Here is a 230,686-nt window from a genome sequence, read left to right on the forward strand (position 1 = left end):
CCTTGCCACCAAGGCCGGTGGACGGCGTGGCGCGCTGGTCCAAAGTCTTGCGGAAACTCGTCGAGCTGATCACGATATTCGAGAAATTGCGCGCCTGCACATAGGCCAACACATCAAACGCCCAGTCGCCCCGGCCCACCAGACGCAGCGAAGCGTCTTGCCCGGTTGATGATGTGTCGGCACCGGTAAACCGCAAGGTGCGGCGGTCCTCAAACACCAGTCCGCGTGCCTGAAGTTCGATATCGGGCGTGATCGGTGCAACCGCGCGCAAACCTGCCGACCACGCATCGAACGCGGCGCGGGCGCTGGCGGGCACGCGCTGGTTAACCGGCGTCGTCCAAAAGCCCTGGCCCCTATCCCAGCGCCCTGAGACAACCGCAAACCCTTCGCCCAGCTTTGGCGCCAGCGTTCCCGACAATTCGGTTTCGCCGCGATCATTGCCAGTCAAGCTGGCCTGCACGAGCCCGAGCTGGTCCGCATTGGCGCTGTCGAGTTCGACTATACCGGCAACTGCGCCCGCACCAAACGCACCCGCACCGCCACCGCGCGTCACGCGGGCAGCCGCAAGGCGTTCGGGGGCGATGGCGCTGAAAGGAATGTAGCCGAAAAACGGATCGGCCATGGGCACGCCATCCAACAGGATCAGGGTGCGGCTGGTGGCGTTGCCGCCCAAGGCGCGCAGCGTAACGCCTTGCGCCGACGGGTTTGACGCGCGGCTGTCGGACCGGCGGAATTGCTGAAAGCCGGCGGCTGAAGACAGAGCATCTTCAAGTCTGCCGGATGCTGCCTCCAGCAAGCGGTCGCGGTCAATGGTCTGGATGTTGTAGGCAGGCGCAGCGGGCGGCGCTTCCAAACCTGCTCCGATCACGACGATTTCCTGCGCTTGCACAGATGTCGGCACAACCATCGCCAACGCCGGGAGCATAAGTGCAGGAAGCGGCAAAGTCAGTGCCGCAACGGAAGCGATTCGCCGCATCAGAAAACTCCAAGGGGCCGCTGAAGCGCGGGGTGGAGTGGCCATAGTCCGCCCGTGGCGATTCGCTAATGCGAAAATGGCATGAGGTAAGCGCTTGTATTTGCCCGAAAGCGCGAAACCTGCCTGATTCCTGAATCTATCCGGAAGGCCGATATAAGTTTCCAAATTTATGACATCTGTACGAAAATGACATGCGGTAAATGACGTATCCCAAGTGCTGCGCTGCAAAATATGGTGACGTCAGAAACCGAACATGTGAGGAATCATGACTATCCAACGTCTTACCCAGGTTGAGTCCACCGTGGTCCACAAAATGGCTTCGGTCCTGCAAAGCCAAAAGCCGGAGGTTATTCAAAACCACTTCGGCATTGGCCTGAACACATGGGTGAAGCTGCGCGAAGGCAAGGCGATCCGCCATTCTGTTGCTGAGCGCCTGTTGCAGCGGTTGCAGCGCGATCAGGTTATCTGAGCCCTCCGTGGCGGCATCGCCGCGCTTGCTAATGCCCTCTGTTCGTTCGGGGGGTTGAGTTACATTCGTTTGCAGTGCACAATCGAGAAGCGCACCAATAACAACAACGGGCGCATGGGGTTTTTAAGATGGTCACTTGCGCAAAGGACCAAACAAGGTTGGTCTATCGTCTGAATCGGGTCCAAAGGTGAACCTTGGCCGAGTCAGCCACGCGCCTTTACGCGATAAGTCTATTGAGGCTAATCGCGCATCTAACATTGCACGTTTGGTGCAGTTTGGTCTGCCAACCATCGCATTTGGCACGTTTGCGCTCTTTATTCTCCACCTGTTCTTTCCCGGCGAAAGCTGGAGCGTTCACCTTGCCGCGTTCATCGGCCTTTGCCTGCTTGTCTCGGGCGGGGGCATTGCACTGCATCATAGATCCGCCGATCCGCAAATTGCCCTGCAATTGGCACGTGATCTTGAAGCCGCACAATCTGCCAGCGCCGCCAAAAGTCGCTATCTTGCCAATATAAGCCATGAAATCCGCTCACCGCTGAACGCGATTTACGGTTATGCGCAATTGATCGAACAAGAAGCTTCGGTTGATCCCAAAGACGCTGCCCGTGTCATCCGGCGCAGCGCCGAACATCTGACCAATCTGGTCGAAGGCCTGCTTGATATCGCTTCGGTTGAACAAGGTGTCGTCCGGATCGATAGCGCGGTCGTGCGCCTTGCCCCGCTGGTTGAGCAAGTGGCAGAGATGTTTCGCCCCCAGGCTGAGCAAAAAGGGCTGAGCTTCAGGTGTGAGTTGCCCGACCGCCTTCCCGAATTTGTCCGCATGGACACGCGCCGGGTGCGGCAGGTGCTGATCAATCTGGTGTCGAACGCGGTCAAGTTTACCGATCACGGTGAAGTCGTGCTCGCGCTCGATTGGTCCGGGCAGACCGCCACCTTCGAAGTGCGCGATACCGGACCCGGAATCCGCGAGGCGCAGCACGAGCAGGTCTTTGCGCCCTATGAACGCAGTGGCGATACCGCGCATGGCGGCAATTCCGGTGCAGGACTTGGTCTGGCGATTTCGCGTGCCATCGTGCAGATGCTGGGTGGCGATTTGCAGGTAGCAAGCGTGGCGGGGCAGGGCTCCAGTTTCAAACTGCGCCTGCTCATGCCGCCAGTTTCCGGTTTCGTTGAAAGCAAGGCAGGGGCCGTGCTGCGCCCTACGGGTTACACTGGCAAACGCCGCTCATTGCTGCTGGTGGATGATAACCCCGATCATTTGTCCCTGCTGCGCAACGCCTTGGGCGAACTCGGCTTTGATATCTCCTATGCTACCGACGGACATACAGCCTTAGCTATGGCCGAACGCGACCAGTTTGATGCCGTGATTCTCGATGTCAGCATGCCCGGCATTTCCGGCTGGGAAACAGCGGCACACATGCGGGCGGTGCATGGCCGCAGCATTTCCATTCTGATGCTTTCGGCCAATGCCGATGAACGGCACGGACTGGGCGGGCAAGCGCCGGACCATGACCATTTCCTGCTCAAGCCGATAGATTTGTCTGTGCTGATCGATGTGCTGGGGCGTTTGCTAACCGTTAACTGGACTTGGCCCAAGCAAGCACCTTGTATCGGACATGTATCGACACCGGAACCGATTACGCTGTCTGAAACGGCGCGTGCCCATATAGAGCAATTGAAATCGCTTGTACGGATCGGGCATGTACGCGCAATGGAAGATGAAATTCGCAACCTTGAGCGTGCAGCCCCGGATGCTGCCCCGCTGGTTGCCAAGCTTTACGACTGCCTTGACCGATTCGATCTAACCGGGCTCGGGCGGACGTTGGAGGATTTGTAGGATGAGTGGCGGCAGCGCACGGCGCGATACAGTCCTCGTCGTTGACGATAAACCCGATTCCCTGCGTTTCCTGACCGATACGTTGGAGGGGGCAGGGATCACCGTGCTTGTCGCCACTTCAGGCAATTCGGCGCTCGATCTGCTCGAACATGTCGTGCCCGATCTCATCCTGATGGATGCCGTTATGCCCGGCTTTGACGGTTTTGAAACAACCGCCCGGATCAAGGCGCGGCCCAATCTTGTCCATGTGCCCGTGATGTTCATGACCGGATTGACCGAAAACGAACATGTGATCGAAGGTTTTGAGGTTGGCGGCGTCGATTACTTGCGCAAACCGGTCAATGTCCACGAATTGCTGGCCCGTGTGCGCGTCCATATCGGCCATGCCCGCGCGATGCAGGCAGGAGCTGCCGGACTTGACGCAACGGGCCGTTTGATGATGGCCACCGATAATCGCGGCTTGCTGCTCTGGTGCACGCCGATGGCCGAACAGGCCATCAGCCGCGTCAGTCCCGATTGGAACCGCGAAAAGGGCGCGTTGCCAAGCATCTTGCGTGCCCCATTAGAACGCCTGTTGGGCCGCAGCAGCACCCCGCAAGGCGCATCGGCCAAAGTCGATCAGGGCGAAAACACGCTCGAACTGGTGATTATCGCGCAGTACCGCGAGAACGAAATCCTGATCCGCCTGAACGAGTTAAACCCCAAGGCCGATGTCACCAAACTCCAGCAGCGCTTGTCATTGACCGATCGCGAAGCCGAAGTGCTGCTTTGGATCAGCTATGGAAAATCCAACGGGATGATTTCCGAAGTGCTGCTGATCAGCCCGCGCACCGTGCAAAAGCACCTTGAGCGCATTTACGAAAAACTCGGCGTCGAAACACGCGCCGCCGCAGCAGCAATGGCCATCAAGGTCCTGGGCGGCTGAGTCGCAAAACCTGCGCACCTGCCTCAACGGGTAGGGGCCAAAGCCTTGGCCTGCGGCTTTTTGCCTGATCCGAAAAACAACCCAAAAAAGGGGCCGCTCCGTTGCCGGGCGGCCCTTGAAAGTTTGGGAGAGGATGCCTGAAAGGCCTGTCCTGATTGGGTCAGGACGGGTTTTTGTGCAAGTGTGAAACACAGGTCCTCAGTTGCAATAAATGCAATTCTGGCGACCTTTCCCAGCCGATCTCCCAATATTGTCTGTTTTGAGGTGCTCTCCAATCTTGGGTTGCGTGGCTCATAAGAGATTGCTATAAAACATAACATAAAGGGAGAGACGGAATGTTGTTTGAACGCATCAACCCGATGACTGGCGCAGTTGCTTCACAAGCAGAAGCTATGACAGCGACAGATATTCCAGCTATTGCCGCGCGCGCAGCGGCAGCATTTCCCACATGGGCCGCCATGGGGCCAAACGCCCGCCGCGCCGTGCTGATGAAAGCGGCCACCGCGCTTGAAGCCCGCGCCGATGCTTTTGTCGAAGCGATGATGGGGGAAATCGGCGCAACCAAAGGCTGGGCGCTGTTCAACCTCGGTCTTGCGGCCTCGATGGTGCGCGAAGCCGCTGCCCTTACCACACAGATTGCGGGCGAAGTGATCCCGTCGGACAAGCCCGGCTGCGTGTCCATGGCGCTGCGTGAACCCGTTGGCGTGATCCTTGGCATCGCCCCATGGAATGCGCCGATTATCCTTGGCGTCCGCGCTATTGCAGTGCCGCTGGCATGCGGCAACGCGGTGATCCTCAAAGCGTCGGAACAGTGCCCGCGCACCCATTCGCTGATCATCGAAGCCTTTGCCGATGCAGGCTTCCCCGAAGGTGTCGTCAACGTCGTCACCAACGCTCCCACCGATGCCCCAGAAGTCGTCGGTGCCCTGATTGATGCCAAGCCGGTAAAGCGCATCAACTTCACCGGCTCCACAGCCGTGGGCCGGATCATCGCCAAGCGCGCGGCCGAGCATCTCAAGCCCTGCCTTCTCGAACTGGGCGGCAAGGCCCCGCTTATCGTGCTTGAAGACGCTGATCTTGATGAAGCGGTCAAGGCCGCTGCTTTCGGTGCCTTCATGAACCAGGGCCAGATCTGCATGTCGACCGAGCGGATCATCGTCGTCCAGTCCGTCGCCGCCGATTTCGCCGCCCGCTTCAAGGCCAAAGTCGATATGCTCGCCGTTGGCGATCCGCGCGAAGGCAAAACGCCGCTGGGTGCTGTGGTGGATGCCAAGACCGTTGCCCATTGCCAAAGCCTCATCGCCGATGCGGTCGCCCATGGCGCGCAATTGTTGAATGGCGGTGAAACAACACACAACGTGCTCATGCCCGCCCACGTCGTCGATGGCGTCACGCAAGAGATGAAGCTGTTCCGCGATGAAAGCTTCGGCCCTGTTGTCGGCATTATCCATGCCCGCGATGAAGCCCATGCCATCGAACTGGCCAATGACACCGAATATGGCCTGTCAGCCGCTGTGTTCACGCGCGATGCTGCCCGTGGCCTGCGCGTTGCCCGCCAGATCCACTCCGGCATTTGCCACGTCAACGGCTCTACCGTTCACGATGAAGCGCAGATGCCCTTCGGCGGCACCGGCGCGTCCGGCTATGGCCGTTTCGGCGGCAAGGCCGGGATCGACAGCTTTACCGAGCTGCGCTGGATCACCATGGAAACCCAGCCCGGCCACTTCCCGATTTAACGATTATCCCAATAGGACAGACCATGACCGAACAGACAAAAATCGAGCGTTCCGAAGAAGATACCGTTGCCTTCACCGTTGAAAACGGCATCGCTTGGGTAAAGTTCAACCGCCCTGAAAAGCGCAATTGCATGAGCCCCAAGCTCAACCGCCGTATGAAGGTGGTGCTTGAACAGCTTGAATTCCGCGATGATGTCCGCGTGCTCGTTCTCACGGGTGAGGGCGATGCCTGGACCGCTGGTATGGACTTGAAAGAGTACTTCCGCGAAACCGAAGCGCAAGGCCTTGGCATGATCCGCCAATCGCAGCGCGAAAGCTACGGCTGGTTTGAGCGTCTGCGTTGGTATGAAAAGCCAACCGTGGCGATGATCAACGGCTGGTGCTTTGGCGGCGGCTACGGCCCGCTGTTCGGTTGCGATATCGCTATTGCTTCTGAAGATGCACAGTTCGGTCTTTCGGAAATCAATTGGGGCATCCTTCCCGGCGGTGGCGCTTCAAAGGTTGCGCAAGAACTTATGCCATTCCGCAAGGCCATGTATCATGCAATGATGGGCGAAAACCTGACCGGCAAGCAAGCCGAAGAGCAGGGCCTCGTGACCGAAGCAGTGCCTGCCGATCAGCTCAAGGCTCGTGTGCTTGAAATCTGTGAAGTGCTCAAAAAGAAGGATGGCCATGCGCTTCGTGCAACGAAGTTTGCCGTCCGCCGCATGGTTGACATGACCTATGACAACGGGCTGGAATACCAGATTCGTGCACAGGAAGCGCTCCACAGCTTTGGTGGCGCCGCCGCTCGCAAGGAAGCTACCCGCCAGTTCCTTGATGAAAAGAGCTTCAAGCCCGGTCTTGAGACTTTTGACACGAGCAAAGTCAGCGGCTGAGCTTCAGTCTGCAAAGCACGGCAAAAAGCCCCGGTCGCGCAAGCGGCCGGGGCTTTTGCTTTTGCACCGCCTCGCAAAAGTGGTTGCGTGCCAGCCACACTGCGGCCAGCGTGAGGAAAAGAGGAGTCGCCTGCATGATCAAGTTCTTCCGCGTAGCACTTGCCGCTTCGGTGGCAATCACAGCCCCTGCCATCGCCAAAGAGAAAACCTATCCCGTGGCTGAGGCGCAGACGCTTGATCTTGCGATGAAATCCATCGCCATCCGCTCGGTTCGCGGAGAAGGCAACCGTACCATTGATGTCGCCAGGCTCTTCGGCGATGCGCTGCTGGCGGCGGGCTGGAGCGCGGCTGATATCGAGATTACGCCGTTTGAAGACACGGCCTACATGATCGCAACATGGCAGGGCTCAAACCCGCAGCTCAAGCCGCTGGTCATCTCCGGCCACATCGATGTGGTCGAGGCCAAGCGCGAGGATTGGGAGCGTGATCCCTTCGTGCCCGTGGTGGAAAACGGCATCCTGTTCGGGCGCGGGGCCAGCGATATGAAGTTTGATGGCGCGCTGGCGCTGTCCACGCTGATCGAACTGCGGCGGCAGGGCTTCAAACCCAAGCGCACGATCATCATCGAGTTTTCCGGCGATGAAGAAACCACGATGGCAACCAGCAAGATCATCGCGGACAAGCTCAAGAACGCCGAACTGGTGATCAACGTCGATGGCGGCGGCGGCGCGTTGGACGAGGCCACCGGCAAGCCACGCTACTGGACCTGGCAAGGCGCGGAAAAGACATATGCCGATTACCGCTTGGAAGTCACAAATCCCGGTGGCCACAGCTCCGCACCGCGCGCCGATAACGCCATCGTCCAGTTGTCGCACGCCCTTGCCAAAGTGGGGGCCTATACTTTCAAGGCCGAACAGAACGATATCACCAAGGGCTATTTCGAAAAGGCCGCCGCCTTCACCGACAAGCCCGAAATTGCCGCCGCGATGCGCGCTTTTGCGGCCAATCCGGCGGATGCCACGGCCATCGCCACGCTGCGCGCCGATCCCTCGATGGTCGGCAAAGTCGGCACCACCTGTGTCCCCACGATGCTGGGCGGTGGCCACGCAGAAAACGCGCTGCCGCAGCGCGCCTTTGCCAACATCAATTGCCGCATTTTCCCCGGCCACTCCAAAGAAGCGATCATGGCCGAACTGGCAGCCGTGGTGAACGATCCGGCGGTCAAGATCAGCGATGTCACACAGGGCTCTGTCGCGTCGCCCGCATCGCCTTTGCGCACCGATTTGATGAGCGCCGTCACCAAAGCCATGGCCAAGGCCTATCCCGGCGTGCCGCTGATCCCGTCGCAGGCATCGGGCGCCTCGGACTCGATGTGGTTCCGCGCGGTCGGGGTGCCAAGCTATGGCCTCAGCCCGTCCTTCTCCAAGGATTCGGAAGACTTCTCGCACGGGCTGAATGAACGCACCCGCCTGTCCAACATCCGCCCCGGCATCACCTATTACCTTAGTTTGCTGACCGATCTGGCAAAGTGATCGCCCACGGGCCAGACGGTGTGACATTCTAGGAAGGGATCAAGCCATGCGTGTTGCGGTTCTTGCGCTTGCGGTGTTGCTGGCGGCTCCGGTGTCGGGGCAGGCTGGGGGGCAGGCGCTGCCAAAGGCCGTGCCTTCAGCCGGCACGCCGCGCGATTTTGCAGGCGCAATGGAAAAGCCTGATCCTGCGCTGGCATACCGCATCCTGTTCGATATCTCTGCCCCGCCCAAGGACAAGGCGCAGCCCCATCAGACGCTGCAACGCGCAGGTGCCATGCTCAATGCCATGGCCGCCAGTGGCGCAAGGCCCAAGGCGGGGGATATCGCCATCGTCGTCCACGGCCCGCCCGATACCATCCTGCTCAGCGATGCCGCGCACACCAAACGCTATGGCACGCCCAACCCGAACCGGGTCTTGCTGGAAGAACTGGCCAATGCGGGGGTGTCGATCCGCATTTGCGGCCAGTCCTATCTCGGCCACGGCTATGCCCGCGATGAACTGCACCCCGCCGTCCAGCTAGACCTCATGGCCATGATCACCATCGCCAATCTGATGGCGCGCGGCTACGGCGTCGTGCGCGACAACTAGGCCAGCACGTCGGTCACCGGCACATAGTCATAACCCAGTTCGCGCGCCACGGCTTCATAGGTCACTTTGCCTTCGTGGACGTTTAGCCCCGCAGCAAGGTTCTTGTCGGCCCGCAGCGCCGCTTGCCAGCCCATGTTGGCAATGCGCAGAGCGTGGGGCAGGGTGACGTTGTTCAGCGCATAAGTGCTGGTCCGCGCCACCGCGCCCGGCATATTGGCCACACAGTAATGCACCACGCCATCCACGATATAGGTCGGATCGGCGTGGGTTGTGGCATGGCTCGTTTCAAAGCAGCCGCCCTGATCAATCGCAACGTCCACCAGCACCGCACCCGGCTTCATCGTTTTTAACATATCGCGTGTCACCAGCTTGGGCGCGGCTGCTCCGGGAATCAGTACCGCACCGATGACAAGGTCGGCTTCGGCCACAAGGCTGGCGAGCGCGGCCTTGCCGGAGAACAGCGTCCGCGCGCGTCCTTCGAAGTGATTGTCGAGCCGTTCAAGCACGTCTGGATCGCGATCGAGGATCGTCACATCCGCGCCAAGCCCCACCGCCATCTGTGCAGCATTCACACCCACCACGCCGCCACCGATCACCACCACTTTGCCCGGTAAAACCCCCGGAACGCCACCCAATAGAACGCCGCGCCCGCCATTGGCCTTCTCCAACGCGGTTGCGCCTGCTTGTATGGCCATGCGCCCCGCCACCTGGCTCATCGGCTTCAACAAGGGTAGGGCATTGCCCGCGCCGGTCACGGTTTCATAGGCAATCGCGGTGACGCCGGACTTCACCAGATCGGCGGTCTGTTCGGGATCGGGCGCAAGGTGAAGATAGGTGTAAAGGATCTGCCCCTTGCGCAGCATCGCACGCTCAACCGCTTGGGGTTCCTTCACTTTCACGATCATTTCGCAGCCATTGAACACAGTCTTGGCGTCAGGCTGGATCACCGCACCAGCAGCCAGATAATCCGCATCGCTTCCGCCGATGCCAGTGCCAGCACCCGCCTCAACCCACACCTCATGCCCGTGCGCTACCAATTCGCGCGCGCTCTCCGGTGTCAGGCCGACGCGGTATTCGTGGTTCTTTATCTCACGGACAGTGCCTACTCGCATCGCGATACTCCTTGGGTTCATGCAATCACCTATGAACGCCAGAATATCTCGTTGTTTCCGGTAAAAATTGCCTATTCTCGGCTTGGGTTTCACTTTGCATGGTGATATTTATCGAGATATAGAGATTTTACGGGAATTTATTGCATGGATCGTGCCGACATCGCCTTGCTTGAAGCGCTCCAGTCCGACTCGGCGCTTTCCATCGCCGAACTGGCAGACAAAGTCGCGCTCTCTGCCTCGGCCTGCCACCGCCGGATCAAGGCGCTGGAGCAATCCGGCATTATCGCAGGCTACGGTGCTCGGCTTGATCCGCGCAAACTGGGTTTGGCGGTCGAAGTCTTCGTAGAAATCACGCTGACCAGCCAAAGCCGCGAGGCGATGGACCGGTTCGAACGCGCGGTCAGCGATTTTGACGATATCCTCGAATGCCACCTGATGTCGGGCACGGCGGACTATCTGTTGCGCGTGGCCGCGGCCGATCTTGGCCACTACGACAGCATCCACCGCGATTGCCTTGCGCGCTTGCCGGGCGTTTCCGCCATGCGATCCAGCTTCTCGCTCCGGCGTATCAAACAGATGCAGGGCTATCCTGTGCGGAGCTTGCCCGCCACCTGATTGGTGGCTGCCTTCTTGTCTCTAAAGGGGAATGCGTCATTTGACGTATGAAGCGCAAGGACGGGCAGGGCTAGCGTGCTAGCAACAAAAAGATTTCAAGCGTGCTTTTGCGCATTCAGGGTAATCACACGTGCAGCATCAAATGCCTTTCCCCAGGTCGGCTATGAATCTCAGGCTGCACCTGCACGCTGCGAACATTGCGGCCTCGGCCTGCGTTTTTGCGCACGTGGTTTCTGGATGACGCTTATCCCCCACCCATCACCGCGCACATTGCTCGCATCGGGTGAGACGGGCCGCGCTCTGCATGAGGCTGAGCGTGCCCTTGGCCAAAACCCCCGCGATGCCGAAGCGGCATTTGTAGCGGCGGTTGTGCATGTTGAATCTGGCAAGATTGGCGATGCTCTCGCATCCATTGCTGTGGCGGTTGCGGAACAGCCCGCCAATGCCGAATACCTTGCCCAACAAGCGCGCATCCTGATCACCGCCCGCCGTGAGGCTGAGGCGATGGCTGCGGCAAGGGCAGCGGTTGCCAGCGCCAGCACCGATCCTTTCGTGCTGGATACGATCGGCTGCGTATTCGCACGTCTCGGCGCGCATGACGAGGCGCTGCCTCTGTTTGAACGCGCCGTGGCCGCAGCGCCCGATGTTGTGGAATACCGCTTCAATCTTGCCAGCACCTTCGGCTTCTTTGGCAAAGTCGATGCAGCAGCAGAGCAGTACGAGGCGATTGTCGCGCGCCAGCCTGCCCATGGCCGCGCACATATCGGCCTTGCCGGATTGAAGCGTAAAGCCCTGCCAGAGCGTGTCGACCAGATTGAGGCAGCATTGCAGACGGGGCCAGACCCAGTCGATGCCGTCCGCCTACACTATGCAGCAGCAGCCGCGCTCGAAGATCTGGGGCGTGATGAAGAAGCGTTTTCCCATCTAGCGCGTGGGAACAAGGCCCATCGCGCGCGGCTCGATTACGATATTGCACAAGACGAAGCGCTGTTTGAAGCATTGCGGCACACTTTTGCACATGGGCTGCCGATGGTCAGCGACAGCACGCTTACCGACGCCCCGTTGTTCGTCGTCGGCTTGCCCCGTACCGGCACAACGCTGGTTGACCGGATACTCTCATCGCACCGCGAGGTTACCTCGGCAGGCGAACTTCAAGCCATGCCTCTGGCGGTCAAGCAACTGGCCAAAACCCGCTCGCGCCTTGTGCTGGATGAACCGACCATCACAGCGATGTCGGGCCTTTCTGTGCAAACCTTGGGGGAGCATTACCTTGCGCGTGCGCGCCAAAATACAGGCGCGCAATCCTTACGGTTTGTGGATAAGTTTCCGCTCAACTTTCTTTACATCGGCTGGATTATCGAAGCGCTGCCCAATGCCAACATCATCTGCTTGCGGCGCGGCGCGATGGACAGTGTCTGGAGCAATTACAAACACTTGTTTGCCACCGGCTCACCCTACTACCGCTGGTCCTATGATCTGATGGACACCGCACGCTACGTCCTGATGTTCCAGCGGATTATGGGGTTCTGGCGGCAGCGCTTTCCCGGTCGCATTCACGAGGTGAGCTACGAACAACTGGTCGGCGATCAGGAAGTGCAATCGCGCCGCATGCTGGCCCATTGTGGTCTGGCTTGGGACCCTGCCTGCCTTGAATTCCACCGCAACCAAGCCGCAGTCGCAACGCCCAGCGCGCAACAAGTGCGCCAGCCGATCAATGCGCGGGCAATTGGCCGGTGGCGCGCGCATCAGCACCAGCTTGGTGAAGTCATGGAATTCTTTATCTCCAACGGCATCCCGCTGGATTAGAACCAAAAAATAGGCCGCCAGCTCTAACGAACGGGCGGCCAAGTCTTCGCAGGTAACACGTGAAATCTTAACCGGCATCACGCCGGGCAAAATCCAGATTTGTTGAATAGGGTGTTATGCTGCCGACGGTATTAGCCAAATAGCGTATATCGGCTATATCAGGGTGCAGCCGCTGCCAGAATGCATTGTTCGGCCCAGCGTAATTCGTCCGGTGTATCGACATCTAGCGCAAGCGCCGGATCAAGCTCGATTGCAGGCGCATGACGCAACAAAGCGCCTGCACCCCGGTCTCCGGACAATTGCTTCAGCGCTGTAAAATGCTGCGCCCCGAATACCGCGGGCACCATCGCCAATCCGTCCACACGCGATGCCACAATATCGCCATCAAACGCCGCCAGCAGAGTTTGAAAATGTGCCGTGGGCACCAACGGCATATCGGCCAGAGCAATCAACACGGATGTTTCATCCCCTAGCGCCGCAACCCCGGTTGCAATTGAACGGGACAGCGGCCCATCAGCGGGGCTTACCATCACGCGCTCAAACCCCGGCAGATCGGGCGTTGTGGCAGAACAAACCGCTATAAACCGGGTGAACGGCAGTCCTGCAAGGCGATCAGCGGCATGGCGCGCAAGCGGTTTTCCAGCTAGAACTGCGTTTAACTTCCCACCGCCAAAGCGGGAGCCGCGCCCTGCACCCAGCAGGACCAGTGCCGTCATGCGCTTGCCGCAAGGCGCCTGCCGTCACACATTGGAGCGTGCCACCAGCGGCTCCCCCATCCAGTGTGACCATCGCGCCAGCGTGTTAAAATCGGCAACAATCTCGCCCAATATCGATAGCGCCAGCGTGGCCGGATCGCGCGTTGCCGGGATCAGGCCGATGTGGCCTCGGACATTTCCGATCTGCTCTGGCGGCACGTCCGCGTGCTCCAGCATTGCCAGCCGCGCTGCATGCGTGCGGCGGCTGCCGATTGCCCCCAGATAGAACGAAGGCAGCGCAAGCGCTTGCGGCAACAACTTCTCTTCCCAATCGCGGCCATGGAACAGGAACACAAAAGCCGTCCAGGGATCGCTCTGCGTGATGGGTAAGGTGTTGCGCGTGGCCAGAAATGTCGTCTCGATCCCCTCACGCAACAGGTCATCACACGTAGGCTGATCGGGGGTCAGTGCGTGCATTTTTACACCAAAGTGGGTGCCAAGACGTGCAAACGCGGTCAAATCTTCGCCTTGGCCAAGCGCATGGATTTGCAGCGATGGCCGATAGGTATGGTGCAGATTTTGGCCGTCCCATGCGCGGGGTGTTGGGTCAGGCACTGATACTACGCCGTCGCATTCAACGCTTAGACATGCCTCCTCACGCTGGGCCAGCTTGGCCAAAGCAGCGCTTATTGCAGAAGGGTCCGGTCGCGGGGTAAACAGCAGGTCGATGCCGCCCCCGCAGGGCAAACGCACATCGATGTAAGGCGATCCGACGCCGTAACGCACAACACGGCCCCAGCCATCGCCAAGGGTTTCAAGCGCTTCGGCGGCGACGGCGTCTTCAACACAGCCGCCAGAAAACGATCCAATGCGCCGTCCATCGGCGGCCACGGCCATTTGGGCACCAATCGCACGGGATGATCCGCCCTCGATTCCAATCAGTGTAACCAGCACTGTATCAACACGCTCGGCGCGGCGATCCGCGATAAACTGTAGAATGTCGGTCGGCGTTGTGGCGATCATTGCAAAAGCGCTATATCATCTCCAGTGGCAATCGGCGATGCCGTTTTCCGGTGATCGAATAAATGGCATTGGCCAGCGCGGGAATAACCGGGGGCAGGGCGGGTTCGCCAAGCCCGGTTGGCGGAAAGTCAGTCTTGACGAATTCGACCGCAATTTCACGCGGTACGCCATCCATCCGCATCAGTGCAAAATCACCAAAGTTTTCTGCCGTCACCACGCCTGTTTCCTGCACGATCTTCTGGCCCAGCATCGCCTGACCCAATCCTTCAATCGCGGAGCCTTGCACCTGATGCCGCGCATTGATCGGATTGATCACCTGGCTGCCGATGTCGCCTGCCACCCAGACTTTATCAACCTTCACCGCGCCGTCCGCTATGGTCACGTCCACCACTTCGGCAAAATAGCCCAGATGGCTGAAATAGAACCCGAAACCGCGCCCCGTTTCGCGTCCTTTCCAGCCGGCAGACTTGCAAACGGCATCAATCACCCCGCGCGCCCTACCGGTATGGAACGGCACCCGCCCGCCCGGGATCTCGCGCGATGCTCCCAATGTGCGGCGCATCAATTCGGGCAAATCCAGTCCTGCCGCTTCTGCCACTTCATCAAGGAAGCCTTGGAACACAAACGCCATCGCGTTGGATGTCGGTGCGCGTAGCCAGCCTGTGGCAAGATTGGTCGCCATATAGCTGACGCCATAATCCACGTTTGGCACGACAGGCCCTGGAAACTCTGTTGCAGCCATCTCGGCGGCGCGGATCGGCTTGCCATCCTTGGCAAAGGTGACGAAGTGGTCTTTGAGCGCCACAATTGCGCCACTGGCATCCAGCCCTGCGCTAAACCGGTGCCAGCCTGCGGGCCGGTAAAAGTCATGGCGGAAATCGTCCGTCCGGTCATACAGCACTTTGACCGGCTTGCCCGGCAATGCCTTGGCGGCTTGTCCGGCAATCGCCATGAAATCGTGCAGCAATCGCCGACCGAACCCGCCCCCGATCCGCGTCAGGTGGATCGTCATATCTTCAGGCGCGATCCCGCAAACGCGCGCAGTTTCGGCCCTGCCATTGCCCGGTGACTGGCTTGGCGCCCACATCTCCAGCTTGCCGTCCTTGAACAGCGCGGTGCAATTTTGTGGCTCCAGCGTGGCATGGGCAAGGAAGGGATATTCGTAATCCGCTTTCACCACTTTGGCCGCATTGGCCAGCGCTGCATCGGCATCGCCTGCCTTGAACAGGCTGGTTTGCGGCGCATGGGCGAGCAGTCCTGCCGCGTCCTTCTCATATCCGGCAGTTGAAAAACCACGGACAGCGCTATCGTCCCATGTCACCGCCAGCTTCTCGCGCGCCTTGCTGGCCTTCCACCAGCTATCGGCCACGATCAGTACGGTATCGCTCTTGCCCAAAGGCACATAGCCGCTGTTGACTGCTACCACGGCGATCACGCCCGGAATTGCCTTCACCGCAGCATCATCAATCGCAACGACAGTGCCGCCGTGCGAAGGGCATTTTACCACCGCCGCATGAACAAGGCCGGGAAGGCGCATGTCTATGCCAAACAGCGGCTCACCCTTGATGATCTTGGGCACATCAACGCCTACCTTGGATTGACCGATGATCGAAAAGGCAGTCGGGTCTTTCAGTGCCACTTTGGCAAGATCGGGCGGGGTTTCCGCAGACGCCGCCTTTGCCAGTGAGGCATAAGTCAGGCTCTTGCCGCTCATTTTGTGCAGCACCGCGCCGCGTGCGGTCGATAGCGTCGCCGCATCAACGCCCCATTGCTTGGCTGCCGCCGCAATCAACATCGCACGCGCTGCCGCACCCACTTGCCGCATCGGCAGCCAGTTGCGCGGTGTAGCCGAGCTGCCGCCTGCGGTTTGGATCCCGTAAACCTTTTCGTCCGCGTCGGTCTGCTCGATGATCACCTGCTCCCAAGCGAGGTCCAGTTCCTCGGCAATCAGCATCGGCAGCATGACCTTTACGCCTTGGCCGATCTCGGGGTTCTTTGCGCCAATAGTCACGCTGTTGTCGGCATTGATCCGCACAAAGGCATTGAGCACATCGGGCTGCGCTCCAGGGGCAGATGCACCCAACACGACAGAAGCATCCAGCGTCAGCACCGCTCCGCCCGCCAGTGAGGCGACCATGAACGAACGGCGGTTCAAGATGGCAGCTTTGCTCATGCCATCTGCTCCCCGCTTGGCTGGCCCGCATCGACAATCTCCGCAGGCAGCCCGGCCGCGTGGCGGATTGCCGCCCGAATGCGCAGATAGGTGGCACAACGGCAGATGTTCCCGCTCATCCAGCCATCGATATCGTCGGCGGTCGGCTTGGGGTTTTGCTTCAGCAACGCAGTGGCCGACATGATCTGCCCCGCCTGGCAATAGCCGCATTGCGGCACGTCCAGCGCCGCCCATGCTGCGCTTACGCGCTTGCCGATGGCATTGGCGGCGATCCCCTCAATCGTTGTCACCACTTTGCCGGCTGCATCGGCAATCAGCGTCTGGCAAGACCGCACGGCTTCACCATCAAGGTGAACCGTGCACGCACCACACAGCCCTGCGCCGCAACCAAACTTGGTTCCGGGCATATCCAGATCCTCGCGCAGCACCCACAGCAAAGGCTTGTCGGTTTCGGCTTCAACCACGCGCTTGCGGCCATTTACGGTGAGGGCAATACTCATCGACCTATGTCCTTGAATGTCGGTAAGAAGTTTGACGGCTAAGGCTGATAAATGATGGTTATGCGCCAAAGCTTTAAGCGAATTTTGAACAGACAGCTCCCCTTTGGTCAAGCGCCTTGTTGATCGGTTTTGAAAGCCTGGAACCGTAACAACTTGGTGATTGATGGTCATTGCGGTTGGCGCAGACGAAACTCTGGTGTTATGCGCAAACCATGGCCTCTGCCCGCTCTGAACACAGCGTAACCGAAATGCCCTCCGCGCCCCGCCCGGGAACCTATGTGCGTGGTGCCGAAACGGTTGATGCCATTATCAAAGCGGCCTTGCGGGTTTTGATCGATGAGGGGGCAGGGGCCTTCACCATCCGCCGCATTGCTGCGGAATGCGGCATGAAAGTCGGCAACGTCAGCTACCATTTCCCCAAAAAGGAACTGCTGATCCAGACCCTGCTGGATGATATCATTGGCAACTACGATAAAGTGCTGGCCCGCACCGTGCGCCAACCGGGACTTGATGCTGCGGAACGGCTGCGCCTGATCGTGGTTCTATGCCTTGATGACATTGGCGGAAAACGTACAACCCGCCTGTTCACCGAATTGTGGGCGCTGGCCAATCACAATGAATTCGTCGCAGATCGTGTCCGCCTGTTTTATAGCAGCGTGCATAACACTATCGCGGAATATGTGGCGGAATTGAACCCCGCACTCAGCCTTGATGAAGTGCGCTCTGTCGCAATTTACATCAGCGCATCGATGGAGGGGGCAACGCCCTTCCTTGGCTATGAAAAGCCATGGGCGCACCACATGCGCGCTTTCACAGCCATCGCCGCCCATGCGTTGGTGCAGCTTGCGCAAACCATTACATCGCGCGAAATTGCGGGGCTGGCGGATCGCCCGTGATCGCTGCTGGCGAATGCTCTGTCGGCTTGATTTCTTGCAATTGCGAAAAGGAACTTGACCGAATCTGGACATGCGTCAAAACTTTGGCAATCATTCAAGGGGGCCATGATGGAGCCGGTGCGCAGCAAATTGGCGGTTATGCTTTTGGCAGGCCTCGCCGCAGTATCGCCAGCGCTTGCCGAATCAGTCGTTACAGAGGCTGAAGAGGCGACGATCAACACGCTTGAACCGCCCAAAACCGGCTGGTTCTTTGTCAAAGGCGGTTGGGGCACCGCCGGGTCAAGCATTTTCGATTCCGCCACCGGCAAGATGATTGGCATGATCGCCACTGGCCGCGATTCCGATATGGCCATCGATCCTGCGGGCAAGGTTTACTATGTTGCCGAAACGATCTGGACCAAGGGCAATCGCGGCACGCGGCAAGATCTGGTTGCGGTATACGATGCCAAAACGCTCAAGCTGCTGACAGAAATCCCCACACCGGGCCGTCTGATCATCGGCGGGTTGAAAACCAACTTCGTCCTCAGCGATGATGGCAAAACCGCTTATGATTACAATTTCGATCCGGCCTCATCGGTCAACGTGATCGATCTGGTAAAGCGCAAGTTCGTCCGCGCTATCGAATTGCCCGGCTGTGCCAACCTCATTCCCAATCCCGGCGTCGGCTTTTCCGCGCTCTGCGCTGACGGCACATTGGCGACGGTTGCGGTGAAGGGCGCTGCTCAAGAGATCACGCGCACCGAACCGTTCTTCGATGCGGCGGTCGATCCTATCTTTGCCAACTTTGCCTATGATCGCAAAAGGAAGCAGGCGGTGTTCCTGAGCTATACCGGCATGGTCCGCACCGCAGCAATCAGCGCTGCGCCCGCAGTCAGCGAGCCTTTTTCGATCCAGCAAGCCGCGGGCCTGCGTGCCGCCGATACCAAGCCATTGGACATCGCATGGTATCCTGGCGGTTCGCAACTCATGGCGCTGCACCGCCCCACGTCCACGCTCTATGTGCTGATGCATATGGGTGAATACTGGACTCACAAGCAGGGCGGGGATGAAATCTGGGCGCTCGATCTGGCCAGCAAAAAGGTCACCAAACGCATCCCGTTGAAAGACCCGGTGAACAACATCGAAATCTCGCAGGATGATGCTGCGCTGATCATGGTTACTGATCGCGACAACAATGGCAAAGTGATCGATGCCAAAACCGGCGAGGTCAAGCACACCATCGAAAATGCGGGCGGTGGCCACATCACTGTCGTGGAGCCGATGTGAGCCCGCTTGGCGCATCTGCCATTGCCATAACCGGCGGTGCGGCGGCGATAGGTGTCGGCCTCGTGTTCATCACGGCAGGCCTTGCCAAGCTGCGCAGCCGACACCTGTTTCCCGGCGTCGTTGCGAATTACCGGTTGCTGCCCGAAGTGCTCGTCGCCCCGGTTGCCTTAGCCCTGCCGTGGATGGAACTTGCCATTGGCCTTGGCCTGATGGCAGGCTTCGGTTTGTTGGCAGCACCCGCCATCGCATTGCTGCTGGCATTTGCCGCCGCCATGGCAATCAACCTTGGACGGGGCCGTGCGCACATTGATTGCGGCTGTGGTAGGACAGACTTGCGACACCCCCTCAACCGGTCGCTGGTAATCCGTAACCTAGCCCTGGCCTTGTTGCTCGTCCCCACGCTTGTCCAAACACCGCTATTTGCCTCTGCCGAATGGCTGATCGCACTGGCTGGTGGTCTGGCGCTCTATCTGATGTCGCACCTCGTCAACGCCCTTGCGGCGCTTGCCACCGGTCCACTCGCCACCATGGAAAGGAATTTGCGATGATGACCGCTCTCATCGTCAGCCAGATCATCTCGTGGCTGGTCATTTTGGGTCTGGTCCTGATGCTGCTCGCGCTCGCCCGTCAGGTCGGCGTGCTGCATATGCGGGTTGCGCCGGCAGGCGCGCTTACCGCCAGCGGGGGTGCAGCGGTCGTCGGTAGCAAAGCGCCAGCCGTTCCAGCGCAAACGCTTGATGGGAGTAACGTGATCGTTGGCGGCGAGGCCAAGTCGGTGCCGCTGCGCCTGCTCATGTTCGTCTCGGCCACATGCCCGCTGTGCAAAGGCCTGATTCCGGCAGCGCGTTCTTTCGCGAAAGACGAACGCCTCGATCTCACCTTTGTGGGCGATGACGATCCTTCGGCCCAACGCGCGATGATCGCCCAGCATGGCCTCGAAAGCTATCGCTTCATCAATGGCCCCGAAGTCGGCCAAGCCTTCGAAGTCGGGAAGTTGCCCTATGCCGTGCTGCTCGACAGCGAAGGCACGATCCTTTCGAAGGGCCTCGTCAACAGCCGTGAACATCTCGAAAGCCTTGTGATTGCGCATGAAATGGGCATCGCTTCGGTGCAGGACTATATCTCGCAGCTTAAAGTTCAGGCAGCCTGAGCGCCAAAAGATCGTGAATAGGGGGCATTTGCATGAAGACGTTTAATCCCGACGCGATTGGTGAAAAGCTGCTGCGGCGCTTTGCCGGGCGCACGTCGCGCCGCAGCATCATCTCGCGCCTCGGCGTTGCCCTTGTCGCTGCGCCGCTCTTCCCGGTCCTGCCCGTCAGCCGCGCTGAAGCCGCCAAGCCTGATCGCACGCCCGAAGCCAAGACCGCCTTTGCGCGCAACGCCCAGACCAAGGACGATACCAAATGCGATTACTGGCGCTATTGCGCGATTGATGGCTCGCTCTGCACATGTTGCGGCGGCGGGGTTCACACATGCCCTCCCGGCACCGAACCGTCACCCGTGTCCTGGGTCGGCTCGTGTATCAATCCCGAAGATGGCAAGGCCTATATGATCGCCTATCGTGATTGCTGCGGCAAGCCTTCCTGCGGCCAGTGCGGTTGCGATAACACGGACCGTGAAACGCAAGTCTATCTGCCGCAGCTTAACAATAACGTGATCTGGTGCTTCGGTACAAGCAGCATGGAATACCATTGCTCCACCGCGATCATGATCGGCGCGGCATAGGGCTCCGCAATGCGGTGGATTGTTCTTGCAGGTGTAACCGCAGCGCTCGCCGCGCTGTCGCCCACGCTTGCTGCCACAGATGAACCGCTTGCAGCAACCGTGGCGCAAGGCCTGTCTGCAATCACCGATCCCGAACTGGCCAAGGCCGATTACGTTGAACATTGCGCCGGATGCCACGGTGTGCAGGGCCTGTCCGCCCCTGCCAAGTTGCCCGAACTGCGCGGGCGGGTGGGCTATATGATGTGCACGCCTGCCACCCGCGCCTATCTCTTGCGCCTGCCCAACATCGCCAAAAGCCGGTTGAGCGATAATCAGCAATTGGCCGATATGCTGAACTTCATGGTCTTCGGCATCGGCGGGCAAAGCGTGCTGCCCGGCACCAAGCCGTTCACCGCCCACGAAGTCGGTTTCGAACGCCAGTTCGCGCTCACCTCGGCCTCGCTTGTTGCCGAACGCAAACGCCATGTGGAAACATCAATCCGGCAATGCGGTGCCCCCGCCAGCTTCCGCGACTTTTACCAGCCGCGCTGATTAGAGCCAGATGACATAAGATTGCACCGTCGTGACGGAGCCGATTTTGATCCAGCGCGAGAAACGAGGAGGGAGCCATGTTGTCGCATAGTGACCGACGAGTGACGCCGCGATGGATCAAAAGCGGCCCGCCGCTTTGCGGTTGCGTCAGGAAGCCCCCCGGACAGCGTGACGTTGCTTGTTCGGGCAACCAGCCCGACCAGCGCAACGCTCCTTGCCGGGAAGCTTCCTGACGCAATCCCGGCGGTGCAATCTTATGTCATCTGGCTCTCACGCGGCGCCAATCCGGCCGTCAGGAAATCAACCAGTCCCACCGCAATTTCCGATGGCGCTTGCGGCCCGTCAGGGCGGTGCCAGCGCGATGGGCCGTTCAGCGCGCTGGCCAAAGTCAACGCGGCAAATTTGGGGTCGCAAACAGCAATCGATCCGTCCGCCACGCCGTCTTCCACCAGTTCCTGCATCGTTGCATGGATGCGCCGTTTTAACAGCCGGATCGCCTCGCGCGCTTCGGTGGAAAGCGTTTCGTTTGCCGTGAGGATATTGCAGCGGCCAAAGTCCTCCATGTTCACTTCAGCATAGCTAATCAGAAACGCGCGCAACCGGTCGATCCCGAGGCCCAGTCCGGCGCGCGCATCGGCTGCGGCGGCCAGCAACTGGTCCATGCCGATGGTCAGGCACTCCACCAGCACTTGTTCTTTGTTGCCAAGGTAATGGTAGATCGTCGGCTTCGAAACGCCCAAACTTGCGGCCACATCATCCAGCGATGTTGCGTGATAGCCGCGCGCATTGAACATCCGCACCGCCGCCGTCAGCACAGCCATACGCTTTGCCTCGCGTTCCTCACGCCGCTCTTGCGGTGATTTGAACGGCGATTTCACGGTCACAATGTCCGTCGTCATTGCGTTTTGCCCATTGCCATTGCCAGTTTGAATAGTTGCTCGTTCTCAAACTAACGTGTTTGCTGCATTGACACTATACCCGAACCATCAATACCTACCCACGAGTAGAAAAAATCTGGTTTGATGTCGAATCGCTTTGCGGCTCGGCGGCTTTGGCTGGCATGATCAAATGCCAGACAAAAAGAATACTGCGCTGATTGCGTAACAGGAGAATGCGAATGACAACGGGCATCGGCATGGACGCCGCATTGGAAATTGCTGACCGGGTTGAGCGTTTTGTCCGCGATGTTGTCATCCCTTATGAATCCGATCCGCGCCGCGATGATCACGGTGCTCCGCTCGATGAAATGGTACACGAAATGCGCGCCCTTGCCCGCGAAGCCGGAGTGCTCACGCCGCATATCCTTCCCGACGGGCGGCACCTCAACCAGCGCGAAACCGCGGTCGTCCTCATCCGCTCGGGTCTTTCGCCGCTCGGTATGCTGGCCTGCAACACGCAAGCGCCTGACGAAGGCAACATGTACCTCCTCGGCAAAGTGGGCAGCCCAGAACTCAAGGATCGCTTTCTCAAGCAACTCGTTTCGGGCGAATCCCGCTCTGCTTTCTTCATGACCGAACCTGCCAGCGAAGGCGGCGCCGGGTCTGATCCTTCGATGATGCAAACCATCTGCAAGCGCGATGGCAACCACTGGGTGATCAATGGCCGCAAGGCCTTCATCACCGGTGCCAAGGGTGCGAAAGTCGGCATCATCATGGCCAAGGATGAACAGGGCGGGGCCTGCATGTTCCTCGTTGATTTGCCCGATCCTGCGATCCGTATCGAACGCGTGCCTAATACCATCGATAGCAACATGCCAGGCAGCCATGCCGTCATCGCCATTGAAAACTTGCGCGTACCGGCAGACCAGATGCTGGGCGAACCCGGAGAAGGCTTCAAGTATGCGCAAATCCGCCTTAGCCCTGCGCGCCTGTCGCACTGCATGCGCTGGCTTGGCGGCTGCATCCGCTCGCAGGAAATCGCCACGGATTATGTGTGCAAGCGCATGGCCTTTGGCAAACACCTGATCGACCACGAAGGCGTTGGCTTCATGCTCGCCGAAAACATGATCGATCTCAAGCAGGCTGAACTGATGATCGATTGGTGCGCCGACGTGCTGGATACCGGCTCATTGGGCACGGTCGAAAGCTCGATGGCCAAAGTCGCTGTGTCCGAAGCCTTGATGCGGGTGGCCGATAAGTGCGTGCAGGTCATGGGCGGCACCGGCGTTACTTCGGATACCATCGTTGAACAGATGTTCCGCGAAGTGCGCGCCTTCCGCATCTATGATGGCCCCACTGAAGTCCATAAGTGGAGCCTTGCCAAGAAGATCCGCCGAGATTGGCGGCATGCGCAAGAGGTGACGGCATGAGCACTACTGCACAGGACGCCAATGCCGGGACCACGCCGGTGCGCGAAGGCTACAGCTTCGATGAAGCCGCCCTTTCCGCCTGGATGACGCAGCACGTCGAAGATTTTGCCGGGCCGCTCAGCGTCGAACAGTTCAAGGGCGGGCAGTCCAACCCCACCTATAAGCTGATCACGCCCGCCCGCAGCTATGTTCTGCGGCGCAAACCGCCGGGGCAGATCCTCAAAGGCGCGCACGCGGTTGAGCGCGAGGCGCAAGTCCTCACTGCGCTCGGCGCTGCGGGTTTTCCTGTCGCCAAGGTCTATGGCCTGTGCACCGATGATGCCGTGCTTGGCAGTTGGTTCTACGTCATGGAAATGGTCGAGGGCCGCATTTTCTGGAACGCTTCCTTCCCGGAAGTGTCGCGTGAAGATCGCCCTGCCTATTTTGATGCGATGAACGCAACCATCGCGCAGTTGCACGCGATTGATCCCGTCGCCGTTGGTTTGGGCGATTATGGCAAGCCCGGTAATTACTTCGCCCGTCAGGTCGGGCGCTGGTCACGCCAGTACCTCGAAGATGAATTGGCCGGGCGTGATCCGAACATGGATGCGCTGGTCGAATGGCTGCCGACCGCCATTCCCGAAGGCGATGAAACCAGCGTGGTCCACGGCGATTTCCGCTGCGACAACATGATTTTCCATCCCACCGAACCACGGGTCATCGCCGTGCTGGATTGGGAACTGTCAACGCTTGGCCATCCCTTGGCCGATTTTGCATATCACGCGATGATGTACCACATGCCGCCTAACATCGTTGCTGGCCTTGAAGGCGTTGATTTTGCTGCGCTCAACATTCCGCCCGAAGCGGAATATGTGGCCGCCTATTGCCGCCGCACCGGGCGTGAAAGCATCGCCTCATGGGATTTTTATGTTGCGTTCAATTATTTCCGGCTCGCCGCGATCTTTCATGGAATCAAAGGGCGGTATCTGCGCGGAACGGCGGCATCGGCCAGCGCCAAGGATCGCGCAGAGGCATTTCCCGTGCTCGCACGGCTCGCCCGTGAAGCCATGGAGCGTTGCCGGTAGAACCGCTGTCGGTTCGGGACTGCCGCAGCGCGGAACTGGTCGGGTTTGGAATGTTTAAACCGCGTCCATTCGGGTTCGGTCCATCCGGCCTATGGTTAATTTTGGCCTGTTGCGATTTCGACTAATGAACGCTTACCAAATCCGAATCATTCCACGATTTGCCCGCCGCTGCTCGCTCTGCATACTGTTCCATTGAACTGATTTCTGTGCTTTTTGCCAGTTGCGCCAAAATGAACGAATTTGGTAAAAAAATTTAACTAGAGCTGTTGTTGCATCGCAACTTGATATGTTTCTCTAACTGTCAGAACTGTAAGTATTTTGCGCAGAGCCTCACGACATGGCTCTTTTTATCGCACAAGGTTTGTTCATAAGCGGTGCATTCTTAGCTTTTGCTTGGCCATTGTGACGCTAAGCACGTGGGTGGTTGCTAACAAACCGGCATGCAACGGCCAATTGCTCGTGCAGATCGGACAGGACAAGGATTGAGGCTGTCGTCATGCAAACATCAGCAAGGTCGCTCGACGAAGTCTATGATTGCCTGAAGCTTGCCTTGGACGAGCTTGATATCCATGGTCAGGCCATGGCTGCCTTGCATCTTGCCATGGCGGTTGATTGTCTCAAAGACAGCATCACCGGAACCGCAAGCGATGAACAGTGGCAACAAGCAGATCATCCCCGATTGCGCTTGGTCGCGTCTTCTTAAGCTCTCGCTGAAAATGAAAAAGCGGGAGCGTTCAAGCCCCCGCTTTGCGGGCTAACGATTGCCGCCGATAAAATCGCCCAATTCGCCAAGGACCGATCCTTCGCCCCGGTTTTGCCCGCCGCGTGATCCTGCTGCTGCCAGCATCCGTCCGGCAAGGCGCGAGAAGGGGAGGGACTGGATCCATACTTTTCCCGGACCACGCAGCCGCGCGAAAAACAACCCTTCGCCGCCAAAGAGTACGCTGCGCACGCCCCCTGCCGTCACCAGATCAAAGTCCACCGATGGCGTATAGGCCGCAAGGCACCCCGTATCCACGTGCAGCTCCTCGCCCGCGCGCAATTCCCGCTCCACCACCGTGCCGCCCATCTGCACGAACACCCAGCCATCGCCTTCCAGCTTCTGCATGATAAAGCCTTCACCGCCGAATAATCCCGTCAGCACTTTGCGTTGAAACGCCACGCCGATCGAAACCCCGCGCGCCGCCGCAAGGAAGCTGTCTTTCTGGCAGATCAAGGTGCCGCCCATGTCCGAAAGCTTGACCGGCAGGATCGCGCCAGGGGTGGGCGATGCAAAGGCGACGCGCGCCTTGCCGTGTCCATTATGCGTGAATACGGTGGTGAACAGGCTTTCCCCTGTCACCAAACGCTTACCCGCGCCCAGCAGCTTGCCCATGAAGCCGCCGCCGCTATCGCCGCTGCCATCGCCAAACACGGTGGTCATGTCCACCGTCGCGTCTTTCCAAACCAGCGCTCCAGCTTCGGCCACCGCGCTTTCGCCCGGGTCAAGTTCGATTTCAAGGAACTGCAATTCCTGCCCTTTGATTTCAAAGTCGATATCATCGGCAATACTGGCACTGCGGTGGTGCGCCCACGGACTGTTAGACATGGCAAACGTCTCCCTAGAAATGCAACTGCCAACATAAGCGCAACCTGCGCCAATGCGAGCGTTCATATCTGGTATTCGTCGATGCCGGTATGTCGCTCGTCTTGGAAACCACACTGTCAAACGCTTCACAGCGCTCTAAACCAGTGTTGGGATGGCAAGCCTAACTGCGCAAAGCTGCAAAATAGAATTCGGAATAACTGCGCGCCCAACTTTCGGTTTCTTCGCGGTTAAACGCTTTCACGTTGCCCAAAAACCGTACGTGCCCGATCAGACCTTCCAGCCAGAACCGTGCAGCCAGCGAAACATCGTGAATAACAAGGACTTTATCCACAACCGCTTGGCGCAGTTCCATTTCGATATGGACCAAGGATTCCTCATACATGGCATGGCGATAATTGACCTCGTCCTTGCCGAATTCCTGATCGCACCAGTCAACCAGACGCTCCATCATCACGCCATCGGGCGAGATCAGGATTTCGACCACCGCAGCGGCCCGTTTGCAAAAGCTGTCGACCAGAGGAAGGCCGTCGCCGATCGCCATAATAGACATGCGGCGCTGATCCACTTTGAATTTCAGAAGGGCTGCAAGGAACTCTGCCTTGCCGGGAAAGCGATTGTAAATCGTTACTTTGCCGATGCGGGCGTGCCGCGCAACTCTATCATAGGTAAAATGTTCAAAGCCATGGGCAGCAAGAACCTCCCAGCCGGCCTCCAATATGCGCTCAGGCAAGCGCTGCGCTTCTTCAAGCGAAGGCCGTCCGCGCCGGCCGCTAATTTCTGCCGCTCTAGTAAGAGCGCCATCATCAATGGATGGTGATGCCGCTTCCTTGGGCAGAGTTTGGTTGAATGGCTCGTTGATCGTCACGGGCGGCTTCCTGATTGCCGTCGCGCGCGCATGCCTGCCATTGCTCTGCATGTTGCACCGGGCACGACATTTCGAGCCCCTCGCAATAGGCCTGCCAAAAGCGGCGGCCCGCATCCGATAACCAGCGCATCTTTCCCACTTCCTCGCCTTAAGGGCGTATTGTGGTTTGAGTTTGCCTTAGTATCGGGACAAGTCAATATACTATAAATTAGACGAAAACGGCTCATTCGCTCGGCTCCTGCGCCTGCCAGCCAAGGCCAAGCGCCTTTTCAACCGCCACGAAAGCCGTCGCCAGCTCGGCCTGTGAAGCGGCAGCCGCCATGGCCATTTGCAAGGATTGCCGCTCTGCGTTGAGCGTTTCAGTCCGGCCGATTGTCCCGGCAGCAAGCCGCTGCTGCTGTAATTGAACGTTTTTCTCCGCGCGCTGCGTGGCGTCAACGTGGCGTGCAAAGGCCACACGCGATGCGCCAAACCGCGCCAACGAACCCTCGGCATCTTGCAATGCAACGAGCACCGTTTGCTGATAAGTCGCTTCGGCTTCGGCGAATGCGCCCTTGGCCACATCCACCTGACGCGCGGCGCGGCCGCCATCAAAAATCGACCAATTAAGCCGGGGCAGGGCCAGTCCGACAATATTGCCCGGATCAAACACATCGCCAATGTTCTGTCCGCCAAGGCCCAGAATGCCAAGGAAGCTGATCTTGGGGAATCTGTTGGCGATCTGCACTCCCACATCGGCATTGGCAGCGGCCAGTTGCCGTTCTGCCGCGCGAATGTCTGGCCGGTTGCGCAACAGTGTGGCCGGATCGCCCACCGACACGTTTTCCGGGGGCAGCGGCACGGGCAGCGGCGATTGCAGCAAGACATCAAGCGCGCCCGGCTCTTTGCCGGTCAGAACCGAAAGCTGATCGATCAGCACAACGATTTCCGCGCCAGTCTTGGCCAACTCGGCTTCACTTGCAAACATCTGAGCTTCTGCGGCGTTCACAGGTTGGGCAGAGGCCGTGCCCGCTTGCAACCGCTCACGCGCAAGACTGGTCAGCACACTATCAATCCTGACCTGCCGACCTTGCAAGGTCTGCATCGCCTGCCGCGCGCGCAGCCCCACATAGGTCCGCGCGATTTCGGCAGAAAGGGTAACCCGCGCATCCGCAACGCTTGCTTCCGAAGCTTGTGCCCGCGCCGTCGCGGCCTCCACTTTACGCCGCTGGCCACCGAACAGGTCGATTTCCCACGCGGCATCAAAACCAAGGTTAAAGGCGTTGATCTCATTGCGCCCGCCATTGCTGCCGCCCAGCAGGTCGCCGGGCACATTGATGTAGGGTGCAGAAAGCGATGTGTTGATCGCCGGAAGCGCCGCGGTCTTGCTGGCCGCCAGCGAAGCGCGCGATTGGGCAACACGCGCATTGGCCGTCAGCAGCGTTGGCGAGCTGATGAGCGCATCGTTGATCAATTGGCTCAAGACCGGATCGCTCAAGCTTTCCCACCAGCGCGCGGCAGGGGCCTGCGCCATCGCGCCTGCCGCTCTTAGAAAGCGGTTCCTTGCGGCGGCTTGCGGGGCTGCATCGGGCGCGGCTGTATAGTTAGGGCCAACAGTTGTGCAGCCAGCGAGCAAACACGCGATCAGTGCCGTCCGGGCAGCAGCGCGGGTGAATTGGATACCGGTCATCAGTGCGCAGCCTTCGCATGGTAGCCCTTGGGAAGCGGGCGTAGAAACAGGACGAGCGGGACGACCGCCAGACAAGCAATCGTCAATGCCATGAAGTCATCGTTAAACGCCATGACCAGAGCATCGCGCGTGATCATCCCGTCCAGCGTGCGCATGGCAGCGGCGATTCCATCCGGCCCCCCGCCAAATGTCGCCGCTTGCTGGTTGACCCAGTCTTGCATTGTCGCATCATTGGCGCTCAACGCGCTATGGATGGTCCACCTGTGAAATTCGGTCCGTCCGTCCTGCAATGTGGCAAGGATCGCAAGGCCGATCGACCCGCCAAGGTTGCGCCCTGCATTGAACAAACCCGAAGCATCGCCCGCATCTTCGATGGGGACAGAGCTAATCGCGGCCTGATTGAGGAACATCATGCAAAACACGGTGCCAAGCCCGCGCAACAACTGCGTTAACACAAAATCGTCACCGCGCGCCTGAGCGGTCAGTGTCACATCCAGATAGCACGAAAATGCCAGCAGGATCATGCCAGTTCCTACGATCACGCGAAGGTCGACGCGCGATATCAGAAGCGGAAAAAGCGGCATCATCATCATCGCCGGAATCCCGGAAAGGAAGACGATTTTTCCGGCTTGCAGGGCGTTATAATCGGCCACACCAGCCAGAAACTGCGGGATTACATAAGCCGTGCCGAACATTACGCTGCCCAGTACCAGGGCAAGGGCGAACACTGCCGCGAACTCGCGTCTGCGCAACAAAGCCAGCTTTATAACAGGACGTTTGGCGTAAATCTGGCCGAGACCGATCAGGACAAATCCCAGCAGGGTCATTGCCGAAAGCTTCAGGATATAGGCAGATTCAAACCATTCCTCGCGATGCCCTTCTTCCAGAACCACGGTCATTCCACCAAGGCCCAGCACCATGCCGGTCACGCCCAGCCAATCGGCATTGACCAGCTCATCAAGTTTCATTTTGCTCTTGGGCAAGCCCAGCATAAGCAGGGTGATCAAGATGGCGCAGATCGGTACGTTGATGAAGAAGGCATAGTGCCAGCTGAAGTTTTCGGTCAACCATCCTCCGGCCAGCGGCCCCATCACCGGCCCCATGATCACCGTCAATCCGAAGATCGCCGTGCCGATCGGTTGTTGTGATTTTGGCAGGCGCGTTGCGATGATGGTCATGGCCGTGGGGATCATCGCGCCACCGGTGAAGCCTTGGCCCACCCGTCCGATAATCATCAGCGTCAGCGATGTCGAAATCCCGCAGACAATCGAAAAAAAGGTGAACAGCAGCGCTGCGATAATCAGGAAGCGGCGCAAACCGAACACGCGCTCCATCCAACCGGTCAGCGGTATGATGATGATTTCCGCCACCAGATAAGAGGTCGCCAGCCATGTTCCTTCTGTCGAAGACGCGCCAATCTCGCCTTGGATCGTTGGCAGCGAGGCGTTGACAATCGAAATGTCGAGCGTCGCCATCAACGATCCGATGGCCCCTGCCGCAACGCCCAGCCATGCCGATGCGCTGGCCTTTTCGGGTTGCGCAGGCCGGGGCGGCAAAGCGTCCATGCTGGCTGTGTGAGCCGTGCTCACTTGGCCACCTGTTCCTGTTCCTTGCGGATCGCATCAAGCGCAGGCTTGGCTGATCGCGTATCAACCTCCACCTGCAACGAAAGGCCTGGCACCAGCACCTTGCGTGATTCAGGCCCGGCATTCAGACGGATACGCACCGGCACGCGCTGGACAATCTTGGTGAAGTTGCCGGTCGCATTTTGTGGCGGGATCATCGAAAAATTGGCCCCGGTTCCCGGCGTGATGCTTTCTACCGTGCCATGGAAATCCACATCGGGCAGAGCATCCACTTTGATCGTCACCGGTTGTCCCGGGCGCATCAGGCCGATCTGGGTTTCCTTGAAGTTCGCCTCAACATACAGCGCTTGCGTCGGCACAATCGTCATCAATCGCTGGCCGGGCAGAACATACTGGCCCACCCGCACGGTCGAATTGCCGACGCGGCCTGCCAAAGGTGCGATGATACGCGTTGTTCCCAGATCATTGCCCGCAGCATCGCGCTGCGCCTGCGCAGCCTTGATTTGCGCCGCTGATTGCCCTGCTTGCGCCCGCGCTGTCACCACACGATCGCTTGCGGCTGATACCATCGCCTGCTTGGCCGACACGTCGGCAACGGCCTTGTCCCTGTTGGCAAGCAATTGGTCCAGCATCTGCCGAGGTTCCGCGCCGCTCGCTACCAAAGGCCTGAACCGCGAGACTTCGCCGGTAAGGTAGGTCAGATCGCGCTGGCTTGCTGCCAGCGCTGCTCGCGCTTGGGCCACAGCAGATTGCGCTTCGTTAATCGAAGCCAGCGTTGCTGCCTCGGTTGCCCGCGCTACCTCCACTTGGGCGCTGGCTTGCGCAAGCCGCGTTGAAAAGTCGCTTTGATCAATCTGCACCAGCAGCCCACCTGCGGGCACGGTTTGATTTTCGCCAATCGGTACGGCGCGAACATAGCCTGCCAGCTTCGAACTCACCGCCACGCCATCGGCTTTCACATAAGCGTCATCGGTTTCCTGTATGAAACGTCCAACAGTTTGATAGCCGTAAAGGGAGTAGGCCCCATAGGCCGCGCCGAGGGCCAAGGCACTCAAAACAACCCGTCCTATCAAACTTTTGCGTCCGTCGCCTGCATCGGAGGAGGATAGTGTTTCGGTGGAGGCAGCCATAAAATATCCCGTCACGCCTTAAATTGAACGAAATCGTTTCGTTGCATTTTGCCACTTGGTTCTTTCGTGGCGTTTTGACAAGTGCAGAAATCGCCAAATACGAAGCAAAAAATGCACTTCAACGGTAAAAGTGCCCGTATTTCCGAAACTTTTGCCGCCGCCTGAGCTTTACCCTTAAGGGTGCCTAATGGTCCGTTCACCCATGGATTTGATAGTAACCGCGCTATTGATCGAGTTAGTCAATCAAAGAGGGCGGAATTGCTCATTGGAAAAATCGATTCCAATGCACTACCTCTCCATCACACCAAGTTTCCCAACCGACCAATCAAAGGATTTGAACTTATGTCGATCGTCGGAACCAAGCTGCTTCCGTTCCAGGCCACTGCCTACCATCAAGGCGCATTCGTTGACGTTAGCGATGCAGACGTGGTCGGCAAGTGGGGCGTGTTCTTCTTCTACCCAGCCGACTTCACTTTCGTGTGCCCGACCGAACTCGAAGACCTCGCCAACATCTATGGCGAACTTCAGGGCCTCGGTGTCGAAGTGTACTCGGTGTCGACCGACACACACTTCAGCCACAAGGCGTGGCACGATAGCTCGCCAGCCGTTGGCAAGATCAATTATTACATGCTGGGTGATCAGAACCACACGATCTCGAACAACTTCGGCATTCTGCGCGAAGGCGTAGGCCTTGCTGATCGCGGCACTTTCGTGACCGATCCCGATGGCACGATCCAGCTCGTTGAAATCACGCCAGAAGGCGTGGGCCGCAACGCAGCCGAACTGCTCCGCAAGATCAAGGCTGCCAAGTTCTGGCGTGAAAATCCAGGTCAGGTTTGCCCAGCAAAGTGGGAAGAAGGCGGCGAAACGCTGGCACCTTCGTTCGACCTCGTCGGCAAGATCTGATCTGGAAGGGAAGGGGCGGGCCTCGTGGGGCCAACCCCTTCCAACTCTCCGGCCAATACTCCCGGCAGGGCTGCGCCGATAACGGGCAGCCCTCCGGCTCCACGATACTCAATATGCTCCGCTAAAGTACCCCGCGCGCCGACCATCCGGTGACGTGCGGCCCTGTATGCCCGAAAGGTTTGCTCCCATGCCCATACTCGACGCCCCCACCACCGCCCAGCTCAAGGCCTATCTCGCCAATCTGCGCCGTCCGGTCGAGCTGGTCGCAACCCTTGGCGACACGCCCAAGTCCGCAGAAATGCGCGCGCTTGTCGAAGAAGTCGCCGTGCTTTCGGACAAAGTCTCCGCCCGCTTCGATGGCACCGATGAACGCGCCCCCAGCTTCGCAATCCGCGCCGATGAAGGCCACGCCCAGGCCGTGTTCGCAGGCTTGCCGATGGGGCACGAATTCACCTCGCTCGTCCTTGCGCTGCTCCACGTCGGCGGCCATCCGCCCAAGGAAGACGCTGACCTGCTCGATCAGGTGCGGGGCCTCGAAGGCCCGCTGCACTTCGAAACCTTCTTCTCGCTGACCTGCCAGAACTGTCCTGATGTCGTGCAGGCGCTCAACATCATGGCCGCGCTCAACCCCAATATCACGCACGTCGCCATCGATGGCGCGCTGTATAAAGAAGAGGTCGAGCGCCGCCAGATCATGGCCGTGCCCAATGTGTTCCTCAACGGCCAGCCGTTCGGCTCGGGCCGCATGGACCTCGCGCAGATCGTCGCCAAACTCGATACCAACGCCACCTCGCGCGCTGCCGAAAAGATCGCAGCGAAGGACCCGTTCGAAGTGCTGATCATCGGCGGCGGCCCCGCTGGCGCTGCTGCTGCCATCTATGCCGCGCGCAAGGGCATCCGCACTGGTGTTGTGGCCGAACGCTTCGGCGGGCAAGTGCTCGATACGATGGGTATCGAAAACTTCATATCGGTCCAGCACACCGAAGGGCCAAAGCTCGTCGCCCAGTTGGAGCAGCACGTCAAGGAATACGAAGTTGACGTGATGAACCTGCAAAAGGCCACCGAACTCGTGCCTGCCGGTGCCGATGGGCTTCACGAAATCCGCCTCGAAAACGGCGCAAGCCTCAAGGCAAAAACACTAATCCTCTCTACTGGCGCCCGCTGGAGGCAGATGAACGCGCCGGGTGAAGACGAGTACCGCAACAAGGGCGTCGCCTATTGCCCGCACTGCGATGGCCCATTGTTCAAGGGCAAGCGCACCGCAGTGATCGGCGGCGGCAATTCTGGCGTCGAGGCTGCCATCGACCTTGCCGGGATCGTCGCGCACGTCACGCTGATCGAATTTGACAGCCAGTTGCGCGCCGATGCGGTTTTGCAGAAAAAGCTGCGCTCGCTGCCCAACGTCACCATCGTCACCTCGGCGCTCACCACGCAAGTGCTCGGCGATGGCGCGAAAGTCACTGGCCTGATCTACAAGGACCGCGAAACCGAAGAACTCCACACCGTCGAGCTCGAAGGCATCTTCGTGCAGATCGGCCTCGTCCCCAATACCGAATGGTTGAAGGGCGTGATCGAACTGTCTCCGCGTGGCGAGATCGAAGTCGATGCGCGCGGTGCCACCAGCCTGCCCGGCGTGTTTGCCGCAGGCGATGCCACAACTGTTCCCTACAAGCAGATCATCATCGCGATGGGGGATGGTTCAAAGGCCGGTCTGTCCGCTTTCGACCACCTGATCCGCAACTGACCCGTCCTGCCAGAACCAAAGACGGCGGCGTGGCACACAACTGCCACGCCGCCTTCGCCATAAGGTGGGGGAAATCGCACCCGTCCGGCCTTGCCGATTCTGCCCCGTTCCGCCACAGACGCCCTCGTGAGCGCAACCATAGTCATCGGTGCCGACCGGTCCGGCGCCCCTGTCAGGATCGACGTCGAAGAGCTATTGGCCACCCGCCTGCTGGTGCAGGGTAACAGCGGGTCGGGCAAGTCGCACTTGTTGCGCCGCCTGCTCGAACAAAGCGCCAGCATCGTCCAGCAGGTGGTGATCGATCCAGAGGGCGATTTCGTAACGCTAGCCGATGCCTTCGGTCATGTCGTGATCGATGGCTCGGCTTATGATGCCGCTGAAATCGCCAAGCTGGCCGCGCGCATCCGCAAACACCGTGCCTCGGTGATCCTCACCCTTGATGGCCTCGAACTCGAAGCGCAGATGCGCTGCGCTGCCGTCTTCCTGAATACCCTGTTCGATGCTCCGCGCGATGAATGGTATCCCGCGCTCGTCGTCGTCGATGAAGCGCAGATGTTCGCGCCCGCCGCTGCTGGCGATGTGTCCGACGAAGTGCGCCGCCTCAGCCTGTCGGCCATGACCAATCTCATGTGCCGTGGCCGCAAACGCGGTCTTGCCGGCGTCATTGCCACGCAGCGTCTCGCCAAGCTGGCCAAGAACGTCGCGGCAGAAGCCTCAAACTTCCTGATGGGCCGCACCTTCCTTGATATCGATATGGCGCGCGCCGCCGATCTTCTGGGGATGGAGCGAAAGCAGGCCGAACAGATCCGCGATCTCGAACGCGGCCATTTCCTCGGCCTCGGCCCCGCCATTGCCCGCCGCCCGATCGGCGTGCGCATTGCAGAAGTCGAAACCAGCGCGCGCAACGTGATTCATGGGTTGATGCCACTGCCCAACGCAGGCGGGGCAGCCATGGAATCGCTCTTGCTGTCAGAACCGCTGGCGATGGAGCCCATGCCCCGCGCGCCCGAACCCGAAGTTGTGCCGGTGGAAAGCGAGGAATTGCTAGGCCAGATTGCCGGGTTCGTCCCCGCAGGTGAGAACGTCGAACCGCCCGTGGAACCCAGCCTGTTCGCTGCCGAAGAAACCGCCGCCGACATCGCTGCGGTGCTGGCCGAAATGGCACTGGAACCGGACTGCACTTTCCAGCCCGCCGCCCAACTTTATCAAGACTTTACCGTGCGCTGCCGCATGTTGCGAATCCTGCCGGGAATGGACCTCAACGCCTTCCGCCGCCGCTTTGCGATGGCGGTTGCTGGCATTGCCGATGATGCGCAGCCGCAATGGGCTGATCTGCTCCACATTGCCCGCGAAGTGCCTGATGATCTGCTCGCCCCGTTCCTCGTGCTCGCTCGCGCAGCAGTTGAAGGAGCGCCGTGCCCTGATGATGAAACGCTCGCCACAATATATGGCACGCGCTCGTCAGGCCGTATCCGTCGCCTGCTCGAACATCTCGAAAAAAGCAATCTGATCGTCGTGCGCACCGATTATGGCGGTAGGCGCTCGGTCGGTATTCCGGCGTTGGGCCTCACCACCGCGCCGGTTGAGGCATAGGAGCACGGTTCCTCGGGCGCACGCGCTGCCTGTTAACAAACGCTTTGCAGAAAATCGATAGCATTACTAATGAACCATAAGACGCCCGTGCCAAAAAACACAGCGTCTTTGCCCTGAACCGGGGCCTTGATTGACTCGCGGTAAGAGGACCTTGCGTGGCTACGGCAGAGATTACCCGTCAATCGGTTGTTCCTGGATTAGACCTTGATGGCCTTGATTCCGTGCTCGGAATTCATGTCGGCACGGTCAATACGTTGTTCGTCACGCGTCTCGAAAGGTTCCTTGATCCTTTGCATGTCACGCCAAAACAGGTGGCGATCCTGTGGTTGGTGAATGCAAATCCGGGCGTCAAACAGACGGATTTATCCAAGTTTTTCCAGATCGAACGGCCAACCGTACACCAGTTTGTGCGCCAGTTGATCAAGAACGGGTTTCTGCTGAACGAACCGTCAAAACTGGACCGACGGGCAGGGGGGCTGTGGATTACGGACGAAGGCGGCGAAGTTCTAGCCAAGGCACGCAGCGCCATCTTCGCCCTTGAAGATTTTCTCACCTCCAGCCTCACCGCACGCGAAAAATCCGAACTTTTCCGGATATTGATGAAGCTCTATCTGCTTACCCCGATCAAAGATTGAAATATTCAGCGCTGCGAAAGCCGCGCCCATTTAAAAAGCTGATCATGTTCGAAGGATATACCGCTATGAAGCGCCTCGCTTTGCTCCCTGCGCTTGCTCTTGCCTGCGCCTCCAGCGCAATGGCCGAGCCTGCGGGAGACCCGGTGCGCGGCAAAACAGTCTTTGCGCGCTGTACGGCCTGCCATGATCTCAATACCGGCACCACGCGGCTTGGTCCTTCGCTCAAAGGTATCGTCGGGCGCACGTCGGGCACGATGCCCGGTTTCAATTATTCGGCAGCGATGAAGGATAAAGCCGTTGTGTGGTCGCCCAGCACGCTCGATGCCTATCTGGCCGCGCCTGCGAAAACCATTCCCGGTAATCGCATGGCGTTCCCGCCATTGGCCAATGTGCAAGACCGAGCAGACCTGATTGCGTTTCTTGGACAGTCGGCACGATAGAAAGCTCGCGTTTTGCCTCGTTCCGAATTCGATGTGTTAATTCTACCGGCCCTGTTGACTTTTCTGCGCGAGTATCCATTTTTTAACCATGCTATCGCAAAAGACGCGTTATACAATCCGGGCTTTGCAACATTTGGCCGGCACATGGGGCCAAGGATCAGTGCGGCTTGATGCGATTGCCGAAGCGCAAAACATTCCGCGCAAATTCCTGACCGTCATCCTGTCCGAAATGGCGCGTGAAGGCATCGTTGTTTCCCATCGCGGGCGTGACGGCGGTTATGAATTGGCCTTGCCTCCGGTCGATATCCGCTATGGCGATATCATTCGTCTCACACGCGGCAGTCTCGCGCTGGTGCCGTGCGCCAGCCGCAACGCGCATGAAACCTGCAACAATTGTCTGCCCGAAGCGGAATGCAAATTGCGGGGACTGATGCTGCTTTTGCGCGATGAAACCGCTGCTATCCTTGATCGCATTTCGCTTGCTGATCCCATTGAGATTGAAGCACCGTTTGCCATCGCCTGAACCATTAAATCACGAAAGCTGTGTCGCACTTGTGAACTTCACTTGGCGTTCAGGAACCGGCTGGCTATAGGGTCGGCATGACGTCTTCTGCTCAATCGCAATCCGGCCCCCGCCGCCCGCTGCGCTTCGCCATTCTTGCCGCTGCCACGGTCGCTATGGGACTGACCGCCGGCTGTGCAGGAGGCAAAGGCAAAAAGGACGTCGCTTACGTCGCGCGCGATGTTGATACACTTTATGTCGCCGCCAAAGACCGGCTTGATCGCGGCGATTCCAAGCAGGCCGCCGCCCTGTTTGACGAGGTTGAGCGTCAGCACCCATATTCGCCTTGGGCACGCCGCGCCCAGTTGATGAGCGCGTTCAGCTATTACGTCTCGCGTGATTATTCGAAGTCCGTGCAGTCGGCACAGCGCTTCCTGTCTATCCACCCAGGAAACAAAGACGCGCCTTATGCCTATTACCTGATTGCCTTGTGCTATTACGAGCAGATCAGCGACGTAACCCGCGACCAGAAGATCACGCAGCAAGCGTTGACCGCGATGAACGAACTGGTCCGTCGTTACCCAAACACCGATTACGCCGCCGATGCGCGCCTCAAGATCGATCTGATCAACGATCACCTTGCGGGCAAGGAAATGGAAATCGGACGCATGTATCAGCGCAGTGGCAAATGGCTTGCGGGCACGCTGCGCTTCAGCACTGTGGCCGAAAAATACCAGACCACCAGCCATGCACCCGAAGCGCTCTACCGCCTCGTCGAAAGCTATTTGTCGCTGGGCCTGCCAACAGAAGCGCAAAAAGCCGCTGCCGTGCTCGGCGCAAACTATCCCGGCAGCAAGTGGTACGAGCGCTCGTTCGATCTCATTAACAAGTACGCGCCGGGCACAACGGCCAGCTAAAAAACCCTGTTTACCCCTCCCTTAAGGGAGGGGCGAGGGAAGGGGTTACGCGATTTGTCTTGGCCGGAACAATCAGGCCACCTGCAACTGCCGTACAGGTTGAGCCACTTCGCTCACCGCTGCGATGAACTGGTCCGTCGCACGGTCCCAGTTATACGAAGCGCCATGAACTGCCGCGCCCAGCTTGTCGCACCGCAGAGCCTTCTGGATGGCCACGCCCAAATCTTCATCCAGCGCGCCGATCTTCATCGGCAAATCACCACCCGGACCGTAACCACCAGCGCCGATGATATCGAGCGGACCCGGTACGGGAAATCCGGCAACCGGCACGCCGCAAGCCAGCGCCTCAATCATCACCAGCCCGAAGGTATCAGTGCGGCTTGGAAAAACGAACACATCGGCTGAACAATAGGCCTGCGCCAGCGCCTCACCATGTAGCGCGCCCAAAAAGCGCACATCGGGATAGCGCGCCTTTAACCGCAACAAATCCGGCCCATCGCCCACCACAACTTTCGTGCCTGCAACGTCGGCATCCAGAAACGCCGTTAGGTTTTTCTCGATAGCCACGCGACCCACGCTCAGCAGCACCGGCCCGGCAGCGCCGGCCAATTCTAGCAAAGGGGCATGGCCGGGACGGAACAATTCGCGGTCAATCCCGCGCGTCCAGATACGTGTCTGGCCAATCCCTTGTGCCGCAAGTTCCCCCGCCAGCGTCGGCGTGGATACCAGAACCGCGCGGCTAGCATTGTGGAACCGGCGCATGACCGGCCAGAACATATCCGCGCTCAAACCCGTGCGCGCCGCCGCATAATCGGGAAAGCGCGTGTGGAAAGCGCTGGTAAACGGCACGCCGTTAGCCTTGCACCAGCTCCGCGCGCTCCAGCCAATCGGCCCTTCGGTTGATATGTGCACCACATCGGGCGCAAAATCGGCCAACGTGCGGCGGGTGCCAAAACGCGGGGCCATTGCCAGCCGGATTTCGCTATAGCCGGGCAGGGGCATCGTGCGGAATTGCCCTGGCGTCACCAGCTCCACCTCATGCCCGCGCGTGATCAGGCGCTCGACCGTGGCGGCCAGCGTGCGGACCACGCCGTTGACTTGCGGATGCCAGGCGTCCGTGCAGATCGCGATCCTCATGCGAATTCTTCCTCAAGCGCAGGAATAGGTGCAAGCACGGACTTTATAGCCGCCGCACGCCGCGTCTCCTCGGCCCAGTCGATGATCGACATCGCGCCGTCATGCTCTTCCACCAGCGCCGTGCAGCTTTCGACCCAGTCGCCGTCGTTGTAATAGGTCACATCGCCGATCTGGCGGATTTCGGCGCAATGGATGTGCCCGCACACCACCCCGTCCACGCCCATATCGCGTGCCGCGTGCGCCACAGCTTCTTCAAAATCACACACGAACTGGACCGCGTTCTTCACCCGCTTTTTCAGATAGGCCGATAGCGACCAGTACGGCATCTTGAACTGCCGCCGCACCGCATTGAACCACCCGTTCGCGCGCAGCAGCAGCGAATAGGCCTTGTCGCCTGCAAACGCGAGCCAGCGGGCATAAAGCACCACGCCGTCAAACCCGTCGCCATGCGTCACCAGCAAACGCCGCCCGTCTGCCGTCTCGTGGATGGCGTCCAGCGCCAATTCCACGCCGCCAAACTCCATCCCTGCATAAGGGCGCAGCATCTCGTCATGGTTGCCCGCAATCAGCACCACACGCGTGCCCCGGTGCGCCATCTTCAGAATGCGGCGGACCACCTCGTTGTGTGCGTCGGGCCAATACCAGCCCTTGCTCAAACGCCAGCCGTCCACAATGTCGCCCACCAGATAGAGCGTTTCGCATTCAATCGAGGCAAGGAAATCGAGCAGCAGCGTGGCATTGCAGCCCCGCGTGCCCAGATGGATGTCCGAAATCCACACCGTGCGCAGCTTGCGCTTGGGCCGGAACCCGCGCGGCTCAGGCATATCCAGCCACGCTGGAATCGAACCAAACAGATCTGCCGGGGACTTGAACGGGACGGAACCGCCCGATTTCGCGCGAGAAGCCATGAAGCGCACCTTTCATCAGTTCGTCACGCTTTGGCGGATTCGCGTTGCGGCTGTATGGCAGGGTGTCACGCAGGTGAAACAAGACAAGAACGTAACATGACATCGGCAGGTGACGAACCGCCAACAAGGCGCTAGAGAATCAACCGCAATGCTCACCAGCCTCTCGATCCGCAATGTCGTCCTCATCGAAGCGCTGGACTTGTCGTTCAGCGGTGGCCTCGGTGTGCTCACCGGAGAAACCGGCGCGGGCAAGTCGATCCTGCTCGATGCGCTTGGCCTCGTGCTGGGGGATCGCGCCGATAACGGCCTTGTGCGCGGCGGCGAAGATCAGGCCAGCGTTACCGCCACGTTTGAATTCAGCAAACTCCCCGATCCCATCCGCACCTCGCTGTCCGATGCCGAAGTCGATCTGGAACCGGGCGAACCGCTGATCGTCAAACGCCGGTTGAAGGCCGATGGCGGCTCCAAGGCCTTCATCAACGATCAACCCGTCGGCGTCGCGCTGCTGCGCGATATCGCCCGCAATCTGGTCGAACTCCACGGCCAGCATGATGATCGCGGCCTCGTCAACGCACGCGGCCACCGCGCCTTGCTCGATCGCTATGCCGGTGGCGATGTTGCCGCTGTCGAACAGGCGTGGGGCAAATGGCGCAAGGCCGAAGACGCGCTTGCCCAGGCCCGCGCCGCGATTAACAAAGCCGCCGAAGAACAAGACCTGCTGCTTGCCCACCTCACCGAACTCGCGGCCCTTGCCCCCGAAGCCGGTGAGGAAGACGAACTCGCCGGCCAGCGCGCCGATATGCAAAAGGGTGAACGCCTTTCGGGCGACCTGATCGAACTCCAACGCCTGTGGGAAGGCTCGGATTCCGCGCTTGCCGGTTTGCGCAGCGCTGCCCGCCGCCTAGATCGCATCGCCAGCGAACACCCGATGCTCGCCGAAGCACTCGAATCGCTGGATCGCGCCGTGATCGAAGCAGGTGAGGCGGAGGATAAGCTCTCCCGCGCCGCCGAACTGCTCGCATTTGATCCGTCCTTGCTGGATCGCATCGAAACCCGCCTGTTCGAACTGCGCGCCGCCGCCCGCAAGCACAATTGCACAGCCGATCAACTGCCTGCCAAGATGATCGAACTGCGCGAAGCGCTCGATGCCATCGAAGGCGGCGAAGCGCAGATCGGCACGCTTGAACGCACCGCCCGCGAATCCGCGCTCGATTATCAGGCCAAAGCCGAAGCGCTCTCGGTCATCCGCGCCGAAGCCGCGCGCCGCCTCGATAGGGCCGTCGCGGCAGAACTTGCGCCGCTCAAGCTTGATTCCGCCAAATTCCACACCGCCGTCATCCGCCTGCCCGATGATCGCTGGGGCGCAGGCGGCATGGACGCAGTCGAATTCCTTATCTCGACAAACCCCGGTGCCGATTTCGCCCCGCTTGGCAAAATCGCATCGGGCGGCGAACTCTCGCGCTTCATCCTCGCGCTCAAAGTCGCACTGGCGGAAGAGGGCGGGGCCGCCACGATCATCTTTGACGAGATTGATCGCGGGGTCGGCGGCGCAGTCGCCAGCGCCATCGGCGAACGCCTTGCACGCCTCGCCTCTGCCGGCCAGCTCCTCGCTGTCACTCACAGCCCGCAAGTCGCCGCGCGCGGTGATCGTCACTACATGATCGCAAAATCCTCCCAAGGCACCGTCACCCGCACCTCGGTCGGCCTCCTCGATGCCGCCGCCCGCAAGGAAGAAATCGCGCGCATGCTCTCGGGCGCCGAAGTCACCGCCGAAGCTCGCGCTCAGGCAGATCGCCTGCTCGAACAGGCATGATTGGCAACCACCACCCCCCAACCCCCTCCTCTGAAGAGGAGGGGGAGCACAACAAAAAAGCCCCCTCCTCTTCAGAGGAGGGGGTTGGGGGTGGTGTTTCTTCTTCCCAAACCACTCGCCGCACCATGCTCCAGCGCGCCGCCAGAATGCGCCGCGAACCCACCGAGCCCGAACGCCGCCTATGGATGGTGCTGCGCGATAGCCGTCTGGGCGGCCACAAGTTTCGCAGGCAAGCGACCATCGAAGGCCGCATTGCCGATTGCTTCTGTCCCGCCAAAGGTCTGATTGTTGAAATCGATGGCGAAACCCATGATCGCGAACAGGACGAAATCAATGATCACCAATTGGCTCGGCGTACCGGTTTCCATACCGTGCGCTTCACCAATCACGATGTCATGACCAATTTGGAGGGCGTGCAGGTCGCGCTTTCGCTGGCGCTTGAGGCCCAAGCGGATCGTTGGGCGGGCAGCCGTCGCGGCACCACCCCCCAACCCCTTCCTCTAAAAAGGAGGGGGAGTTGAACTCCGCGCCTGAAGTTACCGAAGCCGAAGCCGCCAATGAATTGATGCGGCTTGCAAAGCAGATTGCGCGGGCCAACCGGCTTTATCACGCTGAAGACGCGCCCGAAATTTCCGATGCCGAATACGACGCGCTTGTCCGCCGCAATGCCGAACTCGAAGCCGCATTCCCGCACCTGATCCGCGCCGATAGCCCCAGCGCGCTTGTCGGCCACGAAGTCGCCGCCTCACCCTTGGGCAAAGTCGCGCATGAAGTGCGGATGATGAGCCTCGACAACGCCTTCACCGATGAGGAAGTCGGTGAATTCGTCGCCCGCGTCCGCCGCTTCCTTGCGCTTGGCGATGATGCCGAAGTCGCGATGACGGCAGAGGACAAGATCGACGGTCTGTCATGCTCGCTGCGCTATGAAAACGGCAAACTTGTCCGCGCCGCCACGCGCGGTGACGGGCAGGTGGGTGAAGACGTCACCGCCAATGTTGCGCACATCGCCGATATTCCGCAGGAATTGCGCTGGGGCCAGCACCACCCCCCAACCCCCTCCTCTGAAGAGGAGGGGGAGCAATTCGCGCTGTTCAAAGCCCCCTCCTCTTTAGAGGAGGGGGTTGGGGGTGGTGGCCCGACCGAACAACCTCCTGAAGTTCTCGAAATCCGCGGCGAGGTCTACATGGCCAAGTCCGATTTCCTCGCGCTTAACGCCGCGCAGGAAGCCAAGGGCGACAAGCTCTTCGCCAACCCGCGCAACGCCGCTGCCGGATCGCTGCGCCAGAAGGACGCCAGTGTAACCGCCGCGCGGCCCTTGCGCTTCCTCGCGCATGGTTGGGGTGCAGCCAGCGATGTGCCTGCCGCCAGCCAATACGAGATGATGCAGAAGATCGCGCGCTGGGGCGTTCCCGTCTCGCCGCTGCTGGTCCGCTGCACTTCCACGGCAGACCTGCTCGCCCACTATCGCAGCATCGGCCAGCAGCGCCCGAACCTGCCCTACGATATCGATGGCGTCGTCTATAAGGTTGACCGGCTCGATTGGCAGGAACGCTTGGGCTTCGTCGCCAAGGCACCGCGCTGGGGCATGGCGCACAAGTTTCCTGCCGAACGCGCCGAAACCACGCTTGAAGCTATCGACATCCAGGTGGGCCGCACCGGCAAACTCACACCCGTGGGCCGCTTGAAGCCGGTCCTCGTCGGCGGGGTGACCGTTACAAACGTCACGCTCCACAACCGCGATGAAATCGGTCGTCTGGGTCTGCGCGTCGGCGATCGGATCGTCCTGCAACGCGCAGGCGACGTCATCCCGCAAGTCGTCGAAAACCTCACCCGCGAAGAGCCTCGCGATCCCTACCACTTCCCCGACCATTGCCCCGAATGCGCATCCGAAGCCGTCGCCGAAGAAGGCGAAGTCGATGTCCGCTGCACCGCAGGCCTGATTTGCCCAGCCCAGCGCGTCGAACGCCTCAAACACTTCGTCGGCCGCCCTGCGCTCGATATCGAAGGGCTGGGGGAGAAGACCATCGTCGAATTCTACCAGCTTGGCTGGCTGAACAGCCCTGCCGACATCTTCCGGCTGCGAAAACGCCGATCCGACATCGTCGGGCGCGAAGGCTGGAAGGATAAGTCTGTGGACAACCTGTTGGCAGCCATCGAAGCCAAGCGCTCGCCCGATGCCGCCCGCCTCCTGTTCGGCCTCGGCATCCGCCACATCGGCGCGGTCACCGCGCGCGATCTGCTGAAGCGTTTCGTCACGCTCCCCGCGCTGCGCGCCGTGGCAGAAGCCACCCATTCCTCCCCCGACGGGGGAGGGGGACCAGCGCAGCTGGTGGAGGGGCACCCTCCAGCGGATGGCCTCCCTCCCCGGAGCGGGGAGGAAGCCATCGCCGAACTGCTGTCCATCGATGGCGTCGGACCAGTCGTGGTCGAAGCGCTCGCCGATTTCTTCCATGAACCGCACAATGTCGCAGTCTGGGAAGATCTCCTTTCGGAAGTCTCTCCGCCCGATTACATCGTCGAAACCAAGGCCAGCGCGGTGGCCGGAAAGATCGTGGTCTTCACCGGCAAACTCGAAACGATGAGCCGCGATGAAGCCAAGGCACAAGCCGAAGCCCTTGGCGCGCGCGCTGCCGGTTCGGTCTCGGCCAAAACCGGGCTCGTCGTCGCAGGTCCCGGCGCGGGCACCAAGCTCAAACAAGCCGCCGCACTTGGCATCGAAGTCATCGATGAGGCCGCTTGGGCCGAAATCGTCAAGAACGCAGGCTGACCCGTCATGGCATTTCACACCTGGTGGTTGTTCGTCGTCACCGTGTTCTTCATCTCGGGTTCGCCCGGGCCCAACATGCTCCATGTGATGACGCGCAGCGTCGAACTGGGTCTCGCACGGTCAACTTTGGCGATGGCGGGCTGCTTTATCGCGGTGGTCATGCTGCTTTCGGCCTCGGCCTTGGGCCTTGCCGCCTTGCTCGCGGCCTTGCCCGGTGCGTTTACAGTGCTGCGGGTGCTGGGCGCGGGCTATTTGCTTTGGCTGGGCTACAAATCGTGGACAGCCAAAGATGCTGCGGTTGATCTGGTTGACGGGCAGGGCGTCCCAGCGATTTCGAACGGGCGGATATTCCGCACCGCCTTCACCGTCGGCATATCCAACCCAAAAGCGCTGCTGTTTGCCGCTGCCTTTTTGCCCCAATTCATTGATTCATCGAAGCCGGAACTGCCGCAATTGGTTGTGATGATCCTGACGTTCGGCGTGATCGAAATCTCGTGGTTCTTCGTCTATGCACTTGGCGGCAGGTCGATCGCAAGCGCCCTCACGCGGCCCGCGCTCCGTACCTTGTTCAACCGCATCACCGGCGGCGTCTTTGTCGCCTTCGGTTTGGCGATGCTCGGCTCGCGGACATAAAAACAAAGCCGCATCAGGCGGTTGGGAGATTACCATGCTCGAAGACCTCGCCGCCATCGCCGCCGAAGCCGGAGCCATGCTCAAGGCGCGCGGCCAGAAAATCGCCGTGGTTGATGGCGCAACAGGCGGGCTGATCTCGGCCAGCCTGCTCGCGATGACCGGCGCTTCGGCTTATTTCCTCGGTGGCAGCGTGATCTATTCGATGAAGGGCCGCCGCATCGCCCTTGATCACGCGCCCGGATCACTGCGTGCGTTCACTTCGGCCACCGAAGCCTATGCCACCGAACAGGCACGGCTGATCCGCGCAAGGCTTGGCGCGGATTGGGGCATTGCCGAAACCGGCGCGGCGGGCGGCGGCAGCGCTCATCCGCTCGGCGTTGCCTCGGGCACCAGTGCTTTCGCGGTCGTCGGTCCTGACGGCATCGTTGCGTCGCGCCGGATCGAAACCGGCAGCAATGATCGCCTCGCCAATATGCAGGCCTTCACCGCAGGCGCGCTCACCTTGTTACGCGATACATTGGCCGATCACGGCTAAAACCGTTTTCCTACAGCCCATGCGATATGCTTGGGTGATGGGATGGAAATCAACCGCCTTTTCAGAACCTTGCCCCGCGCGATGCAGGCTTCTTGGGGGGCTGACAGTTTTCTCTCAGGACAGTGTAAACTGTGTAAACCTGTTCAGGTTGACCTTGGTCAACCTGAACAAAGCATCAGCGAATCGCCCGCCGCCGCAGCCACAAGATCGACCAGTCCCCACGCACCATCCGCGCGGCCAAACGGAACCCCGCCCGGCGATAGGCGGCCCGCACCGTCGCCTCCTGCGTTTCCAGCAAACCCGCCAGCAACACGCTGCCGCCCGGCACCACCGCGCCTGCAAAATCGGGAGCGAGTTCCACCAGCGGCCCGGCCAGAATATTGGCGATCAGCAAGTCATAGGGGCCAGCGGCTTCCAGCAGGGGATGGTCCATCCCCTCGGCGATCACCATCGCCAATTGCCCGCCGCCATCGCCCAGCGTCACGCCATTGTTGTCGGCATTTTCTGCCACCACCGGACCGCACACCGCATCAATATCGCTCGCCACTGCCCGCGATCTTGGCCACAAATGCAGCCCTGCAAACGCCAGCAGTCCCGTGCCCGTACCGATATCCGCCAGATTGCGCACCACCACGCCGCTGGCCTTCATGTGGCTCAACATCGCGAGGCATCCGGCGGTCGTCGCGTGCTGTCCGGTGCCAAACGCCTGACTGGCCGGGATCACGAAGTCGCGAACGCCCGCCTCATCCAGCGCCGGATAGTCAGGCGTATGAACATAGAACACACCCTCGCGGATCGGCTCAACGCCCTGCTGGCTCAGCGTCACCCAATCCTCGTCGGGCAATTGTTCCACCAACAGCGTCGGCACCATGCCCGCAAACAGGGCACCAATCGCCGCACGGTCGGCCTTGTTTGGCTTGCGGTCCAGCCAAGCTTCGAGCTGCCAATCGTCGGGCTTGTCCTCGGCAATCTCGCTGCCCGCGATCACGATGTCGTGGTCCCAATCCCACGCATCCTCATGCGCCACCAAAGCAGCCTGCACCACATCACGCGGGCCAAAAGCGGTTACTTTCCAGCTCATGGCAGCAGCGCCGCATCAAGCCGCGCGCGAGCAGATTTCACGATCACCCGGCAATCTTCCTTTTTAAACAGCGGTTCAATGCCCGCCATCCGCTGCGCCACCGCGCTGACGGCAGGGTGCGGGGTCAACACGATGCCGCAGTCCATCTTGTCGATCATGCCAAAGGTTGCGTTGAACATCGCCACCCGCTCGGGATGGTCTCTGAAGCGGTACGAGCCCAGTTGCAGCGCCGAGATACTATCAAGATACGTGAACTTCTGGCAGTCCGCGCCCGTGCAGCTTTGCCACGTCCAGCTTGTCGAACCCTCAGTATGCCCGGGCGTTGCCAGCATAGTCAGGCGCAGCGGTCCGGCATGCAGGGTCTGCCCGGCCTTCATCAAGCGGTCGGGTGTGACCGGATCGAAGCCGTGGATCTCCTGTACTTGCGGATCGGCGGGGCTAACCGTGCCGCTGCGAAAAATTGCCTCCGCCGCGTCACGCACCACAACTTCTGCACCGGTCGCCTCCTTCAGGAACGCCAGACCGCCCACGTGATCAAAGTGTTCGTGACTCGAAATGATCCAGCGCACGTCCTTGGGATCGAACCCTGCGGCCTTGATGTTCGCAAGGATTTGCGGCGCGGCTTCGCGGGTGGCGGAATCAATCAGCACATGGCCCTTGGGTGATGTCAGCAGCAGCACGGTGACGTTGCATGTGCCTACATACCAGACATTGCCAAAGACGCGGACCGGCGGGGCGGGATCGTCAAACGTCTCCTTGCCCTTGCACTGCTCGATAAAGCGCTGGCCCGCTGCCGGGTCGGCTGCTCGGGGGGCTGCAAGGACCGGAGTGGCGAAGATAAGTGCAAAGAATTGGGCGATGCTGCAAAACAGCAGTGGACGAATGGTCATGAGCGTTGTTTAGGGGGCAGCGCAAGCGTGCGCAACGGTGTGTCCTTATTTACATCTCTCTCGCGCTTGCACGGTCGATCATTTCGACTAATACGAATCGCATCCCGATCGCGGCTCATTCCGCTATCTATGTTGACTTCAAGGGGGTTTGTTCATGGCGCAGGCGCGCAAAGCACGGCCAATTTCGCCGCATCTCCAAATTTGGCGCTGGGGTCCGGCCATGCTGGTATCCATCCTGCACCGCGTAACCGGCAATGGTCTGGCCTTTGCAGGGCTTGGCCTGTTGCTGTGGTGGATCGGTGCGCTGGCGAGTGGGCCGGAAAGCTACCAGTCCTTCCTCGATTACACGTGGACCGGCGCAGGCGGCAGGCTTCAGGCTTTCACCGCAATCCTCGGGAAAGTTGTCCTGATCGGGCTGACATGGGCTTTCTTCCAGCACGCCGCTTCGGGTATCCGTCATCTCATCCTCGATATCGGAGCAGGGTACGAGCTGGAAACAAACGCGCGCTGGTCCGTCATCACGATTGTCTTTTCGGCAATTGCCACCATCGCTTTGTGGGCCTTCCTGCTGCTGCGCTAAGCGCCGGCGGGATTTGGCATTTTGAAAGAGGCATCACCTAATGGGTAACGGCACCTCAATTGGTCGCGTCCGGGGCCTTGGCTCCAGCCACCAAGGCACGCACCACTGGCTAACCTCACGCCTGACGGCTGTGGGCAATCTCGTTCTGATCACTTTCCTGATCGTCAGCCTCGCTTTGCTGCCAGACTATGCTTACGCCACTGTGCGGGGCTGGGTTGCGCGGCCACTGCCATCGATCGCGCTGATCCTGATCATGATCAACACCTTCACCCACGCACGTATGGGCGTTCAGGTCATGTTGGAGGATTATATCCACGGCGAAGGCGGCAAGATCGCTGCCTGGCTTCTGGTCAACATCGTACCGTTCGCTGGCGCCGCTTTCGGCGTGTTCTCGGTTCTTCGTATCGCCTTGGGAGGCGCATAAGTCATGGCTTCCAGTTCCACCCAGCCTTCCTACAAGATCATTGACCACACTTACGACACCGTCGTCGTCGGTGCGGGCGGATCAGGCCTGCGTGCCACGATGGGCTCGGCCCAGGCCGGCTTGCGCACCGCTTGCATCACCAAGGTTTTCCCAACGCGGTCGCACACCGTTGCCGCGCAAGGCGGCATTGCCGCTTCGCTCGGAAACAACAGCCCGGACCACTGGACCTGGCACATGTACGACACCGTCAAGGGGTCTGACTGGTTGGGCGACCAAGACGCGATTGAATACATGGTGCGCGAAGCACCTGCTGCGGTTTACGAACTTGAGCATGCAGGCGTTCCCTTCAGCCGCAACGCCGAAGGGACGATCTACCAGCGTCCGTTCGGCGGCCACATGCAGAACATGGGCGAAGGTCCGCCGGTACAGCGCACTTGCGCTGCGGCTGACCGTACCGGCCACGCCATGCTTCACGCACTCTACCAGCAGAGCCTGAAGTACGACGCGGATTTCTTCATCGAATACTTTGCCATCGATCTGATCATGGAAAACGGCGTGTGCCGTGGCGTGATTGCGCTCTGCATGGACGATGGTTCGATCCACCGCTTCCGTGGCCATGCTGTGGTGCTGGCTACAGGCGGTTATGGCCGTTCGTACTTTACTGCAACTTCGGCCCATACTTGCACCGGCGACGGTGGCGGCATGGTGCTGCGCGCCGGTTTGCCGCTGCAAGACATGGAATTCGTCCAATTCCACCCCACCGGCATCTACGGTGCAGGCGTTCTGATTACCGAAGGCGCGCGCGGCGAGGGTGGTTATCTGACCAACTCCGAAGGCGAACGCTTCATGGAGCGCTATGCCCCATCGGCAAAAGACCTTGCATCGCGTGACGTGGTGTCGCGTTCGATGGCTCTGGAAATCCGCGAAGGTCGCGGCGTTGGTCCGCACAAGGACCACATCTTCCTGCACCTCGATCATATCGACCAGAACGTGTTGGCCGAGCGTCTGCCGGGCATCACAGAGAGCGGCAAAATCTTTGCCGGTGTCGATCTGACCCGCCAGCCTTTGCCGGTGGTGCCGACCGTGCACTACAACATGGGCGGCATTCCGTGTAACTATCACGGCGAAGTCGTGACCATCGGTGCAGACGGCAACCCCGAAACGATCATTTCGGGCCTCTTCGCCGTTGGTGAAGCTGCTTGCGTTTCGGTCCACGGTGCGAACCGTCTGGGTTCGAACTCGCTGATCGATCTGGTCGTGTTTGGCCGCGCTACCGGCCTGCGTCTCAAGGAACTGATCAAGCCGGGCACAGCCCACGCCTCGCTTCCCAAGGACAGCGCTGATCTGGCGCTCGGTCGTCTCGATCACTTCCGCCATGCCAAGGGCGGCTCGCCCACCGCAGAAGTGCGCACCGAAATGCAGCGCACGATGTCGATGCATGCTGCAGTGTTCCGCACCGATGAGCTAATGGCAGAAGGCAAGATCAAGCTTGCTGATACTTATAAGCGCATGGAAGACATCAATGTTTCGGACAGCTCGCTGATCTGGAACACCGATCTGGTCGAAACGCTCGAACTCGACAACTTGATCAGCCAAGCTGCTGTGACGATGCATTCGGCCTATAACCGCAAGGAAAGTCGTGGTGCCCATGCGCACGAAGATTTCCCTGATCGCAACGATGCCGAATGGATGAAGCACACCGCAGCCTGGTTTGATGGCTGGGGCGGCAAGGGTGGAGAAATCAAGATCGATTACCGCCCGGTCCACGAATATACGCTGACCGACGACGTCGAGTACATCAAGCCCAAGAAGCGCGTGTACTGATTGCTCTAATCTGGTCCGGCAGGGCCAGGCTATCGCCGAACTTTCAAATTGCTTGCGCCGGGATCATGAATCCCGGCGCAATGCGTCTGTGGCGGCGTGATGCTTTGGCGAGGCGGTTCAGTTAATTGGCTGAACGACGGGCCGAGATTCGAACTTTACTGTTTTGCTCTTGGCTTTCTTTGCTGCTTTGGACCTGCGGTCTTTTAAAGTCTTGGCTGTTGGCTTGTCATCATCCGGCTTCTCAGCCTTGCCTTCTGATGCCACTGCATCACGCTGTGCCCATAGACTTTTTGCATCTGCGGGGCTGGCACTGCGCGCTGGATACTTGCATCCGCGTTGCTGCCCGATGCCTTTCAGAAACGCACGACGGGCAGAGCCTGCGTATATGGCTTCATCCCATTTGCGTTCATGCCCGCTTGCCCCGCTGAGTTCGCGGATGAGGCCGCCAAACGGAATGAGCGAGCGAATGACGGATTGGGCAGCGTTTCCAACGCTGACTTTTGCACCGCCATCATCGCGGGCGATATCGATATCGTCGCCCAAGACCGCATCAAGCTGCACGATCTCGCTTGTGATTGCGGGGCAACGTGTCATTCCCGCCAGGCTATAAGGCTTTTCACGAGACGTCACGAGGATTGCAGGTATTTCATCTTTTTTCAGGTTCAAGTCGCTGAGCGGTGTGGCGGCGACATCGCCTACAGACACTTGATCTTGCGTGATTGCTGTCTGCGCAGATGCAGGGACTGCAAAGACGCATGAGCAAGTAAGAAGTGTGAACCGAAGAGCTTTGGTGAATTTCATAAATGCCTCTTTACGTCGTAGAAGCTTTCTGAAGCCCTTCGGTTCCACAATAACGGCGATGACCTATTTGAATGTATCGCATTGATCTTCGTTGCCGGTTTCAATACCTGTTTTCAGCCATTGCATGCGTTGGGCCGCGCTGCCGTGGGTAAAGGCATCTTCAACCGGACGGCGACCGGCAGCTTTCATCAGGGTGTCATCACCAATCTGGTGTGCTGCACGCATACCTTCTTCGATATCGCCCGCTTCAATACGATCACGATTGCGACCTGCCCAAACGCCTGCATAGCAATCAGCCTGCAATTCCAGCGCGACGGAGAGGCGGTTCGCCTCGCTCGGGCTGCGCTGCTGCAATTGCCGCACCTGGGTGGAGGTGCCGAGCACGTTCTGGATATGGTGGCCATATTCGTGCGCCATCACATAGACTCGCGCAAAATCGCCGCCTGCGCCCATGCGCTGGTCCATTTCGGTAAAGAAGTCGGTGTCGATATAGATGCCGTTGTCGGCCGGGCAATAGAATGGCCCCATTGCACTTTGCGCCGCACCGCAGCCAGAATTGCCTGCTTGCGAATAGAACGTCAGCTTTGGCGGCTGGAAGGCGATGTTGGCTTGAGCGAACAAAGGTGTCCACGTTTTGTTGAGCGATGACAGCGCATTACAGCTTTCGCGGCTGAATTCGTTGACCGAGCAGCTTTCTTCCAGGGTAGAGCCGCCTTGCTGTGGCGCTGGTGCGTTGACCTGCGTCTGCTGCAATGTGCCCAGCATTTGCGCCGGGTCTACTCCGAAAACGAGAGCGGCAATCAGCGCTATGACGATCGAGCCGCACCCTAGTTTGCCGCCGCCACCCATCGGAAAGCGTCCACCACCACCGCGTTGGTCTTCAACGTTAATGGAGTTATCAAAATCGTCGAGCCGCATGCAATGCCCCTTCATTTACGTTTGCGACTGGACAAGCGCGGCTTAGCCCGCGATGCCAGAGATGTCTTGTTACGCAGAATAACTGGAGTACGCGAATGTTCCTGAACGGCAAATGTGCGCTCGTTACCGGCTCTACTTCAGGGATTGGCTTGGCCTATGCGCGAGCCTTGGCGGCAGAAGGCGCACATGTGGTGCTGAACGGCTTTGGTGATGCTGCGGAAATCGCAGAATTGTGTGAAGAATTGGCCACGACGAGCGGCGGTCGCGCGATCTATGCTCCGGCTGACCTGACGCGGCGCGAAGGCACCGAGGCGATGATGGCAGCAGCGCTGGCAGAGTTCGGCGCAATCGATATCCTGATCAACAATGCCGGAATGCAGCACGTTGCACCGGTTGAGGAGTTTCCGGTTGAGAAATGGGACGCGATTATCGCCTTGAACCTGACATCGGCGTTTGACGCTTGTCGCTTGGCGATTCCGGGCATGAAGGCCAAAGGTTGGGGGCGGATCATTTTTACCGCTTCGGCACATTCGCTCACTGCCTCTCCGTTCAAAGCGGCCTATGTATCGGCCAAGCACGGGGTTGCCGGGTTGGCCAAGACGCTTGCTTTGGAGCTGGCGACGCATGGCGTCACGGCCAATTGCATAAGTCCCGGCTATGTCTGGACGCCGCTGGTCGAGAACCAGATCCCCGATACCATGAAGGCGCGGGGGATGACGCGCGAGCAAGTGATCAACGATGTAATGCTCGTGCGCCAACCCACCAAGGAGTTTGTGCAGCCCGAAGACTTGGCCGCCTTGGCGTTGTTCCTGTGCCGTCATGAGGCACGGAATGTTACGGGGGCAAATTATAACATGGATGGCGGATGGGTGGCGGAATAAGGGTCCATCAGCCAATGATGTAAAGTTCTGTTCATGCCTGAAGGTCCATTGGGAACTTGCAAGGCAGTGAAGGTTTTGAGAACAAGGCATACAGTGAAACGTGTGGGGACGGTGATGAAGCGGGCAGGGGGCTTGCGCAATGCAGGGTTGGGGGCGCTGATTCTCGGCGCTCTTCTGCTTGTCGCTGCAAAACCTGCACCGAAAAAGCTGCCGCCGCTTGAAGCGTCGCTGAAAGCTCACGTCGAAATTCTGGCAAGCGATGAATTTCAGGGCCGCGAACCCGGCACCGAGGGTGAGACCAAAACCCTGCGTTATCTGGCGCGGCAGTGGTTTGATATCGGTATGGAAGCTGGCACCAATATTCCGGGCAACGGTTGGTTTGCGCCGGTTGATCTGGTTGAGCGCGAACCGGTGATCTCGCGCGCGAGCTTTTTGCGCGGGCGTAAGCTTTTGCCTTTGGCCGAAGACAGCGTGTTTGTTGTAACATCGGGCTTGCGCAGTCTGGTACAAAACGCGCCGCTTTTGTTTGTCGGTCACGCCACTTTTCCGTCCATGCCCCGGGCTGAACTGGCAGGTCGCATTGCGGTTATGCTCGATAGCGTTCCTGCCGGGACGGATCCGCAAAAGGTCGGAGACCGCGCCGGAGGGCTGCTTGATGCAGGCGCTTTGGCGGTCGTGACAGTGCTGGACGGTGAACGCGGCCTGGAAGATGTGATCGCACGGCGCAATCGTGCAGGCTATACCATTGCCGGAGAGAGGATCAGCGACGAAATCGAGGCATTTATGTCGGCTACCACAGCAGACATGCTGCTTGCCGGATCAGCGCATGGTAAAGTCGCCAAATTGCGCACTGATGCTGCGAGCGCGCGATTTGCTCCTTACGTGTTGGGCATTGACGCCACGTTTGAGGCGACCAGTCGGGAAACCCGGATTAGAACGCATAACCTGATTGGCCGCATTCCCGGCCGAAATCCCAACGCCGGAGCTGTTCTTATGATGGCGCATTGGGATCACTTCGGGCATTGTGCGCAAGCCCCTGCCGAAGACCTGATCTGCAACGGTGCGATTGACAATGCATCAGGCCTTGCCGTGGTAACCGAAGCTGCGCGGATATTGGCCAAAGGCCGCCAGATGGATCGCGATGTCTATATTGTCGCCACAACGGGTGAGGAGCTTGGCCTGCTGGGCGCATTCGCCTTTGCAGAAAATCCGCCGATTCCCCTCGACCGGATTGTGGCGGTTTTCAATGTCGACAGTACAGGTCTGGTGCCGAAAGGCAGTCCGGTTGGCATTGTCGGCAAAGGACTGACCCCGCTCGATCCGCTGATCGCTGAAGTGGTGCGCAAAACAAAGCGCAAGTTGGCGCCCGGCGATGGCCCCAATGCCTATATCAAACGGCAAGATAGCTGGGCACTGATGCAACATGATGTTCCAGCGGTGATGGTTAGCAGCAGTTATGGCGACATGGAGCGGATCGAACGTTTTATGGAAGATACCTATCACCGCCCGCTAGATCAGGCGGGTGGGAGCATCAATTACTCAGGCATGGCAGACGATGTTAGCTTGCAAGTAGAACTCGTTCGCGCATTTTCTGATGCAAAGCGCTATCCCGCGCGTGGTAAGGTGAGTCACCAAACCCCCTAGCCGAACTGCCATATCCTGTTTACATGGGCCGCCACGAATCCCCCGACTTAAAGAAGTGGCAACCCACATGGATATCCCTCTCGGCCTTACTTTCGATGACGTGCTGCTACGTCCCGCCGAGTCGGATTTGGTGCCTTCACAAGCCGACACGCGCACTAGGTTGACCAAGACCATCGGGCTGAACATTCCGGTGATCTCGTCTGCGATGGACACAGTGACTGAGGCTGACATGGCCATTGTCATGGCGCAGCTTGGCGGAATTGGCGTACTTCACCGCAACCTTTCAATTGAAGAACAGTGCGCTGCGGTGCGCGCGGTAAAGCGCTTTGAAAGCGGCATGGTCGTCAACCCGATCACCATTTCTCCTGACGCCACATTGGGTGAAGCCAATGCGATCATGCGCGCCAACAAGATCAGCGGCATTCCTGTGGTCGAAGCTTCAGGCAAGCTGGTTGGCATCCTGACCAACCGCGATGTGCGCTTTGCCGATAACCCGATGCAGCCCGTGCGTGAATTGATGACGCATGAGAACCTCGCAACAGTGCCCCTTGGGGCAAGCGGTGACGATGCTCGCCGCCTGTTGCACCAGCGCCGGATCGAGAAGTTGCTGGTGGTGGACGATGCCTTTCATTGCATTGGCCTGATCACGGTAAAGGACATAGAAAAGGCGGTCACTTTCCCGGATGCCACCAAGGACGCAACCGGTCGTCTGCGCGCGGCTGCGGCAACAACGACGGGTGAAAAGGGGCTTGAGCGGACCCGCGCGCTGATTGACGCCGAGTGCGACGTGATCATCATTGACACTGCGCATGGGCATAATCGTGACGTTGCGCGCGCTGTGGAGGCTGCCAAAAAGCTTTCAAGCACGATTCAGGTTATCGCTGGCAATGTCGCCACTGGCGAAGCTACGCGGTCTTTAATTGATGCTGGCGCCGATGGGATCAAGGTTGGCATCGGGCCGGGATCGATCTGCACGACGCGGATCGTTGCCGGTGTCGGCGTGCCACAGCTCACTGCAGTGATGGAGTGTGCCGAGGAAGCCGAAAAGTCGGGAGTGCCGGTAATCGCCGATGGCGGTCTGCGCACATCGGGCGATGCTGCAAAGGCTTTGGCAGCAGGCGCCAGCACGGTGATGATCGGATCGATGCTGGCGGGCACCGAAGAAGCGCCGGGCGAAACCTTCCTGTATCAGGGCCGAGCCTACAAGTCCTATCGCGGGATGGGTTCTGTCGGCGCGATGGCGCGCGGCAGTGCGGATCGCTATTTCCAGCAAGACATCAAGGACCAGATGAAGCTGGTGCCTGAAGGTATCGAAGGTCAGGTACCATTCAAGGGTCCGGCCAAGGATGTGGTTCACCAGTTGGTGGGCGGGATCAAGGCGGCGATGGGCTATACTGGCAGCGCCACGATCGAAGCCTTGCGCAAGCGCGCAAAGTTCGTTCGCATTACCAACGCCGGCCTGCGCGAAAGCCACGTTCACGACGTGACGATCACCCGCGAAGCGCCGAATTACAAGGCCGGTTGAGCATCGCCCGGTTGAGCATCACAAGGTGACGCCCCCGGCGCGCGTACAGGCAGCGATTGATATTCTCGATGCGGTGATTGATGCCGCGCGGGGGCAAGGCGCTTCGGCTGACCGGGTTGCGGCAGAATGGTTCCGGGCGCGGCGTTTTGTCGGATCCAAAGACCGTCGCGCCATCCGTGATCTGGTGTGGAACGCGATCAGGGCTTGTGGCGACGTGCCGATCAATGGCCGGGCGGCAATGCTGCGTCTGGCCAAGGGCGATGCCACACTCGCCGCTTTGTTTGACGGATCAAACTATGGCCCCGCAGCCTTCGCTGGCGATGAGCTGGTGGCCGATGCCGGTATCGCACCCGCTTGGCTGGTCGATCAGATGACTGCCTCCGGGCTGACCGGTGATGAACAGGCAGCGCTGTTGGGCCGGGCACCATTGGACTTGCGGGCAAATACGCTAAAAATCACACGCGACGAATTGCGCCTGCGTTTGCCCACGGAATCAGAACACACGGCAGCTCCAAATGCCTTGCGCCTTCCTTCGGGAACAGCCGCGGAAAGCTGGCCGGAGTTTGCCGAAGGCCTGTTCGAGATACAGGATAGCGGCAGCCAGATCGCGTGCATGGCACTGAACGTGCAACCGGGTGAGGCTGTGGTTGACTTGTGCGCAGGCGCGGGCGGCAAAACGCTTGGGCTGGGCGCAGCCATGCGCAACACCGGCCAATTGCTCGCCTGCGACATTGACCGGGCGCGGCTTGCCCGCTTGCCAGACCGCGCCGCGCGGGCTGGAGTGCTTGTCGAAAGCCGCTTGCTTGACCCGGGGCGTGAGCTTGGCGCGTTGGACGATTGGGTGGGCAAGGCTGACGCGGTGATGATCGATGCGCCCTGTTCGGGCACCGGCACTTGGCGTCGGAATCCTGAAGCGCGGTGGCGGTTAAATGCCAAGGCGCTGGCACGCTACCATGCGATGCAAGCCAATGTGCTGGATATGGGGGCAAAGCTTGTGCGGCCCGGCGGGCGGCTTACCTATGTGGTGTGTTCGCTGCTGGATGCCGAGGGGGCAGGGCGGGTCGATACCTTCCTAAATGCGAACCCTGATTGGGATAGCGGTCTGCCAGAGCTTCCTGCCGGTCGTCCGCATGGAAAAGGATGGCGGCTTACGCCCTTTCAAGAGGGTACTGACGGGTTTTTCTTCGCAACGCTCATTCGGCGTGTTAACTGACCGCTTATGCAGGCGGGTTCATTCAGCGGTAGTCGCCGGCTCAAGGAGTGCTTGATGCGTTACGCCCCCGTTGCAGTTGCCCTTTCGCTCGTCGTCGCCATGACCGGCAGCATGGGTTCTGCCAGGATTACGGTGATAAACCCGCATGCTGATGCCTTGATATCTGATGGGCGTATCGCTTTGGCCAAAGGCGATGTTGGCACCGCGACTGACAATTTTGAAGCGGCTCTGGCGATTGATCCTGCCAATCCTGCCCCTTTGATCGGCTTGGCCGAGGCATCGCGGCGCGATGGTATGCAGGGCAAGGCGATCCGGTATTACCGGCAGGCGCTGGAGCGCGATCCCAACAATGTCGTCGCCATTTCGGGTGAAGGCGGGGCTATGGTTGAAAAGGGCGCACTGGAAAAGGCGCGCCGCAATCTGATCAGGCTTGAAGGCTTGTGCGGCAAGGGCTGCGCTGAAACCGCAGATCTTGCCGCTGCTATTGCACGCGGTCCGGCACCACGCGTTGTCTCGGCCGAAGCCATCAAGCCCGAGCCGCAGGTTGAAAGCAACTAGCTCCCCGCGTCAAATCAGCTCACGAAATTCGTCGACAATCTGGCGGTAGACGCGCTTTTTGAACGGCACGATCAGGTCGGGCAACAGGTCCGGTTCCACCCAGCGCCACTCGTTGAATTCGGGATGCTCATGGGCATCGATACGGATGTCAGCGTCTTCGCCTGCAAAGCGCAGAAGCAGCCATTTCTGGCGCTGCCCGCGATATTTTCCGCCCCACAACCTGCCCAGCAGTTCGTCAGGTAGATCGTAGAAATGTTCTTCTCGGCTTTCGGCGATGATCGTAACGAGCTTAGGCGAAACGCCGGTTTCTTCGGCCAGTTCGCGCAAGGCGGCGGGGTGAAGGTCTTCCCCATCGTCAATCCCGCCCTGTGGCATTTGCCAGGCATCACCTTCTTTATTGTCGATCCGCTTGCCTACGAACACAAGGCCCGAGGCATTGACCAGCATGATTCCAACACAAGGGCGGTAAGGAAGCCCGGCGATTTGATCGTTCATTTTGACCTTTCCAGCAGCAGTCTGACCGCTGCAAAGATGGACTGCATGTCCGCCTGTCCACTTGGCACTGCTTTGCGCAACTGCGTGAAGCCGTGAATTGTTCCCTTCATTTCAAGGAACACGACCTCGGCACCTGCGCGTACCAGTTCTGATCCATAGATCCGCCCGCTATCGCGAATCGGATCCAAGCTTGCCGTTACGAGCACTGTTGGCGGCGTTTTCGTGTGATCGCCATAGAGTGGGTAGGCGCGTTTGTCGCCATTTACTGCGCGATAAGAATCGGAGAACCACGTCATGGTCTGCGCGTTGAGCAAGAAACCTTCCGCAAAATCGAGGAAGGACTTATGATCGGGCTTGTCGTCAGACAATGGATATATCGGCACTTGTAACATTACCGGAACAGCGGCGGGCTGTTCGGTCAGTGCTTGGGTGACGACGATGGCAAGGTTTCCGCCCGCCGAATCGCCCAAGGGGATCAGTCCGGTGATCTCCCTGCCCAGTTCGGCAGAGTTGGCGGCAATCCAACGCGCAGCAGCTTCGCAATCGTCGGGTGCAGCGGGGAAGGGGTGTTCGGGCGCAAGCCGATAATCAATCGCGATGACCGGCAGATCAAGCTCTGCTGCTATTTCGGTGCAGAGGCTGTGATGGCTATCAAGATCGCCAACCACGAAACCGCCTCCATGCATGAAGACAACCGCAGGCCCTGCGTCACGCCTATCGCGTGCATCATAGAGCCGCAGCGGGATATCGCCTGCAGGACCAGGGCAGGAAAGATCGCGAATTACGGCCAATTCTCGCGGTGGTTGTTCGGCAATCGCACCCATCGCGGCAAAGCTGGCACGCGCTACTTCAAGACTAAGCTCGCTCATCGCTGGGGCCGCGTTGGCATTGAGGAAAGCAAGGAATGCCTGCACATCGGGGCGCACAAAAGGCTTGGCTTGATCGGTCATGCTGGTTCCTGATCCCGTTAATGTGCGATTTGGGGAATCGCATTCACGTTGAAAAGATTAAGTCCGCAATTGAAACTTGACTAGTCTAGGTGCAACGATTCGACGCTTGTTGCCGATTTTTCTCCCCAAGGAGTTTTTCTTCTTTGCGATTGGATCGGGAGGGGCATAGGCGCTTCGAACATTGAAATGCGCTTATGCGCGTTCGGGCAATGCCGGCGCACGCAGCAGAGGAAGATATGGCGACAGTAGTTGATGGACCAGACTTGCTAACAGGCGGTAAGGAAGACCTTAGCCCAGAAGCAGTGGTTGTTCGTTTTGCCGGTGACTCAGGCGATGGCATGCAGTTGACCGGCGGGCAGTTTACGCTGTCCACCGCGCTTGCGGGCAATGATTTGGCGACCTTCCCCGATTTTCCGGCGGAAATCCGCGCGCCGCAGGGCACTTTGTTTGGCGTTTCGGCGTTCCAGATCAACTTCGGTTCGGCCGCGATTGATACCGCAGGCGATCAGCCCGATGTGCTCGTGGCGATGAACCCGGCGGCATTGAAGACCAATGTTGGCGCGCTCAAGGCCGGTGGCCTGATCATCGCGGACGCGGGCGAATTCAACAAGCGCAACCTTGAGAAAGCCAAGTACGATGTCAATCCCTTGGAAGACGGCAGCCTTGAGAACTGGCAACTGTTGGCTTTCGATATCTCGGCGATGACGTTGCAGGCGGTCAAGCCCTTCGGCCTTGGCAACAAGGAAGCGCTGCGTTGCAAGAACATGTGGACCCTGGGCCTTGCACTGTGGATGTTCGATCGTGACCGGCAGCCGCTGATCGATTGGCTCAATGCCAAGTTCGCCAAGAGCCCGGTGCTGGCGCAAGCCAATATCGCAGCGCTGAATGCGGGCCATGCTTATGGCGAAACGGCAGAACTCGTCGGACCGTTGAAGCAATATCACATTGCTCCGGCGGAAAGCGCACCGGGCCTCTATCGCACGGTGACTGGCGCAGAAGCGATCAGCCTCGGTCTGGTGGCGGGCGCGCAACTGGCCGAACTGCCGATGTTCTTCGGCGGCTATCCGATCACACCGGCCTCTGCGATCCTGCACAATCTGACCAAGCTGAAGGAATTCAGCGTCACCACGTTCCAGGCGGAAGACGAAATTGCCGCGATTGCCTCGGCTATCGGCGCAAGCTTTGCCGGTCATTTGGGCGTTACCTCCTCGTCCGGCCCCGGCATTGCGCTCAAGGGTGAGGCGATGGGTCTTGCGATCATGACCGAGCTTCCGCTTATCATCATCAATTCGCAGCGCGGCGGACCGTCGACCGGCCTGCCGACCAAGACCGAACAATCCGACCTTTATCAGGCGATCTATGGCCGCAACGGCGATGCGCCGATGCCTGTGATCGCCGCGCGTTCGGCGTCGGATTGCTTTGAAGTGGCAATCGAAGCCTGCCGCATCGCGGTGGAATACATGACACCGGTGATCGTGCTGACCGACGGCTATATCGCCAACGCGGCAGAGCCATGGAAGGTGCCTGATCCCGCCAGCTTCAAGCCGTTCCCGGCCAAGTTCCTGACCGAGAAGAATGGCCCCGATGGCGAATTGCTGCCGCTCGCTCGCGATGAAAAGGGCGCGCGTCCGTGGATCAAGCCGGGCACGCCGGGCCTTATGCACCGTATCGGCGGGATCGAGAAGAACCCCGGCACCGGCAACATCGACTATAGCCCAGCAAGCCACCAGACCATGACCGATGCCCGCAAGGCCAAGGTCGATGGCGTTGCCGCCAGCATTCCGGCCCAAGCGGTGGAACTGGGCGAAACCTCGGGCAAGCTTGTAGTTGTCGGATGGGGCAGCACTTATGGCCCGATCCATCAGGCGGTGCGCCGCGCGCGTCGCAAGGGTCAGGACGTGGCGCAAATCCACGTTCGCCACGTCTGGCCGATGCCATTGAACCTTGGCGAATTGCTCAAAGGCTATGACAAGGTGCTGGTGCCCGAAATGAACACCGGCCAGTTCAAGACCGTGCTGCGCGATCAGTTCCTGGTTGACGCACAGCCGCTTAACAAGACCAGCGGCCAACCCTTCACAATCGCGGAAATCGAAGCCGCGATCGATGAAGCTCTGGCTTAAGGGGATATCGACATGAACGACATGACACCCATCGCCAAGGTCCAGACTACACTGAAGGACTGGGAAACCGATCAGGAAGTACGCTGGTGCCCGGGTTGCGGCGATTACGCGATCCTCAAGGCCGTGCAGCGCACTTTGCCCGAGATCGGCGCTGATCCTTCGAACACCGTGTTCGTATCGGGTATCGGCTGCTCAAGCCGTTTTCCTTATTATATCGAAAGCTATGGCTTCCACACGATCCATGGTCGTGCGCCTGCTTTTGCCACGGGCGTCAAGTTGGCCAATCCCGATCTCGACGTCTGGATTGTGACCGGCGACGGCGACGGCATGTCGATCGGTGGCAATCACACGATGCACATCCTGCGTCGCAATGTGAATGTGCAGATACTGCTGTTCAACAACGAGATTTACGGTCTGACCAAGGGCCAGTTCTCCCCCACCAGCCGCGAAGGCACCAATAGCCCGACATCGCCACTGGGCTCGGTCGATCATCCGGCCAGCCCATGCGCTTTTGCGCTGGGCTCGGGCGCACGGTTCATCGCGCGCGCCTATGACGTGTCGAAGAACCTGAGCAGCGTGCTCAAGGCATCGCATGCGCACAAGGGCGCGGCGTTCGTGGAAATCTTTCAGAACTGCATCGTCTATAACAAGGACCGTTTCGACGATTTCGTGGCCAAGGGCGTCGCGGACCAGAACCAGCTGTGGGTCGAAGACGGCCAGCCCATGCTGTTCGGTAGCGAAAAATCCGGCGGGATCAAGGGCATCACGTTGGATATGGAATCGCTGAGCCTCAAGGTCGTCGATGTGGTAGATGGCGATTGGCAGGCTGCGGGCGTGATCGTCCACAACGCCAAGAACCGTGCCATTGCCCATATGCTAGTGGAAATGCCGTTCGGCCCGTTCCCGATGGCGCTGGGCGTAATCTATGATGATCCGCGTCCGACTTACGAAGGCGTGCTGCTTGATCAGGATGCCGAGTCTCGCGTTGGCAAGGAAGCCAACCTCGCCAAGTTGCTCGCCAAGGGCCAGACCTGGACGGTGGCCGGCACGGCAGCCGATCCGATTTGAGCTGAACCAACTGCACAACCGATGGGGATTGGCGTCTGGATAACCTGACACACACCCTCGTCGGTTGGGCGCTTGCCGAAACCGGCCTCAAGCACCGGACCCGCAAGGGTTTGGCTGCCTGTGTACTGGCGGCCAACTTGCCTGATATCGATGTGTTCTTCGGGTGGGTGCCATGGGCTCCGCTCGCCATGCATCGTGGTTTCACGCACGGTCTGGTGGGCGGGGTGTTGCTATTGCCCCCTTTTTTGGCCTTGCTTTTGTGGTTGCTGGACCGTTGGCAGCGTGCTCGGGGCAAGATAGCCAAGGACGCTCTGCCGATGCGCTTTGGCTGGTTGCTTGCCCTGTGCTGGCTTGGCGCGATCAGCCATCCGCTGCTTGATTTGCAAAACGTCTATGCCGTGCAACTTCTCTCACCAGCCAGCGAGCGCTGGTTCCACAGCGATGGCTTGTTCATCGTCTCGCCGTGGGTATTGGTGTTTCTGGGCATCGGAATATGGCGTTCGCGCAAACGCTCTGCCGGAAGGCCAGCCATTCTGGCACTCGCTGCGACGGTGCTGTTCGTTTTGGCAAACGTCGCCATTAGCGCCTTGGCATGGCGGGCGCCGTTGCTTGAAGTACCGCATGTGCAACCGGACCGCATCTTTGCATCGCCCGAACCGTTTGCGTTTTGGCGGCGGGATATGGTGTGGCGTGCGGACGGGGCGATTACCCAAGGCAGCTTCGATCCGTTGGTGAGCATGACGCGCGTGTCAGAATACGGAGAACCCGTTGCGGACAACATGAACGTGCCCGTGGTCCGGCGCGCAGCCATCGCCACACCGGAAGTTCGCGATTTCCTCGCGTGGTCGCAAATGCCGATGGCAAGCATTGCGCGCAAAGGCTGCGCGGTTACCGTCATCTTTGGTGATGCGCGGTTTTCAACGCCTGTAACGGCAGGCGGTTTTCAAGAATCGGTGCGCTTGCAGGACTGCTAAATGCCGGGTGTCAGGCGTGGCAAAGCCGGTTTGTGCAGAACAGCCGAGGCCATAAACGCCCAGCCTGCACCGCCCAGCCAACCCGCCAAAACATCGCTGGGATAGTGGACACCGAGCCAGACGCGGCTGAATGCGATTCCCCAGCTTAGCACAATCGCACTGCCAATCAGCGTCCAGCGCACACGCCGTTGCTGGCTTATCGCTGCAAACGTCAGCGCAATCGCGATATAGACGAGAGCGGAATTGAAACTGTGCCCGCTCGGGAAGCTGTGCCCGCTTGCTTGCGTGAGGTGCGGGACGATTGATGGGCGAGGGCGGCTCACGGCCAGCTTCAAAGCCGTGTTCAGCAACCAACCGCTGATGATCGTTCCGGCCAAAAGCACGGCCTCTTGTCGCATCCGTTGGAATAGCAGCGCGGTTATCGCCCCCAATCCCACCAGAATGCGTACCCAGACGCCGCCCAAGGCGGTAAGATCATGCATCCCCTCCACCAGTCCTTGTGGAGCAAGCTTGGCGCTATCCCGCCAGAGCAAAAGGCCATCGCGATCAAGACTTTCGCTCTGCCCGGTTGCAACAGCTACCGCCACTCCGGCAAAGCCGCTCCAGCATATCACAGCCGCAACAAGCGCATGCGCAGGCGATGTCCGCCAGTGATGCGCCCTTTGGGACAGGTGGTTATCGCAGCGGGAGTTCACCATTCGGTTAGCGGAACGAGTGTTGGCTTGAGGACGTTCCCTGTCAACAGGGCTGAATGCAACGGGACAACACATTTTGACTGAAATTGGCTCAGGCCCGTCCATCGTCTGGTACCGGCGCGATTTGCGCGTGACGGATCAGGCGGCTCTGGTGGCTGCGGCGGCGCAAGGGCCGGTCATCGCAGTCTATGTGCTCGATGATGAATTGGCCAGACACCACAAGATGGGGGCTGCGTCGCGTTGGTGGCTGCACCATAGCTTGTCGAGCCTTGATGCATCGTTGCAGAAGCTGGGCTCACGCCTGATCCTGCGCCGGGGCAAGTGCCATGAAGAATTGGCCGCGATTAGCCGCGATACAGGGGCGCAGACGGTCCACGCGCTGCACCACTATGAACCGTGGTGGCGCAATGCGGAACGCGCGGTGGCAAAGGCGATAAATTTGGTGTTGCATGATGGCAATTACCTTGCGCCTGCCGGAACCGTGCTGACCGGGGGCGGCGCACCGTACAAAATCTTCACCCCGTTCTGGAATGCACTGCGTGAACGGATGCCGCCAGCGCCTCCACTGCCTGCTCCTACCCATCTTGAAACGCCAGAGGTCTGGCCCGCCAGCGATGCTTTGGACGATTGGGACCTGCTGCAAACCACACCCGATTGGGCAGGCGGTTTCCGCGATGAATGGACGCCGGGCGAGGCAGGTGCGGTGGTCCGGCTCGAAGACTTTGCCGATCGCGCGGCACGCTATAACGAATGCCGCAACTTGCCATCGGTCGAGGGCACCTCGCGCCTTTCGCCCCATCTCCATTTCGGCGAAATCTCGCCAGCGATGATCTGGCCGCGCGTGGTGGACGCAGGCGGCTCGGTTGATGTATTCCTGAGTGAACTGGGCTGGCGCGATTATGCACAAAACGTGATCGTACAGTTTCCTGAATACGCCAAGCGCAACGCCCGCGAAGCCTACGACCGGCTGCCATGGCGGAATGATCCGCAAGGGTTGAAGGCGTGGCAGCGGGGCCGAACCGGCTACCCCATTGTAGACGCCGGAATGCGCGAATTGTGGCATACCGGATGGATGCACAACCGCGTGCGGATGATTGCCGCCAGCTTTCTGGTAAAGCACTTGCTGATCGATTGGCGTGAAGGCGAATGCTGGTTCTGGGATACGCTGGTTGATGCCGATTACGGCTCAAATGCGGTGAACTGGCAGTGGACGGCCGGAACCGGTGTTGATTCCAATATGTTCGTGCGGATCATGGCACCGCTCACGCAAAGCCCCAAGTTTGATGCGGCCGGTTATATCCGTCGCTGGGTGCCGGAATTGGCGCATCTGCCTGACGACAAAATTCATGATCCGGCCATTCCGCCGCGTGGCTATCCAGCAAAAATCGTCGCTCATACCGAGGCCAGGGCGCGGGCTTTGGCAGCGCATGACCAGATGAAGCGAGCATGATCTTGCGCATCGCTGCGCCGCACCGCATAGGCCACGCATGAATACTCAGACGCCAATCCGGGGTAGGCATCTGGTGGCTGGCGGACGGAACATGTCCGCCACTGGTCGCTGGATCGCAAAGCTGTTTGCCGGGTCCTTCAACACCGCGGTTGAGCGGATTGACCGGGGCATCGTCAACGGCACGATCCACGCAAAACTGCCGGATGGATCATCGCGCACCGTGGGCGGGCGGGGTGAGGGGCCGACTGCCCATATCCACCTGAAAAGCTGGCATGCGCTCGTGCGTCTGGCCACGGCAGGTTCCATCGGTTGGTATGAGGCGTGGGTTGCAGGGGAATGGGTCAGCCCCGATCCTGTGATGATTTTCGACTTGTTCATGCGCAACGCCGATACTTTGGGCGATACGGGTCGCGCCAAGGGGCCCTGGCGCTGGGCCGGGCGGCTGCTGAACATGGCACGGCGCAATTCCAAGGCACAAGCGCGCCGCAACATTGCCGCACACTACGACCTCGGCAATGATTTCTACCGCCTGTGGCTTGATCATACGATGAGCTATTCCAGCGCGCTTTGGCAAGGCCTGCCCGATGATGCGACCTTGGATCAGGCGCAGGCAAACAAGGTTGACCGGTTGGGCGCAAGGTTGGCGCTAAAACCCGGCAGCGACGTTCTGGAAATCGGCTGCGGTTGGGGTTTCTTAGCGCGGCGTTTGGCGCAAACATCGGGCGCGCGCGTAACTGGGATCAGCCTGTCGGACGAACAGCTGGATTGGGCGCGGCGTGAACTGGCGGCCTCGGGCCTTGCCGGGATCGATTATCGGCATCAGGATTATCGCGATGTTGAAGGGCAATTCGATGCGATCGCCAGTGTCGAGATGGTCGAAGCTGTGGGCCGGGAATACTGGCCGTCCTATTTCGATTGTCTGGCGCGTTGCCTGAAGCCCGGTGGCAGGGCGGCGCTGCAATATATATCTATCCGCGATGAGCTGTTCGACGCCTATGCCGCCAGCGCCGACTTCATCCAGGCCTATGTCTTCCCCGGAGGCCTGTTAATCAGTGAAAGCGAATTCAAGGCTCTCAGCGCAGAACGCGGACTAACCTGGGAAGACCAGTACGATTTCGGGCTGGATTATGCGCGAACGCTGAAGCTTTGGCGTCATACTCTTGATCAGGTGGTCAAGAGCGACACTCTGCCCGCAGGTTTTGATCGCAAATTTATCGATCTGTGGCGTTATTACCTGATGTACTGCGAAGGTGGGTTTCGCGGTGGCGGGATCAATGTGGCGCAAGTCACGCTTGTCAAACGCATCTGAACACCCCGTCGCCGCGAAAGCGGACGAGGATGTTATCGTGGACAATCGGGCTCAACAATTGCTCAAACGCGCAGCCGACCCGCCCGCTTTGCCACCACACCACTTCAGCCAATAACGACTCAAGACCGGGAAGGATCAGCCAGCAGCGGTTGCCCGGGTGCATTCGCTGTATCGAATTCGCGCAGAACCCGGCAAGCGCCAAATCGACGACCACGGTGTTGAAGCCGCGCTCGCCAGAGGGGCGCAAGATCGCCGGGATATGGACACGATGGCGCAAGGCACAACGATCCTCGAACGAGACTTGCCCGTAAGCGGTGGTGTTCCAATCCGTGTTGGTGGTGTTCATCGAACAACGCCCTTAATTCTATTGCTTTTTCTTGCGAGAGGATGCCCGCAAGGCTGGCTTGAGAATCGCGTAAGGACATTAATTCCGAATGACTAAGCTTGGTTAACCCGTTCGCGGTGCGGACTGCTAAACTGTTCACCAAGAAGGGTAACTATGCGCTCGGCGACAACCTCGGGCGCCTTGACACTCTCGGGACTTTCACCCGGATAGGCTTTGGCGCGCATCTTGGTGCGGGTGGCACCTGGATCAAGCACGGCAACGCGGATGGCCGATGTGTTGCGCACTTCCTGGCCATAGCAATCGAGCAGCACATCGAATGCGGCCTTGGACGATCCATAAGCGGCCCAATAGGGGCGCGGCGTTGCGCCAACGCTGCTGGTCACCCCGATCAAGCGCGCGTCTTTGCTTTTGCGCAACATGCCGTCAAAGCCTGCCAGCAGGGCCTGCGTTGCCAGCACATTCAGCGTCAGCGCGTTATTGAACTCGCGCGGATCGATCTGCCACACAGGAGTGAGTGTTGGGAAGGCAGCGGCGTTGATCACCATGATATCCAGCGCTTCCCAGCGGCCCGATATGGCCGTGGCAAGGCGCGCGATGCCATCGGCTTCGGCAAGATCAACCGGCGCGATCGTGGCGGTGCCACCGGCATCAAAAATCTCTTGCTCGATCTGCTCAAGATCTTTGGTTGCCCGCGCGACAAGGATCACGTGCGCCCCGGCTGCGGCGAGCGCCTTTGCGGTAGCAGCGCCGATGCCACGACTTGCGCCGGTAACCAGCGCCAATTGGCCTGCAAAGGGACCGATGCTGGTCATTTACCCGACCTTTTCGACCGTGAACGACAACTGGGCAGGATTGTCCCGCTCACCAAGGTCGGTCAGGCGCGTCGGGTATTCGCCGCTGAAGCAGGCGTCGCAGTATTGCGGGCAGGCATTGTTGCGCTGCGCTTCGCCCACTGCGCGATAAAGGCCATCGATGGAAACGAAGGCAAGGCTATCGGCATGGATGAAATCAGCCATCGCTTGTACGTCCATGCGCGCGGCCAACAGCTTTGAGCGTTCTGGCGTATCAACGCCATAGAAGCACGAATGCTCGGTCGGCGGGCTGGCGATGCGCATGTGCACTTCGGCCGCACCTGCTTCGCGCATCATCTGCACGATCTTAAGGCTCGTGGTGCCACGCACGATCGAATCATCGATCAGCACAATCCGTTTGCCCGCAACCAGCGCGCGGTTTGCGTTATGTTTGCGTTTCACATCGGCATTGCGCGCGCCGTCCGACGGTTGGATGAAAGTGCGGCCAACATAGTGCGAACGGATAATGCCCAGCTCGAACGGGATGCCTGATTGCTGCGCATAGCCGATTGCTGCTGGTACGCCGCTGTCGGGCACGGGGATCACGATATCGGCATTGGCAGGGCTTTCAATCGCCAATTGCGCACCGATTTCCTTGCGCACCTGATAGACCGAGCGGCCACCCATGATCGAATCCGGGCGGCTGAAATAGACGTGTTCGAAAATGCACGGGCGCGCTTCTGGCTTGCCGAAGGGGCGGTGGCTGCTCAGATTGCCGTCAAGATCAACCTGGACAAGCTCGCCCGGCTCGATTTCGCGCAGGAAATCTGCGCCAACCACATCAAGCGCCACGGTTTCAGACGCGAACACCACCGCATCGCCCATCTTGCCCATCACCAAAGGGCGGATGCCCAATGGATCGCGACAGGCAATCATGCCTTCTGGCGTCATGCAGATCAGCGAATAGGCGCCTTCAACCAGTCGCAAGGCGTCTACGAAGCGGTCCAGCAAAGTGGGGTAGCGGCTTGTAGCGACAAGGTGGATGATCACCTCGGTATCGGACGTCGATTGGAAAATCGCGCCCTTGCGCACCAGATCGCGTTTCAGGAACATCGCGTTCGAGATGTTGCCGTTATGCGCAATGGCAAACCCGCCAGATGCCAGATCGGCAAACAAGGGCTGGACGTTGCGCAATCCTGCACCACCGGTGGTGGAATAGCGCACGTGGCCAGAGGCCATCGTTCCGGGCAATTCGGCAATCGCCGATCCGGTCGAGAAGTTCGCGGCAACATGGCCAATGCCTTTGCGCGAATAGAACTCTTGCCCGTCAAAGCTGGTTATGCCGACCGCTTCCTGCCCGCGATGCTGCAAGGCGTGCAGCCCGAGCGCGGCTGTCGCGGCAGCGTCACGTACGCCGAGTACGCCGAAGATGCCGCACTCTTCGCGCAGTTTGTCATCATCGGAATCGATGTCCCAAGGGGCTTGGTCGCGGAATTCGTTCTGTGAAATCATGGGTCCTCGTGGACTCGCGTGGGTGCGAAGGCACCGGCCAACTTCTGGCGCCCAAATGACGACCTTTGCTGCGGATAGCAAGTGCAAGCTGCGCAAGGTCGTGGGCAATATGGTGGCATAAAGCTTAACTGTAGCAAAATCGGGCGGCACGTCCCCCTTGCAACACGGGGTCCGGCTTGCTGTAGCGGGATAGAGACCGCCCTGGCGCAAATCGCAAGATATACGATAATTCCATGATTTAATTGTAAAATATCAAATCTTGGCGGTCACGTTAGGACCATGCGCCGGTTCCGGTTCCTTGCCTGCACCATCGGCGCTGCTCTTGCCTTTTCCCGTTTTGGCGGAGCTCGCGGTAATCTTTGCGCTGTTAAACCAAATCGCCATTGGCCAGCCCAGGCGAGTGCAGGCCATTGCTGTTTGCAGCGCAGCACCCTACATCTCAAAATGCTTCCAAGGCCAATCGTTTCCAAAAGGGCTGCTGCTTGATCCTCTCACCTTTTGAATGGACCATCGCCAAGCGCTACATGCTGCCGGGCAGAGGGGAAGCGTTTATTGCGCTGGTTGCCGGAATCAGTCTGGTGGCCGTCATGTTGGGCGTCGCCGCACTTGTCATCGTGATGAGCGTGATGAACGGTTTTCGCGCCGAACTTCTCGACAAGATCGTGGGGCTAAATGGCCATGCGATTATCCAAGCTTATGGCGGCAGGCTCGATAACTGGCAGGAAATCCTTAAAAAGGTTGAGCGGACAGAGGGCGTTACCCATGCCTCGCCGCTGATCGAACAGCCTTTGCTCGCCAGCTTCAATGGCCGGGTCGAGGCCATCCTTGTGCGCGGCAATACCGCTGGCGATATCAAAGACCTTGAAAGCAAACGCGTTGACGGCGTCATCGCCTCGCTGCGTCCAGGGGCAAACAATGTCGCGCTTGGTGCCCGATTGGCGCAGAACCTTGGCGCGCGGGTGGGGGACACGATCACGATCATCAACCCGCAGGGCCAATCCACCCCGTTCGGAACGGTGCCGCGTGAGATCGCCTATACCGTTTCAGCCTTGTTCGAGATCGGCATCTACGATTACGATCAGGCCTATGTCGTCATGCCAATCGTGGACGCACAGACATTGCTGCTCACCGGTGATGCGATCGGCATGATCGAAGTGACAACCAAAAACGCCGATACCGTGATGGACACGTTGGGTCCGCTCAAGCAGGAACTGGCAGGCCAAGCCGTTGTCACCGATTGGCGCACAATAAATGCCAGCCTGTTTGAAGCGCTGGCGGTTGAGCGGATTGCGATGTTCATCGTGCTATCGATCATCGTGCTGGTGGCAGTGTTCAACATCTTGTCGTCGCTGATCATGCTGGTGCGCGCCAAAACGCGCGACATTGCAATTTTGCGCACAATGGGCGCGACGCGAAAGTCGTTGCTCAAGGTGTTCGTGACGATCGGTTTTGTGATCGGTGCGCTCGGCACCCTTTCGGGCCTGCTTCTCGGCTTCGTCTTCCTGTTTTTCCGCCAACCCATCGTTAACGCCATCCAGTTTGTTACCGGGCAGAACTTATGGGACCCGTCGATCCGGTTCCTTACCGAACTGCCAAGCCGGTCAGACCCGGTTGAAATCGCCACGATCAGTGTGATGGCGCTGGTGTTCAGTTTCCTTGCCACGCTGTATCCGGCGTTTAAGGCTGCGAGCACAGACCCCGTTCAGGTGCTCCGCTATGAATAACCCCATCGTCCGCCTGCGCGAATTGCGCCGTTCGTTTAGCCAAGGCGGCGTCACGATTGACGTTCTGCGTGGTGTGAACCTTGAAATCCAACCGGGCGAGATTGTCGCGCTGGTCGGGCCTTCGGGGTCGGGCAAATCGACGATGCTTCAAGCCATTGGTCTGCTTGAAGGCGGGTTCTCCGGGCTGATCGAGATTGCCGGCACAGATGCATCAAAGCTGTCCGGCGATGATCGCACGGCGCTACGCCGCGATCATCTGGGTTTTGTCTATCAGTTTCATCACCTTCTGGCTGATTTCAACGCGCTGGAAAACGTGGTCTTGCCGCAACTTGTCGCCGGGACCGAGCGTTCCCAGGCAGATGTCCGGGCAACGGAATTGCTGGGCGCACTGGGCCTTGGCAAGCGGCTCGATCACCGTCCCAGCCAGCTTTCCGGCGGCGAGCAACAGCGTGTTGCCGTGGCGCGCGCGCTGGCCAATCGGCCCGAACTTGTGCTCGCGGATGAGCCGACCGGCAACCTTGATGAAGCAACAGCCGATCGCGTGCTGGAGGAGTTTCTCAAGCTGGTGCGCGGTGAGGGCAGCTCGGCCTTGATCGCAACGCATAATGAACGTTTGGCCTCGCGAATGGATCGTGTTGTGCGCTTGCACGAAGGTGTTTTGCGCGAGGCTTGAGGCACAATCGCGTTGCTCGCGTTCGCGCGCCGTGCAACGTTCGGTAGGCGACAGTCTTCAAGTTACAGGGGAAAAACATGTCCGCGCTTGATTGGAATGCCGAGGCCACGTTGCATGAGCGCGATGATGCCGGGTCAGAACTCCAGTACAATTTCAATGTGATCAAGAAGGCAAGTCTGCGCGATCTCGTCGCTGAAGTGGCAGCGATGACGGCTGATGAGCGCGCACGTTTGATCATCGACATGGCAGGCGGAAAATCGCTTAACGTCGGCGAGATTATGGAACTTGCCAAATCGGAAGGTTTGGTATGAGCAGTCCTCAAACCATCGCTGATTTCAAAGCGAAAAAACCCAATGGCGAGGTGATCGACCTCGCTGAAAAGGCGGGCAAGGTCCTGCTGGTAGTCAATACTGCCTCAAAATGCGGCTTCACCCCGCAGCATGACGGGCTGGAAGCGCTCTGGAAAAAGTACGGCGAGCGCGGCTTTGAAGTGCTGGCCTTTCCGTGCAACCAGTTTGGCGGACAGGAACCCGGTACCGCTGATGAAATCGAAAGCTTCTGCAAGGTCAACTTCGGCCTGAGCTTCCCGCTGATGGCCAAAATTGATGTCAACGGCACGGGCGCTGATCCGCTCTATGAATGGCTCAAGAAAGAAGCGCCCGGCGTGCTTGGCACCAAGGCGATAAAGTGGAACTTCACCAAGTTCCTGATCGGTCGCGATGGCAAAGTTGTCCGCCGCTATGCATCGACTGATAAGCCCGAGAGCATCGCGAAGGACATCGAAGCTCTGCTTTAATCGGGTATCTTGGCAGGGGAAAAACGGGTCGGGCCTCTCGTAAGAGAACGGTCTTTTGCTTACCCTGCCTGAATGCCTCATTCCGCCTTCGTCCCGCTCCGCGTTTTCTCGTCCTACACGATGCTCGATGGGGCGGTGGACCCCAAGGCCATTGCGAAGACGGCGGCAGATCGCGGGTTTCCCGGCGTGGCGATCACCGACAGGAATGGCCTCTACGGCTCGGTCGCTTTTGCCAAAGCGTGCAAGGAAATGGGCGTACAGCCGGTGATCGGCACGATGCTCGCGGTCGCTCGGCCCGAACGCGATGGCGCGGCCACAGGCTTTGGTACCACCCAGCCCACGATTGATTGGCTCGCGCTCTATGCGCAGGACGCCGTGGGCTATGATAACTTGTGCCACCTTGTTAGCCGCGCGCATCTTGATCGGCCGCTAGAGTTTGCGCCGCATGTGGCTTTGGACGACCTTTTTGGCCATTCCGATGGCTTATTGTGCCTGACCGCATCCGGCGAAGGCGCGCTTGTGCGGTTGTTTGGCGGTGAGCAGGAAAGTGCGGCCTTGGCTTATGCCGACCGGCTGCAAGAACTGTTCCCGAACCGCCTCTATATCGAAATCGCCCGCCGCAACGATCCGATTGAGGACGCCGCCGAAACGGCCCTGATCGACCTGGCCTATGCGCGCGATCTGCCCTTGGTCGCCACCAACCCCGCCTGCTTTTCCGAACGCGCTTTTTACGAAGCGCATGATGCCATGTTGTGCATCGCCAGTTCCACGCACGTCGATAGCACCGATCGCCCGCGTTCAAGCCGCGAGTGGTGGATCAAGCCGGCAGAAGTGATGGAGGAACTGTTCAAGGACCTGCCCGAAGCACTCGCCAATACGCTTATCGTTGCACAACGCTGCGCCGTCATGCCACCCAAGCGCAAGCCTATCCTGCCAAGCCTTGCAGGCGACCAGGAGGGTGAAGCGCGGATGTGCGGCGCTGACAGCCGCAAAGGCCTCGTGATGCGCCTAAAGCCTTATTACCCCGAGGTGGCGCACGAGGAACTTGATCGCCTGCTGTGTCTGGGGCCTGATGTTGAACCCGATGCAGCCGGCTACCATGAACTGGCGGCAGCAGGCGTTTGGGACGAAGTGCTCGGCTATCGCCAGCGCCTCGAATTCGAAGTCGGCATTATCAACCGCATGGGTTTTGGCGGGTACTTCCTCATCGTGGCCGATTTCATCAAGTGGGCCAAGGATCAGGGCATTCCGGTGGGGCCGGGGCGCGGGTCAGGTGCAGGCTCGCTGGTTGCGTGGGCGCTGACGATTACCGATCTTGATCCGATCAAGCTGGGCCTGCTTTTCGAGCGCTTCCTCAATCCCGAACGCGTTTCCATGCCAGACTTCGATATCGACTTTTGCGAAACGCGGCGCGGCGAAGTGATCCGCTATGTGCAGCAAAAATACGGGCAAGACCACGTCGCCCAGATCATCACCTTCGGCAAGCTGAAGGCTCGCGCGGTGCTGCGCGATACGGGCCGCATCCTGCAAATGAGTTACGGCCAGACTGACCGGCTGTGCAAGATGATACCCAACCATCCGACAGACCCTTGGCCGCTGCCACGCGCACTGAACGGCGTATTGGAACTGAAGCGCGAATACGACCGCGATCCCGAGGTCAAGCGCCTGATCGATCTGGCGATGCAGCTTGAAGGCCTGCCGCGCAACAGTTCCACCCACGCGGCCGGTGTGGTGATCGGGGACCGTCCTCTGGCGCAATTGGTGCCGCTTTACCGCGATCCGCGTTCGGATATGCCGGTCACGCAGTTTGACATGAAGCATGTCGAGGACGCAGGGCTGGTCAAGTTCGACTTCCTCGGCCTCAAAACACTATCGGTCCTGCGCAAGGCAGTGGACTTGCTCGGCAAGCGCCAGATCGAGATCGATTTGTCCGCGCTCGCATGGGATGATGAACAGACCTACAAACTGCTGCAATCGGGCGATACCGTTGGCGTGTTCCAGCTTGAATCCGAAGGTATGCGGCGCACGCTGGCGGCGGTAAAGCCCACCAACTTCGGAGACATTATTGCGCTCGTCTCGCTCTATCGTCCGGGTCCGATGGACAACATTCCACTGTTCGGACGCCGCAAAAACGGGCTTGAGGCGATTGAATATCCTCACGAAAAGCTGAGCGTGATCCTCGCGGAAACCTACGGGATTTTCGTCTATCAGGAACAGGTCATGCAGGCCGCGCAGATCCTTGCGGGCTATTCGCTGGGCGACGCCGACCTTCTGCGCCGCGCGATGGGCAAAAAAGACCAGAAGGAAATGGACGCGCAGCGTCAGCGGTTCGCCGATGGCTGCAAGACCGTTTCGGGCATCGAAAAAGGCAAAGCCAACGAACTGTTCGATTTGATCGACAAGTTCGCAGGATATGGTTTCAACAAATCACACGCTGCCGCCTATGCGCTGCTTGCCTATCAAACCGCGTGGCTGAAAACGCATTATCCGCACGAATTCTATGCCGCCTCAATGTGCTTCGATATGCACCAGTCGGAAAAGCTATCGATCTTTGTCGATGACATGCGCCGCAACAGTGTCGCGCTGGCCGGGCCTGACATCAACCACTCGGTTGCCGAATTCACGGTGGAGCGCACGCATGATGGCTACGCTGTGCGCTATGCCTTGGCTGGCCTGCGCAATGTCGGCGAAAAAGCGATGGAGCAGATCGTTGAAGAGCGCGAGACCAAGGGAACCTTCGTTTCGCTGGATGACCTGTTCCGCCGCATCCCGGCAGGGGCCATGAACCGGCGGCAGTTGGAAGCGCTGGCCGCAGGCGGCGCGCTCGATTGTCTGGAACCCAACCGCGCACAAGTCATCGCCAATGCCGAACTTCTTATGGCAGTGGCCGATGAAGCCTCACGCTCTCGCACATCGGGTCAGGGCGGTCTGTTCGGCGGCGATGATCATGCGGTGCCCTCCACGCGTCTTTCCGATTCCAAACCATGGTCGCGTTCAGATCAGATGACAGCCGAGCGCGAAAACTTCGGCTTCTACTTTGCGGCGCACCCAGTTGAGGAATATCGCGCCGTCGCATCGGCCAATGGTGCACGCACGTTTGGCAGCTTGATTGGCGGCACGGGGGAGGTGGCAGGACGCTCCGCCGCCGTGATGGCCGCGCTGGTCGAGAATGTGCAGAAGCGCAAGACGAAGAAGGGCAAGGACTTTGTCATGGCCGACTTCTCTGACAGTTCCGGCCTGTTTTCCGCTTCATGCTTTGAGGAAAGCCTTGTCGAACCGTTCCAGACCTGGGCAAAGGAGGGAACCTGCGTTCTGCTCAATGTTGAACTCGACAGGCCCAACCCGGACGAAGCCCCGCGCGTAACCGTGCGCGGCGCTCAGCCTTTGGCCTCTGTCACCAGCGCCTCGCGGATGCTTTTGAAGCTTGAGGTTACGCGTCCAGAGGCCATCGCCGAACTTGCCCTGCTGTTGCCGCGCAGCACCGATGCCAAGGGCGAAGTGCTCGCACGCCTCAAAACCGGCGGCCCGCGTGAACCATTGGTACGGCTTGGCAACAATTTTAAACTTGATAGCGATTTAATCGAACGATTGATTCCGATAGAAGGAATCGCCAATGTGGCGCTGAGCGCGAGGCCGGAAAGGTATCTGCGTTTGGTAGAATAAAAAACGGAGAGAGATGTGACTCAGCAGCTTGGCGCAATGCAGGACTGGAAGCTGCGTGTAACGCACCTGATCGATCACGCCGCGCGTGAACATGGGGACCGCGAGATTGTTAGCCGCTGGGCCGATGGTTCAGAAACACGCACCAACTGGGCGGGTATCCGGCACGACGCTTTGCGCATGACTCAGGCCTTGCGCCGGCTCGGCATCCAGCCTGGCGACCGGATTGCAACGCTGGCGATGAATCATTCACGCCATCTGGTCACATGGTATGGTGCGGTGGGAGCGGGCGGAATTCTCCACACGATCAACCCGCGCCTGTTTGATGACCAGCTTGATTACATCGTCAATCATGCTGAAGACCGCGTGATGCTGTTCGACAAAATCTGGGCACCGATTGTTGAGCGGATGAAGCCGCGTTGGCCGACGGTTGAACATTATATCTGCTTTGATAACAGCGAACCTGCGCTTCATTTCGAAGAATGGCTGTCCCCGGAAGATGGCCACACCGAATGGTCTGACGGCGATGAACGTGACGCCTGCATGCTCTGTTACACCAGCGGCACGACCGGCAATCCCAAGGGTGTCATTTACGAGCATCGCTCCACAATGCTGCACGCGTTAAGCGCCATCAGCCCGCCAGTGTTTGGGATGGATTGCCGTTCGGTGATGCTGCCTATTGTGCCAATGTTCCACGCGGCCAGTTGGGGGCTGCCATGGGCAGGGGCTGCTGCTGGGGCGAAGTTTGTCTACTCGGCGGTCAACGATGGTGCGGTGTTGTGCGATCTGATCGAGCGCGAAAAGGTTACCTGCTCTGCGGGTGTGCCAACCGTCTGGCTGGCCCTGTTCCAGCATATCGATGCCAATGGCGGAAAGCTCCCGGCGAGCCTTGAAACCGTGGTCTGCGGCGGATCGGCCATGCCGCGCACCATGATCGAACGCCTGATGCGGCAAGGTGTGCGCGTCGCCCATGCCTGGGGCATGACGGAAACTTCGCCCATCGGCACAACCGGTGCCGAAACGTGGAATTGGGACGAGCTGACTTTCGAGGAAAAAGTCACCATCAAATCTATGCAGGGACGCCCGCCATTCGGCGTCGAGATCCGTTGCGTCGATCTGGATGATCCTACCAAAGTCCTGCCGCGCGATGGTGTTACCGCCGGAGCCTTGCAAGTGCGCGGACCTTGGGTGGTCAAGCGCTATTTCAAAGCTGAAGATGACGCGGTGACGGCGGGGCAGTGGTTTGATACCGGTGATGTCGGCCTGATCTATCCCGATGGCACGCTTCATCTGACAGACCGTACAAAGGATGTGATCAAGTCCGGCGGCGAATGGATCAGTTCGGTGGCTTTAGAGAATGCAGCCATCGGGCACCCCGCCGTGAGCGAGGCAGCCGCAATCGGCGTGTTCCACCCGAAATGGGATGAGCGGCCGCTGTTGGTCGTCGTCAAAAAGCCCGGTGCAGACGTGTCCGGGGATGATTTGCGCGAGTTTCTGCTCGGTCATGTGGCCAAATGGTGGGTTCCTGACGCGGTCGTGTTTGTTGACCAGATCCCGCATACCGGCACCGGCAAGATCAGCAAAAAAGATCTGCGTGAACAGTTCTCCAGCTATGCCTGGGACGCAGGCGGATAAACATCGGCCGAATGGGAGGCGGGTCTATGCTGGCGAAACCCGGCCGAGATTTATCGCGCCCCTTCAAAGCACGGGAATTTTGGATTTACCGGGCCGCGAGATGCGCAGGGAAACAATTCTTAACATGTCATTCCGGACTCTTTTTTTTTGAAAGAAACCATATCGTTACCGGAGATTGAATAGCTTAACGCAGTATTGGCAGCTCAGTGATGGGGGTGGGTAGATCGAAGTTGGACCCAAAAGAAATCGACAGAAATCGACAACGAATTTAACGTCTCCACCGTAATAAAATGTTTCTCCCAAGTAACATGGTCGCCCATAATATAAAATAGTTAAGCGTTCGTCGTTATAACATAGCATTATATGGGCCAATACGGCTGTATATTTGGGTGATTCTGAAAATAGGGTCGCCGTTATTATGTTGGCATTGAATGATGATTTAGCGGTGTCCCGTCTACGAAAGATTTGGATCGAACTTGGTGAGCTGATTAACGCGGATAATTCCAACGTCTATGAGTCTTCTGAACGCTTTAAGGCATCGCGCAGATCAACCCCGCCAGCCTTTTTGTTCAGCGATGATGCAGCGCTCGTGCTTGCCAAAGGACTTTACCGGATTCGGCGCAAGCGGAATGAGTTTTTTTCAGAATCACTGTTTGCTGATCCCAGTTGGGACATCCTTTTGGAGCTTTTTGTACGCCGCTGCGAAGGCAAACCTATTAGGGTGAAGAGCGTTTGTATTGCTTCGGGGGTGCCAGCAACAACTGCACTGCGCTGGATCAGTTTATTGGTCAAAGAAGGGCTTGTGGAAAGAAAGAACGATTCGTTGGATTTACGAGTCCGTTGGATTAAATTGAGTGATCTAGGCTTCGAAAAAATGCATAAGCTTTTGCTTTCGTTAGTTGAGCAGAAGGAAGTCTCGTACGATTTTGGAAGTGATCGTAATGTCGCGCGAGAAGCGCGTTGATCGATGATCATCACGAGGACGTTCCCACGGAACAATCGCCGTGGCGGGATGCTGAACATTTGCCTCCCGTTATCGAGATCAATCGCGAATGGATTGCACGGGACGCGAAGTGGTCCGTCGAATTGGTCACATTGATTGCCATTTTTTGTGTCGGTTGCGCGTTTGCGATTCCCGCGTTTATCTAAAGTTTTTTGGCAAGAGCTGACCGTTCAAGTTTCGAGAAGCCTCGGCATCAGTTCGACAAAGTTGCAGGGCCGGTTGCGGCTATCCAACTGTTCCGCCAAAATGCCGTCCCAGCCATCTTTGACCGCCCCGTTCGACCCGGGCAGAGCAAAGATATAGGTGCCGCGGGCCACAACCGCGCAAGCCCGCGACTGAATGGTGCTGGTGCCGATGGTTTTGAAACTGAGCCAACGGAACAGTTCGCCAAAGCCGGGAATGTCGCGGGTTTTGACGCGTTCGAGCGCTTCAGGGGTCACATCGCGCCCGGTCAGGCCGGTGCCGCCAGTGATAATGACTGCATCAACCAGACGGTCGTCAATCCAGTTGTTCAGGCGGCTTGCGATACGGTCGGCATCGTCTTTTTCGATGGCACGCGTGGTCAGTTTATGGCCTGCCGCTTTGATCCGCTCCGCCAGAATATTGCCCGATGTATCATCAGCAGATGTGCGCGTATCCGATACCGTCAGCAACGCGATGTTGATCGGCTTGAAGGTCCGCGCAGGATCAATTGCCACGGGCAGCGATCCTGACGTTTTGCGCGCCTGCAAGGCCCGGAAACTTGGGCCACATGCCCTGCACAAGGCCAAGGCGGCTTTCTGATGGCCCACCGGCCTGCCGTTCATACATCCAGTAATTGCGCATTACGATCGAAACGTAACCGCGTGTTTCCCAATAGGGGATCGATTCCATCCACAACAGCGGATCGTTGCCGCCGCGGATTTCGGTGTTCCAACGCGAAACCGGCGTAGGCCCGGCATTATAAGCGGCCATGACTTTGGGCAGGAGGCCTTGCGTGGCATCGGAATAGTGCAATTGTTGAAGGTATTGCTGGCCGAACGCCAGGTTCACATCCGGCAAATCAAGCTGGCTGTCACGTCCTGCCATTTGCGGTTCAGCCCGTGCCATATCGCGGGCAGTGCCCGGGCGAAGCTGCATCAGGCCTTTGGCGCCGGCGGGACTGGTAACAGATGTGCGGAAATTTGATTCTTGCAGCGAATGGGCAAACAGCAACGCCGGATCCACCTTCCAGCCTGTTGTCGGAACCCATTTTGGTGCCGGAAACCGCGCTGCGGCATCGGGGCGTGCGCCGGTTGGCGCATTGTACGCCATCCACAATTGCGTTGATGGCAAGCCAAGATCACGCGCCAAACGCGAAAGCGGCGCGTATTGTCCGGGATCACCGATGCGGGCCTGATGGCGCAGAACCTCGTCGGCCAGCCCATCTTTGCCGATCTCGGCCAATTGCACAGCGGTGCGGATATTGGGAACGCTGCGCAGGTTTTGCCAATCGCTGGCTGAAAAGTCAGGTGCTGCAACCGGGCTGCTTTCGCGCATGCCCAAGGCTTCTTGCGCCATCATCCCGTAAAGCGTTTCGCCAAACCGGGCAGCGGATCGCATCGATGAGGCTACCAGTTCTGGTTTGCGGCAACGCATCGCTGCACGCGCCGCCCAATAATGCGCAGCAGAGGTCAGTTCATCGTTGTAAGAGCCGGTTGCGGTTCTGGTGAATGCGTCAGCCGCCGTGAGGCAATCGCCCAGACGCCAACTAGCCATTCCCACCGTCCAGTAAGCCTCGGCCACCCAAGGCCCGCTGCCTTCAGCCGCAGTCAGTGAAATAGCTCGAGCAGTGGCATCGTCATTCTCGATATAGAATGCCCAGCCGATTTTCTGCCGCCATTCTGCGCGAGCTTCGGGCGACAAATTGGCATCAACACCATCGAGCAGCACGCGGGCACCTACGGGGTCGTCCAGTTTGATGCGTTGCGTGATGGCCAAAGACACGCTTTCGGGCATCGTCCCGTCGGCAATTGAACGCGGGCGGATGCGTTTTGAAACCGATGGCAGCGAAACAAACCGCTGTGCTTGCGGCAATTCGGGAATGCCCAAGGCCCCGCGTTTCAAGGCTAGCCTGCCCAGTTGCTCTGCCCAAGGAAGGCTGGGGGCGGCATTCAACACTTCGGTGATGGGTACCAGTTCCGCCTTGGGCGACGTGGCGGCCAGAATAAACTGCGCGCGCGCCACAGGATGCAATGGCCCATCGGCGCGCTGCGAAAACAATGCCTGAACCTGCGCCCAGTCCTCCTGTTCAATAGCACCAAACAGCGTCTTGTAATAAGACCGCTCATCATAGCTGAGCAAAGACGGCACCGCAGTACGATCAGCCCGGCCACGGAAGTAATCAACCGCCGCGCTGTTGGCATAGGCAGGCAAAGCCGCCGTGGCGGCAATCGCAGTTGCTGCCAGCAGAAGTGTGCCCCGAAACGTACATCGTGCAGCGCGAGCCAGTTTCACTTTGATTCCGTCCCTGTCCAATTGAGCCAGCGGCCCCAGAAGCCCGCTTTCAAAGCGGGGCGTGCCAGCATGGCATCAAGATCCCAAGCCGACATCGCAACGATCTGTGAAGACTCTTGATTAATTGCGCGTAAACCGTGAGCCAAATTCGTTGGATCGTGTCCAAGAAGCGCCGAAACGCCCGTTGCGCCCAAGATTAGAAGCTTTTGCGGGGCGGCAAGCGCAATGTGGTGCAGTAATACGTCGCCCAATCCCGTGGCACGCAACGCTGCCCAATCCGGCATCGGCACATGCGCAGGCAGCGCTGATGCCAGATAAGTTTCCGTTCGGGCGATGCCCATTGCATCCAACATGGCATAAAGCAAACGACCGGCACGTCCGCTTAACAAAGCCTCTCCGTCATCTGGTGCAGGCATCGGCACCAAAATCATCAGCTTGGCGTTGGCTGCGCCAATCGGTGCCAATCGCGCAAGGCCAGCAGGGGCGAGCGGGCCCTCTGCAAGCCACCAGGGCGCAAATGCTTCTAGCGATTGTGGCCATCCTGAACGGTCAATCACCACCGGTGCAGGCGGCGAATCGCGTTCTGCCACCAGTTCTCGCAGAGGCTTCATCGGGGCAGGGGGCTGGGGATCAGACGGGCGATGGATTTGCGCCAGCCAGTCTTGCGGATCGTCGACAAACGTCCCGTCCACACCGGCATCACGCCACCAGTCCAACGCCGCCGCGAGGGCTTCGCTCCAGTTTGCGTGCTCTATGTCCGCGGCCTCGGTCAAACTGTCTTTCCTCATAGTCCGATTTGCGGTCTTGACCTTCACGATGGCCTCTTTCAAGGCATAAAGCGAATTTCAATGCGCAATTAGTCGGGAGTACGCGGGCATGAGCGAACGGGAATCGATGCCGTATGACGTGGTCATCGTGGGCGGTGGGCCGGCAGGCCTTGCCGCGTCGATCCGGCTGAAGCAGGCCAATCCGGAAATCGCTGTCTGCGTTCTGGAAAAGGGTTCCGAAATCGGCGCGCACATCCTTTCGGGCGCCGTGGTCGATCCCAAAGCCCTCGATGAACTCCTGCCCGAATGGCGCGAACAGGGCTGCCCAATGGCAGAAACCCCCGTCACCGATAACTGGCACTGGGTCCTGTCGAAAACCGGTAAGATGAGCATTCCGCACTGGCCCATGCCTGCATTCATGTCGAACCACGGCAATTACACCGGTAGCCTTGGCAATCTGTGTCGCTGGCTGTCCGAACAGGCGATGGAACTGGGCGTTGAAATCTTCCCCGGCTTTGCCGCTGCCGAAGTGCTGTTTGATGAAAACGGCGCTGTCATGGGTGTTGCCACCGGCGATATGGGCGTTGCCAAGGATGGATCGCACAAGAGTGATTACCAGCCCGGCATGGAGCTCCACGCCAAGTACACGCTGTTTGCCGAAGGCGCGCGCGGCAGCCTGACCAAGCGGTTGAAGGCTCACTTTGATCTGGAACGCGATTGCGAACCGCAAGTTTATGGCATCGGTATCAAGGAACTATGGGACATTGATCCCGAAAAGCATGTTCCGGGCCGCGTCCTTCACACGCAGGGTTGGCCGCTATCGGAATCCAATTCTTGGGGCGGTGGCTTCCTTTATCATCAGGCCAACAACCAAGTCGCCTTGGGCTTCGTCACCGCGCTCGATTACGCCAACCCCTACGTCTATCCGTTTGAGGAATTCCAGCGCTGGAAGCAGCACCCTGCCATCCGTGAGATCCTCGAAGGCGGTCGTCGCGTTTCGTATGGCGCGCGTGCGATCAACGAAGGCGGTTGGCAGTCGGTGCCGCGTCTGTCGTTCCCCGGCGGCGCGCTGATCGGGTGCTCGGCAGGTTTCGTCAACGTGCCGCGTATCAAGGGCAGCCACACCGCGATGAAAAGCGGCATGCTGGCGGCGGATTCGATTGTCGCTGCGATGGCCGCTGGCCGCGAAAAGGACGATATGGTCGAATACGACACTGCCGTTCGTGAAAGCTGGATCGCCACGGAACTCAAGAAGGTTCAAAACGCCCAGCCGCTTGTTGCCAAGTTCGGTGGTGAACTTGGTACCGTTTTGGCAGGCACCGATATGTGGCTGCGCACCATTGCCGGGTTTGGCATATGGAAGCCGATGAAGCACCACAAGGACGCCGAGGCCACGCAGCGCGCCGACCTTTACAAGCCGATCACATATCCCAAGCCAGATGGCACGATCACCTTCGATCGCCTTACCAGCGTGGCCTTTTCCTATACCAATCACGAGGAGGACCAACCGTGCCACCTCGTGCTCAAAGACCCGACGGTGCCAACGCGCATCAACCTGCCGATCTATGCAGGCCCCGAAGCGCGTTATTGCCCCGCAGGCGTCTATGAGTACATCGGTGTGGAAGAAGGCAATCCGCGCCTGCAAATCAACGCTCAGAACTGTGTCCACTGCAAAACCTGCGACATCAAGGACATGACCCAGAACATCGAATGGGTCACCCCCGAAGGCGGCGGCGGACCCAACTATCCGAACATGTAACAGTTCCTCCCCGAAACGGGGAGGGGAGGAATAGTGCGCGAAACGGCTTTTGCTAAGATCAACCTTGCGCTGCACGTGCGGCAGCGGCGGGATGATGGCTACCATGAACTCGAAACGCTGTTTGCGTTTGTGGATGGGGGCGATGAACTTGCCGCCGGGCCTGCATCGCGCGATGAACTGCGCGTAACCGGCGAGTTTGGCAGGGCGTTGGATGACCCATTCGGCAATATCGTCGCCAAGGCTTTGGCCGGTTTGCCGCATGGGGCGGGGTGGGCGGTCACCCTTGAAAAGAACTTGCCCGTCGCCGCAGGGCTGGGCGGCGGTTCCGCCGATGCGGGCGCGATCTTCCGTATGGTTGAACGTGAGTACGGCCTGCCACACGATTGGCGCGAAAAGGCCGCAAAGCTGGGCGCTGATGTTCCGGCCTGCGTCGAAAGCCGCGCGTGCATCGGGCGCGGCACGGGTACGGAACTTGAACCCATCGCCAATGATCTGGCGGGATGTCCCGTTCTATTGGTAAACCCGCGCATACCACTGGCCACCGGGCCGGTGTTCAAAGGCTGGGACGGCATAGATCGCGGCCTGCTCGAAGGCGACACCCTGCGCGAAATGACGCTTTCGGGCCGTAACGATCTGGAAGTGCCTGCTCTCGCATTGGTGCCACAAATCGCCGAAGTTCTGGCCACTTTGCGCCATACAAAACCATGGATCGCGCGCATGTCCGGCTCGGGCGCCACTTGCTTTGCGCTTTACGATACCGCCGCCCAACGTGATGCCGCACAGAAAGCCATGCCCCGCGAATGGTGGACATTGGCAGGAGCGTTGCGATGAGCGAGGCCTATCGCCTTATCGGGACCCCGCGCTTTGGCGGCATCCTCGTCGTCTCGGACCATGCCTCTAACCGCGTGCCGGATGACATTGACCTCGGTATCGCGCCCGAACTCCTTGATCAGCACATCGCTGTCGATATCGGCGTTAGCGCAATCGGCGAATTGATGGCCCGGCGCCCCGGCTTTGCGGCGTTTCAGGGCAACGTCAGCCGCCTCGTCTGCGATTTCAACCGCGATGAACATCTCCCCACGGTCGTTCCCATTGCCAGCGATGGCCATGCCATTTCCGGCAACGCACTTGATCACGCAGGCCACGAAGCGCGCCTTGCCCGGTTTTTCCGCCCCTATCACGCAGCGTTAGAGGCGCTGCTAGCCAACACCCCGCAAGCACTGATCCTGTCGCTCCACAGCTTTACCCCGCAATTGGCGTCGAGCGATGAGCCGCGCCCTTGGCATGTCGGCGTGCTTTATAACAATGACGACCGCGCCGCCGGCATCGCGATTCCGATGCTCGCAGCCGAAGGGCTCAACGTCGGCGATCAGCTTCCCTATTCCGGCAAACTGCTCAACGCGACGATGAACCGCCATGCCGAAGCAGATGGCCGCCCCTACCTCGGTATTGAAGTGCGGCAAGACCTGATCACAACCGCGCAAGGCCAAGCCGAATGGGCTGAGCGGTTGGCTCGCATCGCCAATCAAGTTGCGGTTGCAATTACCTAATGTTTTTGGGGCTTTTTCAACTGACACGAAGGTAATTTATCCTTCGACGGACGGGCGTGGCTGGGTTAGTTGCAAAGCGATTCGTCTATAAAACCTGATTCCTTGTCTGGAGTTTGCCCATGCCCGCCTATCGTTCACGCACCACCACCCATGGCCGCAACATGGCGGGCGCGCGCGGGTTATGGCGTGCAACCGGCATGAAAGATTCTGATTTCGGCAAACCGATCATTGCCGTGGTCAACAGCTTTACGCAGTTCGTGCCCGGACACGTCCACCTCAAAGATCTCGGCCAGTTGGTTGCGCGCGAGATTGAGGCTGCGGGCGGCGTTGCCAAGGAATTCAACACGATCGCCGTTGATGATGGCATCGCGATGGGTCACGATGGCATGCTCTATTCGCTACCCAGCCGTGATCTGATCGCCGATAGCGTCGAATACATGGTCAATGCCCATTGCGCCGATGCGATGGTCTGCATCTCCAACTGCGACAAGATCACGCCGGGCATGCTGATGGCCGCGCTGCGGATCAATATCCCCGTCGTGTTCGTCTCGGGCGGCCCGATGGAGGCCGGCAAGGTCGTCTTGAATGGCAAGGAAGTGGCGCTTGATCTGGTTGACGCCATGGTTGCTGCGGCTGACGAAAAGTATTCCGATGCAGAAGTCGATGCTATCGAACGCGCGGCTTGTCCTACCTGCGGTTCATGCTCGGGCATGTTTACTGCCAATTCGATGAACTGCCTCACCGAAGCGCTCGGCCTTTCCTTGCCGGGTAACGGGTCCACGCTGGCAACGCACGCGGATCGCAAGAACCTGTTCCTTGAAGCAGGCCGTCTGGTCGTCGATCTGTGTAAGCGTTACTATGAACAGGACGATGAAACCGCGCTGCCACGCACGATTGCGGGCTTTGAAGCGTTCGAAAACGCGGTCTGCCTTGATATCGCGATGGGCGGTTCCACCAACACCGTGCTCCACCTCCTTGCCGCAGCCCACGAAGCGGGCGTTAATTTCACCATGGCCGATATTGACCGGCTCAGCCGTCGCGTGCCTTGCTTGTCCAAGGTTGCTCCGGCCAAGTCCGATGTCCATATGGAAGACGTCCATCGCGCAGGCGGCATCTATGCCATCCTTGGCGAACTGGAGCGCGCTGGCCTGCTGCACACGCACCTGCCCACCGTCCACAGCCGCACTATGGGTGAGGCAATTGATTTGTGGGACATCAAGCGCACAACATCGCCTTCTGTGCAGGAATTCTTCCGCGCTGCGCCCGGCGGCGTGCCCACGCAAGTCGCCTTCTCGCAAAGTCGCCGCTGGAAGGAACTCGACCTTGACCGTGAAAGCGGCGTGATCCGGTCAGCCGAACATGCGTTCAGCAAGGATGGCGGCTTGGCCGTGTTGTTCGGCAACATCGCGCGCGATGGCTGCATCGTGAAGACCGCAGGCGTTGATGAAAAGATTCTCAAGTTCACCGGCCCTGCCAAAGTCTATGAAAGCCAGGATGCTGCTGTTACCGCTATCCTCACCGGACAGGTCGTTCCAGGCGACGTGGTCGTGATCCGTTACGAAGGCCCCAAAGGCGGGCCGGGCATGCAGGAAATGCTCTATCCCACCAGCTACCTGAAATCGAAGGGCCTTGGCGCTGTTTGCGCCTTGCTTACCGACGGGCGTTTTTCGGGCGGCACATCTGGCCTCTCCATTGGCCACGCTTCACCCGAAGCGGCTGAGGGCGGCGAGATCGGTCTGGTCGAACCGGGCGATATCATCGAAATCGATATCCCCAACCGCACCATTCATCTGGCGGTGTCGGACGAAGTGCTGGCAGCTCGCCGCGCGGCGCAAGAATTGCACGGGTGGAAGCCCGCCAAAGAGCGTCCGCGCAAGCTATCAACCGCTTTAAAAGCGTACGCGGCTATGACTACTAGCGCAGCACGCGGTGCGGTTCGTGATTTGTCGCAACTAAAGCTGGATTGAATCCTTGCGCAAAGGCCTTGCTCTTTCGTTTCTTGCCGCGCTAACAGCCTGTTCAGCCGGAGAAGAAACGCCAAAGGGCCGGGGTATTGATTGTGCCTTGGGCGGCTCTGACAAGTTTTTGCCCGAATGTTTTGTAAAAGATTCACGCGTTGGCGAACGCCGCTTCCTGACTGTGCGCAACAAGACTGGTGCGTTTCGCCGTTTAGAAATGGTGGATGACGGACGCGGTGTCATTGCCGCCGATGGCGCAGACGAAGCCGTGGCGAAATGGTCTGCCGAGGGTGTTCTCGAAGTTGCGGTGGGCGGTGATCGCTATCGCTTTCCCGCAAGGATGAAAAGTGATGCCCCGCAACCGTGAGCACGTATTAGGTCAAGTGCTCACGGTGGCGCAGATGCGCCACGCAGAAGATGAACTGATCAATGCCGGAATTTCTGTCGATGCCTTGATGCAAAAGGCAGGGCAGGGTGCGGGCGAATGGGTGCGTCGCATTGCCGCCGGTCGTGCCGTCACCGTGCTATGCGGCCCCGGCAACAACGGCGGCGATGGTTGGGTTATAGCCGAATATTTGCGAAGCCGCGCCACGCCTGTCAAAGTCATTGCCGCCCGCGAACCTGCCACTGATGCAGCGCGCACCGCCCACGCGCTCAATCACGGCGATGTCATTGCTGCCGATCCTGCAACCACCGGCGATGTGCTGGTCGATTGCCTTTTCGGCAGCGGCCTTACCCGCGCCTTGCCTGATGATCTTTGCGCCTTGCTCAGCGGCCTGGCCGCGCAGCATCCCCATCGCATTGCGATCGATCTGCCCAGCGGCATCGAAAGCGATAGCGGCCTTGTCCTGAACGAAGGCCTGCCACACTGGACGCACACCATCGCGCTTGGCGCGTGGAAGCATGCGCACTTGACCATGCCCGCCTGCCACACGATGGGCACGATGCGCTTGTTCGATATCGGTGTCGCGGCCCAATCTGGCGCAGCACATAAGCTGGCCAAGCCCGTAATTGCGCCACCCGCCGCCGATGCCCACAAGTACCTGCGCGGATTGCTTGGCATCGTCGGCGGTGCAATGCCGGGGGCAACCTTGCTTGCGGCAACAGCGGCCCAGCGCGCTGGTGCAGGCTATGTCAAACTGGTTGCAAATCCGGCACCCGTCCACACCGACCCGGCGCTGGTCGTCACAACAGACATCGACGCGCTGCTGTCTGACAAACGCATGGCCGCGTTGCTCATCGGACCGGGCCTTGGCCGTTCGGACGCATCCTCCCGATTGCTCACCCAAGCTCTGCACGCAGCCAAACCGACGGTCGTCGATGCCGATGCACTGGTGCTGCTGCGCGGCGCCATACTCAACGGCGTACCCTGCGTGCTCACCCCGCATGAAGGCGAAATGGCAGCTCTGGAGCGCACCTTTGCGCTTGCTGGCAAAGGCCTGCGACGTGATCGTGCGCTTGTGCTTGCGAAGGCCGCAAACGCGGTCGTTGTCCTCAAAGGCCCCGACACACTGATCGCGGCCCCCGATGGTACAGTGATCCTCAGCCCCCGCGCCTCGCCATGGCTCTCGGTCGCGGGGACCGGTGACGTTTTGGCCGGAACAATCGCCAGCCGTCTTGCCGTTCACGCTGACCCGTTGCGCGCGGCGCAAGAAGGTCTATGGCTCCACGGCGAAGCGGCCCGCCTGTGTGGTGCGGCCTTTACCCCCGGCGAACTGGCTCACGCCATCCGTTTTGCCCTGATCGAGTGCCTTCCATGACCCATCCCGGCCTGATTATCCGCATCGCCGCCAAAGGCGAAGGTGCCACTGCGGATGGCCGCTACGCCGAATTCGCTGCTCCTGGCGATGTGATCGAAGCTGACGGTAGCGTCACCAAAGGCCCCAACCACGTTGAGCCACCCTGCCGCCACTTCCCGGCCTGTGGCGGCTGCCAGTTGCAGCACTTGTCCGAAAGCGCACTGGCCGATTACGTTTATGATCGCGTCGCTGGCGCGGCCAAAGGGCAGGATATCGATCCGGCAAACGCCAGCGCTCCGCACGTATCCCCTGCCAGTAGCCGTCGCCGCGCCACGCTCCATGCGCAAGGTATCGGCAAGCGCGTTGTCATCGGTTTTCGCGAACAGGGCTCGCACAAGATCATCGACATGCGCGAATGCCATGTCCTTGCACCCGAAATGGTCACACTGCTCGGCCCCTTGCGCACACTGCTCGAAGGTTGGGGTGACCGTAAGCTTGGCGTTGATGTCGAACTGGCCATGTCAGACCAAGGCCTCTCGGTCGGTCTTAAAGGCCTCAAAGTCGAAGGTCTCAAGCGCACCGAAGCCCTGCTTGATTTTGCGCGTGACAACGGCCTTGCCCGTCTGACCATCGACAGCGGCTATGGCCCCGAAGGCACGTGGGAACCGGAACCTGTCACGATCACCCTGGGCGGAACCGCCGTGCCGCTGCCTCCCGGCGCATTCCTTCAGGCCACCCCCGATGGCGAGGAGGCTTTGGTCAGCGCCGCGCGCGAATGGCTGGGCGATGCCTCAACCGTGGCTGACCTGTTCTCGGGCCTCGGTACCTTCGCGTTCGCGTTGGCTGGCCCTGCCACCAAAGTCCTCGCGGTCGAAGCTGCGCGCGATACGCACCTTGCTTGCCAATCGGCAGCGCGCATGAACGGGCGCCCGGTCCATTGTCTGCACCGCGATCTGTTCCGCAATCCGCTGCGCGTTGAAGAACTGGACCGCTTCGCCGCTGTCTTGCTCGATCCGCCGCGCGCAGGCGCGCAAGAGCAAATCGATCAGATCGCGGCCAGCACGGTTGCGCGCGTGGTCTATATCAGTTGCAACCCGGCAAGCTGGGCGCGCGATGCGGTGCGGCTGATCAATGGCGGCTACAGGCTGGCAGAACTGCGCCCGGTTGGCCAGTTCCGCTGGTCGACCCACGTGGAACTGGCCAGCCTGTTCGTCCGCGATTAAGCCATCAGAATACCACGCGCGCAGCGTGATAGATTAGCGCCATCAGCGCGAGTGATGACAGTGCGAAGAGCAAGAAGCGCACCATGACTTTGTTCATGGTGGCCTGCACGATGGAATGCACCACGCGGATGCCGACATAGGCCCAGGCCACTTGCGCGCTCATCCCGTTGCCTTGTCCGGCGACGGCGAGGACAAGGCATGCTGCATAGAACAGCGTCGGTGCTTCATGCAGGTGATTGTAATTGTGGGCTTTCCATTGGATGTGCGCGGGCAGGATGTGATCAAGCGTCTTGGTCGGATCCTTGGCCAAGGCATCCGGATCAAGCCCTGCCGCCGTCATCGCAGGCAAGCGCGTGGCGTACATCCACAGCCACATGACCATGGTCCACGCCATCAACGCGACGGCCGGTTGCAGAATTGCTGCTGTTGTCATCGATTCTCTCCCGATTTATTGGTGTTTAAGCTTGCCCGAGCGTAGCGCTGAAGGCCCGGATCGCCAGCGCGATCAGGCAGAAGGTGGAAAGCAGAAACAGCGCAAACCGCACCGGCACGCGATTGACCGTCGCCTGCCAGACCGAATGGACCACACGGATTCCCACATAGCTCCACGCCAGCGCCACATCGAGCGAACCCGCGCCCAAGATCGCGAGGATCATCACGCTGGCGTAGAACAGCGTCGGCTGCTCCATCAGGTGTGCATAGTTGTGGGCTTTCCAGTTGATCTGATCGGGAATTACCCCTTCAAGATCCTGCCCGCGCCCGCCGGGCTTTGCACTGCCAAGCCCGCCAAGCTTTGAAAGAGCGGGAAGGCGCGATCCTGCCATCCAGAACAGCATCACCAACGACCACAGCACCAATGCGGCAGCCGGCATCAATATTGCGCTTTGCATCTAATATTCTCCCTCGACCCTGCACAGGAAATTGGGAGAAGGGAATTAGATTGTCAATCGCAACTTATTCATGCCCCAAGGCCTTCATTTGCGCAATGTGATGCGCCGATAATAGCCAAAGCGTCCGCGCAAAGTGCGCACGGTTAGCCCGTGTTCCTGCGCTATCGCAGCCGCAACCGTTCCCAAGTCTTCACGCGGACTAACATGGAACTTGGCCAACCATCCATGCATCAAACTGCGGGCTGGCCTTGGTAAACCGCCAAAATCGCCAAAATCCACAACGTGCAGCGATCCACCCGGCGCAAGTGAGCGCGCGGCCTGATCCAAAGCCTGCTGCCATTGCGGGATCATCGACAAAGCGTAAGAGATAAACACGCGATCAAACGTCGCCTGCCCGAACAGGGCTTCGGCGTCAAAGCTGGTCGCATCGCCGCGTGCCAGAACACAATCACCGCCCATCCGCTTGCGTGCAACGGATAGCATTTCGTCCGAGATATCGAGACCATGCATCCGCACACCGGGCCAAGATTGCGCCGCACAAGCCAGATTGCGCCCCGTGCCGCAGCCGATCTCCAGAACGCTCATTCCCGGCGCTGCTTCCAGATTTCGGATCAGCCCGTCCCGCCCGAACAGATAGTATTTGCGCGTGGCGTCATAAATGTACTTCTGGTTGCGATAAACCGCATCCATCAGCGCGCCATGGGCGGGTGTGGGGGAGGGCGAGGGGGCGAGCGAGGCCATCACACCAGCTCGTACAAGTGGACACCGCCATAAATCGATGACCGATCCTGCGCTGTGCTCTCAGCCGAAACCGCTTCATCATAACGCCAACGGGCCAAAATCTCGTCGTTTACACGGCCGGGCAACAGGCTTGGCTCTGCCGCCGTACGGAACAATACCCGCGATCCGGGACGGGCGGTGCGCGTAATCTCGCGCCACAGATCGTTCAATTGCACGTCCGTCATCCAGTCTTGCGCATCCAGCAGGACATAACGATCAAGCGAGGCATCGGCCAGTGATGACAAATGCTCGGTCAGGTTGGCATGGCGCACATCGATGCGGTTGGCGCGCTCGCGCACAACTTCCCAGTTCGCCTCTTGCAGATAAGGCGGCAGCGGGCATTCATTGCCCCGGCCATAACCGCGAGAGAACGCCTGCCATGCGAAGTAGTTGTCGCCCACGGGGAAATCGCAGGCCAGCTTGGCAAGGCGGCGGCGCAGTACTTCGGCCATTGGTTCATCGCCTGCCAGCGCATCAAACTGCGCGGGCGGAATGCCAAGGCCAAACAGCGATGCGGGTTGATCGGTCAACCACCGGACGAAGCGCTTGTCGAATACCGGCGACATTTCGCGCTCGAACACCTCGCGTTGTTCCTCCACCGTGCGGGCATCAAGGATCGTCGAAAGATCGATCCGGTAAAGCCGCGCCAGCAAATGCGCCACGCCGATGAAGTTGCCGAGCAATCCGCGCTTGTAGAAATTGCTCGAAAAACCGGCGATCCGCTGACGTCCGATCAGATCGCGGCCTTCCCAGTAGCGGCGCGTGGTTTCGTCCATCTGCGGCGCGATATGGGTCTTGTAGGCCGCGATGTTGACGGCACTGTCAGCTTCGGCAAAAAACCGGCGGAAGTGTGCGTAATCAGGCAGATAGCGCGCCGATCCGATCTTTAACTTGTTCAGCGCGATGTGTGCGGTGTTCAGATCAACCGCCGTAATTGCTTCGGGGTTGGCCGTCAGGTACGACAACACATTGCACCCGCCGCTGGCAATCGCGATCATCCGGCTGTCCGGTTTGATCTGCAAGGCTTCCATGTCCACGTCGGGGTCTTCCCAGATCTGCGCATAAACCAGTCCGCGAAATGCCAAAGCAAAAGCGTGGTCGAGCAGGCGGTTGGTCGCGCTCGCCCCACGGCGGACAACGGAACGCGTAATCGGATGCGAACGAGCGCGTTCGAGCATGGCAAACCCCGGTATGATTGAACCTTGGTCGCGCTTAGAACTGCCATGTTGCGGTTGTGTGTTGGGAATGCTGCGGTTGTAACACTGCTGTCTGACAAAGCGCGTTATCATACTGTGCGCCGCGCATGACAAATCAGACCATGTCTGAAAATGAAGGCCCTAAAATGTGGGGGTTGGGTTTGTCATGCTGATATCCTAAAGGCGCGTTATGAAATGCTCGCGCCGACATCCGCGCAGGGTCACGAAGGTTTGGAGATACAATGGCTAAAGTTCTCGTCATCGGCGCAGGCGGCGTCGGCTCGGTTGCGGTTCACAAGATGGCGATGAACGCCGGTATCTTCAGCGAAATCGCGCTGGCCAGCCGCACCAAATCCAAGTGCGACGCCATCGCCGCCTCGGTTAAGGAGCGCACCGGCGTCACCATCGACATCTACCAGATCGATGCAGATGACGTTGCCGCCACCACGGCGCTCCTGAACGAAGTCAAGCCTGTCCTCGTCGTCAACCTCGCGCTGCCCTATCAGGACTTGCACATCATGGACGCCTGCCTTGCCGCTGGCGTCAATTACATGGACACCGCGAATTACGAACCGATTGACGAGGCCAAGTTCGAATACAAGTGGCAGTGGGCCTATCAGGAGCGCTTCAAGGAAGCAGGCCTGATGGCGCTGCTGGGTTCGGGTTTCGACCCCGGTGTTACCAGCGTTTTCGCCACGTGGCTGCGCAAGCACAAGCTCGACACGATCCGCACGCTCGACATCCTTGATTGCAACGGCGGTGATCATGGCCAGCACTTTGCCACCAACTTCAATCCGGAAATCAACATCCGCGAAGTGACTGCGCCTGCGCGCCACTGGCTCAATGGCGAATGGATCGAAACGCCCGCGCTCACCATCCGCGAAACCTTCGATTTCGAAGCCGTCGGCCCCAAGAACATGTACCTGATGTACCACGAGGAACTCGAAAGCCTCGCGCATCACATCCCCGGAATCGAACGCATCCGCTTCTGGATGACCTTCGGCGATGCCTACATCACGCACCTCACCGTGCTGCAAAACGTCGGCATGACGCGGATCGATCCGGTGATGTACGAAGGCAAGGAAATCATCCCGCTCCAGTTCCTCAAAGCCGTCCTGCCCGAACCCGCCTCGCTGGGTGCCACCACCAAGGGCAAGACCAACATCGGCGACATCGCCACCGGCCTTAAGGATGGCGTGGAAAAGACCTTCTACATCTACAACATCTGCGATCACGAAGACGCCTTTGCCGAAACCGGCAACCAGGCCGTCAGCTACACCACCGGCGTCCCAGCGATGATCGGCGCAGCGCTGATGGTACAGGGCATCTGGAGCGGCACCGGCGTGTTCAACATCGAACAGCTCGATCCCGATCCCTACATGGACATGCTCAACCAGCACGGCCTGCCGTGGCAGGTCAAGGAACTGGCAGGCCCGCTGGCGTTTTGATTTTTTTGTTTCACGCAGAGGCGCGGAGAAGGAAGAAGAGACGCGGAGGGGCTGGTGCTTCCGATTGATGTTTTGAGTTCGATCGCCATTGAGGAGGCCATTGCCATCCATAAGGAGTTCGGTCCCGGCTTGTATGAGTCCGTCTACGAGTCAGTCCTCGCAAGACGGTTGAGGGGCCGGGGTCTGAATGTCGAACGTCAGGTTCAGGTTAAAGCTGTCTTCGACGGCGTCACCTACGATCCGGCGTTCAAGATCGACTTGCTGGTTGATGAGCGGTTGATCCTTGAGATCAAGGCTGTCGAACAGCTGAGCAAAGCCCACGCGAAACAGTTACTGACGTACCTTAGATTGCTTAAGCAGCCCGTTGGGCTGCTTCTCAATTTCTCCGAAGCCACCCTAAAAGACGGCATCCGCAGAGTGGTCAACGACTACAAACCTGACTAACTCTCCGCGTCTCATTTTCTTTCTCCGCGTCTCTGCGTGAACCAATCGAGGTGGCAATATGGAAACTAAAGCCGGCGATCCGGGCGCGTTTGCCCACTTTGACCTTAGCCGTGTCGATAGCCCCGCCTTCGTCGTGGACGAGGCGAAGCTGCGCGCCAATCTGGCAGTGCTGGCCGATGTGCGCGACCGTGCCGGGATCAAAGTCCTTGCTGCGATGAAGGCGTTTTCCATGTGGAAAGTCGCAGCCGTCATCGGCGAATACCTCGACGGTGTGTGCAGTTCCGGCTTGTGGGAATCACTGCTGGCGGCGGAACACTACAAGGGCGAAATCGCCACCTATTGCGCGGCCTACAAGGCTGAAGACCTGCCCGAAATTCTCCGGCTCTCCGATCATGTGATCTTCAATACCCCCGGCCAACACGCCCGTTTCAAGGGCGAGGTCGCAGCGGCCAAGGCGCGCGGCGATGTGTTTGATATCGGCCTGCGCGTAAACCCGCTCCATGCTGAAGGCGAAGTGCCGCGCTATGATCCATGCGCCCCGCATTCGCGCCTCGGCTTCCCCGTCGATCAGTTAGCGCCCGAGCACTTCGAAGGCGTCAACGGCATCCACTTCCACACTTTGTGCGAACAGGACTTCGAACCGCTCCAGCGCACGTGGGATGCCCTCCTGCCGCGAATCGAGCCTTACCTCGGCCAGCTCAAGTGGCTGAACTTCGGTGGCGGCCACCACATCACGCGGGCCGATTACCAGCGCGATGATCTCGTCGCCTTCCTCAAAGCGGTCAAAGCGCAAACCGGTTGCGAAATCTATCTCGAACCCGGTGAAGCCGTCGCGCTCGACGCGGGCATCCTCGTCGGCACCGTGCTCGATACGCACTGGAACGGCATGCAACTGGCCGTCACGGACATTTCGGCCACCTGCCACATGCCCGACGTAATCGAAGCGCCCTATCGTCCTGCCATGCTGGGCGAACTGCCCATCGACGAGTACGAAGACGCCGGAGACATTGGGGGCGATGGCGGGGCACCCGTCCGGCTTGGTGGTCCGTCATGCCTTGCAGGCGATGTGATCGGCGATTACCGCCTGCCGCAGGGAGCCGAACCCGGCACGCGCTTCGCGTTCCTCGATCAGGCGCACTATTCGATGGTCAAGACCACCACCTTCAACGGCGTGCCGCTGCCGTCGATCTGGCTGTGGGACAGCAGCACCGATGCCCTGCAAAAAGTGCGCGGCTTTACCTATCAGGACTTCCGCGACCGGCTTTCCTGAAAATCTGCGGCAATGATTCGGCAATCATCGACATGCCCTTAATGACGGGGGCCGTTCGTGAGGCCCGGAAGAACCCCTGAAAATGCTGCGATTTGGCTAGAAATATTTCATTTTTCTGACACGCATTTGCAGGGGGTCCTTTTTCACTTGATGTTCAGCGAGAGGGCTTTATTTACCCCCTCTCGCTGCCCCATGGGGACTTCCAAACCGCAAGGCAGCCTTGTTCAACGTTCCGTTTGGGGGTCCCTTGAGTTGCACATCTATCCTAACGCATTGGCTGTAGTTGGCGCCTCGGCGCCTGACCAACCTGCCATTCTGAACCGTTCGCATGCTGCCGCGCGCGCCGCCCGCTTCTTCGTCGAGAAGTTTCCGGGCAAGTCGCTCTATGCGGTAAAGGCCAATCCCTCGCCGGATTTGTTGCGTGTGCTGTGGGACTCGGGCGTGACGCATTACGACGTCGCCTCGATCGTGGAAGTGCGCCTTGTGCGCGAAACGCTTCCCGAAGCTACCCTGTGCTTCATGCATCCGGTCAAGTCCTCCAGCGCGATCCGTGCCGCCTATTACGATTATGGCGTGCGCGTTTTCAGCCTCGATTCGTTTGAAGAGCTGGAAAAGATCACCGAAGCGACCGATCAGGCAGAAGACCTTACGCTCTGCGTGCGTCTGCGCGTATCGTCGGAATATTCGGAACTCAGCCTCGCCTCAAAGTTCGGCTGCGATCTGACCAATGCCGCTGAATTGCTCCAGGCCACGCGTCAGGTGTCGGATTCGCTCGGTGTGTGCTTCCACGTCGGCAGCCAGTCGATGAGCCCTCACGCCTATGTCCAGGCGCTTGAGCGTGTGCGTGCGGCCATCGTCGACGCATCGGTTCTCGTTGACATCATCGATGTCGGCGGCGGCTTCCCGTCGATCTACCCCGGTATGGAACCGCCCCCGCTCGAAGATTACTTCGGCGTGATCGACCGTACCTATGAATCGCTGCCGGTGTCCTACTCGGCCGAACTGTGGTGCGAACCGGGCCGCGCGCTCTCGGCGGAATACAATTCAATGATCGTGCGCGTCGAACGCCGCCGTGGCACCGAACTCTATATCAACGACGGCGCTTACGGTGCGCTGTTCGATGCCGCCCATGTCGGCTGGCGCTTCCCTGTGCGCGTCCTGCGCAACGAAGTGGCCAACGACGGCGTAGAGATCGAAATGGAGCCCTTCAGCTTCTACGGCCCGACTTGCGACGATATGGACCACATGGACGGCCCGTTCGAACTTCCTTCGAACATCCGTGCAGGGGACTACATCGAAATCGGCATGCTCGGCGCATACGGAGCGGCCATGAAAACCGCCTTCAACGGCTTTGGCGCAACCGAAGTCTATGAAGTGGCGGACGAACCGATGTCGAGCCAGTACCGCGGTGACCGCCGCGATCCCCGCGTCTCGGACAACGTCGTATCACTGCGCTGATCGCCCAAACTGCGGTGTGAGTTGAAAAGGCCCCGCCGAAAGGTGGGGCCTTTTTTTGTTGGTGCGGCATTAGTCCACGGCAATTATGCAATCAAGTTTCCCATGGTTGACGCATTTTTGGCATTTTACTCAAATGAGTTTCTGCGGCTTCTACTTGGCCATACAATCGCGCCTGTGCTTCCAAATTAAGGTCGCTAGCAGCTCTGATCATTGCTGTCTGATGCCGAACTAGCGATATTATTAGGCCAAGTTGGGTGACAATTATTATTAGAAGTATCAAGGTCAGCCAAACCATTTTAGTTACTCCAATTGAGATTTTAGAGGATAAAATTTTTAGCGCATCCCAATCTTCTGTTGTAAGCAATACAAATTACAAATGAAAAAGCCCTCCCGGCAAGGGGAGGGCTCAATCTCACAAACCATCACAAACCCGCCTCAGGCAGCCTTGCGCAAGTCCAGTTCCATCCGCTGCCAGATTTCCACCAGCGCTGCTGTCAATTCGGTCATCATCGCATCCGAATGCGATGGCCCCGGCGTGAAGCGCAGACGCTCTGTGCCGCGTGGCACGGTTGGGTAATTGATCGGCTGCACGTAGACGCCGTATTCGGCCAGCAGGATATCGGCGATCTTCTTTGCACGCACCGGATCGCCCACCATCAGTGGTACGATATGCGTGGTCGATGGCATGACCGGCAGGCCCGCATCGGCAAAGGATTTCTTGAGGAACGCCGCCGAAGCCTGTTGCCCCTCACGCTCGACGCTCGATGATTTCAAGTGGCGCACCGAGGCCAAAACACCGGCGACCAGCACTGGCGAAAGCGATGTCGTGAAGATGAAGCCCGGCGCATAGGACCGGATCACGTCGATGATCCGCGTGTCAGCCGCGATATAGCCGCCCATCACGCCGAATGCCTTGCCCAGCGTGCCTTCGATAATGTCGATGCGGTGTGCCGCTTCATCGCGGTCGGTGATGCCACCACCGCGCGGGCCATACATGCCAACCGCATGAACTTCGTCGATATACGTCAGCGCATTGTACTTTTCGGCCAGATCGCAAATCGCATGGATCGGGGCCACATCGCCGTCCATCGAATAAACCGATTCAAACGCGACCAGCTTAGGCACGGCCGGATCGGTTTCTGCCAGCAATTCTTCCAGATGCTCAAGGTCGTTATGACGGAACACCTTCTTTTCCGCGCCTGAATTACGAATGCCCGCGATCATCGAGGCGTGGTTCAGTTCGTCCGAGAAGATCACGCAACCCGGCAGGATCTTGGCTAGCGTGGATAGCGTGGCATCGTTCGAGACATAACCGCTTGTGAACAGCAGCGCGCCATCCTTGCCATGCAGATCGGCAAGCTCTTCTTCAAGCTGGATGTGATAGTGCGTGTTGCCGCCGATGTTGCGCGTGCCGCCAGAGCCTGCGCCCACATTGTGCAGCGCTTCTTCCATCGCTTCGATCACTTTGGGGTGTTGGCCCATGGCAAGGTAATCGTTCGAGCACCATACCGTTATCGGCTTGGGACCATTATGACCCGCAAAGCAGCGCGCGTTGGGATATGCGCCCTTGTTGCGCAGGATGTCGATGAAGACGCGATAGCGGCCTTCCGAGTGCAAGCGCTCGATAGCCGAATCGAAAACCTGATCGTAATTCACCCCGACGCTCCTTCCTGCAACAAAGGCATGTTTACCCTTGAGGCCCGGTGGCGTGGGTCCACCGGATGTTTGCCATCTACGCCTGTTGAATCCGCATTGCCAGCATGATTTACCAGCAGTGTCCCAAAGGTCGTTCTATTGAGCTTTCGGTGCTGGCTGCGCTGCAACGGCCTTGGTGAAACCATCTTGAGCCGACGAATTGTGCAGGAATTGTGGGTCATGGGACGGGATGATCACCAAGGCCGGGTTCTGTTGGCGCAACAAGTTCAGGCCTTTCAGCCAGCCAATCGTTGCCACACGGTCTTCCTGCACCAGCCAGTCGCTCAGCAATCGTCCGCGCGGTACAGTCTTCACGATGTTGCTGGCCAGAGATCCCGTATCGCCTGCGAAGATATACTCACGCCCGTTTTGCAAGCCGACGTAAATCATCTGTGACCCCGCCGAATGCCCCGGTGTCTGGATCAGCACAACGCCCGGTGCAATGGCTTCAACTGCGGCCATCTTCCGTGGCGGGCCAAGACGCCCTGCATTTGCACGCCATAATGATGTCATCCCGCGCATCAAATCAGCCGAAACGATGGCCTTCTTCGCCACGGCATCGAACTTTTCATAATCCAGAAAACCGCCGACGTGATCGATGTGTTCGTGCGTGAACACGATCATTTTCGCATCATTCATCCACTTGCCCACTATTGCCGCAGCCATGGCATCGTATTGCTTGAAGCCCATCTGCTCGGCGTCGGTTTGTGATAGGCCGCTATCTATCACGATCCCGCCTTTAGGTGTTGCGATACGCCACACGATTACGCCGCTTTGCACCGTGCGTAGTCCTGTTCCGGCCGCCATCGCAGCGCCGGGCAAATCGCGCGTTGCTATTGTCAAATATTCCAGCCCGGTGGGCTTTTTGCCGCGCATAGCATCAGCCTGTTTGCGGATTTCATCCATGTCAAAAGTTCGGATTGGCGCATTTGCGGGGCCGGCGTTCACCAGCAGCCAGTAATATCCTGTTCCCAGCAGCAACAGCAAGATAATCAAGGCTTTGGAAAATCTGCTCATCAAATGGCCCCCCAATCGGCCGGGATATTCGCTGAAACGGTCCGTCAAAAAATCGCGACGTGCTCCAGCCCGTTTGCGGCAAGCGCAGGCCCGAGTTGGTCCAATTCGCTCCCACCCCGCGTGAACAGCGCAAAATCGGGCTGGTCACGCCGCCAGTCCTGCCCTTGCGTCAAATATGCCACGCGGCGGGCAATGCCGTCAGAGCCATCCACAAATGCAACGCCCGGGCCGAACGCCGCCCGCAATTCGTCCTCGATCAGCGGGAAGTGCGTGCAGGCCAGAACCACTGTATCGATTCGCTCGCCATCGGGCAGATTGCGCAGCGCAGCGGCGGCGCGGGCATAAACCGCCGGATCAACCGATTCGCCGCGAAGTTTTGCCTCGGCTGCGCTGACCAGCTCCGGTGCGCCGTGGCGCAACAGGCGCTTGTCGGCAGCAAACTCTGCCTCCAACCGGTCTACATAACCTTGCCGGATCGTGGCCGCTGTGCCTAGCAAGCCGATCACTCCGGTGCGCGTGATGGCGGCGGCAGGCTTTATCGCAGGGACGGTGCCGACAATCGGCACCTCCAGAACCTCACGCACTGAAGCCAGCGCAATGGTCGATGCAGTGTTGCAGGCAATGCATACCAGCCGTGGTCGGAACCGCTCGGTCAGCCGCCCCAAAAGCCCCGAAACCCGTGCTGCAATCTGCGCTTCAGTTTTCGAACCATAAGGCAAGCCCGCGTTGTCAGCCACATAGATCACAGGCGCTTGCGGCAAAAGCGCTCGCACTTTGCCCAGCACGGAAAGCCCGCCAACGCCTGAATCAAACAGCAGCAACGGCGCGGTTGGCTCGACCGTTCTGGTGGCTATCGCATCTGTACTTTGTCCGGTCATCGCGGGCCTTGTATCGGGAATGGCGGCAAAATGGAAAGTGGCCTCTTTCGCTTTTGTATATTGAGCGCCTATTAGCGTGCTGTGGAAACGCTTTTGCCTCTTGTCGTCGGCTATCTGCTGGGCTCCGTGCCCTTCGGCCTGATTCTCACCAGCCTTACCGGCGCGGGCGATTTGCGCGCGATCGGTTCGGGCAATATCGGCGCGACCAACGTCTTGCGCACCGGCAAAAAGGGGCTTGCGGCCGCCACCCTCCTGCTCGATCTGGGCAAGGGCCTGTGCACCGTCCTGCTCGCCCGCCATTTCTGGCCCGGAAACGAAGCGCTGGCCGCTGTCGCTGCGGTGCTCGGCCATTGCTTCCCGCTGTGGCTGAAGTTCAAGGGCGGGAAGGGTGTTGCTACGCTTATGGGCGTATCGCTTGGCTTGGCATGGCCGATTGGCCTTGCTTATGCGGTCACATGGCTCGGCGTGCTCGGCCTCAGCCGCATTTCCTCGCTCGGCGGGATGTGCGCCGCTGTCGTTGCGCCCATCGCTGCTGCGCTTTTGGGCCACACCCAATATGCGCTGGCGCTTGGCCTTCTGGCTCTGCTGGTATTGTTCCTCCACCGTGAAAACATCGCCCGCCTGCGCGCCGGCACCGAACCCAGGGTCGGCAGCAAGAAGTGACCGCCGTCGCCGCCACGCTCACCCGTGACGAGGCGTTTGCGCGCATCCGGCTGCTGCGTTCGCCCAACATCGGCCCGGTCAGCTTCAACCAGCTGCTCCGCCGCTTTGGCACCGCATCCGCCGCACTCGAAGCTTTGCCCGATCTCGCGGCAAGGGGAGGCGCGCCCTATCGCCCGGCAGCCATCGAACGCATCGAGGCCGAAGTCGCCGCCGTACGCTCCAACGGCGCACGCTACCTTTTCCACGATAGCCCTGATTACCCCGCCTTGCTTGCTGCACTTGAAAGCCCACCGCCGATTCTCACGGTTCGCGGCGATAGCGCGTTGCTATCCCGCCCATCCGTCGCGGTCGTCGGCGCGCGCAATGCTTCTGCCGCAGCGGTCAAACTCTCGCGTGATTTTGCCACGGCGCTGGCGGGCAGGGGATACGTCGTCGTCTCCGGCCTTGCGCGTGGGATCGATTCCGCCGCCCATCGCGGCGCGCTTGCCGGAATGGCCGATGGAGGCGGCACCATTGGCGTGATCGCCAGCGGCATCGACATTACCTACCCGCCAGAAAACACCGAGCTTCAGGAACACGTCGCCAGCCAAGGCCTGCTCATCGCCGAAATGCCCCCCGGCACCGAACCGCTGGCGCGCCACTTCCCGCACCGCAACCGCATCATCGCAGGCCTTGCCACCGGAACGCTGGTGGTCGAAGCCGCGCCAAGGTCCGGCTCACTGATCACCGCGCGCCTCGCCGCCGAATCCGGGCGCGAGGTCATGGCGATCCCCGGCTCCCCGCTCGACAGCCGCTCGCAAGGGTGCAACCAGTTGATCCGCGAAGGCGCGATCCTCGTCCAATCACCCGATGATGTGATCGAACTGCTCGCGGGTTTCGAAGGCCAAGCCCGCTCCAGCTTTCGCGAACCTTCCGAAACCTACGCCGCAGACATCACCGACGAACCCGCCGACATCGCCGGCCTGCTCGGCCTCGCGCCTGTTGCCGTAGACGAAATCATCCGCCAAAGCGGGTCCAGCGCCGGAGCGGTCCAGATGGCGCTGCTCGAATTGGAACTCGCGGGCCGCTTGCAACGCCACGCTGCGGGAAGGGTTAGCCTGGTGGCTTGATCAAAGCTTTAACCGTCAATGCCTATCCAGCGGCTTGACGAACGGCCCAAACCATCCCCACCATCGCACGCACGTACATGCACACGCACACGTAAGGACCGCTTTAAACCGTCATGCAGCTTGTCATCGTAGAATCTCCGGCCAAGGCCAAGACCATCGAGAAGTACCTTGGCCCCGGCTACAAGGTGCTCGCCTCCTATGGCCACATCCGCGATCTGCCGCCCAAGGATGGCTCTGTCCGTCCGGACGAGGATTTCGCGATGGACTGGGAATTGTATGGCGACAAAACTTCGCGCGTGAAGGCCATCACCGATGCCGCCAAAACCGCTGACCGTCTGATCCTGGCGACTGACCCTGACCGTGAGGGTGAGGCTATTTCGTGGCATGTCAGAGAGTTGCTGAAGAAGCGCAAGGTACTTCCCAAGGAAGTCGAACGCGTCACCTTCAACGCGATCACCAAGCAGACCGTGACCGATGCGATGAAGCGCCCGCGCGAACTCGATCAGGATCTGATCGATGCATACCTCGCGCGCCGCGCCTTGGATTACCTGTTCGGCTTCACGCTATCGCCCGTGCTCTGGCGCAAGCTGCCGGGCGCAAAGTCTGCTGGCCGCGTGCAGTCCGTTGCGCTGCGCCTGATTGTTGAGCGTGAGCGCGAAATCGAAGCATTCCGCAGCCAAGAATACTGGTCGGTTATCGCGCGACTCGAACATTTGGGCACCGAATTCTCGGCCCGCCTTGTCCGGTTCGAGGGCGAAAAGCTCGATAAGCTGACACTGGGCAATGAAGGCGCGGCGCTCAAGGCCAAGGCCTTGGTCGAATCCGCCACCTTCCGCGTAGACGAGGTGGAAACCAAGCCTACCCGCCGCAATCCCTATCCGCCGTTCACCACCTCCACCCTGCAACAGGAAGCCGCGCGCAAGCTCGGCTTCTCGGCCAGCCACACCATGCGCGTGGCGCAAACGCTGTATGAAGCGGGCGCGATCACTTACATGCGTACCGATGGCGTGCAGATGGACCCCAGCGCCATCTCCGAAGCACGCAAGGCGATCTCTGACCGTTATGACGGGCATTATCTGCCCGAAAAGCCGCGTCATTATGAAACCAAGGCCAAGAACGCGCAGGAAGCGCACGAGGCGATCCGCCCGACCGACTTCACCAAGGACCGCTATGGTTCGAGCGATGAGGCGAGGCTCTATGATCTGATCTACAAGCGCGCGATGGCCAGCCAGATGGCCTCGGCCAACATCGAACGCACCACCATCACGCTGCGCGATGGCACGGGCAAGCACGAGCTGCGCGCCACCGGGCAGGTCATCAAATTCCCGGGCTTCCTCGCGGTTTACGAAGAAGGCCGCGACCAGAAGCAGGATGGCGACGACGAGGAAAGCGGCCTGCTTCCGGCGATGAACAAGGGCGATACCCCCGCCAAGCGCGGGGTTGATGCCGCCCAGCATTTCACCCAGCCACCCCCGCGCTATTCCGAAGCCAGCTTGGTCAAGCGGCTCGAAGAACTCGGCATCGGCCGCCCGTCGACATATGCCGCAACGCTGCAAGTCCTCAAGGATCGCAATTACGTCCGCACCGAGAAAAACCGTTTCTTTGCAGAGGAATCGGGCAGACTTCTCACGGCGTTCCTCGAACGCTTCTTCCCGCGCTATGTGGCTTATGATTTCACCGCCGGGATGGAGGACGAACTCGATAACGTCTCGGGCGGGCGTGCGGCCTGGAAGATCGTACTTGCTGATTTCTGGCGCGATTTCAAACCCAAGTCTGATGAGGTCATGGAGAACAAGCCGAGCGAGGTCATGGCCGAGCTTGACGAATTCCTGTCAGATTACCTCTTCCCCCCACGCGAAGACGGCACCGATCCGCGCATTTGCCCCAAGTGCGCTGTAGGTCGCCTGTCGTTACGTGGCGGACGCTATGGCGCGTTCGTTGCCTGTTCAAATTACCCCGAGTGCAAATTCACCCGCAAATTCGCGCAACCCGGCGGCAGTGATGGCGATGGCGGCGATGATGACAGCGTGCTCGGTCAAGACCCTGTCACCGGCCTTGATGTTACCCGCAAATCCGGGCGCTTTGGCCCTTACGTCCAGTTGGGCGATGGCAAGGAGGCCAAGCGCGCCTCGATCCCCAAGGACATCGGTGAGCTTGATTTCGAATGGGCGTTGAAACTGCTCAGCCTGCCCCGCGAAGTTGGCAAGCATCCTGAGAGCGGCAACCCGATCACCGCCAGCATTGGCCGCTATGGCCCCTATCTTGCCCATGATGGCAAATATGCGCGGCTCAAGGCCACTGCCGAGGTGTTCGAAACCGGCATGAACGCCGCCGTCATGCTACTCGCCGCCGCTGCTGCCGGTGGCGGTCGCGGTGCGCGCGTGGCTGCCGAACCGCTCAACACTTTCGGCCCGCATCCCACCTCGGGCGGCGAGATCAAGCTGATGGCGGGCCGCTATGGTCCCTACGTCACCGATGGCACCACCAACGCAACCTTGCCGAAAGACAAGAAGCCCGAAGATCTGACGCTGGAAGAAGCCATCGTCCTGATCGACGAGCGCGCCGCCAAAGGACCGCCAAAGGGCAAGAAGGTCGTCAAAAAGAAGGCGGCACCGAAAAAGGCCGCAGCAGAAAAGGCTCCGGCCAAAACTGCTGCCAAAAAGCCTGCGGCCAAGAAAGCCCCGGCAAAAAAGCCCGCCGCAAAAAAGCCGAAAGCGGCTGCTGAATAGATGGTACGTAATGCGCTGCGGGAGCCCGAAAGGGCCCGCAGCGCGCTGCAAAGCTGATTAACGGGTCAGAAACGCCACCAGAGCGGCAGCAGCGGCCGCGTGTCCGGCCTTGTTGGGATGGACCGGAATCCCGTCGTCAGCAGGCGCGACGGCGCCATTGCTCCACGGCGTTTTCGAACAAGGCGCATGGCCTTTCGACAGGTTCGAAAACTTCAAGAGCTCGGCCCCTTCCTCGCGGGCGACTTGCGCGGTCATCGCGGCCAGACGCTTTGCCACGCTTTGGCTGAACGCCAGTCTTTCAGCTGAAACGGGCAGCTCTGCACATCCCGTTTTGGCTGGCAGAACGGTGATATAGTCCACAAACACGATCCGCGCTTTGGGCGCGCGGGCGCGAACCGTGCGCACGATCTCGCGCATCCGCAATTCGTCGCCCTTCCATTCGGCCTCGTCTGCGGCCCGCCATTTGGGGCAACGCGGTGCGGGCTTTTCCGCTCGCTCGCACAAGGCGGCAAAGATGTTGGTCATGAACCCGATATCATTGCCGCCAATCGTGATCGTCACCAGCCGCGTATCGGCATCGACACTATCGATCTGCGGCGGCACTTCATCCCACGCGCCCAGAACATGCTCGGTCTTGGCCCCGCCACACGTTGCATCCACCAGCTTCAGTTTGAGCCGCTGTGCAAGAAGGTTGGGATAATTGAGCGTTCCCCGCCCACACCGCTGCGGCGTGTCGGGTGTATTCGGCCCAACGCCCGGTCCGGAGGCAAACGAACTGCCCATAGCCACATAACGCGCGCCCTCGGGCAGGGCAGCAGGCTTGCTCCATGCAGGAGCCGCGATGAATGCCAAAACCAGACTGCCAACAAAGCCCGCCAATCTCATTTCACCCACTCCAAGCCGATTTCTTCATATATCTCACGGGCATCGGCCCAGCGTTCATCTACCTTCACATGCAGGAACAAGTGGACTTTCGTCTCCAGCAGTCCGGCCAGTTCCTTGCGGGAAGCTTCGCCGATGGCCTTTATCTTCGCGCCACCCTTGCCCAGCACAATCGGGCGCTGGCTTTCGCGGCTGATCACGATCTGCTGATGGATCTCGACCGATCCATCCTTGCGGTGGATATACTTTTCCGGGCGCACGGTGCTGTCATAGGGCAGTTCATCGTGAAGCTGGCGATACAATTGCTCGCGCGTGATTTCCGCCGCCATCAACCGCTCGCTGGCATCAGACACCTGATCTGCCGGATAATGCCACGCCGTTTCGGGCATCAGATCGGCCAAACGCTGCTTCAATTCGGGCACACCGTCACCGGTCAGCGCCGAGACGAAGAAGACCTCGTCAAACCCCACATCGGCCACCAGCGCCTCTGCCGTGATCAGCAGCGGTTCCTTGGCGGTCGAATCCACTTTGTTCAGCACCAGAATCTTGCGCTCTGGCCGGTCTTTCAGGCTGGCGATGATCGGGTCGAGGTAATCGCGCTTCTTCTTGCGGCCATCCACCACCAGCAGGATCGCATCGGCCTCTTGCGCGCCATCCCATGCCGCGCTCACCATCGCACGATCCAGCCTTCGTTTGGGCTCGAACAAGCCCGGCGTATCGGCCAGAATGATCTGCGTTTCGCCCGCCAAAGCAATACCCATCAGCCTTGCACGCGTCGTCTGCGCCTTGGCCGAAACAATCGCCACTTTCTGCCCCACCAGCGAATTGACGAGGGTCGATTTACCGGCATTAGGCGCGCCCAGCACAGCCACAAGGCCACATTTTTCGGTCATTTATGAATTCTCTATCGGTTATGTCGGGTGACTATAGGCCAAAAGGCCTTCAGGCATAAGCCTGCATGAAAGCGCGCGCGGCTGCCGTTTCGGCTTCCTGCTTGCTTGATCCGCGCGCAGTGCTTTGGCCTACGCCTTTGACTTCCACGGCAACGGTAAAGGTCGCCGAATGATCCGGTCCATCGCGCGAGACAAGCGTATAGACCGGCGGCTTACGGCGGTTGCCTGCTGCCCATTCCTGCAACGCGGCCTTGGGATGCTTGCGCTGGCCGGTGCCCGAAGCCATCGGCTTGTCCCACACCTTGCGCACGAAATCGCGCGCGGCATCGAAACCGCGTTCAACGAACAGCGCGCCGATCAGCGCCTCCATCACGTCGCCCAGAATGTTGTCGCTCTGCACGCCGCCATCATCGCGCGCCTGCTTGCCCAGCCGGATATGCCCCGGCACCGCAATCGTGCGCGCCACATCGGCACAAGTCTCGCGGCTGACCAGCGCGTTCAAACGCTGCGAGAGCTTGCCCTCGGCGGCATCGCTTTTCTCGTGCAGCCAATCGGCGATCACCAGCCCCAGCACCCGGTCGCCCAGAAACTCCAGCCGCTGGTAATCGCGCGCCTCTCCCATCGAGCCATGCGTCAGCGCATCGGCCCACAGATCGGCGCGGGCAGGGGCCTTGCCGGTCAGCTCCGCAATATAGGCGGCAGCCTCTGCTGAAAGCGTGCTCAGAACGTACCCCCGATGCGGTTCCAGCGCGCTGCGGTGAACCATGTCCACGGCAGGAACCAATTGGCGCTACCATCGGTTGACCACATCATGATAGTGGCTTTGCCGACAAGGTTCTTCTGGGGAACAAGCCCCACGCCGCCGCCCTTTGTCGCCGGAAAACGGCTATCGAGCGAATTGTCGCGATTGTCTCCCATCACGAACATGTAGCCCTCAGGCACGATTGTTGCCGCTGTATTGTCAGCGTTGATATCCTTGGGATCGTAAGTGACCGTCTGTCCGAAATCGAGCACGTTATAGGTTTTGCCATTGGGCAGCGTCTCGCGATACTGCGGATAGCTGCACACCGCTTTGCCTGCCTCGTCGGCAACCTCGAATTCCGACTGGAATTTGGGGCGGGCGCACTTCGTATTCGGGCTGACCGGGATAACAAAATCTTCAACGCGCTCTTTGGGCACAGCACGACCGTTCAGATAAAGCGTGCCATCAATCACCCGTACAGTATCGCCCGGAAGGCCGATCACACGCTTGATGTAATCCACGTCGTTGGTGGGGGGCGCTTTGAAAATCACTACATCACCGCGCTCAGGCTGGCTTGCCAGCAAGCGTCCGGGGACTAACGGCAAGCTAAACGGCAGCGAATATTTGCTGAACCCGTAAGGCCACTTGGCGGCGAGCAAGTAATCTCCGTTTTCAAGCCGTGGCAGCATCGATTCCGAAGGAATGTTGAATGGCGCGAAGATAAAGCTGCGGAAAATCGCCACCACCAGCACCAACTTGAGCAGGAAGACCGGAAAACTGTCCTCCTTCTCTTCCTTCTTCGCAGGCGGTGAGGGGGGCAGCGGCTGCGGTGAAGTGTCTGGCGAGGCGTCGGGCGTGTCGTTCATTATCGCGGTCATGTTGCCAGCAAGCCTCTTCGTCAAGTGTGTTGTTTGGATAATACAGTAAAGGAAATACGATTTTAAACCTTGATTGCCTATGAACAGCGGGTTGGCGATGGTCCGTAGAGCGGGCATAACGCCATTAACCATTCGCGCATGAAAGAGTATGACTATGACCACAGAGCAAGCCGAACCCTTGTGGACAGCGCTTGAAGGCCTGCCCCGGCCAACTTTGAAGGAGCTGTTTACCGATACCTCCAGGCTTGCCAATTACGCGACCGATCTTGACTTACCCGGCGGCCCGATCCGCTTCGATTGGTCCAAAACCCATCTCTCCGCCGAAGTTGAAGCGCAACTTGCCGCTATCGCCGCTGCCATGGACTTCGCAGGCCGCCGCCACGCGCTGATCGACGGCGAGAAGATAAACAACACCGAAGGCCGCGCGGCTGAGCACACGGCTGAACGCGGTATCGGCAAAGACAGCAGCGTTGAACAAGCCGCTGAATTCCACGCGCGCATGCAAATGCTGGTCGATGCGATTCACGAAGGCGCTTTGGGCGATGTCAAAAGCCTGATCCACATCGGCATCGGCGGCTCCGCCCTCGGCCCTGCCCTGGCAATCGATGCGCTTACCCGCAATGGTGCCAAAGTGGCGGTCCATGTTGTCTCGAACATTGATGGCTGCGCGTTGGAAGCGGCGATGAAGGCTTGCGATCCTGCAACCACGATGATTGCGCTCGCCTCCAAAACCTTCACCACTACCGAAACCATCACCAATGCGTTTAGCGCGCTCGACTGGTTGCGCGAAGGCGGCGTGTCCGATCCCTATGGCCGCGTGATCGCGCTTACCGCCGCGCCCGACAAAGCGGTTGAATGGGGCGTCGATGAAACCCGCATCCTGCCATTTTCCGAAACCGTCGGCGGGCGCTATTCGCTCTGGTCATCAATCGGTTTCCCCGTTGCCATCGCACTGGGTTGGCAGGGCTTTGCCGAATTCCTCGATGGTGCAGCAGCGATTGACCGCCACTTCATCGACGCAGAGATCGGCGAAAACGTCGTCGTCCGCGCCGCCTTTGCCGACCTTTATTACGCGCAAGTCCGTGGCTGCCAGACCCGCGCAGTGTTCGCCTATGATGAACGCCTCGCATTGCTGCCAAGCTATCTCCAGCAGCTTGAAATGGAATCCAATGGCAAGCGCGTCCATGCCGATGGCACCCCGCTACACCGCGCCAGCGCGCCGGTTACATGGGGCGGCGTGGGCACCGATGCGCAGCACGCAGTATTCCAGTTGCTCCATCAGGGCACGCATCTGATCCCGGTCGATTTCCTTGCTGTCAAAGCGCAAGGCCACGATCTTGATCCCGCGCACCACGAAATCCTGCTGTCCAATTGCTTCGCCCAGGGCGCGGCGCTGATGGCGGGCAAATCGTCGGAAGATGGCGCCCGCGCCTATCCCGGTGATCGCCCTTCGGCCACGATCCTGTGCGATGAGCTAAACCCCGCCACGCTCGGCGCGTTGATCGCCTTCCACGAACACCGCACGTTCGTTTCGGCGGCCATGCTCGGCATCAACCCGTTCGACCAGTTTGGCGTCGAACTGGGCAAGGCCATCGCCAAGCAGATCGAATCCGGTGGTGGCGAGGGCTTTGACCCGTCGACCGAAGCCCTGCTTCAAGCGGCGGGCATTGGCGGCTGAAGAATTGCACGCAAAGCCTCTGGTCTTGCGAAGGACCAGAGGCCATATGCGCATCCAATACAGGAGCGCATGATGGCTGAGCAGGAATTCGACTACGACCTTTTCGTGATCGGTGCAGGATCGGGTGGCGTGCGCGCCAGCCGGATCGCATCAAACCATGGTGCGCGCGTTGCGGTGGCCGAGGAATACCGCGTCGGCGGCACCTGCGTCATCCGTGGCTGCGTGCCCAAAAAGCTGTTGGTCTACGGCTCACACTTCGCCGAAGAGTTGCAGGACGCGGCCAATTATGGCTGGACGGTCGAGAAGATGACGTTCGATTGGCCGACGTTACGTGACGCTGTTTTGAAGGATGTTGATCGCCTCAACACCGCCTACACAACCACGCTCGAAAACAACAAGGTTGAACGTTTCCTCGAACGCGCCACCATCACCGGCCCCAACTCGGTCAAACTGGCTGACAGCGGGCGCGAAATTACCGCGAAGTACATCCTGATCGCCACTGGCGCATGGCCGGTGATGCCCGAATTCGCAGGCAGCGAACACTGCATCACCTCGAACGAGGTGTTCCATCTCGAAACTCTGCCCAAGCGCGTTGTCATCTCGGGCGCGGGCTATATCGCGATGGAATTTGCAGGCATTTTCAACGCGCTTGGCAGTAACGTAACGGTCGTCAACCGCAGCGAAACCCTGCTGCGCGGCTATGACGAATCCTTGCGTGACCGGCTGCTGCAAATCACCATGGCGCGCGGCATCCAGTACCGCTTTAACTGCCCGTTTGATCGCGTGGAAAAGCAGGAAGACGGCACGTTCCATGTATTCCTGCAAGGCCAGCCTGATCCGGTCATCGCCGATGTCGTGCTCGTCGCCACCGGCCGCCGCCCCAAGACCGATGGCCTCGGCCTCGAAGCTGCCGGGATTACGCTGGGCGAACGTGGTGAAATCCCGGTGGATGCCAACGCCAAAACCGTGTGCGACAGCATCTATGCAGTCGGTGACGTAACGGACCGCGTGCAGCTCACCCCCGTCGCCATCCGCGAGGGGCAAGCCTTTGCCGACCGCATTTTCGGGGGCAAGGAAACCACGCTCAATTACGATTGCATCCCCAGCGCGGTGTTCTCGCAACCGCCATTGGCAGGCGTCGGCATGACTGAGGCTGAAGCGCGCAAGGCGTTTGGTAGCAATATTCGCGTCTATTCATCGGATTTTCGCCCGATGAAAAACATTTTCGGCCACCGGCCTGAACGTGGACTTTACAAGATGATAGTCGATGCCACGACTGACAAGGTGCTCGGCATCCACATGATCGGCCCGGATTCACCCGAAATCCTCCAAGCCGCCGCCATCGCGGTCAAAGCAGGCCTGACCAAGGCTGATTTCGATGCGACCGTCGCTTTGCACCCATCGATGGCCGAAGAACTCGTCCTGATGCGCTGAAGCGGGCTTAGGGGGGATCAAATACCGGCGTTCCATTGATAGCCGGAATGATCCTCCCAATAGCCACCCTTACCGCCGTAAATGCCGTCCAATGAAGCAACAGCCTCGATCTTCATCACATACTTGGCCTGCTTATAGCCAAGCTGGCGTTCGGCGCGCAGCCTTATCGGCGCGCCATGCCCCACCGAAAGGGCCTGCCGGTTCATCGTATGCGCAAGAATCGTCTGCGGATGAAACGCCTCGACCATGTCGATGCTTTCATAGAACGGAATGCCCGAGAAATCGTCGGCACAATGAAACACCACATACTGCGCCTTCGCTGAAACTCCTGCATGACGCAAAAGTAGTCCCAGCGGTACGCCGGTCCATTCGCCAATTGCACTCCACCCTTCTACGCAATCATGGCGGGTAATCTGCGTGCGCTGCGGCGCGGCTTTCAATTGCGCCAAAGTCATCGCTAGTGGGCGCGTCACAAGCCCGGCAACCTCCAGTTCCCAATCGGCAAAGCCGTTCGTCATATGCGCGGCATAGTCAGCCGATGCGGGCAGACGATTGCCGTTCACCCTGAAGCGGGGCGACAAATCGGCGCGGGTGAACTCTTGCGCCAAAGCATTGCGGCCAGTCACCAGTTTCTGGCTGCTTAACGTCGCTTTCTCCCCCAGAGTCAGAACTTTACGCACCGTCGGCGAGGTTGTGATCCTGTCACAACCCGCCATCAGCAATCCCGTGGCCCCGGCTAATGCCGCGCGGCGTGTAATCAAGGTCATGGCCGGTCCTCCATGCGTTCGGCAGGCAGGCGATACCAGCCCGTCACCATTGATCGCAGTTCGTTGATCGGGCCTGCGAGCACCACCATGAAAAGATGAATGACGGTAAAAGCCGCAAACCCGCCAGCACACAAAAAGTGGATCGACCGCGCCGATTGCCGCCCGCCGAACAGATCAAGCAGCCACGGAAATGCTGCGTTGAGCATCGGTGACATCGTCAATCCGGTCAGCACCACCAATGGTATCAACCCAAAAATCACGCCCAGATAGGCGATTTTTTGCAGCGGGTTATAGGCCCTTGCAGCTTCGCCCTTCGGGAAACGCAGCCGCGCATGCTGTTTCAGGTCATGCCACAGATGGCCAAACTTGCGCTCATGCGGCTGCAACGCCAGATCGCGCGAAAGATGCTTCGATAAAATTGAATAGAGCAGATAGAGAACGGCTGAAATCACCAGAACCCACGCAAAAAAGAAGTGCCATTGCCGCCCTTCAGCCAAACTATAGTAATTCGGGATAGTCACCAGCGGCGGAAATGCACGGATTGAATTTTCGGTGAAACCCAAAAATCCGGTCGTGGGAATTTCAAGGCCAAGCAGATTGACAAAACCTTCCTGTCCACGCCGTCCGATGACCAGCCAGGGTTCATCAAAGTTCGCGCCATAGGCACCCCAGTAGAGCCGGGGATGTGCGTTGAAGATCGTCGCCCCGCTCATCAGCATCACGAAAATGCTCAAAGCGTTGATCCAGTGCCAGATCCGCACCGGCAGATGTGTGCGATAGACCAGCGGGCCGGGGGCAACGCTACTGGCATCGCGTAGCATTTCAACAGGCTCTGTCGCGTCCACGCCCGCCTCCCGGTATGATGGGATGCAAACACTGCCATGTTCGAGGCAAAGCGCAAGGTCCACCACACTCCGTCACATTCAGGTCCAAGGCGTCGCCGCCGGTTTGGCCTTTGATAAGGTGATCAGGTCCGCTCGCGAAAACGGACGTTCGCTCGCGGCGATAACGCATGATCGCGGCACAGGTCGCAAAGCTGCCCAAGCCGCCTTGCCGACAAAGCCGATCTTGCGCGCGTTACTAACGAAGATGCGTTGGTCCCAGGCCTGCTCGCCGCGCCGCGCCACTTCGCGCGCGATCTCGCCATAGATTCCCGCAGCGGCCAAAATCGCCCAGCGTTGCCGCCCCCTTAACCGCGCGGCACCAATCCGCGCGGAACATTCATGGATATGCGCTGTCCGGCACATCTTGCCGACAATCTGCGTCAACCCGGCTCGGTGCTGAGGCTCCATTTGCGCAGCCACCGGTATCCCTTGCTCTGCCAACCACTCTGCCGGAATGTAACAGCGCCCGGCGGCGGCATCTTCCGCAATGTCGCGCGCGATATTGGCCAATTGGAACGCAATGCCCAGATCACAGGCCCGATCAAGCGTATCGGCCTCTTCTGGCGGCACGCCCATAACCACCGCCATCATCACACCCACAGCGCCCGCCACGTGCCAGCAATAGCGCATCAGATCGGCTTCGTTCTGCGGCTGCCAGTCGGCGGCGTCCAGCGCGAAGCCTTCGATGACTGCCTCGGCCATATCCGGCGTCAGGCCTGTTTCCCGCGCCACAAGGCCCAGCGCATCAAACGCCGGATCGCCCGTTTCCTGTCCGGCAAAGGCGAATGCCGTCCGCTCGCGCACAATCTTCAAACGCTCTGCCGCTCCGCTCTGGTCGCCCAGCGCGCCGCCGTGGTCTTGGGCATCCACAATATCGTCGCAACGGCGGCACCAGGCATAGAGCAGCCACACCCGCTCGCGCGTTTCGCGGTCGAACAGGTGGCTGGCAATCGCAAAGCTTTTCGAGCCTTTGAGGATCGCCGTTCGGGCGTTACTAACGAGAGCGGCGCGGTGATCCAAAGTCATGATGCGCCCCATAGCTCAAAGGTCGTCAGCCTTCATCGCAAAAATGGGCACATGCGGTTCATGGGCTGCCATTCGCGCCAACAACAGGTCAAGCTCGGGCTCGGCCGTGATGATCCCGGCATGGGCTTCGCGGATAAAACCCACCTCAATCATGTGGCGATTAAAGGCCAGCAGGTGATCGAAAAACCCGAAAGCGTTAAGCAGCCCCACCGGCTTGGCGTGATAGCCCAACTGCGCCCAGCTGACCGCCTCCCACAATTCGTCCATCGTGCCCACGCCGCCGGGGATGGTCAGGAACCCGTCAGACAGGTCGGTAAACCGCTTCTTGCGTTCATGCATTCCCGAAACGACTTGCAGCTCGGTGCAGTCCTTGTTGGCAACCTCGCTGTTGACCAATCCTTCGGGGATCACCCCGATCACTTCGCCGCCCGCATCCAGCGCGCCATAAGCGACCGCGCCCATCAATCCCAGCCGTCCACCGCCGTACACTACACCAATGCCGCGTCGTGCCAGTTCCTGCCCGATCTCGCGGGCAAGCGTAACGTAACGATCATCAGCGGGTGTGGCCGATCCGCAATAGACGGCGATCCGTCTCACGAAAGGTCTTCCAGCATCAACCCCGCTGTTGCCTTGGCCGATCCCACAACGCCAGGAATACCAGCGCCCGGATGCGTGCCTGCGCCCACAAGATAGAAGTTCGAGATCGTATCATCACGATTGTGCGCGCGGAAATACGCGCTTTGAGTCAGCAACGGTTCAAGGCTGAAAGCGCTGCCCATATGAGCGTTCAAGTCGGCCTTGAAGTCGCTCGGCGCGTAACTGAACTTCGTTACGATACGGCTGTGGATGTCCGGAATCAGGCGGCGGCCCAATTCGTCCAGAATGCGCTTCTCCAAAATCGGCCCCACTTCGTCCCAGTCTACAGGCAGCTTGCCCATATTGGCCACCGGCACCAGCGCATAGAACGTGCTCATGCCTTCGGGGGCAACCGAAGGATCGGTCACAGTCGGGTGATGCAGATAGATCGAGAAGTCCTCTGGCAGAACGCCATGCTTGTAAATATCGTCGAGCAAGCCCTTATAACGTGGCCCGAACAGGATCATGTGATGCGGAATGCCCGGCCACGTGCCTTCGACACCGAAGTGCACCACAAACAGGCTCGGCGAATACTTCTTCTTCGATAGCGCCTTGGCGCGGCGCTTGGCGTGTTGATTGTCCGGCATCAGATCGCGATAGGAATGCATGATATCCGCATTTGATGCCACCGCATCAAATTGTCCGGACCAGCCGCTTTTCGTTTCAACGCCGGTTACCCGCGTGCCCAAAGTCGATACATGCGTGACCGGGTCACCCAGCCGCATTTCCCCGCCGATCCGCTGGAAGTGCGTGATCATGCCATTGACCAGCTGGTTGGTGCCGCCCTTGGCCCACCACACGCCGCCATTCTTCTCCAGTTTGTGGATCAGCGCATACATCGAACTGGTCGTCATCGGGTTGCCACCCACCAGCAAACTGTGGAAGCTGAAGGCCTCGCGCAGCTTTTCATTTTTGACATAGCTGGAAACCAGGGAATAGACCGAACGCCATGCCCGGTATCGGGCAATCGCCGGGAACGCCTTGATCATGCTGGCAAAGTCAAGAAACGGGACTGCACCCAGCTTCACATAGCCTTCCTCCAGCACGCCTGCGGAGTATTCCAGAAAGTCATCATAGCCCGCAACGTCCTCAGGGTTCAGCTTGGCGATTTCTGACTTCAAGCTCACGTCGTCGTTTGAATAATCAAAGTTTGTGCCATCGGGCCAGTTCAGCCGGTAGAACGGCATGACCGGCATCAGTTCGACATCGTCTTCCATCCGATGGCCTTTGAGCGCCCACAATTCATGCAGGCACGACGGATCGGTGATCACAGTTGGCCCTGCATCAAACGTGAAGCCATCCTTCTCCCACACGTAAGCCCGCCCGCCGGGACGGTCGCGCGCTTCGATCAAAGTGGTTTGCACACCGCCTGATTGGAGTCTGATGGCGAGGGCGAGGCCGCCAAATCCGGCGCCAATTACACATGCACGCTTCATGCGCGGTTTCCTGAAAAAGAGAGGGGTTGCGGCTTATTGCCGAGGCCAGTCAGCACGCCGATGGCCGTGCCGATGGGAATAGGTGGCTTGCCGACCAGAACGCGCGCCTTGTCAAAGGCTGTCATCCTGCCAGCGTTAAACCGCTCAATCAGGCGGTGGTCGAGGGTATAGAACCGTTCCAAAACGCGATGACGCTGCGCAGGTTTGACGCCTGCAAACAACATGGCCGAAAGTGCGCGCGGATATCTCCCGCGCCGCCAATGCTTGCGCGCCCAGCTTTCCGAAAATGCTGCCAGTCCCGCACCAGACATGTCGGTGTGCTGTGCAATCGCCAAGGCATAACGCGTTGCATCCGGCAAGTAACAGCGTGTTACAGCCTGAAACAATCCGGCGCGTTCACCAGCCCGCGCGATTGATCCTCCGGTCGAACGCCAGAACGCGTCAAAATCGCCACCAGCAATCACTGGCAACACGCCTTGCTCTTCCGACAGGATTTCAGCAATCTCCCAGCCGTGCGCAGCGGCATAATCGGCAATCCGCATGCGTAACGTTGCGATATCAAGCTGGGCATCGCCCGCGTAATAAGTATCCGCAATAAACACTTCATCCGGTCCGAACGGCAGGCAAGAGACAAAGCGATAATCATTGTATTGCGCAACTGTCACATCTTTCACCACCGGTGCGTCCAAGCCGTGCGGTGCAGCCAGCTTCAACCGTTGGCCCACGAATTTTTGCCATCCACCCGTCAGATGTTCCGGATTGGGAATGCCGCGCGCGTCAATCACCGCTTTTGCCTCGATCCGCATCCCGTTTGAAAGTGTTACGTTACGGGTGCTGCATGCCAGCGCACGAACGCCGGTGATCATGGCGTCCTGGCCAAGCTCTGCGCGCAAAACTGCGTCAAACCGATCAGACGTGATGGAATAATAGCTGGTTTTCAGACTGCGCTCGAATGCAGGGAATGTCACCGTATAGTCCGGCCAGGCCGCCACAACCATTCCATCCAGCAATTCGCGCCCGGCTTTGCCCACATCTGTGCCAAAAAACGACCAGACGTGGTTCCTGCCACGCAAATCGCTCTGCTCCACAACAACCAACGCAATATCCGGCCGCGCGCGTCGCAAAGCCAGCGCAACAAGCCCACCTGCAAGGCCGCCGCCAACGATTGCGATATCACACTGCCGTACTTTCATCGCGCTCAGGCTTAGGCCGATGCGCAGGCCTGTGCAACAGCGCCCTTGGTGGCAGCATCAATCCCGCGTGGTGCTCATGTGCAAACTGGCGCAACTTTGAACCGAAAATTATGGCTTTGTTTTCGATGGTAAGGCCGCAAAAGCACGGCTTAAACCGCATGTTCGGTCTGGTCGGTTCCAGCACTTGCGACACAGTGATGGTATTCCGCTTCTGGGGGAGGCGTTCTCCTCGTCAACAGGAGCAAGTATTATGGACGGTTATTCAGGTAAATCTCCGCTTTGGAGCGCAGATTGCCCGCCCACGCTGAGAAACGTCCCCTTTGGCACGATTGGAAAATGCTTCGTCGTCGCTGGCGACCTGGTCACCAGCAGAGCGCTTTTTGCTATGAACCCGTGGGAGGAACTGAAGAGATTCGACGGCAAACCGCGCATTCTGAATCCCTTCATCACCAACGAATATTTCGGGATCGATGCGCGTGACGGACGCTTTTTCCCCAACCCCGGCGGCGAAATCCGGCGCATCAGCGATATGGGCACCGAACAGTTCTGGGAGGCCGACATTTCGCAATGGAGCGAATGGCACCGCATTACCACGCCGATGACCGAAAGCTCTGACCGCAGCGTTGAGGTCACCGAAACCATCACAAACGAACTGTCCAGCCTCGAAACCTACTCGCGCGAAATTGCCGCCAGCGTTTCGGCAACGGCAAATTACAACGGCCTTGTCGCCTCGGCCTCGGTAACGGCAACCCTCTCGACCAGCTTTTCCGACAGCGTCAGCGAACAAAGAACGCTTACCACCAGCAAAAAATACAAAACCACCAAGCAATACAAAGCGCATTATGCCTATGTCGATTGGCACAAGTATGATGTCTATGAGGTGTCCTACCGGCATGACATCGTCGTTCCGGAAAAAGCGCCATTCACGTCAGACCAATTGAACGCCATCAATCCGGGCCGCCTGCGCTATGCGGTATTGTCGGCCATATGGAATGACAGTTGTCCGGTTGACGAATTGTTCAAGGGCTGATCCCGCTCCATGACCCGTCCTGTCCGGCAGTGCGATGTTCCCCAATTGGCAGGCATCGCACCGCTGGACCTCGCCCCATACCTCCGCTATGCACTGCCCACACCCCGGGGAGCCAGTGTTGGCTGAGAGGGGCAGGTCACGCTGCCCGACCCGTCGAACCTGAACCCGTTAGCACGGGCGGAGGGAGGGCCGGTCCGCTCAACCAGAGCTTGTCGAAGGACCCGCGCTCCCATTCCGTCCATTAAAGGATGAGCGTATGGCCGACATTAACTCCAAGCTCGAAATCGGCGTCACAACCGGCCCGATCCGGGGCAGCCGCAAGATCCACGTCGAAAGCATGCGCTTTCCTGACGTGCGTGTCGCCATGCGCGAAATCAGCCTTGAACCCAGCAGTGGTGAACCGCCTGTGCGGGTTTACGATACCTCCGGCCCGTTTACTGACACGAACGTCACCATTGATATCGCCACCGGCCTGCCACAGCTTCGCCGCGATTGGATCATGGCACGCGGCGATGTCGAGGATTACCAGGGCCGCGAAATCAAGCCGGAAGACAACGGCCTGAAAGGCCCTGATCGCTCAGCTGGCGTCCCCGCATTCCCCAACGTGGTCAAGCGTCCCTTGCGCGCCAAGGCCGGTGCCAACGTCAGCCAGATGCACTATGCCCGCAAAGGCATCATCACGCCCGAGATGGAATACGTCGCCATCCGCGAAAACCTTGGCCGCAAGCAGGCCAAGGAAGCGCTGATCCGCGATGGACAGGATTGGGGCGCATCGATCCCCGATTATGTCACGCCCGAATTCGTGCGCGATGAAGTCGCCCGTGGCCGCGCGATCATCCCCAACAACATCAACCACCCTGAATCCGAACCGATGGCCATCGGCCGCAACTTCCTCGTCAAGATCAACGCGAACATCGGCAACTCCGCCGTCGCGTCCGATGTCGCCAACGAAGTTGACAAGATGGTATGGTCGATCCGCTGGGGCGCCGATACCGTGATGGACCTTTCCACCGGTCGCAACATTCACGACACCCGCGAATGGATCATCCGCAACAGCCCCGTGCCGATCGGCACCGTGCCGATCTATCAGGCGCTCGAAAAGGTCGGCGGCGTCGCCGAAGACCTCACATGGGAAGTGTTCCGCGATACCCTGATCGAACAGGCCGAACAGGGCGTCGATTACTTCACCATCCACGCGGGCGTCCGCCTGCCCTACATTCCGCTTGCGGCCAAGCGGATGACCGGCATCGTCAGCCGTGGCGGATCGATCATGGCCAAGTGGTGCCTTGCGCATCACAAGGAATCGTTCCTCTATGAACGCTTCGATGAAATCACCGAGATCATGAAGGCCTATGACGTCGCCTACTCGCTCGGCGATGGCTTGCGTCCGGGCTCGATCTACGATGCCAACGATGAAGCGCAGTTCGCCGAACTCTACACCCTGGGCGAACTCACCAAGCGCGCCTGGGCCGAAGATGTCCAGGTCATGATCGAAGGCCCCGGCCACGTGCCGATGCACAAGATCAAGGAAAACATGACCAAGCAGATCGAAGCCTGCGGCGAAGCCCCGTTCTACACCTTGGGCCCCTTGGTTACCGACATCGCGCCCGGTTACGATCATATCACCAGCGGTATCGGCGCCGCCCAGATCGGGTGGTACGGCACCGCGATGCTCTGTTACGTAACGCCCAAGGAGCACCTCGGCCTGCCTGACCGCGACGATGTGAAAGTCGGCGTGATCACCTACAAGCTCGCCGCCCACGCCGCCGATCTCGCCAAGGGCCACCCCGCTGCGCAAGTCCGCGACGATGCGCTCAGCAAGGCCCGCTTCGAATTCCGCTGGCGCGACCAGTTCAACCTCTCGCTCGATCCCGAAACCGCCGAACAGTACCACGACCAGACATTGCCCGCAGAAGGCGCCAAAACCGCCCATTTCTGCTCAATGTGCGGCCCCAAGTTCTGCTCGATGAAGATCAGCCAGGAAGTCCGCGAATTCGCCGCCAAGCAGAACGCCGGCATCGAAACCTTCGTCGCGGCAGAAGCCGTTGTGAACGAGGCCGAAGCCGAAGCCGGCATGAAAGCCATGAGCGAAAAGTACCACGAAGGCGGCCGCGAACTCTACATCGGCGCAGGCAACCGCGAACACGACTAATTCCTCCCTGAAGGGGAGGGGACCCACAACCACCCCCAACAAAAAGCCCCCTCCTCTTCAGAGGAGGGGGTTGGGGGTGGTGGCTCTCCCCAAACACAACCCCAGCCCAAACAACACCCCAAAACCCGTCACCCCGCATGCGCTTGAGGATTCATCTATCCACCCGTTGTGCAGTTCACAGCGAAAGATGGATGTTGAACCAACGTTGCGCTCAAACGCAATCTACGTTATAACGCCCGTATGAACATGCCCGTCAAAATAACCAAAGTCGGCAATTCCGCCGGGATCATCCTGCCCAAGGAGCTGCTTGCGCGGCTCCGTGCGGGGGTGGGCGATACGCTCTACGTCACCGAGGCGCCCGACGGCATCCGGATCACCGCCGCTGATCCCGATTTTTCTGAAAAGATGACCGTGGCCGAACGCGTGATGCGTGAAGACCGCGACATCCTGCGTGAACTCGCAAAATAGCGCCATGCGCAATTCACTGCCAATGAAGCTTGCTGCGCAAGTGCAAAACCGGCTTCATTCCCTCCTTCGACAAGCTCAGGATGAGCGAGAAGGATTGAGGATGGGCCTGTGAGGCTTGAACCCGTCTGGCTTGATGCGCGTCTCGCGCTGGCCATCCATGATCGCCAATTGGCCGAACATGGTGGGCCTTCGGGTGTGCGCGATGAAGGCGCCCTTGAATCCGCGCTCAGCCGCGCCCGCAATCAATGGGAATATGGCGAGGATGATTTGTGCGCGCTCGCCGCTGCGCACGCCTTCGGCATCGCGCGCAATCACCCCTTCGCCGATGGCAACAAGCGCACCGCTTGGGTTCTGGCCCGCACATTCCTTGTGTTAAACAGCGTCGAAATTGCGTTTCAGGCGGGGCAGGCAGTTGCCACCGTCCAGTCCCTCGCCGCCGGAGAACTCACCGAGGCCGAGCTTGCCGACTGGTTCCGCCAGCACACGGTCCAGCGCTAAACCATCTTATCAAACAGGATCGCCGCCCACACCAGCAGCGTCAGCGCGCCGCCTGCGATGGTCCAGCGGATGGCGTGGCGCAGCAGGCGGGCTTGGGCGTCTATCGAATGGACGAAGCTGGCGAATAGGCGGTGGCGCAGCGCGGTGTCGCCCTCCAGCCCTTCGGCGTCAAATTCCTCGCCCAGCAACATCGCCCGCAACGCGAGAAAGCACGATACCACCAGCGGGACCAGACCAACCAGATTGGCCAGCACCAATCCGGCTTGCGTGGCTGCATCAACCGATAGCGGCGCGCCAGGGCTGGCGGAAATCGGGTGCGTGCCGATGGTGATCAACAGCGCGTTAAACCCCAGCATCGCGCCAAGCCGCACCGACAGATCAAGATCGCGGTTTTCCAGAAACTCAAGATCGGCGATAAACCCCGGATCGGGCGGGTCGCAGCGCATGGTTTGAAACGCGCGCAGGCGGGATCGGAACGAAATCAGGCTCATCACCGTCAAGATTAGCGCCATCTGCGGCCATTATGCAAGAATCCGCCTGCCAATCGCCGGGAACACCTGCCGCCCCCATCCATTGCGTTTAACACAACGGGCGTCATCCGCGCGCCCGCTCAATCAATGGAGTAGGTGCTATGAACAAAGCCCTGATGCTTTCCGCCCTCGCTGCGCTCACCGTGACCGGCGCATGCACCGATACCGGCTATGATCGCCCCGGCTATGCCAATACTGCTGGCGACCAGTGGGGCTATTACGATCAGGGCTATTATGCCCAGAACGGCAGCTACGATTATAACAATCCCGATCCGCGCTATGGCAACCGCTACGAGGCGGATCGCTATTATCGCAACAACGGGCGTTATCGCGAACGCCAGCTGTCGGAAAATGACCGCGTCTATCGTGGCCGCGACAACCGGTACTACTGCCGCCGTTCGGATGGCTCGACCGGATTGATCGTCGGCGGCCTTGGCGGCGCAGCGGCGGGCGCGATTATCGCACCGGGCGATAGCACTCTGCTCGGCGCAATCATTGGCGGGCTCGGCGGTGCCGTTGTCGGCTCGGCAATTGATAACGGCAACAAGAACAACCGCAATAATCGCAATAACGGCGGAACCGTCCGCTGCCGCTAAAACCCAACCCTAAATCCTCCCTCCCGTTTACGGGAGGGACCGCCTTAACACTCCCCTCCCGGTTGCGGGAGGGGCCGGGGGAGGGCATGTTGCGGCAACCCTCAGTTCTTCTTCATGTTATCCAGCCCGGCAACCACGCCGGTCTTTTGCGTCGGGTTCGAGGCATTGAGCTTCTTGGGCTTTTCCGCCTTGGGTTTGCGGACTTCCTTGCTCGACTTCTTTTGGCTCTTCGCCATTATAATTCTCCGGCGGACACTTGCCCACGCGCAGAGAGTACGCCTTTCCCCCGGCAATAGCGAACGCTAACGCGACAGCCGTCCCAGCACTTCGTCCAGCGCGGAAAGAAAGCGCGAACGGTCGGTTTTTGAAAACGGGGCAGGGCCACCCATGATATCGCCGCCTGCGCGCAAATCCGCCATGATCGCCCGCGTCGCAATCTGGCTGCCGATGGAACTGGTGGTAAAAGCTTTGCCCGCTGGCGAAAGCACACAGGCCCCCATTTTCAGGCAGCGGTCGGCCAGCAGGATGTCGGCGGTGATCACAACCGCCTTCGCATGGGCAGCATCGGCGATCCAGTCGTCCGCCGCATCAAATCCATCACTCACCACCACGCGCCGCACCAGTGGATGCACCGGCACGCGGAAGGGGGAATTGCTGACGACGGTGACCGGCACATTGCGGCGATAGGCGACCTTATAGATCTCCTCCTTGACCGGGCAGGCATCACCATCGACGAGGATGATCGAGGTGTGGGGGGCGGCATCGCTCATCCATCTGCGCATACCGCTGAAATCGGCGCGCGCCACCATGTTAAAGCGGGGCAGCGCGCTAGTTGCGCCCACTAACGCCCACTTTGTCCACCCAAACACCACATGAAACCACCAGTCTGCGGAATGATTAGGTAAAGGCTTTGGCCCGTGCTAATGCGCCGCTGCTGACGTTGAACACTCCAACGGACTTCGGCAGAAAATCTCTGTTTCTTCGTGCTTTACGGCTCGGATAAAGCGGCTTTTGACGACGACTTCCTTTCGATTGACGACCCGACGCACGGCCCGTGCGTGCTTTTGCGCCCGGGCAACCATCGTTCTCGAAAGGAACCGCTCATGCCAGTAGGCACCGTAAAATTCTTCAATACCGACAAGGGCTACGGCTTCATCCAGCCTGACAATGGCGGCACTGACAGCTTCGTGCACATCTCGGCCGTTCAGGCAGCCGGTATGGCAACTCTTGAGCGTGATCAACGCCTTACCTATGAAGTCGAAACCGGCCGCAATGGCAAGGCTTCGGCTGTCAATCTCGCTTCGGCCTGATCGACAATGCATTTCCGGCGGCTGAGCTTTTCGCTCGCCGCCGGGGACGCCCTTCTGCTAACGGCAGGCAATGTCTGCCGAAATTGCCATCCGCCTGCGCCGCGCCGAATTCAACCGCGCCATTGCCGCAGCAGATATCGCCGCAATCAGCGCGATCCTTTCCCCGGATGTGATCATGGTCACCGGCACCAACAGCGCTGTGGTGTCCGGACGCAAAGCGCAACTGCTTGCCTGGAAACGCGAATTTTCCGCAAAGCCGCGCATGGTCTATACCCGCACAACCAGTATAATCACCGCATCAGCAGTGGAGTCCATCGCCATGGAACATGGCCATTGGCAGGGCGTGCATGACGGACAAATCCCGCCAACAGCCTCAGGTGCCTACGCCGCAAAATGGCGCGAAGTGCGCGGCCTGTGGTTGCTTGTGGCAGAAATATTTGTCACGCTAAGCTGATGGCTAAGCTGCTATTCTAATGCAATTTCTTCCGGCTTTCTTGGCCTCGTACATGGCCCGGTCAGCCCGCGATAGAAGAGTGTCAAGTGTGTCTTCGGGAAGCATGAGCGCAAAGCCGATGCTTGCGGAGATTTGCACCGCCTGACCCTGTGTGATCAGGGGCATGCTATTGAGATGATGGCGCATTATATCCAGTTTAAGCATCCACATGTCTTCAGACAACGAAGTTTGTGATCCATCCAACTGACAGATCAGGCCGAACTCTTCACCGCCAATACGCGCAAGCCATGCGTCCTCGGGAGCGCTGTCACGCAGCAATTTGGCCGCGTGAACAAGCGCCTGGTCGCCAAAGGCATGTCCGAGGCGATCGTTGATGTGCTTGAAGTGGTCTAGGTCAATCATCGCTACGGCGAGCGGGCCGCGTTGAAGCCAAGACTCCGATATATTGATGAAAGCCCGGCGGTTGGGAAGCGAGGTTAAAGAATCTGTTTTTGACAATCGCTCCAGCAATCTGGTTTGCCGCTCGAGCCGCATCGTCAGCATGGCAACCCAGCCGTATGAAGCCGGTGCGACGATGAGCGGGATAGCGACGGCTGTGGCTATCGAGCTTGCGTAGTCAACGCTGCCGGACAATTGAAAACTTAGATGCGTTGACAGCACTGAGGCCGCAACCGATAGCAAAGTCACCAGCACGCCGGTGCAAAAAAGGCGAAATTTTGTTCGGCGTTCGTCTTGCCCATCCATCGGCGAATTCTAAGACGATTGTGATTAAGCGACTGCTAATAAATAATATTTTTTCTATCTAGGCAAACTGGTAGTGCGCCTTAGCTCCACCTAACGCGAAGTTAATCATATGCTGTAACCATGCAAACATGCTGATACGGCCAGACATCTCTTATACAATGACGCAGTGTTGGTACACGCGTTCACACATTCCCGTGGCCACCAGGCACCGGGATGAGCAGGGTACACTGTTCTCAAAATGCCGTCATTGTGGACGCCCCATTCGCTCACACGGTGGAAAATCCTGGACACTGGCCGATGGTATCGATCTTGATGAACTCGCATCGCAATCGCACATCCGCTACATATGTGTGACAAACACGTTCGAAGGCGAGGTCATCGCGCGTTACGTGCTTGAATCCGACCTCGATGACGAGGCCATCAAGGCACGCTGTGAAGCAGTGATCGACAAACACGGCGCACGAGAGCCGCTCAGCGGCCTGGACGTGCGCGTGTTAGGCGGTACCAAGCACTAATATCAGGTTCCAAGTCGCGGAAAAGGGCGCTCCCTTTCGAGAGCGCCCCTTAATCCTTACCGGTTCAGCGCGAGGCTGATGCGGCTAACGGGTTTTGCACTTACCTTGTGGTTGCGAACCGCAAATTCACGTGGGAAGCCCGTATTGCTACGCTTTCAATCAGCGAGCGTACCAGCCTTGCTGGCGATTGGCTTCACGTCTTTGACATCAAACGACACCGGACGACCGTTGAAACGACCCGTAACGGTGCGCTTGTTAACACGCAGTTCGAAAGGCACCTTGCCGGCATAGGCTGAACCTTTGAGCACCTTCACATCGCCCTGTTGTTCGGCGGTGTAGTCGTACTTCACGCCTTGATAGGTGAAGCTTCCTGCATCGGGTTCAGCGGCATTTGCAACAGCGGCCGGAGCGGTGAGAAGAAGAGCGGCTGCGGTGATAGCGAACGAAGAATTAAACATGGCAATGTCTCCTGCTAGATAAGGAAAGATTGCCTTCAGCACCCTTATCTTGTTGCATTGCAGCATATACGATGGGTGCGATGCGGCAATTGTAATTGGAGGCACTGCGGTTGTGAATTTTGCAACCGGCATAACTAAGTGTCAATTTATCAATAACTTGAACGATTGTTCGCCAAAAACATACCCTAAATTACGTAGTAACACATACGAATTCGGTGATGTGCACCTGCACACAATCAACGCTTGCGAACGAACTCTGCGCGCAACACGAGGCCTTTTATGCCCGGGTACTTGCAGTCGATCTCTTGTGAATCGCCGGTCAGGCGGATCGATTTGATCAACGTGCCTTGCTTCAGCGTTTGGCCTGCACCCTTCACATCAAGGTCTTTGATCAGGGTTACCTGATCGCCGTCCGCCAGAAGATTGCCAACCGCATCACGCACTTCAACCGTGTTGGCGACAGATTGCTTTGCCTGCAAATCAGCTGCGGTCATCCATTCACCACTGTCTTCGTCATAGACGTATTCTTCATCGTTGGTCATGGTAATCCCCGCTTTGTGGTATTGGCCGTGGCACCGCAGCAACGGAATGACCAGCAAAAGGTTTGGAGTGGAAGGTCTTGGATAAGGCAATCATCGAGCTGGGGCAGGAGCATCGGCAAAAGGCTGTGCACACGCTCAGCATGGCCTTTGCTCATGATCCCGCGATGGCATGGATGTTTCCCGATTCCGTTGTGCGGGCGCGTCGGTTGCCCCTGCTGATGGACTGGATGTTTGTCGATCATCTGCGCCATGGCATGGTTTTGGGAACACCGGGATGCGAGGCAGTTACGCTTTGGCGACCGCCAGGAACCGTGCATGATCATACAGCACTCACACCACTGTCCGCTTTGCGGTTCGTGCGCATGTTGGGGACAGCCGTACTAAGGGCAGATCGCATAGACAGGCGGATTGGCCACCATTTGCCAGCAGGGGAGCAACAGTTCTATTTGCGGATGGCTGCGGTCAGGGCGGATAGGCAAGGCCAGGGTTTGGGCGGGCTTGTGATCCGCGCGGGGCTTGAACACAGTGATAAGGCAGGATTACCCGCCGTGCTTGAGACCGCTACCCAAAGTAATGTCGGGCTCTATCGCGCGCTGGGATTTGATGTGATTTCCAACTGGAAAGTAGCACGTGACGGTCCGCAATTCTGGACGATGCAACGCGCCTCTACACGATAGCATCAAAGATCAGTTTGCCGCCAAGAAATACCATCAGCGCATAAATGATTGTGTAAAAACGCTCCGGACGCAGCAGTCGGACAATCCGCACAGAAACCAGCGTGGTGATGATGGCCAAGGGTGCCAGCAGCGCAGCTGAGACCAGAACATCGTGGCTGAATACGCCAAGCGCCATGTAACTTGGCACCTTTATCCAGTTTATCGCGGCAAACAGGATCGAATTGGTTCCGGCATAGGTAAGATGCGGCAGTTTGCGGGGCGTTACCCACATCTGGAAAGGCGGGCCTCCGGCATGGGCGATCTGGCTGGTAAAGCCGGTTGCCACGCCAAACAGGCCGCCAACCCACCCCGGCGAAGTTGACGCCGCCACCACACGCCCGCCGCGCTCGACCCATATGCGGTACAGGCCGAACAACAGCGTGACAGCACCAAGCACCCCCATCATCGGTTTTTCGTCAACACTGGCAGCGATGCTCCACCCGATCACGACGCCGATCACCGCGCCGGGCAGCATCCATGCAACGATCCATTTGTCCCACGAATGCCGGAAGGACCAGACGCTTACCGCATCTTGAATGATCAGGATGGGCAACAGGATTGCCGCGGCCACACTTGGCGGCAATACGAGCGCCGCGATCGGCGTACCCAAGGCCGCGAGCCCTGAAAACCCCCCTTTTGCCATCCCCACAAGGATGACAGCCAAGGCGCAGAAAGCCAGAGTTGCCGGGTCTGATAACAGCATCACGTTAGGGACGTTCTGTACGGAATGGCCAGTCGGTCACTCGCCCTGCCCAAAGTGACGCCCAGATGATCAGCGGCTGCGCAAACATCCGTGGCACATGATAGCCAAGCCCAAGCCCGCCATCCGGCTTTGCTAGGTCGATGATGAAATGATTGATGTTGGCCGGAAAAACGCAAGCGGCATAGAGCGCAAGGCCAACGGCTGCGGCACGGCGAATCTGCGGTGCAAACCATTGGGTCAAACCGATTGCACCAAGGACTTCGGCAATACCGGTCCACAGAACAACGGCTTGTGGAAAGGGGACCCATGTTGGCATTATTGCCAGAAACGGTGCGGGGGCAGCAATGTGAATGATGCCGGCGGCAAGATAGAAGATGGCCAGACCACAGAGCAGGGCTGTGCGGATCATGGTTTTGGCACAACCATGTAGTCCGCGCAGGGATATCGGACGCTATTCATAACGTGATGCTTGCTGCCATGAACAGCGTAAGTCAATCACCACAGGGCAGGGGCAAGTATGAGTTTTTCGCCGTTGCTTACCGTCCAACCCAGTCGCGCGATCACATCGTTGCTTTCACGTGCGGTGCGGCCTTTGGCCAGCGACCAGGTAACATGCCACACTTTGCCATCTGGCCGTGCAGTCGATCCCTCTATTGCAACAACCAAGGCTTCGACACCGGCACCGTCATCAGCGTGCCCGACGATGATTGCTTCGCCCGCGTGTGGTGGCGCTTTAGTACCGCTAACTGATAACGTGACGTGATCCGCGATTACATCGGCATAACGCGGCGGGTAGGTTTTCAACAGGGCGGCACGTTGTTCCCGATCAAGTTTCCACCCGATAGTCACACCAGCGCCGCCTTTGTTAAAGTTCAGATTAGGCAGGAGTGACAATCGCTCCTGTTACCCAGATGATGGTCAGCGCCACGATGGCGAGCGTCAAGCTGAGCCCAAGCACCCACCGTAAGACGTGACTGGTTTCGCCAGCACGGGCTTCATCTGTCGTGATACGGGTTTCTTTGCCTTGGCGTTCCATAGCGCGTCTCCTTGCATAGTTACGGTGCTTACCGGCTCTACGTTTGGAAGCGCGCCCTGTTCCGGCGCGGCCTGTTTACGGGCTTAAGGTGCTCTTGTTTAATCGCGCAAAAGTTCGTTGATTCCGGTCTTGCTGCGGGTTTGCGCATCAACCGTCTTGACGATCACGGCGCAATATAACGAAGGCCCTGTCGTGCCATCGGGCAGCGGCTTGCCTGGCAGCGCGCCGGGAACAACCACCGCATAAGGCGGCACGCGGCCGATGTGGATTTCTCCGGTCTGGCGATCAACAATCTTGGTCGAGGCACCAAGGTAAACCCCCATCGAAAGCACTGCGCCTTCGCCAACAATAACGCCTTCAGCCACTTCAGAACGCGCGCCGATGAATGCGCCGTCTTCGATGATCACAGGTCCGGCTTGCAAGGGCTCCAGCACGCCGCCAATGCCGGCACCGCCCGAGATATGCACGTTTTTGCCGATTTGCGCGCACGAACCAACCGTCGCCCAGGTATCAACCATGGTGCCTTCATCAACAAACGCACCGATGTTGACGAAGCTTGGCATCAGCACGACGCCCTTGGCGATATGCGCGCCTTTGCGGGCAACGGCCCCGGGAACTACGCGGAAACCGGCTTCGCGGAAGCGGGCATCGTCCCAGCCCTCGAACTTGGATGGCACCTTGTCAAAAGCAGGCGCACCGCCCGATCCGGCATCGATAATCACGTTATCGTTCAGGCGGAATGAAAGCAGAACCGCCTTTTTCAGCCACTGGTTGACCTGCCATTCACCGTTGATCTTTTGCGCCACACGCGCTTTGCCGCTTTCCAGCAATTCGAACACGGCCTCAACCGCTTCGCGCACGCTGTCGCTGGCAGGTGTTACATTGGCGCGGTCTTCCCAAGCAGCTTCGATGGCGGCTTCTAGGTGAGCGGTCATGGTGTATCTCCGTCGGGAATTTTCTGGGCAGCAGGTTCGGATTATAAATTAATTGCGCGCGCCGCCTAGCCCAACAGGGGGTGATCGGCAAGACTTGCCAACCAATTGTCGATATCCTCGATAGTCAGATCAATGGCAGCATCGTCCTTGGCACGATCACCCCATTCGGTCGCAGCATCAATCCATACAGTTTGCATGCCCAAGGCTTTGGCCGGCGCAAGGTTGCGGGCCATATCCTCAACGAACACCGCCGTTTCAGGGCGAATGCCGAATGCTTCGATCAGGCCTGAATAAGCGGATGGTTCGGGCTTCGGGCGATAGTTCATCGCGTGGATATCCCACATCCCATCGAAGCTGTCGGACAGGCCAAGCCCAGCCAGTACGCGGCCAGCATAGGCATCATCACCATTGGTGAAAACCAGCTTGCGGCCCGGCAGCGCCGCCAGCTTACCGGCTAGGCGCGGAGCTGTTGCGAGCGCGGCCATATCGATATCGTGCACGAAGTTGAGGAATTCGTAAGGATCAATCGCGTGGTAATGCAACAGTCCCGAAAGCGTGGTGCCATGATCATGAAAATAGAGTTTTTGCACACGATGCGCCTCGGTCGCATCGCAGCCGAGCAGGTTCTGGATGAATTCGCCCATCCGCACATCGATCTGGTCAAACAGGCGCGAGGATGAGGGGTAGAGCGTATTATCCAGATCAAAGATCCAGCAGTCCACGTTTGTGGGATCAAAGGCCATTGCCAATCCGCCTTCAGCGCTTTTGCGGAAGAGGGGGCGTGATGTGGCGCAGCTTCGCTCCATCACCATCTTCAAGTACATAGATTGACCCGTCCGGCGCCTGTTCAATCTCGCGGATGCGGTTGCCCAGATCAATGCGTTCCAGTTCGCGGATCTGTTTGCCCTCCATGCCCACACGGACAATGCCGCCCGCGCCTAGCGCCGCAATCAGGCCTTGCCCCTGCCATTTCGGGAAGGCGGTGCCGGTGTAGAAGATCATGTCGCCCGGTGCGATCACCGGCGTCCAATTGATCGACGGAGGTGTGAGGTCCGGGCGGGTGCCGTGGCGCGGGATCGACTTGCCGTCATAATGATCGCCGCCCGATACCAGCGGCCAACCATAATTCTTGGCAGGCTCAACCAGATTGATCTCGTCCCCACCGGCAGGCCCGTGTTCGATATCCCACAACCGGCCATCAGGCGAAAACGCGATACCCAGCAGGTTGCGATGGCCATAGGACCAGATTTGCGCAGCAACGCCGCCCTTGTCGGCAAAGGGATTGCCGGGGGCGGGCGTGCCATCGGGCAGCAAGCGCAGCACTTTGCCGAGATTGACGGTCAGGTCTTGTGCCGGCGTGAACTTTTGCCGATCGCCCGAGGTGACAAACAGGTATTTGCCATCGGGTGAAAACGCGATGCGGTGTGAATAGTGGCCACGACCGGTGACCTTGGGGAACTGCCGCCAGATGATCGACAACCCCTCAAGCGCGGGCGTTTCTCCCAATTTCAGTTTTGCGCGGGCGACAACTGCACCGCGAGTATCGTTGTCTCCTGACACAACCCAACTCAGGTAGACCATGCCAGTGGTGGCGTAATCGGGGGAGGCGACAACATCGCCGAAGCCCCCTTGGCCAGCGTAGGCAACTTGGGGAACGCCGCTGACGTCCACGGCAGATGCGGAACCTTCGCGCCAAAGCTTCAACGCGCCCTTTTTCTCGGTTATCAGCGCCATATCGGTGCCGGGCAGGAACGTCATCGCCCACGGCTCGCTGAATGTGGCAACGTCGGTGATAGTGAGGCCTGCTGCATCCGGCGTGACTGTCGCCGGGTCTTGCGCAGAAATAGGGGAGCCGCAGCTTGCGAGTAGCAGGGCGAGGGGCGATAGCGTTTTCAGGATCGGATTCGTCATGACCTCTTTAATGCCTCGCAAACCAACAAGTGCCAGTGTCTTTTCGGGCCACCCTGCAAACGGCGTGATTATCGGCGTTGACGAGGCGGGCCGCGGACCCTTGGCCGGACCGGTTGTGGCCGCTGCGGTCATCTTGTGCAAGCCGCGCCCTGCGGGCCTTGATGATTCCAAAAAGCTGTCCGCAGCCCGCCGCGCATTGCTTGAGGAAAAGATCAAACGCCGCTGCCGCTGGGCGGTGGGTGTGGTTGAGCCTGAAGAGATCGACCGGCTCAACATTTTTGGCGCAACAATGTTGGCGATGTCGCTGGCGGTGGCTGCATTGTGTGAACAATTGGCGGACGGTGAAGCTGTGGGCGAAGTGCTCATCGACGGCAATCTCACGCCGCAAGGCCGTCGCCCCGAATGGTGCTGGCCTGCGCGCGCCATTGTGGGGGGCGATGCGATTGAGCCATGTATTTCAGCAGCTTCAATCATTGCCAAAGAGCATCGTGACCGGATCATGCGGCAAGCAGCGCTTGACCATCCCCATTACGGGTGGGAGCGCAATGCCGGCTATGGCACGCCCGAACACCTTGCGGCATTGCGCCAACACGGCGTTACGCCGCTTCATCGGCGCAGTTTCGCTCCGGTGGCCCAATTAATGCTGTTGTGATGAAATAAATTTTGGTGTGAGTCCTGCGGGGCACACTACTACATGTTGAGTCCTCGGGTCATCGCAAGACTCTACATATCGATCCGGACTCCTTCCGTTCTCATTTTTAAACCCTTACGACTCGCCGAAATCCGGCGAGTCGTCGCTTGACGCGGGACTCCGAATGACTCACCAGTGCGGCTTATTCCAAAGTTTAGGGACACGTCATGGCAGTCGCACTCAAAGAACGCGCAAAAGCGCTTCGCGCCGCACCGGCAAAGGTGCTCAAGAGCGAGGTGGCGCTGCCGCTGAACCGCATTTTGCGCGGCGATTGCATCGAGGAAATGCGCAAGCTGCCCGATGGTTCGATCGACATGATCTTCGCAGACCCCCCTTATAACCTGCAATTGGGTGGCGATCTGGCGCGTCCTGATGGCAGTCATGTGGATGCCGTCACCAATGACTGGGACAAATTCTCCAGTTTTGCAGTCTATGACAAGTTTACCCGCGAATGGCTCGCCGAAGCACACCGCTTGCTCAAGGCCGATGGTTCGATCTGGGTGATCGGCAGCTATCACAACATTTTCCGCGTTGGTACGATCCTTCAGGATCTGGGCTTCTGGATCCTCAACGATATCATTTGGCGCAAAGCCAACCCGATGCCCAACTTCAAGGGCACCCGCTTTACCAATGCTCACGAAACGCTGATCTGGGCCTCGAAAAGCGAGAAGTCGAAGTACACATTCAATTATCGCGCGATGAAGACGCTGAACGACGAGTTGCAAATGCGCTCGGACTGGGTCTTGCCGATCTGTTCGGGGCCTGAACGCCTGCGTCGCAACGGCACCAAGGCGCACCCCACGCAAAAGCCCGAGGCCTTGCTCTATCGCGTGATGTTGGCCACGACCAACAAGGGCGACGTGGTGCTCGATCCGTTCTTCGGCACCGGCACGACGGGCGCTGTCGCGAAGCGTTTGGGTCGCGACTGGATCGGTTGCGAACGTGAATCCGACTATATCGAAGTTGCCGAAGAGCGCATCGCTTTGGCATTGCCGCTGGATGAAAGCGCGCTGGTTACGATGCAGTCCAAGCGCTCGGCGCCCAAAGTCGCGTTTGGTGCGCTGGTGGAAAGCGGATATCTAACGCCGGGGATGAAACTTTCGGCAAAGAAGGGCCAGATCAGCGCCATCGTACGGGCCGACGGCTCTCTGCAATCAGGTGCTGAAATCGGTTCCATTCATGGCCTTGGCGCAAAGCTGCAAGGCGCGCCATCGTGTAATGGCTGGACGTTCTGGCATGTCGAGCATGAAGGCGAGGTCAAGCCGATCGATGCTCTGCGCCAGTTGTATCTGCTCGCGGTTGAGGATTGAGCGTAGGTCATCGCAGCGGTAAGTGCGATTGATGCAAACCATCTACATCCGCCCCATCGCGCTGGTCGATAGCCCGCAGGCAGAGGAGGGCGAGGCGATCCGGCTTGGTGGCGGCATGGTTTATGCCAGCCGCTTTGCCTTGATCATACGCGATGGGGGCAAGGTCGTTTCGCGCGCACGCCTTGGTGCGGCAGAACTGCCATCGGCATTGGCCACCTTGCCCGCTGACTTGGCTGCAGAGGCGAGCACACAGTGGGACAACTTGCGCAAGGCGCATGGTCCGCTGGTCTGCGGCCCGCGCATGATCCGACTCGATCAGCCGCAAATCATGGGCATTCTCAACGTCACGCCAGATAGCTTTTCCGATGGCGGCAAGTTTCTCGATAAGCCCGATGCGGCGCTCGACCATGCGCATGCGATGCTTTCGGCCGGGGCAGGCATTATCGATGTGGGCGGAGAATCTACCCGTCCCGGCGCTGCGGCGGTGTGGGAAGGGGACGAGGTCAAGCGCGTCGTTCCGGTGATCGAACAACTGGCGGCAAGCGGTGCCGCCATATCGATTGATAGCCGCCGTTCGATGGTGATTGAGGCTGCACTGGCGGCAGGCGCGCATATCGTCAACGATGTGTCAGCCATGCGCCACGATCCGCGCACAGCCGAGATTGTGGCAAACAGCGGCGCGCCGGTGGTGTTGATGCATGCGCCGGGCGATGCGGGCGATCTTCATGCCGACGGTGAATATCGCGACGTTGTGCTAGATGTGTTCGATGCCCTGCGCGAACGCCGCGATGCGGCTTTGGCCGCTGGCATTGCGCGTGAAAAAATCCTGCTCGATCCCGGCATCGGCTTTGGCAAGTCGCTGGCGGAAAACCTTGCCCTGATCAACGCCTTGCCGCTGCTCCACGCGCTGGGTCAGCCGGTCTTCTTTGGCGCGAGCCGCAAGCGTTTGATAGGTGCGTTATCGAATGAGGTGCCCTCTCACCAGCGGATGCCGGGATCGGTCACGCTGGCGATCAAGGCGTGGCAGGCAGGCTGTCAGATCGTGCGCGTGCATGATGTGCACGAAACCGTGCAAGCCTTGCATGTCTGGCGCGGGCTTTGCGATGCCGCGCTGACCGATTTCAGCCAACTGGCCTAAAGCGAAACGCCGCCATCGCTTAGTAGGCAGGTGCCGGTGATCGTTGCCGCAGCGTCTGACAGCAAGAACCCGATTTGCGCGGCCACTTCATCGGCTCGGGCAAAGCGGCCAATCGGCGTTGCATCTTTCGCCATCGCGGCGAGCGCCTGATCCCTGCCGCCGTGCTGCTCGACCAAGGGTGCAAACCATTCGGCGCGGTCCCAGATGCCGGTGTCCACACCGCCCGGCGCAATCGCGTTTACGCGAACGCCAAACTTTGCCGCTTCAGCCGCTGCGACTTTGGCCAATTGGATCGTGGCGGCTTTTGAGGCTGAATAGGCTGCCGTGCCCGCCGCAACTTTGATGCCCGAGACAGAAGCCGTGATGACGACCGAACCGCTGCCCTGCCGCTTCATCGCCCGCAGCGCGGTGCGCAACGAAAGGAACGTTCCATCAAGGTTGACTGCCATCGTCTTGCGCCAGTTGGCGATATCCAGATCGACGATGTCATCGTTGCTGGCGATGCCTGCCTTGAGCACGGCATAATCAAGCCGGGGCAAGTCGCGTTCGAGCAGCTTCCATAGCGACGGATCGGCAATATCGCCGCCCAGTGCATTGACCTTGCAGGATAAGCCAAGCGCGCCAAGGCCACCGCGATCCATGTCGATCAGGATCAATTCGCCAATGCCGCACGCATCAAGCCAGCGCGCGGTTGCAGCGCCAATGCCTGAAGCCGCGCCTGTTACCAAGGCGACCTTGCCGCCGAATTCCGATTCACCTGACATCGGCCAAAATTAGCGTGTCAGGCGACGTTGTCGATGCCCAGTTCCGAAAGTTTGCGGTAAAGGGTGGACCGGCCAATCCCTAGGCGGCGCGCGACTTCTGTCATGCGGCCACGATAATGGCCTATGGCCAGACGGATAACGTCTGCTTCTATCTCTTCCAACGGGCGCAAATTGCCATCGGCGGAAAATAGCGTCACGCCTGCACCATCGGTAACGCTGGGTGCCCGGCGCGTGCCTTCGCCGATCAAGCTGGACAGGTTAGGGAAGTCTTGCGCGGTCAATGCCTCGCCTTCGCAAAACACCGCAGCGCGGAAGAGGGTGGTTTGCAACTGGCGGACGTTGCCCGGCCAATCATAAGCCGCGAGCAAGGCCAGCGCACCGTCGGTAATGCCCAGTGCACGTAAGCCTGGTTGTTCGCCAATGCGCGTGAGGAAATGCCTTGCCAGCGCAGGAATATCGCTGGAACGCTGGCGCAAGGCGGGCAGGAACACTTGGGTTTGCGTTAACAGCGCATGGAGATCGGCACGGAAATCACCCAGATCCACCAGATCGCGCAGGCCAGCGTTGGCGCAAGCGATCAAGCGCACCTCAACCCGGAAGGAATGGCGGGCACCGATAGGTTGGACATCGCCGCGTTCGAGAAACCGGACGATGCGCTCTTGCATCGATTCGGGCATCCGGTCGATTTCGTCGATCACCAAAGTGCCACCATCGGCATGTTGCAGGACGCCGATGTGACGTTCAAATGCGCCGGGGAAGGCCCCTTTTTCATGGCCAAACAGCAAAGATTCGATCTGGTTTGCAGCAATGCTGGCGATGTTGATCGTGCGCAGGCTCGTTTTTGCACGCGGGCTAGCGGCGTGCATGGCGCGAACCAGCATTTCCTTGCCGGTGCCGGTTTCGCCTTCGATCAGCACTGTGCCGTGCGTGCGCGCGGCTTTTGCTGAAACGGCAAGTGCTGCCCGGAAGGCTGGCGTTGCACCGATCATCGAATCGAAATCGAGTGTTGCGCCGATTTTTTCAGTGAGCGGCTGCAATTCGCAGGCATCGCTTTCGCGCGTGGTTGCGCTGCGCAAGGCTTGGAGCAGGCGTTCGGGCGCTACAGGCTTGATCAGATAGTCCGTAGCACCGGCGCGCATGGCCTCAACCGCCAGCAAGGGAGAGGCGCTGGTGGTGAGCATAAGGATAGGCAGGGCAGGGCGGCGGGCCTTCAGTTCTGCGATCAAAGAGCAGGCGTCATCACCCGGAACCCATTGATCCAGAACGATTGCGCCAAGTTGCATGCCTTGGCGAGTGCCCAGCGTAGCAATGGCGCTTTCCGAATCGCGCGCGATGATTGTGCGCCATCCTTCGCGTGATGCCAGCGCTGTAATCAGGCGACATTGCGCGGGTTCATCATCGATGAGCAAGAGAAGGCGTTGTTCAGGCTCCTGCATAAACTGGTCTATCCACTCCCCCCACACTTAAAACAGGAGCCAACCGATATACGCATAGGGTAAAGAGCCGATTAAGCACCAAGACGTTGTTACGGTCTTGAGCCAAAGGCGTGTGAGCGCTAGAGGGCGTTAAGCATGCCCGAATTGGGTCGGATTTTTGGGGAAGAAAATGGCTTCTGGAAACGATATCAAAGCTGCAACGGCAACGTACGAAGGTTTTGTGAACCTCGTAAAGTGGTCGACACCGGCCATTTGCATTCTGGTTCTCGTCGTCATCCTCGTGATCCAGTAACCAAACGGTGACAGGGGCAATAAAGATCGCCGTCCTACGGGAGCGTGCGGCAGGAGAGAGCCGGGTTTCGGCAACACCGGAAACGGTCAAAAAATTCATTGCCCTTGGGGCATCGGTCGCCGTGGAAAGCGGTGCAGGTGCGGGGGCTTCGATTGGCGATGATGATTATCGCGCGGTCGGAGCGCAGGTTGTCGCAACCGATGCCGCCAAAGATGCTGACATTGTGCTTGGCGTACAAGGGCCTGAAGCTGATTTACTCGCAGGCGTAAAGCCCGGCGCGTGGATCGTGGCGGGTCTTGATCCGTTCGGTCAGCGCGATCGGGTCGATGCCTATGCTGCCGCTGGCCTTGAAGCGCTGGCGATGGAATTCATGCCGCGCATCACGCGTGCTCAGTCGATGGACATCCTGTCGTCGCAATCGAACCTTGCTGGTTACAAAGCGGTGATCACTGCGGCCAATATCTATGGCCGAGCATTTCCGATGATGATGACAGCAGCCGGCACGGTCTCTGCGGCCAAGGCATTCGTTATGGGTGTTGGTGTTGCAGGACTTCAGGCTATTGCAACAGCGCGTCGCATGGGCGCGCAGGTTTCGGCAACCGATGTCCGTTCCGCTACAAAGGAACAGATCCAGTCGTTGGGTGCCAAGCCGATTTTCGTTGAAAGCGTGGCTGGTATCGAAGGCGAAGGCGCTGGCGGATACGCTACGGAAATGTCCGAAGAATACCAGAAAGCGCAGGCTGAACTGGTTTCCGCGCACATCGCCAAGCAGGATATCGTGATCACCACCGCACTGATCCCGGGCCGCGCTGCGCCGCGCCTCGTATCAGATGCGCAGATTGCCACGATGAAGCCGGGCTCGGTGATTTTCGATCTTGCCGTATCACAAGGCGGCAACGTCGAAGGTTCGGTTGCGGATCAGGTGGTCGAAAAGCACGGCGTCAAGATCGTCGGCTATTCGAATACCGCAGCGCATCTGGCGGCAGACGCTTCGGCGCTGTTCAGCCGCAACCTTTATAACTTCCTCTCGGCCTTCTGGGACAAGGAGCAGGGCAAACCTGTTCTTGATGAGGAAATCGGCAACGCCATCCGCCTGACACAGGGCGGCAAGGTCGTGAACGAACGACTGCTCGGCTGAGGGGGCCTGACATGGACTTTATCTCGATCCTGAGCATTTTTGTGCTCGCCTGCTTTGTCGGGTACTACGTCGTCTGGTCGGTGACCCCGGCGCTTCACACACCGCTCATGGCCGTTACTAACGCGATTTCTTCAGTGATCGTGGTGGGCGCGCTGGTTGCCTCGGCGGCTGCCGGTAGCCCTTCGGCCAAGTGGCTGGGCCTTGGCGCTGTGGTGCTGGCTTCGGTCAATATCTTTGGCGGGTTCGCCGTTACGGCACGCATGCTGGCGATGTACAAGAAGAAGGAGAAGAAGTGATGGAACACGTCGCTGTCTCCCCATGGGTCGCTTTGGCCTATCTCATCGCAGGCGTCCTTTTCATCCTCGCGCTGCGTGGGCTTTCCAGCCCTGCGACAAGCCGTGCGGGCAACCGCTACGGCATGATCGGCATGACCATCGCTGTGGTAACAACGCTGCTCACGCACTCCATCGCCAGCCTGCCTGAAATTCTTGTGGCCCTCGCCATTGGTGGCGGCATCGGCTTTGTCATCGCAAAGCGGATCGCGATGACCGACATGCCGCAACTGGTCGCGGCGTTCCACTCGCTGGTCGGTCTCGCGGCGGTTCTGGTGGGCCTTGCGGCCTATCTGAACCCCGAAGCTTTTGGTATCATGCTTCCGAATGGTCAGATCAATCCGGTCAGCCGGATCGAACTCGGCCTTGGCGTTGCGATTGGTGCGATTACCTTCTCGGGTTCGATCATCGCGTTCCTGAAGCTTGCCGGCAAGATGAGCGGATCGCCGATCCTTCTGCCGGGCCGCCATGTGCTGAACCTTGGCACCTTGCTGGCAATCATCGCGTTGACCGCATGGTTCACGCAGGACCAGTCGGTTTGGGTCATAGCCACGCTGACCGTGCTCGCTTTCATCATTGGATTCCTGCTGATCATCCCGATTGGCGGCGCGGATATGCCGGTGGTCGTCTCGATGCTCAACTCCTACTCGGGCTGGGCAGCGGCGGCGATGGGCTTCACGCTCCAGAACACCGCGATGATCGTGACCGGCGCGCTTGTCGGCTCATCAGGCGCGATCCTTTCCTACATCATGTGCAAGGCGATGAACCGCAGCTTCCTCTCGGTGATCGCAGGCGGCTTTGGCGCAGAAGCAGCGGCTTCGGATGGCACGGTGCGCGAACAGCGTCCGTGGAAGCGCGGCTCGGCTGAAGATGCTGCCTATATGATGAAGGAAGCCGAAAGCGTCATCATCATTCCGGGTTACGGCATGGCGGTCAGCCAAGCCCAGCACGCGCTGCGCGAAATGGGCGACCAGTTGAAAGCGCACGGCGTTAACGTAAAGTATGCGATCCACCCGGTCGCAGGGCGTATGCCGGGGCACATGAACGTGCTGCTGGCTGAAGCCAACGTGCCTTACGATGAAGTGTTCGAGCTCGAAGACATCAACAGCGAGTTCGCGCAAGCTGACGTTGCCTTTATCATCGGCGCGAACGACGTGGTCAATCCGGCTGCCAAGACAGACAAGTCCTCGCCGATCTACGGTATGCCCGTGTTCGACGTCGACAAGGCCAAGACGATCTTCTTCGTCAAGCGCTCGATGGGCGGAGTCGGCTATGCCGGTGTCGACAACGACGTGTTCTACATGGACCAGACGATGATGCTTCTGGCCGATGCCAAGAAGATGGTCGAAGATATCGTCAAGTCGTTGGGGCATTGATCAATATGCGGCAAGGCGCGCATGTGTTTCGTCAACAAGCTCGCGCCAAGCGGTCTTGTGGCGGGGCTGCGATCCTTGCCGCTGCTTCTCTGGCACTCGCATCATGCGCACCTGCCAAACTGGCGCAAGGGCGCGTGAAATCGGCGCTTGTTGAGGCTGGCCTGTCAGAAGCCAATGCGACTTGCATGGCTGACAGGATGACTGACAGGCTATCCATAGGCCAACTTCAACGGCTTCAGGCCTTGCAGGGGGCAAAACGCGGCTTGGCCGATTACGTCGCAACCGTGCGGCGTATCGGCGATGCCGAATTGCTCGGCGTGACAGCCAGCGCCGCTGCACTTTGCGCAACAGGCTTTGCACCGGAAAAGCGGTAAGCCCTAGACCTGTTCTGCCACCTTTCGTAAGGCGAGGGCCGGACAGCCCGGGGAGTATCGGACGTTGCGCAAAATCGGCCTTATCGGTGGCATGAGCTGGGTTTCGACCCGCACGTATTATGAAGACATCAACCAGCTGGTGCAGGCACGCAAAAGCACTTCTGCAAGTGCGCCGCTTCTGATTGAGAGTTTGGACTTCACCGATCTCATGCGTTTGTCGACGCCCGAACAATGGGCGCATGCAGCGCAAGTCCTGTGTGACAGCGCGCGCAGGCTTGAGCAGGCAGGCGCGATGGCACTGCTGATCGGGGCCAATTCGATGCACAAGATCTACGACACCGTGGCCGCTGCTGTTTCGGTGCCGGTGATCCATATTGCCGAAGTTGTCGGTGCAAAGATGAAAGCCGATGGCATCACGAGCGCCACTTTGCTGGGCACACGCAATGTGGTGATGGAAAGCTTCTATCGCAAACGTCTGGTCGCCCACGGTATCACCTTGCTACCGCCGGTTATCGAAGAGGTCGAAGAAGTTGACCGCATCATCTACGAAGAACTGATGCAAGGCAAAGCCACGCGCGCTGCCGAACGCACGCTTAAAACCATGCTCACCACGATGGGCAACCGGGGCGCACAAGCGGCAGTGCTGGGCTGCACCGAGCTCGACATGATCGTTGATGTCGATGCTAATGTGCTGCCAATTTACGATTGCACGCGGATTCATGCCGAAGCGGCGGTCGACTGGATGTTTGGCTGATCCGATGACAAGTGCAGGCCGGGCGCCTTACGCCAGCGATCCCTTGCGGTCGCGCGGGCGGGAGTTCGTCACTGATGGCGGATCTGCGCGAGGTCCTCGCAGCGATTTCCAGCGTGACCGTGACCGGATCATCCATTCCATCGCGTTCCGCCGCTTGCGCCACAAAACGCAAGTGTTCATCGCGCCAGATGGTGATCACTATCGCGTTCGCCTTACGCACAGCCTGGAAGTGGCGCAAATTGGACGCGTTATCGCGCGCGCGCTGGGGCTGGACGAGGACCTGACCGAGGCGCTGTGCCTTGCGCACGATATCGGCCATCCCCCGTTTGGCCATGCCGGCGAGGATGCGCTGGAAACGGCGATGGAGGGCGCGGGCGGGTTTGATCATAACGCCAACACCTTGCGCGTGTTGATGCGGCTCGAAAGCCCCTATTGCGGGCACGAGGGCCTGAACCTCTCCTGGGAAATGTTGGAAGGCCTTGCCAAACACAACGGCCCGATCCTGAAACCATCGTGGGCGCTGGCAGAGCTTGATCAGGCCTATCCCCTGGATTTGCCGACTTTCGCCTCTCTGGAAGCGCAAGTTGCCGCGATTTCCGACGATATTGCTTATGACAATCACGACATCGACGATGGCTTGCGTGCGGGGTTCCTGAGGCTTGATGACCTGATGGAACTGCCCTCGGTTGCCGATCAGTGGCGGCAGATCGAGCGGCGTTTTCCCGGTGCGCCGCAAGACCGGATGCTGCGCGAACTGGTGCGCGGCCAAATCGGGAGGATGGTCAACGATGTCATCGCTGAAACGCAATCGGGGATAACTGATACCGGCGTTACTACCGTTGAAGAGGTGCGGGCAGCCAACCGGCCACTCGCCACGTTCTCGGCCACGATGGGTGAGGAAGAGCGTGCGCTCAAGCAATTCATGTATTCCCGCTTGTATTTGCATGACGAACAACGCGCGACCGCAGATCGGGCGCGCGATGTGATCGCGGCCCTGTTCGCTGCCTATGCCGCTGACCCTGCGCTATTGCCCGAAAGCTGGCGCGCTACGCTGCCACAGGCTGAACCTGCGCGGACAAGGCACATCGCCGATTTCATCTCGGGCATGACCGATCGTTATGCGATTGACAGCTATGCCCGCTTGTTTGGCGAAACGCCCGAAGGGTTGCGCAATGTCTGACCAGACACGAGTGGTTCTGGTGGGGGCCACCGGCTTGATCGGGCGCGCGGTGATGACTGAGGCTATTCATCGGCCCAACATTCATCTGGTGGCCGTTGCACGGCGCGAGACACTTTTGCCAAAAGGCGCGCGGATGGAACTGTTGCTTTCCGATGCAGAGCATTGGCCCGACGCCATTGCCGCGGGACGCCCCTGGACCGTGATCATCGCACTGGGAACAACCATGAAGGCGGTGGGCGGCGACAAGATGGCTTTCCGCTCTGTCGATCATGATCTGGTCTTGGAATGTGCGGCTGCGGCAAAAGCTGCGGGCGCGCGCCAGTTGATCGTGGTTTCATCGGTGGGGGCGCAGTTTTCTTCAAAGAACTTCTATCTATCGGTCAAAGGCGAGGTCGAGGCCAAATTGGCCAAACTGCATTTTGATCGTCTCGACATCATCCGTCCGGGCTTGTTGCGTGGCCATCGGGAAGGTCCGCTTCGTCCGGTGGAGCGGCTTGCGATGATCTTCAGCCCTTTGCTGGATTTGCTGATGATCGGAGGCTGGCGCAAGTATCGTTCGGTCAGGGACAGCGAACTTGCGCGGGTCATTCTTAGTTTGGCCGGTAGCAAGCAGCACGGTCGCCATGTGTTCGAGCATGACGACTTCCGGCGCGTGCTTCATCGTCGATAAGGAGCGGGGATAAGGGTGGCGTGGCGAGGTTGACTTCACGCTGCACCGCAGCGAAAAGGCACCGTCGCTGATCGCGCGGGAGAGTTCTCTCGATTCGTTCAGAATCGGGAGACGCCGAAGGAGCAACCGCCCCGGAATCTCTCAGGCACATGGACCGCGTGGGTCGATAGCGACGCTCTGGAAAGTGCTACCTCTCTTAGAGGGGGGCCGCCGAAGGGGTAACCCCATCAAGCCCTTCTGGAGAGGAGGGTGGGGGAAAGCTCTCAGGTTTCCGTGACAGAGGGGGCGCCGAATGGCGTCTGAACTGTACGGGAAACTGATTTGTGAGCGACACATACGATATTGATCTGTCCGATGACCACGAAGGCGAGCCGCTTGGCCCGCTTTCGCTGCCACTGGATGATTGGCACCGCGCACGCGGTGGCCGCATGGTGGACTTTGCTGGGTACTGGATGCCGGTCCAGTTCGAAGGCATCATTGCCGAACATCTATGGACGCGGACCAGTGCCGGGTTCTTTGATGTCTCGCACATGGGCCAGCTCTATGTTTCGGGCGAGGGTGTTGAAGCTGCACTTGAGGCTGTTCTGCCGATTGACCTTGCGACGCTGCCGGTGGGCGGGGTGCGCTATTCGCTGCTGCTGAATGATCAGGGCGGCATCCTTGATGACCTGATGGTAACGCGCTGGAGCACCGGCTTTTACCTTGTGGTCAATGGCGCGACCAAGTGGGACGATATCGCCCATTTGCGCGAGTTTCTGCCTGACGAAGTCACGCTCAATCATCTTGAAGACAGCGCGCTTTTCGCATTGCAAGGCCCAAAGGCTGCCGAGGCATTGGAGGGTTTGATCAGCGGGGAGCAGTCGCTTTCATCGCTGAGCTTCATGCGCGGCGCGGCCTTCAAGTTGGGCGAGATCGAGGCGTGGATCAGCCGCTCGGGCTATACCGGCGAGGACGGCTTCGAGATTTCCGTTCCTGCTGAGAATGCAGCTGAAATCGCCGATTTGGTTTGCGCGCAGCCGCAAGTAAAGCCCATAGGCCTTGGTGCGCGCGATAGCCTTCGACTTGAAGCAGGCCTTCCGCTTTACGGCCATGACATGACCGACTCGGTCGATCCGGTCAGTGCTGACTTGCTGTTTGGCATCAACAAACGCCGCCGCACCGAAGGCGGTTTTCCCGGGGCTGACACGATCCTGCCGCTAATCACCAATGGCGCGCCGACGCGGCGCGTCGGCCTGTTGATTGAAGGCCGGATGGCCGCACGCGAAGGCGCAATGGTCCTGCTTGGCGATACCGAGATCGGCACGGTTACGTCCGGTGGTTTTTCGCCAAGCCTCGAACGGCCCATCGCGATGGCCTTTGTTGCCACAGAGCATGCCGCACCCGGCACATCACTTTCCATCGACGTGCGGGGGCGCAAGCTTGCCGCCACTGTCGCGCCGATGCCTTTCGTTCCCCACTGTTATTACCGCAAAGGAGCCGCATGATGACCCGCTATTTCACCAAGGACCACGAATGGATCGCGGTTGAAGGCAGCGAAGCCACTGTTGGCATCACGCATTATGCCCAGAGCCAGTTGGGCGACATCACTTTCGTCGAAGTGCCCGCCATTCATGCCACGGTTGGCAAAGGCGATAGCGCTTCAGTAGTTGATAGCGTGAAGGCCGCATCGGACGTCTATGCGCCGGTTTCGGGCACAGTCACCGCCGTCAACGCTGCGCTCGAAGATCAGCCCGAACTGGTCAATTCCGAAGCCGAGGGCGAAGGCTGGCTGTGGAAGATGACTTTGTCCGACCCTGCCGAGCTTGCAGGATTGATGGACGAGGCTGCCTATCAGACATTCGTGGCGGAGCTTTGATCCGATGCGCTATCTTCCCCTGACCGACGCTGACCGGAGCGCTATGCTCGCGGTTATCGGCGCGGGCTCAATCGACGAATTGTTCGCCGATGTGCCCGAACAGGCGCGGCTGACTGCGCCAATTGCCGGATTGCCCAATCATGCCAGTGAAATGACCGTAGAGCGCCATATGGCGCGGCTATCGGCGAACAATGTCGCTGCGGGTTCAGTGCCGTTCTTCCTTGGCGCGGGCGCGTATCGCCATCACATTCCCGCAACGGTCGATCACATGATCCAGCGCGGCGAATTCCTGACGGCTTACACTCCGTATCAGCCGGAAATCGCGCAAGGCACGTTGCAGGTGCTGTTTGAATTCCAAACGCAAGTGGCGCGATTGTTCGGTACCGATATTGCTAACGCCTCGCTCTACGATGGTTCGACAGCGTGCTGGGAAGCGATTGCGATGGCAGGGCGCATCACGCGCCGCAACAAGGCCGTGCTTTCGGGCGGTCTCCACCCGCATTATGTTGAAACATCGCGCACGATGGCGAAGTTTACAGGCGACGTGCTTGACATCAGCAATCCGGAACTGGTTGCTGATCCCGATGATGATGCTGTGATCGCCAAGATTGATGGCGAAACGTCCTGCGTGGTGGTGCAATATCCTGATGTTCTAGGCCGTATTCCCGATCTGGCTGCTATTGCTGCGGCGGCGCAGGCCAAGGGTGCACTGCTGATTGCCGTGGTCACCGAACCGGTCGCGCTTGGTCTGCTTGAAAGTCCTGGCAGCCTTGGCGCGGATATCGTGGTAGGCGAAGGGCAGGCGATTGGCGTCGGCCTTCAGTTCGGCGGACCCTACCTTGGTCTGTTCGGTTGCCGCGAGAAGTTCGTGCGGCAAATTCCCGGACGCCTCTGCGGCGAAACGATTGATGCCGATGGCAAGCGCGGCTTCGTGCTGACGTTGTCCACCCGCGAACAGCATATTCGGCGTGAGAAGGCGACGAGCAACATTTGCACAAACTCCGGCCTATGTGCGCTGGCGTTCTCGGTCCACATGACGCTGCTTGGCGGGGCAGGGCTGGCCAATATGGCCAAGCTGAGCCACCTTCGCGCCAAGCAAACGGCAGAGCGTCTTGGCAAGGTGCCCGGTGTTGCCGTTGTGAACCGCCATTACTTCAACGAATTCGCAGTGACCCTGCCCAAGGATGCGCGGCAAGTGGTGCGTAATCTGGCGGACGCTCAAGTGCTTGGCGGTGTGTCGCTCGGGCGGCTTTATCCGCAAGTGGATACGCTGTCGGGCGGTCTGCTTATCGCTGCGACCGAATGCACGACCGAGGACGATATTGCGGCGCTGGCGACAGCGCTTGAGGAGGTGCTGGCATGAACGAGATCAACCCATCGGGCTGGCGTCCTGCTTTGGGCGCAGGCTCGGTACCGCGCGAGATCGAGACTTTTACGGGTAACCGCGCGTTGCAACTTGAGGAAGCGCTGCTGTTTGAAATCGGCGCGGCGGATCGTTCGGGCGTGGACTTTGATGACGTGCCGGACTTTGATCTTTCGGCACTTGGCCCCAATGCCCGCAAGGCTGCGCCTGACCTGCCGGGCCTGTCAGAGCCCGAAACGGTGCGGCACTACACGCGGCTTTCGCGCCAGAACTATGCGATTGATCTTGGCGTGTTTCCGCTGGGTTCCTGCACAATGAAACACAATCCGCGCCTCGATGAAAAGGTCGCGCGGATGCCGGGCTTTGCCGATGTTCATCCGTTGCAGCCGGTGCAGACCGTGCAAGGCGCGCTCTCGGCGATCAACGAATTGGCGGTCTGGCTCGTCAAGCTGACAGGCATGCATGGCGTGGCGATGACGCCCAAGGCGGGTGCGCATGGCGAATTGTGCGGGCTACTGTGCATTCGTGCTGCGCTTGAAGCTAAGGGCGATCCGCGCGAGGTAATCCTCGTGCCCGAGAGTGCGCACGGCACAAATCCGGCGACGGCGGCCTTCGCGGGCTATCGCGTGGAAAACATCCCTGCGACTGCTGATGGCCGCGTTGATGTGGCAGCACTCACCGCGCGGCTTGGGCCGGACGTGGCGGGGGTGATGATTACGAACCCTAACACCTGTGGTCTGTTCGAGCGTGATTTGAAGGTGATCGCCGATGCGGTCCATGCCGTTGGTGGATATGTCTATTGCGATGGTGCGAACTTCAACGCCATCGTTGGGCGCGTGCGTCCGGGCGATCTGGGCGTTGATGCGATGCACATCAATTTGCACAAGACGTTCTCCACGCCGCACGGTGGCGGTGGTCCGGGTTCGGGGCCGGTGGTCCTGTCCGAAGCGCTTGCGCCGTTCGGGCCATTGCCATTCACTTCACGCCAAGCCGATGGCTCGATCAAGCTGATCGAGGAGGAAGACGCGCATCTTGAGCACCCGCAGGCGTTCGGGCGGTTGTGCGCATTCCACGGCCAGATGGGGATGTATACACGCGCGCTTGCCTATATCCTCAGCCACGGGGCTGATGGCTTACGGCAAGTGTCGGGCGATGCTGTGCTGAACGCGAATTATGTTCTGCGCAGTCTTGACGATGTGCTTGATGCGCCGTTTGGTCCGGCAGGGCATTGCATGCACGAAGCGCTCTTTAGCGATGATGGCTTTGCCGATGGTTTCTCGACGCTCGATCTGGCTAAGGGCCTGATTGACGAGGGCTATCATCCGATGACCGTCTATTTCCCGCTGGTCGTGCACGGAGCGATGTTGATCGAGCCGACCGAAACCGAGAGCAAGGCCGGGCTGGACCAGTTCATCGGCGCTATGCGTTCGCTAGCCGAGCGGGCCGTTGCGGGTGACGAAATGCTCAAGAGCGCCCCGCATCTGGCACCACGCAGGCGGCTTGATGAAACTCTGGCAGCGCGCAAACCCAAGCTGGTTTACAAGGACGCTTGATACAATTCGGGCCGTCGTGGAAATGCCACGGCGGCCCGTTTTGGCTTAGTTGATGGCGTCTTCAGTGGTTTTTGAGACGGACTTGAGGTCATCGCCGGCACCCTTGACGGTGTTGCAGGCAGTTGCTCCCAGCAGCAGGCCGCCCAGCATCGTGGCCATTATAAGTTTGCGGATCATGGATTTCGCCTTTCGAAAAACGGGATGTGCAAGGCTGCGCATCATGAGTTCTACAAAGGTCTGAACGTCGGAGCGTACCGACGGTTCCGCTAAGACGCGATTGCTGCCGAGCGCGCTTTGCCAAGAACCCGCTCCCGCCATATAATCAGTAGACTTGCGCCGATGATTATCGGTGCGCCTAGCCAGGTTGTGGCGGGTGGTAACTGGTCGAAAATTAGCCAGCCCCAAGCGGTTGCCCACGCGAGCTGGATGTAATCCACTACGATTACGCTTGATACCGCGCCGTAGCGCAGCGAAGCCGTCAATGCGAGTTGGGCAAACAAGCCGGTGATTCCTATCCCTGCCAGCATCAGCCACTCTGTCAGATCATGCTGTACACCGCGCTGCAACAAGAACAGGCCGAGGAAGGGCGTGCATAGGGCGGAAAAGTAGAAGACCACAGTAATCGGCTCGTCGGTCTTGCCAAGATCGCGCAGTTGCACAGTGACCAAAGATACCATGAAGGCAGCGCCAATGCCGACTGCAAGGCCGAAAAGCGGTATGTGGTTGCTGTCTGGCCCGGCGATGATCAGCACACCCAGAAGCCCGGCGCCCACCGCAGACCAGCGCCACAAGCCGACCTTTTCCTTTAGCATCAGGACAGACAGCAGGACTGCAAACATGGGTGTCGTGAAGGCAAGAATGGTCGCCTCAGCCAAAGGTAGTAAGCGCACTACACCGAGCGTCAGAAACATTCCGCTACCGCCCAAGGCGGCGCGGCGTGCGTGAACCCAGGGGCGCTGGGTTTTAAGCCGGTGAATTTGCCCGCGCACAGCCAACCAGCCAAAAATTGCTATGGCCGGTATGAACTGCCGCCAGAACAGGGTTTCAGGCAGGGCAACGCCTCGCAAGCCCGTGAGCTTGACCAGCAAAAACATAACCGAAAAAATCAGTGTGGCAGCAAGACGCAGCGCGAGTGCGAACATAGGACGATCATGCATGGCCATCATTCAGGCCAATAGGCCAAGCCCTCTTGCGATCAAGTCCCTACTTGCCCATGTGCCGCGTTATGGAAGACTGGTTTGTGCACATCTGGCAGTATCACGCAGCTTTGGGGGCGATGGCCTTCGGCATTGCGCTTTGCGCCGTCCGGGGAGAGCGACGGCGTCTGCGCCGGACAAACCTCGACGCGGTTGGCTTTATGCCGTGGACAGTGATCTACCTGATAAGCTTCCTCGCCGCCATTATCCTGCTGGGACTGGCGGCGAGGGAGTGGTTTGCCGTTTAGAGGCAGGCTTCGAGATAGGCCTGATCGAAACCGAACTGACGAGCCTTCTCCAACGTATAGGGCCGCAGCCCGGATGGGCGGAATTCGCCGATGATCTTTCCATCTTCGGTTTCGTCAAGATATTCGAACTTGAAAAGCTCTTGCGTAACAATCACATCGCCTTCCATCCCGATCACTTCGGTGATGTTGGTGGTGCGGCGTGAACCATCACGCAGACGCTTGACCTGAACGATCAGGTCGACCGATTCCGCGATCTGGCGGCTTATCGCTTCTTTCGGGATCTTGATGTCACCCATCAGGATCATGTTTTCCATACGGCCAAGGCATTCGCGCGGAGAGTTGGCGTGAAGTGTACACATCGAGCCATCGTGGCCGGTGTTCATCGCCGCCAGCAGATCGAAGCATTCCGCGCCACGAATTTCGCCCAGGATGATGCGGTCAGGACGCATACGCAGAGCGTTCTTCACAAGATCGCCGATGGTAATCGCGCCTTGGCCTTCAAGGTTCGGCGGGCGGGTTTCCAAAGGCAGCCAGTGCGGCTGTTGCAGGCGAAGTTCGGCGGCGTCTTCGATGGTCAGCACGCGCTCGCCCGGATCGATCATCTTTGACAGGGCGTTGAGCATGGTCGTTTTGCCCGAGCCGGTACCGCCCGAGATAACGACATTCATCCGGCAGGCACCGGCGATCTTGAGCGCTGTAGCCATCTTGTCCGACATCGAGCCGAAATCACGCAACATATCGATCGTGATCGGCTTTTCGGAAAACTTACGAATGGAAATTGCGGTGCCACGCAGCGAAAGCGGCGGGACAATCACGTTGACGCGGCTGCCGTCTTTAAGGCGTGCGTCGGCCAGAGGCGTGGTCTGATCGACGCGGCGGCCAACCTGGTTGACGATGCGTTGGGCAATCTGGAACAAGTGGCTTTCATCGCGGAAACGGATCGGCGCGATTACCAGCTTGCCCTTCTTTTCGATATAAGTCTGCTCTGGCCCGTTGACCATGATATCGGTGATGTCCGGATCGTTGAGTAGTTCTTCCAGTGGACCAAAGCCCAGCAGTTCGTCGATCAGAACCTTTTCCAGCGCGAACTGTTCACGCCGGTTCAACGTGACCTTCAGTTCTGCCAGCACTTCCAGAATGATCGGCCGGAATTCTTCCGACAGCTCTTCCTTGGTCAGTGTTGCAGCAGCTTCAGGATCGACGCGTTCAAGCAGGCGCGGAAGCACCTGTTCCTTTATTTTGTGAACCGAGGCCTCAAAGCCCTCGGCCTGATAGTTGCCCTCGCTGACGCCATTGGCACGGTCCGCCAGACGGGTGAGGGCGTCCGCTTTCAGGGCTGCGCCGTTTACCGGTGTTTCCGAAGGATCGGGTGCTGGTAACGGAGGAAATTGATCACCGCCAATTGGCGGTGCGGGCTGGGCATGGGATGCGCCGCCGTCGCCACCTTGCATGGGCCGCGCAACACCAAAGGATTGGCGCACCCCTCCACTGGCAATGCCCGGAAGACCGTTCTTCCGCCCGAAAGCGCTCATCTAAATTACCCCGGTACGCTGTTAGGCAAGGCCAAACTGAGAGAGTTCCCCCAACCACCTATGCCGCTGATAGGCAGTAGTTACCTGCAAAACCTTCAGAGTTTCCTAACGTCGTTTGGTGACGGGGTGGAATGCACAGTGCTTTTCGCAAAAGGCCTTTGAAGTGGCATGGCGGCATGCAATTTGATTTGTAGCAGGGGCGGCCTCGGGAGTAGGGGGCGCAACCATGCAAAGGCACAGACTCAAGCAGTTTTTTCGGGAACCTGACATTGCGAGATAATCACAGATCTGCGCTTGCCTTCGCATTACTGGCGTTCGCTTTGCTTTCAGTCGGCGATGCGGTGGTCAAAAGTATGGCGGGGATGTGGCCCGGTACGGCAATTTCCGCGTTTCGCTATCTGCTTGGCGCTCTGGGACTTGGCACTGTGTTGTTGGCGCGTGAAGGGCGGGCGGGTTTTGCCTATCCCAAATTGCGCTGGCAGATTTTGCGCGGACTTAGCGTTTCTGTTTCTGCGGTTGCATTTTTCAGCGCAGTTCAACTTATGCCGATTGGCGAGGCCACTGCGATTTCCTTTACCAGTCCGATGATTACCGCACTCCTGGCGGCGGTGATGCTGAGGGAGCCTTTGCGGCGCGAGACATGGATCGCCAGCGGGATCGCGTTTGTGGGCGTGCTGATCATTCTCCGGCCGAATTTCGGGATTTTGGGCTGGGTGGCTTTGCTGCCTGTGCTATCGGCTACGGGCATGGCTTTTTTGATGATCGCGAACCGGAAAGTGGCAGGGACGGGCAGTGCTTTGGCCATGCAGTTCAATGTCGCTTCGATCGGCACAGTGTTTCTGCTGATGTCAACCTGCGCCGGACATTGGAGCGGCTTGCCGTTTTTTGCCGTGGAAGTTCCTTCCGCGATTGTTCTGGCAAAATGTGCGTTGATCGCGGTGACCGCGACGACTGCCCATGCGTGTTTGTTTATCGCAACAACCCGCGCGGACGCCGGCATGATTGCGCCGATGACCTATGTGCAATTGCTATTGGCAGGCGCGTTCGGTTGGGTGTTGTTTGGTGAACGACCCGATGCTTTGGCGGTCCTTGGTTCAGTTGTGATCGTGGGGGCCGGTCTCTATTTGTGGAAGAGCGGCAAGGCGCTGCCCGCGCCGACAGTTGTCGACTAAAGCCTTTTATGAAAACGCCGTTATTGCTCGCTTTTAAATCGATGCAATCGATTGTTGTTTTCCGATTGAGCTTGTGACATTATGCTTGCAAGGGTCAACAAAGCCCGGTGGGAGAGCCTGCGCATGAGTGTCCAACGTCCGCATCTTCCGCTGTCGCGGATTCTTGAGATGAACCTGGGATTCCTTGGGCTGCAATTCAGCTTTGGATTGCAGCAAGGCAACATGGGGCCGATCTACAGCTATCTCGGGGCAAATGAATCACAGTTGCCCATGTTGCAGCTTGCCGGACCGATTACCGGTCTGCTGGTACAGCCGATCATCGGCGCGTTAAGCGACCGAACAGACAGCAAGTGGGGGCGGCGGACACCTTATTTCCTGATCGGCGCGGTGCTGTGCACCCTTGGCCTTTTCTTCATGCCGCTCTCCAGCTCCATTCTGATGGCGATGTCGTTGCTGTGGATTTTGGATGCGGGCAACAACATTACGATGGAGCCATATCGCGCCTATGTTTCTGACCGGTTGAATCCGGACCAGCGGCAGGCGGGTTTCCTTTCGCAAAGCGCGTTTACGGGACTTGCGCAGATGCTGGCATTCCTGACGCCATCGTTACTCGTAGGCTTGGGCATGAGCCAGGATTGGGTAGACGATCACGGCATTCCCTTTACCGTGCGCGTGGTGTTCATGATCGGTGCGGTGCTGTCGCTTTCCACGATTGTATGGTCCGTGCTGCGCGTTCCGGAATTGCCGCTGACACTTGACGAACGCGCCCATATCGCAGTGCAGCCCAAAGGTGTTTTGGCAACCTTGCGCGAGATTGGCAGTGCGATTGTGGCGATGCCGGTGGCGATGCGCAAACTGGGCCTGATGAGCGTGTTCCAGTGGGCGGGCATGTCGGGCTACTGGACGTATGCGGTCTATTCGGTGAGCCGGACAGTCTATGGGACCAGTGATGTTCATAGCAGTGCCTTCCGCAGTGCCGTGCTGACCAACGGTGAAATCGCTGCGTTCTATAATGCGATTGCCTTTGTTACGGCGTTTTCAATGGTCCCGCTGGCCAGACGCATGGGTCCGGGGCCGCTTCACGCCCTGTGCCTGTTTGCAGGTGGTATAGGCATGTTTGCACTGCCCAATATCACCGACAAGGCGCTGCTGTTTCTGCCGGCAATCGGCATTGGTGTGGCGTGGGGAAGCATCATGGGCAACCCTTACGCGATCCTGAGCAACGCCATCCCGCCACAGCGTACAGGCGTTTACATGGGCATCTTCAATATGATGATAGTGATCCCGATGCTGCTGTTTGCCATCGTCATGAGCCGTCTGGACCTAGGCTTTGTGGCGCTTGGGTTTGACGCCTACAAACAAGTCCTTGGCGGCGATCCCCGCAACATGCTGATGTTCAGTGGTGTTTGTCTGGTCCTTGCCAGTTTCTCGGTTCTGTGGGTGCGCGAGGGCCGCGTTGGCGTAGTGCCAGTGGAGCCAGCCACAGCATAACTGTTGCGCTCGGCGCCTGATCTTCCGGTTTATAGTTTGAAAGTTCTCGATGTCTGATTTTTCTGTGCAAGCGCAATCGATTGCTGCAATGGCAATATGCCGCTGGGCACCCACACATTTTGCGGAACTGCCCAACATTCCATTGATTCGCGCGGCAGATGTGGTGCGGATTTTTCCCGATCTCGATCTTTGGGATTGCTGGCCACTGGCGCATGAGGATGGGCGCACGGTTGTTCACCAAGACAGGCAATGGTGGTTCTTCCTGAGCGCGCCGGTCTTTCCTGATCCGGTTGACCGTCACGCCCAGGCGCGTATCCGGCTGCTGTCGTTAGGCGATGATGGCTGGCGTGATCACGGCAATGCTTTTCCCGATGGATTGACGCCGGGAAGCCGCGAATGGGCGGGCTCAGCGATCTTGATGGATGATGGCCAGACGGTGCAGCATTTCATCACTGCCGCTGGCCGCCGTGATGAAACGGCACTGACCTTCGAACAACGCTTGTTTGTCTGTGAAGGGACTTTGGGTCTTCAAGGTCCGGGCGATTGGCAAAGCCCGCGCGAGATTTTTGTGGCCGATGGTGTGCGATATCTGCTGGATCGGCAGAACACGGGCAAGCCCGGGCAAATCAAAGGCTTCCGCGATCCGGCGTGGCTGCGCGATCCGGCGACGGGCAAGGCGCACATCCTGTTTACCGGGACTGCGTCATGGTCTGACCACACACACAATGGCAACATCGGCATAGCCATGCTGGTGGATGGGACATGGGTGCTCGGCGATCCTGTGGTTGAGGCTGTAGGCGTCAACAATGAATTGGAGCGGCCTCATGTCGTGGTGCGAGACGGGCGCTACTATCTGTTCTGGTCAACACAGCGGCAGGTCTTTGCGCCTGAAGCTGTAGCCGGGCCTAACGGTCTATATGGCGTAGTAGCCGGTGCGATGACCGGGCCGTGGCGTCCAATCAACGGTTCAGGGCTGGTTGTGGCAAACCCGGATTCAGAGCCGACGCAGAGCTATAGCTGGTGGGTTACCGGCGAGGGCGAAGTCTGGAGCTTCGTCGATTACTTCGCCATGGGCGGGCGCACAACGGAAGAGCATCCCGAATTGCTGCGCAGCAACTTTGGCGGAACGCCTGCGCCACGTTTCAATTTACGGTTTGACGGGGACCGCGTTACTATTGCGTAAATTAGGCGCTTTCGCGCACGATCAACTCAGGCATCATTACCTTGGATGGAGCATCTTCACCCGCCATACGGCGGTGCAGGTTATCAACCATAGCGCGCGCACCGGCAGCGATATCCTGCCGGACGGTGGTCAACTGCGGAACCATCCGTTCCGCAAGCGGTAGATCATCAAAGCCGGTCACTGCGATTTGATCAGGCACCGACCGGCCCCGTTCGTGCAACATGCGGATTGTGGTCATGGCGATGGTATCAGACGCGCATACGATGCCGTCTATCGTGGCGCCAAGGTCGTCAAGGTGCGTGGCGATCTGGCTCGCCATTTCGTCGCTTGCAAGATGCGTCGGAAAGGCTCGCATGGGTAGGCTGTGCGCATTGGCTACGGCTTGTGCGCCAGCCAGACGCTCGGCGATTTCCGGGCCATTGGTATCGCCAAAGAACGCCAGATTTTTGGCCCCGCGCGCAACCAGTCGTTCGGCTGCCAAACGTCCCCCCGCGATGTTGTCGACACCAACCGTGCATTGCATCTGGCCTTCGCGATGGCTACCCCAGACGACCAGCGGGCGATACTGCTCTGCCACGCGTTCGATCACATCGGTCTGGTTCGATTGGCCGATGACCAGCGCCCCGTCGAGCATCCCTGAATCAACGATGCGATCAAGCCATTCATCATCGCCGGGGATGACGCGCGAAAGCATCAGGTCATGGCCGCTTTCGGTCAATTCATCGGCAAGATAGCCGAACAGAGTCATGAAAAACGGGTCCGAGATATGCTGTCGACGTTCGTGGCCGAGAGGGATAACGACCCCAATCACTCCGGTTTTCTGGGTCCGCAGGCGGCGCGCCATCTGGTTTGGTCGGAAGCCGTGCTCGCGTGCCAGAGCCTGGATGCGTTCGCGCGTTTCTTTGTTGACCAGTTCTTTCCCGGCAAGGGCACGCGACACAGTGCCTGCTGAAACACCAGCCATGCGGGCCAGTTCAGCAATGTTCCGAATCTTCAAGCCATTTGGTCCAGTCGTCATGTTACGGATCGGGAAAGTGTCAGAGCATCCGGTATCAATGTCGCGCCGGTTGCTGATATATGCGCGGACATAAACGGTTTCCTCCCATTTATTGTTATACAATTGAAAAGTATAATAAATGTCAACTGCAATTACGGTTTATCAGCCGTTCAAGCTGCACTGTCACGCCTGTAAAGTGTTTTTACGATTCTGGACGCGGGATTGGCAAGTGGTCAAAGTCAGCATCTTGGCGAGTTTTTGACAAACAAATACCCCCGACATCGGCCATTGCGGGCCAATGCCGGGGGCAGATACTTCTCAGATATAAAACTTAGAAGGTGTAACGCACCGATGCCGAAATTGTGCGTCCGGTGATCGAACGGCCGATCGAGGTATCGTAAGCACCGTTACCATCGGTATCGAACAAACGGCTTTCGTCACCTTCGGTGAAGCCGGTCGTGTCGAACAGGTTGTTCGCGTTCACGGCAAGCGTCATCCGGTCAGTCACATCAAAGCTGACATAAGCGGTGACAACGTTGAACGCCGGCTGCACGAAGCGGTTTTCGAAATCGACGAATGTTTCCGACGTTCCGTTAACAGCGGCACCCAAGGTCAGACGGTCGATGAACGTGTACGAAGCACCGATGTTGTAGATCCAGTCAGCCTGACGGCGCGGGACCAGACCCGAACGTGCAGGAACCGAGAAGTCGGTGACGTTGCGCGCATTGGTCCAGGTGGCGTTGCCGAACAGGTTGAAGTTGCCCGAGCGCCAGTTGGCTTCCATTTCGACACCGTCGGATTTGACGATGTTGCCGGTTGCCTGATTGTTGGTGATCGAGAAGTTCCGCAGATTGGCTTCACCGTGGAAGTAGGTGAGGTAGAGTTCGAGACGGCCCGGGATCGAGTCCATCGTCTCACGCCACTTCAGGCCTGCTTCGAATTGCTTGGTGGTGTTGCGCAGCAGGCCGGGCTGGGTGATCTGGCCACCGGTGAAAGCACCAAACTGGCGATCAAAGTTCCAGGTCAGGCCCTTGCTGTAACGGGCAAAGAGCGCGAGATCATCGGTTGCACGATAGTTGGCACCGATCGAATAAGCCGTCCCGGAAAGCGCACCACCGATGTTGCCGCGTGTAGCGGGATCACTGATAGGCACGCCGCGCTCTGCCGGACCAATGGTGCCATCGCGATTGACGTCAACATTACGGGCCGAGTTGAACTGGGCAAATCCATCATAGCGCATGGTTTCACGACGGAGGCTGCCATCGAGGCTAAGATCGCCGAACGTGGCATTGAGGCCGCCATAGACGGCATCAACCTTGGCCGTCATGTCCCACAAGATGTTGCAGCATGCACCAAACGCGCCGTTGTAAGTGTAGACACCTGCTTCGGTTACGCCGGGTACATTAATGATCGCAGGATTGCCCTCGGTCGAGGTCAGCATGCGACCCCAGTGCCAACGCTGTTCGAAGTTCTGGCTCATCACGAAGTAGCCAGCGGTCGCGACGATTTCGCCGCCTTCCAGCGCGAACGACTTGGTTACGCGCAAGTCATTGGCGAAGTTGCCCATATCGTTCAGTTCGGTATCGAACAGTGCGATTTCGGTGATCAGATTGTTGCCGGTAAGGCCGGTGAGCGAGGCATTGGTGACGGCGCTTCCGGCGTTAGGACCGTTGAAGAATGTGGCCGATGCACCGCCGACACGGGCAAGCGTGTTTGTTGCTGTATCCACGGCATGTGTGAACGGTGCAATGAAGCGCCCACTGAAATCGGTATAGCGCAGCTTGTTGCTGATGGTCAGGCCTTCAGCGGCTTCGATTTCGAATTCTCCGCCAAAGGAACGGCCCTTGGTGTGGATGCCTTGGCGAAGATCGGTCGAGATCAGGTTGCCCGAACCATCAAGCACAGGAAAGCCGATCAGGTTGCCGCCGTGCAAGGTCTGGTTGGCAGCATCAAGGCCCGGAAGATTGTTGGTGAGCGAGCCGAGCACGCGGCCATAGTTGGCTGCGCCTGCGGCAACCGCTGCTACCGAACCCGGCACTTCGGTGATGCGCACAGGCTGCGGCATGAAGGTTGCGTCCTTCTTGTCGATCACTTGTGCGAACACGCGCAAGAAGCCTGATGTGAATTTCTTGGTTATGCTGGCGCGGAACTTGCCACCGTTCACGGCATTGAAGCCGGTATCGCGCACGTCACCACCGATCTGGTAGTGGCCTCCGACATGGAAATAGAGGTCTTCGGCAAGCGCCGAGCCATATTCCATGTCCACGCGGGAATCGTTGAAATCGATACCCTTGCTGAGTAGGATGCTTCCGCCTTCCTGTTCACCCGTGCGGCTGATCAAGTTGATGATCGCGCCGTTGCCGTTGGTGGTGAGGGTGGACGAACTGCCACCGCGTACGGATTCAATGCGGGCGAGCGTTGTATCGGTTTTGATGAAACCATCAGCCGGAGCAAAGTTGTGATCGCCAAAAAGCAACACGGGCAGCCCGTCTTCTTGCAGTGATACGAACTGTCCACCGCCGGTCAACATTGGCAGGCCGCGCACCGAGATGTTCGAGTTACCGCCACCGCCGGAAGATTCCGAACGGATGCCTGGAAGTTGGCGAAAGATTTCAGAAGTGCCGCGCGGTGATACTGCGGCAATGCTGTCAGCATTCAAGGCGCTAACCGAGATGCTAGTGTCCAGACGGTTGGTGGCCCGCGAAACGCCGGTAACGATGATTTCTTCAGATGCGGCGGCTTCAGTCGCCTGTTCGTCTGCGGCCTGCGCCCAAGCAGGGGCGGCCATTGCTGTCAGGCAGATTGCCGACACAGAGATAAGGCTATGGAATCGGGTCTTGGTCATGAATGTCTCTCCCTGCTGATTCTGCGTCGCCAATACGACTCTCGACGCGTCCAGTGTGACCTAGTTAGCGCATCTGCAATCGATTGCAATCAAAATTCAATCGATTGTTATGGCAATTTGCGTATGTTTTTCTGGTGTTGAGTGCTGACGGAAGGTCATTGATTTAGCTAGATTTAATTATGCGCCAGCCTCTTGGTCTTTGGCTAATATGCATTTATTTCAATCATTTAATAAATCAATCTCTGTGGCCGACCGAAACGCAGGCGATACAGGGCACAAGTTTGGTTCGTCGCGGTGTGGAATCTGCCTCACATCGTCCGCCGCCGGTGAGTTATTGACGATTCGCGGTTCCGGTTTGGTTGTCTTTCACCGCCATATTTCAACGATTGGTGGGCTTAAGGAGATGCGATCGCTTGGCAGCCCAATGCGATTGCGCCGGTTATGCCTGCATCGTCACCAAGGCCCGGTGTGACAACATAACTAACAAGGCCATCGTCGACGCGTGGGTGCTGCACATAGTGATTCAATTTACGCAAGGTTGCGGATCGCACTGCCTCAATCAGGCCGGGGGCTTTCATCACACCGCCGCCAAAGATCAACCGATCCGGCATATGCAGAAGGACCAATGTTGACGCCAGATGGGCAATGTAGCCCGCGATCAGCTGGATCGCTTGCGGATCATCCGCCAACTGGTCAAGGCTCCGGCCCCAGCGTTGTTCAATAGCAGGTCCGCTTGCGAGCCCCTCGATGCAATCACTATGATAGGGGCAGATGCCAGGAAAGGGATCGGTGTTGTGGTTGTGTGGTGGCAGGATATGCCCACTTTCGAAGTGCGAAATCCCCATCAATGAACGGCCGTCACGAATGATGCCGGTACCGACCCCAGTGCCGATAGTGGTATAGGCAACCGTGCGGCAGCCGCGTCCCGCGCCTGCCTGCCATTCACCGATAGCAGCGCCATTCACGTCGGTATCGACATTTATGGGTGCATTGAACTGCGCCAATGCATCGTGAAAGCGCGCGCCGGACCAACCCGGTTTGGGTGTGGTTGTGAAGGTCCCGTAGGCAGGAGAAGCGGGATCGATATCGATCGGTCCGAAGCTGGCAACGCCGAAGGCCGCAATTGGGCCATGGCGTTGTGATGCTTGCGTAAAAAAGGCGGCCATCGCAGGCCATGTCTCTACAGGCGTATTGGTGGGAAGGCGTGTGCGTTCAAGGATTTCGCCGTCGGGCGTGGCAAGTGCCAGCACGAACTTTGTGCCGCCAGCTTCGACAGCCCCTATCAGTCCCTGCATGGCCATGACTTTTCCTTTTTTGCTGCACTTTCACGCGGGGCACGTCGCAGAAACTCAGGCCGACTGCAATCGATGTGCATACGAATATAATTACGCTCACGCGGGCGAAGTCAGCACCCTTTGCTATCGCGCACAACATGTGTTGCTGGCAAGGCAAGGGACGATGCAGCCCTACTTTCCATCTTGTCGATGACACCAGCGCCAAACGTCCGGCGGGTTCATGTTGTTGCTCTATGGAAGTCGTATGCTTGATCGGGCTTGCTTGCAATTGCCTCGCACCGCGATACGCTAAGACATCAACATCACAATGTGCGTTGCAATTTCGTCGCGACTTCTTGCCCTCTGCAACATGCAAATGATCCCATGCCTTCTACGGAATTTATTCAATCATGACAGCGATAACCGAAGTGCCAGGGCAGCTTGATCCTTCTGCTGAATTGCCGTGGTGGCAAGGCGCCGCAATTTACCAGATTTACCCGCGCAGCTTTGGCGATTCCAACGGTGATGGCATTGGCGATTTGCCGGGAATTACCGCGCGGCTTGATCACGTCGCGCGACTTGGCGTGGATGCCATCTGGATATCGCCGTTCTTCAAATCGCCGATGAAAGATTTCGGCTATGACGTGGCCGACTATTGCGACGTCGATCCGATTTTCGGGACTTTGGCCGATTTTGATGCGCTGGTTCACCGCGCGCATGAATTTGGTATCAAGATTACCATTGATCAGGTCTTCGCACACACATCTGACGAGCATGATTGGTTTGTCGAAAGCCGCCAGAGCCGCGTCAATGCCAAGGCGGATTGGTATGTCTGGGCTGATCCCAAGCCCGATGGCTCACCGCCTTCAAACTGGCAATCGGTGTTCGGCGGCCCGGCATGGACGTGGGACGCGCGGCGGCGGCAGTACTATCTACACAACTTCCTTTCGAGCCAGCCCCAGATCAACGCACACAATCCCGCCGTGCAGGATGCGCTGCTGGCGGCGATGCGGTTCTGGCTGGATCGCGGGGTCGACGGGTTCCGTCTTGATGCCTTGAATTTCCTGATGCACGATCTGGACATGCGCGATAATCCGCCTGCGCCTGATGACGGGAGGCGCAAGACGCGGCCGTTCGATTTCCAGCTCAAGCTTTACAACCAGTCCCATCCCGACATCCTGAACTTTATCAAGCGTGTGCGTTCGGTGTGCGATGAATATGGCGCGATTTTCACCGTTGCCGAAGTGGGTGGCGACATCGCCGAAACCGAGATGAAAGCGTTTACGGCGGGGCAGGAGCACCTCAACAGCGCATATGGCTTCGATTTTCTCTATGCCGAAGCGCTGACACCGCAATTCGTGGCGCAAGCTGTGGCGAAATGGCCAGATGAACCAGGCCTTGGGTGGCCAAGCTGGGCTTTTGAAAACCACGATGCGCCGCGCGCGGTTTCACGCTGGTGCGCGCCGGAAAACCGCGAGGCCTTTGCCCGCGTCAAGGCAATGCTATTTGCATCGTTGCGGGGAAACATCATCGTCTATCAGGGCGAGGAATTGGGGCTGACCCAGGTCGATATTCCGTTTGAACAATTGCAGGACCCTGAAGCCATCGCGAATTGGCCGTTGACGTTATCACGCGATGGCGCACGTACGCCAATGCCTTGGCAGGCAGCAGAAGCCAAGGCGGGCTTTACGACTGGTGATCCATGGCTACCGCTGGGCGAAGAGAACATGTCGCGGGCGGTCGATCGGCAGGAAGCGGAGGCGGATTCACTATTGGACCTCACGGCGCAATTGCTGCGATTGCGGCGTTTTAATCCGGCACTGCGCATCGGTGATTTCACAGTGCTTTATGCTGATGATGAAGTGCTGGCGGTCAGGCGTACGGCGGAGCAACAGACTATCGTCGGCGTGTTTAATCTTTCAGCCGCGCCCGTTCCTTGGCCTGATGCGTTGGGGCTGGGTGGGCTTATCATGGCTTGCGTCAATCAGGCCAGCATTGGTGGTTTGCCGCCTTATGCAGGGCTATGGATCGAAGAATAGGCTATGCACGCAGCGCGCATAGCTATGCTGCATACTTATGCGTGCTGATCTGGGACCTTTATCTGTCTAGAGGCGGTGCTGCATGGGTCGGTGGCGCTGGCATTTGGACCGTTTGCTCTACGATGGGATTTCTCGCCAATGATCGAAAAAAGCTGTTCTGCGCTGCTGTTGTTCGGCGCAACGGGTGATCTATCGCGCCGCATGCTTTTGCCATCGCTTTATGCCTTGCATGAGGATGAGCTGATCGGCCCTGATCTGCGCATTGTAGGCACGGCGCGGTCCGAGCATGATGACGCAGAATTCCGGGAGTTTGCCCGCGCCGCGCTGGCAGAATTTCTGCCCGAAGACCGGCGCGATGATGCCAAGCTGGCCTCTTTCCTTGAACGGCTTGAATATCAGACGCTTGATGCCTCGAATGTCGATGGCTTTGGCGATCTTGCCGCTAAACTGGGCGATACATCCTGCGGGCTGTCGATCTTTCTTTCGACCGCTCCCTTCTTGTTCGAGCCGACAATCGAAGGGCTGCGGCGGGCCGGATTGACGCACGGCAATGTGCGTATCGGGCTGGAGAAGCCGCTGGGCAACAATCTGGCATCGTCAACACGGATCAATGATGCTGTCGCAGCGGCCTTTGCCGAGGAACAGATCTTCAGGATCGATCATTATCTTGGCAAGGAAACGGTCCAGAACCTGATGGCCTTGCGCTTTGCCAATATGATGTTTGAACCGCTGTGGAATTCCGGCGGCATCGATCATGTGCAAATCACGGTGAGCGAGACGGTTGGTCTTGAAGGCCGCAAGGGGTTTTACAACGATACCGGCGCGCTGCGTGATATGGTGCAAAACCACATGCTGCAATTGCTGGCGCTGACTGCGATGGAGCCGCCGGCCAGCCTTGATGCAACCTCGATCCGTGACGAGAAGGTCAAAGTCCTGCGCGCTCTGCGGCCCGTCAAAGCCGAAGAGATGGTGCGCGGGCAATACCGAACCGGGGCTGTAAAAGGCGCTGCAGTGACCGGCTATCAGGAGGATTTGGGCGAACAATCCGACACCGAAACCTTCGTGTCGATCAAGGCCCATGTCGATAACTGGCGCTGGACCGGCGTGCCGTTCTACTTGCGCACCGGCAAACGGTTGAGCGAACGCCGCAGCGAAATCGTGGTCGAATTCAAACCCGTGCCGCACAACCTGTTCGGGCAGCGTGGCGGCCGGTTGCCTGCCAACCGCCTTGTCATCCGTCTACAGCCAGAAGAATACGTGCGTTTGCAGGTCATGGCCAAAGAGCCGGGGCTGGACCGTGGGGGGATTACCCTGCGTGAGGTCAACCTTGACCTGTCGCTGACCACTGCCTTTGCCAAGGCCCGCCGCCGGATCGCTTATGAACGCCTGCTGCTCGATCTTATCGAAGGTGAGCAGACCTTGTTCGTGCGCCGCGATGAAGTGGAAGCGCAATGGCGCTGGGTCGATGGCATTCGCAAGGTTTGGGACGAAACCGGCCTTGAAGCAAAGCCTTATGCTGCCGGAAGTTGGGGGCCGAACGCTGCCATTGCCCTGACCGAACGGGATGGACGCAGTTGGAATGATTGATCCAACGCCTGCTTCGATAGCCTGGGCGCAGCCGGGCGATGCGGCAGCCGTGGCAGATCGCATCGCGCAAGTTATTACCGCACCGGGGCCGAAGCGTATTGCCTTTACCGGCGGGTCTACACCGATCAAGGTACTGACGCTGCTGAAAGACCGGCCGCTGGATTGGCCCAGTGTGACGATCGCCCTCACCGATGACCGGTGCGTTCCCGATGATCATCCCGCCAGCAACTTCGGCAAGATTGTCGCCGCGCTCGGTCACTCTGGCGCGGCGTTTGAACGGTTGCAGGAAGGCGCAACAGTCGCTCCGTTCGATCTGGTCTGGCTCGGCATGGGAGCGGACGGGCATGTAGCCTCGTTGTTTCCGCACATGCAGGCGCGGATCAGACCCGGTGCATCGGTGATTGCGACAACCCCGATTCCGCTACCGCCCGAAGCGCCGTTTGACCGGCTGACGTTGAATCAGGCAGCGCTAAAAGCAACCAAAGAGATCATTCTTGTGATTACCGGTGCAACAAAGAAGGCGCTGGTTGAACGTGTTCTTGCCGGTGACGATAGCTACCCCGTGGCTGAATTCCTGCGCGGATATGGTCCGCCTGTGACGATTTACTGGAGCGAATGATGCCGATGAACCCTACTGTCGCGCGCGTTACCCAGCGTATCATCGAACGCTCACGAACCACGCGCGCCGCCTATCTCGATCTGATCGAACGCTCACGCGATCAAGGCCTGAACCGACCGCAGCTTTCTTGCGGGAACTTGGCGCACGGATTTGCCGCGTCAGGGGATGATAAGGCACTGATCAAATCGGGCAAGGCGATGAACATCGGTATTGTCACCGCCTATAACGACATGCTTTCAGCGCATCAGCCTTATGGTCGCTACCCCGAACAGATCAAGATTTTCGCCCGCGAAGTTGGCGCAACCGCGCAAGTGGCAGGCGGCGTGCCTGCGATGTGTGACGGGGTGACGCAAGGGCAGGATTCAATGGAACTGTCGCTATTCAGCCGCGACGTGATCGCGATGGCAGCGGTGGTTGGCCTCAGCCATGCAATGTTCGAAGGCGCGCTGCTGCTGGGCATCTGCGACAAGATCGTGCCCGGCCTTCTGATCGGCTCGCTGCGATTTGGCCACTTGCCAACGATCCTCGTTCCGGCGGGTCCAATGCCGACCGGCCTTCCCAACAAGGAAAAAGTCCGCATCCGCCAGCTCTATGCCGAGGGCAAGGTTGGCCGCGAGGAATTGCTGGAAAGCGAGAGCGCCAGCTATCATTCGCCGGGAACGTGCACCTTCTATGGCACGGCCAATTCGAACCAGATGATGATGGAGATGATGGGGCTGCACATGCCCGGTTCCAGCTTCGTCCAGCCCGGCCAAAAGCTGCGGCAGGAATTGACGCGGGCTGCTGTGCACCGCGTTGCGCAAATTGGCTGGGACGGTGATGATTACCGCCCGCTGGGTCTGTGCGTCGATGAAAAGGCCATCGTCAATGCCATCGTCGGCCTGCTGGCAACCGGCGGTTCGACCAATCATGTGATTCACGTGCCCGCCATCGCGCGCGCTGCGGGCATCCAGATCGATTGGGACGATATGGACGATCTTTCGCGCGTCATCCCGCTGATCGCCAATGTCTATCCCAATGGTGCGGGCGATGTGAACGCGTTCGCGGCTGCTGGCGGTATGCCATATGTGATCCGTGAATTGATCGGAGCGGGGCTGGCCCATGCCGATATTCGCACGGTCTATGGCGCATCCCTTGCCGAAGGCGCGCAGGAACCGGTGATGGATGGTGATGCCTTGGCTTGGACGCCAGCGCCCGAAGTGTCTGGCGATGAAACCATGCTGCGCCCCGTAGCTGCACCGTTTCAGGCCGAAGGCGGGTTCCGCCTTCTCAAAGGCAATTTGGGACGCGGGACGATCAAGGTGAGCGCGGTCGATCCTTCCCGCTGGACAATTGAAGCGCCGTGCCGCGTTTTTACCGAACAGAACGATGTTCTGGCTGCGTTCAAGGCGGGCGAGCTGGAACGAGATGTCGTGGTGGTGGTGCGTTTTCAGGGGCCGGCTGCCAATGGGATGCCCGAACTGCACAAGCTGACGCCGCCGCTGGGCGTGTTGCAGGATCGCGGGTTCAAAGTGGCCTTGGTAACTGACGGGCGCATGTCTGGCGCGTCGGGGAAAGTTCCCGCTGCCATCCACGTCTCACCCGAAGCGGGGCATTGTGGCCCCTTGGCCAAGCTGCGCGATGGCGATGTGGTGCGGGTCTGTGCCAATACCGGCGTCTTGACCGCGCTGGTGCCCGACGAGGAATGGGCCGTGCGTGAAGAAGCCGTTGTATCGCATCAATCGCTCGGCGTAGGTCGCGAACTGTTCGCGCTAATGCGTCAGCACGCCGATCCTGCCGAGCGCGGCGGTTCGGCGATGTTGGCAGCAGCCGGGCTCTAATGATATTCGCGTAAATGCGCTTGAGGGGGATGGAATGCAGGTAGTTGCCGTCGATATAGGCGGAACCCATGCGCGGTTTGCGATTGCTGAAACCGGCGGCGGTCGCGTTGTTTCGCTGGGTGAGGCGGTAACGCTTAAAACCGCCGAACACGGCTCGTTACAACTTGCATGGGAGGAATTCGGGCGCATGGTGGGCGGTGCTTTGCCAAAAGCTGCCGCTATTGCTGTTGCGGGGCCAGTTGGCGGCGACATCATCAAGTTTACCAACAATCCATGGATCATCCGTCCGGCGCTCATTCCGGAAAAACTTGGCGCGCATGAATATGTCGTCGTAAACGATTTCGCGGCGGTAGCCCATGCGGTTGCGCAGGCTGATCCATCCCATTTTGTGCACTTGAGCGGCCCTGATGAGGCGCTTCCCGCTAGGGGTGTGATCAGTGTGGTTGGCCCCGGGACAGGGCTTGGTGTCGCACAGTTGTGGCGCGATGGATCGGACTACAAAGTGCAGCCGACTGAAGGCGGCCACATCGATTTTGCACCGCTTGATACAATCGAGGACGCGATTCTGGCACGCTTGCGCCAACGCCATCGCCGCGTATCGGTAGAGCGGGTGGTGGCAGGGCCGGGCATTGTCGATATCTACGAAGCGCTCGCCCAAATGGACGGCAGGCCGTTTACGCCGCGCACTGACCGCGAATTATGGGAATTGGGCACTGCTGGCAGCGATAGTCTGGCAGCGGCAGCGGTTGATCGGTTCTGCCTTTCACTGGGTAGCGTTGCAGGTGATCTGGCATTGGCACATGGCGCGACGGGCGTTGTTATGGCGGGCGGCTTGGGATTGCGGATTAGAGATACGCTGGTCCGGTCGGGCTTTGCGGATCGTTTTTGTGCCAAGGGCCGGTTCGAGGCCCTTATGGCTGCAATCCCGGTTAAGCTGATCACCCATCCGCAGCCCGGGCTTTTTGGCGCGGCGGCAGCCTTCGCGCAGGCCTATCCGCAATGATTGTGCGCTGATCAATTAAAGAGCTTGCCTAGACGCCCAACCAATTTTCGATGGAATCATCTGCGCGCGCAGGTATGGCGGTGTGCTATTGATTTTTAGCCAGTCGATTAAGGAAGAGGGTGTTCAGGATGGAATATGAAACCATTGCGATTGAGCGGATCGGCAATGTCCTCAAGATTACGCTTAACCGCCCGGAACGACTCAATGCTTGCCCGCCCAACATGGCTGTCGAAATTGCGACTGCGGTAAGCAGCCTGAATGGCGCGCGGGCGGTTCTCATCACTGGCGCAGGGCGTGCGTTTTGTTCGGGTGCTGATCTTGCGGCAAAAGGCGAACGCTCAATCTCGGGTGGTGAGGGTTCGCATAGCGCGTTGACCCTATCGTATAACCCGATGATGCAGGCGTTAACCCGCCTGCCTGTTCCGATTGTCACCGCTGTAAATGGCCCTGCCGCAGGGATTGGCTGTTCGATTGCGTTGACCGGCGACTTTGTCCTCGCTGGTCGCAACGCCTATTTCCTTCAGGCTTTCGTGAACATCGGCCTTGTCCCCGATGGTGGCTCTTCGTGGACGCTGACCCGGTTGGTTGGCAAGGCACGCGCAACCGAGATGATGATGCTGGGCGAAAAGATCGGTGCGGAAAAGGCCGAAAACTGGGGTCTGATCTACAAGGCGGTAGATGATGCTGCCTTGCAGGAGGAGGCGCTGGCGCTGGCCACGCGTCTGGCCAATGGCCCAACCGTTGCGCTGGGCGTCATGCGGCAAAACCTGCTCAAGGCGCTAGAGGCTGATTATGCCAGCGCCTTGCAGATCGAAGCTGAAGGACAGCGCATTGCTGGCGATAGTGCGGATGCTGCTGAAGGTGGGGCCGCGTTCCTTGAAAAGCGCAAGGCTGTGTTTACCGGCACCTGATGCATTGAATTCCGCTGATCTCGGTCATGCTGCCTGAGGCAGGCCGGGATCAGCGGTTTTGCATTAGGTGCGCGCGAGTTCCTCATCAAGGAATGCCGAGACGTCATTCAGATCGACGTCGCTTGCGAGAAATGTCTTCCCAATTCCGCGCATCAGCAAGAATGGCAAGGTGCCTGCATCCATCTTCTTGTCATGGAGCATGTGGTCGGCAAGGCGACGTCCGTCGCAATCGAGAGCCAGTCCAGCGAGGGATGCGGGCAGGCCGACAGTGCCGATATGCGTCGCGATACGTTCTGCGTCCTGACCTGCCATAAGACCTTGCCGCGCCGAGAAACGTGCGGCCAGGACCATGCCAAGGGCCACGCCCTCACCGTGCAAAAGGCGGTCGGAAAAGCCGGTTTCTGCTTCGAGCGCGTGGCCGAAAGTGTGCCCCAGATTGAGCAAGGCGCGCACGCCTGCGGTTTCCTTTTCGTCGGCGGCAACGATCCGCGCTTTGGCTGAAACGCTGTGGGCGATGGCATATTCGCGGGCAGTTTGATCGCCCGCCAGAAGATCTAAGCCATTCAATTCGCACCATTCGAAGAACGCTGGATCATCGATCAGGCCATACTTGACGACCTCGGCGTAGCCTGCCCTGACTTCGCGCAAGGGGAGGGTGTCGAGGGCTAGAGGGTCGGCGAGGACTAGGGCGGGTTGGTGGAATGCGCCGACTAAGTTCTTGCCAGCGCTTGTATTTATCGCCGTTTTGCCGCCTACGCTGGAATCGACCTGGGCGAGGAGGGTGGTGGGGATCTGGATGAAGCCGCAGCCGCGTTTTACGATGGAGGCGGCAAAGCCCGTCAGGTCGCCGATGACGCCGCCGCCGAGTGCTATGATCTTGTCTTTGCGTTCTATTTCCTGCTCGAGCAGCCAGTCGATCACGCGGGAAAGATGCTCCCAACTCTTGGTGCTTTCACCTGCTGGCAGGACCAGCCAATCGCTGTGAAGCCCCGCAGACGCAAACGAATCCGAGACAATTTGGCGCCATTTGGTGGCAACATTGTGGTCAGTGATGACCAATACGTTGTTTTTGCGCAGGAAAGGACGGCAGTATTCGCCCGCGCGCGCAAGCACGCCAGCTTCGATGCGGACGTCGTAGGGAGCGCCGGCGATGGCGACGGGAATTACAGCCATTGATCGATTGCCCTGAGAATGCGCGACGCCGTGATCTGGTGCGGCTGCGTGGTGCTGATGACGTGGATCGGTGCCTGGGAATAGAACGGTTGGCGTTCATCGCGCAGGCGGGTGAGGATTTCGTGCGGATCACCGGTTTTCAAAAGCGGGCGATTGTCTTTGCGGCCCACCCGTTCGACCAATGTGGCGATGTCGCTATCGAGCCAGACGGCGATGGCCTTTTCCAGCACCAACGCGCGGGTGGAGGCATCGACAAAAGCACCGCCGCCGGTGGACAGCACTTTGCGATCTGTATGCTGCCCATCCCCCACCAGCCTTGCGATCACGCGGCGTTCACCATCACGGAAATAGGGTTCGCCATAGGTTGCGAATATTTCGGGGATGGGCATCTGCGCGGCGCGCTCAATCTCTTCATCGGCATCGACGAAGGGCAAGTGGAGCATGGTAGCCAACTTGCGGCCGATGGTGGTTTTGCCAACGCCCATCATGCCCACAAGCACCAAAGGACGATCAATCCGCCGTGCGATGCGGCCGATTTCCGGGGAACTGAGGGGGACACTATCAAGTTGCATTGCCGCCCTGCCTATACTTGCGCTAGTGCGCGTGGCAAGTATCGCATGTCGAGCCGGATTTGACAGCGGTCAGGGCAGCACTTGGGCCGCTGGGAGCGAAATGCGCGTGAACAGGATTATTGCCGTGGTTGGCGCACTGGCGTTTGCCGCAGTTGTTGTGATGGCATGGATCAAAGGTGGGGCGCAGCCGATGCGATGGATCGAACAACCGGTAAGCGCAGGAGCGACGACGCGATGAATCGCCGGCTTTTCTGGTTAAGTGGTGTGGCGGCGTTAGCTGCCATTTCGGGCACACTGGTGGCGCAAGAATCGCTGCTGCCGCCGGGGTTTGACAACCCGCCTGCGCCTGCGCGGCCTGCGCCGCAAAGATCATCCGCGCCCGCCCGCAACACGACGCCGACGGCAGTCCGTTCGACAACGCCGACCGCTACTGCCCGCTCCCTGACGACTACGCCAGCGGCAGTGGTAGCTTCCGCGCCGTCAAGCGCGCCATCAAGCACATCAACGCCGGTTGTTCAGGCCATCCCTGCGACCAACGCACCACAGGCGGGCGCGGGGGCGATTAGCAACAGCGATGAGGCGCTGCTGAAATCGATTGATCCGGCCCTGCTGGAAAAGCTCATCCAATCGGCCAAACCGAAGTTTGATATTCCCCCATCGGGCCGCCGCAGCCTTGAGATTGTGGGCTTTATCGATCAGGGTGAGGGCGGTTTTCCGGCGGTTTCGACGCATTATCTTAACGGTGCGTTTGTTGAAGGCGTGATCGGCAAGACGCGTGGCCGGTTTGTTTCGCGCTGGGGCCATATTCTGGCCCGCCGCGCGCTTTCCAGCCGTCTGGCGACACCTGTGGGGATGAATGGCGCAGACTGGGCCGCGATGCGCGCGCAATTGCTGCTGCGCATGGGCGAGGCCGATGCGGCCCGCGCAATGGTGCAATCGGTGGATAGCGGCAATTTTACCCGCGCGCTCGAAGATGCGGCGCTGGCAAGCTTTGTCGCAACGTCCGATCCGGTGGGAATCTGCCCGATCACCGCATTGACGGCGGCAGGCAGGCCCGGATGGGAGTGGGATCTTTCGCGCGCGATCTGTTCGTCGTTTTCGGACGAGGGATCATCGGGCATGGCCCAACTGGACCGCGCATTGCGGCGCGGCACCGGCAACAAGATCGACATTCTGCTGGCGCAAAAGTTTGCAGGGGCAGCCTTGAAGGCCCGTCGCGCGGTGAAGATCGAATGGGACGGGGTTGAGGCGCTGACGCCGTGGAGCATCGGCATGTCCTTTGCCACGGGCATCGAACCGCCCGAGAACCTGCGCCAGAGTGCAGGGGCTGCCTATTCGCTGATGGCGGTGCGCGCACCGATGCTGTCTTTGGCATCAAGAGCGGCAGCGGCCGACGTGGCGGCTGCGCGGGGTGTCTTGTCATCACAGGTGATGATCGATCTTTACAGCCAGCTTTATGCGGCGCGCACCGGCGGGGCTGAGGTGAATGAGTGGACGACGCGTTCCGAAACGCTTCGCACGGCTTACTTCGCCAAGGCCGCCGATGATCGCTTTGACGCTATCCGCAAGCTGTGGGGCGATGGCAGCGATGCGGATCGCGCCTATTCCGGATTGGTGCTGACGTCTTATGCCGCAGCGCGGCTTGCCCCTTCCAATGCTATGTCGGACAGCGCTGCGCCGCTGGTCGCTTCGATGTTGACCGCGGGACTGGATCGCAATGCGCTGAAATGGGCGCCTTTCCTTTCGATTGGCAGCGAGGGCTGGGGGCTGGTTGTGCTCGCCAATCCGGCACGTGCTACGCAAGTTAACGCGGAGGGTTTGACCGCTTTTGCCGATAACGATGATTCGGAAGAATCGTTGCGTTCGCAGTTTCTGGTTGCAGGCTTGATGGGCCTCGGGCGGGTTGATCCTGCTGCTGCGCGCAGTTTTGCCGAAAAGATGGAGATCGACCTCAACCGGCAAACGCGTTGGACGCGCGCGATTGATGCCGCTGCCGCATCCGGCAATCCGACACTGGTATCCTTGCTGGCGGCTTTTGGCATGCAGGCCGAACGCTGGGACCGGATGACGCCGCTGCATCTGTACCACATCGTGTCGGCGCTCAGGCAAGTTGGCCTTGAGGCCGAGGCACGGATGATTGCAGCCGAGGCGGTTTCCCGCGTGTGACGTGGTAAAGCCCGCCGCCGAGCCCGAGGTCGAGAGCTTCCTTGCGATGCTGGCGGCGCAGCGCGGAGCGGCGGCCAATACACTGTCGGCCTATCGCCGTGATCTGGCGGGAGCGGCACAGATAATCGGCAAGCTGGTGCAGGCAGGCCGTGAAGACATTGCCAAGCTGGCAACGGCATGGGTGGAGCTTGCGCCATCATCGCTGGCGCGCAAAGCATCGGCGTTGCGCCAGTTTTACGGGTTTCTGCTGGATGAAGGCTTGCGCGAGGATGACCCTTCATCAGCCCTGCCGCGCCCGCGTGCCCGGCGCACTTTGCCAAGGCTGTTGGGCCATGAAGCGGTGGGCGCGCTGTTTTTGACGGCTGAGGCAGACGGTGCAGCGGGCACGCCTGAGGGTTTGCGCATGCTGGCTTTGCTGGAATTGCTTTATGGTTCGGGCCTGCGCGCGACCGAACTGGTATCCTTGCCCATTGCTGCCGTGCCGCGCGATGCACCGTTTCTGACGATCACCGGCAAGGGCGGCGTGCAACGGATGGTGCCGGTATCGGCCCGGTCGGTGAAAGCATTGGCCGATTGGCTGGCGGTGCGAGGTAGGGGCGGGCGATTTGTTTTTCCCAGTCCCAAAGGCGGGCATTTATCACGCGTGCGGCTGTTTCAACTGCTGAAAGACCTGGCGCTGCGGGCAGGGCTTAATCCCGAAACCGTAAGTCCGCATGTGTTACGGCACGCTTTTGCCACGCATTTGTTGGAGGGTGGTGCCGATTTGCGCGTGCTGCAAACCCTGCTGGGCCATGCCGATATTGCGACGACGCAAATCTATACGCATGTGGATTCGGCGCGGCTTGTGGCCTTGGTGAACGAACGGCATCCTTTGGGAAAAGCGGCTAACAGTTGACCGAGCGCCCGCGTGCCCTTAGCGGGAAGCCCATGATTTCTTATCTCGAGTTCGAAAAGCCGGTCGCCGCGCTCGAAGCCCGTATTGCCGAACTGCGCCAGACGGCGCTGGGCGGCGATATTGATATTGGTTCCGAGATCCGCCGCCTTGAAAACAAGTCTGCCGAGCTGTTGGCCAGCACATATCGTGCGCTGACGCCGTGGCAGAAGACGCAAGTGGCACGCCATCCTGCGCGCCCGCACTTCAAGGATTATGTCGAGGCGATCTTTACCGATTTTCTGCCCTTGGGCGGGGACCGGCGGTTTGGCGAGGATCAGGCGATTGTGGGTGGCTTTGCCCAGCTGGGCAACCGGCGGGTGATGCTGATTGGCCATGAAAAGGGCCACGATACGCAAAGCCGCATCCGCCACAACTTTGGCATGGGCAAGCCTGAAGGCTATCGCAAGGCGATCCGCCTGATGGAAATGGCGAGCCGATTCGGCCTGCCGGTGGTGACGCTGGTCGATACATCGGGTGCGTTTCCCGGTGTGGAAGCCGAAGAACGCGGCCAGGCCGAAGCCATCGCCCGGTCGACCGAGGCGTGTCTGGCGCTGGGCGTTCCGATGGTGGCGACGATTGTTGGCGAAGGCGGATCGGGTGGCGCGGTGGCGCTGGCCAGTGCCGAACGCGTGCTGATGTTTGAGCACGCGATCTATTCGGTGATTTCGCCTGAAGGGTGCGCCTCGATTCTTTGGCGCACATCGGAAAAGGCAGCCGATGCCGCCGAAGCGATGAAGGTGACGGCGCAGGATTTGCTGGGCCTTGGCGTGATTGACCGGATCGTGCGTGAGCCTGTGGGCGGCGCGCATCGCGATCCGGCAGCGGCCTGTGCCACGTTGGGCGCTGCAATAACCGAAGAACTGGACGCACTGGCGGGCAAGTCTGCCGATCACTTGCGGCAGTTGCGGGCAGACAGGTTCTTGCGCATCGGTGCTTAACCACTAGCGTTTGGTCTCACTATTTGCGACAAACGGATGATATGTTCGGCACTGGTTAAGGTGCCGGCATTCACCTTCGCTTGCCCGGGTGGGAGAGACCGATGCCAGTAACTATCCGTTTACGTTCAGCAATTCTTTGCGTCACCGCGCTTTCGGCGCTTGCTGTGCCGGTTGTGGCTGGCCGAAATGGCAGCGCTGCAACAGCGCAAGGCGCGATTCAGGCGATCAGCGCGGCGGACCGCAAGCAGGGGGCAGAGGCGCATCCGCAATTGCTTCAGGAATTTGGCGGCGCGATGGCGGGGCCACAGGCCAATTACGTGCAGACCATCGGCAAGAATATCGCCGTGCAATCAGGCCTGAGCAATGCGCGCGGCGATTTTACCGTGACGCTGTTGAATTCGCCGGTGAACAACGCTTTTGCGGTGCCGGGCGGCTATATCTATGTGACGCGGCAACTGGCTGCATTGATGAACAACGAAGCCGAACTGGCGGGCGTACTGGGCCATGAAGTGGGCCATGTGGCCGCGCGCCATTCGGCCAAACGCCAAAGTGCGGCCACCCGCAATTCGGTGATCGGGGCCTTGGGTACACTGCTTTCGGGGGCGTTGCTGGGCAACGGGGCGTTGGGCCAGATCGGGCAGCGGATTTTCTCGACCGGAAGCCAGTTGCTGACGCTGAAGTATTCACGCGGGCAGGAAACCGAATCCGACAATCTTGGTATCACCTATTTGCAGCGCGCCGGATATGATCCCCGTGCGATGGGATCGGTTTTGCAAAGCCTTGCCAACCAGAACACGCTGGATGCCAGCATCAAGGGCACCGCGAATCAGGTTCCGGCATGGGCCAGCACGCACCCTGATCCGGCATCGCGGGTGCGCGCGGCGCTGACGCGGGCGGGAACGGGCGGCGGCATGACCAATCGCGATGCATTTCTGGCAGGGGTCAACGGGCTGGTCTATGGCGATGATCCCGAACAAGGCATTGTCGACGGATCAAAGTTTACCCATCCGGCGCTGCGCTTGGCTTTTGCCGCGCCCAACGGGTTTTATCTGGTGAATGGCACGCGTTCTGTTTCGATTTCGGGGCAGAGCGGGAAGGGGGAGTTTTCAACCGCGCCCTATAACGGAGACCTTTCGGCTTATATCAACACGGTGTTTTCAGGGCTTAGCGAGCAACAGATCCGCCCTGACTCGATCATGACGACGACAGTCAATGGCATCAAGGCGGCCTATGGCGCGACGCGTGCCACCAGCGGCAACGGGCAGGTCGACGTGATCGTGTTTGCCTATGAATGGGCTCCGCAGCAGGCTTTCCACTTCTCGACGATCAGCCAGGCAGGCCAAGCGCCGCAGTTTGATGCGATGTTCCGGTCCATTCGCCGGATCAGCGCGTCTGAGGCATCGGCGGTGCGCCCGCGCAAGCTTTCGGTGGTGACGGTTAAGGCAGGCGATACCGTGCAGAGCATGGCGGGCCGTATGGCCTATACCGACAAGCCGCTGGAGCGGTTTTTGGTGCTGAACGGACTGACGGCCTCCAGCAGGCTGTCAGCCGGGCAGAAGGTCAAGATCGTCGTTTATTGACGCACGAAAAGGGGTTGGCAATCGCTTGCCAACCCCTTTGTTGTAACGGTGGTGGAGCTATTACAGCTTGCCGTCTTGCGCTCTGACCATGTTGGTCGAGATCATGCCGAAGGTTGTGCTGAGCGAGTTGCCCAGCGAACCCATGGCGGTCATTGCGGCAACCGCAACGAGAGCCGCAATAAGGCCGTATTCAATTGCTGTGGCTCCATCTTCATTCTTCAGAACTTTCTGAAAGATTTTCATGATGGAATTCCTGTGTGCAAAGGGTTAATCTGTCTGAGGGGAGGGCCATGCGCGCCCAGCCCCTCAGGAGATCAACTAGCTCTTAGAGCTTGCCATCTTGTGCGTTGGTCATGTTGGTCGAAACCAGACCGAAGGTGGTGCTGAGCGAGTTGCCGAGCGAGCCCATGGCGGTCATTGCAGCAACAGCCACAAGCGCGGCGATCAGGCCGTATTCGATTGCAGTTGCGCCGTCTTCGTTTGCGAACAGGTCACGGAAAAGCTTCATGGGTAGTCTCCTAGAGTGTGTCTTCATCATCCCGGCCTGCTCAAGAAGTTTTCTACCAGAGCAGACGTTGGTAGTGTTACGTGCGCAATTCTAAAAATTGCGTTAAGCCGCTCACAACTTATTTTGCGTGTTTTTGTGAACCATGGTGTAAATGTTATTGAGCGACGGCGTGAATTTGCTGAGGCCGGTGGCTGCTGCCAGACCAATCAGGGCTGCCAGCAGGCCGTATTCAATTGCCGTTGCACCGCATTTATTGAGAATAAGCTTTTGAAATAGGGCCTTCATGACTTTTCCAATATCGCGGTAAAGCAACAATAAGTTACATTACCTAATAAACTATTGATGGACGTTTTGTTGATGAAGGAAGTGCCACCGTTCATGATTGTGGTTGCGTTGGCGATGATATCCCCCGCCGGCCAAGTACTTGTTCAGAAACGATCTCTAGACAAAGCCCACGGCGGATTGTGGGAGTTTCCCGGCGGAAAACTGGAGGCGGGTGAAGCGCCCGAGGCCGCACTTGTCCGTGAAATACGCGAAGAATTGGGCGTCGAGGTTGAAATAGCAGACCTTGCGCCACTTTCCTTTGCGAGCAATGCGCCCGGCCCTGGCCAAAAAGCGGTGCTTTTATTGTTATACACAACAAAGCGCTGGCGCGGCACACCGGTGGCGCTGGAGGCCGGCACGCATGTGGACTGGGTGTCTGCGGCAGAACTCCTTGCTTTGCCTATGCCCCCGCTCGACATACCATTGGCGCAGGCGTTGATTTCGATGATTGAAGGACCGGTCACTGAAGGGGTTGCCAAAGGGAAAAGACCAACCTAAAGGCGCGTCTCCACGCACCCGTAGCTCAGCTGGATAGAGCATCAGACTACGAATCTGAGGGCCGGACGTTCGAATCGTTCCGGGTGCACCACCCCCCTTTCGGGGCGGATGTGGGGAGATGATCGCACACATGTGGGATCGCGTTGAATGGTGGGCACCCGTAGCTCAGCTGGATAGAGCATCAGACTACGAATCTGAGGGCCGGACGTTCGAATCGTTCCGGGTGCACCATTTCCCCCCAATATCATCGCTGTATTCAGGTAAGCGCGAGATCGAACCAGGTCAAAGCCTGGCGGGTTTGGTGAAGCGTTGTCCAAGTGCAGAATGCCCCGCTTGGCCACGGTGGTTGGCGAGCGGATGGAAGGCAAGCCCGGTCAGGGTTGTGCGGGCGGTACTGCGCTGTTGCTGCGCAGACCGGCTGCGGCATCACGATAGGCACGGTCGGTTTCCAGATCGCGAACCGGGATGGAATCGATGCCAGAGAGGACCGAAGTGACCAATGGCACATCACCGCGCCAACGCTGGTTGCGGAAATTGCTTTCAGGATCATAGCGCTGGACATCGGGCAAGAGCAGCGGCGCTTCGAGGCGGCCCATAGCGGCGATCAGCGAGGCGCGCGCAACATATTCGTTGGCCATTGCGCCAACATAACTGGTGCGCACGTTCAGCAGATCGCGCGCGAGATCGAGCACATCCAGCGTGGTGCGGGCGCCTGCCTTTTCCTGGATGACCGCGCCATCATAGGCTTTGCGTGCGGCTTCTGTGGCGCTGCGGAAATGTTCTACGGATTGACCGGCGGCGTGCCAGCTGTTCCAGGCTTCGGCCACGGCCTGACGCGTGTCGCGCAAGGCTGCATCAAGCAGGCGCCAATCAGCGTCATTGGCTTGCTCTGCCGCCTCGATCCTTGCGCGGCGGTTGCCGCCATCGATCAGCGGAATGCCAACGACGATGGCTGAACGCAATTCGGTGGTGCGGCGAGTGTTGGAATAGGGCGTGACCGTGCCATAAGCGCCGCTGCTTTGCATAGTGACGTTGGGGTACTGTTCAGCACGGGCAGCGGCCAATTCGGCGCGTGAGGCTTTCTCGCGCGCACGCGCAGCGCGGATCAGCGGGCTTTCCTCCTCGGCCACGGCATAAGCTTCTTCAAGGGTAGCTACGCCCGGATCAAGCGGCGGCGGCGGGGCGAGGGTGCCTGCAAGCGCGCCAATGCTTTGCAGAAAGCGCGATTGGCTGACGCCGACCGAGCCTTGCGCGTTCAGCACCTGCGCGCGCGCGACGGCAACGCGGGTTTCCACTTGCTGAAGATCGGTCGAGGTGACTTCACGCACGCGGAAACGCGCCGTGTTAGCGGCCAATTGGCGATCCAGCAGGACGAGGTTTTCGGCTGTAATGTCTGCCACAGCGCGATCACGCGCGAGGAACAAATAGTCACGGATCGCCGCGAGCATCGTTTGGGCCTCGGTGAGCCTGAGCTGGTTGCGGCCCAGATCAATCTGCGCGAGCGCGGATTGTTCGGAAGCATAGCGGCGGCCAAAGCTGAATAGGGGTTGCGAGAAAACGAGTGCTGCGGTGGAGGCAAAACCGTCTACGCCGATGAAATTGCCGGTTTGCAACTGGGTGCGATCCCATGCGAACTGATGCCGTCCTTCGAGGCTGACTTGTGGCCCATAAGCCGAACGCGCGCCGGGATAGAGCGCATCGGTTGAGCGCAGGACTCCGCGTTGTGCGAGGAGGGTAGGGTTGCCTTCATAAGCCAGCGCCAAAGCTTCCTCCAGACGCGTGACCGGCTGCGGGGTGGCTTCATTGCGCGCAGATGTGGCATCCTGCGCATAGGCTGTTGAGCATACCGCCATGCACAGGGCAGCCATAACGAGGCGTGCTTTAATCATCGCGGAAAGCCCGGGCGAATTGATCGCGCAGCGGTTTGGTGATGTAGGAGATCATCATGCGATCGCCGGTTTCGATGAACACCTCGGCCGGCATTCCCGGCTTCAGCGCGAGTTCGGGGTTACGCTTCAGATCGGCTTGATCGATGGCAATGCGTGCAGGATAGTAGCTGGTGCGCGCTTCGGGATCGATAGTGCTGTCGGCTGCGACGAACACGACTTTGCCAATGATTTCGGGGGTTGCGGTGTTGCTGAAGGCGGTAAAGCGGATGCGCGCGGTCTGACCATCGCGCACACGGTCAATGTCCATAGGAGCAACCGCGGCTTCGACCAGCAGGGTATCGCTATCGGGGACAATTTCCATGATCACTTCGGCAGGACGAACGACGCCGCCGATCGTGTTGAAGGCCAGCTTGTCGACAACGCCATCATAAGGCGCGCGCACCAGACTGCGGTCTTGCGCATCACCTGCCGATACGCTGCGCACCTGCTGCTGGTTTAGCGTGGCATTGAGCTGGGCGAGTTGCGTTCCGGCTTCGGAACGGCGGGTTTCGCCCAACTGGATGATTTGCTGACGCGCCTCGGTAATACGGGCTTGGGCTTGGGCGATTTCAGCCTGCATCGCGCCGATATTGCCTTCGATATCGGCAGCGGTGCGTTCAAGCTGGTTCAAGCGGCTGATCGTGACAAGATCCTGATCCCACAATTCGCGCACGCCCTTCCGCTCGGGCTCTATCAGCACAGACTGTTTTTCGAGTGAGCGTATCTGCGAGCGCTGTGCGACGATCTGCTGGCTATATTGCGCGATGCGGGCGTTAAGCTGTGCCGCAAGGCCCGCTTGTTCGGATAGGCGGATGCGGAAAAGCTTTTCCTCTTCAGCCATGGCCTTGGCCGCAACAGCACTGCTGCGCGAAAGCTGGGCCGGAAATATGATCGCAGAAGCGCCAAGCCGTTCCGCTTCAAGCCGGGCGCGCTGGGCCAGCATCTGATCGACACTGAGGCTGGAGAACTGCGCATCAGCGCCGGTTACCCGATCATCGAAGCGCATGAGGATTTGGCCTTTCCGCACATGCTGGCCATTGCGCACGAGGATTTCGGCGATCACGCCGCCGTTGGGATGGGCGATGCGTTTGACATGCGATTCAACGCCGACTTGCCCGCTTGAAATGACTGCGCCACCGATGGGCACAAGCATTCCGGCCAGCACGAAGATGGCCAGCAGGACAGCAAAGGCAATCGTGACCGAGCGCAGCTTGCGTTCGACATCGGCATCCGGGTCATAGGCGGGATCTGAGATTGGTTCGAGAGCGGTTGAGCTTTGTTGCATGTCAGACGCCCTTTACCGGAGTGACATTGACCGTGTTGGCCGGAGCCAGTTTGGCAAGCACTTCAAGGGTTGGGCCGAACGCTGCGATCTGTCCATCACGCATGATCATTGCGTGGGTGGTGTGTTGCATGATGCTGGGGCGATGTGAGACGATGACCGCGATCCCGCCACGCTTGCGGATGGCCATGACCGCATGCTCAAGCGCTTCATCGCCTTCGGTATCAAGGTTGGAATTGGGTTCATCCAGCACGATCAGGAACGGATCACCATAGAGCGCGCGGGCAAGCCCGATGCGCTGCCGCTGACCGCCAGGAAGAGTGTCTCCGCCCGGCCCGACGGGGGTGTCATAACCCTGCGGCAGATGCGTGACGAGATCGTGCACGCCAGCATATCGGGCCGCCGCGATCACCGCTGCGGAGACGGATTGCGGATCGCTGTTGCGCCGGGAATCAAAGCGCGAGATGTTTTCGGCTACAGTACCCTCGAGCAGTTCTACCGATTGCGGCAGATAGCCCAAAAAGGGGCCGCGCGCGCTTTCGCTCCATTGATCGAGCGCGCCGCCGTCTAGTCGCACGTGTCCGCGAAGGGCCGGCCATATGCCAACCAGCGCTTTGCCAAGTGTGGATTTTCCCGCCCCACTTGGTCCGATAACGCCGCAGGCATCGCCCGCCTTCAGGGCAAAGCGCGCGCCGTTGACGATGGGCACTTGCGAGCCGGGAGCACCGACGAACAAGGCCTCTACCTCAAGCCGGCCAACCGGCGGGGGAAGGGTAGTGGCAACGCCTGAATTGGCGGGCACTTTTGCGAGCAATTCGGTTAACCGTTGCCAGCCATTGCGGGCGGCAATCATGTTTTTCCAGTTGCCGATGGCCTGATCGACCGGAGCCAATGCGCGGCCCGAAAGGATCGAGGCTGCGAAGATCACGCCGCCGCTAGCCTGATCGTTGATTACCAGAAGCGCACCAACTGTGAGGATGATCGATTGCAGCGCCAGACGCAGGATCTTGCTTAAGCCCGTAAACGCCGTGGCGGTGCGGTTAAGCGCGTTTTGCGTGGCGGTATAACGCTGGTTGATCGCTTCGAACCGTTCCTGCATCCGTTCGCGCATGCCCAACGCCGCCAAAAGTTCGACATGCCGTAAATTGGCATCTGCTGCGCTATTTCGCCGCGCCGCCAATTGCGCGACTTGCGCGGAAGGTTGGTTCATCGTGCGATTGGTGAGGATGGTCAGCGAAAAAATGATCCCGGCCCCGATGAGCGTGGTTACTCCAAGCCAGAAATGGAGGGCAAACAGGACTGCGATGAAGAATATGATCCACGGCAGGTCTATCAGGGTAGCAATCCCGCCCGAGAGGAAGGCCCGAATCTGTTCAAGATCGCGCATCGGGATAAGTCCATCGCCAAGCGAGCGGTTGCCATGGAGCCGAAGTTGCGAGATCGCATCCTGCACACGACGTGACAGGCGCCGGTCAAGCGCATTGGCGACGTCGGCCAGCATGCCCGCGCGCATGGCTTCGAAGTACCCCTGGAACAGGTAGACTGCGCCCAGCAAGATCAGCAAGCCAAACAGCGTAGGCGTGGATCGGCTTGGCAAAACAGAATCGTATACGAGCATCATGTAAAGCGAACCGCCCAGCAGCAGGACGTTAAGAACCGCGCTTGCAACAAACACTGCAATGAAAATGCGTTTATAAGCCGTGACAGCGTCCCACAGTTCGCCACTGCGCATTGGCCGGGTCAAAAACACTGAAATTCCTCTGTTTGGCGTTATCTGATGCCATTACGACAAATATCCAAGCGACGCTGCGGACGTATTTCGATTCGGCTTTATGTAAGTTAATGCTGCTAAACCAGATTGATGCATTTTGCCAAGGCGCTGCCGCTATTCAGGCAAGCAATACATTGGCCCGAAAGATAACAATTCATAGGGCCTGATCAAACGCAATGAGAGAACCTAGCATCTTATCTCACTGTCTTGCGATGTGCATTTAAAAACAAAATTCGCTTTAATACATATTGTTAAGGCAAAGAGTGACATCGCAGCGGACGGGGTGGTCCGTTTCATAATACCCGCAAGCTTTCCCCCCGCGTTATAAAGATGACAATTACTGTTTTCCCATTTTGTGCCTAGTGCGCATCCTTGCAAATGGTTAACCGCAACAATAAGAATATATACGTAAGGCGGTCCGGGCGCCCTTTGCGTTCGGTATAGAGAGCCGGTGAGGTTGCCAGTTGGTCTTAGGTCTGTTTGCTCTGTAAAAATGCGAATAATCGCGCTTTTATCCTGCGGCTTGTTTGAGAACCAAAGTTAATTGACTGGCAATCAACTGATCTTCCGCCTTGTATGGAGTGAAGATCTGATGATTGACGAAATTGGAACCCCGGGCGACGACTATCTTGTTGGTACCGAGGATGCCGATGTCATCGAAGGTCTGGATGGCCATGACGAGCTGGAAGGTTTTGGCGGTAACGACACGTTATACGGCGGTGGCGGCAACGATACGTTGAATGGTGGTCCCGGAACCGACCTTCTGGAAGGGGGAGACGGAGATGACACTTACTTTGTCGACAGCCCCGACGATCTTGTTCTCGAAAATAGCGGTGCGGGCACCGATACTGTCATATATTCGGGGACAAACCTTGGTTATGTCGCTGTAACGCTACCTGAAAACGTCGAAAATTATACGATTGACGGGGCCGAATATGGCTTCCTCTATGGCGGTGAGGACAATAACAGCCTCAACGTTGCCGCAAGTTTTTCGTACGAAGTGTATGGTCAGGGTGGCGATGATCTGATCTCTGCCGCCGGTTCTACCGGATTGGGATATGTTTCCGGTGGCGAGGGGCATGATGTCATCACCGGTTCGGCCACGTCGAGCGTGTCGGTCGACACTTACGGTTATGTCAACGTCCAGCGCGAAACGCTCTCGGGCGATGGCGGAAACGACACGCTTGTTGGTGGTGGCGGCTTTGATGCCATCTATGGTGGCGACGGCGACGATCATATCACAGGATCGGAAGGTTCGACCGACGCGATCTATGTTAGCTTAGGCTTGCCCCAAGATTCGCAGGATGATTTTCTGGTTGGCGGGTATGGCAATGATACCATCCTTGCGGGCGCCGGGAACGACTATCTGACCGGAGAAGACGGCGATGACTCGCTGCTGGGCGAAGATGGCCACGATCAGATCTACGCAGGGGCGGGGCAGGACACGGTCTATGGCGGGGCCGGTAATGATACGATCTCGGCGACCGACTATTATGATCTGGTGGCGGACACCCTTTATGGCGGTGCTGGCGATGACCTGATCAATACCCATGTTGGCGGGACAAAAGTCTATGGCGATGAAGGCCAGGACCGACTGAGCAGCTCCGGCAACGGGGCGGTTGAATGGTACGGCGGAGCAGGGGATGATTCCTTCATCCAGCAAGCCAACAACGAATCCATCGATACGATGACCGGCGGGGACGGTCGTGACCGTTACGTGCTGGACTACAGCTTTGGTGGTGTTGCGGACGTCATCACCGATTTCGCGACCGGCGATGCCAATGGCGGTGGGGATACGATCGATCTTTACAGTTTCCTGCAATCAGGGTCGTTCAACGGCTACCAATATGGCACCAACCCCTTTGAAACCGGCTATCTGCAACTGGTTCAGGATGGCGCAGATGTTCTGCTGCAATTCGATTACTACGCAAGCGGTGACAACTGGCAGACAATACTGCGCTTGCAGAATGTCGATCTTGCCAATTGGCAGATCCATAACCTGAGCCCTGCCTTCGTTCCGAATGGTCTGTCATTCCCGACAACCATAACAGGCACCGGTAACGATGACGTACTGCTGGGCACTGCGCAGGGCGATACGATCAACGCCGGTGGCGGGGCGGACCGCCTGGTGGGCGGATGGAGCAATGACACCCTTAACGGGGATGACGGCGATGACTTGCTACTTGGCGGCGAGGGTAGCGACACGCTGATTGGCGGCGCTGGCAATGATGTCTTCGGCGAGAACCCTGTGCCCTTTGGCGAAGTACGGGTAAACACTCCAACCAGCGCAGTTGGTGATGTTCGCGGTGGAATCTACCGCGCCCCAAGTGACCGCAGCGATTTCACCGATGACAAGGTCGATCAGATGACCGGCGGCGCCGGGGCTGATATCTATTATCTGGACCGGCCTGCCTCTTCTGACATTCATGATGTCATTACAGACTTCGATGTTTCGCAGGACGTCTTGAGCGTCGCACGGTTCTATCAGCAAGGGTATTGGTCGAGCGAAAGCAACCCGTTCGAGACCGGATCGCTGGAAGCGGTGCAAGACGGTGCCGACACGCTGATCAAACTTGGTGGTTATCAAACCATCGTGCGGTTGCAAAATGTGAACGTCAACACGCTCACGTCGGCAAATATAGACCTTGGCTATCAAATCGTTGGCGATCCCCAGACCATCACCGGAACGCGAAACGCGGACAATATCTATGGCAGTTTCGGGCCTGACACCGTCGAGGCTCTCGGCGGTTCGGACTTTGTTTTTGGGCGCGCGGCCAATGACTTTATCGAGGGCGGTCTTGGCGATGACCGCCTTTATGGCGAGAACGGTAATGACACGCTCCACGGCGGAGACGAAGGCGTCTATGTCAGCACCGATCCGGTTGATCTGGCAGGTTACTTCGGCCCCCTGACGAATGCATTGGTCAATGGTCTGGGCGGTGCGGCCGGGTTTGGTGAGGCCAACCTCGGGCGGTTTGATTTTCGCGCCAGCAACCTTTCGTTCCCGGCAAACTTCACGGCGGCCGATTGGCAATTTGCCGGAAACCAAAGCAGCAATTTCGAGATCCATCTTGATGGCTCGATCTATTTCAACGGATTGTCGATCAATCTGCTTCCGGCAAACCTTGATACACGCGCGACTACCATGACCGCCAGCCCCGGCGGAAACAGCACCGGCAGCAATCATGTCTGGTACGATTTCGATGCCGTCAACCAGACGATTACCATAACCTGGGATGATGTTGGCCGTAACACACAAGGCGTGGTGCCGGTTGCGGCGCAAGTCCAGATCAAGGCCTTGGGTGGCGGTGATTTTGACGTTGTCATGCGATACGAGGCCCAAGGCTTCGCACTTGGCACCCCGTCTATCTCGCTTGCAGGCGTGCCCTATTTTCTGTCCGGAAATACAAACCTGCCAACAAGGCTTGGTAACACCGGCACGCCCGGGGTTTGGGCTGTTCAGATCCGTGGCAGCGAACTGAATGGCTTTACCAGTAACGGTGACGGCAATGACACAATGGATGGTGGCAGCGGCAATGACCAGCTTTACGGCGGGACCGGGCGCGACGTTATCTATGGTGGCGAGGGAAGCGACAGCATTTACGGCGGAGAGGGTAACGATAGCCTCTACGACAACAGCGGCGCTGGGGACAACGCGCTGTTTGGTGGGGCTGGAGAAGATTACCTTGCAGCTTCGGGCGGGGCGACCACGCTGGATGGTGGCATCGGCAACGACACTCTCAGCTATTTTCTATATGGTGGCGATGCGGTTAGCGCGGGCGTGGCCGTGTTGCTTGGCGGCGATGGAAACGACAACATTGCCACGCAAGGGGGCAATATCGAGGTTGCCGGCGGTGCCGGAAACGATGTCATCACAACATATGGCGGCAGCGGCACTTTGGATGGGGGCGAAGGTGACGATACCTTCGAATATGTCGGCTATGGCAGTGGTCAGAGGACCTATACCGGCGGCACGGGCGCTGATGTTTACCGCTATAACGGGTTTGACTTTTCCAGCACGCCCGGTGGCGCGATTATCACAGACTTTGCCACCGGTGTTGGCGGAGACGTGCTCGATCTGAACTCAATTGGTAGTATTCCCAATTATACTTACGGTTCAAACCCGTTTGCCACAGGCCACATGCGGGTTGAACAGCAAGGCGACGATGTTGTCCTGCTTGGTGACTATGACGGTACCGATGGCACGGCGAACGGTTTCGTTGAACTGGTGCGGTTCCAGAACAGGTTGCTTGCCGATTTCGTGGCTGCCAACTTCGGCGGTTTCAATCCGGATATAGATAGCTCGCTGACGATCGTTGGCACCGATGATCCTGACCAGATTGAAGGCAGCGCGTCGGGAGACACTTTAAGCGGCCTCGGTGGTAACGATACGATCTATGGCGGGAACGGCGCTGATCTTATCGATGGCGGTGCCGGTGTGGATTACCTTGAAGGAGGTAGTGGCACCGACACCATCACGAGCGGTGCAGATGGCGCTACGGTCTATGGCGGTGAAGGTGACGATACGATCACCGGCAGCGATGACTACGACCAGATTTATGGCGGAAGCGGCGCAGACCAGATCACGGCCGGAGCAACCGGCGATTATGTTGATGGTGGTGCCGGTGATGACGTGATCAATGGCGAGGAAGGCGACGATACGCTTTCTGGCGATGCATACTATGGCGATGGCGCCAACGGCAGCGATACGATTGACGGTGGAGCCGGTAATGACAGCATCACGCTCGACAGTTACTATTATGGAGGGAGCGGCGGTAACGACGTTGCCACAGGTGGAGCAGGCAATGACACCTTCCAGCTCCGTCCCTTCTATGTCGACAGCTCGTATGACAGTGGTTCCGATCAGGTTGATGGCGGCGAAGGTGATGATACCTTCCAGCAAGTAAGCTCTGGTCTTGGCGTGGCCACCCTGACCGGCGGTACCGGTGCCGACACTTATCAGATCGGTACATATTTGGGCCATACCGACATCGACATCATCACCGATTTCGTTGCAGGCGAGGGCGGGGACCGGATCGACTTTGGAACCTTGCCTTTTTACAGCCTGGCCGGGGACGCCAATCCTTTCACCAACGGCTATTTGCGCTTTGTTCAAGATGGCACAGATGCGCTGTTCCAGTATGCATCTGGCGGAGCAGATTCAGAGGACGATTGGACTACTTTGCTGCGGCTGCAAGCCGTAGTTGCGACATCGCTGACCCGCGCCAACCTCGTCCAGAACTGGTCGCCCGATGGGACCGGCATCACGATCAATGATAGTGATGCGGGCAACAGCCTGATCGGCACAAACGATGACGACACCATTTCCGGCAATGGCGGCAATGATGTGGTTTACGGTGAGGGCGGCGATGACCAGATCGATGGCGGTGCAGCTTATGACACGCTTTATGGCGGAAGCGGCAACGACACCCTGAGCCTTGGCAATGACAGCAATGGCGGGGTGATCGGCGGCGGTGCTGGCAATGACGCACTGACCGGTAGCGAAGGCGGCGACGGGCTCTATGGCGATGGTGGCCATGATACGATCAATGCGAGAGGCGGCGATGACACGATCTATGCCGGACCCGGTAACGACACTGTATTCGGCGGTGAAGGGGCGGACTCCATCTATGGCCAGGGCGGCGCTGGCGATGTCCTTCATGGCGATGGTGGCGATGATTTCATCGAAAATGCGCAAGGCGAGATTTATGGCGGTCTTGGTGCAGACCAGCTTTACCTGACCGGTAGCGGTGGCGGCATCGCAGATGGTGGCGATGGCGACGATACCTTCACATGGGTCACGCGTGGTGGTGGCTTTGCAGATCGCTTCACCGGTGGAGCCGGTCGCGATACCTATCGGCCACACACGTATTCTTCGTCGAATACAGTGGACGTCATTACCGACTTTACCGGTGGTGCTGCGGGCGACATTCTCGATCTTGAGTATCTCGTCGCATCGCTGAGCAACTACACCAGCGGCACAAACCCGTTCGGCAGCGGCCACATGCGCTTTATCGCAGACGGCGCTGATACACTGTTGCAGATTGATCCCAATGGCGGCGGCAATAGCTGGAACACCGTGTTGCGGCTTGAAAATCTTGACCCTGCAACATTGGTACGGACCAATATTGCGCAGGCATTCTCGCCCAATGGCATTGATGGGCTGATCATCAACGATGGCGAAAGTGCGGCATCAATCTTCGGGTCAGCCGATGGCGATGTGATCAGCGGCAACGGCGGCAACGATGTGATCTATGCGGCTGCTGGCAACGACACGATCTATGGCGGCGAAGGCAACGACGGCGTTTATGGCGAGCAGGGCGATGACGCTCTGTTCGGCGGTTCTGGCAATGACACGTTCTCGGACACCGCTGGCGCGAACACCATGGATGGCGGTGAGGGCAACGATGTCTTCAACAATGTCGGCAGCGGAACGGGCATTGATACGCTGACCGGCGGCAGCGGGCGCGATAGCTATAACCTTGGCTGGACGCCGGGTGGCGCTGCTGACATCGTGACTGACTTTGCCACGGGCATCGGCGGGGATGTGCTCGACATCAGCTATGTCGGGGGGACTTATCTTGGCGGCAATAATCCGTTCCTGCGCGGATATTTGCGCCTGCAACAAGACGGCGCGGACACGCTGCTGCAATACAACGCAGACGGGATCGGCGATGATTGGCAGAACGTGCTGCGGCTTGAAGCGACCGACGCGGGCAGTTTCCTGTACGATAACTTTGCGCCGCAATACGGGCCTGATGGCAGCGGTGCGCTGATCATCGGTTTGGTATCGGCCGACACCCTGTTCGGGACTGTCAGCAACGACACGCTGGAGGGCCGCGAGGGCAACGACGGACTTTATAGCGGCGCTGGCAACGACACGATCTATGGCGGCGAAGGCAACGACGGCGTTTATGGCGAGCAGGGCGATGATGCGCTGTTCGGCGGTTCTGGCAATGACACGTTCTCGGACACCGCTGGCGCGAACATCATGGATGGCGGTGAGGGCAACGATGTCTTCAACAATGTCGGCAGCGGAACGGGCATTGATACGCTGACCGGCGGCAGCGGGCGCGATAGCTATTATCTGAGCTGGAACGTTGGCAATGCAACCGACACCATTACCGATTTTACTACAGGCCCGGGTGGCGACACGCTGCATTTGTCTGCGGTCCTGAGCCAGGCAGTTGGCTATTCTTCGGGCGATAACCCTTTCCTCACGGGTTATCTCGCGCTGGTGCAAGATGGCGCTGACGTGCAGCTTATGTTTGACCGCGATGGTGCGGGTGCCGGCGGCGCAGTGGCGTTGGTGCGCATGCTTGATGTGTCGGTGGGCGATTTTACGCTCGACAGCTTTGAGCCCAGTTTTTCGCCCGGTGGTGAAGGCGTGGTGTTGGAAGGCTCTTCGATTGGCGAAGTGTTCCACGGTTCGGCCTTGAACGACACCATATCGGGTCTTGGCGGTGCGGATGTGGTTTACGCCGGGTCCGGTGATGATGTGGTTGAGGGCGGGATTGGCCCGGATCAACTGTTTGGCGGGCAAGGTGACGACAGCCTTTATGGCGGCGAGGGCAACGATACGATTGTCGATGTGCTGGGCGCGACAATAGCTTCGGGTGGTGAAGGCAATGACACGATCACCGTTGCTGGCGGTGAAGCACATGGCGATGAGGGTGACGACATCATCAACGCCAACGGTCCCGGCAACTATTACGGTGATGCCGGGCGCGATACGCTTTCAGGCTTTGGCACACTATTTGGCGGGGACGATAACGACATTGTGACGGTGAGCGCCGATGGTGCAAGCGGTTACGGCGATGCGGGCGACGATGATCTGCGCGGCGGCAGCGGTGCGCAATCGCTCTTCGGCGGCGACGGGGTGGATGCAATCCGTGGCGGATCTGGAAATGATCTGTTGTCTGGTGGTGGCGGTGATGATGATCTGAACGGCGAGGCTGGTAACGACACGCTGGGCGGCGGTTCAGGATATGACTCCGCCCGCTATTTCGGCAATCGCGCTGACTTTACCGTTACCGACAACGGCAATGGCAGCTTTACTATCACTGATACCCGCCCCGGCGCACCGCTGGGCAGCGATACGCTGCAAGGCGTGGAAATGCTGGTGTTCGATGATCAGGAGCTGCCGTTGGCGACGTTCAGCGGTTACACTTGGTATGGATCAAGTGCGGATGACAGCGTGCCCGGTACGGCGCTGTATATGCAGGCAGGTGCGATCATTCCGGGCAGTGAACCGGGCTTCGACATATCCAACCCGGTTACCGATTATGATTTGATGGGCGATGACACGATCAACGCTGGTCCCGGCTTTGACCGGATCGGCGGCGGCGGCGGCAATGACACCGTGATCGGTGCTGGCGGGCCGGACGCGCTCTATGGCAATACCGGCAATGACACACTTTTCGGCGAAGAAGGTGATGACGACCTGTTCGGCGGATCTGGCCTCGACACGATTTTCGGCGGGGAAGAAGACGACGTCATCTCGGGTGGCTTGCACAACGACACGCTTTATGGCGGCAATAACAACGACACGATAACCGACTTCGATGGCACCAATCTGATCCACGGTGATGCAGGGGCAGATGTGCTCGCAGGCTCGGGTGATCTCTATGGCGGGCTTGGCAATGATAGCCTGAACGCGATCGGCAGGGCTTTTGGCGGCGACGGCGACGATGCGGTTACCGGTTCGGGCGAATTGCGCGGCGATGCAGGGAATGATTCCGTCAGCGGTTCGGGCTCGCTTTATGGCGATGCCGGAAACGATGTGCTGACCCCTTGGGGATCATCAACCGCCTTTGGCGGCGATGGCAATGACAGCTTTGGCCAAACCCCGCTGACAGAAGGCGATGCCACGTACTTTGGTGGCGCAGGCGATGATACCATCTCGATCAGCGCTGGCAGTGACATCGCCTTTGGTGACGCCGGGAACGATACGATCACTGCAAGCATGATCTCGGGCGATAATATCCTGAGCGGTGGTGCTGGTGAAGACCTGCTGACAGGTGGATCTGGTAACGACACCATTGATGGCGGCTCGAATGACGACGTTGCCGTATATGCCCGCACGCGGGGTGATTTCACCGTCACGCAGAATGGCGCTGGCGGCTATACCGTGATCGACAATTACGGCGGTGAAGGACAGGACGCGGTATTCGACGTCGAGACTTTGCGCTTTACGGACGTTGATTTCCAGATTGCCGCCGGAAACACGGGTCTGACGCTTGACGGGGATGCCGATGGCAACCTGATCAGCGGCACGCAGTTTGATGATATCGTCAATGGCGAAGGCGGCGATGACCAGATCGAAACCGGATCGGGCAATGACCGTATCTTTGGCGGGGCAGGCAATGACCAGATCGAGGCAGATGGCAGCGATGTGCCCGGCGTTGCGGGCGGTCCAGCCGGGATCGGCAATGATGTGGTTTCAGGCGGCGACGGCGATGACGTTATCGCTGCTGGCGCAGGCTACGATTACGTAAGTGGCGATGCTGGGAATGATACCATCGACGGCGGGGCTGGCGACGACCAGTTGTTTGGCAATGCGGGCGACGATGCGATCTATGGTGGCGCTGGCGCAGACCGGATCACGGATACACAAGGCACGAACGAGATTGAAGGCGGCGCAGGCGCTGACGTGATCACAGGCAGTGGCGTGGTGCGCGGCGGTGATGATGATGACATCATCATTGGTGATGGCCAGTTGTTCGGCGATGCCGGGAACGACACCTTATCGGGTTCAGGCCAACTGGATGGCGGGGATGGCAATGATGATATCGCCACTCTCTATTCGGTGGCCTATGGCGGCGAAGGCAATGACACGATCCGGGGCTGGACCGGGTACTACTTCAGCTCGGGCAGTGAAACGCTTTACGGCGGTGGCGGTGATGACGCGATTAACGGTGGCACGGGCGCTGATATCGTAGCCGGGGGTGCGGGTGATGATGACCTGATCGGGGCCGAGGGCAGCGACCAGATCTTTGGTGGCTCAGGCTATGACAAGGCCTATTTTGCAGCAAATATCGGCGCATATACGTTTACCGATAACGGCGCAGGGCAGTTCGAATATCTGAGCGCCTCGTTCCGCATTACCGGCAATGCCAATGGTACCGTAACCGTAACCGATCTGCGCGCCGGTTCACCGCTTGGTACAGACACGCTTTCGGGCATAGAGCTGTTCGTCTTCAATGATGAAGAACTGGCCAATCCTTATCCGACGACGCCCAACTTTGGCCTGAATCTGACGGGCACGCCGTTTGATGATATCCTGATCGGGGATTCGGGCAACGATACGATCACCGGCTTTGCTGGCAATGACCGTCTGTTTGGCGATGATGGCGATGACGTGCTTGTTGCAGGCATCGGCAACGATGTGCTGGATGGCGGTTCGGGCAATGACAGTTTGCGCGGCGATGAAGGAATCGACCACATCTATGCTGGCAGCGGCGCGGACACGATCTTTGGCGGCGCTGATGGCGATATCATCTTTGGTGGCCAAGGTTCCGACGTCATCTCGGGTGACGCTGGTGATGACCAGATCACCGACGAAATCGGCTACAACATCATCCACGGCAATGCCGGTAATGATTTTATCGTGGCTGATGGCGAAGTTTATGGCGATGCCGGAGCGGATAGCATCGGTCACTTCTACAACTATGCAGAAGGTTCGATTTACGGCGGGAGCGAAGATGATACGATCTTTGCCGCTGGCGTTCTAGCTTCAGGCGGAACGGGCAATGATACCATTTTGTCGGTTGCCGCGCTCACGCATGGTGATGAGGGCAATGACAGCATCAAGGGCAGCGGCGAATTGCATGGCGATGACGGTGATGACACCGTTATGGTCTATGCAGGGGCGACCGGATTTGGCGATGCCGGCGATGATTATCTGCGAGGCTCGACGCTGTTTGATAACTCCGTAGATGGCGGCCAGACATTCTATGGCGGGGACGGCAACGACACCATACGCGGTGATCTGATCGTACTTGGCACAGGCGCGGCTGTCGGCAACGGAGCTTATCCGTTCTCGCACAGTGGCGATGACACGATCGATGGTGGTGCGGATAGTGATACTGCGATCTATGCCGAGCGGCGCGATCGTTACACTGTGGTTCGCAATGCCGGGGGCGACCTCGAGGTTATCGCCAACTTCACTTCTGAAGGCACAGATACGCTCACCAGCATTGAAACGCTTGCGTTTGCTGACGGGTTCATCAGCGAAAGTGAGGCCGGACAGACCATCGCCGGGACCACCGGAGATGACACAACGGCGGGCACGCTGGCCGATGACGTGATTTCGGCTTTGACCGGTAATGACACCATCGCTGCGGGCACGGGCAACGACCATGTCTATGGTGGCGATGGCAACGATCTGATCGACGGCGCGCAGGGCAATGATGTGCTGTTGGGCGAGGGCGGTGCCGATACCATCGAGGGAGGCGCGGGTCTTGACCAGATCATCGGCGGGGCTGGCGACGATTCCCTTCTGGGCGGGGATGGCAACGATTATATCGCGGGCGGCGCTGGCGACGATCTGCTCGCAGGCGGCGCTGACAATGATGTGCTGATCGACGTTGAAGGCAACAACAGTCTCTATGGCGACGGCGGGCATGACACGCTGTTGGGCAATGGACTGCTCTTTGGCGGCGAAGGTGACGATAGCCTTTCCGGTAGTGGCGATCTTTATGGCGGCGAAGGCGAAGACAGCCTGCACGGTTTTGGCAGACTGTACGGAGAGGGCGGCCATGACCGGTTGTCCGGCGGCTTTGAACTCTATGGCGGCGCAGGCGATGACAGTATCGTCGCGGAAGGCACGGCCATCGCTGACGGCGGGGATGGCGATGACTTCATCGTAGCCGATACCCAGAACGATGGTGATGGCACCTTTAGCGGCAACGCTGGCAACGACGCGCTTTATGGCGGGCTTGGCCAAGATGTGCTGAACGGGGACGACGGCAACGACACGCTTTATGGCGGGCAGGGCCATGACCGTTTGAGCGGAGGCAGCGGCGGTGACCAGTTCTATGGCGGCGGCGGCGGCGACAAGATCTATGGCGGCGGCCAGACCCAAGAGAGCCCTGATGTCGTTTTCTACAGCGGCAATCGCAATGATTACACGATCGTTACAGTGGGCGGCAAAACGACCGTAACCGACAATCGTCCGGATGCGCCCGACGGCGTCGACACGCTTTTCGGGATTTACGATGTCCGGTTCCTCGATGCCGATTATGTGACCGCGCCCAATTATGGCGTTGAAGTGAACGGCACCGAAGGCAACGATGTGATCAACGATCACAGCGCGCCCAATCCGCCGCTGATCAATCTGGGTTCGGGCGATGATATCGTGCGCGGCAATGGCGGCGATGACTTGATAGAGGGTCTTGCCGGAAGTGACACACTCTATGGCGGTGAGGGCAGTGATACCATCAGCGGCGGCACCGAGGCAGATGCGATCTTCGGCGATGCGGGAGACGATTTGCTCAATGGCAATGATGGTGACGACGAGCTGACCGGCGGCGCTGGTGCTGACGCTCTGTTTGGTGGGCAGGGCGAAGACGCGCTGTTCGGCGGCACGGAAAACGACAGCATTTATGGCGGCGGCGAGGATGACTTGCTGATCGGTGACGATGGCGACGACATGCTCGACGGAGGTACTGAAAACGACTCTCTGATCGGCATGTCTGGCAATGATACCCTTGTCGGCGGCAGTGGTGACGACACGCTGGATGGTGGCATTGGCAATGACGTTCTCACCGACGCATCGGGTGCAAATGTGCTCGATGGCGGCGAAGGCAACGACACGATTATCGGCAGTGGCGATCTCTATGGCGGGCTTGGTGATGACAGCTTGAACGGTGTCGGCGGCAGCCAGAGCCTTTATGGCGGTCAGGGCAGTGACAGCTACATGACCGGCGACGGCGATGACACCATCATTGATAGCGGCGATCCTGCCGATATTGACCGTGTTACCTATAGTGCGGCGCGCACAACCTTTACCGTGGCGCAAGATGTTGACGGTCTGCGCATCGTTGATAATCGCGGCACGGGCGGGAACGATCTGGTTCAGGGCGTGGAAGAGTTTGCATTCCAGGCCGCGTTGCTTGTCAATGCCTCGCTTGGCGCAGGCCGGGTAACGGATCTTTCGGGCTCGCTTGTTGATGAGACGGTGCTGGTCACAATTCCGTTCGAGCAGCGGGTCACCGATGGCGATGATATACTCGGCACGGGCACTGGCAATGATATCATTGACACCGGTGCGGGCAATGACCGCATTGACAGCTTTGAAGGCAATGACACCGTTCTGGCAGGCGAAGGTCATGACGTGGTCATGGCCGGAACCGGCAATGACTCGGTCGATGGCGGCGCAGGCGATGACCAGTTGTTTGGCGCAGACGGTAATGATGTCATTGATGGCGGCGCTGGCTTTGACGAAATCTTCGGCGGCTTCGGCACGGATTCACTTTATGGCGGTGATGACAACGACACCATTCGTGGCGGTAACAATGACGACGTGTTGTCTGGCGATGCCGGTGACGATGATTTGCGCGGAGAGCACGGCAATGACACGATCACAGGCGGAGCAGGCGCAGATGTGATCGTTGACGCAGAAGGCACTAACACGCTGGAAGGTGGTCTTGGCAACGATACGATCAGCGGCAGCGGCAGTCTTTACGGTGACGCAGACAACGACACGCTGTCGGGCAATGGCAACCTCTATGGCGGTGCAGGTTCTGACAACCTCAACGGATCGGGCCTGCTTGACGGGGGTGATGATGATGATGTGATCATCGGCAGCAGCGGCGCGGACACGATTGTTGGCGGCGCTGGCAACGACAACATTGCAACTGGTGGTGGCGCAGATGTTGTCGATGCAGGAACCGGTGATGATAACATCACAGGCGGCAACGGCACGCAAAGCGTCGATGGCGGAACCGGCAATGACGTGTTCCACATTGCCGGATTGCGCTCACAATTCACCGTTACGTACGATGGTGTCGGCGGCTATATCGTGGTCGACAACTTCCCCGAAAACGGTGATTTTGGCACCGATTATCTGGTGGGCGTCGAAGCCATCCAGTTCTCCGACCAGTTGTTTACACTGAGCCCTACGACAACAGGTGTGCTGTACAATGGCGACAACAATGCCAACACTTTCAACGGCGGTGTAGGCGTTGATATTGCCTATGGCGGTGGCGGCAATGACCGGCTGAATGGCAACGGCGGAAATGATCTGCTGTACGGGGATGGCGGAAACGACAGGCTCTTTGGCGGCGCGGACGATGACGCACTTGATGGCGGCGATGGCCTGGACTTCCTCGATGGCGGCGTTGGTGCCGACACGATGATCGGTGGTTCCGGCAATGACCGGTTCGTTGTCGATAACCTTGGCGATCAGGTGATCGAAGATGTGGGCGAGGGCTTCGACGGGGTTCAGGTAACTCTTTCCAGCTATACGCTGGGTGCCAATCTTGAGCATCTGACATTTATCGGGTCAGGTAATTTTGCAGGAACCGGAAACGCCGAGGCCAACACGCTCACCGGTGCTGCTGGCGACGACACGCTTGCTGGCGGTGATGGTGCCGACAAATTGTTTGGCAACGCGGGCGCAGATGCCCTGATAGGTGGTGCCGGAAATGACAGCCTTGATGGCGGAGCCGGTGCTGACACGTTGTCAGGTGGTCTTGGCAACGACCGCTACTTTGTCGATGATTCAGGTGACCAGGTGATCGAAGCTGCCGACGAAGGCATTGATATAGTGCAGGTCACGCTGTCGAGCTACACAATGGCGGCCAACCTTGAGCAACTGACGTATGTGGGAACAGGGAACTTCAATGGTATTGGCAATGCCGAGGCAAACACACTGACCGGCGCTTCCGGCAACGATACCCTCGCGGGTGGCGATGGTACCGACAGCTTGTTTGGCAGGGCTGGAGCTGATGTTCTGATTGGGGGCTCCGGTGCCGACTTGCTTGATGGCGGGGCGGGCGTTGACACGATGATCGGTGGCCTCGGCAATGACCGCTATATCGTGAACGACGAAGGCGATGAGGTCATGGAAGTCGTCGGCGAAGGCATTGATACGGTTCAGGTCACGCTTTCCAGCTACGTTCTGGGAGAGAATGTCGAGCAATTGATATTTACCGGCAGCGGCAACTTTAGCGGTGTCGGCAATGGTGAGGCAAACGCCCTGAACGGCGCTGCAGGCAACGACACGCTGGATGGCGGTGATGGCGCAGATAGGATTTTCGGCATGGCCGGAACTGATGTTCTGATCGGCGGTGTTGGTGACGATCTGCTCGATGGTGGTACAGGCAATGACATCATGACCGGCGGTCTTGGCAACGATCGCTATGTCGTTGACGATGCAGGCGATGCGGTAATCGAAGCCTTTGGTGCAGGCATTGATACCGTTCAGGTGACTTTGTCGAACTATACACTGGGAGAAAATCTGGAGCAGCTGACGTTTACGGGTACCGGCAGTTTCACCGGCACTGGCAATGGTGAGGCAAACACGATCATTGCGGCTGCCGGCAATGATAGGCTCGATGGCGGGGAAGGTGCGGACAAATTGTTTGGCCGGGCCGGAGCGGATATACTTTTCGGCGGTGGCGGCAACGACCTGCTTGATGGTGGTGCGGGCGTTGACACGATGACTGGCGGCCTGGGCAATGATCGCTACGCTATCGACGAGGTTGGCGATCAAGCGATCGAAGCGGCGAACGAAGGTATCGACACGTTGCAAGTCACGCTCGCCAGCTATGCCTTGGCGGCCAACATTGAAAATCTGACTTATATGGGGGCGGGCAATTTTACCGGCACTGGTAATGGTGAGGCCAATAGCCTGATCGGGGCGTCTGGCAATGACACGCTTGATGGCGGTGACGGGGCCGATAACCTCCTTGGGCGGGCCGGATCCGACGTGCTGATCGGCGGTGACGGTAACGATACCCTTGATGGCGGTAGCGGTGCCGACACTATGATCGGTGGCAAAGGCAACGACCGCTACGTGGTGGATGACGCTGGTGACCAGATCAACGAAGCTGCGGGCGAAGGCATTGATGCCGTTCTGGTTTCCCATGCCAGCTACACCATGGCAGCCAACCTTGAGCAGATGATCTATATCGGCACAGGGGATTTCGCCGGTGTCGGCAATGATGAGGCAAACGACCTGACAGGCGCTTCGGGCAACGACACGCTGAGTGGCGGCAACGGGGCAGACACTCTGTTTGGCAAGGACGGAGCGGACGTTCTGTACGGAGGTGCTGGAGCTGACCGGTTCATGTTCACTGCCCTTTCCGAGTTTAGCACCGGATCGCTGGACCGGATCGCAGACTTCTCTGTGGTTGAGGGGGATCGTATTCGCCTGGACTCAATTGATGCCAACAGTACGCGTGGCGGAAACCAGGCCTTTTTGTTCATTGGTTCCGGAGCCTTTACGGGGATTGCTGGCCAATTGCGTTACGACATCGTGGGCGCAAACTCGGTGGTTTATGGCGATGTTGATGGCAATGGCGTGGCAGACTTCCAGTTCCAAATTGATGGGCTGACGTCTCTTGCAGGTACAGAATTCATCCTCTGAATAAGGGACGCAGAAGACAATTTTAACGCCGGAGATGCCGTGCTTAGAAAGTTGATGGCTTGGCTTTTTGCCAACAGAGCAAACAATGACGAAGGCAGCGCGGGCGAGCCTGCGGCTTCACCGCCACAGGCGTCCCGCGCGGTCGACGTGGGTTGGGTATTGGAAACCGACAAGGCGCGGTTCATCTGGGCTGAACCACGCCGCATCCATCGCGCTGATCCGCCGCCGCGCCATGGCAAGTCGGTGAACTTCTGTCCGGGCGTGCTCGATCATGAAGCGCGTTTGTTCGAGATTACCTGCCCAATCGATTTGCGGCTGCGATTTGGCCGCAATGAAAAGGGCACGCCTGTTTTGATCAATGCCGATGGCGATAGATCGGCTATTCGCAACAAGCATCTTAACGCCATGCTTGCCATGGTCTCGGAAAAAGAGTGGCGACATCCTGACCGCCCTGTGATTCAAATTATCACACCTTACATTTTCCTCAGCGATGAACCCGTGTTCATGACGCAAATGCCGCCGTTCCTGCACTATCGCGCTGACCCCTGGCCGGGGGCGCTGATCGGCGGACGTTTGCCGATTCACATTTGGCAACGCCCGATGATGTGGGCGTTTGAATGGTACGATACGAAAAAGGATCTGGTGCTAAAGCGCGGTGAACCATGGTTTTATGCCCGCTTTGAAACGCACGATCCAACGCGTCCTTTGCGCCTGTTCGAGGCTGAGCGAACGCCAGAACTGGTTGAGCAAATCCAAGGCGCGAGTGCCGTTTCGAATTATGTGAAACAGACTTCGCAACTGTATAAAGTGGCGCAAGATCGCAGACCTGAGCGCCTGTTAGTGCGCAAAGCCCGCGCGAGAGCAGACGAGCCTCCCCCGGCCGAGCAATGCCAGCATAGTTTTGGTAATGCATCACTTTGATCCACGCAGAGGGAGAAGCCGCTTTTGCGACTGATCGCCCCTTGAAGGTCTTGAAAGGGTGTCTCGGCGAGTAATTCATATTGCTCATGCAAGAAATTAACCTTTTTGGTACAAAAAATTTGCATAGCTATTCGTGAAAGGTTCGTAACTGTTGAACAGCGTTGCGAACATATCCCTCTAGGCTATAGCAGCATCATGTGTTCCGGAATTTGCGGAACTTGAGGTGCCAGAAGAGGAAACCGAGACTTGGCAAAGCCCACAAGGCCCAGAGCCGCCCCCAGAGCTGCCACTGCATCCGCAAAATCAGTTGCCAGCAAAACCCATAGCCCAGCCGCCGAACCGGTTTTAGCTTCATCAGTTGCCGAGGAAGCCGATTTCGCTCTGCGTAGCTTGCAGCAGGCGCACGCCAATCACACCCGCTATGACGCTTCCGACGAAGAACTGATGAAGTTCTACGAGCAGATGGTGCTGATTCGCCGGTTTGAGGAAAAGGCAGGGCAACTTTACGGACTCGGCCTGATCGGTGGCTTCTGTCACTTGTACATCGGGCAGGAGGCTGTTGCCGTCGGTTTGCAGTCTGCGCTGCAAGAGGGCCACGATAGCGTGATCACGGGATATCGCGATCACGGCCATATGCTGGCCTATGGCATTGATCCCAAAGTGATCATGGCTGAACTGACCGGACGTGGCGCGGGCATTTCCCGGGGCAAGGGCGGTTCGATGCACATGTTCAGCACCGAACATAAGTTCTTTGGCGGGCATGGCATTGTTGGCGCGCAAGTGTCGTTGGGTGCAGGGCTCGCGTTCGCGCACAAGTATCGCGGAGATGGCGGTGTTTGCATGGCCTATTTCGGTGATGGTGCATCGAATCAGGGCCAAGTCTACGAGACCTTCAACATGGCCGCGCTATGGAAGTTGCCGATCATTTTCGTGGTCGAGAACAACGGTTATGCCATGGGCACGGCGGTGAAGCGTGGCTCGGCAGAGACACATTTCTATCGTCGTGGCACTGCGTTTCGTATTCCCGGCATGGACGTGAATGGCATGGACGTGCTCGAAGTGCGCCAAGCTGCCGAAGTGGCCTTGGAATATGTGCGGGGCGGCAATGGTCCGGTGCTGATGGAACTCAAGACTTATCGCTATCGCGGGCATTCAATGTCTGACCCGGCCAAGTATCGCAGCCGTGAAGAAGTACAGGACATGCGCGACAATCACGATCCGATCGAGGCGGCCAAGGCCGAATTGCTGAAGCGCGGCGTGACCGAAGAGAAGATCAAGGAAATCGACAAGCGTATCCGCCAGACCGTCGCCCACGCGGCGGATTTCGCCGAAACATCGCCCGAGCCTGATATGGCCGAGCTTTATACCGACGTTTTGGTGGGGAAGTATTGAGATGGCAATTGAACTGAAAATGCCGGCCCTCTCACCCACGATGGAAGAGGGCACACTGGCCAAGTGGCTGGTCAAAGCCGGTGACACGGTTAAATCCGGCGACATCATTGCCGAGATTGAAACTGATAAGGCGACGATGGAATTCGAAGCAGTGGATGAAGGTGTCGTTTCCGGCATACTGATCGCCGAGGGTACCGAGGGCGTGAAAGTGGGAACCGTAATCGCAACTTTGCAGGGCGATGATGAGGTCGCGGCGCCTGCGGCCGCAGTACCAGCTCCCGTTATGCAGGCACCAGAGCCTGTGGCGCCTTCACCTGCAAAGACAGCGGTTGCATCTGCGCCGGTGTCTGCGGCTGATCCTGAAGTGCCCGCTGGCACTGCCATGGTTGGCACAACGGTGCGCGAGGCTTTGCGTGATGCAATGGCCGAAGAAATGCGAGCGGATGATCGCATCTTCGTGATGGGTGAAGAAGTCGCCGAGTACCAAGGCGCGTATAAGGTGACGCAAGGCCTGCTTGACGAGTTTGGTCCGCGCCGGGTGATCGATACCCCGATTACCGAATATGGCTTTGCCGGGATCGGTACGGGCGCTGCAATGGGCGGATTGCGGCCGATCATCGAGTTCATGACGTTCAATTTCGCCATGCAGGCGATTGACCACATCATCAATTCGGCAGCGAAGACGAACTACATGTCGGGCGGGCAGATGCGTTGCCCTATTGTGTTTCGTGGTCCGAACGGGGCAGCAAGCCGCGTGGGGGCGCAGCATTCGCAGAACTTCGGGCCGTGGTATGCCAACGTACCCGGCCTGATTGTGATCGCGCCGTTTGATTCTGCTGATGCCAAGGGCTTGCTCAAGGCCGCGATCCGCAGCGAAGACCCTGTGGTGTTCCTTGAAAACGAGCTGGTCTATGGCCGGACGTTCGATGTGCCGCAGATGGATGACTTCGTGTTGCCTATCGGCAAGGCGCGGATCGTGCGCGAGGGCAAGGATGTGACGATCGTGTCATATTCGATTGGCGTCGGACTGGCGCTTGAAGCGGCGGCAACGCTGGCTGACGAAGGTATTGACGCCGAGGTTATCGATCTTCGCACATTGCGCCCGCTGGATAAGGCAACGGTGCTGGCTTCCCTGGCGAAGACGAACCGCATGGTTGTGGCCGAAGAAGGCTTCCCGGTGTGTTCCATCGCCTCTGAAATCATTGCGATTTGCATGGAAGAGGGCTTCGACCATCTTGATGCGCCCGTCTTGCGCGTGTGTAACGAAGATGTGCCACTGCCATATGCCGCGAACCTTGAAAAGGCGGCGCTGATTGATGCTAAGCGTGTGGCAGAGGCCGTGCGCAAAGTTTGCTATCGCTGAAAACTGGCCGGTGTGGCCTTAGCAACAAAGGGCGCGCGCAATGATTTGCGCGCGCCCTTTTTTATTTACTGTATTTATGAGACTGCAATTCCCGCATAACTTCCATTGAGGCTGGGTACAGGATATTTCTTTATGTTGGCCTTGCGGGAGCTGGCCGTGGTGCACGTGGCGGCGGCTTAACGGGCGTTGGTGTCATCGTTGGTGTGATGGTGGGGGTCGGCGTTGGCGTTGGCGTTGGCGTTGGCGTTGGAGTAGGCGTTGGCGCTGGATTTGAGCAGCCAAATAGCGCTAATGTGGAAGCGGGTAGGTTGTTTGCTATGAGCCATTGGCACAACGGTGACATTGTAGGTGTCGGCGTCGGTGTCGGCGTAGGTGTAGGCGTCGGCGTAGGTGTCGGTGTCGGTGTTGGAGTGATTGGCGTTACCGTACACGTTGAAACTGCATCAGGCGCGCTCGGATTGCGTTGGTAAATCTGGCTAATGTCGCGATCATCGCGCACATTAAACGCAGCAACGGCCCGGATCGCTTTGGCGGGTGCAAATGCTTTCGAAATCAGCGGCTGATAGTCGTATTCGATTTCAACGAAGATAACCGCATCACCCGCGCTTGCCGTGATTTCAGCCCCAGCAGGACCAAGCCCGGTCAGCGTCGTCGATTGCCCCGTGCCTGCCGGGCCGTATCGCGATGGAACGGCTTTACTGCCCTTGCAGCGTTGCCACAGGATGTATTGCTTGTTGGTGGTTCCCGGAACAACCTGGAGGCTGCTAATCGTAATCCGTCCGCGGCGCATGATATCAAGGCTGTTGGCCTGGACGTTGGCTCCTTCGAGCAGATCGTTGATATCACTTTCATAGATCTTCAGATCTTCAAGCATTGACGTATCGCCAATCCGCGAGCCGTTGTCGGCAATCTGCATGGCCAACTGGCTGATTTGCATGTTTACCATGGCAATGTTGCCCAGTTCGCCTCCCCACATGCCAAGGCCCAACAGCATCGGCAGGCCCAGCGCGAATTCCATCGCTGCCGTCCCCGAGACGTTGGTGCGCAATTGGCTGAGTTTGCGTGTCACTTTTGAAAACCGCTTGTTCATGTGCATGTCCCTGGCTTGGCACGGCTTCTTTGTGAATCGTAAGGCTGGTTGCGGAGCACGGTCTTGCCAACTTGCGTGATGTTTCGTGGCAATCCGGCCAGCGTAGCCATTGGGAAAGGACGTTTGTAGGTGACGGTAACGGTATAAAGCACCGCATCGCGCGCGCCACCTATCCCATTTGCACCCCGATCCTGATCCCACGTTCCGCTACCATTGGCATCCTCGAACGGTTCTCCGGCATCGCAGCGGCCGTTCCTGTTAACGTCCGTAAAGTCTTCAGGCAGGCCTACCTTTGAAAAGTTGGCATAGGATTTACGGCTGAATGTCACCGTCGCTTGGGGGACGACAGATCTGACCTGCTTGCGAACCGCATTATCCATCAAGCTCCAGCTGGCTTGCCCGCCTTCCACGGTGGACTTGCGTGCGGCCTGCTGGACAGCGCCTTGCAAAGTGGCATTTGCGTAAATCGAGAAGCCAATATCAAACATGCCCATGATGACCATGATCAGCATTGGTGCGATGAGGGCAAACTCGACAGCCGCTGCGCCATCTGTTTGCCGCACAACGCGGCGCAGAAGATAAGCCTGTTTCATTCCGAAAGCCTCAGTGAACCAATCGACTTGGAGATGGTGAGGAAAGCGGTTTGGAGTTCGCCAGCGTTTGAGGCGCTAAACGAGCGGCCCGGTCCGGCGCATTGAGACATGATCGGGTTAACCGTGGTGCCAAAGGCAATCAGCCAAACCGTGATGCGCTTCTTTTTTGCCTCTTCACAAGCAAATGCAAAACGCTTCTCCACTGTCTGCGTAAGGGTAAGCGCAGATCCTTCTCTCCAACGCCGTTGCGAAAGCGGTTCAAGACCATAGGCACCATAGCTGATATCGAAGGGCTCAGTCTGTCCGTCTGTCATGAAGATCAGGTGGCGGCTTGTAGGCTTGCTGGCAGAAGCATCAGCATTCTCAGAAGCGAACAACCCGGTTGGCGATAGCAGCCGTGCTGCCCAGAGCATGCCGATATCGTGATAGGTGTTGCCGGCCGCAGTCAGCCCATCAACATAACGGTTAAACTGATTGGTGTTCCACGTTTGCAGTTTTTCAACAGCCGTCGGGCATGGCGAGAAGCCGATGCTTGCAGGATGTAGAAACTCGGCATGTGTCGAGACTTCAGCGATTGACCAATGACCATTGTTATTCACATCCTTTGCACGGCCATAGACCATGCTGGAATACATGGGACGCCATTGCGTGCTTGTATCATTCGTTGGTACGAGATCGATATCGAGGTCTTTTGCGCGGCTCAGGTCGACGTTGCCATAATCCGATATTTCATATGTGGAACGCTCTTCCATGCAACCGGCAGTTTGTCCCTTCCAATTGTTGGTGGCAATTTGGACGTCTTTATACACCCATTGAGATGTTGTTGTGGTTACCGGATATCGAGTAACAGTATAGCGATCAACGTAGTTATTAGCATGCCATGTTTTTAACGTACAACTACTACCGGATAGACTATACCAATTGTATTTGCCATTCCTCGTCCGTGTCGTTTCGGTAACAACGCGGAAACCATTTGGATTGGTGACAGGAGTGCGGGAAATCTCACGATGAGACCAGGTTTCACTTGGGCTTTCCCATGGACCTGCAGGACACCACCAGTAACCCGGCGTACCACCTGAACTTCCAGATGAAGTTTGGCCTTCAGCAATTGGCCCTCCTCCTCCTCCTGGTTGTCCTGAGTGCCAAAATGCATTAATCACATGACCAACGGTCTCAGTACCAGAGCCTGAAACATAGACAGTATTGCTGTATTCATCAACATCCCGAACCGGCCCTTCTATTTCCGTCCATACTCGCGATGGATACGTCCATTGATTAACTACCCAGTCGTTTCTCAATATGCCTCCAACATTGACATTCGTAGAATAGGGTACAAACCCATAACGAATGCGACTTGTAGAGGACTTAGCAGTTTCCATTGTTGTGTAGAAATCCTTCACAACGGTTTTCATAATGCTAAGCCGGCTACCGTTGTCACCGGGGTTCGTGCCAGACATCGATCCGGTAACATCCAGCGCCAGCATAATGTCAGTGTTAGGCACACTTAGCTCGGCCTTGCATGTGGCGCGCAAAGAAATGTCCCGCTTGCCAAACATCTTCATCACATCGGTGGGCACGACCACGGTCGCAACGCCGCTGATGGATGAATCGCTTTCAATCGCAATCTGAAAATTGCGATTTTTGGTGTTGTAGAGCTTGTCTGGGAAGTTGACGTTGAAGAACCGGTTGGCCTTCGTTGTGATGGCCGCGCCATGCGCATTGACCGAGAAGTTTGGCGTTACCGCCAACTCCTTGCGTGCCGCCAAGGTTCCGGAGTCGCATGCTTGTTGCAACCGCGATTGGACCGAATACGCTCGCCCCATATCGAGGCCAGACCCGACTAAGGCAAACAGCGGCACCACCGCAAATGCCATGATCATCAAGGCATTGCCGCTGGTATCGCTGCGCAGCGATTTGATTGTGCGTTGCACCTTACGCAATATCGCTGGTGCCTTACGCTTACTGACGAGCCGGGATATGAGATTGTTGTGCATTGGACTGCACTAACGGCAAATGCGTAATACATTGGATAAGGTCTCTGGTTAACATCCAGTAAAAATAGGCAATCGAATGAGAGTTATCGCCACTGTTCAGATTAACATTTCGGTTGCATATTGGTGGGCGGGGATTTTGTAATTGATCGTATGGTTTTCATTTTTATAATGATAACAAATACTTAATTTTTCAGATAACGTTGTTCGTGCGGATAGGTTGTATTGGATTTGTTTTTTTAAAAATGAAGGAATATGAATGGTTTACATTCTTTCCTTTCCGATTAGGAGGCGCACCTTTACGGAACGGCGTCGCCGTTGCCCATCACTCCCAAGGTTGTTTGTTAATGCCCGACCCTGCGCCACACACCCCCGATGTTCTGGAACCGGTTGAGCGGCTCGCTTTGGCTTATGCTGATCGCCAGGCGCGCGTAGCGTGGGAAGCACTGCTTTTGTTGCAACATCGCCTTGAAGACGCGGCAAGGCCGGGACGGGATCCGCTGATGATCCAATTGCGTCTGGCATGGTGGCGTGATCGTCTGGCAGAGCCTGCTGAGCGCAGGCCCAAAGGTGAGCCGTTGCTGGTACGCCTGGCAGGATGGAGCGCCGAAGCGCCAGCGCTGATCGGCCTGGTCGACGGTTGGGAGGCCAAAGTTGTTGGCGAGGATGGTGGTGCGGCTTTGGCAGAAGCGACCATTGCCGCTTATGAGGCGCTAGGCCGACTGGTTGGCGAAAAGGATGCCAAGGCCGTGCGCGTCACAGCAGAGCGGCTGTTGCAACCCATTGCGTATCGTCAGACCTTGCCCAAACTCTCGCGCAGGATGCGACCTTTGTCGGTTCTGGGTGCGCATGCTGAGCGCGTGACGCAAGGCGAGGCGACGCGCCCTTGGGCAAGTTTTGCAGCATTGTTGCGGATCGGGCTGTTGGGACGGTAAAATCCTGCCAAAGCGGTACGATCTCTCGGTGCCGCAAGCCACGCTGAGGCGCTAGGTTCACTCCTCAACAGAGGAGAATTGGCCATGCTGCGCGGATTGCTGGGAGGGCTGGCAACACTTATGCTGGTGGCAGCTGGTGTGTTCTGGTGGCAAGGGCGTGCCGAAACAGGATTTGGAGCTGCCCCGGTATTGGCGGTGGAACAAGCGTCGGAGGCGGTGCCGGATGATTTGCCTTCGGCCGATGTCGATGGCCTGATGGGCGTCGCACCGCCCGAAGCCACCGAAGTGGGGCGCGAAACCAAGCGCTTCAATATGCTCGACAAAGACCGCGACAACCGGATCACCCGCAACGAAATGCTGGCTGCCCGCGCCAAGGATTTTCGCAAACTCGATAAAGACGGCAATAACTTGCTCACCTTTGAAGAGTGGGCACATACCACGGTCGATAAGTTCAAGTTCGCCGACGGGAATGGCGACTTGTGGCTGAGCCGTGAAGAGTTCGCAACGACTCGGCCCAAGCAGAAGCCCAAGCCGAAGTGTTCCTGCAAATAACGCGGTGCATCACATTTTATGGCAGGGTGGCAATCCATCCCGCCATATCGGCCTTGCCGCGTTCGGTATAAGCCTCTTTGCGCGACTTCTTTTTCACATCATGCAGCGGCGGGAATAGCCCGAAGTTGACGTTCATGGGCTGATAGGTCTCGGCCACTGCATCGCCGGTGATGTGCGAAAGCAGCGCGCCCAGTGCGGTTGTGGGCGGCGGCGGTGTCCAGTCGCGGCCAGCGATCTGCGCTGCGGTCATCAGGCCTGCAAGCATGCCGACCGAGGCGCTTTCGACGTAGCCTTCGCAACCTGTGATCTGCCCGGCAAATCGGATGTGCGGGGCAGAGTTGAGGCGCAATTGCCGGTCAAGCAGCGTTGGGGAGTTGAGGAAGGTATTGCGGTGCAAGCCGCCAAGCCTAGCGAACTCGGCGTTTTCGAGGCCCGGAATGGTGCGGAACACGCGGACCTGCTCTGCGTGTTTCAGCTTAGTCTGGAAGCCCACCATGTTCCAGATCGTGCCAAGCTTGTTGTCCTGCCGCAATTGGACCACGGCATAGGGCCAGCGCCCATTGGGGTGTTCGGGCGTGGCCCAATGCGGATTGTCTAGGCCAACGGGTTTCATCGGGCCAAAGCGCAGCGTTTCAACCCCGCGCGACGCCATGACTTCAACCGGCATGCAGCCGTCAAAATAGGGGGTGTTGGCCTCCCATTCCTTGAACTCGGTCTTCTCGCCCGCCAGCAATTCTTCGCGGAAGGCAAGGTACTGGTCCTTGGTCATCGGGCAGTTGATGTAATCCCGCCCGTCACCGCCCAATGCAAGCGAGGCTTCGGCGCCCTTGTCCCAGCGCGAGGCCATCCACGCCACGTCCATATTGATGGAATCGCGATAGACGATGGGCGCGATAGCATCAAAGAACGCGAGGCTGTCAGCACCGGTTGCCGCGCCGATGCTGGTGGCTAGGGAAGGGGCGGTGAGCGGCCCTGTCGCAACAATAGTCAGGCCATCTGAGGGCAGAACGTCGATGCGTTCACGCACGATCTCTAGCGTCGGTTGGGCGGCGAGCGCCGCTTCCACCGCTGCGGAGAATACATCACGATCCACCGCCAAGGCTGAGCCCGCAGGTACGCGGGCTTGTTCGGCTGCGGCCATGAGCAGGCTGCCGCAATTGCGCATTTCGTGGTGGAGCAGGCCGACCGCGTTTTTCTCGTGATCGTCGGAACGGAACGAATTGGAGCAGACCAGTTCTGCCAGACCATCGCTATTGTGCGCCGCCGTGGTATCACCGCCCCCGCGCATTTCGGATAGCCGCACGCGGATGCCACGCCGCGCCAATTGCCAGGCCGCTTCACTTCCGGCCATTCCGCCGCCGATGATGTGTACTTGATGCGTCATGGCTCTGCCCTTGGCATTGCAGCGGCGTTGCGGCAAGACCGTCCTATGGGTTGGAAGGAAGGGACCAAGTGCCGAAACGCGCGCTGATCGAGAAACGTCCTTGGCTGGTGGCAAGTCTTGTCGCGGGCGTCAGCTATTGGCTGGCGGCCAAGGGCCACGTTCCCGGCCTTTGGCTGATCTTGTGGAAAGGCGCTGGCGTGGCGCTGATGGCGGCATACGCATGGGCACATTATCCCTCGCGTGATGCCCACCTAATCGCCCTTGTCATGGCTCTTGGTGCTGTTGGCGATATGCTGCTTGAGGTGTTCTTTACCGCCGGAGCTGTGGCGTTCTTTCTGGGGCATTTGGCCGCGATTTTGCTCTACCTGCGGCATAGGCGGGAACACCCCACTGCAAGCCAAAAGGCCGCCGCTGTAGCAACTTTAATAGGCGTGCCGCTGATCTCATGGCAATTGACGCACGCGCCAGAGGTTGCGTTCTATGCGTTAAGTCTTGCCGGGATGGCTGCTTCAGCATGGTTGAGCAGTTTTCCCCGTTATCGCGTTGGTCTGGGGGCGATGATGTTTGTGGTGTCTGACTTGCTGATCTTTGCGGGCATGGGGCCGTTGGCGGGTAGTTCGGTGCCGGACATGCTGATCTGGCCGCTGTACTATTTCGGACAGTTTCTGATCTGCACGGGCGTTATCACCACGCTGCGGGGGCGGGGGGAGTTTGGTATTGCTCAGCCAATTCGTGATGCCCGCGAAGGATGAGGCCGATCAACCGGCCACTGGCGTCAAGACATTGCCGTCTGCATCACGCTCCAAAGGACCATAGGCCAACACTACGTTCAGCGGTAAATCCGTATAGATATGGGGGAACAACTGCCCGCCGCGCGAAGGCTCCCACTTTACCGCATCACCCAGTGCTTCGAGATCAACAGCCACGACATGCAGATCTCTCTGCCCTGCAAAGTGCTTGTCGACCGTTTCGGTCAATTGGGTGAGGGTCGACAAGTGGATATAGCCATCGGCCAGATCGATAGGCGCGCCTTTGAATAGCCTGGCGTCCTCTAGTTCCGCCATTTGGGGGCCGGTAAGCACTTTGTAGGCAACGGCGGGAAGATCGCTCATTCTGGAGCGTTCTCACCGCCATCAGTTTCGGGAATGCCCGCTTCGCCCTCAACCTCGTCACCTGCTTCGGTGTCTTCGGCAAGGCGGACCGCGCTGACAACGTGTTCGCTGCCGGCCACGCTAAACAGCCGCACGCCTGCCGAGCCACGGCCAATCACGCGCAACGAAGCCAAGGGCAGGCGGATTAGCTTGGCCTGATCGGTTACCAGCATAAGCTGATCGGCCTGAACGGCAGGGAAGCTGGCGACCACCGGCCCGTTGCGGGCGATGTTATCAATATTGGTGATGCCTTGGCCACCGCGACCGGTGCGGCGATATTCGAACGCCGAGGACAGCTTGCCATAGCCATTGGCGCAGACGGTAAGGATGAACTGCTCACGCTCCGCCATAACGGTGTAGCGCTCCTGATCGGCCATCTCGCCTTCCTTTTCACCCTTCCACGGGGCGAAGCGCAAGTATTCCTCACGCTCTTCAGGCGTGGCGCCGACGCGGTGGAGGATCGATAGCGAAATCACCTCGTCATCGCCCTTGAGCGTCATGCCGCGCACACCAGTGGAGGTGCGACTTGTGAATTCGCGCACTTCATCGCCGGCAAAGCGGATGGCCTTGCCCGCACGGGTGGCGAGCAGGACATCATCGCTGGCTTCGAGCAAGGCAACACCGATCAGGCGATCCACATTGGGCGCACCATCTTCATCGGCATCAAACTTCATTGCGAACTTGCCGTTCGACGGGATGTTGGCAAACGCGTCCATCGAGTTGCGGCGCACGTTGCCCTTGGCGGTAGCGAACACGACCGAGAGCTTGCCCCATTCGGCCTCATCCTCGGGCAGCGGCAGCACGGTTGCGATCGTCTCGTCCTTGTCGAGCGCCGGGAGCAGGTTGACCACCGGGCGACCGCGCGTGGTCGGCCCGCCTTCGGGCAAACGCCAGACCTTCAGGCGATAGACTTTGCCTGCGGTCGAGAAGAACAGCACCGGTGTGTGGGTGCTGGTGACGAACATCGTGCCGACAGCATCTTCTTCCTTGGTCGCCATGCCGCTGCGGCCTTTGCCGCCCCGGTTCTGCGCGCGGAAGGTGGAGAGCGGGGTGCGCTTGATATAGCCATCAAGCGTGATCGTGACGACCATGTCCTCACGTTCGATCAGGTCTTCGTCTTCGATGCCATCGGCGGCGGGCATGATTTCGGACACGCGCGGTGTGGCGTAGGCTTGGCGGACTTCGAGGAACTCCTCGCGCATCACGCCATAGAGCTTTACCCGGTCAGCCAGGATCGAGAGGAATTCGGTAATGGCAATGGCCAGTCCTTCCAGTTCCCCACCGATATCATCGCGGCCCAGCGCGGTAAGTCGGTGCAGGCGCAGTTCAAGGATAGCGCGAACCTGGGTTTCAGACAGGCGATAGGTGGCGGCATCGGCCACCCCGATGTCTTCGATAGCCTCAACCAATTTGATATAGGGCGCGATTTCACCCATCGGCCATTCGCGCGCAATCAGCGTTTCGCGGGCAGCGGCGGGGTTGGGCGAGCCACGAATGATCCGCACGACTTCATCGAGGTTGGTCACCGCGATGACGAGACCAAGCAAGATATGCGCGCGATCGCGCGCCTTGTTCAATTCAAACTTGGTGCGGCGGGTGATCACTTCTTCGCGGAAACGCACGAAGGTTTCGATGATGTCCTTGAGGTTCAGAACCTCGGGACGGCCACCACGGATCGCCAGCATGTTGGCCGGGAAGCTCGATTGCGCAGGCGTGTTGCGCCAGATCTGGTTGAGCACGACTTCGGGCGTGGCGTCGCGTTTGAGTTCGATGACCACACGCACACCTTCGCGGCTCGATTCGTCGCGGATGTCCGAGACGCCTTCGATGCGCTTGTCCTTGGCGGCTTCCGCCAGCTTTTCGACCAGACCGGATTTACCGACCTGATAGGGAATCGAGGTGAGCACGATAGCGCGGCGATCACCACGGGTTTCTTCAACCTTGTGGCGTGCGCGCATGATGATCGAACCGCGGCCCTCGTGGTACGCCTTGCGCGCGCCCGAAAGGCCGAGGATCAGCGGTGCTGTTGGGAAATCTGGCGCCGGGATGATCTGGATCAGCTCGTCGATCGTGATCAACGGGTTGTCCATATAGGCCAAGCAACCGTCGATCACTTCGCCAAGGTTGTGCGGCGGAATGTTGGTGGCCATGCCGACCGCGATGCCGCCAGCGCCATTGACCAACAGGTTGGGGAAGCGCGCGGGAAGGACTTGCGGTTCATGTTCCGAGCCATCGTAGTTCGGCGTGAAATCGACCGTGTCTTTTTCAATATCCGCCAGCAGCGAATCCGCCACTTTGGCCAAGCGCACTTCGGTGTAACGCATTGACGCCGGTGGATCGGGGTCCATCGAGCCAAAGTTGCCCTGACCATCGAGCAGCGGCAGGCGCATTGACCAGTCTTGCGTCATGCGCGCCAAAGCGTCGTAGATCGCGCTATCGCCATGCGGGTGATACTTGCCCATCGTATCGCCGACGATACGCGCCGATTTGCGATAGGCCTTGGTCGAGACGAAGCCGTTTTCGTGGCTGGTCCACAAGATGCGACGGTGAACCGGCTTCAAGCCATCGCGCACATCTGGCAGCGCACGGCTAACGATCACGCTCATCGCGTAATCGAGATAGCTGGTCTTCATTTCATCGACGATGTCGATCCGCTGGAATTCGCCTTCTGGCGCAGGGATTGGGGGGTCGATGATGGTGATATCGTCGCTCACTGTGGTGGCTTTTTCATTTTTGTTTCAAGGATGGGTCAAGGCTCTAGGCCAATTGACCGGTGATGACCAGCAACACAGGCAAGATGCCCCGGTTTTGGCACCGGTTTTCCACACTTGCGACGGATTGCCTGAATATTGGGGTGAGGAGCCATTCAATCACCGTTCAAACAGAAAAGGGTAGCGCTCACCCCGTTGCCAAGGTTAGAAATCCGCGCCACTAGCGGGTATAGCCAATGGTGAGAGGACCACGGATGCTCACGGCGCAAGGCAGGGTCGCCCCGCCGCTGCATCCGGTCGAACAGGAGACGATTTTTATGCGTGCTACTTTTGGGTTGATTGGCAAGACGGCGATGGCCCTCGTGCTCGCCACCAGCATCGGTGCAGGCGCGCTGACTGTGGGCTCCACGGCAGCGTTTGCAGCAGAAAAGAAGCCAAAGGAAGTTAAAGCGGCATACTCGAAAGAGTTTATTACAGCGGCAGGACCGATCCAGAAGACCGTGACCGCGCTTGATGAAGCCAAGAAGAAAGGCGCAACGCCGGAAGCCCAGAAGGCTTTGCTGGCCAGCGCAGGGGCTGAGCTAGCAGCAGCTGAAGCTACGATTTCGACACCACTTGACCGCATGGCCGCTGGTGGCTGGGCCGTGAGTATTGGTGGCGTTTTGAACGATATCGGCATGCGGCAGCGCGGCATGAAAAATATGCTCGACAGCGGGATGGTTCCCGAGGCTAGCGTGAACGATTATCAGTTCTACCTCGGCAACTTTGCCTATTCGAACAAGGATTTCCCGGTAGCGATTGCAGCGCTGACCACGGTCGTGCAGGCAAATTACAAGGACGATACCGCTGCGGAGCTTCTGGCTGACAGCTATTCCCAGCAAGGCCAGAATGCACAGGCGCTTGACGCGTTGCGCAACGCGCTGACAATGCGCAAGGCCGCTGGCGGCGTTGTGCCTGAAGCATGGTTCAAGCGCGCCAACGTGATCGCTTACAAGAACCGCCTTGGGCCGCAAGCCATCGAATGGTCAACGATGATGGTTGAAAATGATCCTACCGCACTCAATTGGTTGGGCGCAGCCCAACTCGTGCGGGAATTCGGCACCTTCACCAATCAGGAATCGCTCGATCTTGGCCGGTTGCTATTGCGTTCGGGCGGCTTTCAGAACGATCCGAAGTATGTCGAGCGCGAGTATATCGAATACATCGAAGCTGCCGACCCCCGCCGTTTCCCCGGCGAAGTGCTCAAGGTTGCTGAAATCGGGGTAAAGGCAGGCGTATTGCGCGCCAACGACCCGTTCGTGGCCGATGCTATGGCCCAATCAAAGGGCCGTATCGCAGCAGACAAGGCTTCACTGCCAGCGCTGGACCGTGAAGCACGTGCGGGCAAAGATGGCCGTAGCGCTGTAGCCATGGCAGATGCTTACCTTTCGTACGATGAACCAGCCAAGGCTGAGGAAATGTACAAGATGGCAATCGAGAAGGGCAATATCGACAAGGATCGCGCGCTAACCCGTCTTGGCATCGCACAGGTTGATCAGGACAAGTTCGCGGATGCAAAGGCTACCTTTGCGCAGGTTGGTGGCGCCCGTGGATCGCTCGCGCGGCTGTGGTCAGCATTTGCGACCACGCAAGCGCGTCCGTAATTCAAAGCCTATGTAACGGAAAGGGCGGCCTGTGCGGGCCGCCCTTTTTGTTCCTCGACGTTGCGGTTTTATCCAACCGACGCGAATTCGCCTGTTGTTTCATCAAGAATGTGCAGCAACCCGTCCGAAATAGCGAAATAAGCCCCACGCAAGCGGATTTTGCCGCTGGCTTCTTTGCTTTGCACGCATGGGAACGTACGCAAATTGGCGAGACTTGCCCGAACACCAGCCAATTCCATTTCACGTTCTGCTTTACTGCCAGTCGCGCCGTGCGTGTGAACGACTTGTTCGCGTGCATCGTCGAGCAGGGAGATCCAGTCCGCGATGAAACCACCGTGGCCGGGCTCAGTGCCTTTGAGGCTTTGGTTGAGCGCCGCTTTGCAGCCGCCGCACAGACCATGGCCCATGACGACGATTTCTTTGATCTTTAGCACTTGCACCGCAAATTCAAGCGCGGCTGAAACGCCATGATGACCGGGAGTTGTTTCGAAAGGGGGCACCATGGCTGCGACATTGCGCACCACAAAAATCTCGCCGGGATCGACATCGAAAATCTGGGCGGGATCAACCCTGCTATCAGAGCAGGCAATGATCATTGCCGACGGTTCTTGACCGGTGTTAAGTTCTGCCCAGCGTTCAAGCTTTGGATGCCACGCGTTTTCACGAAAGCGGTGGTATCCGGCAATCAGCCGATCGAGTTCTGCTGAGGTATTCAGGTCCATACCTTATGCTTATGGGTGTATCGATTGGGTCTTTCAAGTGAATGCAGTTGCGCCTATCTGTTCGTGATGAACGACTTAGCCAACTCACCGGCCATCCAGCCGCAGCGTCAACGCAAGCCTGACTGGATTCGCGTTAAAGCCCCCACCAGCAAAGGCTACGGCGAAACGCGCAATTTAATGCGCGAATTGGGTCTCAACACAGTGTGTGAAGAGGCTGCTTGCCCCAATATCGGTGAATGCTGGACAAAAAAGCACGCCACAGTGATGATTCTGGGCGATGTATGCACACGCGCCTGCGCATTCTGTAATGTGAAGACCGGCATGCCCCGCGCGGTTGACCCGCTGGAGCCGATGAACGTGGCTACAGCGGCAGCAAAGCTGGGCCTCACCCATATCGTGATCACCTCGGTTGACCGGGATGATTTGCCCGATGGCGGTGCTGGCCACTTTGTCAAAGTCATCAAGGCGCTGCGCGAAACCACGCCGGATACGACGATTGAGATTCTCACGCCCGATTTTCGGAACAAGATGGAAGCGGCGGTTGAAGCCATCGTCGATGCAGGGCCTGATGTTTACAATCACAATCTGGAAACTGTGCCGCGCCTTTATCCAACCATCCGCCCAGGCGCGCGATACTATGCCTCGCTGCGCCTGCTGGAACAGGTCAAACGCCACAATCCGCACATCTTCACCAAATCGGGCATCATGCTGGGCTTGGGCGAGCAGCGGCTTGAAGTGCATCAGGTGATGGACGACATGCGTTCGGCACAGATCGATTTCCTGACAATGGGGCAATATCTGCAACCGACCCCCAAGCACGCCAAAGTGATGGAGTTCGTCACGCCAAAGGCATTCGACGCTTTTGGCTCGATCGCGCGTGCCAAGGGCTTCTTGCAAGTTGCCGCTACGCCGCTCACCCGGTCGAGCTACCATGCAGGCGACGATTTCCGGCAAATGCGGGCGGCGCGCGAAGCGCAGCTTGCCAAAGCGGCATCCAAGGCCTGAGGCAAAGGACCGCTACTCTTGCCGCATATCGCTGAAACCCGTGAACTGCCGTGGTCGGCCGAACAGATGTACGATCTGGTTGCAGACGTGCGGCGCTATGCCGAATTTCTGCCGTGGGTTGTGGCAACGCGGATCAAGTCTGATGACGAGACGGTGATGATCGCCGATATGCTGGTTGGCTTCAGCGCATTGCGGGAAAAGTTTACGTCACGCGTGCTGAAAGACCGTAACCGGTCGATCAAGGTGGAATATCTTGAAGGCCCGTTAAAGAACCTTGCGAACGACTGGACCTTTACCCCCGCACAAGGCGGTGGGTGCCGCATCGATTTCTCAGTCGATTTCGCGTTTCGCAATGCGATCTTTGAAAAGCTGGCAGGGCAATACCTTGATAGCGCGTTTCGCAAAATGGTGGCGGCGTTCGAAAAGCGCGCGCTACAGCTTTACGGTAGCAGCAGTTCCAACGCCACCAGCGTTGCCTGATAGCGCACATCGGCCCGGGTTATCGCGTTTTCGAACAACTTGAGTTCTGCGTTTGTGGCCTCAGGATCTTCGCCGCGCTTGGCACAGGCAAACACCACAGTCCCGACAGGCTTTTGCTCAGAGCCACCATCCGGCCCGGCAACGCCGGTAATCGCAACGGCAACATCGGCACCCGATTTCTTCAGCGCACCTTGGGCCATCGACCACGCAACGGCTATGGAAACAGCGCCAAACGTATCAATAACATCCTCAGACACGCCAAGAAGCTGGACCTTGGCCTCGTTTGAATACGTGACAAACCCACGGTCAAGCACGGCGGAGCTGCCCGGCACTTCGGTCAACGCTGCGGCAACCAGACCGCCTGTACAGCTTTCTGCTACAGCCAGTTTGCGGCCAATGGCAGCGTTTTCCTCGATTACACGGCGCGCAAGGATGCCAATTTCGGCGGGAAGAATACTATCCATGATGTTAGTTTGCAGCCTTGCAAATCGGTAGAGACGCCGGCTTGCCGTTCTTCGGCTTGTCTGCGAGCACTACGACAAATGTGATCAGCTCCGCGGTGTTTTCGGCCGGAAGCGGGGAAAGGATACGTACGCCGCGTTCAATGGCGGTACACTGGGTAGGCTTTATTTCGCCGCCTACCAACTCGGAAACCATCGCCTCGACAAAAGGTTGCAGCGCGGCGTCTGGTAAGGCCTTCAAAGTCTCATTCATTGATGCATCTTTGGTACCGCCAAGCTTCAGAAAAGCGTTTTTGGCGATTGGCCAATTCGTGTCCTTCCGGGCAGAATACTGACCTGCAAATGCCGTTCCCCGTGTCGCGAAAAATCCGCTTGGTGATAGATGCGGTTTACACGCCTTCATGGTGCCAGTGATTACCGAGGGCAGGGCATAGCCCACCAGGCCGCTGACCTCTGTCTCTGTCAGGCAATTGTCTGCATTGGCAGCGGCATAAGCAATTTGACCCTGCACAAGAGCCACAGCAGCGCCAAGGATGAAGACTGTCCGGGATATTTCCATCACTCCACTCCTCGACGATCAATTTGCATATATCGTGACAACAGCCTGCGCTGCGATCCCTTCACCACGTCCCGTTAGCCCAAGGCGTTCGGTAGTCGTCGCCTTGACCGAGACAGCGCTCAAGTCAATCCCGAGAATCCGGGCAAGAGCATGGCGCATAGCCAACTTGTGTGGTCCGATCTTTGGCGCCTCGCAGATGATTGTGATGTCAACATTGGCAATGCCATAACCTGCCGAAGCGACAAGCTGGCCGGCATGGGCCAGAAACCGGTCTGACGATGCGCCCTTCCATTGCGGATCGGAGGGCGGGAAGTGATCGCCGATATCGCCTGCTGCAATCGCGCCAAGCAAAGCGTCGACCAGAGCGTGTATCGCAACGTCGGCATCGGAGTGGCCCGATAGTCCTTTGCTGTGTGGCACTTTGACGCCGCACAGCCACAAGTCTTCGCCTTCGACAAGCCGGTGGACATCAAAGCCCATACCGGTGCGGGGAGGGCGGTTCATGGGAGACTCCTGTAAATCGGCAGCGAATGTCACCTTGCGCAAGTTTTCATCGCCCGGGGTTAACCTGACCTGCATTCCGGCGGCGACCGCAACTTGCGCATCATCACCTGCATCGGGCCCGTCACTCCACGCGCGATGTGCGTTAAGGATTGCAGCGAAATTGAATCCCTGCGGGGTCTGTACGCGGTACAATTCATCGCGCGCCACGGTTTCAGCCCGGAAGCCTGAAGTTCCGCGCACCACGCTATCGACCACCGGCAGAACCGGGATAGCCGCAGCGTCCGTCTCAAGAGCCGCCAGAAGCCCGTCGATCACCGCGTGCGTCAGGAGCGGACGTGCCGCGTCATGAATAAGCACCACATCCGGTGCATCATGTTCGAGGGCTTCGAGCGCCAGTTTTACGGATGCCTGACGGGTTGCCCCGCCCTGCACGAATTGAACACCGGAAATGCCGCTCACACAAGCAGCTGCAACATCGTTCCAACCTTCGGGAATAGCGATGATGATGGGGGCAATGCCGGCCGCAGCCAAAGCCTCAACCGAATGGCGAACCAATGGTTTGCCGCGCCACATGACGAACTGTTTAGGCACATCGCCGCCAGTACGAAGGCCCTTGCCTGCCGCCACGACGACGGCTGCAACATGCGCGGCACCGGGATGTTTGGATATATCCATCTTGCGCGCCTCTACCAGCGCTTGGCCTTCAGGAGCAACAGTCTTGCTGTTTGTCTGGTGATGGATTAAACGGATGCCTGTTTTTTAGGCAGATTACCGTATGTCCGACGTTTCCGTTCCGCCGCAACTCAAGCCGATCAAAGTTGGCCCCGTCAATGTCGATTGGCCGGTGGTGCTGGCGCCGATGACGGGCGTGTCAGACTTGCCGTTCCGCACCATCGTGCGCCGCTTTGGCTCAGGGTTGAATGTAACCGAGATGATTGCCAGCCCGGCTGCGATCCGCGAAACGCGCCAATCGATCCAGAAAGCAGCATGGCACCCGACCGAAGAACCGGTGTCGATGCAGCTCGTCGGCTGCGATCCGGTGCAAATGGCAGAAGCGGCCAAGTTGTCTGAGGACAAGGGTGCGGCCATTATCGACATCAATATGGGCTGCCCGGTGCGCAAAGTCGTCAACGGCGATGCAGGTTCTGCACTGATGCGCGATATTCCGCTGGCCACACGACTGATCGAAGCCACCGTCAAAGCCGTGAGCGTGCCGGTCACCGTCAAGATGCGCATGGGATGGTGCCATGATAGCCTGAACGCGCCGGAACTGGCGCGGATTGCCGAAGATCTGGGCGCCAAAATGATCACTGTGCATGGGCGCACGCGCAATCAGTTGTACAAAGGCAATGCCGATTGGGCATTTGTGCGGCGGGTAAAAGAGGCTGTTTCGCTGCCGGTTTTGGTCAATGGTGACATTTGCACGATCGAGGATGTGGCCACTGCCATTGATCAAAGCGGAGCAGATGGTGTGATGATCGGGCGCGGATCTTACGGACGTCCGTGGTTGCTGGGGCAAATGATGCACTGGCTGCAAACCGGAGAGCGGTTGGCCGATCCGACTTTAGCCGAACAATATGCCCTTATTATCGAGCACTACCATGCAATGCAGGCGCATTACGGCACGGTGACCGGCGTAAACATGGCGCGTAAGCACCTTGGTTGGTACACCAAAGGCCTGCACGGCTCGGCTGATTTCCGCAACAAGGTGAACTTTATTGATGATCCGGATGCGGTCATCGCCAGCCTTGCCGATTTCTATGGCCGCGCCATCGAGCATCAACTTGCGCATGGTGTTGATACTTCAGCGGACCAGCGCGCAGCAGCATGATAACACCCCCGGATTGGCGCAAACAGGAACAGACACAAAAGCCCGATCCAAAGCGCGTTGTGGCCAGTCTGCCGCTGGCGTTGCTGCAACTGGACCCGGATCTGATCGTTGCTGCGGTTAATCCTGCGGCTGAGCAATTGATGGGGCAAGGCGCCCGCCGCCTGATTGGCAAATCGGTGGCAGAACTGTTTGAATTTGATGAGCCGCTGATCCTTGGCCGATTGGCTGAGGGCGAAGCGCAATTGTTTGCGCGCGGTGTTCGCGTCCAGATTCGCGGTCACGCGCCGCGTCGCTTCGATGTAATGACCAGCCCGGTCAATTATTGCCCGGGCTGGCAATTGCTGATGCTGCACGAAGGCGTCGGTGTGGAAGCTTTATCCGGCGATGGCCGGGGGGCTGGCGGGGGCGAAGGGATCGCCTTGCGCGCGCCAGAAGTGCTGGCACATGAAATCAAGAACCCCTTGGCCGGTATTCGGGGGGCCGCGCAGTTGCTCGACCGCAAGCTGTCCGAGCGTGACCGCGCGATGACCGGTTTGATCATGGCGGAGGTTGATCGCATCGCCAAACTTATCGATCAGATGCAATCGCTCTCGCGCCGCCGGATGGAGCCCGCGCAATCCTGCAATTTGCATGAAGCCGTCCGGCGTGCGCAGGCAGTAATTGCCGCAGGATCGCCTGAACCCGTGGCGATTGAAGAGGAGTTTGATCCCTCCCTCCCGCCAATCATGGCAAATCCCGATTCGCTGGTACAGGTGCTGCTCAATTTGATGAGCAACGGGCGCGAGGCCTGTCAGGGGCAGCCAGCGCCACGCATTGTAGTGCGCACACGCTTTGCCAGCGGGATCCTGCTGCACGCAGGACCGGGTGGTTTACCGCTGCGGTTGCCGATTGAAGTGCGGGTGTCAGACAATGGTCACGGCATTGACCCAGCCTTGCGCGATCATATCTTTGAACCTTTTGTGACGGGCAAGAAGTTTGGGCAAGGGCTGGGACTGGCGTTGGTTCAGAAGCTGGTCCGCGAAATGAACGGTCGCATCACCCATGATCGCGATGAAGTGGGCGGGTTAACCCACTTCCGCATTCATCTTCCGGTAGCTGGATCGGTTCCAACGCTATGAGAAAACGCGTCCTGCTAGTTGAGGATGACGCCTCGATTGCGCTGGTTATCACAGCAGCGCTTGAAGCTGAGGGCTTCAACGTTGATCGTTGCGATTCTATCGCCGGACGGGACCAGTTCCTTGCTAGCCATGCCTACAACTTGTTGCTAACCGATGTGATGCTGACAGACGGTGACGGGATAGAGACGATTGGCCGCGTGCGCGATGCCGATCCGGGCCTCCCGATCATTATCCTTTCGGCGCAGAACACTCTGGATACCGCGGTTCGCGCAAGCGACACCGGAGCGTTCGAGTACTTCCCCAAGCCTTTCGATCTTGAAGAGCTTATCCGAACTGTAACGCAGGCAATTGGCAAGGCTGAGGCCGAAGCGTTTGATGTACCACAAGACGTGCCACAAGGCTTGCCGCTGGTGGGACGCAGTCCGGCGATGCAGGCGGTCTACCGCATGATCACGCGCGTGTTGCGCAATGATCTGACCGTGCTCATTCTGGGGGAATCAGGCACGGGCAAAGAACTTGTTGCCGAGGCCATTCACGAGCTTGGCAATCGCCGCGCCGGTCCGTTTATTGCGGTGAACACTGCCGCGATCCCCAGCGAATTGATCGAAAGCGAATTGTTCGGCCACGAAAAGGGCGCTTTTACCGGGGCTGTGGCGCGCTCTATCGGCAAGTTTGAACAAGCTGGTGGCGGCACGCTGTTCCTTGATGAAATTGGTGATATGCCAATGCAGGCGCAAACCCGGCTGCTGCGTGCGCTGCAATCGGGCCAGGTCCGCCGCGTTGGCGGGCGTGACGAAATTACGCTCGATTGCAGGATTGTCGCTGCCACCAATCGTGATCTCCTGCCCATGATCGCCGCAGGCACTTTTCGCGAGGACTTGTATTACCGTATTGCGGTCGTGCCGATCGAATTGCCCCCGTTGCGCGAACGTGCTGACGATATCGAAGCTTTATCGCGCCATTTCCTGGCGCAGGCGGCGGCCGAAGGCCTCCCGCGTCGTCATTTGACCGAGGCCGGCGCAGAAATCCTTGCGCGCCAGCCTTGGCGCGGCAACGTGCGCGAACTGCGCAATTTCATCTATCGCCTGGCGCTGCTGGCACGCGATGAAATCATTGATGCCACTTCGATCGAGCCTTTGCTGGCACAGTCCGAAGGTGTAAGCGTTACGCGCCCTGCCGATCTGGCTATGTTCGATCCGGCAGATCTTGGTGCCGCGGTGGATTACTGGATCGACAAACATCAACCGGCACATGGTGAGTATTATGGCGCGGCACTGGCTGCGTTCGAACGGCCACTGTTCCTTAATGTGTTGAGCAAGACCGGCGGTAATCAATTGCGTGCAGCACAGATGCTTGGCATCAATCGCAACACCTTGCGCAAACGCCTGTCGGACCTCGGCATCTTTCCGGACGACTATCTGACCAAGGACTGATTTTCTTGGCCCAATCCTGTTTGTGCTGGGAGGCGGCTTTCCTCTTGCATTTCTGCAACAGGAGTGTTGTTATATAGCAACTATGCAGCGAGACGGCACTATCAAGGTTCGACGCATGCCACGCTGGTGGCGGCGGGTTCTTGTAAGCCTCCGTCGGGCCAATGTGCTGCTCCTGATTGAATTGGCAGCTTCTGCAATCTTCGCTTTGATGGTTGCGGTCAGTTGGCTGACCGTCACCGGGTCGAGCAACCAAGGGCAGATCCTGCCATCGCGGCTGACCTCAACCTTGCTGATTGGCACGATTGCCCCGGCGATGGCACTGCTCGTGCTTGGCGGACGCCGCCTTGCCATTCGCCGCGCCAGTCGCAGCTTGCTGGGGTCAACCGGACGCCTGCATGTCCGCCTTGTGTGGCTTTTCTCGCTCATCGCCGCTGTGCCCACTTTGCTTGTCGTGGTGTTTGCATCGATTCTGTTCCAGTCCGGTGTTGAATTCTGGTTTTCCGATAGCTCGCGCGGGATGCTGGAAAACGCCAACCAGCTCGCCCGAGGATACTATGAGGATAAGCTCCGCGACGTAGGCAACGAGACCGTCACCATGGCGGGAGACATCCGCGATTATCTCGATCAGGCCGCCATCACCTCGACAGAATTTGGGGAAGGCTATTCGTTTCAGGTCCTTAGCAGGCAATTGAATGAATCGGCTATTCTTGAACGCGCGCGCGATGGCTCATTACGCACCGCAGCGATTGTTGATCCGGAAAAATCGAACGACCGCCAACGTGTGTCCATGGCCGACCTAAAGCGACTTGATGCCGGCGAAACCGTCGTGGTCAACGCATCGGCGGAGCGGATTGATGCGGTAACCGCGGTCGATAAAAATCGCGGGATATATCTCTACGCTGCCCGCAATTCCAACGCCCTAGCCCTTGAGCAATGGGAACGCGCTCAGACCGTTCTCAAAGCCTACGATATGCTCACGACCCGCGCCCGCGCCTTGCAATTGCGCTTTAACATCGCGCTCTTCGTGATCAGTCTGGCACTTGTCGGACTTGCGGTCTGGGCAGCATTGCGCTTTGCCGACCGGCAAGTTGCACCTCTGGCCGAACTAGTATCGGCCGCGCGCAACATCGGCAGCGGCAATTTTGCGATGCGCGTTGCGCAAAACAGCGGCACAGATGAAATCGGCCTACTGGCCCGGGCGTTCAATCGCATGACGCAGCAACTTGAAGGTCAGACTCAGGCGCTAGTATCGGCCAATGCTCAGTTGGAGGTTCGCCGCGCCTTTATCGAGGCCGTGCTCGAATCGATTACCGCAGGGATTGTGTCGATTGGCCGCGACGGGACGATCCAGTTGATAAATTCCTCTGCCGCGCGCTTGCTGCTCGCGCCGGGGGCAGGTTCACCGATTGGGAAGCCGCTGGCGGAAGTCTCGCCTGTCTTTGCGCAATTGGTTGCCTCCGGCCAAGCCAACAATGTTATCCAGCATCCGTTGGCAAGCGACTTGCGCACGCTGGCCGTGCGGGTTGCAAAGGATAGCAATGGCTATGTCATTACCTTTGAAGACATTACCCGGCAGTTGCTTGATCAACGCCGCGCAGCCTGGTCGGATGTGGCCCGCCGGATCGCCCATGAAATCAAGAACCCGCTCACGCCGATCCAGCTCGCCACCGAACGCTTGCGCCGCCGCTATGGTCGCCAGATCGAGACTGATCCCGAGCTGTTCGAAGAATTGACCGCCACGATCATCAGGCAGGTCGGTGATCTGCGCAAAATGGTTGATGAGTTTTCATCTTTCGCGCGCCTGCCAAAGCCTGTTTTCCGTGCCGAGGATGCCAGCGATCTTGTGCGGCAATCGCTGTTCTTGCAAGAAGTTGCGCACACCCAGATTGCTTATAATTTCGACAGCGACGCTGCGCATTACCCCTTGCAATGTGATCGCCACCAATTTGGTCAATGCATGACCAACGTGCTTAAGAATGCCGTTGAGGCAATTGAGGCAAAAGCCAAATCTTCCGATGTGGATTATCGCGGGCAAATTGCTGTCATGCTTGCAGGCGATGATGAAACCGTGACGATTAACGTGACGGACAATGGCATCGGCCTTCCGGCAGAGCGAGACCGCATCCTCGAACCCTATATGACCACGCGCGAAAAGGGCACCGGCTTGGGCCTCGCCATTGTTCACAAAATTGTCGAGGAACATGGCGGCGAGATGGAATTCACCGCCAAAGCCGACGGCGGGACATGCGTTACTATGCGCTTTGCCCGCGATCCCCTTTTGAATTCAGCCACTACCGGCACCGAACAGGACTGACAGGACCCAACATGGCACTCGACATCCTCATCGTCGACGACGAACGCGACATCAGGGAACTGGTGGCAGGCGTGTTGAGCGACGAAGGCTATGGCTGCCGCACCGCAGCTGATAGCACATCGGCCCTAGCTGCGGTTGACGAACGTCGGCCTAGCCTCGTTCTGCTTGACGTATGGCTTCATGGTAGCCCGATGGACGGGCTAGAGGTTCTAGACGAAATCAAGCGACGCGAACCTGAATTGCCGGTCATCATCTTTTCAGGCCATGGCAACATTGATACGGCCGTTTCCGCAATCAGCCGTGGCGCAATGGATTTCCTCGAAAAGCCGTTCGAGGCCGAGCGGCTGTTGCTGCTGGTCGAGCGCGCCACTGAAACAGAACGCTTGCGCCGCGAGAATGCCCGGTTGCGCCAAGGCTTTGTCATGGCCGATGAATTCACCGGCAACAGCACGGCGATAAATCAGGTCCGCGCCACATTGAAACGCGTGGCCAATACGGGCAGCCGCCTTTTGATCACGGGTCCCGCTGGATCGGGCAAAGAGGTTGCCGCCCGTTTGCTCCATTCATGGAGCCCGCGTGCGCAAAACGCCTTTGTCACCGTCAATTCAGCCCGCATTACGCCTGAGCGTTTTGAGCAGGAGCTGTTCGGGGAGGAAATCGACGGCAAGCTGGTCCGCGCAGGGCTGCTAGAAATGGCGGACGGGGGCACTTTGTTCCTTGATGAGGTATCGGATATGCCTCCATCAAGCCAGGCCCGCATCTTGCGCGTGCTGACAGAGCAGGCCTTTGTCCGGGTTGGCGGGCATCGCCAATTGCGCGTGGATGTGCGGGTTGTCTCATCATCTTCGCGTCCGCTGGAAAAGGAAATTGCGGAACGGCGCTTTCGTGAGGACCTCTATTACCGACTCAATGTTGTGCCGGTCGCGATCCCTTCATTGACCGACCGGCGCGAGGATATTCCGCCGCTGGTTGACCACTTCTTCGCGCGCTATGCCAATGAGCAAGGCGTTACGCCGCCTGCGGTTACCCCTGAAGCGATGGCAGCGCTACAAAGTTACGATTGGCCTGGCAATGTGCGCCAATTGCGCAATGTGATAGAACGAACGATCATTCTGGCTCCGAGAGACAGGCTTTCCAGAATTGACGGTGACATGCTTCCATCCGAAATCGTCGCAACTCCGATAGGTGGAGAAACCGGCGGTTCGGCGCTGATGGGTGTGCCATTGCGGGAGGCGCGGGAGAACTTTGAGCGTGAGTATCTCAAGGTACAAATCCGGCGGTTTTCGGGCAATATATCCAAGACTGCCAGCTTCATAGGCATGGAACGCTCGGCCCTTCATCGTAAACTAAAACTGCTAGGAATGGCTGAGCGGCGGGAAGGCGAGGACGACGAATAGGAGTGGTAATACGCATTTATTCGGAACCAGCGGATATTTCCCATGTTTACCTGAGGCGAGTGGCAAACTACACTAAGCGCTTAACCCGGCAAAAGCAGTCCGAACTGTGACGGCCAGATCGCGAGGTCCTACCAAGGGGCTGAGCCAATAGAAAACGGAGTCAGAAGAAATGACCGGAAAGACACTCACCGCGCGCCCCAAACCAAAAGTCGAGGCTGCTCCTGAAGCCGACTTGCCATCACCCGCACCGGTAACCGCACCGACCGGAGGCAAGGGCCAAAATCTGCAAGACCTGTTCCTTAACCATCTGCGCAAGAACAAGACCCCGGTCACGATGTTCCTTGTCAAGGGTGTGAAGCTGCAAGGCATCGTAACATGGTTCGATAACTTCTCGATCCTGCTGCGCCGCGATGGCCAATCGCAACTGGTCTATAAGCACGCCATTTCCACCATCATGCCGGGCCAGCAGCTTTCGGTTGCCCACTTCCAGACCACCGGCGAGGAAAACAGCAAGAAAGCGCGTCTGCTGCAGGAAATCTTCCTTTCGAGCGTGCGCGATTCCGGCGTTCAAGTGACCATGTTCCTCGTCAACGGTGTGATGTTGCAGGGCAAAGTCGCATCTTACGATCTTTTCTGCATGCTGCTTGAGCGTGAGGGCTATGTCCAACTCGCTTATAAGCATGCCGTGTCAACAATTCAGCCCGCCGGTCACGTTGATCTGACTGGCGACTGGGATGGCGAGGATTCCTGAGCACTTTTGAATTTGGCAACAACACCGGTGAAGTCGCCGGTGAAGTAACCCGTGGCGCGCGCGCCGTCGTCGTCCTCCCCGATATAAAACAGCGGGGAGGCGGCTTTGGCGCTGATGCGGATATGCGGCTTGAAGAAGGGCAGGGCCTTGCCCGCGCGATCGGTATCGAAGTGGTGGATTCGTTCATCCTGCCGATCCGCGCGGTGCGTCCGGCAACGCTGTTCGGTGAAGGACAGGTTGAACGGATCGGTGTTGCTTGCAACATGGCCGATGCGGAACTCGTGATTGTTGATGGCGCGCTTTCAGCCATCCAGCAGCGCAACCTTGAGGACAAGCTCAAACGCAAAGTCATCGACCGCACCGGCCTGATCCTCGAAATCTTCGGGGAGCGCGCAGCCACGGCTGAAGGGCGTTTGCAAGTTGAACTTGCCCACCTTGATTATCAGGCCGGACGTCTTGTGCGGTCGTGGACCCACCTTGAGCGGCAGCGTGGGGGCTTCGGCTTCCTTGGCGGTCCGGGTGAAACCCAGATCGAGGCCGACCGCCGCCAGATCCGCAACCGCATGGCCCGGCTGCGCAAGGAACTTGAGCAAGTGCGGCGCACGCGCGGGTTACATCGTGAGCGGAGGCAGCGTGCTCCCTGGCCGGTTGTGGCATTGGTGGGATACACCAACGCCGGGAAATCGACCCTGTTCAACCGTTTGACAGGCGCGACCGTCATGGCCGAGGACTTGCTCTTTGCCACGCTTGACCCGACGATGCGTGCGATCCGGCTTCCGGGCGTGGACAAGGCGATCATGTCCGACACTGTCGGCTTCATCTCTGACCTGCCCACCCAACTTGTCGCCGCGTTCCGTGCAACGCTTGAAGAAGTGACTGGCGCTGATGTGATCGTGCATGTGCGCGATGTTGCCAATCCCGCCACGGCTGAGCAGAAGGCGGAGGTTGAGCAGATCCTTGTCGACCTTGGCATCAATGGGGAAGGGGGCACCATGATCCCGGTGATCGAGGTGTGGAACAAGTGGGACCTGCTTTCTTCCGAGGATCAGGCGGTGCGGCGCGATATCATCACGGCCAAGGTCGCAGATATGCCAATCGCGCCACTTTCGGCCCTGACGGGCGCGGGCGTCGAGGCGTTCCTCGACAAGTTGGGCGTGATGCTGACCGGTGGTGCGCAGACGCTGGAGTTGACGGTCCCGCTGGCAGACGGTCAACGCTTGGCGTGGCTGCATGCGCATGGTGATATTATCGACGAACAGCAAGTCGGCGATGAATCAGACGAACCGGCGATGCGGATCAAGGTCCGCCTGACACCGCGCGAGTTAGGGCGCTTTACCAGCCTCTGACCGCTTGACGGCCTGCCACAGGGCTTCCTGCTCATCGAGGCTGAGATTTGGGAACTTACCCTCGGCGAGGGCCTCCATCGCGCGGAAGCGGCGTTCGAACTTTGCGTTGGCGGCGCGCAGAGCGTCTTCGGGGGCGACACCGTATTTGCGGACGACGTTGACTGCTGCGAAGAGGAGATCGCCTGCCTCGTCGATCCGCTCGGCGTCAGTGGCAGCTTCGCGCAGTTCGATGATTTCTTCGGCGACTTTTTCGGCGGCGCTATCGGGATCGGGCCAGTCGAAACCCTGGCGGGCGGCGCGTTTCTGGAGCTTTTCGGCACGCATAAGGGCTGGCAGGGCGATGGCGACGCCATCGAGGGCACTGGTGGCGCCTTTGGCGGCGCGTTCGTTGGCTTTGGCGGTTTCCCAGCGGTCTTCGCGGGATTGGCCGTCGGGGTTTTGTTGATGAAACACATGCGGGTGACGGGTTTCCATCTTGTCCGAGATGGCGGCTGCAACATCATTAAAATCAAATAATTCAGACTCTTGCGCCATTTGCGCGTGAAATACGACCTGGAAGAGCAAATCGCCGAGTTCTTCCTTGAGCGCGGGCATGTCTTTGCGCTCTATCGCGTCGGCAACTTCGTAGGCTTCTTCGATTGTATAGGGGGCGATGGTGGCGAAGGTTTGCGCGCAGTCCCATTCGCAGCCGCGCTCTGGATTTCGCAAGGTGGCCATTATCGAAAGGAGTCTGTTGAGGGATGTCTCGCTCATCGCGCATTGCTCCGAACTTAGATGTGATAATAAGTATTATGTAAAATACCGGGCGATCATCAACCGATAACTGACGCCACCAAGGCCACTGCGACGAAAGCGAAAAGCCACAAGGCTGCCATGCGCAAACTGTCCGAAAGCCCGATTTGCCGACCGCGCAGGCCAGCGCCTACGAGGATCAAGGACGCTGCAATGCCGATCAACCTGACCACGTCA

The 230,686-nt window shown here is 58.8% G+C and carries 208 protein-coding genes, 2 tRNA genes and 3 riboswitches (1 of these 213 cut by a window edge); of the genes, 125 read left to right on the plus strand and 85 right to left on the minus strand.

What is annotated here, in order from left to right; all coding sequences use genetic code 11:
• Window positions 1–976, minus strand: a 976-nt coding sequence (locus tag IP81_RS11655; protein ID WP_369800734.1) for a TonB-dependent receptor, incomplete at its 3' end; no start/stop codon positions are given.
• A 265-nt stretch (window positions 977–1,241) separates the two neighbouring features.
• Here IP81_RS11655 and IP81_RS11660 point away from each other — a divergent pair.
• The 7 genes from IP81_RS11660 (at window position 1,242) to IP81_RS11690 (ending at window position 8,942) form a co-directional block, all read left to right on the plus strand.
• Complete coding sequence (locus IP81_RS11660) at window positions 1,242–1,445, plus strand: hypothetical protein (protein WP_054108180.1); 204 nt, start codon at window positions 1,242–1,244, stop codon at window positions 1,443–1,445.
• A gap of 187 nt (window positions 1,446–1,632) precedes the next feature.
• Entirely contained in the window at window positions 1,633–3,282 is a 1,650-nt protein-coding gene (locus IP81_RS11665) for an ATP-binding protein (protein ID WP_231626500.1), read from the plus strand.
• A gap of 1 nt (window position 3,283) precedes the next feature.
• A complete protein-coding gene (locus IP81_RS11670) occupies window positions 3,284–4,207 on the plus strand; it encodes a DNA-binding response regulator (protein ID WP_054108182.1) in 924 nt (307 codons plus the stop codon).
• Between the two features lie 335 nt (window positions 4,208–4,542).
• The gene (locus IP81_RS11675; RefSeq protein ID WP_054108183.1) at window positions 4,543–5,943 is read left to right on the plus strand and encodes an aldehyde dehydrogenase; all 1,401 of its coding nucleotides are present in this window, start codon (window positions 4,543–4,545) and stop codon (window positions 5,941–5,943) included.
• Window positions 5,944–5,966: 23 nt separating this feature from the next.
• Complete coding sequence (locus IP81_RS11680; RefSeq protein ID WP_054108184.1) at window positions 5,967–6,821, plus strand: p-hydroxycinnamoyl CoA hydratase/lyase; 855 nt, start codon at window positions 5,967–5,969, stop codon at window positions 6,819–6,821.
• A 134-nt stretch (window positions 6,822–6,955) separates the two neighbouring features.
• Complete coding sequence (locus IP81_RS11685; RefSeq protein ID WP_054108185.1) at window positions 6,956–8,353, plus strand: M20/M25/M40 family metallo-hydrolase; 1,398 nt, start codon at window positions 6,956–6,958, stop codon at window positions 8,351–8,353.
• Between the two features lie 46 nt (window positions 8,354–8,399).
• Window positions 8,400–8,942, plus strand: coding sequence for a DsrE family protein (locus tag IP81_RS11690; protein WP_054108186.1), 543 nt, complete (start codon window positions 8,400–8,402; stop codon window positions 8,940–8,942).
• On the opposite strand, the gene ald is transcribed toward IP81_RS11690, so the two are convergent.
• Window positions 8,939–10,054 (minus strand): alanine dehydrogenase, encoded by a 1,116-nt coding sequence (gene ald / locus IP81_RS11695; protein WP_054108187.1) that lies wholly within the window; start codon window positions 10,052–10,054, stop codon window positions 8,939–8,941. The genes IP81_RS11690 and ald overlap by 4 nt on opposite strands.
• 144 nt (window positions 10,055–10,198) lie before the next feature.
• Between ald and IP81_RS11700 the strand changes: the two genes are divergently transcribed.
• Together IP81_RS11700 and IP81_RS11705 are read left to right on the plus strand one after the other, a co-directional pair.
• A complete protein-coding gene (locus tag IP81_RS11700; protein ID WP_054108188.1) occupies window positions 10,199–10,669 on the plus strand; it encodes an Lrp/AsnC family transcriptional regulator in 471 nt (156 codons plus the stop codon).
• Window positions 10,670–10,906: 237 nt separating this feature from the next.
• Window positions 10,907–12,475 carry a sulfotransferase gene (locus tag IP81_RS11705; RefSeq protein WP_054108189.1) on the plus strand — a complete coding sequence of 523 codons (1,569 nt, stop codon included), beginning with the start codon at window positions 10,907–10,909 and terminating at the stop codon, window positions 12,473–12,475.
• 158 nt (window positions 12,476–12,633) lie between these two features.
• Here the strand turns inward: IP81_RS11705 and IP81_RS11710 are convergent, their stop codons facing one another.
• The 4 genes from IP81_RS11710 to IP81_RS11725 are packed head-to-tail and all read right to left on the minus strand — an operon-like array spanning window position 12,634 to window position 16,866.
• A complete protein-coding gene (locus IP81_RS11710; RefSeq protein ID WP_054108190.1) occupies window positions 12,634–13,191 on the minus strand; it encodes a nucleotidyltransferase family protein in 558 nt (185 codons plus the stop codon).
• A gap of 24 nt (window positions 13,192–13,215) precedes the next feature.
• Entirely contained in the window at window positions 13,216–14,193 is a 978-nt protein-coding gene (locus IP81_RS11715) for an XdhC family protein (RefSeq protein ID WP_054108191.1), read from the minus strand.
• Between the two features lie 10 nt (window positions 14,194–14,203).
• On the minus strand, window positions 14,204–16,366 hold the full coding sequence (locus IP81_RS11720; protein ID WP_054108192.1) for a xanthine dehydrogenase family protein molybdopterin-binding subunit: 2,163 nt from the start codon (window positions 16,364–16,366) through the stop codon (window positions 14,204–14,206).
• Window positions 16,363–16,866, minus strand: coding sequence for a (2Fe-2S)-binding protein (locus IP81_RS11725; RefSeq protein WP_054108193.1), 504 nt, complete (start codon window positions 16,864–16,866; stop codon window positions 16,363–16,365). Before IP81_RS11725 ends, IP81_RS11720 begins: the two co-directional genes overlap by 4 nt.
• A gap of 212 nt (window positions 16,867–17,078) precedes the next feature.
• Between IP81_RS11725 and IP81_RS11730 the strand changes: the two genes are divergently transcribed.
• From IP81_RS11730 to IP81_RS11755, 6 genes are all read left to right on the plus strand, one after another.
• Window positions 17,079–17,762, plus strand: a complete 684-nt coding sequence (locus tag IP81_RS11730) for a TetR/AcrR family transcriptional regulator (protein WP_231626503.1) — start codon at window positions 17,079–17,081, stop codon at window positions 17,760–17,762.
• A gap of 105 nt (window positions 17,763–17,867) precedes the next feature.
• Complete coding sequence (locus IP81_RS11735; RefSeq protein ID WP_054108194.1) at window positions 17,868–19,028, plus strand: amine dehydrogenase large subunit; 1,161 nt, start codon at window positions 17,868–17,870, stop codon at window positions 19,026–19,028.
• Entirely contained in the window at window positions 19,025–19,576 is a 552-nt protein-coding gene (locus IP81_RS11740; protein ID WP_054108195.1) for a MauE/DoxX family redox-associated membrane protein, read from the plus strand. The genes IP81_RS11735 and IP81_RS11740 overlap by 4 nt, the downstream gene beginning before the upstream one ends.
• On the plus strand, window positions 19,573–20,178 hold the full coding sequence (locus tag IP81_RS11745) for a redoxin domain-containing protein (RefSeq protein ID WP_054108196.1): 606 nt from the start codon (window positions 19,573–19,575) through the stop codon (window positions 20,176–20,178). The genes IP81_RS11740 and IP81_RS11745 overlap by 4 nt, the downstream gene beginning before the upstream one ends.
• 32 nt (window positions 20,179–20,210) lie before the next feature.
• The gene (locus tag IP81_RS11750) at window positions 20,211–20,753 is read left to right on the plus strand and encodes a methylamine dehydrogenase light chain (RefSeq protein WP_054108197.1); all 543 of its coding nucleotides are present in this window, start codon (window positions 20,211–20,213) and stop codon (window positions 20,751–20,753) included.
• 9 nt (window positions 20,754–20,762) lie between these two features.
• Complete coding sequence (locus IP81_RS11755) at window positions 20,763–21,284, plus strand: cytochrome C (protein ID WP_082356123.1); 522 nt, start codon at window positions 20,763–20,765, stop codon at window positions 21,282–21,284.
• Window positions 21,285–21,538: 254 nt separating this feature from the next.
• Here IP81_RS11755 and IP81_RS11760 read toward each other — a convergent pair whose 3' ends face one another.
• Window positions 21,539–22,183 carry a TetR/AcrR family transcriptional regulator gene (locus IP81_RS11760; RefSeq protein ID WP_054108198.1) on the minus strand — a complete coding sequence of 215 codons (645 nt, stop codon included), beginning with the start codon at window positions 22,181–22,183 and terminating at the stop codon, window positions 21,539–21,541.
• A gap of 218 nt (window positions 22,184–22,401) precedes the next feature.
• Between IP81_RS11760 and IP81_RS11765 the strand changes: the two genes are divergently transcribed.
• The 3 genes from IP81_RS11765 (at window position 22,402) to IP81_RS11775 (ending at window position 25,359) form a co-directional block, all read left to right on the plus strand.
• On the plus strand, window positions 22,402–23,592 hold the full coding sequence (locus IP81_RS11765) for an acyl-CoA dehydrogenase family protein (RefSeq protein ID WP_082356124.1): 1,191 nt from the start codon (window positions 22,402–22,404) through the stop codon (window positions 23,590–23,592).
• Entirely contained in the window at window positions 23,589–24,656 is a 1,068-nt protein-coding gene (locus IP81_RS11770) for a phosphotransferase (RefSeq protein ID WP_054108200.1), read from the plus strand. The genes IP81_RS11765 and IP81_RS11770 overlap by 4 nt, the downstream gene beginning before the upstream one ends.
• Window positions 24,657–25,152: 496 nt before the next feature.
• Complete coding sequence (locus tag IP81_RS11775; RefSeq protein WP_054108201.1) at window positions 25,153–25,359, plus strand: hypothetical protein; 207 nt, start codon at window positions 25,153–25,155, stop codon at window positions 25,357–25,359.
• 51 nt (window positions 25,360–25,410) lie between these two features.
• Here the strand turns inward: IP81_RS11775 and IP81_RS11780 are convergent, their stop codons facing one another.
• The 5 genes from IP81_RS11780 to IP81_RS11800 form a co-directional block, all read right to left on the minus strand.
• Window positions 25,411–26,244 (minus strand): TIGR00266 family protein, encoded by an 834-nt coding sequence (locus IP81_RS11780; RefSeq protein WP_054108202.1) that lies wholly within the window; start codon window positions 26,242–26,244, stop codon window positions 25,411–25,413.
• Between the two features lie 160 nt (window positions 26,245–26,404).
• Window positions 26,405–27,109, minus strand: a complete 705-nt coding sequence (locus IP81_RS11785) for a TetR/AcrR family transcriptional regulator (RefSeq protein WP_231626522.1) — start codon at window positions 27,107–27,109, stop codon at window positions 26,405–26,407.
• A gap of 223 nt (window positions 27,110–27,332) precedes the next feature.
• The gene (locus IP81_RS11790) at window positions 27,333–28,778 is read right to left on the minus strand and encodes an efflux transporter outer membrane subunit (protein ID WP_082356125.1); all 1,446 of its coding nucleotides are present in this window, start codon (window positions 28,776–28,778) and stop codon (window positions 27,333–27,335) included.
• Window positions 28,778–30,343, minus strand: a complete 1,566-nt coding sequence (locus IP81_RS11795; protein ID WP_054108520.1) for a DHA2 family efflux MFS transporter permease subunit — start codon at window positions 30,341–30,343, stop codon at window positions 28,778–28,780. The genes IP81_RS11790 and IP81_RS11795 overlap by 1 nt, the downstream gene beginning before the upstream one ends.
• A gap of 20 nt (window positions 30,344–30,363) precedes the next feature.
• The gene (locus IP81_RS11800) at window positions 30,364–31,419 is read right to left on the minus strand and encodes an HlyD family secretion protein (protein ID WP_231626525.1); all 1,056 of its coding nucleotides are present in this window, start codon (window positions 31,417–31,419) and stop codon (window positions 30,364–30,366) included.
• A gap of 417 nt (window positions 31,420–31,836) precedes the next feature.
• Here IP81_RS11800 and ahpC point away from each other — a divergent pair, with 417 nt between their 5' ends.
• The 7 genes from ahpC to IP81_RS11835 all read left to right on the plus strand — a co-directional run bounded on the left by ahpC (window position 31,837) and on the right by IP81_RS11835 (window position 38,231).
• Window positions 31,837–32,400 carry an alkyl hydroperoxide reductase subunit C gene (gene ahpC / locus IP81_RS11805; protein WP_054108205.1) on the plus strand — a complete coding sequence of 188 codons (564 nt, stop codon included), beginning with the start codon at window positions 31,837–31,839 and terminating at the stop codon, window positions 32,398–32,400.
• Window positions 32,401–32,593: 193 nt separating this feature from the next.
• Window positions 32,594–34,144 carry an alkyl hydroperoxide reductase subunit F gene (gene ahpF, locus IP81_RS11810; RefSeq protein WP_054108521.1) on the plus strand — a complete coding sequence of 517 codons (1,551 nt, stop codon included), beginning with the start codon at window positions 32,594–32,596 and terminating at the stop codon, window positions 34,142–34,144.
• Between the two features lie 126 nt (window positions 34,145–34,270).
• Window positions 34,271–35,737, plus strand: a complete 1,467-nt coding sequence (locus IP81_RS11815; RefSeq protein WP_054108206.1) for an ATP-binding protein — start codon at window positions 34,271–34,273, stop codon at window positions 35,735–35,737.
• A gap of 155 nt (window positions 35,738–35,892) precedes the next feature.
• The gene (locus IP81_RS11820; RefSeq protein ID WP_054108207.1) at window positions 35,893–36,372 is read left to right on the plus strand and encodes a MarR family winged helix-turn-helix transcriptional regulator; all 480 of its coding nucleotides are present in this window, start codon (window positions 35,893–35,895) and stop codon (window positions 36,370–36,372) included.
• 65 nt (window positions 36,373–36,437) lie between these two features.
• Window positions 36,438–36,812: a cytochrome c family protein gene (locus IP81_RS11825; RefSeq protein ID WP_054108522.1), complete on the plus strand. Its 375-nt coding sequence runs from the start codon at window positions 36,438–36,440 to the stop codon at window positions 36,810–36,812.
• An 88-nt stretch (window positions 36,813–36,900) separates the two neighbouring features.
• Window positions 36,901–37,335 carry an Rrf2 family transcriptional regulator gene (locus IP81_RS11830; RefSeq protein ID WP_054108208.1) on the plus strand — a complete coding sequence of 145 codons (435 nt, stop codon included), beginning with the start codon at window positions 36,901–36,903 and terminating at the stop codon, window positions 37,333–37,335.
• A gap of 77 nt (window positions 37,336–37,412) precedes the next feature.
• On the plus strand, window positions 37,413–38,231 hold the full coding sequence (locus tag IP81_RS11835) for an outer membrane protein assembly factor BamD (RefSeq protein WP_054108209.1): 819 nt from the start codon (window positions 37,413–37,415) through the stop codon (window positions 38,229–38,231).
• A gap of 72 nt (window positions 38,232–38,303) precedes the next feature.
• Here IP81_RS11835 and IP81_RS11840 read toward each other — a convergent pair whose 3' ends face one another.
• Window positions 38,304–39,368, minus strand: coding sequence for a glycosyltransferase family 1 protein (locus IP81_RS11840; protein WP_054108210.1), 1,065 nt, complete (start codon window positions 39,366–39,368; stop codon window positions 38,304–38,306).
• Window positions 39,365–40,276 carry a UDP-2,3-diacylglucosamine diphosphatase gene (locus IP81_RS11845; protein ID WP_054108211.1) on the minus strand — a complete coding sequence of 304 codons (912 nt, stop codon included), beginning with the start codon at window positions 40,274–40,276 and terminating at the stop codon, window positions 39,365–39,367. The genes IP81_RS11840 and IP81_RS11845 overlap by 4 nt, the downstream gene beginning before the upstream one ends.
• Before the next feature lie 148 nt (window positions 40,277–40,424).
• On the opposite strand from IP81_RS11845, the gene recN reads away from it, so the two are divergent.
• From recN to IP81_RS11870, 5 genes are read left to right on the plus strand one after another with little or no spacing between them, the layout of a single operon-like run.
• The gene (gene recN, locus IP81_RS11850) at window positions 40,425–42,089 is read left to right on the plus strand and encodes a DNA repair protein RecN (RefSeq protein WP_054108212.1); all 1,665 of its coding nucleotides are present in this window, start codon (window positions 40,425–40,427) and stop codon (window positions 42,087–42,089) included.
• Window positions 42,086–42,610 (plus strand): endonuclease domain-containing protein, encoded by a 525-nt coding sequence (locus IP81_RS11855; RefSeq protein WP_231626528.1) that lies wholly within the window; start codon window positions 42,086–42,088, stop codon window positions 42,608–42,610. Before recN ends, IP81_RS11855 begins: the two co-directional genes overlap by 4 nt.
• 44 nt (window positions 42,611–42,654) lie before the next feature.
• Window positions 42,655–44,856, plus strand: a complete 2,202-nt coding sequence (gene ligA, locus IP81_RS11860) for an NAD-dependent DNA ligase LigA (protein ID WP_054108523.1) — start codon at window positions 42,655–42,657, stop codon at window positions 44,854–44,856.
• A gap of 6 nt (window positions 44,857–44,862) precedes the next feature.
• Window positions 44,863–45,489: a LysE family translocator gene (locus tag IP81_RS11865; RefSeq protein WP_054108214.1), complete on the plus strand. Its 627-nt coding sequence runs from the start codon at window positions 44,863–44,865 to the stop codon at window positions 45,487–45,489.
• Between the two features lie 34 nt (window positions 45,490–45,523).
• On the plus strand, window positions 45,524–46,024 hold the full coding sequence (locus IP81_RS11870; RefSeq protein ID WP_054108215.1) for a CinA family protein: 501 nt from the start codon (window positions 45,524–45,526) through the stop codon (window positions 46,022–46,024).
• Between the two features lie 175 nt (window positions 46,025–46,199).
• On the opposite strand, the gene IP81_RS11875 is transcribed toward IP81_RS11870, so the two are convergent.
• Both IP81_RS11875 and bla read right to left on the minus strand, forming a co-directional pair.
• On the minus strand, window positions 46,200–47,105 hold the full coding sequence (locus IP81_RS11875) for a 50S ribosomal protein L11 methyltransferase (protein WP_054108216.1): 906 nt from the start codon (window positions 47,103–47,105) through the stop codon (window positions 46,200–46,202).
• Entirely contained in the window at window positions 47,102–47,995 is an 894-nt protein-coding gene (gene bla / locus IP81_RS11880) for a subclass B3 metallo-beta-lactamase (RefSeq protein ID WP_054108217.1), read from the minus strand. The genes IP81_RS11875 and bla overlap by 4 nt, the downstream gene beginning before the upstream one ends.
• Before the next feature lie 154 nt (window positions 47,996–48,149).
• On the opposite strand from bla, the gene sdhC reads away from it, so the two are divergent.
• From sdhC to sdhA, 3 genes are read left to right on the plus strand one after another with little or no spacing between them, the layout of a single operon-like run.
• Window positions 48,150–48,575 (plus strand): succinate dehydrogenase, cytochrome b556 subunit, encoded by a 426-nt coding sequence (sdhC, locus tag IP81_RS11885; RefSeq protein ID WP_054108218.1) that lies wholly within the window; start codon window positions 48,150–48,152, stop codon window positions 48,573–48,575.
• Window positions 48,576–48,615: 40 nt separating this feature from the next.
• Complete coding sequence (gene sdhD, locus IP81_RS11890; protein ID WP_054108219.1) at window positions 48,616–48,999, plus strand: succinate dehydrogenase, hydrophobic membrane anchor protein; 384 nt, start codon at window positions 48,616–48,618, stop codon at window positions 48,997–48,999.
• A 3-nt stretch (window positions 49,000–49,002) separates the two neighbouring features.
• Window positions 49,003–50,823: a succinate dehydrogenase flavoprotein subunit gene (gene sdhA, locus IP81_RS11895; RefSeq protein ID WP_054108220.1), complete on the plus strand. Its 1,821-nt coding sequence runs from the start codon at window positions 49,003–49,005 to the stop codon at window positions 50,821–50,823.
• 117 nt (window positions 50,824–50,940) lie between these two features.
• Here the strand turns inward: sdhA and IP81_RS11900 are convergent, their stop codons facing one another.
• A complete protein-coding gene (locus IP81_RS11900) occupies window positions 50,941–51,624 on the minus strand; it encodes a hypothetical protein (protein WP_054108221.1) in 684 nt (227 codons plus the stop codon).
• Window positions 51,625–51,687: 63 nt separating this feature from the next.
• The gene (locus IP81_RS11905; protein ID WP_054108222.1) at window positions 51,688–52,542 is read right to left on the minus strand and encodes a neutral zinc metallopeptidase; all 855 of its coding nucleotides are present in this window, start codon (window positions 52,540–52,542) and stop codon (window positions 51,688–51,690) included.
• Between the two features lie 95 nt (window positions 52,543–52,637).
• On the opposite strand from IP81_RS11905, the gene IP81_RS11910 reads away from it, so the two are divergent.
• The 5 genes from IP81_RS11910 to IP81_RS11930 all read left to right on the plus strand — a co-directional run bounded on the left by IP81_RS11910 (window position 52,638) and on the right by IP81_RS11930 (window position 58,363).
• The gene (locus tag IP81_RS11910; protein ID WP_054108223.1) at window positions 52,638–53,423 is read left to right on the plus strand and encodes a 3-hydroxybutyrate dehydrogenase; all 786 of its coding nucleotides are present in this window, start codon (window positions 52,638–52,640) and stop codon (window positions 53,421–53,423) included.
• Window positions 53,424–53,537: 114 nt separating this feature from the next.
• Window positions 53,538–55,067 carry a M28 family metallopeptidase gene (locus IP81_RS11915; RefSeq protein ID WP_054108224.1) on the plus strand — a complete coding sequence of 510 codons (1,530 nt, stop codon included), beginning with the start codon at window positions 53,538–53,540 and terminating at the stop codon, window positions 55,065–55,067.
• A 67-nt stretch (window positions 55,068–55,134) separates the two neighbouring features.
• Window positions 55,135–56,592: an IMP dehydrogenase gene (guaB, locus tag IP81_RS11920; RefSeq protein WP_054108225.1), complete on the plus strand. Its 1,458-nt coding sequence runs from the start codon at window positions 55,135–55,137 to the stop codon at window positions 56,590–56,592.
• Between the two features lie 25 nt (window positions 56,593–56,617).
• Complete coding sequence (locus IP81_RS11925) at window positions 56,618–57,805, plus strand: RsmB/NOP family class I SAM-dependent RNA methyltransferase (RefSeq protein ID WP_054108226.1); 1,188 nt, start codon at window positions 56,618–56,620, stop codon at window positions 57,803–57,805.
• Between the two features lie 54 nt (window positions 57,806–57,859).
• Window positions 57,860–58,363 carry a hypothetical protein gene (locus tag IP81_RS11930; protein ID WP_231626533.1) on the plus strand — a complete coding sequence of 168 codons (504 nt, stop codon included), beginning with the start codon at window positions 57,860–57,862 and terminating at the stop codon, window positions 58,361–58,363.
• Window positions 58,364–58,372: 9 nt separating this feature from the next.
• On the opposite strand, the gene IP81_RS11935 is transcribed toward IP81_RS11930, so the two are convergent.
• Window positions 58,373–58,858 (minus strand): RNA pyrophosphohydrolase, encoded by a 486-nt coding sequence (locus IP81_RS11935; protein WP_054108228.1) that lies wholly within the window; start codon window positions 58,856–58,858, stop codon window positions 58,373–58,375.
• Window positions 58,855–59,808: an alpha/beta hydrolase gene (locus IP81_RS11940; RefSeq protein ID WP_054108229.1), complete on the minus strand. Its 954-nt coding sequence runs from the start codon at window positions 59,806–59,808 to the stop codon at window positions 58,855–58,857. Before IP81_RS11940 ends, IP81_RS11935 begins: the two co-directional genes overlap by 4 nt.
• Window positions 59,809–60,044: 236 nt before the next feature.
• On the opposite strand from IP81_RS11940, the gene IP81_RS11945 reads away from it, so the two are divergent.
• Genes IP81_RS11945 through IP81_RS11955 form a run of 3 tightly spaced genes read left to right on the plus strand, consistent with a single transcriptional unit; the run spans window position 60,045 to window position 63,970 of the window.
• On the plus strand, window positions 60,045–61,928 hold the full coding sequence (locus IP81_RS11945) for a 2-oxoacid:acceptor oxidoreductase subunit alpha (RefSeq protein WP_054108524.1): 1,884 nt from the start codon (window positions 60,045–60,047) through the stop codon (window positions 61,926–61,928).
• A gap of 12 nt (window positions 61,929–61,940) precedes the next feature.
• Window positions 61,941–62,996: a 2-oxoacid:ferredoxin oxidoreductase subunit beta gene (locus IP81_RS11950; protein WP_054108230.1), complete on the plus strand. Its 1,056-nt coding sequence runs from the start codon at window positions 61,941–61,943 to the stop codon at window positions 62,994–62,996.
• A gap of 44 nt (window positions 62,997–63,040) precedes the next feature.
• The gene (locus IP81_RS11955; RefSeq protein WP_231626674.1) at window positions 63,041–63,970 is read left to right on the plus strand and encodes a metal-dependent hydrolase; all 930 of its coding nucleotides are present in this window, start codon (window positions 63,041–63,043) and stop codon (window positions 63,968–63,970) included.
• Here the strand turns inward: IP81_RS11955 and IP81_RS11960 are convergent.
• Entirely contained in the window at window positions 63,967–64,557 is a 591-nt protein-coding gene (locus IP81_RS11960) for a phosphatase PAP2 family protein (protein WP_231626537.1), read from the minus strand. The genes IP81_RS11955 and IP81_RS11960 overlap by 4 nt on opposite strands.
• 184 nt (window positions 64,558–64,741) lie before the next feature.
• Between IP81_RS11960 and IP81_RS11965 the strand changes: the two genes are divergently transcribed.
• The gene (locus IP81_RS11965; protein ID WP_369800738.1) at window positions 64,742–66,115 is read left to right on the plus strand and encodes a deoxyribodipyrimidine photo-lyase; all 1,374 of its coding nucleotides are present in this window, start codon (window positions 64,742–64,744) and stop codon (window positions 66,113–66,115) included.
• 37 nt (window positions 66,116–66,152) lie between these two features.
• On the plus strand, window positions 66,153–67,424 hold the full coding sequence (locus tag IP81_RS11970) for a class I SAM-dependent methyltransferase (RefSeq protein WP_054108233.1): 1,272 nt from the start codon (window positions 66,153–66,155) through the stop codon (window positions 67,422–67,424).
• Here IP81_RS11970 and IP81_RS11975 read toward each other — a convergent pair.
• From IP81_RS11975 to purF, 3 genes are all read right to left on the minus strand, one after another.
• Window positions 67,411–67,770, minus strand: a complete 360-nt coding sequence (locus IP81_RS11975; RefSeq protein ID WP_054108234.1) for a pilus assembly protein PilZ — start codon at window positions 67,768–67,770, stop codon at window positions 67,411–67,413. The genes IP81_RS11970 and IP81_RS11975 overlap by 14 nt on opposite strands.
• Window positions 67,771–67,862: 92 nt before the next feature.
• The gene (locus IP81_RS11980) at window positions 67,863–68,582 is read right to left on the minus strand and encodes an SDR family NAD(P)-dependent oxidoreductase (protein WP_054108235.1); all 720 of its coding nucleotides are present in this window, start codon (window positions 68,580–68,582) and stop codon (window positions 67,863–67,865) included.
• On the minus strand, window positions 68,583–70,073 hold the full coding sequence (gene purF, locus IP81_RS11985) for an amidophosphoribosyltransferase (protein WP_054108236.1): 1,491 nt from the start codon (window positions 70,071–70,073) through the stop codon (window positions 68,583–68,585).
• A gap of 482 nt (window positions 70,074–70,555) precedes the next feature.
• On the opposite strand from purF, the gene IP81_RS11990 reads away from it, so the two are divergent.
• From IP81_RS11990 to IP81_RS12020, 7 genes are all read left to right on the plus strand, one after another.
• Window positions 70,556–71,797 carry a lipoprotein-releasing ABC transporter permease subunit gene (locus IP81_RS11990; protein ID WP_054108526.1) on the plus strand — a complete coding sequence of 414 codons (1,242 nt, stop codon included), beginning with the start codon at window positions 70,556–70,558 and terminating at the stop codon, window positions 71,795–71,797.
• Window positions 71,790–72,470 carry an ABC transporter ATP-binding protein gene (locus IP81_RS11995; protein WP_054108237.1) on the plus strand — a complete coding sequence of 227 codons (681 nt, stop codon included), beginning with the start codon at window positions 71,790–71,792 and terminating at the stop codon, window positions 72,468–72,470. Before IP81_RS11990 ends, IP81_RS11995 begins: the two co-directional genes overlap by 8 nt.
• A 77-nt stretch (window positions 72,471–72,547) precedes the next feature.
• Window positions 72,548–72,781: a hypothetical protein gene (locus IP81_RS12000; protein WP_054108238.1), complete on the plus strand. Its 234-nt coding sequence runs from the start codon at window positions 72,548–72,550 to the stop codon at window positions 72,779–72,781.
• On the plus strand, window positions 72,778–73,266 hold the full coding sequence (locus tag IP81_RS12005) for a glutathione peroxidase (protein ID WP_054108239.1): 489 nt from the start codon (window positions 72,778–72,780) through the stop codon (window positions 73,264–73,266). Before IP81_RS12000 ends, IP81_RS12005 begins: the two co-directional genes overlap by 4 nt.
• A 72-nt stretch (window positions 73,267–73,338) precedes the next feature.
• Entirely contained in the window at window positions 73,339–76,929 is a 3,591-nt protein-coding gene (dnaE, locus tag IP81_RS12010) for a DNA polymerase III subunit alpha (RefSeq protein WP_054108240.1), read from the plus strand.
• Window positions 76,930–76,965: 36 nt separating this feature from the next.
• Window positions 76,966–78,561: a long-chain fatty acid--CoA ligase gene (locus tag IP81_RS12015; RefSeq protein ID WP_054108241.1), complete on the plus strand. Its 1,596-nt coding sequence runs from the start codon at window positions 76,966–76,968 to the stop codon at window positions 78,559–78,561.
• Between the two features lie 385 nt (window positions 78,562–78,946).
• Window positions 78,947–79,525 carry a MarR family winged helix-turn-helix transcriptional regulator gene (locus IP81_RS12020; RefSeq protein ID WP_157573188.1) on the plus strand — a complete coding sequence of 193 codons (579 nt, stop codon included), beginning with the start codon at window positions 78,947–78,949 and terminating at the stop codon, window positions 79,523–79,525.
• 209 nt (window positions 79,526–79,734) lie between these two features.
• Here the strand turns inward: IP81_RS12020 and moaB are convergent, their stop codons facing one another.
• From moaB to IP81_RS12040, 3 genes are read right to left on the minus strand one after another with little or no spacing between them, the layout of a single operon-like run.
• Complete coding sequence (gene moaB, locus IP81_RS12030) at window positions 79,735–80,262, minus strand: molybdenum cofactor biosynthesis protein B (protein WP_054108244.1); 528 nt, start codon at window positions 80,260–80,262, stop codon at window positions 79,735–79,737.
• Entirely contained in the window at window positions 80,252–82,039 is a 1,788-nt protein-coding gene (locus tag IP81_RS12035; protein WP_082356128.1) for a lytic transglycosylase domain-containing protein, read from the minus strand. Before IP81_RS12035 ends, moaB begins: the two co-directional genes overlap by 11 nt.
• The gene (locus IP81_RS12040) at window positions 82,036–82,812 is read right to left on the minus strand and encodes a uracil-DNA glycosylase family protein (RefSeq protein WP_054108527.1); all 777 of its coding nucleotides are present in this window, start codon (window positions 82,810–82,812) and stop codon (window positions 82,036–82,038) included. Before IP81_RS12040 ends, IP81_RS12035 begins: the two co-directional genes overlap by 4 nt.
• Before the next feature lie 103 nt (window positions 82,813–82,915).
• Between IP81_RS12040 and IP81_RS12045 the strand changes: the two genes are divergently transcribed.
• The 7 genes from IP81_RS12045 to IP81_RS12075 all read left to right on the plus strand — a co-directional run bounded on the left by IP81_RS12045 (window position 82,916) and on the right by IP81_RS12075 (window position 91,035).
• Window positions 82,916–84,565, plus strand: coding sequence for an electron transfer flavoprotein-ubiquinone oxidoreductase (locus IP81_RS12045; protein ID WP_054108246.1), 1,650 nt, complete (start codon window positions 82,916–82,918; stop codon window positions 84,563–84,565).
• Between the two features lie 33 nt (window positions 84,566–84,598).
• Window positions 84,599–85,396, plus strand: coding sequence for a 4-(cytidine 5'-diphospho)-2-C-methyl-D-erythritol kinase (locus IP81_RS12050; RefSeq protein WP_054108247.1), 798 nt, complete (start codon window positions 84,599–84,601; stop codon window positions 85,394–85,396).
• Window positions 85,393–86,115, plus strand: coding sequence for an N-formylglutamate amidohydrolase (locus IP81_RS12055; protein WP_054108248.1), 723 nt, complete (start codon window positions 85,393–85,395; stop codon window positions 86,113–86,115). Before IP81_RS12050 ends, IP81_RS12055 begins: the two co-directional genes overlap by 4 nt.
• Before the next feature lie 119 nt (window positions 86,116–86,234).
• Window positions 86,235–88,082 (plus strand): dihydroxy-acid dehydratase, encoded by a 1,848-nt coding sequence (gene ilvD / locus IP81_RS12060; RefSeq protein WP_054108249.1) that lies wholly within the window; start codon window positions 86,235–86,237, stop codon window positions 88,080–88,082.
• A gap of 4 nt (window positions 88,083–88,086) precedes the next feature.
• Complete coding sequence (locus tag IP81_RS12065; RefSeq protein WP_054108250.1) at window positions 88,087–88,440, plus strand: hypothetical protein; 354 nt, start codon at window positions 88,087–88,089, stop codon at window positions 88,438–88,440.
• The gene (locus IP81_RS12070; RefSeq protein WP_054108251.1) at window positions 88,424–89,833 is read left to right on the plus strand and encodes an NAD(P)H-hydrate dehydratase; all 1,410 of its coding nucleotides are present in this window, start codon (window positions 88,424–88,426) and stop codon (window positions 89,831–89,833) included. Before IP81_RS12065 ends, IP81_RS12070 begins: the two co-directional genes overlap by 17 nt.
• A complete protein-coding gene (locus IP81_RS12075; protein WP_054108252.1) occupies window positions 89,830–91,035 on the plus strand; it encodes a class I SAM-dependent RNA methyltransferase in 1,206 nt (401 codons plus the stop codon). The genes IP81_RS12070 and IP81_RS12075 overlap by 4 nt, the downstream gene beginning before the upstream one ends.
• 4 nt (window positions 91,036–91,039) lie before the next feature.
• Here IP81_RS12075 and IP81_RS12080 read toward each other — a convergent pair whose 3' ends face one another.
• The 4 genes from IP81_RS12080 to IP81_RS12095 all read right to left on the minus strand — a co-directional run bounded on the left by IP81_RS12080 (window position 91,040) and on the right by IP81_RS12095 (window position 93,883).
• On the minus strand, window positions 91,040–91,468 hold the full coding sequence (locus IP81_RS12080) for an MAPEG family protein (protein ID WP_054108253.1): 429 nt from the start codon (window positions 91,466–91,468) through the stop codon (window positions 91,040–91,042).
• 25 nt (window positions 91,469–91,493) lie between these two features.
• Window positions 91,494–91,925 carry an MAPEG family protein gene (locus IP81_RS12085; RefSeq protein ID WP_054108254.1) on the minus strand — a complete coding sequence of 144 codons (432 nt, stop codon included), beginning with the start codon at window positions 91,923–91,925 and terminating at the stop codon, window positions 91,494–91,496.
• Between the two features lie 84 nt (window positions 91,926–92,009).
• Entirely contained in the window at window positions 92,010–92,666 is a 657-nt protein-coding gene (locus IP81_RS12090) for a class I SAM-dependent methyltransferase (RefSeq protein ID WP_054108255.1), read from the minus strand.
• Window positions 92,666–93,883, minus strand: a complete 1,218-nt coding sequence (locus IP81_RS12095) for a DUF3419 family protein (protein WP_054108256.1) — start codon at window positions 93,881–93,883, stop codon at window positions 92,666–92,668. The genes IP81_RS12090 and IP81_RS12095 overlap by 1 nt, the downstream gene beginning before the upstream one ends.
• Window positions 93,884–94,143: 260 nt before the next feature.
• Here IP81_RS12095 and IP81_RS12100 point away from each other — a divergent pair, with 260 nt between their 5' ends.
• The 4 genes from IP81_RS12100 to IP81_RS12115 all read left to right on the plus strand — a co-directional run bounded on the left by IP81_RS12100 (window position 94,144) and on the right by IP81_RS12115 (window position 98,521).
• Complete coding sequence (locus IP81_RS12100; protein WP_054108257.1) at window positions 94,144–95,349, plus strand: saccharopine dehydrogenase family protein; 1,206 nt, start codon at window positions 94,144–94,146, stop codon at window positions 95,347–95,349.
• Window positions 95,350–95,403: 54 nt separating this feature from the next.
• On the plus strand, window positions 95,404–95,793 hold the full coding sequence (locus tag IP81_RS12105; protein ID WP_054108258.1) for a GxxExxY protein: 390 nt from the start codon (window positions 95,404–95,406) through the stop codon (window positions 95,791–95,793).
• Window positions 95,794–95,851: 58 nt separating this feature from the next.
• Window positions 95,852–97,063 carry a carboxynorspermidine decarboxylase gene (locus IP81_RS12110; protein WP_054108259.1) on the plus strand — a complete coding sequence of 404 codons (1,212 nt, stop codon included), beginning with the start codon at window positions 95,852–95,854 and terminating at the stop codon, window positions 97,061–97,063.
• Between the two features lie 252 nt (window positions 97,064–97,315).
• A complete protein-coding gene (locus tag IP81_RS12115; RefSeq protein ID WP_054108528.1) occupies window positions 97,316–98,521 on the plus strand; it encodes a type III PLP-dependent enzyme in 1,206 nt (401 codons plus the stop codon).
• A gap of 435 nt (window positions 98,522–98,956) precedes the next feature.
• On the opposite strand, the gene hemA is transcribed toward IP81_RS12115, so the two are convergent.
• The 3 genes from hemA to murI all read right to left on the minus strand — a co-directional run bounded on the left by hemA (window position 98,957) and on the right by murI (window position 102,111).
• Complete coding sequence (gene hemA / locus IP81_RS12120) at window positions 98,957–100,177, minus strand: 5-aminolevulinate synthase (RefSeq protein ID WP_054108260.1); 1,221 nt, start codon at window positions 100,175–100,177, stop codon at window positions 98,957–98,959.
• A gap of 135 nt (window positions 100,178–100,312) precedes the next feature.
• Window positions 100,313–101,233: an MBL fold metallo-hydrolase gene (locus IP81_RS12125; protein ID WP_157573190.1), complete on the minus strand. Its 921-nt coding sequence runs from the start codon at window positions 101,231–101,233 to the stop codon at window positions 100,313–100,315.
• A gap of 44 nt (window positions 101,234–101,277) precedes the next feature.
• Entirely contained in the window at window positions 101,278–102,111 is an 834-nt protein-coding gene (gene murI, locus IP81_RS12130) for a glutamate racemase (RefSeq protein WP_054108262.1), read from the minus strand.
• A gap of 81 nt (window positions 102,112–102,192) precedes the next feature.
• Here murI and plsY point away from each other — a divergent pair, with 81 nt between their 5' ends.
• From plsY to topA, 3 genes are all read left to right on the plus strand, one after another.
• Window positions 102,193–102,774: a glycerol-3-phosphate 1-O-acyltransferase PlsY gene (gene plsY / locus IP81_RS12135; RefSeq protein WP_054108263.1), complete on the plus strand. Its 582-nt coding sequence runs from the start codon at window positions 102,193–102,195 to the stop codon at window positions 102,772–102,774.
• Window positions 102,771–103,883 (plus strand): DNA-processing protein DprA, encoded by a 1,113-nt coding sequence (gene dprA, locus IP81_RS12140; protein ID WP_054108264.1) that lies wholly within the window; start codon window positions 102,771–102,773, stop codon window positions 103,881–103,883. Before plsY ends, dprA begins: the two co-directional genes overlap by 4 nt.
• A 113-nt stretch (window positions 103,884–103,996) precedes the next feature.
• The gene (topA, locus tag IP81_RS12145) at window positions 103,997–106,612 is read left to right on the plus strand and encodes a type I DNA topoisomerase (RefSeq protein ID WP_054108265.1); all 2,616 of its coding nucleotides are present in this window, start codon (window positions 103,997–103,999) and stop codon (window positions 106,610–106,612) included.
• 57 nt (window positions 106,613–106,669) lie between these two features.
• Here the strand turns inward: topA and IP81_RS12150 are convergent, their stop codons facing one another.
• From IP81_RS12150 to lepB, 4 genes are read right to left on the minus strand one after another with little or no spacing between them, the layout of a single operon-like run.
• Entirely contained in the window at window positions 106,670–107,497 is an 828-nt protein-coding gene (locus IP81_RS12150; RefSeq protein WP_082356131.1) for an SGNH/GDSL hydrolase family protein, read from the minus strand.
• Window positions 107,494–108,387 (minus strand): GTPase Era, encoded by an 894-nt coding sequence (gene era, locus IP81_RS12155; RefSeq protein ID WP_054108267.1) that lies wholly within the window; start codon window positions 108,385–108,387, stop codon window positions 107,494–107,496. The genes IP81_RS12150 and era overlap by 4 nt, the downstream gene beginning before the upstream one ends.
• A 49-nt stretch (window positions 108,388–108,436) precedes the next feature.
• Window positions 108,437–109,153, minus strand: coding sequence for a ribonuclease III (gene rnc, locus IP81_RS12160; protein WP_197274612.1), 717 nt, complete (start codon window positions 109,151–109,153; stop codon window positions 108,437–108,439).
• Window positions 109,108–109,995: a signal peptidase I gene (gene lepB / locus IP81_RS12165; protein WP_369800747.1), complete on the minus strand. Its 888-nt coding sequence runs from the start codon at window positions 109,993–109,995 to the stop codon at window positions 109,108–109,110. The genes rnc and lepB overlap by 46 nt, the downstream gene beginning before the upstream one ends.
• 166 nt (window positions 109,996–110,161) lie before the next feature.
• Between lepB and pgi the strand changes: the two genes are divergently transcribed.
• Both pgi and gorA read left to right on the plus strand, forming a co-directional pair.
• Window positions 110,162–111,685 carry a glucose-6-phosphate isomerase gene (gene pgi / locus IP81_RS12170; protein ID WP_054108269.1) on the plus strand — a complete coding sequence of 508 codons (1,524 nt, stop codon included), beginning with the start codon at window positions 110,162–110,164 and terminating at the stop codon, window positions 111,683–111,685.
• A gap of 72 nt (window positions 111,686–111,757) precedes the next feature.
• Window positions 111,758–113,119: a glutathione-disulfide reductase gene (gorA, locus tag IP81_RS12175; protein WP_054108530.1), complete on the plus strand. Its 1,362-nt coding sequence runs from the start codon at window positions 111,758–111,760 to the stop codon at window positions 113,117–113,119.
• A gap of 17 nt (window positions 113,120–113,136) precedes the next feature.
• Here gorA and IP81_RS12180 read toward each other — a convergent pair whose 3' ends face one another.
• The 6 genes from IP81_RS12180 to crtY all read right to left on the minus strand — a co-directional run bounded on the left by IP81_RS12180 (window position 113,137) and on the right by crtY (window position 119,061).
• Window positions 113,137–113,886: a molybdopterin-binding protein gene (locus tag IP81_RS12180; protein ID WP_054108270.1), complete on the minus strand. Its 750-nt coding sequence runs from the start codon at window positions 113,884–113,886 to the stop codon at window positions 113,137–113,139.
• Window positions 113,883–114,707 (minus strand): cytochrome b/b6 domain-containing protein, encoded by an 825-nt coding sequence (locus IP81_RS12185; RefSeq protein WP_054108531.1) that lies wholly within the window; start codon window positions 114,705–114,707, stop codon window positions 113,883–113,885. The genes IP81_RS12180 and IP81_RS12185 overlap by 4 nt, the downstream gene beginning before the upstream one ends.
• A gap of 102 nt (window positions 114,708–114,809) precedes the next feature.
• Window positions 114,810–115,796, minus strand: a complete 987-nt coding sequence (locus IP81_RS12190; RefSeq protein ID WP_054108532.1) for a phytoene/squalene synthase family protein — start codon at window positions 115,794–115,796, stop codon at window positions 114,810–114,812.
• A 15-nt stretch (window positions 115,797–115,811) separates the two neighbouring features.
• Window positions 115,812–116,393, minus strand: a complete 582-nt coding sequence (locus IP81_RS12195; RefSeq protein WP_054108271.1) for a TIGR00730 family Rossman fold protein — start codon at window positions 116,391–116,393, stop codon at window positions 115,812–115,814.
• Entirely contained in the window at window positions 116,390–117,868 is a 1,479-nt protein-coding gene (locus tag IP81_RS12200) for a phytoene desaturase (protein WP_054108272.1), read from the minus strand. Before IP81_RS12200 ends, IP81_RS12195 begins: the two co-directional genes overlap by 4 nt.
• Window positions 117,865–119,061 (minus strand): lycopene beta-cyclase CrtY, encoded by a 1,197-nt coding sequence (crtY, locus tag IP81_RS12205; protein WP_054108273.1) that lies wholly within the window; start codon window positions 119,059–119,061, stop codon window positions 117,865–117,867. Before crtY ends, IP81_RS12200 begins: the two co-directional genes overlap by 4 nt.
• Before the next feature lie 250 nt (window positions 119,062–119,311).
• Between crtY and IP81_RS12210 the strand changes: the two genes are divergently transcribed.
• The 4 genes from IP81_RS12210 (at window position 119,312) to IP81_RS12225 (ending at window position 123,209) form a co-directional block, all read left to right on the plus strand.
• Window positions 119,312–120,091, plus strand: a complete 780-nt coding sequence (locus IP81_RS12210; RefSeq protein WP_157573191.1) for a hypothetical protein — start codon at window positions 119,312–119,314, stop codon at window positions 120,089–120,091.
• A 95-nt stretch (window positions 120,092–120,186) separates the two neighbouring features.
• Window positions 120,187–120,294, plus strand: a riboswitch (TPP riboswitch).
• A gap of 53 nt (window positions 120,295–120,347) precedes the next feature.
• A complete protein-coding gene (gene thiC, locus IP81_RS12215) occupies window positions 120,348–122,243 on the plus strand; it encodes a phosphomethylpyrimidine synthase ThiC (RefSeq protein ID WP_054108275.1) in 1,896 nt (631 codons plus the stop codon).
• 240 nt (window positions 122,244–122,483) lie between these two features.
• On the plus strand, window positions 122,484–122,711 hold the full coding sequence (locus tag IP81_RS12220) for an AbrB/MazE/SpoVT family DNA-binding domain-containing protein (RefSeq protein WP_082356132.1): 228 nt from the start codon (window positions 122,484–122,486) through the stop codon (window positions 122,709–122,711).
• Window positions 122,712–122,819: 108 nt separating this feature from the next.
• Window positions 122,820–123,209 (plus strand): type II toxin-antitoxin system death-on-curing family toxin, encoded by a 390-nt coding sequence (locus IP81_RS12225; RefSeq protein ID WP_157573192.1) that lies wholly within the window; start codon window positions 122,820–122,822, stop codon window positions 123,207–123,209.
• Here IP81_RS12225 and IP81_RS12230 read toward each other — a convergent pair.
• Window positions 123,206–123,721 carry a hypothetical protein gene (locus tag IP81_RS12230; protein WP_054108277.1) on the minus strand — a complete coding sequence of 172 codons (516 nt, stop codon included), beginning with the start codon at window positions 123,719–123,721 and terminating at the stop codon, window positions 123,206–123,208. The two genes, IP81_RS12225 and IP81_RS12230, sit on opposite strands and share 4 nt — an antisense overlap.
• A gap of 119 nt (window positions 123,722–123,840) precedes the next feature.
• Between IP81_RS12230 and IP81_RS12235 the strand changes: the two genes are divergently transcribed.
• Window positions 123,841–124,335, plus strand: a complete 495-nt coding sequence (locus IP81_RS12235; protein WP_054108278.1) for a hypothetical protein — start codon at window positions 123,841–123,843, stop codon at window positions 124,333–124,335.
• A gap of 101 nt (window positions 124,336–124,436) precedes the next feature.
• Here IP81_RS12235 and IP81_RS21505 read toward each other — a convergent pair whose 3' ends face one another.
• Both IP81_RS21505 and IP81_RS12240 read right to left on the minus strand, forming a co-directional pair.
• Window positions 124,437–124,571: a hypothetical protein gene (locus IP81_RS21505; protein ID WP_255352425.1), complete on the minus strand. Its 135-nt coding sequence runs from the start codon at window positions 124,569–124,571 to the stop codon at window positions 124,437–124,439.
• Window positions 124,572–124,637: 66 nt separating this feature from the next.
• The gene (locus IP81_RS12240) at window positions 124,638–125,105 is read right to left on the minus strand and encodes a YaiI/YqxD family protein (protein ID WP_054108534.1); all 468 of its coding nucleotides are present in this window, start codon (window positions 125,103–125,105) and stop codon (window positions 124,638–124,640) included.
• Window positions 125,106–125,438: 333 nt separating this feature from the next.
• On the opposite strand from IP81_RS12240, the gene IP81_RS12245 reads away from it, so the two are divergent.
• Both IP81_RS12245 and IP81_RS12250 read left to right on the plus strand, forming a co-directional pair.
• Window positions 125,439–125,645, plus strand: a complete 207-nt coding sequence (locus IP81_RS12245; RefSeq protein WP_054108535.1) for a cold-shock protein — start codon at window positions 125,439–125,441, stop codon at window positions 125,643–125,645.
• A gap of 70 nt (window positions 125,646–125,715) precedes the next feature.
• Window positions 125,716–126,099 (plus strand): DUF4440 domain-containing protein, encoded by a 384-nt coding sequence (locus IP81_RS12250; RefSeq protein WP_054108279.1) that lies wholly within the window; start codon window positions 125,716–125,718, stop codon window positions 126,097–126,099.
• Between the two features lie 3 nt (window positions 126,100–126,102).
• Here IP81_RS12250 and IP81_RS12255 read toward each other — a convergent pair whose 3' ends face one another.
• Entirely contained in the window at window positions 126,103–126,843 is a 741-nt protein-coding gene (locus IP81_RS12255) for a GGDEF domain-containing protein (RefSeq protein ID WP_054108280.1), read from the minus strand.
• 350 nt (window positions 126,844–127,193) lie between these two features.
• On the opposite strand from IP81_RS12255, the gene IP81_RS20240 reads away from it, so the two are divergent.
• Window positions 127,194–127,358 carry a hypothetical protein gene (locus tag IP81_RS20240; protein ID WP_157573193.1) on the plus strand — a complete coding sequence of 55 codons (165 nt, stop codon included), beginning with the start codon at window positions 127,194–127,196 and terminating at the stop codon, window positions 127,356–127,358.
• Window positions 127,359–127,513: 155 nt separating this feature from the next.
• Here IP81_RS20240 and IP81_RS12265 read toward each other — a convergent pair whose 3' ends face one another.
• Window positions 127,514–127,948 (minus strand): hypothetical protein, encoded by a 435-nt coding sequence (locus tag IP81_RS12265; RefSeq protein ID WP_231626550.1) that lies wholly within the window; start codon window positions 127,946–127,948, stop codon window positions 127,514–127,516.
• 104 nt (window positions 127,949–128,052) lie between these two features.
• A complete protein-coding gene (locus IP81_RS12270) occupies window positions 128,053–128,358 on the minus strand; it encodes an alkylphosphonate utilization protein (protein ID WP_054108536.1) in 306 nt (101 codons plus the stop codon).
• A 77-nt stretch (window positions 128,359–128,435) separates the two neighbouring features.
• Between IP81_RS12270 and IP81_RS12275 the strand changes: the two genes are divergently transcribed.
• Window positions 128,436–129,035 carry a GNAT family N-acetyltransferase gene (locus IP81_RS12275; RefSeq protein WP_157573194.1) on the plus strand — a complete coding sequence of 200 codons (600 nt, stop codon included), beginning with the start codon at window positions 128,436–128,438 and terminating at the stop codon, window positions 129,033–129,035.
• Here IP81_RS12275 and IP81_RS12280 read toward each other — a convergent pair.
• The 7 genes from IP81_RS12280 to IP81_RS12305 form a co-directional block, all read right to left on the minus strand.
• Window positions 129,025–129,777, minus strand: coding sequence for a sulfite exporter TauE/SafE family protein (locus tag IP81_RS12280; RefSeq protein ID WP_054108537.1), 753 nt, complete (start codon window positions 129,775–129,777; stop codon window positions 129,025–129,027). The two genes, IP81_RS12275 and IP81_RS12280, sit on opposite strands and share 11 nt — an antisense overlap.
• Before the next feature lie 4 nt (window positions 129,778–129,781).
• The gene (locus IP81_RS12285; protein WP_054108284.1) at window positions 129,782–130,186 is read right to left on the minus strand and encodes a DoxX family protein; all 405 of its coding nucleotides are present in this window, start codon (window positions 130,184–130,186) and stop codon (window positions 129,782–129,784) included.
• 86 nt (window positions 130,187–130,272) lie between these two features.
• Entirely contained in the window at window positions 130,273–130,626 is a 354-nt protein-coding gene (locus tag IP81_RS12290; RefSeq protein WP_231626553.1) for a hypothetical protein, read from the minus strand.
• Between the two features lie 28 nt (window positions 130,627–130,654).
• Window positions 130,655–130,813 (minus strand): hypothetical protein, encoded by a 159-nt coding sequence (locus IP81_RS20925; protein ID WP_197274613.1) that lies wholly within the window; start codon window positions 130,811–130,813, stop codon window positions 130,655–130,657.
• A gap of 98 nt (window positions 130,814–130,911) precedes the next feature.
• Window positions 130,912–131,748, minus strand: a complete 837-nt coding sequence (dapD, locus tag IP81_RS12295) for a 2,3,4,5-tetrahydropyridine-2,6-dicarboxylate N-succinyltransferase (RefSeq protein WP_054108285.1) — start codon at window positions 131,746–131,748, stop codon at window positions 130,912–130,914.
• A gap of 65 nt (window positions 131,749–131,813) precedes the next feature.
• Complete coding sequence (locus IP81_RS12300; protein WP_054108286.1) at window positions 131,814–132,491, minus strand: pyrimidine 5'-nucleotidase; 678 nt, start codon at window positions 132,489–132,491, stop codon at window positions 131,814–131,816.
• A 13-nt stretch (window positions 132,492–132,504) separates the two neighbouring features.
• A complete protein-coding gene (locus IP81_RS12305; protein ID WP_054108287.1) occupies window positions 132,505–133,659 on the minus strand; it encodes a PQQ-dependent sugar dehydrogenase in 1,155 nt (384 codons plus the stop codon).
• A gap of 10 nt (window positions 133,660–133,669) precedes the next feature.
• Between IP81_RS12305 and IP81_RS12310 the strand changes: the two genes are divergently transcribed.
• The 3 genes from IP81_RS12310 (at window position 133,670) to folP (ending at window position 136,798) form a co-directional block, all read left to right on the plus strand.
• Window positions 133,670–134,311, plus strand: coding sequence for a ribonuclease HII (locus tag IP81_RS12310; protein WP_054108288.1), 642 nt, complete (start codon window positions 133,670–133,672; stop codon window positions 134,309–134,311).
• A 206-nt stretch (window positions 134,312–134,517) separates the two neighbouring features.
• Window positions 134,518–135,660, plus strand: coding sequence for a site-specific DNA-methyltransferase (locus tag IP81_RS12315; RefSeq protein WP_054108289.1), 1,143 nt, complete (start codon window positions 134,518–134,520; stop codon window positions 135,658–135,660).
• Between the two features lie 31 nt (window positions 135,661–135,691).
• Window positions 135,692–136,798, plus strand: a complete 1,107-nt coding sequence (folP, locus tag IP81_RS12320) for a dihydropteroate synthase (protein ID WP_369800740.1) — start codon at window positions 135,692–135,694, stop codon at window positions 136,796–136,798.
• Here folP and IP81_RS12325 read toward each other — a convergent pair.
• Both IP81_RS12325 and IP81_RS12330 read right to left on the minus strand, forming a co-directional pair.
• Entirely contained in the window at window positions 136,795–137,562 is a 768-nt protein-coding gene (locus IP81_RS12325) for an SDR family NAD(P)-dependent oxidoreductase (RefSeq protein ID WP_054108291.1), read from the minus strand. The genes folP and IP81_RS12325 overlap by 4 nt on opposite strands.
• Window positions 137,563–137,579: 17 nt before the next feature.
• Window positions 137,580–138,998, minus strand: a complete 1,419-nt coding sequence (locus tag IP81_RS12330) for a sigma-54 dependent transcriptional regulator (RefSeq protein ID WP_054108292.1) — start codon at window positions 138,996–138,998, stop codon at window positions 137,580–137,582.
• 169 nt (window positions 138,999–139,167) lie between these two features.
• Here IP81_RS12330 and IP81_RS19700 point away from each other — a divergent pair, with 169 nt between their 5' ends.
• The 12 genes from IP81_RS19700 to gcvPB all read left to right on the plus strand — a co-directional run bounded on the left by IP81_RS19700 (window position 139,168) and on the right by gcvPB (window position 149,885).
• Window positions 139,168–139,290, plus strand: a complete 123-nt coding sequence (locus IP81_RS19700; RefSeq protein ID WP_082356134.1) for an aa3-type cytochrome c oxidase subunit IV — start codon at window positions 139,168–139,170, stop codon at window positions 139,288–139,290.
• A gap of 19 nt (window positions 139,291–139,309) precedes the next feature.
• Window positions 139,310–140,428, plus strand: a complete 1,119-nt coding sequence (locus IP81_RS12335) for an NAD(P) transhydrogenase subunit alpha (RefSeq protein WP_082356158.1) — start codon at window positions 139,310–139,312, stop codon at window positions 140,426–140,428.
• An 11-nt stretch (window positions 140,429–140,439) separates the two neighbouring features.
• Entirely contained in the window at window positions 140,440–140,724 is a 285-nt protein-coding gene (locus IP81_RS12340) for an NAD(P) transhydrogenase subunit alpha (RefSeq protein ID WP_011445494.1), read from the plus strand.
• Complete coding sequence (locus IP81_RS12345; protein WP_054108294.1) at window positions 140,724–142,136, plus strand: NAD(P)(+) transhydrogenase (Re/Si-specific) subunit beta; 1,413 nt, start codon at window positions 140,724–140,726, stop codon at window positions 142,134–142,136. Before IP81_RS12340 ends, IP81_RS12345 begins: the two co-directional genes overlap by 1 nt.
• 23 nt (window positions 142,137–142,159) lie before the next feature.
• Window positions 142,160–142,510: a hypothetical protein gene (locus tag IP81_RS12350; RefSeq protein ID WP_231626566.1), complete on the plus strand. Its 351-nt coding sequence runs from the start codon at window positions 142,160–142,162 to the stop codon at window positions 142,508–142,510.
• A gap of 64 nt (window positions 142,511–142,574) precedes the next feature.
• On the plus strand, window positions 142,575–143,264 hold the full coding sequence (locus IP81_RS12355; protein ID WP_054108296.1) for an aspartate/glutamate racemase family protein: 690 nt from the start codon (window positions 142,575–142,577) through the stop codon (window positions 143,262–143,264).
• A gap of 4 nt (window positions 143,265–143,268) precedes the next feature.
• Complete coding sequence (locus IP81_RS12360; RefSeq protein ID WP_054108539.1) at window positions 143,269–144,444, plus strand: deoxyguanosinetriphosphate triphosphohydrolase; 1,176 nt, start codon at window positions 143,269–143,271, stop codon at window positions 144,442–144,444.
• Complete coding sequence (locus IP81_RS12365) at window positions 144,437–145,114, plus strand: NAD(P)H-binding protein (protein WP_054108297.1); 678 nt, start codon at window positions 144,437–144,439, stop codon at window positions 145,112–145,114. Before IP81_RS12360 ends, IP81_RS12365 begins: the two co-directional genes overlap by 8 nt.
• A gap of 66 nt (window positions 145,115–145,180) precedes the next feature.
• Window positions 145,181–145,281: riboswitch (glycine riboswitch) on the plus strand.
• Window positions 145,282–145,404: riboswitch (glycine riboswitch) on the plus strand.
• Between the two features lie 33 nt (window positions 145,405–145,437).
• Entirely contained in the window at window positions 145,438–146,598 is a 1,161-nt protein-coding gene (gene gcvT, locus IP81_RS12370) for a glycine cleavage system aminomethyltransferase GcvT (protein ID WP_082356135.1), read from the plus strand.
• A complete protein-coding gene (gene gcvH / locus IP81_RS12375) occupies window positions 146,598–146,969 on the plus strand; it encodes a glycine cleavage system protein GcvH (protein WP_054108541.1) in 372 nt (123 codons plus the stop codon). Before gcvT ends, gcvH begins: the two co-directional genes overlap by 1 nt.
• A gap of 4 nt (window positions 146,970–146,973) precedes the next feature.
• Window positions 146,974–148,332, plus strand: coding sequence for an aminomethyl-transferring glycine dehydrogenase subunit GcvPA (gene gcvPA / locus IP81_RS12380; protein WP_054108298.1), 1,359 nt, complete (start codon window positions 146,974–146,976; stop codon window positions 148,330–148,332).
• Window positions 148,329–149,885, plus strand: a complete 1,557-nt coding sequence (gene gcvPB, locus IP81_RS12385) for an aminomethyl-transferring glycine dehydrogenase subunit GcvPB (protein ID WP_054108299.1) — start codon at window positions 148,329–148,331, stop codon at window positions 149,883–149,885. Before gcvPA ends, gcvPB begins: the two co-directional genes overlap by 4 nt.
• A 45-nt stretch (window positions 149,886–149,930) precedes the next feature.
• On the opposite strand, the gene IP81_RS12390 is transcribed toward gcvPB, so the two are convergent.
• Together IP81_RS12390 and IP81_RS12395 are read right to left on the minus strand one after the other, a co-directional pair.
• Window positions 149,931–150,062, minus strand: coding sequence for a hypothetical protein (locus tag IP81_RS12390; protein WP_054108300.1), 132 nt, complete (start codon window positions 150,060–150,062; stop codon window positions 149,931–149,933).
• Between the two features lie 89 nt (window positions 150,063–150,151).
• On the minus strand, window positions 150,152–151,042 hold the full coding sequence (locus tag IP81_RS12395; RefSeq protein ID WP_231626568.1) for a DMT family transporter: 891 nt from the start codon (window positions 151,040–151,042) through the stop codon (window positions 150,152–150,154).
• Between the two features lie 68 nt (window positions 151,043–151,110).
• Between IP81_RS12395 and IP81_RS12400 the strand changes: the two genes are divergently transcribed.
• Window positions 151,111–151,329, plus strand: a complete 219-nt coding sequence (locus tag IP81_RS12400; protein WP_054108301.1) for a hypothetical protein — start codon at window positions 151,111–151,113, stop codon at window positions 151,327–151,329.
• Here the strand turns inward: IP81_RS12400 and IP81_RS12405 are convergent.
• Window positions 151,326–152,861, minus strand: a complete 1,536-nt coding sequence (locus IP81_RS12405; RefSeq protein WP_082356136.1) for a CpaF family protein — start codon at window positions 152,859–152,861, stop codon at window positions 151,326–151,328. The genes IP81_RS12400 and IP81_RS12405 overlap by 4 nt on opposite strands.
• 269 nt (window positions 152,862–153,130) lie before the next feature.
• Between IP81_RS12405 and IP81_RS12410 the strand changes: the two genes are divergently transcribed.
• The 3 genes from IP81_RS12410 to IP81_RS12420 all read left to right on the plus strand — a co-directional run bounded on the left by IP81_RS12410 (window position 153,131) and on the right by IP81_RS12420 (window position 156,707).
• Window positions 153,131–154,033, plus strand: a complete 903-nt coding sequence (locus tag IP81_RS12410; RefSeq protein WP_054108302.1) for a DMT family transporter — start codon at window positions 153,131–153,133, stop codon at window positions 154,031–154,033.
• Window positions 154,034–154,156: 123 nt separating this feature from the next.
• Entirely contained in the window at window positions 154,157–155,524 is a 1,368-nt protein-coding gene (locus tag IP81_RS12415) for an MFS transporter (RefSeq protein WP_054108303.1), read from the plus strand.
• Window positions 155,525–155,573: 49 nt separating this feature from the next.
• Window positions 155,574–156,707 (plus strand): glycoside hydrolase family 68 protein, encoded by a 1,134-nt coding sequence (locus IP81_RS12420; RefSeq protein ID WP_082356137.1) that lies wholly within the window; start codon window positions 155,574–155,576, stop codon window positions 156,705–156,707.
• A 1-nt stretch (window position 156,708) separates the two neighbouring features.
• Here IP81_RS12420 and IP81_RS12425 read toward each other — a convergent pair whose 3' ends face one another.
• The 3 genes from IP81_RS12425 to IP81_RS12435 form a co-directional block, all read right to left on the minus strand.
• A complete protein-coding gene (locus IP81_RS12425) occupies window positions 156,709–157,725 on the minus strand; it encodes a LacI family DNA-binding transcriptional regulator (protein ID WP_054108545.1) in 1,017 nt (338 codons plus the stop codon).
• 310 nt (window positions 157,726–158,035) lie between these two features.
• The gene (locus IP81_RS12430) at window positions 158,036–160,549 is read right to left on the minus strand and encodes a TonB-dependent receptor domain-containing protein (protein ID WP_054108304.1); all 2,514 of its coding nucleotides are present in this window, start codon (window positions 160,547–160,549) and stop codon (window positions 158,036–158,038) included.
• A 395-nt stretch (window positions 160,550–160,944) separates the two neighbouring features.
• Window positions 160,945–161,850 carry an ROK family protein gene (locus IP81_RS12435; protein ID WP_231626574.1) on the minus strand — a complete coding sequence of 302 codons (906 nt, stop codon included), beginning with the start codon at window positions 161,848–161,850 and terminating at the stop codon, window positions 160,945–160,947.
• A 383-nt stretch (window positions 161,851–162,233) separates the two neighbouring features.
• Here IP81_RS12435 and IP81_RS12440 point away from each other — a divergent pair, with 383 nt between their 5' ends.
• From IP81_RS12440 to IP81_RS12465, 6 genes are all read left to right on the plus strand, one after another.
• Window positions 162,234–163,862 carry an alpha-glucosidase gene (locus IP81_RS12440; RefSeq protein WP_054108305.1) on the plus strand — a complete coding sequence of 543 codons (1,629 nt, stop codon included), beginning with the start codon at window positions 162,234–162,236 and terminating at the stop codon, window positions 163,860–163,862.
• Between the two features lie 138 nt (window positions 163,863–164,000).
• Window positions 164,001–165,449 (plus strand): glucose-6-phosphate dehydrogenase, encoded by a 1,449-nt coding sequence (gene zwf, locus IP81_RS12445; RefSeq protein ID WP_054108306.1) that lies wholly within the window; start codon window positions 164,001–164,003, stop codon window positions 165,447–165,449.
• Window positions 165,442–166,068 (plus strand): 6-phosphogluconolactonase, encoded by a 627-nt coding sequence (locus IP81_RS12450; protein WP_054108307.1) that lies wholly within the window; start codon window positions 165,442–165,444, stop codon window positions 166,066–166,068. The genes zwf and IP81_RS12450 overlap by 8 nt, the downstream gene beginning before the upstream one ends.
• Entirely contained in the window at window positions 166,068–167,888 is a 1,821-nt protein-coding gene (gene edd / locus IP81_RS12455; protein WP_369800741.1) for a phosphogluconate dehydratase, read from the plus strand. Before IP81_RS12450 ends, edd begins: the two co-directional genes overlap by 1 nt.
• 34 nt (window positions 167,889–167,922) lie before the next feature.
• The gene (locus tag IP81_RS12460; protein ID WP_054108309.1) at window positions 167,923–168,891 is read left to right on the plus strand and encodes a glucokinase; all 969 of its coding nucleotides are present in this window, start codon (window positions 167,923–167,925) and stop codon (window positions 168,889–168,891) included.
• Window positions 168,892–169,019: 128 nt separating this feature from the next.
• The gene (locus IP81_RS12465; protein WP_054108310.1) at window positions 169,020–169,802 is read left to right on the plus strand and encodes an enoyl-CoA hydratase-related protein; all 783 of its coding nucleotides are present in this window, start codon (window positions 169,020–169,022) and stop codon (window positions 169,800–169,802) included.
• 63 nt (window positions 169,803–169,865) lie between these two features.
• Here the strand turns inward: IP81_RS12465 and aroB are convergent, their stop codons facing one another.
• Window positions 169,866–170,975 (minus strand): 3-dehydroquinate synthase, encoded by a 1,110-nt coding sequence (gene aroB / locus IP81_RS12470; RefSeq protein WP_054108311.1) that lies wholly within the window; start codon window positions 170,973–170,975, stop codon window positions 169,866–169,868.
• Window positions 170,966–171,547, minus strand: coding sequence for a shikimate kinase (locus IP81_RS12475; RefSeq protein ID WP_054108312.1), 582 nt, complete (start codon window positions 171,545–171,547; stop codon window positions 170,966–170,968). The genes aroB and IP81_RS12475 overlap by 10 nt, the downstream gene beginning before the upstream one ends.
• A gap of 106 nt (window positions 171,548–171,653) precedes the next feature.
• Between IP81_RS12475 and IP81_RS21510 the strand changes: the two genes are divergently transcribed.
• The 5 genes from IP81_RS21510 (at window position 171,654) to IP81_RS12495 (ending at window position 177,165) form a co-directional block, all read left to right on the plus strand.
• Window positions 171,654–171,785 carry a hypothetical protein gene (locus tag IP81_RS21510; RefSeq protein WP_255352426.1) on the plus strand — a complete coding sequence of 44 codons (132 nt, stop codon included), beginning with the start codon at window positions 171,654–171,656 and terminating at the stop codon, window positions 171,783–171,785.
• Window positions 171,782–173,713 (plus strand): hypothetical protein, encoded by a 1,932-nt coding sequence (locus IP81_RS12480; RefSeq protein WP_054108313.1) that lies wholly within the window; start codon window positions 171,782–171,784, stop codon window positions 173,711–173,713. Before IP81_RS21510 ends, IP81_RS12480 begins: the two co-directional genes overlap by 4 nt.
• A 1-nt stretch (window position 173,714) precedes the next feature.
• The gene (locus tag IP81_RS12485; RefSeq protein ID WP_255352427.1) at window positions 173,715–174,608 is read left to right on the plus strand and encodes a tyrosine recombinase; all 894 of its coding nucleotides are present in this window, start codon (window positions 173,715–173,717) and stop codon (window positions 174,606–174,608) included.
• Between the two features lie 32 nt (window positions 174,609–174,640).
• Window positions 174,641–175,585: an acetyl-CoA carboxylase carboxyltransferase subunit alpha gene (locus tag IP81_RS12490; RefSeq protein ID WP_054108314.1), complete on the plus strand. Its 945-nt coding sequence runs from the start codon at window positions 174,641–174,643 to the stop codon at window positions 175,583–175,585.
• Between the two features lie 101 nt (window positions 175,586–175,686).
• On the plus strand, window positions 175,687–177,165 hold the full coding sequence (locus IP81_RS12495) for a M48 family metalloprotease (RefSeq protein WP_054108315.1): 1,479 nt from the start codon (window positions 175,687–175,689) through the stop codon (window positions 177,163–177,165).
• Between the two features lie 60 nt (window positions 177,166–177,225).
• Here IP81_RS12495 and IP81_RS12500 read toward each other — a convergent pair whose 3' ends face one another.
• The 3 genes from IP81_RS12500 to IP81_RS19705 form a co-directional block, all read right to left on the minus strand.
• On the minus strand, window positions 177,226–177,408 hold the full coding sequence (locus IP81_RS12500) for a Flp family type IVb pilin (RefSeq protein WP_054108316.1): 183 nt from the start codon (window positions 177,406–177,408) through the stop codon (window positions 177,226–177,228).
• 82 nt (window positions 177,409–177,490) lie between these two features.
• Window positions 177,491–177,673, minus strand: coding sequence for a Flp family type IVb pilin (locus IP81_RS12505; RefSeq protein ID WP_054108317.1), 183 nt, complete (start codon window positions 177,671–177,673; stop codon window positions 177,491–177,493).
• 111 nt (window positions 177,674–177,784) lie between these two features.
• Window positions 177,785–177,958 (minus strand): Flp family type IVb pilin, encoded by a 174-nt coding sequence (locus tag IP81_RS19705; RefSeq protein WP_082356138.1) that lies wholly within the window; start codon window positions 177,956–177,958, stop codon window positions 177,785–177,787.
• A gap of 72 nt (window positions 177,959–178,030) precedes the next feature.
• Between IP81_RS19705 and IP81_RS12510 the strand changes: the two genes are divergently transcribed.
• From IP81_RS12510 to IP81_RS12520, 3 genes are all read left to right on the plus strand, one after another.
• Window positions 178,031–178,495 carry a (deoxy)nucleoside triphosphate pyrophosphohydrolase gene (locus IP81_RS12510; protein ID WP_054108548.1) on the plus strand — a complete coding sequence of 155 codons (465 nt, stop codon included), beginning with the start codon at window positions 178,031–178,033 and terminating at the stop codon, window positions 178,493–178,495.
• A 14-nt stretch (window positions 178,496–178,509) separates the two neighbouring features.
• Window positions 178,510–178,586 (plus strand) — tRNA-Arg (locus tag IP81_RS12515).
• 63 nt (window positions 178,587–178,649) lie between these two features.
• Window positions 178,650–178,726: transfer RNA gene (locus tag IP81_RS12520), tRNA-Arg, on the plus strand.
• Between the two features lie 143 nt (window positions 178,727–178,869).
• Here IP81_RS12520 and IP81_RS12525 read toward each other — a convergent pair.
• Genes IP81_RS12525 through IP81_RS12535 form a run of 3 tightly spaced genes read right to left on the minus strand, consistent with a single transcriptional unit; the run spans window position 178,870 to window position 183,455 of the window.
• The gene (locus tag IP81_RS12525; protein ID WP_082356139.1) at window positions 178,870–180,384 is read right to left on the minus strand and encodes a TolC family protein; all 1,515 of its coding nucleotides are present in this window, start codon (window positions 180,382–180,384) and stop codon (window positions 178,870–178,872) included.
• Window positions 180,377–181,708, minus strand: a complete 1,332-nt coding sequence (locus IP81_RS12530) for an HlyD family type I secretion periplasmic adaptor subunit (RefSeq protein WP_054108319.1) — start codon at window positions 181,706–181,708, stop codon at window positions 180,377–180,379. The genes IP81_RS12525 and IP81_RS12530 overlap by 8 nt, the downstream gene beginning before the upstream one ends.
• Before the next feature lies 1 nt (window position 181,709).
• Window positions 181,710–183,455 carry a type I secretion system permease/ATPase gene (locus IP81_RS12535; RefSeq protein WP_197274614.1) on the minus strand — a complete coding sequence of 582 codons (1,746 nt, stop codon included), beginning with the start codon at window positions 183,453–183,455 and terminating at the stop codon, window positions 181,710–181,712.
• 613 nt (window positions 183,456–184,068) lie between these two features.
• On the opposite strand from IP81_RS12535, the gene IP81_RS21275 reads away from it, so the two are divergent.
• The 4 genes from IP81_RS21275 to IP81_RS12555 all read left to right on the plus strand — a co-directional run bounded on the left by IP81_RS21275 (window position 184,069) and on the right by IP81_RS12555 (window position 203,746).
• Window positions 184,069–200,070, plus strand: coding sequence for a type I secretion C-terminal target domain-containing protein (locus tag IP81_RS21275; protein WP_304437629.1), 16,002 nt, complete (start codon window positions 184,069–184,071; stop codon window positions 200,068–200,070).
• A 54-nt stretch (window positions 200,071–200,124) separates the two neighbouring features.
• Window positions 200,125–200,991 (plus strand): hypothetical protein, encoded by an 867-nt coding sequence (locus tag IP81_RS12545; protein WP_197274615.1) that lies wholly within the window; start codon window positions 200,125–200,127, stop codon window positions 200,989–200,991.
• 381 nt (window positions 200,992–201,372) lie between these two features.
• Window positions 201,373–202,383, plus strand: a complete 1,011-nt coding sequence (gene pdhA / locus IP81_RS12550; protein ID WP_231626687.1) for a pyruvate dehydrogenase (acetyl-transferring) E1 component subunit alpha — start codon at window positions 201,373–201,375, stop codon at window positions 202,381–202,383.
• A 1-nt stretch (window position 202,384) separates the two neighbouring features.
• On the plus strand, window positions 202,385–203,746 hold the full coding sequence (locus IP81_RS12555) for a pyruvate dehydrogenase complex E1 component subunit beta (RefSeq protein ID WP_054108323.1): 1,362 nt from the start codon (window positions 202,385–202,387) through the stop codon (window positions 203,744–203,746).
• A gap of 130 nt (window positions 203,747–203,876) precedes the next feature.
• Here IP81_RS12555 and IP81_RS20450 read toward each other — a convergent pair whose 3' ends face one another.
• From IP81_RS20450 to IP81_RS19750, 3 genes are read right to left on the minus strand one after another with little or no spacing between them, the layout of a single operon-like run.
• Entirely contained in the window at window positions 203,877–204,836 is a 960-nt protein-coding gene (locus IP81_RS20450; protein ID WP_054108324.1) for a hypothetical protein, read from the minus strand.
• Window positions 204,833–205,429, minus strand: a complete 597-nt coding sequence (locus IP81_RS12565) for a TadE/TadG family type IV pilus assembly protein (protein WP_054108325.1) — start codon at window positions 205,427–205,429, stop codon at window positions 204,833–204,835. The genes IP81_RS20450 and IP81_RS12565 overlap by 4 nt, the downstream gene beginning before the upstream one ends.
• On the minus strand, window positions 205,426–207,360 hold the full coding sequence (locus IP81_RS19750; RefSeq protein ID WP_231626784.1) for a TadE/TadG family type IV pilus assembly protein: 1,935 nt from the start codon (window positions 207,358–207,360) through the stop codon (window positions 205,426–205,428). The genes IP81_RS12565 and IP81_RS19750 overlap by 4 nt, the downstream gene beginning before the upstream one ends.
• Before the next feature lie 407 nt (window positions 207,361–207,767).
• Here IP81_RS19750 and IP81_RS12580 point away from each other — a divergent pair, with 407 nt between their 5' ends.
• Window positions 207,768–208,355 carry a hypothetical protein gene (locus tag IP81_RS12580; protein WP_054108328.1) on the plus strand — a complete coding sequence of 196 codons (588 nt, stop codon included), beginning with the start codon at window positions 207,768–207,770 and terminating at the stop codon, window positions 208,353–208,355.
• Window positions 208,356–208,439: 84 nt separating this feature from the next.
• Window positions 208,440–208,907, plus strand: a complete 468-nt coding sequence (locus tag IP81_RS12585) for an EF-hand domain-containing protein (protein WP_054108329.1) — start codon at window positions 208,440–208,442, stop codon at window positions 208,905–208,907.
• Between the two features lie 16 nt (window positions 208,908–208,923).
• Here IP81_RS12585 and trmFO read toward each other — a convergent pair whose 3' ends face one another.
• Window positions 208,924–210,291, minus strand: coding sequence for a methylenetetrahydrofolate--tRNA-(uracil(54)-C(5))-methyltransferase (FADH(2)-oxidizing) TrmFO (gene trmFO / locus IP81_RS12590; protein WP_054108330.1), 1,368 nt, complete (start codon window positions 210,289–210,291; stop codon window positions 208,924–208,926).
• Between the two features lie 68 nt (window positions 210,292–210,359).
• Between trmFO and IP81_RS12595 the strand changes: the two genes are divergently transcribed.
• A complete protein-coding gene (locus tag IP81_RS12595; protein ID WP_054108550.1) occupies window positions 210,360–211,043 on the plus strand; it encodes a lysoplasmalogenase in 684 nt (227 codons plus the stop codon).
• A 6-nt stretch (window positions 211,044–211,049) separates the two neighbouring features.
• Here the strand turns inward: IP81_RS12595 and IP81_RS12600 are convergent, their stop codons facing one another.
• Together IP81_RS12600 and gyrA are read right to left on the minus strand one after the other, a co-directional pair.
• A complete protein-coding gene (locus IP81_RS12600; RefSeq protein ID WP_054108331.1) occupies window positions 211,050–211,403 on the minus strand; it encodes a DUF952 domain-containing protein in 354 nt (117 codons plus the stop codon).
• Entirely contained in the window at window positions 211,400–214,138 is a 2,739-nt protein-coding gene (gene gyrA / locus IP81_RS12605; protein ID WP_197274633.1) for a DNA gyrase subunit A, read from the minus strand. The genes IP81_RS12600 and gyrA overlap by 4 nt, the downstream gene beginning before the upstream one ends.
• A 332-nt stretch (window positions 214,139–214,470) precedes the next feature.
• On the opposite strand from gyrA, the gene IP81_RS12610 reads away from it, so the two are divergent.
• The gene (locus tag IP81_RS12610) at window positions 214,471–215,796 is read left to right on the plus strand and encodes a lipopolysaccharide assembly protein LapB (RefSeq protein ID WP_231626578.1); all 1,326 of its coding nucleotides are present in this window, start codon (window positions 214,471–214,473) and stop codon (window positions 215,794–215,796) included.
• 68 nt (window positions 215,797–215,864) lie between these two features.
• Here the strand turns inward: IP81_RS12610 and IP81_RS12615 are convergent, their stop codons facing one another.
• A complete protein-coding gene (locus tag IP81_RS12615) occupies window positions 215,865–216,518 on the minus strand; it encodes a carbonic anhydrase (protein WP_054108334.1) in 654 nt (217 codons plus the stop codon).
• 66 nt (window positions 216,519–216,584) lie between these two features.
• On the opposite strand from IP81_RS12615, the gene lipA reads away from it, so the two are divergent.
• Both lipA and IP81_RS12625 read left to right on the plus strand, forming a co-directional pair.
• A complete protein-coding gene (lipA, locus tag IP81_RS12620; protein WP_054108335.1) occupies window positions 216,585–217,523 on the plus strand; it encodes a lipoyl synthase in 939 nt (312 codons plus the stop codon).
• Between the two features lie 18 nt (window positions 217,524–217,541).
• A complete protein-coding gene (locus IP81_RS12625; protein ID WP_054108336.1) occupies window positions 217,542–218,003 on the plus strand; it encodes a type II toxin-antitoxin system RatA family toxin in 462 nt (153 codons plus the stop codon).
• Here the strand turns inward: IP81_RS12625 and IP81_RS12630 are convergent.
• From IP81_RS12630 to IP81_RS12640, 3 genes are read right to left on the minus strand one after another with little or no spacing between them, the layout of a single operon-like run.
• Window positions 217,964–218,467 (minus strand): CinA family protein, encoded by a 504-nt coding sequence (locus IP81_RS12630; RefSeq protein WP_054108337.1) that lies wholly within the window; start codon window positions 218,465–218,467, stop codon window positions 217,964–217,966. The two genes, IP81_RS12625 and IP81_RS12630, sit on opposite strands and share 40 nt — an antisense overlap.
• Before the next feature lie 4 nt (window positions 218,468–218,471).
• A complete protein-coding gene (locus IP81_RS12635; RefSeq protein ID WP_054108338.1) occupies window positions 218,472–219,023 on the minus strand; it encodes a hypothetical protein in 552 nt (183 codons plus the stop codon).
• A gap of 18 nt (window positions 219,024–219,041) precedes the next feature.
• Window positions 219,042–220,202, minus strand: a complete 1,161-nt coding sequence (locus IP81_RS12640; protein ID WP_054108339.1) for a bifunctional 2-C-methyl-D-erythritol 4-phosphate cytidylyltransferase/2-C-methyl-D-erythritol 2,4-cyclodiphosphate synthase — start codon at window positions 220,200–220,202, stop codon at window positions 219,042–219,044.
• 100 nt (window positions 220,203–220,302) lie between these two features.
• On the opposite strand from IP81_RS12640, the gene dusB reads away from it, so the two are divergent.
• The 7 genes from dusB to hflX all read left to right on the plus strand — a co-directional run bounded on the left by dusB (window position 220,303) and on the right by hflX (window position 229,717).
• Window positions 220,303–221,358: a tRNA dihydrouridine synthase DusB gene (gene dusB / locus IP81_RS12645; protein ID WP_054108340.1), complete on the plus strand. Its 1,056-nt coding sequence runs from the start codon at window positions 220,303–220,305 to the stop codon at window positions 221,356–221,358.
• Complete coding sequence (locus IP81_RS12650; protein WP_054108341.1) at window positions 221,355–222,476, plus strand: nitrogen regulation protein NR(II); 1,122 nt, start codon at window positions 221,355–221,357, stop codon at window positions 222,474–222,476. Before dusB ends, IP81_RS12650 begins: the two co-directional genes overlap by 4 nt.
• Window positions 222,473–223,909 carry a sigma-54 dependent transcriptional regulator gene (locus IP81_RS12655; protein ID WP_054108342.1) on the plus strand — a complete coding sequence of 479 codons (1,437 nt, stop codon included), beginning with the start codon at window positions 222,473–222,475 and terminating at the stop codon, window positions 223,907–223,909. The genes IP81_RS12650 and IP81_RS12655 overlap by 4 nt, the downstream gene beginning before the upstream one ends.
• A gap of 115 nt (window positions 223,910–224,024) precedes the next feature.
• Window positions 224,025–226,223: an ATP-binding protein gene (locus tag IP81_RS12660; protein ID WP_231626591.1), complete on the plus strand. Its 2,199-nt coding sequence runs from the start codon at window positions 224,025–224,027 to the stop codon at window positions 226,221–226,223.
• Window positions 226,224–226,234: 11 nt separating this feature from the next.
• Entirely contained in the window at window positions 226,235–227,620 is a 1,386-nt protein-coding gene (locus tag IP81_RS12665; protein ID WP_054108344.1) for a sigma-54 dependent transcriptional regulator, read from the plus strand.
• Between the two features lie 169 nt (window positions 227,621–227,789).
• Window positions 227,790–228,371 (plus strand): RNA chaperone Hfq, encoded by a 582-nt coding sequence (gene hfq / locus IP81_RS12670; protein WP_197274617.1) that lies wholly within the window; start codon window positions 227,790–227,792, stop codon window positions 228,369–228,371.
• Entirely contained in the window at window positions 228,368–229,717 is a 1,350-nt protein-coding gene (hflX, locus tag IP81_RS12675; RefSeq protein ID WP_054108345.1) for a GTPase HflX, read from the plus strand. Before hfq ends, hflX begins: the two co-directional genes overlap by 4 nt.
• Here the strand turns inward: hflX and mazG are convergent.
• Both mazG and IP81_RS20455 read right to left on the minus strand, forming a co-directional pair.
• The gene (gene mazG / locus IP81_RS12680) at window positions 229,694–230,470 is read right to left on the minus strand and encodes a nucleoside triphosphate pyrophosphohydrolase (RefSeq protein ID WP_054108346.1); all 777 of its coding nucleotides are present in this window, start codon (window positions 230,468–230,470) and stop codon (window positions 229,694–229,696) included. The two genes, hflX and mazG, sit on opposite strands and share 24 nt — an antisense overlap.
• 59 nt (window positions 230,471–230,529) lie before the next feature.
• On the minus strand, window positions 230,530–230,686 hold the 3' portion of the coding sequence (locus tag IP81_RS20455) for a hypothetical protein (RefSeq protein WP_157573196.1). 11 nt of this gene lie beyond the right edge of the window; only the last 157 of its 168 coding nucleotides appear in the window; its start codon lies beyond the right edge, outside the window; its stop codon occupies window positions 230,530–230,532.

The organism is Novosphingobium sp. AAP83 (assembly GCF_001295795.1).
Lineage (GTDB): Bacteria > Pseudomonadota > Alphaproteobacteria > Sphingomonadales > Sphingomonadaceae > Novosphingobium.

Bases quoted from the DNA above. Each gene is read 5' to 3' on its own strand.
- IP81_RS11735 (WP_054108194.1), top strand. From the start codon at position 17,868: ATGATGGAGCCGGTGCGCAGCAAATTGGCGGTTATGCTTTTGGCAGGC.
- IP81_RS12095 (WP_054108256.1), bottom strand. From the start codon at position 93,883: ATGCTCGAACGCGCTCGTTCGCATCCGATTACGCGTTCCGTTGTCCGC.
- IP81_RS11670 (WP_054108182.1), top strand. From the start codon at position 3,284: ATGAGTGGCGGCAGCGCACGGCGCGATACAGTCCTCGTCGTTGACGAT.
- IP81_RS11760 (WP_054108198.1), bottom strand. From the start codon at position 22,183: ATGACGACGGACATTGTGACCGTGAAATCGCCGTTCAAATCACCGCAA.
- IP81_RS12325 (WP_054108291.1), bottom strand. From the start codon at position 137,562: ATGTCAGGTGAATCGGAATTCGGCGGCAAGGTCGCCTTGGTAACAGGC.
- IP81_RS11680 (WP_054108184.1), top strand. From the start codon at position 5,967: ATGACCGAACAGACAAAAATCGAGCGTTCCGAAGAAGATACCGTTGCC.
- IP81_RS12585 (WP_054108329.1), top strand. From the start codon at position 208,440: ATGCTGCGCGGATTGCTGGGAGGGCTGGCAACACTTATGCTGGTGGCA.
- IP81_RS12315 (WP_054108289.1), top strand. From the start codon at position 134,518: ATGGCAGTCGCACTCAAAGAACGCGCAAAAGCGCTTCGCGCCGCACCG.
- gcvH (WP_054108541.1), top strand. From the start codon at position 146,598: ATGACCCGCTATTTCACCAAGGACCACGAATGGATCGCGGTTGAAGGC.
- IP81_RS12230 (WP_054108277.1), bottom strand. From the start codon at position 123,721: ATGGCGCTAATCTTGACGGTGATGAGCCTGATTTCGTTCCGATCCCGC.
- IP81_RS12270 (WP_054108536.1), bottom strand. From the start codon at position 128,358: ATGACCAACGATGAAGAATACGTCTATGACGAAGACAGTGGTGAATGG.
- IP81_RS12580 (WP_054108328.1), top strand. From the start codon at position 207,768: ATGCCCGACCCTGCGCCACACACCCCCGATGTTCTGGAACCGGTTGAG.
- IP81_RS12210 (WP_157573191.1), top strand. From the start codon at position 119,312: ATGGACGGTTATTCAGGTAAATCTCCGCTTTGGAGCGCAGATTGCCCG.
- IP81_RS20925 (WP_197274613.1), bottom strand. From the start codon at position 130,813: ATGGAACGCCAAGGCAAAGAAACCCGTATCACGACAGATGAAGCCCGT.
- IP81_RS12220 (WP_082356132.1), top strand. From the start codon at position 122,484: ATGAACATGCCCGTCAAAATAACCAAAGTCGGCAATTCCGCCGGGATC.
- IP81_RS12000 (WP_054108238.1), top strand. From the start codon at position 72,548: ATGTCCGCGCTTGATTGGAATGCCGAGGCCACGTTGCATGAGCGCGAT.
- topA (WP_054108265.1), top strand. From the start codon at position 103,997: ATGCAGCTTGTCATCGTAGAATCTCCGGCCAAGGCCAAGACCATCGAG.
- IP81_RS11755 (WP_082356123.1), top strand. From the start codon at position 20,763: ATGCGGTGGATTGTTCTTGCAGGTGTAACCGCAGCGCTCGCCGCGCTG.
- rnc (WP_197274612.1), bottom strand. From the start codon at position 109,153: ATGGTTCACCGCAGCGCGCTGGAACCGCATCGGGGGTACGTTCTGAGC.
- IP81_RS11745 (WP_054108196.1), top strand. From the start codon at position 19,573: ATGATGACCGCTCTCATCGTCAGCCAGATCATCTCGTGGCTGGTCATT.
- IP81_RS11835 (WP_054108209.1), top strand. From the start codon at position 37,413: ATGACGTCTTCTGCTCAATCGCAATCCGGCCCCCGCCGCCCGCTGCGC.
- sdhA (WP_054108220.1), top strand. From the start codon at position 49,003: ATGGCTTCCAGTTCCACCCAGCCTTCCTACAAGATCATTGACCACACT.
- IP81_RS12660 (WP_231626591.1), top strand. From the start codon at position 224,025: ATGCCACGCTGGTGGCGGCGGGTTCTTGTAAGCCTCCGTCGGGCCAAT.
- IP81_RS21505 (WP_255352425.1), bottom strand. From the start codon at position 124,571: ATGGCGAAGAGCCAAAAGAAGTCGAGCAAGGAAGTCCGCAAACCCAAG.
- IP81_RS12390 (WP_054108300.1), bottom strand. From the start codon at position 150,062: ATGATCCGCAAACTTATAATGGCCACGATGCTGGGCGGCCTGCTGCTG.
- IP81_RS11720 (WP_054108192.1), bottom strand. From the start codon at position 16,366: ATGAGCAAAGCTGCCATCTTGAACCGCCGTTCGTTCATGGTCGCCTCA.
- IP81_RS12480 (WP_054108313.1), top strand. From the start codon at position 171,782: ATGAATCGCCGGCTTTTCTGGTTAAGTGGTGTGGCGGCGTTAGCTGCC.
- IP81_RS12635 (WP_054108338.1), bottom strand. From the start codon at position 219,023: ATGGAAATATCCCGGACAGTCTTCATCCTTGGCGCTGCTGTGGCTCTT.
- IP81_RS12285 (WP_054108284.1), bottom strand. From the start codon at position 130,186: ATGATCCGCACAGCCCTGCTCTGTGGTCTGGCCATCTTCTATCTTGCC.
- IP81_RS12510 (WP_054108548.1), top strand. From the start codon at position 178,031: ATGAAGGAAGTGCCACCGTTCATGATTGTGGTTGCGTTGGCGATGATA.
- IP81_RS12075 (WP_054108252.1), top strand. From the start codon at position 89,830: ATGACCCATCCCGGCCTGATTATCCGCATCGCCGCCAAAGGCGAAGGT.
- IP81_RS11840 (WP_054108210.1), bottom strand. From the start codon at position 39,368: ATGAGGATCGCGATCTGCACGGACGCCTGGCATCCGCAAGTCAACGGC.
- IP81_RS12400 (WP_054108301.1), top strand. From the start codon at position 151,111: ATGGAAGACTGGTTTGTGCACATCTGGCAGTATCACGCAGCTTTGGGG.
- IP81_RS12070 (WP_054108251.1), top strand. From the start codon at position 88,424: ATGCCCCGCAACCGTGAGCACGTATTAGGTCAAGTGCTCACGGTGGCG.
- IP81_RS12255 (WP_054108280.1), bottom strand. From the start codon at position 126,843: ATGGATGGGCAAGACGAACGCCGAACAAAATTTCGCCTTTTTTGCACC.
- trmFO (WP_054108330.1), bottom strand. From the start codon at position 210,291: ATGACGCATCAAGTACACATCATCGGCGGCGGAATGGCCGGAAGTGAA.
- IP81_RS11915 (WP_054108224.1), top strand. From the start codon at position 53,538: ATGAAGCGGGCAGGGGGCTTGCGCAATGCAGGGTTGGGGGCGCTGATT.
- IP81_RS12655 (WP_054108342.1), top strand. From the start codon at position 222,473: ATGAGAAAACGCGTCCTGCTAGTTGAGGATGACGCCTCGATTGCGCTG.
- IP81_RS12340 (WP_011445494.1), top strand. From the start codon at position 140,440: ATGGACTTTATCTCGATCCTGAGCATTTTTGTGCTCGCCTGCTTTGTC.
- IP81_RS11715 (WP_054108191.1), bottom strand. From the start codon at position 14,193: ATGATCGCCACAACGCCGACCGACATTCTACAGTTTATCGCGGATCGC.
- IP81_RS12200 (WP_054108272.1), bottom strand. From the start codon at position 117,868: ATGAAGCGTGCATGTGTAATTGGCGCCGGATTTGGCGGCCTCGCCCTC.
- IP81_RS12610 (WP_231626578.1), top strand. From the start codon at position 214,471: ATGCGTGCTACTTTTGGGTTGATTGGCAAGACGGCGATGGCCCTCGTG.
- IP81_RS12310 (WP_054108288.1), top strand. From the start codon at position 133,670: ATGCCTCGCAAACCAACAAGTGCCAGTGTCTTTTCGGGCCACCCTGCA.
- IP81_RS12360 (WP_054108539.1), top strand. From the start codon at position 143,269: ATGACAAGTGCAGGCCGGGCGCCTTACGCCAGCGATCCCTTGCGGTCG.
- hfq (WP_197274617.1), top strand. From the start codon at position 227,790: ATGACCGGAAAGACACTCACCGCGCGCCCCAAACCAAAAGTCGAGGCT.
- IP81_RS12565 (WP_054108325.1), bottom strand. From the start codon at position 205,429: ATGAAACAGGCTTATCTTCTGCGCCGCGTTGTGCGGCAAACAGATGGC.
- IP81_RS11970 (WP_054108233.1), top strand. From the start codon at position 66,153: ATGAATACTCAGACGCCAATCCGGGGTAGGCATCTGGTGGCTGGCGGA.
- purF (WP_054108236.1), bottom strand. From the start codon at position 70,073: ATGATTTCACAGAACGAATTCCGCGACCAAGCCCCTTGGGACATCGAT.
- IP81_RS11770 (WP_054108200.1), top strand. From the start codon at position 23,589: ATGAGCACTACTGCACAGGACGCCAATGCCGGGACCACGCCGGTGCGC.
- IP81_RS12475 (WP_054108312.1), bottom strand. From the start codon at position 171,547: ATGCAACTTGATAGTGTCCCCCTCAGTTCCCCGGAAATCGGCCGCATC.
- folP (WP_369800740.1), top strand. From the start codon at position 135,692: ATGCAAACCATCTACATCCGCCCCATCGCGCTGGTCGATAGCCCGCAG.
- IP81_RS12190 (WP_054108532.1), bottom strand. From the start codon at position 115,796: ATGACTTTGGATCACCGCGCCGCTCTCGTTAGTAACGCCCGAACGGCG.
- pgi (WP_054108269.1), top strand. From the start codon at position 110,162: ATGACCACAGAGCAAGCCGAACCCTTGTGGACAGCGCTTGAAGGCCTG.
- IP81_RS12490 (WP_054108314.1), top strand. From the start codon at position 174,641: ATGATTTCTTATCTCGAGTTCGAAAAGCCGGTCGCCGCGCTCGAAGCC.
- IP81_RS12180 (WP_054108270.1), bottom strand. From the start codon at position 113,886: ATGACCTTGATTACACGCCGCGCGGCATTAGCCGGGGCCACGGGATTG.
- dnaE (WP_054108240.1), top strand. From the start codon at position 73,339: ATGCCTCATTCCGCCTTCGTCCCGCTCCGCGTTTTCTCGTCCTACACG.
- IP81_RS12235 (WP_054108278.1), top strand. From the start codon at position 123,841: ATGAACAAAGCCCTGATGCTTTCCGCCCTCGCTGCGCTCACCGTGACC.
- IP81_RS12405 (WP_082356136.1), bottom strand. From the start codon at position 152,861: ATGAGCGCTTTCGGGCGGAAGAACGGTCTTCCGGGCATTGCCAGTGGA.
- IP81_RS12305 (WP_054108287.1), bottom strand. From the start codon at position 133,659: ATGACGAATCCGATCCTGAAAACGCTATCGCCCCTCGCCCTGCTACTC.
- ald (WP_054108187.1), bottom strand. From the start codon at position 10,054: ATGCGAGTAGGCACTGTCCGTGAGATAAAGAACCACGAATACCGCGTC.
- IP81_RS12465 (WP_054108310.1), top strand. From the start codon at position 169,020: ATGGAATATGAAACCATTGCGATTGAGCGGATCGGCAATGTCCTCAAG.
- IP81_RS11830 (WP_054108208.1), top strand. From the start codon at position 36,901: ATGCTATCGCAAAAGACGCGTTATACAATCCGGGCTTTGCAACATTTG.
- IP81_RS21275 (WP_304437629.1), top strand. From the start codon at position 184,069: ATGATTGACGAAATTGGAACCCCGGGCGACGACTATCTTGTTGGTACC.
- IP81_RS11995 (WP_054108237.1), top strand. From the start codon at position 71,790: ATGAATAACCCCATCGTCCGCCTGCGCGAATTGCGCCGTTCGTTTAGC.
- IP81_RS11930 (WP_231626533.1), top strand. From the start codon at position 57,860: ATGCGTTACGCCCCCGTTGCAGTTGCCCTTTCGCTCGTCGTCGCCATG.
- bla (WP_054108217.1), bottom strand. From the start codon at position 47,995: ATGACCATTCGTCCACTGCTGTTTTGCAGCATCGCCCAATTCTTTGCA.
- IP81_RS12245 (WP_054108535.1), top strand. From the start codon at position 125,439: ATGCCAGTAGGCACCGTAAAATTCTTCAATACCGACAAGGGCTACGGC.
- IP81_RS12435 (WP_231626574.1), bottom strand. From the start codon at position 161,850: ATGGCCATGCAGGGACTGATAGGGGCTGTCGAAGCTGGCGGCACAAAG.
- IP81_RS11910 (WP_054108223.1), top strand. From the start codon at position 52,638: ATGTTCCTGAACGGCAAATGTGCGCTCGTTACCGGCTCTACTTCAGGG.
- IP81_RS11780 (WP_054108202.1), bottom strand. From the start codon at position 26,244: ATGTCTAACAGTCCGTGGGCGCACCACCGCAGTGCCAGTATTGCCGAT.
- IP81_RS11775 (WP_054108201.1), top strand. From the start codon at position 25,153: ATGCAAACATCAGCAAGGTCGCTCGACGAAGTCTATGATTGCCTGAAG.
- IP81_RS11905 (WP_054108222.1), bottom strand. From the start codon at position 52,542: ATGCGGCTCGACGATTTTGATAACTCCATTAACGTTGAAGACCAACGC.
- IP81_RS12615 (WP_054108334.1), bottom strand. From the start codon at position 216,518: ATGGACCTGAATACCTCAGCAGAACTCGATCGGCTGATTGCCGGATAC.
- IP81_RS12150 (WP_082356131.1), bottom strand. From the start codon at position 107,497: ATGAGATTGGCGGGCTTTGTTGGCAGTCTGGTTTTGGCATTCATCGCG.
- IP81_RS11870 (WP_054108215.1), top strand. From the start codon at position 45,524: ATGCTCGAAGACCTCGCCGCCATCGCCGCCGAAGCCGGAGCCATGCTC.
- IP81_RS12015 (WP_054108241.1), top strand. From the start codon at position 76,966: ATGCAGGACTGGAAGCTGCGTGTAACGCACCTGATCGATCACGCCGCG.
- lepB (WP_369800747.1), bottom strand. From the start codon at position 109,995: ATGAACGACACGCCCGACGCCTCGCCAGACACTTCACCGCAGCCGCTG.
- IP81_RS11700 (WP_054108188.1), top strand. From the start codon at position 10,199: ATGGATCGTGCCGACATCGCCTTGCTTGAAGCGCTCCAGTCCGACTCG.
- IP81_RS12185 (WP_054108531.1), bottom strand. From the start codon at position 114,707: ATGCTACGCGATGCCAGTAGCGTTGCCCCCGGCCCGCTGGTCTATCGC.
- IP81_RS11660 (WP_054108180.1), top strand. From the start codon at position 1,242: ATGACTATCCAACGTCTTACCCAGGTTGAGTCCACCGTGGTCCACAAA.
- IP81_RS12420 (WP_082356137.1), top strand. From the start codon at position 155,574: ATGTCTGATTTTTCTGTGCAAGCGCAATCGATTGCTGCAATGGCAATA.
- IP81_RS11935 (WP_054108228.1), bottom strand. From the start codon at position 58,858: ATGAACGATCAAATCGCCGGGCTTCCTTACCGCCCTTGTGTTGGAATC.
- IP81_RS11725 (WP_054108193.1), bottom strand. From the start codon at position 16,866: ATGAGTATTGCCCTCACCGTAAATGGCCGCAAGCGCGTGGTTGAAGCC.
- IP81_RS12110 (WP_054108259.1), top strand. From the start codon at position 95,852: ATGGAAACTAAAGCCGGCGATCCGGGCGCGTTTGCCCACTTTGACCTT.
- IP81_RS12240 (WP_054108534.1), bottom strand. From the start codon at position 125,105: ATGAGCGATGCCGCCCCCCACACCTCGATCATCCTCGTCGATGGTGAT.
- IP81_RS12250 (WP_054108279.1), top strand. From the start codon at position 125,716: ATGTCTGCCGAAATTGCCATCCGCCTGCGCCGCGCCGAATTCAACCGC.
- IP81_RS11795 (WP_054108520.1), bottom strand. From the start codon at position 30,343: ATGGACGCTTTGCCGCCCCGGCCTGCGCAACCCGAAAAGGCCAGCGCA.
- IP81_RS19700 (WP_082356134.1), top strand. From the start codon at position 139,168: ATGGCTTCTGGAAACGATATCAAAGCTGCAACGGCAACGTACGAAGGT.
- zwf (WP_054108306.1), top strand. From the start codon at position 164,001: ATGATCGAAAAAAGCTGTTCTGCGCTGCTGTTGTTCGGCGCAACGGGT.
- IP81_RS12415 (WP_054108303.1), top strand. From the start codon at position 154,157: ATGAGTGTCCAACGTCCGCATCTTCCGCTGTCGCGGATTCTTGAGATG.
- IP81_RS12055 (WP_054108248.1), top strand. From the start codon at position 85,393: ATGAGCGAGGCCTATCGCCTTATCGGGACCCCGCGCTTTGGCGGCATC.
- IP81_RS12365 (WP_054108297.1), top strand. From the start codon at position 144,437: ATGTCTGACCAGACACGAGTGGTTCTGGTGGGGGCCACCGGCTTGATC.
- dusB (WP_054108340.1), top strand. From the start codon at position 220,303: ATGTCCGACGTTTCCGTTCCGCCGCAACTCAAGCCGATCAAAGTTGGC.
- IP81_RS12530 (WP_054108319.1), bottom strand. From the start codon at position 181,708: ATGCAACAAAGCTCAACCGCTCTCGAACCAATCTCAGATCCCGCCTAT.
- IP81_RS12495 (WP_054108315.1), top strand. From the start codon at position 175,687: ATGCCAGTAACTATCCGTTTACGTTCAGCAATTCTTTGCGTCACCGCG.
- IP81_RS11685 (WP_054108185.1), top strand. From the start codon at position 6,956: ATGATCAAGTTCTTCCGCGTAGCACTTGCCGCTTCGGTGGCAATCACA.
- IP81_RS12600 (WP_054108331.1), bottom strand. From the start codon at position 211,403: ATGAGCGATCTTCCCGCCGTTGCCTACAAAGTGCTTACCGGCCCCCAA.
- IP81_RS11705 (WP_054108189.1), top strand. From the start codon at position 10,907: ATGACGCTTATCCCCCACCCATCACCGCGCACATTGCTCGCATCGGGT.
- IP81_RS12505 (WP_054108317.1), bottom strand. From the start codon at position 177,673: ATGAAGCTTTTCCGTGACCTGTTCGCAAACGAAGACGGCGCAACTGCA.
- thiC (WP_054108275.1), top strand. From the start codon at position 120,348: ATGGCCGACATTAACTCCAAGCTCGAAATCGGCGTCACAACCGGCCCG.
- IP81_RS12300 (WP_054108286.1), bottom strand. From the start codon at position 132,491: ATGGCCTTTGATCCCACAAACGTGGACTGCTGGATCTTTGATCTGGAT.
- dapD (WP_054108285.1), bottom strand. From the start codon at position 131,748: ATGACCGCTCACCTAGAAGCCGCCATCGAAGCTGCTTGGGAAGACCGC.
- IP81_RS20450 (WP_054108324.1), bottom strand. From the start codon at position 204,836: ATGAACAAGCGGTTTTCAAAAGTGACACGCAAACTCAGCCAATTGCGC.
- gcvPB (WP_054108299.1), top strand. From the start codon at position 148,329: ATGAACGAGATCAACCCATCGGGCTGGCGTCCTGCTTTGGGCGCAGGC.
- IP81_RS11765 (WP_082356124.1), top strand. From the start codon at position 22,402: ATGACAACGGGCATCGGCATGGACGCCGCATTGGAAATTGCTGACCGG.
- gorA (WP_054108530.1), top strand. From the start codon at position 111,758: ATGGCTGAGCAGGAATTCGACTACGACCTTTTCGTGATCGGTGCAGGA.
- IP81_RS12460 (WP_054108309.1), top strand. From the start codon at position 167,923: ATGCAGGTAGTTGCCGTCGATATAGGCGGAACCCATGCGCGGTTTGCG.
- IP81_RS12425 (WP_054108545.1), bottom strand. From the start codon at position 157,725: ATGACGACTGGACCAAATGGCTTGAAGATTCGGAACATTGCTGAACTG.
- lipA (WP_054108335.1), top strand. From the start codon at position 216,585: ATGAACGACTTAGCCAACTCACCGGCCATCCAGCCGCAGCGTCAACGC.
- IP81_RS11750 (WP_054108197.1), top strand. From the start codon at position 20,211: ATGAAGACGTTTAATCCCGACGCGATTGGTGAAAAGCTGCTGCGGCGC.
- IP81_RS11940 (WP_054108229.1), bottom strand. From the start codon at position 59,808: ATGACCGATCAAGCCAAGCCTTTTGTGCGCCCCGATGTGCAGGCATTC.
- ligA (WP_054108523.1), top strand. From the start codon at position 42,655: ATGCGGCTTGCAAAGCAGATTGCGCGGGCCAACCGGCTTTATCACGCT.
- IP81_RS12080 (WP_054108253.1), bottom strand. From the start codon at position 91,468: ATGACAACAGCAGCAATTCTGCAACCGGCCGTCGCGTTGATGGCGTGG.
- IP81_RS12395 (WP_231626568.1), bottom strand. From the start codon at position 151,042: ATGCATGATCGTCCTATGTTCGCACTCGCGCTGCGTCTTGCTGCCACA.
- IP81_RS12005 (WP_054108239.1), top strand. From the start codon at position 72,778: ATGAGCAGTCCTCAAACCATCGCTGATTTCAAAGCGAAAAAACCCAAT.
- IP81_RS11945 (WP_054108524.1), top strand. From the start codon at position 60,045: ATGGCGACAGTAGTTGATGGACCAGACTTGCTAACAGGCGGTAAGGAA.
- mazG (WP_054108346.1), bottom strand. From the start codon at position 230,470: ATGAGCGAGACATCCCTCAACAGACTCCTTTCGATAATGGCCACCTTG.
- IP81_RS12665 (WP_054108344.1), top strand. From the start codon at position 226,235: ATGGCACTCGACATCCTCATCGTCGACGACGAACGCGACATCAGGGAA.
- IP81_RS12440 (WP_054108305.1), top strand. From the start codon at position 162,234: ATGACAGCGATAACCGAAGTGCCAGGGCAGCTTGATCCTTCTGCTGAA.
- IP81_RS12450 (WP_054108307.1), top strand. From the start codon at position 165,442: ATGATTGATCCAACGCCTGCTTCGATAGCCTGGGCGCAGCCGGGCGAT.
- edd (WP_369800741.1), top strand. From the start codon at position 166,068: ATGCCGATGAACCCTACTGTCGCGCGCGTTACCCAGCGTATCATCGAA.
- IP81_RS11975 (WP_054108234.1), bottom strand. From the start codon at position 67,770: ATGAACACCACCAACACGGATTGGAACACCACCGCTTACGGGCAAGTC.
- IP81_RS11855 (WP_231626528.1), top strand. From the start codon at position 42,086: ATGATTGGCAACCACCACCCCCCAACCCCCTCCTCTGAAGAGGAGGGG.
- IP81_RS11845 (WP_054108211.1), bottom strand. From the start codon at position 40,276: ATGGCTTCTCGCGCGAAATCGGGCGGTTCCGTCCCGTTCAAGTCCCCG.
- IP81_RS11730 (WP_231626503.1), top strand. From the start codon at position 17,079: ATGGCCTCTGCCCGCTCTGAACACAGCGTAACCGAAATGCCCTCCGCG.
- IP81_RS12085 (WP_054108254.1), bottom strand. From the start codon at position 91,925: ATGCAAAGCGCAATATTGATGCCGGCTGCCGCATTGGTGCTGTGGTCG.
- IP81_RS12630 (WP_054108337.1), bottom strand. From the start codon at position 218,467: ATGGATAGTATTCTTCCCGCCGAAATTGGCATCCTTGCGCGCCGTGTA.
- IP81_RS11875 (WP_054108216.1), bottom strand. From the start codon at position 47,105: ATGAGCTGGAAAGTAACCGCTTTTGGCCCGCGTGATGTGGTGCAGGCT.
- IP81_RS12280 (WP_054108537.1), bottom strand. From the start codon at position 129,777: ATGCTGTTATCAGACCCGGCAACTCTGGCTTTCTGCGCCTTGGCTGTC.
- IP81_RS12555 (WP_054108323.1), top strand. From the start codon at position 202,385: ATGGCAATTGAACTGAAAATGCCGGCCCTCTCACCCACGATGGAAGAG.
- IP81_RS12545 (WP_197274615.1), top strand. From the start codon at position 200,125: ATGGCTTGGCTTTTTGCCAACAGAGCAAACAATGACGAAGGCAGCGCG.
- IP81_RS11950 (WP_054108230.1), top strand. From the start codon at position 61,941: ATGAACGACATGACACCCATCGCCAAGGTCCAGACTACACTGAAGGAC.
- guaB (WP_054108225.1), top strand. From the start codon at position 55,135: ATGGATATCCCTCTCGGCCTTACTTTCGATGACGTGCTGCTACGTCCC.
- IP81_RS11710 (WP_054108190.1), bottom strand. From the start codon at position 13,191: ATGACGGCACTGGTCCTGCTGGGTGCAGGGCGCGGCTCCCGCTTTGGC.
- IP81_RS11675 (WP_054108183.1), top strand. From the start codon at position 4,543: ATGTTGTTTGAACGCATCAACCCGATGACTGGCGCAGTTGCTTCACAA.
- IP81_RS12345 (WP_054108294.1), top strand. From the start codon at position 140,724: ATGGAACACGTCGCTGTCTCCCCATGGGTCGCTTTGGCCTATCTCATC.
- IP81_RS12330 (WP_054108292.1), bottom strand. From the start codon at position 138,998: ATGCAGGAGCCTGAACAACGCCTTCTCTTGCTCATCGATGATGAACCC.
- murI (WP_054108262.1), bottom strand. From the start codon at position 102,111: ATGACCGGACAAAGTACAGATGCGATAGCCACCAGAACGGTCGAGCCA.
- IP81_RS12640 (WP_054108339.1), bottom strand. From the start codon at position 220,202: ATGGATATATCCAAACATCCCGGTGCCGCGCATGTTGCAGCCGTCGTC.
- IP81_RS12090 (WP_054108255.1), bottom strand. From the start codon at position 92,666: ATGGCCTCGCTCGCCCCCTCGCCCTCCCCCACACCCGCCCATGGCGCG.
- sdhD (WP_054108219.1), top strand. From the start codon at position 48,616: ATGGGTAACGGCACCTCAATTGGTCGCGTCCGGGGCCTTGGCTCCAGC.
- IP81_RS12265 (WP_231626550.1), bottom strand. From the start codon at position 127,948: ATGCCGGTTGCAAAATTCACAACCGCAGTGCCTCCAATTACAATTGCC.
- era (WP_054108267.1), bottom strand. From the start codon at position 108,387: ATGACCGAAAAATGTGGCCTTGTGGCTGTGCTGGGCGCGCCTAATGCC.
- ilvD (WP_054108249.1), top strand. From the start codon at position 86,235: ATGCCCGCCTATCGTTCACGCACCACCACCCATGGCCGCAACATGGCG.
- IP81_RS19705 (WP_082356138.1), bottom strand. From the start codon at position 177,958: ATGAAGGCCCTATTTCAAAAGCTTATTCTCAATAAATGCGGTGCAACG.
- IP81_RS12430 (WP_054108304.1), bottom strand. From the start codon at position 160,549: ATGACCAAGACCCGATTCCATAGCCTTATCTCTGTGTCGGCAATCTGC.
- IP81_RS11900 (WP_054108221.1), bottom strand. From the start codon at position 51,624: ATGAAATTCACCAAAGCTCTTCGGTTCACACTTCTTACTTGCTCATGC.
- IP81_RS11790 (WP_082356125.1), bottom strand. From the start codon at position 28,778: ATGACCGGTATCCAATTCACCCGCGCTGCTGCCCGGACGGCACTGATC.
- IP81_RS12525 (WP_082356139.1), bottom strand. From the start codon at position 180,384: ATGATTAAAGCACGCCTCGTTATGGCTGCCCTGTGCATGGCGGTATGC.
- sdhC (WP_054108218.1), top strand. From the start codon at position 48,150: ATGGCGCAGGCGCGCAAAGCACGGCCAATTTCGCCGCATCTCCAAATT.
- ahpC (WP_054108205.1), top strand. From the start codon at position 31,837: ATGTCGATCGTCGGAACCAAGCTGCTTCCGTTCCAGGCCACTGCCTAC.
- IP81_RS12125 (WP_157573190.1), bottom strand. From the start codon at position 101,233: ATGAGCAGATTTTCCAAAGCCTTGATTATCTTGCTGTTGCTGCTGGGA.
- gcvPA (WP_054108298.1), top strand. From the start codon at position 146,974: ATGCGCTATCTTCCCCTGACCGACGCTGACCGGAGCGCTATGCTCGCG.
- IP81_RS12650 (WP_054108341.1), top strand. From the start codon at position 221,355: ATGATAACACCCCCGGATTGGCGCAAACAGGAACAGACACAAAAGCCC.
- IP81_RS11690 (WP_054108186.1), top strand. From the start codon at position 8,400: ATGCGTGTTGCGGTTCTTGCGCTTGCGGTGTTGCTGGCGGCTCCGGTG.
- crtY (WP_054108273.1), bottom strand. From the start codon at position 119,061: ATGAAAGTACGGCAGTGTGATATCGCAATCGTTGGCGGCGGCCTTGCA.
- IP81_RS12045 (WP_054108246.1), top strand. From the start codon at position 82,916: ATGAGCGAACGGGAATCGATGCCGTATGACGTGGTCATCGTGGGCGGT.
- aroB (WP_054108311.1), bottom strand. From the start codon at position 170,975: ATGGCTGTAATTCCCGTCGCCATCGCCGGCGCTCCCTACGACGTCCGC.
- recN (WP_054108212.1), top strand. From the start codon at position 40,425: ATGCTCACCAGCCTCTCGATCCGCAATGTCGTCCTCATCGAAGCGCTG.
- IP81_RS11825 (WP_054108522.1), top strand. From the start codon at position 36,438: ATGAAGCGCCTCGCTTTGCTCCCTGCGCTTGCTCTTGCCTGCGCCTCC.
- IP81_RS11980 (WP_054108235.1), bottom strand. From the start codon at position 68,582: ATGACCAGCATCGGTCCCTTTGCAGGCCAATTGGCGCTGGTTACCGGC.
- IP81_RS12500 (WP_054108316.1), bottom strand. From the start codon at position 177,408: ATGAAAATCTTTCAGAAAGTTCTGAAGAATGAAGATGGAGCCACAGCA.
- IP81_RS12100 (WP_054108257.1), top strand. From the start codon at position 94,144: ATGGCTAAAGTTCTCGTCATCGGCGCAGGCGGCGTCGGCTCGGTTGCG.
- IP81_RS11865 (WP_054108214.1), top strand. From the start codon at position 44,863: ATGGCATTTCACACCTGGTGGTTGTTCGTCGTCACCGTGTTCTTCATC.